Here is a 225826-nt window from a genome sequence, read left to right on the forward strand (position 1 = left end):
AGGGGAGGATGCCGCCGTGGCGGTAGTACTCCACCTCGATGGGCGTGTCGATGCGCAGGATCAGCGCCCGCTCGAAGCGGCTGCCGTCGGCGCGGGCGACCACCAGGGTGGCTTCGCGCTGGGGCTTGAGCTCGCCCTCGAGGCGGATGTCGATCAGCTCGTCGCCCTTCAGACCCAGGCTCTCCCAGCTGTCACCGGCCTTGAATTGCAGGGGCAGCACGCCCATGCCCACCAGATTGGAGCGGTGGATGCGCTCGAAGCTCTTGGCCACCACGGCCTTGATGCCCAGCAGCTGGGTGCCCTTGGCGGCCCAGTCGCGGCTGGAGCCGGTGCCGTATTCCTCGCCGCCGAAGATCACGGTGGGCACGCCCGCGGCGATGTAGTCCATGGCCGCGTCGTAGATGTAGCGCTTCTCGCCCGAGGGTTGATACAGCGTCCAGCCGCCTTCCTCGCGGCTGCCGTCGGCCTTGGGCGGGATCATCAGATTCTTGATGCGCACATTGGCAAAAGTGCCGCGCATCATCACCTCATGGTTGCCGCGGCGTGAGCCGTAACTGTTGAAGTCGGGCTTGCTCACGCCTTGGGCCAGCAGGTACTGGCCGGCGGGCGAGCTGTCCTTGATGGAACCGGCCGGCGAGATGTGGTCGGTGGTGATGGAGTCGCCAAACAGGGCCATGATGCGGGCGCCCTGCACGCCGGCAGCCGTGAACACTGGCTCCTGCGTGAAGCCCTGGAAGAAGGGCGGCTGCGCGATGTACGTGCTCTGGGGCCAGTTGTAGACCTGGCCCTCCACGCCCTTGATGGCCTGCCAGAGCTTGCCCGGCTTCTTGTCCACCTGCTCGTAGTTTTGCTTGAAGGCCTTGGGGTTCATCGCGTACTTCATCAGCGCGTAGACCTCCTCGCTGGTGGGCCAGATATCGCCCAGGTAGATGGGCCGGTCCTTCTTGCCCAGGCCCACCGGCTGCGTCATCAGGTCCACCGTCACATTGCCGGCGATGGCATAGGCCACCACCAGGGGCGGCGAGGCCAGGAAGTTGGCCTTCAGATTCGGGTGGATGCGGGCCTCGAAGTTGCGGTTGCCCGAGAGCACGGCGGCGCAGACCAGGTCGTTGGACGTGATCACCTCGTTGAGCTCGGGGGCCAGATCGCCGGCATTGCCGATGCAGGTGGTGCAGCCGTAGGCGGCGAGGTTGAAGCCCAGCTTCTCCAGATAGGGCAGCAGGCCGGCTTTCTCCAGGTACTCGGTCACGATGCGCGAGCCCGGGGCCAGCGAGGTCTTGATATGGGGCTGCACCTTGAGCCCGGCCTCCACCGCCTTCTTGGCCAGCAGGCCCGCGGCCAGCAGCACGCCGGGGTTGGAGGTGTTGGTGCAGGAGGTGATGGCGGCGATCAGCACATCGCCGTTGCGGATGTCCAGGCCGCCCGTGGTCTTGAAGACCTGGCCCAGCTTCTGGACGGGCTGGTTGAAGCCGTTCTCCGCCACCGGCTTGCTGAAGAGCTCGCTGAACTTGGTCGATAGATGGCCGATCTCGATGCGGTCCTGCGGGCGCTTGGGGCCGGCCAGGGAGGGCGCCACCGTGCCCAGGTCCAGCTTGATCACGGCGCTGTAGTCGATCTCGCCGGCCTTGGGAACGCCGAAGAGCTGCTGGGCCTTGAAGTAGGCCTCGAAGGCCTCGATCTCCTTGCCCGTGCGGCCGGTGCCGCGGAAGTAGTCCAGGGTCTTGTCGTCCACCGGGAAGAAGCCCATGGTGGCGCCGTACTCGGGGGCCATGTTCGCGATGGTGGCGCGGTCGGGCACCGAGAGGCTGGCCGTGCCCTCGCCGAAGAACTCCACGAACTTGCCCACCACCTTGGCCTGGCGCAGGATCTCGGTGACGGTGAGCACCAGGTCGGTGGCGGTGACGCCCTCGCGCAGGCGGCCGCTGAGTTCGAAGCCCACCACATCGGGCGTCAGGAAGTAGACCGGCTGGCCCAGCATGCCGGCCTCGGCCTCGATGCCGCCCACGCCCCAGCCCACCACGCCGATGCCGTTGATCATGGTGGTGTGGCTGTCCGTGCCCACCAGGCTGTCGGGGTAGTAGACCTGGCCGGCCTTCTTGCCCGTTTTGTGCACGCCGCGGGCCAGATACTCCAGATTTACCTGGTGCACGATGCCAAAGCCCGGGGGCACGACGGCGAAGGTGTCAAAGGCCTGCATGCCCCACTTCATGAACTCGTAGCGCTCACGGTTGCGCTCGAACTCCAGCTTCATGTTCAGGTCCAGGGCCTTCTTGCTCCCGTAGTGGTCGATCATGACCGAGTGGTCCACCACCAGGTCCACGGGCACCAGGGGTTCGATGGCCTTGGGGTTCTTGCCTTGGGCGGCCGCCACATTGCGCATGGCCGCCAGATCGGCCAAGAGGGGTACGCCGGTGAAGTCCTGCAGCACCACGCGGGCCACGACAAAGGGGATCTCCTCGTTGCGCGCCGCCTTGGGCGCCCAGTTGGCCAGCTGGGCCACATGCTCGGGCGCGACCTTCTGGCCGTCGCAGTTGCGCAGCACCGACTCCAGCACGATGCGCAGCGAGACGGGCAGGCGCGCGATGCCCGGGTAGCGCCGGCTCAAGAGGGGCAGGGAGTAGTAGTGCCCCGTTCTGCCCGAGGCCGTGTGGAACTCGGCGACGGTGTCCTGAAAGGGGTGCGGCTTGGCAAGATCCATGGCGTCCTCCTGTGCAAGGGAGTCTGCATTGTGCGGACCCTGCAGGCGCTTGGGAACCCAGGGGCCTTTCAAGCCGCCTGCGCAGCGCAGGCGGACGGCCTCGGCCCGGCGCGGCTCAGACCCTACCCGCCCGCTCCAGCATGGCATGCAGCAGCACATTGCAGCCGGCCGTGATGTGCTCGGGCTGGGCGTCTTCGATCTCGTTGTGGCTGATGCCGTCCTTGCAGGGGATGAAGATCATGCCAGCCGGTGCCAGGCGCGCCATATAGACCGCGTCATGCCCGGCGCCCGAGACCACGGGCATGCTGTCGTAGCCCAGGGCCTCGGCCGCCTTGGCCACGGCAGCCACGCAATCGGGGTGGAAGGGCTGGGCCGGGTAGGCGCTCACCGGCTGGATCGTGATGGCCAGGCCCGTCTCCACCGCCAGGCGGCTGGCCACGGCGCGGATATCGGCATCCATGGCCTCGCAGAGCGCATCGCTGGCATTGCGCAGATCGATGCTGAACTTGACCCGGCCCGGGATCACATTGCGGCTGTTGGGGTGGACCTGCACCATGCCCACGGTGCCGCGCCCATGGGGCGGGTGCCGGTGGGCGCAGGCCACTACCTCCTGCATCAGCCGCGAGGCGACCTGCAGTGCATCGCGGCGCAAGGCCATGGGCGTGGGGCCGGCATGGGCCTCCATGCCGGTGACGGTGCAGTCGTACCAGCGTATGCCCAGCACCCCGGTCACCACGCCTATGGTCTTGCCATGGTCCTCCAGCACCGGGCCCTGCTCGATATGGGTCTCGAAATAGCTGCCTATGGGGTGCTCTCCCGGCTCCTCCTCGCCGATATAGCCGATGCGCTCCAGTTCCTGCTGCACCGACTTGCCCTCCGTGTCGGTGGCGGCATAGGCATGCTCCAGCGTGAAGGCCTTGGCGAAAACGCCCGAGCCCATCATCACCGGCACGAAGCGCGAGCCCTCCTCATTGGTCCAGAAGGCCACCTCGATGGGCGCCTCGGTCTCTATGCCCTGATCGTTGAGCGTGCGCACCACCTCCAGGCCGGCAAGCACGCCGTAGTTGCCGTCGAACTTGCCGCCGGTGGGCTGGGTGTCGATATGGCTACCGGTCATCACCGGGGGCAGGGCGCTGTTGCGGCCCGCGCGGCGCATGAAGACATTGCCGATCTTGTCCACCGTAACCGTCATGCCGGCCTCGCGCGCCCAGCGGGTGACGAGGTCGCGGCCCTGCTGATCCAGGCTGGTGAGGGCCAGGCGGCAGACGCCGCCCTTGTCGGTGGCGCCGATGCGGGCCAGCTCCATCAGCGAGTCCCAGAGGCGCTGGCCATTGACGCGAAGTTCGGGGCGTGGGGTGTTCATGTCTGGGGCTCCTTAGCGGGCCACGGCCGTCGGGGCCAGGTCTTGAGCGCGGGCCTGGGCGGCCGCGAAATTGGGGCCGAAGGCCGGACGTTTGAGGTAGCGGCCCCGGCCGGGTTCGGCGCGCAGATCGCCCTGCACATAGACCAGGCGGCCCTGGCTCAGGGTGTGGCTGGGAATGCCGCGCACGGTGCGGCCCTCGAAGATATTGAAGTCACCCTTGCTGTGCTGGGTCTTGGCCGAGAGGGTCTTGCTGCCCTGCGGATCCCAGAGCACCAGGTCGGCATCCGAGCCCTCGGCGATCAGGCCCTTGCGCGGGTAGAGGTTAAAGAGCTTGGCCGCATTGGTCGAGGTGATGGCCACGAATTCGCTGGGCGTGAGCCGGCCGCTGTTGACGCCGGCGTCCCAGATCACGGCCATGCGCTCCTCGATGCCGCCGCAGCCGTTGGGGATCTTGGCGAAGCTCTCCAGGCCCGCGGCCTTCTGCTGGGCGCAGAAGGTGCAGTGGTCGGTGGCGGTGGTGTGCAGCTGGCCGCTTTGCAGGCCGCGCCACAGAAAGTCCTGGTGAATCTTGGGGCGGAAGGGCGGGCTCATCACATGGGCGGCGGCGGTGGCGAAATCGGGGTGGCGGTAGACGCTGTCGTCGATCAAGAGGTGCCCGGCCAGCACCTCGCCATAGACGCGCTGGCCGCGCGCGCGGGCGCGGGCAATGGCCTCGGCCGCCTCGATGCAGCTCACATGGACGATGTAGATGGGCACGCCCAGCACCTCGGCAATGGCGATGGCGCGGTTGGCCGCTTCGCCCTCCACCATGGGCGGGCGGGAGAGCGGATGCCCCTCGGGCCCGGTGATGCCCATCTTGGCCACCTCCTGCTGCAGCAGATAGACCAGCTCGCCGTTCTCGGCATGGACGGTGGGCATGGCGCCCAGATCCAGCGCGCGCTTGAAGCTGTTCACCAGGGTCTCGTCATCGCACATGATGGCGTTCTTGTAGGCCATGAAGTGCTTGAAGCTGTTGATGCCTTCCTCCTGCACCAAGCGGCCCATATCGGCATGAACCGACTCGCTCCACCAGGTCACAGCCACATGAAAGCCGTAGTCGGCCGCCGACTTCTCGGCCCAGCCGCGCCAGGTCTGGTAGGCCTCCATCAGCGGCTGCTGGGGGTTGGGGATGACGAAGTCGATGATGGAGGTCGTCCCCCCGGCCAGGCCCGCGGCCGTGCCGGTGAAGAAGTCGTCCATGGTCACCGTGCCCATGAAGGGCAGCTGCATATGGGTGTGCGGGTCGATGCCGCCGGGCAGCAGGTACTGGCCCGAGGCATCGAGGGTCTGGCAGCCCGCCGGCGCCTCGGCGGCCGCGCGCGCGCCGACGGCGGCGATCTTGCCGTCCAGGCACAGCACATCGGCGGCGAACTCGCGGTCGGCATTGACCACGGTGCCACCGCGGATCAGGAGGGCGGGGGAGCTGCTCATGGTGGGGGGTCTCCTATTGCTTCTTGGGGGCGGTCAGGTAGTAGTAGAGGCCGGCCACGGCCAGGCTGAAGAACCAGCCGAAGTCGTAGAGGCCCAGCAGCAGGGGCGGCACGGCGCTCTTGGCGATCAGGCCCGAGACGGCCAGATAGCCCGGCAGGCAGGGCAGCACGCCCAGCACGAAGGCGATCACGGCCTGCGGGTTCCAGCCGCCGCGGTACTCGTACTCGCCGCCGCGCCGGTAGAGGTCGTCCAGCTTGAGCTCGGTCTTGCGCACCAGGTAGTAGTCCACCAGCAGAATGCCGGCGATGGCGCCCAGAAGGGTGCCGTAGCCGCCCAGCCAGGTGAAGAGGTAGCCGCCCGAGGTGGCCAGCAGCTTCCAGGGCATGAAGACCAAGCCGATCAGCGCGGCGATCAGGCCGCCCATGCGGAAGCTGATCTTGCTGGGCGCGCACTGGCTGAAGTCGTAGGAGGGCGAGACCAGATTGGCCGCCACATTGGTGGTGAGGTTGGCCAGCAGGATCACCAGCAGGCCCAGGCCCGCGGCCACCGGGCCCATCTGGTTCAGCAGGCCGTCGGGGAAGAGCTGGGCCTTGCCGTAGAGGATGGCGGAGGCCGAGAAGCCGATGATGCCCACCATGGAGAACAGCGCCATGGGAATGGGTAGGCCCACGGCCTGGCCCAGCACCTGGTCCTTCTGGCTCTTGGCGAAGCGGGTGAAGTCCGGGATGTTCAGGGCCAGCGTGGCCCAGAAGCCCACCAGGCCGGTGAGCGCGGCCCAGGTCTTGGGTCCACCCTCCACCACCTTGGCCGGCAGATTGAAGAGCTGGCCCGCGGGCACCTGCATCACCAGCACCACCACCAGCAGCAGCGAGGCCGCGATCATCAGCGGCGCGGCAATCACCTCCAGCAAGCGGATCGATTCCAGGCCGCGCCAGATGAAGACGATGTGCAGGGCCCAGAAAGCCAGGAAGCAGAGGAACTGCGAGTTGCTGATGGTCTCGCCTTCGGCCGGACCGGCCAAGCCTAAGCCCAGCACATTCAGAAAGCCATGCAGGGCCAGGGCGCCGAAATAGCAGTTGATGGAGAACCAGCCGCAGGCCACCAGACCGCGCAGCACGGCCGGCAGATTCGCGCCCTTGACGCCGAAGGAGGCGCGGGCCAGCACCGGGAAGGGGATGCCGTGCTTGGGGCCCACCTTGCCGATCAGCAGCATGGGCACCAGCACGATCACATTGGCCAGAAAGACCAGCCAGACGGCCATCTGCCAGCTGAAGCCCTGGTCCAGCATGGAGCTGGCCATGGTGTAGGTCGGCACGCACACCACCATGCCCACCCAGAGGGCGGCATAGTCCTTCCAGCCCCAGTGGCGCTGCGCGGCCGTGGTGGGCAGCAGATCTTCATTGGCCAGCGGATTGCTGGCTGTGTGCTCGGGCTGCGCCTCGGTCTGGGCGCTCGCGCTGATGCTCATGTGCTTTCTCCTTGTTTGAAGGTGGGGATCACGTCAACAACAACAGCAGGCGAGCAAGCTTTGTGCCGGGTGGTCGCGCTCGCCACGCGGCCGCCTTGGGGGACTCAGGCCGTAACGGTCCGCATCGGGTTGTTGGGATGCGTGGTCCAGTTGGCGTACTCGGCGCTGACGGGCTGGCCGGTGCGCGCATCGATCTCGCCGGGCATCACGCGCCGCATGGTGATGGTGTCGGGCACGGGGCAGATGGAGACGCAGAGATTGCAGCCCACGCATTCGGCCTCATTGACCTCGAAGTGGCGCTTGCCGTTCTTGCTGGCGAAGATGGCCTGGTGCGAGGTGTCCTCGCAGACGATGTGGCAGCGCCCGCACTGGATGCAGGAGTCCTGATGGATGACCGCCTTCTCCACATAGTTCAGGTTCAGCTGGTTCCAGTTCTTGACGGTGGGCACGGCCAGGCCGCGCATGGCGTCGAGATTGGCGTAGCCCTTCTCGTCCATGTAGTTGGACAGGCCGTTGCACAGGTCCTGCACGATCTTGAAGCCATAGACCATGGCCGCGGTGCAGACCTGCACCGTGCCGCAGCCCAGGGCGATGTACTCGGCCGCATCGCGCCAGGTCGTGACCCCGCCTATGCCCGAGATGGGCAGGCCGGCCGTCTGCGGGTCGCGGGCGATCTCGGCCACCATGTTCTGTGCAATGGGCTTGACCGCCGGGCCGCAGTAGCCGCCGTGCGAGCCCCAACCATCGGTGCTGGGGTGCATGACCATGCGGTCCAGGTCCACGCCCATGATGGAGTTGATGGTGTTGATCAGGCTCACCGCATCGGCCCCGCCGGCCTTGGCCGCGCGCGCCGGCTGGCGCACATCGGTGATATTGGGCGTGAGCTTCACGATCACCGGCAGGCGGCTGTACTGCTTGCACCAGGCCGTGACCATCTGGATGTACTCGGGCACCTGGCCCACGGCCGAGCCCATGCCGCGCTCGCTCATGCCATGCGGACAGCCGAAGTTCAGCTCGATGCCGTCGGCCCCCGTGTCCTCGACCATGGGCAGGATGGCCTTCCAGCTCTGCTCGGTGCAGGGCACCATCAGCGAGACGATCATGGCCCGGTCCGGCCAGGCGCGTTTGACGCGGCGGATCTCCTCCAGATTGGTGCGCAGCGGCCGGTCGGTGATGAGCTCGATATTGTTCAGGCCGATCACGCGCCGGTCCTGGCTCATCAGGGTGCTGTAGCGCGGGCCGCTGACGTTCACCACCGGCGGGTCCTCGCCCAGGGTCTTCCAGACCACGCCGCCCCAGCCCGCCTCGAAGGCGCGCACCACATTCACTTCCTTGTCGGTAGGCGGCGCCGAGGCCAGCCAGAAGGGATTTGGACTCTTGATGCCCAGGAAATTGCTGCTGATATCGGCCATGGTGTGTCTCAGCCCTTGGTCAGGAATGCATCGATGGAGAGCGCGGCCTGCTTGCCATGCTCGACCGCCTCGACCGTGAGGTCGCGTCCGCCGAAGCGGCAGTCCCCGCCGGCCCAGACCTTGGGGTGGCTGCTGCGCCCGGCGGCATCGGTGGCAATGCGCCCTTGCTTGAGCTCGATCTCGGGCACGGGCGCGGCGACAAAGCTCTGGCCAATGGCCTTGAGCACCAGATCGGCCTCGATCACGAAGCGCTCGCCGGTCTCCACCAACTGCCCGCCCTGCTCGCGGGTCACGGCGAACTCCACGCCCGTGACCCGGCCGCCCTCGGCCAGGATCTGCTTGGGCGCGGCCCAGGTGCGCAGGCTCACCCCGTTCCTCTGCGCCCAGTCCTGCTCATAGGGCGAGGCACTCATGGCCTCCAGACCGCGGCGGTAGACCATGGTGACCTCGCGCGCGCCCAGCTTCTTGCTCTGCACCGCGGCGTCCACCGCGGTCATGCCGCCGCCGATGACCAGCACGCGGCGGCCCACCGGCACGGCGGCCGGGGAGGGGGCCTGGCGCAGCTCGGCGATGAAGTCCACCGCGGCGCGAAGCCCCTCGCACTGCGGCTCGGCAAATCCCAGGGCATTCACGCCTGTCAGGCCCAGACCCAGAAAGACCGCGTCGTACTCGGCGGTGAGCTGATTCAGCGTGACATCGCGGCCCAGCTGCATGCCTGTCTTGGCCCTGATGCCGCCGATGGACAGCAGCCACTGCACCTCGCGCTGTGCGAAGCCGTCGGTGGTCTTGTAGCTGGCCAGACCGTACTCGTTGAGGCCGCCCAGCTTGGGCCGTGCCTCGAAGAGCAGGACCTCATGCCCGTGCCGCGCCAGGCCATGGGCCGCCGCCAGACCGGCCGGGCCCGCGCCCACCACGGCCACCTTCTTGCCGGTGGCCGGGGCGCGCGTGAACAGCGGCTGGGCGTCCGGCTTGGCGAAGAAGGCATCGGTCGCGTAGCGCTGCAGCAGGCCGATCTCCACCGGCTTGCTCTCGTTGGTGTTCCTGACGCAGCCCTGCTCGCACAGCATCTCGGTGGGGCAGACCCGCGCGCACATGCCACCCAGGGGATTGGCTTCCAGAATGGTCTGGGCCGCACCGCGCGTGTTGTCCTGCGCGATGCGCTGGATGAAGGTGGGGATGTCGATGCCTGTGGGGCAGGCCGTGGTGCAGGGCGCGTCGAAGCAGTAGTAGCAGCGCTCGGCCTCGATCAGGGCCTGGGCGCGGTTCAGCGGCGGATGCGCGTCGCTGAAGTTCTGCGCGTAGTCGGCGGCCGCAAGTCGGCCGGCCGCGATGCCTGGCGTGTGGATGTCCATCAAAGGGGCTCCGGTTCGCTGGGTAGCTGGTGTGCGGATAATTCACGTGTTGGTAAAAATTAACCAGCTGGTAAATTCCCGGGGCTGGTCAACCCGAGGCCGCCGGCATGGGCGGGATCGCGATAATTTCCCCATGTCCCCGACGAGCCAGAATCGAGGCGCACGCACCAGGGCGGCGCCTGTCAAGACCGCGGCGGTGCAGCCCGCACCGCCTGTGCCCGCCATGCCCCAGCCGCGTGCGGCCCGTTTGCGCAAGGAGGCCGCCATCTGTGCCGAAGCGGAACGCCAGTTCGCGCAGTACGGCTTTGAGGGCGCGTCGCTGGAAAACATCGCCGCGGCCTTGGGCCTCAGTCGCCACAACCTGCTGTACTACTACCCCAGCAAGGAGCTGCTGTACCGCACCGTGCTGGACGGGGTGCTGGCCGAATGGCTGGCGCGCATGGCGGGCATCGTCTCCGGCGCCGACCCCGAGGCCGCCATGCGTGAGTACATCGCTGCCAAGCTGCGCTTCTCGCGCGAGCGGCCGGCGGGCTCCCAGGTGTTTGCGCGCGAGGTCATGGCCGGTGCGCCGCGCTTTCGCGATGCCATCGAGGCCCAGGTCCTGCCGGCCCTGAATGCCGATGTGAAGACCTTCGAGCGCTGGGCGCGCGAGAAGCGCATTGCCCGCCTGGACTACCGCCACCTGATGTTCACCATCTGGGCCAGCACCCAGGCCTATGCCGACCTGGCGCCGCAGTTCGCTCTGCTGCTGGGCAAGCCGGCGCTGGAGGAGGGCGACTACGCGGCCGCCGAAGGTCTGATCTGCCAGCTGGTGCTGGGCGGTCTGCTCGCGGGCACGAAGGCCTGAGTCCGCAGGCCTGTGCCGGGCTGCGAGACAATCGCGCCATGCTAATTCCTGAAGAATCCAAGCACGTGGCGGAAGGCCCGGAGGCTCGCCCGCCGGGGTTTCAGCGCGTCAGCGCTGCCCTGCGGGCCCGCAAGCACCCCCATGAACCCGTCTGGCTGGAGGTGGCGGCGCGCACCTCGCAGGAGGCAGCCGATGCCTTGGGTGTCCGCTTGGGCCAGATCGCCAAGTCGGTGGTGTTCAAGCGCAAGGCCGACGAGCGCGCGGTGCTTGTGATCGCCTCCGGCGATCGGCGCATCGACGAAAAGCTGCTCAAGTTTCACACCGGCCCGCTGGGACGCGCTGACGCGGACTATGTCAAAGCGTGTACCGGTTTTTCCATCGGCGGTGTCTCGCCGCTGGGCTTTGCGCCCACCCAGGGTTTGGAGGATCCCTTGCTGTTTATCGATCGTGAGCTGTTTCGTTTTGAGCTGATTTGGGCCGCAGCCGGTCATCCCAACGGCGTGTTCCAGATGAGCCCGTCCGAGTTGGAGGCGCTGACCGGCGCGCTAGTGATCGATGTGGTGCAGGCCCAGTCTGCGGAGTTGTCGTCATGAGCGTGACCTGCCCCCCGCCGGCCCCCAGCCAGGTCAAGTCGCCCTGTATCAATATCTGCCGCATGCATGCGCCCACCGGCCTGTGCGAGGGCTGTGCCCGCACCATTGCCGAGATCACCGTCTGGTCCAAGGCCGATGATGCCACCCGGCTGGAGATCCTCGCTCGCCTGCCCGAGCGCCGTGCCTCGCTGGTGGAGCAGGGCGTGTTCACTGCCGCCGAACCTAGCTCGATCTGAGCTGCCCCCATCCTGAGCGAGTCGCCATGAAAACCCTGAGCTTCTACTTCGACCCCATCTCGCCCTACGCGGCCCTGGCCTTCGAGCGCCTGCCCGAAGCCCTGGCCGGCTGCAGCTACGAGGTGGAGTACCGCCCGGTGCTCTTTGCCGCCATCCTGCACGCCCTTGGCCAGAAGGGGCCGGCCGAGATCGAGAGCAAGCGCCACTGGACCTACCGCCAGGTGGCTTGGCTGGCGCACCAGCAGGGCCAGGTCCTGGATCTGCCGGCCCAGCACCCCTTCAATCCGCTGCCTCTGCTGCGCACGGCCTGGGCCTGCGCTTCGGGGCCTTCGGGCACGCCCAATCGTCTGGTGGTGGAGAAGATCTTTCACCATGTCTGGCGCGCTGCCGGTGCCGACGCCAACGACGCAGCCCGCCTGGAGGCCCTGAGGCAAGACCTGGCCCCAGCGCAGGCCCCCGAGAGCGAGCCGGTCAAGCAGCGCCTGCGAGATGCGACCGAGCAGGCCATACAGCGTGGCGTGTTCGGTGTGCCCACCTTCGAGGTGGATGGCCGCCTGTTCTGGGGGCAGGACGCCCTGCCCATGCTGGCGGCCTACCTGAAGGGGGACCCCTGGTTCGCAAGCGGGGCCTGGGAGGCTGCCGCGGGTGCGCGGCCCGGCGTGGCGCGCCGCCACTGAGCTTGCGTCGGCCCCTGGGGCTTTCCCGCAAGCCTCTCGCCATCTCACATCGAGGAATGTAGGCCTAGGGTTGCTACCGGTTTTGTCAGCCAGCGTTCAGTCTCGCGTCAGAGAGCGGTCAGAGCCGGCGCCCATAGTCTGTTGCAAGGATCACCGGGCGGTGTTCCCCTCACACAAGCAACGGAGACAACACCATGGCGACAGCTACCGCGGTGTCCACCAACACGCCGATGACGGCCGAGGAGAAGAAGGTCATCTTCGCCTCCTCGCTCGGCACCGTGTTCGAGTGGTACGACTTTTATCTCTACGGTTCCTTGGCGGCCATCATCGCCAAGCAGTTCTTCTCGGGACTGGATCCGCAGGCCGCCTTCATCTTTGCGCTGCTGGCCTTTGCCGCGGGCTTCATCGTGCGCCCCTTCGGCGCGCTGGTGTTCGGCCGCCTGGGCGACATGATCGGCCGCAAGTACACCTTCCTGGTCACCATCTTGCTGATGGGCCTGTCGACCTTCATCGTCGGCATCCTGCCCACCTATGCCTCCATCGGCGTGGCCGCTCCGGTCATCCTGATCGTGCTGCGCATGCTGCAGGGCCTGGCCCTGGGCGGTGAGTACGGCGGTGCTGCCACCTATGTGGCCGAGCATGCGCCGCATGGCCGCCGCGGGGCCTACACGGCCTGGATCCAGACCACCGCGACCCTGGGCCTGTTCCTGTCGCTGATGGTCATTCTGGGCACCCGCACCGCCATCGGCGAAGAAGCCTTTGCCGACTGGGGCTGGCGCGTTCCCTTCATCGTCTCCATCCTGCTGCTGGGCATCAGCGTCTGGATCCGCCTGTCGATGAACGAGTCGCCCGCCTTCAAGAAGATGAAGGCCGAGGGCAAGACCTCCAAGGCACCGCTGTCCGAGTCCTTCGGTCAGTGGAAGAACCTGAAGATCGTGATCCTGGCCCTGTTCGGTCTGGTGGCCGGTCAGGCCGTGGTCTGGTACTCGGGCCAGTTCTACGCGCTGTTCTTCCTGTCGAACGTGCTCAAGGTTGACGGGCCGACCGCCAACATCCTGGTGGCCGTGTCTCTGATCATTGGCACGCCCTTCTTCGTGGTGTTCGGCACCCTGTCCGACAAGATCGGCCGCAAGCCCATCATCATGGCGGGCCTGCTGCTGGCCATCGTGACCTACTTCCCGCTGTTCAAGGCCCTGACCGAAGCTGCCAACCCCAAGCTGGCGGCAGCTCAGCTCAATGCCAAGATCACCGTGAGCGTGGACCCGGCCCAGTGCTCCTTCCAGGGCAGCCCCATCGCTCGCGATGTGGACTTCACCTCCAGCTGCGATATTGCCAAGCGCTCGCTCGCTCAGCAGTCCGCCAGCTACGAGACCGTGGCGGCACCCGGCACCAATGCCAAGGTGCAGATCGGCGAGAAGGTCATCGAGGCGCCCACCGGCGTGCTCACGGCCGGCGGCCACAAGTTCGACGAGGCTTCGGGCAAGGCCATCGCGGCCTTCAAGAAGGAAGTGTCGGAGGCCATGAAGGCCGCCGGCTATCCGCCCAAGGCTGACCCGATCAAGCCGCTGTCGGCCAGCTGGTGGAAGATTGTGGCCATCCTGTCCATCCTGGTCATCTACGTGACCATGGTCTACGGCCCGATCGCGGCCATGCTGGTGGAAATGTTCCCCACCCGCATCCGCTACACCTCCATGAGCCTGCCCTACCACATCGGCAACGGCTGGTTCGGTGGCCTGATGCCCACCATCGCCTTCGCCATGGTGGCCCAGAACGGCAATATCTACTACGGTCTGTGGTACCCGATCATCATCGCCTCCATCACCTTCGTGATCGGCATGCTCTTCGTGCGTGACACCAAGGACGTGGACATCTACGCCAAGGACTGATCCTCGCATCCTGGCGAACGCTGGCCGCGAGAGCGCGGCAGCAAAGCAGGGCGGCCCTCGGGCCGCCCTTTTTCATAGGTCCGGATCGAGGCGTGGTGACAGTTCGCTTGCGCGAATCGGCGCGTGCTTGTGCGTGCTTGTGCGGGTGCTGAGGGTGTGACTGAACACTCTGCTTGCTAGCGTGCCAGCCAGCCTGCCGTCAGCTAGGCGCGCAAGAATTGCGACCATCAACAAGCAAAGGAGACCCCTGGTATGTGGAAAATTCTGGTTGGCTTCGCCGTCTTTGCAGCCCTGGCCCTGTATGTGCTGAGCATGGGCGGAGACATCGATATGGGCGGTGAGAAGCATGGCATCGACCATCCGCCGGAAGCCGCATCCGCCGCTGCTTCCGCGCCCCAGGCGGCCAGCGCCGTGGCCGCTGCCGCCAGCGCCCTGGCACCGGCCTCCGCAGCTTCCAACTGAGCCCCAAATGAACAAGGCCGGTGGTTTGATCCACCGGCCTTGTTGCGCTTGGGGACCTCCGGTTCAGAGCATGGACTCGCCGGCTGCGCGCTGCGGGGCGATGCGGGGCATGCGTATCAGGGTGCGGGTGCCCGCGCCGGGGCTGGAAAAGACCTCGATCTGACCGCCCAGCACATTGGTCACAATGTTGTGCACGATGTGCATGCCCAGACCGGAGCCGCCGGTACCCAGCTTGGTCGTGAAGAAGGGATCGAAGATGCGGCGTCGCACCGACTCGTCCATGCCGCGCCCATCGTCCTGCACTTCCAGCTCCACCATTTCGACGTCATCGGCCACGGGCGCGCAGCGCACGCTGACCTGGCCGCTGTCACGCTTCTCGAAGCCATGCACCAGCGCGTTCATCAGCAGATTGGTGAGCACCTGGCCGAGGGCGCCGGGGTAGGAATTCATGGCCACGCCGGCCGCCAGCTCGGTCCTGATCTTGAAGGGCGTGTGCTTGAAGCTGGGCTCCACCATGACCAGCACATCCTCAATGACCTGGGCTAGCTCAAAGCCGCGCCGCGAGTCCGTGGTCTGGTCAATGGCCACCTGCTTGAAATCCCGCACCAGATCCGCCGCCTTCTGCACATTGCGGTGCAGGATGTCCTGCCCGCGGCGGGTGTCTCTGGCCAGCTCCTCCAGCAGGCTTCGGCGCATGGGCGTCTGGCCGCTGAGCATGGTTTCCAGTTCGCGCCAGCGGTCTTCCAGGGCCGAAACCACGGTCAGCGCATTGCCCAGCGGGGTGTTCAGCTCATGCGCGACACCCGCCACCAGGCGGCCCAGCGAGGCCAGCTTCTCCGATTCCACCAGCTCCCGCTGCGCCGTCTTCAGCGTGGCCAGGGCCTCGGTCAGCTCCGAATTCGTGGTGGTCAGCGCGGCCGTGCGTTCCGCGACCTGGGACTCCAGGGTGTTGGCATGCTGACGCAACTCATCAAAGGCCGCCAGCAGGGCCTGGCGCATGCGCTCCATGGCCTGGCCGACGCGGGCAATCTCATCATCGCCCTCCAGATCCAGGGTCTTGTCCAGGGACTGGTCCAGTCGACCCGCCGCCAGATTTGCGGCCGCATGGCTGAGGCGGTCCATGGGCTGCAGCACCCGGCGCTGCATCACCAGCAGGATCAGGCCCAGGGACAGGGTCAGGGTCAGGGCGCTGCGCCACAGGGTGCGCAGCATGTCGGCATTTCGGCGCTCCAGCAGGGGGGCGGCGCTCATGGTGACCGTGATCTGGGCAATCTCGCGCCCATCGCGCATCACGCCGCGGGTCTGGCTCAGTGTCAGCTCCGGCGAGCTGCTGCTGCGCTGGAACTCCAGGAAGGGACGGGGCGAGGAGGGCTCCATCACCAGCACGGAGACAAAGCGCGGATCATCGACCTGGGCCTTGATCATGGGCTCGGCCAGATCGGGCGAGACCTGCCAGATGGGCTCCGAGAGAGACAGGGCCAGGATTTCCACCACCCGGGCCAGGTCGCGGCGCAAGTCGTCCATGGCTTCGCGGCGCTGCGTCTGGAGGTCATACATCAGCACCGCGCCCGTGGGCACCAGCAAACCCACGACCAGGGCCAGCACAACCGCGTTGCGCAGTGAAGATCCGGCCAGACGTTTCATGGCAGCAAAGGCCCGTGGCCAGCGCGGCGCTTACAGGTGGGCAGCAGCATGGCGCTGATTATGAACACAGCACCGCGCCCCACGCCAGTTCTTTGGGTGCCAGGTCTTGAGGAAGCGCGGGCCTGGGAACGGAAAACCACAGCCGCCTTGTGGTGGCTGAGGGCTGGCTGGGGGTTTTCACCAGTCTTGCGCTTGCCGCTCAGTGTGACATCAGGACAGGCACGGTCATGGCATCCAGCATGCCACGGGTGGCGCCGCCCAGGATGCGCTCGGTCCAGCGGGCACGCCCGTAGGCACCCATCACGATCAGGTCGGCGTCCAGATCGGCGGCGCGCGAGAGCAGCAGCTCACCGACCGCCTGTGTGCCGCCGGTTTGCTCTTGGACCTCGGCCGTGACGCCCTGCCACATCAGCCACTGCTGCAAGGCGGACAGCCTCGGCGCCAGCGGTTCGTCCAGCCGGCTCTCGCGCCAGCTCAACACCTGCACCTGCTCGGCTCGGCGCAGCAGGGGCAGGGCGTCAGCGAGCGCGCGCGCGGCTTCGCGGCTGTCATCCCAGGCGACCAGGGCGCGTCGCCCCAGGGGGCCGTCCGCCCAGGCATAGGGCAGGATCAGGCCCGGGCGCGCGCTGTGCATCAGCACCTGCTCGCTGGCACTGCGACGCTGAGCATGGCCTGGACGCTCCGGATCTGACTGCCCCAGGATCACCAGATCGGAGCAATGGGCGTGACGCACCAGGGACTCGGCCACATCGGCCGTGTCCACCACCGCCTCGCAGGACTTGAGCCCCGCTTCCGCACAAGCCTGACGGAAGGCCTGCGCTGTGCCCTGCGCCTGCTCGAGCAGCAGATCCCAGGCCATGGTGTTGAATGACTCCAAGGCGGCCGCGGCCTCAAGGGCCAGGGGCATGCGCAGCAGGCCGGTGGGGGCCAGTCCCACCAGACGGGCTTGCATCAGCTTGGCCAGGGCTATGGCCTGCTGCACACGCGCGGCACAGGTGGGGGCATCATCCAGGTGGACAAGCAGGCTGCGATAGCTCATGAGGACTCTCCCTGTGGCTGTATTCGGGCATCTTGCTGGTCATCGTGCCCCGGGTGCTTGATGCAACGCAAGCGCCAGCGCCCCCTCACGGACGGGCTTGCTGTACGGCGATGGTGCGGCTGCTCGTGGCCTCACGCTTGGGAAGGACCAGGTTCAGCACGCCGTTGTCGTAGCGGGCCTGCACCCGGCCCGCGTCGATGTCATGCGCCAGGGAGAAGCCGCGCGTGACCGGACCCTCGCGGCCCTCGCGCAGCAGCACGCGCGCGGCCCCGCTTCCGGTCGGAAAGTCCTCGTCATAGGCAGGGATGTCGGCGGCGATATTGACGAAGTTGCGATCAACGGTGACGCGCACACTGTCCTTGTGCGCGCCCGGCAGTTCGGCGCGCACCCGGTAGTCCTGGGCGGTCTCGCAGATGTCTAGGCGTATGCCATCGCCCAGGGCGTCGGTGTCCATGGCCGCGCGCAGGGCCGGCATCAACTGCTGCAGCAGGCCGGGGATGGTCGCTTCCTGAGAGCTGCGGGGCGGATAGGCGCTCATCGTCGGTTCCTCGCTGGCGGCTGCGGGCGTCACGTCCAGTTGTGGCGCCCTGTGTCCGAAGTCTATGCACGCCGGCCGCGGCGAGCTTGTCAAGGATCAATCACCGCGGCCATCCCGCAGCGGGCCGGGTGCCTCAAGCCTCGACGTCCATGGCGCTGTTCATGCAGCGTCGCCGCGGCGCTTAAGGCCTTGTTAATCGTCCGGGCCGAGCATTCGCTGCATGGGAGGCCTGTCGGCGCTCCCCAAGGAGTTGTCTTGTTGCTGAATGCCCAGATGCCGGAGCCTCGCCACAAGGGGTTGGACTTGGCGGCCCAGCTGAAGGTCTGCGGACCTGCAGATCCCGGCCGCGCCGAGCTTGAGACCTTCATCCAGCGGGTGTTTTCCCAGCGCTATGGCGCGGTGGTGGATGAGTTCGCCCCCGTCCTGGTCGGTCTGTACGACCCGCTTGAGGGCCTGGTTGCCGCCGCCGGCTATCGCGGCGCTGCAGGCGGGCCCTTGTTTCTGGAGCGCTATCTCGCGGCGCCCGTCGAAGCGCAGCTGGCGGCGTCCGCAGCCTCACCCCTGGGGCGCGAGGCGATCGTGGAAGTGGCGCATCTGGCTGCCAGTCGCGCGGGCGAGGGGCGTCGATTGATTGCGCTGCTGGGTCAGCACCTGGTCTTGCAGGGCTTTGAGTGGGTGGTCAGCACCTTGACGGCCGAGCTCCGGCACCTGTTCGTGCGCCTGGGCGTCACGCCGCTGGCCCTGGGCGCGGCCGACCCGCAGCGTCTGGGCGAGCAGGCCGCGCGCTGGGGCAGCTATTACGAGCACCAGCCCGTGGTGCTGGCCGGCCATCTGTCGCAGGCCCTGAGCCAGCTGGCCCGCAGGCTGGCGCGGGAGCGTTCATGAGCCCCTTGCAGATACCGCAGGACTGGGCCTGGATGGGCCCCCAGGCCGAGCTGGGGGATGGCGAGCGCCTCTTCACGCACGAGCAGCTGATGACCGAGGTGCGCGCACTGGCACACCAGCTGCGCGGCGCCGGCACCCGGGTTCTGGCCAGCTTGCTGGACAACGGGCCGGCCTGGGTCATTGCCGACCTGGCCGCCCAGGACCTGGTGCATGTGCCCCTGCCGCTCTTCTTCAGCCCGGCTCAGCGGCAGCATGCGCTGCAACACTGCGGCGCTGACACCTTGATCCTGCCCGCGAGTCTGGTCGATGCCATGGGCGGCCTGCCAGGTGAGCCCCTGGTGCTGGCCGGGCAGGCCCTGTGCCTGCTGCGGCTGCCCGGGCGTGCCCCCCTGATGCCGGAGGGCACGGCCAAGATCACCTTCACCTCCGGCACCACCGGCGCGCCCAAGGGTGTCTGCCTGACGAATGCGGCGATGCATGGCGTCGCCGCCTCGCTGGTGCAGGCGCTGGAGCCCCTGGATCTGCGGCGGCATCTCTGCGCCCTGCCGCTGGCCGTGCTGCTGGAGAACATTGCCGGCGTGCTGGCGCCCCTGCGCCGTGGCGCCACGGTGCTGCTGCCACCCTTGTCGCAGCTGGGCCTGAGCGGATCCTCGGGCTTCGACGTGCAGCGCTTCGACCAGTGCGTGCGTCAGTTCGAGCCGCACAGCCTGATCCTGTTGCCGCAGATGTTGCGTGCCTGGGTGGCCTGGCTGGCGCGCAGCGGCCTGCAGGCGCCGCCTGGCCTGAGGCTGGTGGCCGTGGGCGGCGCCGCGGTGGGTCAAGCGCTGCTGTCCCGGGCGCGAGCCCTGAACATACCGGCCTACGAAGGCTATGGCCTGTCCGAGGGCAGCTCCGTGCAGACCTTGAATCTGCCCTGGGCCGATTGCCCCGGCAGCGCGGGGCGCGCGCTGCCCCATGCCCAGATCCGCCTTGCCGACGATGGCGAGATCGAGTTGCGCGGCAGCCTGTTCAGCGGCTATGTGGGCGAGAGCACGGCCGTGCCCACATGGTGGCCCAGCGGGGATCTGGGGGAACTGGATGCCCAGGGCTTCTTGCACATCCGCGGCCGCAAGAAGCATGTGCTGATCACGAGCTTCGGGCGCAATGTGTCGCCGGAGTGGGTCGAGACCGCGCTTCGCAGCCAGGACGCGATTGGCCAGGCCGTGGTCTTCGGCGAGGCCATGCCCGCGCTGTGCGCCGTGCTCTGGCCAAGCCATGGTGCTGTGGATGCCGCGGCGCTGCAGGCGGCCGTGGCCGCCGCCAACGCCACATTGCCCGATTACGCCCGCATCGGATGCTGGTGCATGGCCCAGGGCGTCTTCGGTCCCGAGTCCGGACTGGCCACGGCCAATGGCCGGCCGATCCGGGCGCAGATCTGGCACGCACACCGCGAGTTGCTGGGCGATCTGTCCGACGCCCTCTCTTCCTGACCCCGACCTACGGAGCACGTTTCCATGAGTTTCCATGCCCGTCTGCTTGCCGAGACCGCGACCGAGCGCACGTTCATGCAATCCGTCCCCATCATCCAGGGCTGCCTGCGCGGCGAGGTATCGCTCGCCAGCTATGTCGCCTTCCTGCGCGAGGCCTTCCATCATGTGCGGCACACCGTGCCCCTGCTGCAGGCCTGCAAGGCAGCCCTGCCGACACGCCACGACTGGCTCAGGGAGGCGCTGGACGAGTACATCGAGGAAGAGGCCGGTCATGAGGAGTGGATCCTGGCGGACATCGCCGCCTGCGGCCAGGACGCGCAGGCCGCGCGCGCCTCGCGCCCGGGCGTGGCGACCGAGCTGATGGTGGCTTATGCCTATGACGGCATCGCGCGCGGCAACCCGCTGAGCTTCTTCGGCATGGTGCTGGTGCTGGAGGGCAGCAGCGTCGCGCTGGCGCTGCTGGCGGCCGAGGCCATCCAGAAGCCGCTGGGCCTGCCCGACGCGGCCTTCACCTATCTCCGCTCCCACGGCACCCTGGATCTTGAACACACGGCCCACTTCCAGCAGCTCATGGACCTGATCGAGGATGAGCGCGACCAGGCCGATATCATCCACGCCGCCAAGGTCTTCTACCGCCTGTATGGCGATGTCTTCATAAGCCTGCCCCTGCCACGCGAGACCCAAGTGGCCGAGGTGATGGCATGAAGGCCGAGCAAGCCCGGGTGCTGCTGACGGGCGCCGCTGGCGGCATCGGTCGGGCGTCGGTGGATGTGCTGCTCGCGGCCGGTGCCTCGGTGCTGCTGGTCGGACGCGACCCCCACAAGCTGCAGCAGCTGATGGCGCAGGCCGCCCAGCGTCATGAGGGCGCCGCGGCGCGGCTGGCCTGGCAGTGCGCTGATCTCCAGTCGGATCAGGAGATTGCGGCCCTGGCCCGTGTGGGCATGGACTGGGGCTGCAATGTGCTCGTGCATGGCGCGGGTGTCCCGGCCTTCGGCCCGCTGACGTCCCTGGACGCTGCGACCCTGCGCGGCGTCATGCAGACCAATCTGCTGGCCCCCATGCTGCTCACGCAGTCGCTGCTGACGCATCTGATGCGCCAGCCCCGGGCACAGATCATCTGCGTGGGCTCGGCCCTGGGCCGCATTGGGCTGCCCGGCTTCAGCGCCTACTGTGCCAGCAAGTTCGGACTGCGGGGCTTTGCGGAGGCCCTCAGGCGCGAGGTGGCCGATAGCGGCGTGCTGGTTCAGTACCTGGGGCCGCGCAGCACGCGCACCGAGTTCAATGACGCGGCGGTCCAGGCCTACAACCAGGCCACCAAGACGGCCATGGATGCACCCGAGCGGGTGGCCCGCGAGCTGCTGAGCTTGCTGGTGAACGAGGCGCCGGAGCGCTTCATCGGCTTCCCGGAAGTGCTGGCGGTTCGACTCAACGGCCTGCTCGGCGCTTCCATGGACGGGGCGTTCGTCAAGCATGGCCGCAGCCTGGGGCGGCCGGCCGTGCCGCAGCAGCCCTTCACCCATTCCTGACTCGTTTTCACCCGGAGACACCTTATGAACAAGTTCAAGGCCGCCTTGCTGAGCACGGCCCTGCTGGGCGCATGGCTCGGCCCTCTTCAAACCGCGCTGGCCGGCGCGCTGGAGGACGGCATCATCGAGATCCAGCAGGACTGGGCGGTGATCCGCTACCAGACGCCCGCGGCCGAACGTGAGCGGCGCTTCGAGGCCCTGGCGGCCAAGGCGCACAAGCTCAGCGAGACGCATCCCGGTCGCAGCGAACCCCTGGTCTGGGAGGGCATCGTCGTGAGCTCCTGGGCCGGCGAGAAGGGTGGCCTGGGCGCCCTGGGCCTGGTCAAGCAGGCCAAGACCCTGTACGAGCATGCGATCAAGATCGATGGGCAGGCGCTGGATGGCTCGGCCTACAACAGCCTGGGGGTGCTCTACTACAAGGTCCCCGGCTGGCCGCTTGGCTTTGGCGACAAGGACAAGGCGCGCGAACTCCTGCAGCGTGCCTTGCAGATCAACCCCAAGGGCATTGACGCCAATTACTTCTACGGCGAGTTCTTGCTTGAGAACAAGCAGACGGCCGAGGCCGTGAGCTATCTGGAGCGCGCGATGGCGGCACCGGCCCGCCCGGGCCGTCAGGTCGCGGATACCGGTCGCCGCGAAGAGGCCCGGGCCCTGCTGGAGAAAGCCCGGCATTGAGCGGCGCGGTGGCGGGCCAGGCCGCCGCAGGGCCTCAGGCGTGGCTGTCGCCGGGCTGGCGCGGCGGCGCGAGATGCAGGCTGACGCACACACCCTGGCCATCGGCGCAAGGGCCGAAGTGCAGCGTCAGCCCATGCAGTTCCGCAATGCGCCGCACGATGGACACGCCCAGTCCGCTGCCGCCTTCGGCCTGCCCGCTGGGCCGGTAGAAGCGCTCCCCCATGCGCAGCAACTGCTCCGCGGGCAGCGCCGGGCCCTGGTTTTCCACCCGCAGCCCGTCGCTCTCAAACGCGAGGCGGACCACGGAGCCCTGCGGGCCGTAGCGCAGGGCGTTGTCCAGCAGATTGCGCAGCATCACCACCAGCAGATCGGCGTCACCTTGAAGGGGCAGGGCGCTCGCGCCCTCGGCGGGCCAGTCGCACTCCAGCTCGATATGGCGCCGCTCGGCCAGGGGGAGCAGGTCGACCAGGGCCTGCTCCGCCACATGTCGCCAGTCCACCGCGGCACGGCGCAGGGGCTCGGCGCCGGACTCCAGTCGGGACAGCGCCAGCATCTGGTTGACCAGCCGGTCCATGCGTTCCAGACCGCCACCCAGGCGGGCCTGTGCCTCCAGGCGCTCTTCGTCCGTGCGCGAGCGGCTCAGCACATCCCACTGCGCGCGCAGAACGGCCAAGGGCGTGCGCAGCTCATGCGCGGCGTCGGCGGTGAAACGGCGCTCGCGCTGAAGCTGGGTGTCTACCCGTTGGAACAAACCGTTCATCGCGTCCAGCAGGGGCCGCAATTCCTGCGGGGCTCGGCCGGCATCCAGGGGCTGCAACTCGTCCGGGCTGCGCCGGCGCAGCTCCGCACTGAGCGTCTGCAAGGGCTGCAGCGCCCGCTTCACGCCCCAGGCGCTTGCCAGCAGAAGCAGGGGCAGCACCATGAGCCAGGGGGCCAGTTGGCTGCTGGTCAGGTTGAACACCATTTCCTGGCGCTCGTAGACGCGCTGCCCCGCGGCCACCAGCCAGGCGCCATCGAAGGACTGCAGGTAGTAGACCCGCCAGGGCTCGTGTTCCAGCTCGATATCGGCAAAACCGGCGGACTGGCTCTGACGCGGCAGCAGCACACCCTCCCGGTCGCTCATCAGCAGCTGCCCCTGTGCATCCCACACGGCAATGGCGAGATCGCGCACATCGGCCTCGCCCATATCTGTTCCCGGCCCGAGAGCATCGCCCGACACCTCGGGGCCGCGTAATGTGGCCTGCACCTGGCGCGCGAGGCGGATCATCTCCGAGTCGTAGAGCTCGTTGACCTCGTGCCGCGCTCGATCCACCGAGATCCACAGCGCCAGCGCCCAGACGAGCGGGGCGCTGAGCAGCAGGTAGAGGAGCAGGCGGCGGCGCAGGCTCATCGGGCGGCTTCCGCGCCGGCGTCCGGAAGGCATGTGCCCAGGGCGTAGCCCAGACCGCGGACGGTGCGCACCACGCTGGGCCCCAGCTTGCGGCGCAGATGATGGATATGCACCTCCAGGGCATTGCCCTCCGGAGCCTCGTGGCCCCAGTCATAGAGCTTGTCCTTCAAGGCCTCCTTGCTCAGCACGCGCTCGGGGTGGCTCATCAAGACCTCGAGCAAGGAAAGCTCGCGGCCGGTGAGCTCCACCGACTGGCCATCCCAGCGCACCAGCTTGGCGGCGATGTCGTACTCCAGCAGGCCGTGCTGCCACAGGGTCTGGGCGCGCCCGCTGGCCCGGCGCAGCAGGGCACGCAGCCGGGCTGCCAGCTCGTCGATGGTGATGGGCTTGATCAGGTAATCGTCCGCGCCGGCATCCAGGCCGGCAATCCGCTGCTCGATGCCATCTCGTGCGGTGAGCACCAAGACCGGCAGGGTCCGGCCGCGCTGGCGCCAGCGCTGGAGCCAGACAATGCCGTCGCCACCGGGCAGACCCAGGTCGAGAACCAGGGCGTCGTAGGCGGTGCTGGCCATGGCGGTGTCGGCACTGGCGCCATCGCGAAACCAGTCCACGGCGTGCCCCAGCTGGCGCAGTCCCAGGCTCAGGGCCTCACCCAGCTGGGCGTCGTCTTCGGTCACTAGGAGGCGCATGGTCGCTGGGTCTTTGTCCTTGCGGCCATCATAGACGGGCGGGTGCGTCGAGGTCCCTCGCCAGGGCCCCGCACCAAGGCCTTGCTCGAGGGCCTTGCGGATCAGGCCGCGCGCGCTGCCAGTACCGTGACGCAGTTGCGGCCGCTGCGCTTGGAGGCGTAGAGCGCCCGGTCGGCACGTTCGAAGAAGTCATTGGCGCTTTCGCCGGGGGCCAGCTGTGTGACCCCCAGGGACAGGGTCACGCGTTCTGCCGCCTTCTCTCCATTGGCCCGGCGTATGCTGCTGCTGGCAATGGCGGTACGCAGCTGTTCGGCCAGCTGGCGGGCCTGCAGCAGCGGCGTATCGGGCAGCAGCAGGGCGAACTCTTCGCCGCCCACGCGGGCCGCCAGTCCGGGCTCGCTGATCATGCGCTGCATGCTCTGGGCGACGGCGCGCAGCACCTGGTCGCCGAAAGAGTGGCCGTAGCTGTCATTGACGCGCTTGAAGAAATCGATATCGCCCAGGACCAGGCACAGCGAGGGCTCCTGGGGGCTTGCCGGGGCTTCATCGGCCCGCAGGCAGCTCGCGAGCCGGCGCTCGAAGGCGCGGCGGTTGGCCAGGCCGGTGAGCGCATCCACCAGCGCCTCGCTGCGGGCCAGGCTGACCTCCTCGCGCAGCGCGGCGATCTCGCCGTGGCTGGCGTCCAGGCGCTGCTGCAGGGTGCTCATGGCCTGGCGCATCTGGCGCGTCTCTTCCATCAGGGACTGCAGCTGCTCGCGGGCCCGGGCATTGAGCGTGCTTTCGTCCAGCAGCTGACGACTCCACTCCAACAGGGACTGGTCGAAGCGCGCGGTGCGGTCCCCCGCCTCGGCGGCGGTGCTGGCCATATTGTCCAGAACGCGGCTCAGGCCTTCGCTGACCCGCCGCGCATCCTCGGGGTCCAGCAAGGGCTCGGCCAGGTGCTCGCGGTACAGGGCCGCCGTGTCGTCTTCCTCCAGGACGCTGCCGTCGCGGGTGCGCTCGCGCACGGCCTGCATCAGGCCCGGGTTGCGGCCGCTCACGAACTCGTACCACACCGCATAGCTGATGGGGTGCAGGGCCGTGCGTTGACGCGTCATCAGGGGCAGGGCCAGCCGCAGGTATTCCGCGCTGCGCGCCATGCTGTCCGGGTATCGCATTGAATCCCTCCTGTGCATAGAGGCCAAGCCCGGCGGGCGCGACCCCCGGGGGTGCGCCACATGGCTCGCCTTGTTCTTGCACCGCTGTTTCGGCGCCGCGGCGGCGGGCTTGATGGTCCGGAGGGCACGGCACTACACGGATCTGCCTCAAGCGTGATATCCGTCAACGTTTCGGGGGTCGGCGCGCCTTAGGGTTCGCCATCCTTGCTGAAGCCGCGAGTGCTGCCCATGTCCCAGAACGCCCAGAACGCCCGGATCGACCCTCAGATGAATGACTGGCTGGACCGTTCCGGCCTGAGCCCTCTGCGCTTGCGCGGGGGGCGCAGCCTGCTGCCCATCGTGCAGGGTGGCATGGGCGTGGGCGTCAGCGCCCAGAGCCTGGCGGGCGCTGTCGCGGCCTCCGGGGCCATGGGCACCCTGAGCTCGGTGGACCTGAGGCGCCTGCATCCCGATCTGATGGCCCGCTGCGAGGGGCTGCATGCGGGTGAGGCCGCCAAGCGCGTGATCGAGGCCGCCAACCAGCAAGCCCTGGCACGCGAGATCGCCGGTGCGCGCGAGCGCAGCAAGGGGCGCGGCGTGCTGGCCCTGAATGTGATGCGCGCGCTCAGCGACTATGCGGCCTCGGTGAAGACCGCCCTGCGTGAGGGGATCGATGCCTTGGTCGTGGGCGCAGGTCTGCCCCTGGATCTGCCCGATCTGGCTCAGGATCACCCCGACACCCTCTTGATTCCCATACTCAGCGATGCACGCGGCGTGCAGCTCATCGTCAGGAAGTGGGAGCGCAAGCAGCGCCTGCCCGACGCCATCGTGATCGAGCATCCGCGCCTGGCCGGCGGGCATCTGGGGGCGGCCAAGGTGGCCGATCTGGGTGACGGACGCTTTGACTTCGAGCGCGTGATCCCCGAATGCCTGGAGTTCTTCGAGAAGGCCGGCATTGCGGGGCTCATCCCCCTGATTGCCGCCGGGGGCGTACGCAGCCATGCCCAGATCCGCCATCTGCAGGGCCTGGGGGCCGCCGCGGTGCAGCTGGGCACGCCCTTTGCCGTGACTCAGGAGGGCGATGCCCATCCCGAGTTCAAGCGCGTGCTGGCCGAGGCCCAGGACAGCCAGCTCGTCGAGTTCACCAGCGTGGCCGGCCTGCCGGCGCGCGCCCTGGCCACGCCTTGGTTGCGCAACTATCTCAAGGCCGAGCCCCGGCTGCAGGCCGTGGCCCAGGTCAAGGCGCGCTGCACCAAGGCCTTCGACTGCCTGGCTCAGTGCGGCTTGCGCGACGGGCTCAAGGGCTGGGGGCAGTTCTGTATCGACAACCAGCTGGGCGCGGCCCTGCGCGGTGATCTCAGCAAGGGACTGTTCTTCCGCGGCGTGGGCGCCTTGCCCTTCGGCCCCGAGATCCGCACGGTGCGGGAGCTGTTGCAGCGACTGCTGGAGGCCGAGCCTGCACTCGCCGCAGCCTAGCGGCAATACCTGACCCTGGGGCATTTGCCAGCAGCTCAGTTTTGATTACAATGAGAATTATTCGCAAATAGCGGAGTGGGCTGCGTCAAAGCAGTCCTCTGCCAGCTCCTGGGCCCCCGGACCCTTCGCCAGCATCCAAGCCCCGGCCGCCATGGTCGGGTCGATGGCGGCGGTCAGCGTTCGCCATCCTCTCAAACCTCGTTAGGATTGCATGCCATGCTGAAGAACAAGCTGCTGCTTTTGCCCGTGCTGCTGTGGATGGCCACACAGGCCGAGGCCCATCAGATCTGGATTGAACAGGATCTCCAAGGTGCGCGCCTGTACCTGGGTGAGTTCGGCGAAAACCTGCGCGAAACCTCGCCGGGCATGCTGGACAAGTTCGTGCAGCCTTCGGCCACCCTGCTCACGGCCAAGGGGGACATCCCCGCGGCGCTGAGCAAGCGTGGCAATGCCTTTGGCATTGACGGTCGGGCCATCAGCGGCGAGTCCCTCATCGCCCAGGAAAACGCCTATCCCGGTTGGGAGCGCAAGCAGGGCGACAAGGTGGAACGCCACGTCTGGATTCCGGCCGCGCGCTGGATCAGCGACTTCGTCGCCCGTCCGGCCCGCCTGACCCTGGACCTGGTGCCCACCGGCAAGCCCGGCCAGTTCCAGGCCTTCTACAAGCAGCAAGCCCTGCCCGAGGCCAAGGTGCAGGTGCTCACGGCTTCTGGCTGGGGCCGCGAGTTCGTGGCCGACAAGAGCGGTCTGCTCCAACTCAGCCTGCCCTGGAAGGGCAGCTATGTGCTGGAACTCAAGCACACCGACAAGCAGGGCGGCGAGCGCAATGGCCAAGCCTGGGACGTGGGGCAGTTCGTCACCACCCTGGCCTTCAGCCTGAACCAGGGCCTGGAAGCCCTGCCGGCACCGCCGCCGGCCAAGCCCAGCCCCTGAGGCGACTCGCGCCCAGCACTCCGCAGGGCGCTCTTCCCCTGATACCGAACCACTCCCTGGCCTGATCCGCGCGTGAAGGCCTGAGTGCGAGCCGCGGCATGCCTGCGCGGCGCGCCTTCGGTGTCGGCTTCTGTCCGTCTCGTCTCCGGCGCCTTGCGGCTGCCGGTGGGGCTTGGTCATGTCCAAAACATCTGCAGGCGCTCAAGCGGCCTGCGGCCGATCAGCGGCCGCCTGGCGCTATCGCGGCGCCGTCTTCTCGCGCGCCCTGGCGGCCCTGCTGGGCGGCTACCTGCTGGCCGCTGCGGTGGCGGCCGCCTGCGCTGTCCATTTTCCCGGCCTGCTGGGCGCCGCGCGCAGCGAGGCCACCGTGGGCGGCGCCATGCTGGCGTATCTGATCTACGCCCTTGCCTTCATGACCGCCTTTGCCTGCCGCAGTGCCTGGCGTGCCTGGGCTTGGATGCTGGGGCCGGCCCTGCTGCTGGGGGCCAGCGTGCTGCTGCCGCTCTGGTTCTGAGCCTCGTTTTCTTCCTTCCACCCTTCCTTCCACCCATCTCCTGCTGTTCCTCACGATGAAAACTCTGCACCCCCTGAGCCTGAGTCTCCTGGCCCTGCTGATCGGCCAGGCCTGGGCCGACGAGGCCCCACGCGCTGCCGACGCTGCCGATGCCGCCAACACCTTGCCGCTGGTCCGTGTGCAGGGCAGTAAGGAGAGCGCCACCGGGCCGGTGCCCGGCTTTGTGGCGCGCCGGGCCGGCAGCGGGCTCAAGAGCGACATCCCGCTGATCGAAACGCCCCAGTCCATCGCCGTGGTCACGGCCGACCAGATCGAGGCCCAGGGCGCCACCACGCTGCGCCAGACCGTGGGCTACTCGGCCGGTGTGGTCTCGGCCTATTTCGACAGCCGGGTGGACAGCATCAGCGCCCGTGGCGGCAATGTGGCCCAGTACCAGGACGGCCTGCTGCGCAGCTACGGCACCTACAACACCGCAAGACCCGACCCCTTCACGCTGGAGCGCGTGGAGCTGGTGCGCGGCCCGGCCTCGGTGCTCTACGGCCAGGGCAGTCTCAATGGCGTGCTGAACCTGGTCTCCAAGCGTCCACAGTTTGAAAGCCGGCGCGAGCTGCAGCTGCAGCTGGGCAGCCATGAGCGCAAGCAGCTGGCTCTGGATCTCACGGGCCCGCTCAGCGAGCAATGGGCCTACCGCCTGGTCGCCATCAAGCGCGACAGCGGCACCCAGGTCGACCATGTGAAGGACGACCGCCTGCTGCTCGCGCCCTCGCTCACCTGGCAGCCCAGCGCAGCCACCTCGCTCACCCTGCAGGCGCTCTACCAGCGCGACAAGAGCGGTTCCCTGATCGGCTTCTTCCCCTGGCAGGGCACGCGCCTGCCCAACGGCAGCCAGGGCCAGATCCCCACCTCCGCCTTCATCAGCGAGCCCGGCTGGGACGCTTATGACAGCGACCAGGATTCGGTGGGCTATCTCGTCAACCACCGCCTGAACGCCGACTGGACCCTGCGTCAGAACCTGCGTCACACCAAGAGCGCGGTGGACTACCGCACCATCTACACCAGCTTCAGCACCACGGCGCGCCGCCCGCTCTTCAATGCCGACGGCCGCCGCGTGGAGCGCGATCTGGTCTGGCAGCTCAATGGCGGCAGCATGTCCCTGCTGGACACCCAGCTCGAAGGCCATTTGCGCATGGGCGCCTGGAAGCACCAGCTGCTGCTGGGCCTGGACGCGCAGAAGAACGACAGCACCCAGCGCAGCTTCCGCGGCCGTGCGCCGGCCATCGATGTCTATGCACCGGTCTACGGCAACTTCACGCCGCCGGCCGCCAGCGCCCTTGCGGCCCAGCCCACGGTGGACCAGCGCCAGCTGGGCCTGTATCTGCAGGACCACATCAAGTTCGACGAGCGCTGGGTCGCCGTGCTGGGCCTGCGCCATGACCGGGCCAAGACCGAGACCCAGGGCCGCCCCGAGGCCAAGGTCGACGACAAGGCCACCAGCAAGCGCGCCGGTCTGCTCTATCTGGCCGATGGCGGTTTCTCGCCCTATCTGGCCTACACCGAGTCCTTCCTGCCCCTGGGCGGTGTGGACTTCTACGGCAAGCCCTACAAGCCCCAGGTGGGCGAGCAGTGGGAGGCGGGTCTGAAGTGGCAGCCGGCCGACAAGCGGGTGTCCGCCACCGTGGCGCTCTACGATCTGCGCGACACCAACCGCAAGACCACCGACCCCAGCCAGCCGCTCAACAGCCTGCAGATCGGCGAGGTGCGCGTGCGCGGTCTGGAGCTGGAGAGCGCCGGCAGCCTGGACAGCCGCCGCTGGGGCCGCTGGGACTGGACCCTGGGCTATGCCTACACCGATGCCAAGATCAGCCGCAGCAATGCCGGCGATCAGGGCCAGGCCGTGGCCGGCGTGGCCCGCCACAACGGCTCGGCCTGGCTCACGCATCACTTCAGCCTGGGCGGGCGAAGCGGCTTCAGCGCGGGCGCGGGCCTGCGCTATCTGGGCGCTTCCTGGTCCGGCACGCCCCTGATCAGCACGCCGGCCGCCACCCTGGTGGACGCCATGCTGGCCTATGAGCAGGACGACTGGCGCCTGGCGCTGAATGCGGTGAATCTGGCCGACAAGGTGCAGATCACCCAGTGCCTGGCGCGCGGTGACTGCTTCTACGGCCAGCGCCGCACGCTCAACGCCACCCTCAGCTACCGCTTCTGAGCATGAGAGCCGACGGCGCGCGCGAGGGCTTGCGCCAGGCCATGGCCTGGCTGCACACCTGGGTGGGCCTGCTGCTGGGCTGGTTGCTGTTTGCGATCTTCCTGACCGGCAGCCTGGCCTTCTTCAAGCATGAGCTCAACCACTGGAGCCGGCCCGAGCTGCTGGGCCATGGGCCGGCCGCGCCTCTGGATGCGGCCCAGCTGGCCCAGGCCGAGGCGCGGCTGCACGAGGCCGCGCCGGGCGCGCAGAGCTGGCGCCTTACCGCCGCGGACGAGCGCCGGCCCCTGGTCCAGCTGGGCTGGCGCGAGGCCGCGGCTGCGGGCCAGCGCGCGCGCTTAGAGCAGCGCTGGCTGGACCCGGCCAGCGGCCAGCTGCTCAAGCCACGCGAGAGCTTCGGCATCGGCGAGTTCTTCTACCGCTTCCACTTCGAGTTGCGCTCGGCCCAGCAAAGCCGCTGGATCACCGAGGGGCGTTGGCTGGTGGGCCTGGCCACACTTTTCATGTTCGTGGCCCTGATCAGCGGCGTGATCACGCACCGGCGCATCTTCAAGGACTTCTTCACCTTCAGGCCTCGAGCCAAGGCTGCGCAGCGCGCCTGGCTGGATGCCCACAATGTGAGCGGCGTGCTGGTGCTGCCCTTCTACTTCTTGATCACTTTCAGCGGGCTGATGATCATGCACACGCTCTACATGCCGGCCGGTATCGCCGCCGTCTACGGCCTCAAGGGCGGCAGCTACTTCAACGAACTTGCCGGCGACCCGCTGCCGCGCGGGCGCGGCTTCAATGCGGCGGCGGGGGAGGGCCAGGCCTTGCCCCGGCTGGGCCAGGCGCGCTGGGAGGCTCTGCTAGCCGAGGTGCGGCGCGAATGGCCCGCCGGGCCGCGCAGCCGCATCGAGGGCGTGGCCCTGCTGCGCGAGGGTGGCCAGACCCTGGTGGAGTTCAGCCGCCACGAGGGCGACCGCCTGCAGTACCGCAGCCCGCGCCTGATCTTCGAGGCCGAGAGCGGCCGCCGCCTGCATCTGGCCGATACCGCCGCGCCCGCCGCCCGGACCTATGGCGTGCTCTACGGTCTGCACATGGCGCGCTTCGCCGATTGGCCGCTGCGCTGGCTGCTATTCGGTCTGGGCCTGCTGGGCTGCGCCATGATCGCCACCGGCCTGCTGCTGTGGAGCGTCAAGCGTGCGGCCGAGGATGATCGCCGCGGTCTGGCCCGACCCCTGGGGCGCCGTTTGGTGGACACGCTCAATCTGGCCGCTATCGCCGGCCTGCCCCTGGCCATGGCCGCGCTCTTCTATGCCAACCGCCTGCTGCCCCTGGATCTGGCGCAGCGACCCGATGCGGAACTCCAGGTCTTTTATGCGGCCTGGGGCCTGAGCCTGCTGCTGGCAGCCGCCTGGCCAGGCCGGCGCGGCTGGCGCGCGCTCTTCGGCCTGGCGGGTCTGGGCTTTGCCGGTCTGGCCCTGCTGCTTGCCGGACCCTGGCCCATGCAACTGGCTCTGGGCGTGGCGGCGCTGGTGCTGCTGGGCCTGGCCTGGCGCTGCGGGCCGCGGCGTGGGGCCGTGAGCAGCCCGGCGCCGACCGCAAGCGCATCCCTGGTCACTGCCGGGCAGGGGGACTGAGCCATGGCGTTTGCGCATCAAGTGCTGTGCAGCCTGCTGGGCTTTGCCTTGCTGTGCCTGGCCATGGATAGGCATCATGAGGACGCATTTGGCCGGGCGCCCAGCCGGCGGCGCCAGCAGGGCCTGCGCGCCCTGGCGGTGCTGGCCGGGCTGGCATCCACCTGGACCCTCTGGGGGCGGGCGGACTGGGGCCTGGCCTGGGCCGGTTGGAGCGCCCAGCTGTCCCTGGGCGCCTTGCCCGTGGTGGCCGTGGCCACCTGGCGCGCCCGCTGGCTGCCCGCTGCCAGCCTGTGCGCGGCGGCGACGGCCTTCTTGCTGAGCCTGGGGCGCTGGGGCTAAGCTCGGAGCACCACACCCGCGGCGTTGCTCGGCCGCCACGGCTGGGCGGCCCGGGGCGCCGTGCCAGCCCGGGACCTGGGCCGGCACCGGGCATTTGCTCACACCCGGGCATGGGCGTACAGCGCCCGCGGGCCAGGCTTTGCCACAATCCGCGGTCAGGACAGACCTTTCATGAGCCCAATCCCCATGCCCTCTTTGCCCCTCAAGCTGCTGGGCGCCGTGCTGGCGCTGAGCGCCTGGACCCTGCCGGCCCTGGCCCAGATCAAGATCGGCCAGACGGCCGGCTTCAGCGGCCCGGTGGCTGCCGGGGTCAAGGAGACCAGCGAGGGCGCGCGCCTCTACCTGGACGCCGTCAATGCCCAGGGCGGCGTGGGCGGGCAGAAGATCGAGCTGATCACTCTAGACGACAAGTTCGATCCCGAGCTCAGCGCGGCCAACGCCAAACAGCTGATCGAGCAACGCGGTGTGCTGGCGCTTTTTCTGAGCCGCGGCACGCCCCAGACCGAGGCCTTGTTCCCCTTGCTGGCCCAGCACAAGCTGGCCCTTGTTGCGCCGTCCAGCGGCGCCATGCTGCTGCACAAGCCGGTGAACCCCTATGTGTTCAATGTGCGCGCGACCTACCAGCGTGAAGCCGAGCAGGCCGTGCAGCATCTGGTCAGCCGGGGCGTTCAGCGCCTGGCCCTGGTGCAGGTGGATGACAGCTTTGGCGACGATGGCGCGGCCGGCGTGCTGCACGGCCTGCAGGTCGCCAAGCTCAAGCCCAGCGTGCACCTGAAGTACCCCCGCACCCAGCCCCAGCTGGCCCCGCTGATGAAGCAGGTGGCCCAGGCCGATGCCCAGGCCCTGATCTTCATCGGTGCGGCCGAGCAGGTGGCCGAAGGCACCCAGGCCCTGCGCGCCGCGGGCTCAACGGCCCAACTGCTGACCCTGTCCAACAATGCCACGGCCGGCTTCATCCGCCTGATGGGCGCCCAGGCCCGCGGCGTGATCGTGAGTCAGGCCTTCCCGGCCGAGCGCTCCATCAGTCTGGCCCTGGTGCGCGAGGCCCAGGCCCTGGCCAAGGCCCGCAAGCAGGAGCTCTCGCCCGGCATGCTCGAAGGCTTTACCGCCGCCAAGGTGCTGGTGGAGGGGCTGAGAAAGGCGGCCAAGGACAAGGCCCTGGACCGCGCCGGCCTTGTTCGTGCGCTGGACAGTCTGGGCAAGCTGGACCTGGGCGGGCTGGAGCTGGGCTACAGCCCGGCCGACCACACGGGCCTGGACTACGCCGACATGGCCATCATCGGACCCGACGGCAAGTTCTGGCGCTGAGCCCCGGTGCCCGAGCCGGGCGCGGGGCGCAGGGCGGACAATTGCTCACAACTTGCCGGTCTGCGTCAAGGCTGCCATGCTGGCGCGCGGCCACAATCCGCGCCGGAGGTGACACCACGATGCAAACCATCATCAAGCAGACCCTGCTGGCGGCCGCGCTGGCTCTGAGCCTACCCGTCTGTGCCCAGATCAAGATCGGCCAGACGGCCGGCTTCACCGGCCCGGTGGCCGCCGGGGTCAAGGAAATTACCGAGGGCGCGCGCCTGTACCTGGATGCGGTCAACGCCCAGGGCGGCGTGGCTGGCCAGAAGATCGAGCTGGTCTCGCTGGACGACAAGTTCGACCCCAAGCTCAGCGCGCCCAATGCCAAGCAGCTGATCGACCAGGGCGTGCTCGCCCTGTTCCTGACCCGCGGCACACCGCAGAGCCAGGCCATCCTGCCCCTGCTGGCCGAGCACAAGCTGGCCCTGGTGGCGCCCTCGACCGGCGCCATGCTGCTGCACAAGCCCGTGAACCCCTATGTGTTCAATGTGCGCGCCACCTACCAGCGTGAGGCCGAGCGTGCCGTGCTGCACCTGGCCGGCATGGGTGTGAAGCGCATCGGCCTGGTCCAGGTGGACGACAGCTTTGGCGAGGACGGTGCGGCCGGCGCCCTGCGCGGCCTGGAGGCCTCCAAGCTCAAGCCCGTGGCGCATCTCAAATACCCGCGCGCCAACCCCGGCCTGGCCCCGCTGATGAAGCAGATGGCCCAGGCCGATGCGCAGGCCCTGATCTTCATCGGCGCGGCCGAGGCGGTGGCCGAGGGCGTGGAGGCCCTGCGCGCCGCTGGCTCCAATGCCCAGCTGGTGACCCTGTCCAACAATGCCTCGGCCGGCTTCATCAAGCTGCTCAAGGGCCAGGCCCGCGGCGTGGTGGTGAGCCAGGTCTTCCCCTCGGAGCGCTCGCTGAACCTGCCCCTGGTGCGTGAGGCCCAGGCCCTGGCCAAGGCCCGTCAGATGGAGCTGACGCCGGCGGGCCTTGAGGGCTTTACCGCCGCCAAGGTGCTGGTGGAAGGGCTCAAGCGCGCCGCCAAGGACAAGGATCTCAGCCGAGCCGGCCTGCTGCGGGCCCTGGACAGCATGAGCAAGTTCGATCTCGGCGGCCTGGAGCTGAACTTCAGCCCCAGTGACCACACGGGCATGGACTATGCCGATGTGTCCATCATCGGGCCGGACGGCAAGTTCTGGCGCTGATTCAGTCAGGCCCACACCAAAACGCCGCAGCCTGGGTCGCGGCGTTTTCCTTTAGCGGTAGCGCGCCCAGAGCAGGCGGCTGCTGGCGGGGGCACCACCTCCGCTGGGGTTCTCACCCGGCTTGAAGCTGCCAGGCAGATTGCGCAGGTCGATGGTGGTGCTGGCGCCGAAGCTGCTGCCGCCGGACTGGGTGCCCAGTCGGGCCGCCACCACATGGCCATGCACCACGGTGCTGCCGCCCGTGATCAGCACATCGCCGGCCAGCACATCACCGTAGACATGGTTGGCTGCGCTCAGGTCGATGCGCCCGCCGCTGTAGACGCCGCCCACACTGCCACCCGCGGCAAAGGCGATATTGCCCGCAGGCTGGGGCTTGATCTCGGCCGAGCCCGCCGGGCAGTAGGCCAGGGGCCGCAGGCCCGGGAACTGGCTGTTGCTGCAGACCTTGGCAAAGCCCGCATAGTTCAGCGCCTCGGTCACGTTGTTGCCCGCGGTGATGATGTTGCCCGTGGCAATGAAGCTGTTGGCATAGCTGCCCTGACCGGCGCTGAGATTGCCCTTGAACCAGGCGACGCCGGGCGCCATGCTCAGGCCCGCCAGCACCCAGGTCTGGGTGGCGGGCTGATAGCTCAGGCAGCTGTTGTACTCGGAAAAGCCGGCGCAGATCTTGGCCAGGCAGCTGGCGGCGCTGTAGCTGCTGCTGGTGCACAGCCAGTCCTGCTTGTCGCCCTGGCCGGTGAGGAAGTAGCGCCCGTCGGGCAGGCCCTGGACCTGGCTGACCTCGACCACGGTGCGGTTCTGGGCATCGCGCTCGAAGCGGTAGTTGGCGGCGCTGCGGTACTCGTAGGCATCGATGCGGGGCTGGCTGATGGTCTGTGGTGTGAGCGGCTTGATGTCCACCACCAGACCGGCCTGACGCTGCATCTTCACCTGTGTGTTCCAGCCCGGCACGCTGAGGGTCTGGCCGTAGAAACCGCTGGCCACCGCCCCGTTGCTGCCCTCGCTATAGCTGCGCTCGACCAGGGCCTGGCCGCTGATCTGGGCATTGCTGGCCGTGGCACTGCCACGGGTTTTGAGCTGGCCCAGCTTGGCCGAGCCCAGCTGCGCATCCCCGATGGCGGCCACCGACACCAGCTCATTGCTCTCCAGCTTGACCCGCCCGTTGGCCGTGAGGCTGCCGGCCTTGACGCCGCCGCTGAGCGTGATGTCCTGCATGGCATTGAGCACGCTGTAGCTGCCACTCCCGCTGAGTGCGATGCTGCCCTCGGAGAACACCGTGTTGATGCTGGTGGATCCGCCCAGGGTGATGTTGCCGCTGGCGTAGAGCTCATGGATGCCGGCCAGACTGCCGGCGCCGCTGACCCGTCCATCCACTACCATGCGCGCCTTCTCATCGCCCAGCAGCTTGAGATCGCCGGAGAGATCGAGATTGCCCTTGATATTGATGGGCAGCTTGCCCCCCGAGCCACCGCCGCCGGCTTGGCCGTTGGCGCAGTACACCAGGCCTAGCAGGGCTTGCGCACCACCGCTGGAGCCGGCGATCTCGCTGGCGATGCGGGTGCCGCCCTCGCAGTCGGCATGACTCGGGTCGACGCGGCTGATGCGGGCGCCGACACCGTCCAAGCCCTGGAAGTTCACGGCGCCGAGCTCCAGCTTGGCGGCCTCGCTGGCCCCCAGGGGATAGAGGTACTGGCGCAAGGCCTCGGCCCCGCTCCAGGCCTTGAGCTGGGCTTGGGTCTGGGCATGGACGGTGCGTGACTGCGACTGGGAGGCCCGCAGATGGGCGGCGGCGGCCAGCACCAGGGCGCTCAGTCCCAGGCCCAGCAGCATCATGAAAACCACCGAGGACACGCCGCGCTGAGGGCGGGAGGGCGCGGTGGGGCGAGGTGTCGGGGCCATGATCATTCGCTCAGGTTGGACAGGCAGGAGGTGTAGCGGTTGCGGCTGCCCGCCACGCTGCCGACATAGGCCAGCCCGACTTCCACCGCCGCGCTCGGCGCCGGGCGTCCCGTCATGGCCTGGGGCAGGGCGCCATAGGGCCAGCAGCCGGCATTGCGGCGCACATCCAGGGCGACCGGGTCGGCCAGCAGCTCGGCGGCCACCAGGCTGCGCCGCTGCCATTCCAGCTGCTGCCAGCGCGTGGCCAGCGGCTGACAGTTGCCCTGTACCCGCAGCAGCACCAGGGCCCGGCTGACGGGATCGGCGTACAGACCCTGGCAGACCTGGCGGGCCGGATCGGCCGAGAGCTCGGGATTGCTGGCCCAGAGCAGGGCATTGCCCGGGCTGGCGGCATTGCCCAGCACCACGGGGCGGCCTTCCAGGCGGGCGCCGTCCAGACGCGCATCGCGCAGCAGCAGCAGATGCTCTGTGGCATTGGGCTTGCTCAGGCCGAAGCCGGCCTCCTGCAGCAGCATCTGCGCACTCAGCAGGCCGGAGGCCAGCTGACCGTCGATGCGGCTGGCCGCCACCATGCCTTGCGGGCCGCTGGTCTGTTGCACCGCGGTCTTGTAGAGCGCCAGGCCGCTGATGGAGGCGATCAGGGCGATCACCATGCCCACCATCAGGGCCACCAGGCTGGCACCGCCTTGACGACGGCTTGTGGAGTGATGGCGCATCAGTTCTCCAGCGTCAGGGTGCCGGGGCCCAGCAAGGTGTCGGCACTGAGCTCGTAGCGCATGTGTACCAGGGTGGTGCTGGCGCTCGGACCATTGGGAGCCTGCACGGTAACGGCACTGACCCGGCAATGTTTGTCCACCTGGCTGATGCTGATGTCGCTGCCCAGGCTCAGCGTGGCGCTGCGGCTGGCGCTGCCGCTGCTGGGGCAGCCCAGGGCCATGCCATCACGCTGCAGTTCCGCCCGCAAGCCTTGCACGGCCAGGCTTTGCGCCTTGTGGTACTTGGCGGCGACCAGGGTGCGGCCCAGGGCATGGGCCATGCCCAGGCCGACCACGCCCAGCAGCACCATGGCGACCAGGGCCTCCGTCAGGGACAGGCCGCGCTGCTGGCGGCGCCCGCGCTTGTCAGTCCAGGCTGCCATCCAGGCTCTCCTTGTTGCGCTGTACGCGATAGCTGAGCTCGTTGCCACAGGCGGTGTTGCCGATCTGGGTGTCGATAAGGCGGCCACTGCTGTCCATGGCCAGGCAGGCTCGATCGGCGCCGGCCAGCCGCACCGTGGCGCTGGGCTGCGCCTGAAGCCTGGCGTTCTCGCAGCTGGCCTGGGCCGGCTGGCCGCTGAGCACGCACAGCTGGCCGGGCTGGTTGAGCAGCACGGCCGCGGCCTCGCCCATGGGGCGCCCCTCGGCATTGCGCAGTGCCAGGGCCTTGAGCTCGGCCACCGCCTGGCGCAGCTGGGCCTCGGACTGGCGTACCGCCGCCTGGTCCACCCAGGCGCCCGTCAAGGCCGTGCCGACGGCGGCCATGAGCAGGCCGATGGCCAGCACCATCATCAGCTCCACCAGGCTCAGACCGCTCTGGTGGCGGCGTGCGTACGGGCTCTGCATCACCAGCTGCTGAAGCCGCAGGCGGCGCTGACACTGCGCCGGTTGTCATGGCTGAGGCTCAGATTGCAGCCAGACAGGCGGCCCTGTCCCTTGGCATAGAGGGTGTAGCTGCTGGCCGTGCTGACCAGGCTGTAGCTGAAATGGCTGGCCTGGGTGGGTGACCAGGCGCTGAACATGGCCGTGGTGGCAGCGGTTTCGCTGGCATTGACGGGGTAGCTCAGCTGCAGCTGGTAGCGATTTTCCAGATTCAGTGCCAGGGCCGAGAGATCGGCCGCGGCGTCCTTGGCCCGGCTGCGGTCGATCAGGCGGGCGTAGGAGGGAATGGCGATGGCCGCGAGGATGCCCGCCACGACAAGGGCGATCATCAGCTCGACCAGGGTGAAGCCTGTTTGGGCTGCAGGACCGGTAGCTTGGACTCTGTGCATGGGTTCCCCAGGGATGAAAAATACCAAAAACGAGAAGTGGTATCTCAACACCAGTAAATTTGATACCAATTGTAGAATTGGTGCTAAGGGTTTACCCTTTGTGCGAATGGCGCTGTCGTGGATTTGTGCGCGCTTGCGGCTGCTGCGGCGGGGGAGGGCGGCTTATGCCCTTGCGAAGGCCGCTGCCGACCGGGCTTTCTACAATCCGGCCAATGTCCTCAGACAGCAAGACGCCCTGGCCCGGTCTGGCCCTGGCCTCCCTGGGCGCCGTGGCGTTCTCGGGCAAGGCCATCATCGTGAAACTGGCCTACCGCCATGGGGTGGATGCCGTCACCCTGATCATGCTGCGCATGCTGTTTGCGCTGCCGCTCTTCCTGCTGCTGGCCTGGTGGGCGGGGCGGGGCAAGCCGGCCCTGAGCCGGCGCGACTGGATCGCGGTGCTGGGCCTGGGCTTTTCGGGCTACTACCTGGCCAGCTTTCTGGACTTTGCGGGCCTGGCCTATATCTCGGCCAGCTTCGAGCGCCTGATCCTCTATCTCAACCCCACCCTGGTGCTCTTCCTGGGCTGGATCCTCTTCAAGCGCCGGGTCACGGGCCGGCAGCTGCTGGCGCTCTCGGTGAGCTATGCGGGCGTGCTCCTGGTCTTCGGGCAGGAGCTGCATCTGCAGGGCAGCGATGTGGTGCTGGGCGCGGCCCTGGTCTTTGGCAGCGCGGTGAGCTATGCGCTCTATCTGGTCTACAGCGGCGAGGAGGTCAAGCGCCTGGGCGCCATGCGCCTGACCGGCCTGGCCACCACGGTGGCCTGCCTGCTGTGCATCGCGCAGTTCCTGCTACTGCGGCCGGTGGCGGGCCTGGCCGAGCTGGCACCCCAGGTCTGGTGGCTGTCCCTGCTGAACGCCACGGCCTGCACCTTCTTGCCGGTGCTGGCCGTGATGATGGCGATCGAGCGCATTGGCGCCACGCTGGCGGCCCAGACGGGCATGATCGGCCCCATGTCCACCATCCTGATGGGCGTGTGGATCCTGGGCGAGCCCTTCACGCCTCTGGTGGCCGTCGGGACGGTTTTGGTGATGGGCGGCGTGTGGCTGCTCACGAGATGGAGATGAAACGATGGACTTGGGACTGAAGGGCCGCTGGGCCTTGGTGTGTGGGGCCAGCAAGGGCCTGGGGCGCGGCTGCGCCGAGGCGCTGGCGGCCGAGGGCGTGAATGTGGTGATCACGGCGCGTGGCGCCGAGGCCCTGGAGGCCACGGCCGCCGCCATTCGTGCAGCCCATCCGGGCGTGGAAGTGCGCACCGTGGCCGGCGATATCGCCACGGCCGAGGGCCGGGCCGCGGCCCTGTCCGCCTGCCCGCAGGTGGACATCCTGGTGAACAATGCCGGCGGCCCGCCGCCCGGTGACTTCCGCGACTGGGGCCGCGAGCAGTGGCTGGCGGCGCTGGAGGCGAACATGCTCACGCCCATCGAGCTGATCAAGGCCACGGTGGACGGCATGGCCGAACGCGGCTTCGGCCGGGTGGTGAACATCACCTCGGGCGCGGTCAAGGCGCCCATCGATGTCCTGGGCCTCTCCAACGGCGCCCGCTCGGGCCTGACCGGCTTTGTGGCCGGGCTCGCGCGCCAGGCCCGTCTGGCGGGCCGCAATGTGACGATCAACAATCTGCTGCCCGGCGCCTTCGACACGGAGCGCCTGCAAAAGACCCTGGCGGCCGGTGCGGCCAAGAGCGGGCAGGCGGCCGATGAGGTGGCGGCCAAGCGCCGCGCCGGCATCCCGGCCCAGCGCTTTGGCACGGCGGCCGAGTTCGGCGCCGTCTGCGCCATGCTTTGCAGCCAGCAGATGGGCTATCTCACCGGCCAGAACATCCTGCTGGACGGCGGCGCCTACCCGGGTACCTTCTGAGCCCGCATAGACAAAGCCCGGCCGGCCGCCGGCGGCCGTACCGGGCTTATGTTCAGCCGAGGCTGGGGCTTGTTACTGCTTGCGCAGCAGCACCTTCTTGACCCAGCCTTCGCCCTTGGGCGACTGCACCTTCAGGAAGCCGTCCTTCTCCTCGCCCAGGTAGAGCACCTCGTCGCTGCGGGCCAGGGTTTGCAGCTCGGGCGCCCCGTCACGCGGCAGGCGCAGCACCTTGGCGCCACCGATCTTGGGCACCATCACATCACCTTCTGCCGCGGCATTGGCCTGCACGCTCTTGGCCGCATTGGCCTGGGCCGCCGCACCCGCCTTGGGTTGGATGATGGAAGGATTGTTCTTGATGGCGCGAACGATGTTGTTCCAGTTGTCCACGAAGGAGGCGGTGATCACCTTGCCCTCATTGGTGTTGGAGTAGCCGCCGGCGCCCACGCCCACGCCGCCGCCGAAGAGGGCGCCGCCCAGGGAGAAGTCGGCCTTCTCGGCGCTGCCCTCGGCCGCAGCCACCTGGATGCCCGAGCGTGCATCCACCAGCAGCATGCTGGTCTGGGCCTGCTTGAACTTCAGGCCGCCAGCGATGGCGCCCAGGGCCCGGCCGGCACCACCGAACAGGCCGAGCACGCCCGCGCCCACGCCGCCGGCATTGTTCTCGGAGAACACCACATTGGGCGTGACCAGGAAGTCGGCCGTGACCATCTGACCCTGGCCCATGTTCGAGCCCTGCTGCAGCATGCCGGACTGGGCCAGCTGGCGTTCTTGCATCATGTTCTGCATGGCCACGCCGCGCTCGATGACCTGGAAGCAGTTGGACTGCTGGATGATCATCCGGATCAGGCCGTTGGGCGAGGCCAGGCCGTAGCCGCGCAGGCGCACCAGCAGATCGTCCTGCGGCTCATGCACGGCAATCGTGCCCTTGGGGGCGTCGCAGCGCTCCAGCTGGCTGTTGGCGTTCTGGGCGCCGTCCGGGCCGGCGCTGCCGGTGGCCACCGAGCCGCCCTTGCCCAGCTCCTGGGCCGCGGCGACGAGGGGGATCAGGGCCAGCAGGCCGCAGACAGCAGGGGTGCGCCAGGCGCGGGCTTTGGATGCCATGTGTGAACTCCCGTTTCTTGGATGACAAGCGAAAACGCGGATTCTGGCAGTCACCCTCGGCTGCTCACACCCCATGAATCAACTTCATGCGGACTCGCTCACGAAGTGCCGCGAGGGCGTCGCGCCGAGACCACGATGCCACTCACGATCAGGGCGAAGGCCGCCCCGTGGTACCAGGCCGGCCACTCTCCCAGCAGTGCGGCCGACATCAGGGCGGCAAACACCGGGGTCAGGTTCACGAAGAAGGCGGCCAGGGCCGGACCGGCCTCGGCCACGCCCTGGCCCCAGCAGCGGTAGGCGATCAGCGAGGGGCCGATGGCCACATAGACCAGGGCCAGCACCAGGGCCGGGCCCCAGTGGATGGGCTGCTCGGTCCAGAGCTGCTCGGCGCCGGCACAGCCGGTCGCGAAGATCAGGCCGAAGACCAGCTGGCTCATCATGGTCTCGGCCCAGTTCCAGGCCGGCTTGTCCTCGCCCCGCATATGGGCCGGCGGACGCGCCAGCAACCAGCTGTAGAGCGCCCAGGAGAAGATGGCCAGCAGCATCAGCAGGTCGCCGGGCAGGAACTGCAGCTCGGCCAAGCGGCCCAGCTCGCCATGCGTGATCACGAAGGCCACGCCGACCAGGGAGAGCATGGCGCCCAGCAGTTGGGGCCGCGTGGGCTTCACGCCATAGACCAGGGCCCCGATGGCCATCATCCACACCGGCATGCTGGCGGTGATCAGGGTCACGTTCAGCGCGGTGGAACTGCGCAGGGCCTGGTATTGCAGGGCGTTGTAGCAGCCCATGCCCAGCACGCCAACGAGCGCCAGATACGGCCAGCGTCGCAGCAGCGGGCCGGGCTGGCGCAGCAGCCGCCAGGCCAGGGGCAGCAGCAGCAGGAAGACGATGCTCCAACGCATGGCGTTCAGCAGCAGCGGCGGCACGCTGTTGGCCACCAGTCGCCCGACTACGGCATTGCCAGCCCAGAGCAGAGGTGGCAGGGTCAGCAGGATGGCGAGGCGGGGCGTCAGCATCGGGGCGGGCACGTTGCGGCAAAGGCTGGCACGATAGCGGAACTTCCATAGCCGATGAGGAGCAAGTCGATGAGCCGAGGCGAGCAAGCCGTCCTGATCCAAGCCCCCGGTGGGCCCGAGGTGCTGCAGTGGACCCCTGTGGAGGTGGGCGAGCCCGGCCCGGGCGAGCTGCGGCTGCGCCACCATGCCATCGGCCTGAACTACATCGACATCTACCACCGCAGTGGCGCCTACCCACTGCCGCTGCCGGCCCGCCTGGGCATGGAGGCGGCCGGCGTGGTGGAGGCGGTGGGCGAGGGCGTGACGCATCTGGCCGTGGGCGACCGCGTGGCCTATGCCAGCCAGCCACCCGGAGCCTATGCCACGGCCCGTCTGATGCCGGCGCGCTGCGTGGTGCGATTGCCGGAGGGCATCGCTTTTGAGGCCGGCGCGGCCATGATGCTCAAGGGCCTGACCGCCCAGTACCTGCTGCGCAAGACCCTGCCCCAGGGGGGGCTGGCGGCGGGCGACTTCGTGCTCTTCCATGCCGCGGCCGGTGGCGTGGGCCTGATCGCCTGCCAGTGGGCGCGCGCTCTGGGCCGCGCCTGATCGCCACCGCCGGCTCGGACCAGAAATGCGCGCTGGCCCTGGAGGCCGGGGCGGCGCATGCCATCAACTATCGCCGCGAGGACTTTGCCGCTCGCGTGCGCGAGATCACCGGCGGCCAGGGCGTGAAGGTGGTGTACGACTCCGTGGGCCTGGACACCTTCGAGGGCTCGCTCAACAGCCTGGCACCCTTTGGCCTGCTGGTGAGCTTTGGCAATGCCTCGGGCTTTGCGCCCCCGGTGCCGTTGGGCCATTTGGCGGCCAAGGGCTCGCTTTATGTGACCCGGCCCACGCTCTTCACCCATCTGGCCACGCGCGAAGCCACCCAGGCCATGGCCGACGATCTGTTTGCGCGGGTGCTGGCCGGCGACATCAAGATCCGCGCGGAGCAGCGCTACGCGCTGAACCAGATCCAGCAGGCCCATCGCGATCTGGAAGCCCGCAGCACTGTGGGCTCAGGCGTGCTGCTGGTCTGAGGCGCTGGCGCGCTCCGGGCTGTTGGCCGATGCGGCAGCAGCGCTGCAGCCCGGTGCAGCAGGCTCGGCGGGGTCGGCTTTATCGCTCGGTCGCGCCACCGCCGGCGCGCGTTGCAGCAACAGCTCAAAGCTGAAGCAGGAGCCGGTGCCAGGCTGGCTTTCCACCATGACCTGGCCGCCCATCAGGCCCACCAGGCGCTGCACGATGGTCAGGCCCAGGCCGGTGCCGCCGTAGCGGCGTGTGATGCTGCCGTCGGCCTGGGTGAAGGGGTCGAAGATCTGCGCGATCTGCTCGCGCGTCATGCCGATGCCGGTGTCCTGCACCGAGAAGCGCAGGCGGGCCGGGCCCTCGCTGGCGCCCTCGTCCAGGCGCAGCACCTCCAGGCGAACCTCGCCCTTCTCGGTGAACTTGAGCGCATTGCCTACCAGGTTCACCAACACCTGGCGCAGGCGCAGGGCATCGCCCTGCACATGCAGGGGCACGCCGGGCTGCACGCGGGCATGCAGGGCAATGCCCTTGTCGTGGGCATGCAGCAGCAGGGGCTGCAGGGCTTCGCGCAGGCAGTCGTGCAGGGAGAAGGGTTGCTGCTCGATCTGCACCCGGCCGGCCTCGATCTTGGCCACGTCCAGCAGGTCATTGATGATGACCATCAGGCCCTTGGCCGAGTTGTGGGCCAGCTCGATGAACTTGCGCTGGCGCTCGCTGAGTTCGGTCTGCAGCACCAGCTCGGTCAGGCCCAGCACGCCGTTCATGGGTGTGCGGATCTCATGACTCATATTGGCCAGGAAGCTGCTCTTGGCCTGGCTGGCGGCCTCGGCGGCGACCCGAGCGGCCTCCAGCGCGGCCTGGCTGGCCTTGAGGTCAGCAATATCGCGGGCATTGAACTGCATCACCAACTCGCCGGTGACCGGATCGCGCATGGGGCGCGCGTCCACGCCGTGCCAGCGCCGGCCGGCCGTGGTGACCAGTTCCAGATCGGCCGCAAAGCTCTGGCCGCGCTGCACCTGACCGAAGACGCGGCGGGCCAGATCGGGATCGGGGAACATGGCCAGAAAGGCCTTGTTGCCGCGCGTCTCGGCCAGACCGAAGGCGGTGGCGGCCGCGGGGTTGCGCATCAGCACCGAACCATCACGCAGGCTGAACATGGCGATGCGCACCGAGGTGTGCTGCAGGGCCTCCACGCCGCGCAGCATGCTTTTGTCAACGCCGGCGGGCAGGGCGTCGGCGGCAAACAGCATGACCTGGCGGCGGTCCGGCGTGCGGATGCCGCGCGAGACCAGCAGCACCGTGGTGGCCTGGCCTCGCGGGTAGAGCGTCCACTGCTCGCGCACGATCTTGCCCTGGGCGTGGTCGGCGGCGGTGACGGCCAGGCGCTCCTTGACCATGGGCGTGGTGTCGGAGAAATCGCGCGAGAGGAACTCCTCGGCGCTCTCGGCGCGCCAGAAGGAGAGGGCGGCCGCATTGGCCCAGAGATTGCGCTGGCGCTCCTGGTCGAAGACCCACATGGGCACATCGAGCCAGTCGTAATGCGTCAAGCTGGAGAAGTCGAGCATGGGCGGCGGCGTTGTCAACGCCCTGGATTGTCGCTGGGGCGGCGTGCCCGTCGCTGAGGATTTTTACCGGGCGAGATTACGCCTTGACGGCACTGCGGTAGGCATGCCAACTCGCATGCCCCAGCCAGGGGCCCACCACCAGCAGGCCGGCAAAGCCCGGCAGCATGGCCGCCACGACCAGTACCGTGATCAAGGCACCCCAGAAGAGCATGACCCCGGTTTGCGTCAGCACTAGGCGCAGACTGGTCAGGCCCGCGGTCACCGCATCGGTGGGGCGGTCCAGCAGCATGGGGATGGCGATCACGCTGATGGCGTAGATCAGACCGGCAAACACGGCGCCGACACCCAGATAGGCGACGATGAAGCCCAGGTTCTCAGGGTCCAGCAGCTTCCAGATCGATCCTGCGAAATCGGGCATGCCGTCGAAGCTCACCGCGAAGACCACCAGGGCGGCCCGCCCCCAGATCATTTCCAGCACCAGCAGCACCGCGCCAAACAGGGCCAGCTGGCCCAGACGGGCCTCGAAGGCCAGCAGGGAGTCGCCCAGATCGGGCTGCTCGCCGCGCTCCAGACGCTGGCTGACCTGGTATAGGCCCAGGCAGAGAAAAGGCCCCATCAGCAGGAAGCCCGCCGAGAGCGCCAGCGTGTAGGCCGGGGCATGGCGGAAGACCACCAGCAGGGCCCAGCCCATGGCCACGAAGCACAGGCCGTAGAACAGCGCGATGCCCGGGGCGCGGCGCAGATCGCGCCAGCCGGCCGCCAGCCAGCGCAGCGGATCGCGCCAGCTCAGGGTATTGAGCTCGATGTCGAAGGCCGAGGTGCCGGGTTCGGCCGCTTTGTCGTCGATGGGGTCGGTCGGGGCCATGCCCCAGCGTAAGCGGCCCGGCCAGCTCCGTACCAGCGGGTTAGCCCGGGACTACGGGATGCCTCGGGGGGATCAGCCGCCGCGCCGCACGCGCCGGATCTCGTCCCAGATCAGCAGGACCGCGCCCACGGTGATGGCGCTGTCGGCCACATTGAAGGAGGGGTAGTACCAGCCGGCCCAGTGCAGCTGGATGAAGTCCACCACATAGCCGTGCAGTAGCCGGTCCACCACATTGCCGATGGCACCGCCCATGATCAGGGTGAGTGCGGTGGCAAACAGGGTCTGCTGACCATGCCGGCGCAACATCCAGATGATGAAGATGGTGGCGACCGTACCCAGACCCACGAAGAACCAGCGCTGCCAGCCCGAGGCCCCGGCCAGGAAGCTGAAGGCGGCGCCCGTGTTGTGGACCCGCACGACATTGAAGAAGCTGGTCACATAGCGGCTGTCACCCAGCTGGAAGTGCCCCAGGATCAGGGTCTTGGTGAACTGGTCCAGCAGGATGATGAGCAGGGCAATGCCTAGCCACAGGGGCAGGCGCGGAGAGTTCTTTGCGGAGGAGGATCGCATGTGCAGCTTGCCTCAGGCCACGCAGCGGGTTTCCCCGTCGCCATGCAGATTGCTGTCGCAGCGGCCGCACAGCGCGGGATGCTCGGGATTGATGCCCACATCCTCGCGGTAGTGCCAGCAGCGCTCGCACTTCTGATGGCTGCTCGGTGTGACCTTGATGCTCAGCTCGGCCGCCGCCTCGACGCGCGCCGCCGAGGTGATCAGCACGAACTTCAGGTCATCGCCCAAGCTTTGCAGCAGGGCTAGATCTTGCTCGGGCGCGCCGATCAGCAGCTCGGCCTGCAGGGAGGCTCCGACCTGGCCCTGGCTGCGCAGGTCTTCAATCGCCTTGTTGGCCAGCTCACGGATCTCGCGAACACGCCCCCACTTTGCCAGCAGCGCCGCGTCGGCAGTCGGGAACTGCCAGAAGGTCTCGGTGAAGATGGTCTCACCCCCGTTGAACACCTTCCAGGCTTCCTCGGCCGTGAAGCTCAGGAAGGGGGCCATCCAGCGCAGCATGCCGTTCGTGATGTGCCACAGCGCGGTCTGGGCCGAGCGACGGGCGACGCTCTTGGGGGCCGTGGTGTAGAGGCGGTCCTTGAGCACATCCAGGTAGAAGCCACCCAGGTCCTCGGAGCAGTAGACCTGCAGCTTGGCCACCACCGGGTGGAACTCGTAGCGCTCGAAGTGCGCCAGCACCTCGGCCTGGAACTCGGCGGCGCGGGCCAGGGCGTAGCGGTCGACCTCCAGCAGCTGGTCCAGCGGCAGGGCCTCGGTCGCGGCGTCGAAGTCCGAGACATTGGCCAGCAGGAAGCGCAGGGTGTTGCGGATGCGGCGGTAGCTGTCCACCACGCGGGCCAGGATCTTCTCGTCCAGACCCAGGTCACCCGAGTAGTCGGTGGCTGCCGTCCACAAACGCAGGATCTCGGCGCCCATCTTGTCGGACACGGCCTGCGGTGCAACCACATTGCCCACCGACTTGCTCATCTTGCGGCCCTGGCCGTCCACCACGAAGCCGTGGGTCAGCAGGCCCTTGTAGGGCGCGCGGCCGTACAGCGCGGAGGCGATCAGCAGCGAGCTGTGGAACCAGCCGCGGTGCTGGTCATGGCCTTCCAGGTAGAGGTCGGCCTCGGGGCCTTCGGCATGGGCCGCGCCCGCATGGCTGCCCTTGAGCACATGCTGGAAGGTGGAGCCGGAGTCGAACCACACGTCCAGGATGTCCTGACCCTTGCTATAGGCTTCAGCCTCGGCACCCAGCCACTCGGCCGGGTCCAGCTTGGCCCAGGCCTCGATGCCACCCTGCTCGACCAGCTGTGCGGCGCGCTCGATGAACTCCAGGGTCCGTGGGTGGGCCTCGCCGCTGTCCTTGTGCAGGAAGATGGGCAGGGGCACGCCCCAGCTGCGCTGGCGGGAGATGCACCAGTCGGGCCGGTTGGCGATCATGTCGCGCAGGCGGGCGCGGCCGTTTTCCGGGTAGAAGCTGGTGGCGTCGATCGCAGCCAGTGCGGTCTGGCGCAGGGTCTGGGCCGGGGCCTCGGTGGCGAAGAGGCCGCTGCCCTCGTCCATGCGCACAAACCACTGAGCGGCCGCGCGGTAGATCACCGGCGTCTTGTGGCGCCAGCAATGTGGGTAGCTGTGGGTGATCTTGCTGTGGGCCATCAGGCGGCCGGCGTTCTGCAGGGCCTCGGTGATGACCGGGTTGGCCTTCCAGATGTGCAGGCCGCCGAACAGGGGCAGGCTGGCCTCGTAAGTGCCATTGCCCTGCACCGGGTTCAGGATGTCCTTGAAGGCCAGGCCGTGGGAGATGCAGCTCTGGAAGTCGTCCAGACCGTAGGCGGGTGCGGAGTGGACCACACCGGTGCCGTCGTCGGCCGTGGCGTAGTCGGCGAGATAGACCGGGCTTTCGCGGTCATAGCCCGCATCCACATGAGCCAGCGGATGCTTGAACTTCAGCAGCTCCAGCTTGCGGCCCTGGGTGACGGCGACCTGCTCGCCCTCCAGCTGCCAGCGCGCCAGGCACTTCTCGACCAGGGCCTCGGCCACGACGAAGTAGCCACGCGCGGTCTTGACCAGGGCGTAGGGCAACTCGGGGTTGAGGTTGAGCGCCTGGTTGGCCGGTATGGTCCAGGGCGTGGTGGTCCAGATCACCGTGAAGGCCTCGGCATCCAGCGCGGCCAGGCCGAAAGCTGCGGCCAGCTTGGCCGGCTCGGCGCAGAGGAAGGCCACATCCACGGCCGGGCTCTGCTTGTCGGCGTACTCGATCTCGAACTCGGCCAGCGAGGAGCCGCAGTCAAAGCACCAGTAGACGGGCTTGAGGCCGCGATAGACGAAACCGCGCTCGAACAGGCGCTTGAGCACCCGGATCTCGCCGGCCTCGTTGGCGTAGTCCATGGTGCGGTAGGGCTTGTCCCACTCGCCGAGGATGCCCAGGCGCTTGAAGTCGGCACGCTGACCGTCGATCTGCTCGCCGGCATAGGCGCGGCTCTTGGCCTGCACCTCGTCACGCGGCAGGCCGCGGCCGTGGGTCTTCTCGATCTGGTTCTCGATGGGCAGGCCGTGGCAGTCCCAACCCGGGATGTAGGCCGCATCAAAGCCGGCCAGCTGGCGGGCCTTGACGATCATGTCCTTGAGGATCTTGTTGGCAGCGTGGCCGATATGGATCTGGCCGTTGGCATAGGGCGGGCCGTCGTGCAGCACGAACTTGGGCTGGCCACAGCGTGCGTCACGCAGCTTCTTGTAGATGCCTTGCTCTTCCCAGGCCTTGACCCAGGCGGGCTCACGCTTGGGCAGGTCGCCCCGCATGGGGAAGGGGGTGTCGGGCAGGTTCAGGGTGGAGCGGTAGTCTTTGGCGGCGTCGGTCATGGCGGCAGCAGTGAAGGGCAGAGCCGGAGCGTCTGCGTTGAAGCGTGGGGCGGGGGAGGAGGCGCGCGCAGCGCTTCAAATTCGGTCGCGCGTGGTCTGGCGGCTGACCTTCACATACGAGGCACTGTGCGCGGCCAGGTAGGCACGCGCCTGATCCACGTCGCGGGCAATGGCCGCGCTCAGGGCTGGCAGCCCGTCGTAACGGGCCTCGTCTCGCAGTTTGTGCAGGAGTTCCACGCGCACGATTTTACCGTAGGCCCCATCCCGGCCCAGCGCGGCCGGCCAGTCCAGGCAATGCACCTCCAGCAGGATGCGTCCGGCCTCTTCCACCGTGGGCCGCACGCCCAGGGAGGCCACGCCGCCCAGGGGCTCGTGGCTCAGGCCATGCACGCGCACCGCGTAGATGCCATGGGCGGCCGACTTGCGGTGCGGAAAGCGCAGGTTCAGGGTGCGAAAGCCGTCGCCCGCGCCCGCGCTGGATTCATTGAGCTGGCGGCCCAGCTTCTGGCCATGCACCACATGGCCCGAGATCGAGTAGGGCCGGCCCAGCAGACGTGCGGCGGCTTCCATATCGCCTGCGCCCAGGGCCTCGCGCACCGCCGAGCTGGAGACGCGCAGGCCATGCACCTCGTAGCTCATCATGCGAGCCACATCGAAGCCCTCGCGGGCACCGGCCGCGTCCAGGGTGGCGTAGTCGCCCTGGCGCTTGGCGCCGAAGCGGAAATCGTCGCCCACCAGCACATAGCGCGCGCCCAGGCCCTCCACCAGCACCTGGCGGATGAAGTCTTGTGCGCTAAGCGCAGCCAGGGTCTCGTCAAAGCGCAGCACCACCACCTGGTCGATGCCACAGCGTTGCAGCTCGCTGAGCTTGTCGCGCAGCGGTGCGATGCGGGCGGGGGCCAGCTCGGGCTTGCCCAGGCGCTGGGCGAAGAAGTCACGCGGGTGGGGCTCGAAGCTCAGCAGGCAGCTGGGCAGGCCGCGGTGCTGGGCCTCGGAGCGCAAGAGCGCCAGCATGGCCTGATGCCCGCGGTGCACGCCGTCGAAATTGCCGATGGTCAGCGCGCACGCGGGCGCAATGCCGGGATGGTGGAAACCGCGGAAAACCTGCATGGGCGCCGATTATCTACGGCTGCGGCAGCTCAGGCCGCTTGGGGCTGGCGCAGATGACGCTGCACCACGTTCAAGAGGTCCTGCATCTCGAAAGGTTTGACCAGGTAGTCGTCCATGCCCACCTGCAGGCAGCGCTCTCGGTCGCTGTTCACCGCACTGGCGGTCAGGGCCACGATGGGCAGGGGGCTGAGTCCCTGGCTGCGTTCGTGGGCACGCCAGCTTTGCGTGGTTTCAAAGCCATCCAGCTCCGGCATCTGGCAGTCCATGAGCACCAGTTCATAGGCTTGCCGTTTCATGCACTCCAGGGCCTGCAACCCATCTTCCGCCTGGTCCACGCTCAGGCCGAAGCTCTCCAGCATGGCCCCCGCAACCAGCAGATTCACGGGGCTGTCATCCACCAGCAGCACGCGCCCCGTCAGTCGTGGGAGTTCCCGAACGGCCCTGTCTTCCGGGCCGGGCAGAGACGCCGGCTCACAGGCCTGCATGGGCAGGGTGAACTCGAAGACCGAGCCCTCGCCCGGCTGGGAAGAGCAGCGCAAATCACCGCCCATGGCGCGGGCCAGCTCGCGTGAGATGGTCAGGCCCAGGCCCGTGCCTTCCGGGCGGGGAGATTCAAGCCGGTAGCTGCGCTCGGCCTGCTCGAAGGGCGCGAAGATGCGCTCCATCTGGTCCGCCGGAATGCCCTCGCCGGTATCGCGAACCGCAAATCGCAGCAGGGTGCCGGCGCGCATGTCCAGAACGGCAGCCACCTCGACGCTGACGCTGCCGCGGCTGGTGAACTTGATGGCATTGCCCACTAGGTTGTGCAGCACCTGCTTGATGCGGGCGGCGTCTCCCACCACGCTGTGCGGCAGGGCCGCGCTGTAGTGCAGTTCGAAATTCAGGCCCTTGTCCATGGCGCCGGTGGCCAGCAGCTGGCAGACATCGTCCACGGCCTCACGCAGCGGCAGGGGCTGCGGGACAATGACCAGCTTGCCGGACTCGATGCGTGCCAGGTCTAGGATGTCATTGATCAGGGTGAGCAGATGCCGGCCCGAGCGGCGCAAGATCTGGACTTGTTCGCGCTGCCGTGTTGGCAGCTCGCTGCGCTCCAGCAGCTGGGTGATGCCCAGAATGCCGTTGAGTGGTGTGCGGATCTCGTGACTCATCATGGCCACGAAGCGGCTCTTGCTGTGGCTGTTGCGTTCGGCAGACTGCAGGGCCTGCTCGCGCTGCTCGGCAATCCAGGCGTTCTCGAAGCGCAGGCGCAGCAGCTCCATATGCCGGGCCTGCATGCGACGCGCCTCGAAGACCGACACCCCGAGAAAGAGCCCCAAGCCTGAGGCCACCATCAAGCCCATGCTGCCCTTGGTCAGCAGCTCCAGCAGCATGAGCGGCAGGAAGACCAGGGTCGAGAACAGCAGGTGCGCGGGCCACAAGCAGCTCAGGGAGAAGAGGCTGATGGCACCCAGGCCGATGACCGAGGCCAGCAAAATGCCGTCCAGCCCAGGGATCGTCGGATTGCAGAACAGCCAGCCCATGGCGCCCCAACTCAGCGCATCCAGCGTCAGCAGCAGCAGATATCGCTGCAGCCAGGGTTTGCCGTCAAGTGGGCCGGGTCGTGCACGTTTGAAACGCAGCACATCCGCACAGCGCAGCGCGCAGATCAGCGCGCGAACCCCCAACCAGCTCAGCAGCAAGGCTGCAGAGAAGTGGGGCCACAACCACCACAGCAGGGGGCCGCAGAAAAGCAGCCCCACGATCGTGGGGACCAGGGTCTGGTCGTAAAGGACGGCCAAGCGCTCTGCTCGCACCATGTGTGCGATGCGATCCGCGTGCGCCGTAACTCCTCCATCCTCAATGGATTCGGCGCTCATTAATGTCATCCAGCCAACGACGGAGCCTTCTGTCTCGAAGGCTTCTGCAAGGCAGAGTTTCTACCGCTTCAAGATGACAAGCCGCCTAGGGTGCAACCCTGGTCCGTGGTAAGACCACCTCAGCATGGCCTGGGACATACCCGAATTCTTTGCGCTGGCTCAAGGCCAGATGAGCGCCGGGCTGCTCACCCAGGTCCAGCCCCCCGGTGGCAGATCCTCGGGCAGGCTCAGGGCGCCGAAGCGGGGGCGGTGCAGAGCCTCGACCCGGTTGCCCACGGCAGCCACCATGCGCTTGACCTGGTGGTATTTGCCCTCGGTGAGCGTCAGGCGCAGGCCGTGGCTGTCGTAGGCCTCGGCCGCCTCGGCGCGGGTGAATTCAGGCGGCGGTGCGGGGCGGGCCGGACGGCCGGGGCGCGCCACCGGCTCGGGCTCGCGCAGCTCCACGCCGGCCAGCAGCTGGGCCACCTGCTCGGCGCTCAGGGGGTGCTTGCAGCGGGCCTCGTAGACCTTTGGCACATGGTGCTTGGGGCTGGTGAGCTTGTGGATCAGGGCGCCATCGTCGGTGAGCAGCAGCAGGCCCGTGGTGTCCTCGTCCAGGCGGCCCACCGGCTGCACGCCGCGCTCGCGCAGGGGCGCGGGCAGCAGGCTCATCACGCTGGGGTGGTGCTTGGGCTTTTGCGAGCACTCATAGCCCGCGGGCTTGTTCAGCAGGATCAGAGCCTTCTCGTAATAGGGCCAGGTCTTGCCGCTGACCTCGAACTGCAGGCCCTCGGGCTCGTACTCGGCCTCGGGGTCGTCAACGAGCTCGCCATTGACGCGCACCTCGCCGTGCTGGATCAGGCCGGCGCACAGGCGACGGGTGCCGAAGCCTTGGGAAAACAGGATCTGGGACAAACGCATGGCGCGATTATCCCGCCACGGCCCGTCCCGGCTACGTCAGCTCGCTCACAGCCGGTAGGCCGGGCAGGCCACGGGCGGCGCTCACCCCGCGCAGCACGGCCAGGGCCGTGACTTCGGCCGCCAGCAGGCCCAGCAGGCGCGCATCGGCCTGGACCGCCGTGCCCCCCTGGCGGGCGGTGGAGAGCGCGAAGATCGTGTCCCCATCGCTCACGCTGTGCACCGGGTTGATGCTGCGAGCAAAGCCGTCATGGGCGATCTGAGCCAGCTTGGTGGCGCCGGCCTTGCTCAGGGGGGCGTTGGTGGCGACGATGCCCAAGGTGGTGGCGCTGCCGGAGAGCGGGCCGCCGGGCAGGGGGCGGCCTTGCAGCAGGGCTTGCACCACCCCAAGGGGATGGCCGTCGTCACCGCGGGCCCCGGCGATCAGGCGCCCGTCGGCCGGGTCGTGGATATCGCCCATGGCATTCACCACCACCAGGGCGCCCACCACCAGATCGCCCACACGCAGCGAGGCGCTGCCGACGCCGCCCTTCATGGCGCGCTCGAAACCCAGCAGCTTGCCCACCGTGGCTCCCGCGCCGGCGCCCACGCTGCCTTCGGCTGGCGCGCCGCGGCTGGCGGCCTCGCAGGCGGCGTAGCCGGCGGCGGCATCGGGGGTGATGCGCGGGTTCTCGCCCACCCAGAGGTCAAAGATCACGGCCGCGGGCACGATGGGCACCCGGGCGGGCCCGACGGCCAAGCCATGGTCGCGTTCCAGCAGCCAGCGCATCACGCCGCTGGCGGCGTCCAGACCGAAGGCACTGCCGCCCGAGAGCAGCAGGGCGTGGATGCGCTCCACCGTGTTCTCGGGAGCCAGCAGATCGGTCTCGCGCGTGCCGGGTGCAGCGCCGCGCACATCGACCCCGGCCACCGCACCCTGCTCGCACAAGAGCACGGTGCAGCCGGTGGGGCGCAGCGGGCTGCTCCAGTGTCCAACCCGCAGGCCGGGCACATCGCAGATGCTGCCGCCGCCCGCGGCTTCAGGCAAAGACACCGGCCTGCTCCTGCATGCGGGCGCTGACCTCGGCCAGATGGTGCAGGCTGTCGCCGAACTGCATCTCCATCACCGTGAGGCGCTTGAAGTAATGGCTGCCCACATACTCGTCCGTCACGCCGATGCCGCCATGCAGCTGTGTGCATTGCTGGCCCACAAAGCGCATGGACTGGCCCAGCTGCAGCTTGGCTTGGGAGAGGGCGCGGCGGCGCACCTCGGGCGGCTCGCCCAGCTTGAGCGTGGCGTAGTAGCTCATCGAGCGCGCCAGCTCCAGCAGCATCTTCACATCGGCCATGCGGTGGCGCAGGGCCTGGAAGCTGGCGATGGCCACGCCGAACTGCTTGCGGGTGTTGAGGTAGTCGGCGGTCAGGGCCACGAACTTGTCCATGGCACCCACCGCCTCGGCGCACAGGGCCGCAATGCCCACATCCACGGCCAGCTCCAGCACGGCCTGAGCTTGCTCCGGGCCGACCAGCAGGGTGGCGGGGCTTTGCGCCAGCTGCAGCTCGGCGGCACGCGAGCCGTCCTGCAGGCTGTAGCCGCGGCTGCTCAGGCCTGCGGCCCCGCGCTCCACCAGATAGAGCGCCAGGCCCTGGGGTGTTTGCGCCGGCACGATGAAGGCCTCGGCCACATCGCCGGCCGGCACCAGGCTCTTGCTGCCGCTGAGGCGCCCCTGGGCGTCGACCTGGGTGCGCACCCGGTCGAGCCGGTAGCGCGCGCCGCGCTCCTGATGCGCCAGCACGACGATGGCCTCGCCGCCGGCGATGCGCGGCAGCCAGCGAGCCTGGACCTCGGCCGGCGCCTGGGCCAGCACGGTGGGAGCAATGAGGGCGGTCTGCGCATAGGGCTCGAGCACGATGCCGCGCCCCAGTTCCTCCATCACCACCATGGCGTCCACGGGGCCCTGGCCCAGGCCGCCCTGGTCCTCGGGCACCAGCAGGGCGCTCAGGCCCAGGCCGGCCAGACCTTCCCAGGCGCTGCGGTCAAAGCCGCCGGCCCGCACGATGGCGCGGCGGCGCTCGAAGTCATAGTCCTTGTCCACCCAGCGGCGCACGGCGTCGCGCAGGGAGTCCTGGTCTTCGCTGAAGTCGAAATCCATGGTCTGTATCCCCCGGTTCAGCCGAGCACGGTCTGCGCCACGATATTGCGCTGGACCTCGTTGGAGCCACCGTAGATGGTGGTCTTGCGGTAGTTGAAATAGGTGCCGGCCAGGGGCGCACAGTGCGCGGCCCCGCCCGGCCAGAGCCCGCCCAGGGCTTGATCGCCCTGCCAGCCGGCCTCCATGGCCTCGTGGATATAGGGGGTGGAGAAGGAGCCGCCCGCCAGCATCATCAGCTCGGTGTAGCGCTGCTGGATCTCGCTGCCGCGGATCTTGAGCAGGCCCGCCACGTCCAGCGACTGCTTGCCGCTCTTCTCGGCCGAGAGCACGCGCAGCACCATCATCTCCAGGGCCACGATGTCCACCTCCAGCAGGGCAATCTGGTCGCGGAAGCGGCTGTCCTCATAGACGCCTTCGACCTTGGCAATGCGCTTGAGCCGCTCCAGCTCGCGCTTGGCACGGTTCACATCGGCGATATTGGTGCGCTCATGGGCCAGCAGGTACTTGGCATAGGTCCAGCCCTTGTTTTCCTCGCCCACCAGGTTCTCGACCGGCACCTCGACATTGTCGAAGAAGACCTCGTTCACCTCGTGCTCGCCGTCCAGCATGATGATGGGGCGCACCGTGACGCCGGGTGACTTCATGTCGATCAGCAGAAAGCTGATGCCGGCCTGGGGCTTGACCGTGGGGTCGGTGCGCACCAGGCAGAAGATCCAGTCGCCGTACTGGCCCAGGGTGGTCCAGGTCTTCTGGCCGTTGACGATGTATCTGTCGCCCCGGCGCTCCGCGCGGGTCTTGACCGAGGCCAGATCCGAGCCCGAGCCCGGCTCGCTATAACCCTGGCTCCACCACACTTCGCCGCTCATGATGCCGGGCAGGTGGCGCTGCTGCTGCTCGGGCGTGCCAAAAGCCATGATCACCGGCGCTACCATCACTGGTCCGAAGGGCACGACCCGCGGTGCACCGGCCAGGGCGCATTCTTCCTCGAAGAGATGGCGCTGCACCGCGTTCCAGCCCGGGCCGCCAAACTGCTCGGGCCAGGCCCAGCCATGCCACCCCTGTCTGCCCAGGATCTTGGCCCAACGTTGCAGATCGTTCTTGCTCAGGCGCAGGGCCTTGTGCACCTTGTCACTGATGTCTTGCGGCAGGTTTTCCGCCACCCACTGACGCACCTCAGCCCGAAAGGCCAGCTCCTGCGGTGTGAACTTGAGGTCCATGCGCTCTCCTTGTTGCTGCGCCTTTTGTAGCACGGTCGTGCTATTTGCGCCTGTCCTCTCGGCGACGCGGCAAGCCAGGCGCTTCAGTGGGTGGAACTGCTCGACACTCTTTCAGGATCTGGGCATGAAAAAAGCGACCCGTGGGTCGCTTCTTTTGAACCAGGCACCACCTCGTGAGGCTTGGCCGGCTTTACATGCGCAATATCAGGCCGCCGACTTGCTCTTGCGACGGCGTCCGGCGATCACACCCAGGGCAGCGATGCCCACCAGAGCCAAAGAGGCGGGCTCGGACACCTTGCCGCCCGTGGCTTTGGAGACGGCCAGGAAGGTTTGCGAGCCGCCCAGGGGGCTGGATGCGAAGACCTGGTAGGTGTAGTTGGTTCTGGCGCTGAGATCCACGTTGTTCACGTTACCCCAAGCGTTGTTGGCCGCGCTCGTGACTGCGCTCAAGTAGGCTGCTGCCTGCGTCCGGAATCCGCTGTCGCTGTCCGTGTCACGCAGACCGCCTACATCGATACCGTAGTTGGATTCGGATTCACCCAGAATTGACCAGATGGCGTACTGGAAGGCCGCCGACTTCTGCGCGGTCTTCAGCGAATCTTCGTAAGCATGCGAGTACAGCTCGACCAGATTATTGAGAACCGTGGTCTTGTTGGCTTGCAGGCCGTATTGGGTGCTGGACGAGCCTGTGTTGTAGGAGGAACTCGTATAGGGCGTGGCCGAGAACAAGGCCGTGTAGGTCGGTGTGCCCGAGCCGGTGATGAAGTTGCTGAGCGAGGTCGTGGTGTAGGCGCTGGGCAGATTGGCGCCATTCAGGGGGTCCAGGCAATAAACCCAGAAGGAATTGGCCTTGGTCGAGCTGGTGGACACGCTCATAGCACCCAAGGACACATCGCGGCTCGTCGTGGTGCCGAACTTCAGCCGCTCCGATTCCGTCTTACCGCTACCCGTGCCCCAGTACAGGCTCTGAGCAGCCGCAGGCAGCGCGACACAAGCCGCTGCCGTGAGCAGCAGGGGAGCAAAGAATCGCTGGAACGCAGTGGTCGCGTGAGTCATTTTCGATATCCCTGTGTGGCTTGGTACCGGGCTTTTACGCAGTGTGGCCGCATGGTAGCAGTGCAAGCAGGGTTTTGAACTGGGGCCGTACCCCCCGTTTGAAGGGGCGTGATAAGTGTCCCCAAAGCGGGTTTGATGACGGGTGCCCTCAGTTCCGGAATCCCAGAGCTGCGCCCCGGTCAGACAACGATCGAGCGCGGCTTCGGGAGACCTCACAAGCCAATCGATTTGCGCAAGGCTTGCACATCCGGGCGATTTGAAAGCCCGGGGGCGAGATTGAGGGCGGCCTTCAGTTCCTCTCGGGCTTCTGCTTTGCGGTCCAGGCGACTCAAGCCAGCGGCCAGACTCAGCCGCAGTTCCGGGGAGGACGGTGCGCGCAGCCTGGCCTCGCGCAGCCGATGCACGCCAGACTCCACCTCACCCTGCTGCACCATGATGGTGCCAAGCAGGGCCAGCGCTTCGGCATTGCCAGGTGCCAGTTGCACGGCTTTCTCGGCGGCGGACTTGGCCGCCGGGTCGCGGGCCTTCATGAGGCTGCCGGCGTACTTGAGCCACAGGACGGGGTTACCGCCATCGGCCTGAAGCAGACGCGAATAGCTCTGCTTGCTGTCCGACGCCAAGCCGGCCTGTGACTGAACCTCCGCCAGGGCAAACAGCGCGTTCCGGTCCTGAGGCTGCTTCTTGTGCCAATCGCTGAGCAGGCTGACGGCAGCCTGTGCCTGGCCGGAAGCGAGCAGGGCATTGGCCAGCAGAATGGCATTGGGCGTGCCGGGCGAGCGATTGAAGGCGTTGCGGTAGCTTTCTGCCGCCGCGGCAAACTGGCCCCGACCCATGGCCGCATGGCCGTTGACGGTGTGCGTCAAGGTTTCATTGGGGTGTTTGGCATTGAGTGCCTTCAGTGCGGCATCGGCCTTGGCCCGGTCGCCGCGCTTGAACTCGATTTCCACCTGAAGGCTCATGGCGCCCAGATCGTTGGGGCGAGCCTGCAGGGCTTTCTGTACGTTGTAGATCGCGTCGTCCACGCCATCCGCGGCCAGCAGCATGCGGCCCAGCATGACCAGCCGCTCCGCATCCTGGTCCACCAGACGCGAGGCATCGCGGAGGGTGCCGCGCGCGCGCTGCAGATCACCGGCGCTCAGGTGGGCCTGGCCCAGGGCAATCAGCACCGGTACATCGCTGGGGTTCTTGGCGGCCAGGGTCTTGGCCACGCTCAGAGCGCGTGTGTTGTCGCCCTGCTTGCTCAGCGCATCGATCATGGCCATGCCGGCCCGGGTGTCGTTGGGCTGAAGGCTCATGGCCTGCTCCCACAGGGGCAGGGCCTCGTTCAGACGACCGGCGCGGAATTCCAGCACGCCGAGCTGGAACATGAGCCCGGCGTCACGGTTGTTCTCCTTGAGCAACTGGGTGAGCCTCTGGCGAGCCGGCTCGAAGCGGCGCTCCTCGATATCCAGCCAGCTCAGATTGACGGCGGCCGGGAGGAATTTGGGGTCCAGCTTGAGCACGCCCTCGAAGGCGTCGCGGGCCCCTTTCTTGTCTCCCGTACGGCCGCGGATATTGCCCAGGAAGCTGTGCATGGTGAAGTTGCCTGGGTCGACCTGGACGGCGGCCTCGGCCGTCTTGCGTGCCTTGTCGGCCAGCCCTTGCTGGGCATAGAGCATGGACAGGCGCGTCAGCACATCCACGTCCTTGGGGTTCTGCGCCAGTGCGGCTTCAAGCAGTTCGATACCCCGCTTGTCATTGCCCAGGCCCAGCTGAGTGATGCCCAGGTCCCGCATGACCATGGGGCTGGGTGCCTTGCTCATGGCCTGTTCGAAATACTCGCTGGCTTGCCGATAGTGCTTGCGTCCGAGATGCAGTCGCCCCAGGGCGTTCAGGATGGCGGGCTCGTTGGGCGACTCGCGCAGCAGGCCTTCCAGGATGGGCTGAGCCTGGCTGTACTCACGCGCATCGATCAGCAGCGAAGACAGCAGCAGCTGACCGGCAAAGTGCTTGGGCGCGAGTATCAGCAGGTTCTTGAGCCTCTCGCGGGCTTTCTCGGTATTGCCGAGCGCCTGATGGGACAGGGCGGCGGCCATCAGGATCGCCTCGTCCCCGTTGACCACACCGGGGGGCAGGATGTCGGTCTGTTCTACCACTTCCGTGAAGAACTTCTGGGCGCTCTTGCTGTCACCGCTGCGGGTGGCAAGTGCTGCGCGCAGATAGCTGGCTCTAGGGTCGACGATGGCCCCCTGCTTCAGGATGTCCAGGGTCTTGCTGGCGTCGGCGTTGCGGCCCAGCAGGGCCTGCAGACCGGCCTTGGCCACTACGGCGTCCACCTGGCCTTTCTCCAGGGCCAGTGCGCGGTCCAGGGCGGCGAGCGCTGGTGTGCTCTCGCCAGTGCTCTGCAGCACGGCTGCCAGGGCGGTCCAGGCGCTGGCCGATTTGGGCTCCAGCTCGGTGGCGCGGGTGGCGCTGGCCTTGGCGCCCGCCACATCACCGCTGCGCAGCTTGAGCTTGGCCTCGCCGATCAGCGGGGCCGCCATGTCCGGCGCGGCGCGGCGCGCCTGCTCGAAGCTTTGCGCCGCTAGCGTCCGGTTGCCTTGCATGGCATAGGCGCTGCCACGCAGCACCAGGACCTCGGCCAGGGTGCTGCCGCTCAAACCATCGGTATTCAGGCTCTCGATGATCTTGCGGTTCTCGCCCAGGATCAGGTAGACCTGACCCAGGGGGAGTACCACCTCGCTGCGCGCCACACCCAGGGCCTGGGCCTGCTCTAGCGCCGCTTCCGCGGCCTTGATGTCGCCGGTGCGCAGCAGGGCCTTGCCCAGCAGCAGGTGCGCGGCCAGCATCTTCGGGTCGGCCTGGATGGCGTTCTTGAGCTGGACGATGGCGCCGCTCAGGTCTTCCTTGGCGTAGCGGGTCAGGGCATCGTCATAGTGACGGCTGCCCGTGTTGGCCCAGGCGAGGGTCGATGCCAGTGCCAAGGGTGCCAGGGCGAGCTGAATACGGGTTTTCTGCTTGGAAATTCGTGTCATGGCTTTTGCGCGCCAGGGGTGGAGCGCCTGTTGGCTGGCCCGGCATCGGGGCCCAGGAGGGGGTCAGTAGCGCAGCTGCAGGGTCAGCGTGTCGTTCTCGCGGCGCATCTGGAAGCGGTTGAGGAAGCTGTTGCCCAGCAGCACATGGCTCATCTGACCGGGCACGACGATGGCATCCACATTGTGGATCTCCACATCGCCCACGCGCACGCTGGCCAGCTGCAAGACATGGGCGGGCACCACGCCATTGGCGGTTTGTGTCATGACGCGCCGCCCCTCGCTGAACTTCAGGCCCAGGCGCTCGGCTTCGGCCTGGGCCAGGGAGACCGTGGTGGCGCCGGTATCGACCAAGAACTGTGTGGCCCGGTTGTTGATGGTGCCTTGGGTGATGAAGTGCCCGCCCGGGCCCGAGCTCAGCACAATGGATCGTGCCTGGGGCGTGCTCTGCGCCGCAGCGCCGACCCGGGTGGGTGTGCTGCCCAGGGTCAGGCTCTGGCGACGACCGCCCTCAAGTTCAACCACGATCTGCTCACCCTCGAGGCTCAGCAGCGTGACGCCCCGAACCCGCTGGCCGACGTTGACGGTCGTCGGCTGCCCGTCAATCACCAGCAGGGCGGCCTTCTGACCCAGGCTGCCATTGAAGCTGACGTTTTGGGCCCCCGATGCGCCGGCCATTGCCAGACCGGAGAGCAGCAAGGCGGGGGCACGCATCATGTGGCTTACTTTCGGTAGTTGTCGAAGCTTAGCGGCAGGTCCGCCAGCTCCTTGCGCAGCACGCCCTGGGCGGCTTGCAGATCGTCCAGGCTTTTGCCGGTGATGCGCACGATATCGCCCTCGATGGCGGCCTGCACCTTGAGCTTGCTGTTCTTGATGGCGGCCACGACCTTTTTGGCTTCCGCGGCCTCCAGGCCGGACTTGATCTTGTAGACCTGCTTGACGCGGTCACCGCCGAGCTTCTCGATCTTCTCCTGCTTGTCCACAAAGCCCAGCACCACGCCCTGCTTTGTGAGCTTGGCATAGAGCACACCCTCGATCTGTTCGAGCTGGAACTCGGCATCGCCGGTGGCGTGGATCTCTTTTTCCTTGTCCTTGAACTCGATGCTGGCGCTGGTGCCCTTGAAGTCGAAGCGGGTGGAAATTTCCTTGGCGCTGGCGTCCACGCTATTGCGGACCTTGACCATATCGGGCTCGAGAACGGTATCAAAACTAGGCATATCGGTTTTCTGTGCGGGCGGACTGCCCTTGATCGGCGAAAATTCTGCCATGCCCGACCACGCTGTAAATCCCCCGAACTCGCCGGCCCTGCTGCTGGAGAGGGATGTCAACCTCAAGTCCTACAACAGTTTCGGCCTTCCTGCCCTGGCCGAGCGCCTGGTGCGCATCCGCGAGGAGGCCGATGTACGCCGTGTGGTGGATCACCCCGAGCTGGGCCGCGCGCCCAAGTTCGTGCTGGGCGGCGGCAGCAATATCGTGCTCACCCGCGATGTGCAGGCCGTGGTGCTGAAGATGGAGATTCCCGGCGTCCGCCTGCTGGAAACCCGCGAGGACGCCTGGATCGTGGAGGCCGGCGCGGGTGTGCGCTGGCACGATCTGGTGAGCTGGACCATCGAGCAGGGTTATCCCGGGCTGGAGAATCTGGCCCTGATCCCCGGCACCGTGGGCGCGGCGCCGGTGCAGAACATCGGCGCCTATGGCATCGAGCTCAAGGACCGGTTCGAGAGTCTGGATGCGGTGGATCTGGTCACCGGCCGCACGGCCCTGCTGCCGGCGGCCGTCTGCCGTTTCGGCTATCGCGACAGCGTGTTCAAGCAGGACGGCGAGGCCGTCTTCGGTGGCTTGGCGGGCAAGAGCGTGATCACCCGCGTGCGCTTTCGCCTGCCCCGACCCTGGCAGCCCCAGCTCGACTATCTGGACCTGCAGCGCAAGATGGCCGAGACCGGCATCACGGCGCCGGATGCCCGCCAGATCTTTGACTGGGTCTGCGAGATCCGCCGCGCCAAGCTGCCCGACCCGGCCCGGATCGGCAATGCCGGCAGCTTTTTCAAGAACCCGGTGGTGAGCGAGGAGCAGTGCCGCGACATCATCGGCCGCGACCCCGGCATCGTGCACTACCCCATGCCGGACGGCACGGTGAAGCTGGCCGCGGGTTGGCTGATCGATGCCTGCGGCTGGAAGGGCAAGACCGTGGGGGGCGCGGCGGTCTACGAGCGCCAGGCCCTGGTCCTGGTCAACCGGGGCGAGGCGCGCGGCGCCGAGGTCGTGACCCTGGCACGCGCCATCCAGGAAAGCGTCTATGGCCGCTTCGGCATCCGCCTGGAGCCCGAGCCGGTGCTGCTGTAAGCGCCACGCCTTGCGAGCCCGCCTGAGCTGAGGCTGCTCACAGCAGCCCGCGCTCGGCGCACAGGCTTGTGCTGCGCTCCATGGCCTCTCTGAGGCGCTGCGTGGTCTGCAGCAGGACCGGGGCATCGGCCCCTTCATGCACGGCCCGCTCCAACTCCCGTGCCGCACGGCAGACCCCCTTGAGGCCCAGATTGGCGCTGGCGCCCTTGAGTGCGTGGGCGGTGGCGCGAAGGGTTTCGGTATCGGGCTCCAGCAGGGCGACCTCGAGGCGCTCCAGGCTCTCGGGCAGCTCGCGCACAAAGCACTGATATAGCCCGGGCACCTTCTTGGGGGGCAGATGGCGCACCAGATTCCGCAGGACGCCCTCGTCGAACTCCGCTGCCTGGGCCCCTGCGGGCACGCTTTCACTTGAAGAAGGGGGCTTGCCGGCCTGTGGCGCTGCAGCCGGGGTCGAGGTCTCCTGTCGCGAGAGCCGCTCGAGCAAGGCCGACAGGGCCTGCAGATCCAGGGGCTTGGCCAGGAATTCGCTCATGCCCGCCTGAAGGGCCCGGCGCCGCGAATCCGCAAATGCATCGGCCGACAGCGCCACGATGGGCGTCTGCCCCTTGCGTCCGGGCAGGGCGCGCATGGCGGCGCTCGCGGCGTAGCCATCCATGACCGGCATGTGCAGATCCATCAGCACCAAGTCGAAGTCCTGCCGCGAGAACTGCTGCAAGGCCTCGAAGCCGTGGCTGCAGAAACAGGCCTTGTGGCCGAGTTGCTCCAGCACCGCCTCCAGATAGAGGCGGTTGGTGGCATGGTCTTCGGCGACCAGGATGCGCAGGGGGCGTTCAGTCGCCGTCGTCGCCCTGGCGGGGGCGTCCAGCTCCGGCACCGGCGCCTCACAAGCATGCAAGGGCAGATCCAGCAGAAAGCAGGACCCCTGTCCGGCCTGGCTGCTGACCCGTATGTCGCCGCCCATGGCGCGGGCCAGATTGCGGGAGATTTCCAGGCCCAGACCCGTGCCGCCGTGGCGGCGCGAACTGCTGTCGTCACCCTGGCTGAAGCGCTGGAACAGCCGGCCGAGCAGGGCCTCGTCCATGCCGATGCCGCTGTCCCGCACCTGAGCATGCAGCCTGGGCTGTCCTTGGGCGTCCGTGCCCAGGTCCAGGCGCAGCGTGACCTGCCCCTGATCGGTGAACTTGATGGCATTGCTCAGCAGATTGAGCAGGATCTGCCGCAGTCTTGTGGCGTCGGCCAGGATCCAGGGCGGCAGGCGGGCATCCAGCTCGAAGCTCAATCCCAGCTGCTTGGCGCGTGCCAGGGCATGGCAGGCCTCGTCCAGCTCGCGCAGCAGCCGCGCGGGCTGCAAGGGGCCGTTCTGGATGCTGAGTGCACCGGCCTCCATCTTGGAGAGATCCAGGATGTCATTGAGTATGGTCAGCAGATGCCGGGCCGAGTCCTGTGCGGCCCGCAGACGCAGGCGCTGCACATCATCTAGTCGCGACTCCCTGAGCAATTCCAGCATGCCCAGCAGCCCATGCAGCGGGGTGCGCAGCTCATGGCTCATATTGGCCAGGAATGTGCTCTTGGCGCGGCTGCCAGCCTCTGCCGCCCGGCGCGCCTTGCGCAGCCGCCGGCTCAGGGCACGTTGCCGGCGCCCATGGCGCGCAAGGCTGCGCAGCTGGAGCATGACCACCACCGCCAGGCCCAGGGCCAGGGCGCATTGCAGCAGGGTCAGACCCAGGCTCAGGCTGCTCTGCTTGCGAACCAGATCGGTGCGGGCATTGACCTGCTCCGCCACATGATGGGACGCCGTCACCGAGAGCTCGGCGATCAGCGGGGCCAGCCGGGCTAGCTTTTGCTGCATGGCTCGCACCAGCTCGGGCTGCTCTTGGATCAGCCTGGCGTCCAGCGGCAGGGCATCGGCCCAGCTCACCAGGGTGCGGCTGTCGCTGATCATCTGCCTGTAGCCTGCGTGGGCTCCCAGCACCTTGGCGGTGTGCTCGCCCTCGATCAGCCCCAGTCGGCTCACAAAGATTTCGAAGCGCTCTGCGGCGGCCTGGGCGGAAGGCGCGTCCCCCCGCTGCAGGCTCTCGGCCAGCAGGCTGCGCAGTTTCAGATACTCGACCTCGTACTGGAACACGCTCCAGACGAGGTAGTCGTCCTGGTACTGGCGGCTGGCGTTCAGCAGCTCCAGCTGACGAGACTGCAGCAGGCCCGAACTCGCAAAGACCAGCAGCAGCAGCAAGCCCAGACCCGCCACGAGCTGGCGCAGGCGGCGCGGTGAGAGCGAGTGGGTGATGTTCACCGGACGTCCAGGCTCTTGAGCTGCCAGATGCAGCGGCTGTAGTACAGCGTGTTGCGCAGCCGGGGATGGCTTTCGAAGGGGTAGATCACGAACAGCGGGCCCTTGTCGCGCAGCAGCATGGGCTGATCGTCGAGCAGTCGGGCCAGGATCACCGGCAAGCTCTGCACATCCTCCATGGGAATGCTGACCTTGTAGTCATTGATGGCCACGGCGTCGATCCGCTGGCCCTGGGCCTGGGCTGCCGCCAGCACGTCCCTCAACAAGGGGCCGGTGAACTTGCGCGGACCGCTGTACCAGGGCGTCTTCTGCACCAGGCTGTGCTGGGGCAGGGCCGCCAGCATGGCCATGTCGAACAGGGCGCGGCCCTCGCTATTGCTGCGTCCCAGCCGCCCGCTGAGTGTCAGCACCACGCCGTCGCTGGGGCTTGGCATGGCCCAGGCCAGGCCGGGACACAGGCCCAGCAGGCTGTTCAACAGAGACCGGCGGGACAAGAGGCCCTGCGTGGGGTGTGGTGGCATGAGCGCGAGCAAGCTTGTATCGCTTCAGAGCTGAAGCGGCTGCGGATTCTAGGCAGGCTGCCTTGCCACGCCCATGAGAGGATTCCTGGCACCTATATCGGGGGACGGGGGCCGCGGCGAGGCGCAGGCGCTTGTGCTTGAGGCAACCCGAGACCGCGCCTCTAAAAGCCTGAGCCGGGCTGCGCCAGATAGACCAGCTCGGCCTCGGTGCTGGCGCGGCCCAGGGCCACGTTGCGATGCGGAAAGCGGCCGAACTGGGCAATGACCGCGTGATGGCGCCGGGCGTAGTCCAGGGCCCCGTCCAGGCGGGCGTCCTCGGCGGCCAGGGCCTCGAAGAGGCGCACACAGCGCTGCTGCAGGGCGAGGTCCTCGGCATGCTCCAGCGGCAGGTAGACAAAGAAGCGCTGCAGCGGCGCGAGCTGGCGGTCCAAGCCGCTGTCCACCAGGCTCAGGGCTTGCGCCAGGGCCTGGGGGTCGCCGGCGAAGGCGCGGGCCGTGCCGCGGTAGCTGTTGCGGGTGAACTGGTCCAGCAGCAGGATGCGCGCCAGCGCGCCTTCGGGCCCGGCCGCGCTCCAGTCCGCCAGACCGCCGGCCAGGGCTGCTTCCAGCAGGGGCGCGAAGCGGCCCAGGATCTGGGCGTCGAAGGCGGCATCCTTGATGAACCAGGCCTTGCGGTACTGCCCGGCCTCGGCGCTGCCGGGCGCGCCGAACCAGAAATCCAGCATGGCGCGGGCGCCATCCGGCAGGGCGGTCTGTGAGGCGGTGAGTTTCATGCCTGCTCCCCGCCCAGCTGCTGCCAGAGGTAGCTGTACTCCAGGGCCTGCAAGGTGGCGCGCTGCTCGTTGTCGGCCGCGCCGCCGTGGCCGCCCTCGATGTTCTCGTAGTAGAGGATCTCGTGGCCCTGCTCCAGCATGCGCGCGGCCATCTTGCGCGCATGGCCGGGGTGGACGCGGTCGTCGCGCGTGGAGGTGGTGAAGAGGATGCGCGGGTACTGCCGCTCCGCCCGCACATTCTGGTAGGGGCTGTAGCGCGAGATCACGGCCCAGTCCGCGGGCTCGTCGGGATTGCCGTACTCGGCCGTCCAGGAGGCGCCGGCCAGCAGCTGGTGGTAGCGGCGCATGTCCAGCAGGGGCACCTGGCAGACCACGGCATTGAAGAGCTCGGGGCGCTGCATGCTGACCGCGCCCACCAGCAGACCGCCGTTGCTGCCGCCCATGATGCCCAGCTGGGCCGGGCGGCTGATGCCGCGGGCGATCAGGTCCTCGGCCACGGCGATGAAGTCCTCGTAGCTCTTCTGCTTGTGCTCGAGGATGGCCGCCTGATGCCAGGCGGGGCCGAACTCGCCGCCGCCGCGGATATTGGCCAGCACCAGCACCCCGCCGCGCTGGTACCAAGCACGGCCGAAACCGCCCGAGTACCAGGGCTGCAGGCTGACCTCGAAACCGCCATAGCCATAGAGCAGGGTGGGGTTGCGGCCGTCGGCTGTCGCACCGGCCGGCCAGATCACGAAATAGGGCACGGCCGTGCCGTCGGCGCTGCGGGCGAAGAACTGCTCGGCACGCATGCCCGCGGCCTCGAACTGGGGCTGTCGCGCCTTGAGCGGTTCGCGGGCGTCATCCCCGGCGCGGGCCAGGGCCAGGGTGTCGGGGGTGAGGAAGTCGGTGTAGCTCAGCAGATAGTGGTCGGCCAGCGGGTCCTCGGCCAGCTCGTCGTCGTGCAGGGCGGCCAGGCCCAGGGTGCCGGGGAAGGGCGCGGGCACGGGGCGGTGGCGCGGTGGCGTGCTGCGGAAGTCCCATTCCTCCAGGCGGCTGGCCACGTTCTCCGACACATTGAGCAGCAGATGCTCGCGGGTGAGGGTGTAGTCCGCCAGGGAGCGGGTGGGGCTGGGCGTGAACAGGGCCTGGAAGCGGCGCTCGCCGGCCAGATAGGCGGCGGCATCGGCCAGCAGCAGGCTGCCGCTGGCATGGGTCTGGCCGTCCAGCACCCAGTCGCTGCGCAGGGAGATCAGCAGGCGCGGGCCCCAGAAATGCGGCTGGGCATCGTCCGGCAGGTCCAGCCGGGCCAGCGAGCCATCGGCCTGCAGCAAAAAGCTGGCCTGGCGGTAGAAGTCCAGGGCGCGCACGAAGAGCGTGCGCTCATAGCCTGGGCGGCGGTCCACCTGCACCGAGACCACCACATCCTGGGCCTCGCCCTCGAACACGGTCTGGGCCTGCGCCAGCGGGGTGCCGCGGCGCCAGCGCTTGAGCACGCGCACATAGCCCGAGTCGGTGAGCGAGTCGGGACCGAAATCCGTGCCCACATAGACGGTGTCGGCGTCTATCCACTCGACCTGGCTCTTGGCCTCGGGCAGCTCGAAGCCGCCTTCCGAGGCCGCAATGAAGCGCTTGTCCACCAGATCGAACTCGCGCACCACATGGGCATCGGCCCCACCGCGCGAGAGCGAGACCAGGCAGCGTCGGTAGTCGGGCCCCAGGGCATCGGCCCCGGCAAAGACCCAGCTCTCGCCCTCGGCCGCGCCCAGGGCGTCCAGGTCCAGCACGGTCTCCCAGGCGGGCACGGGGCGGCGGTACTCGTCCAGCGTGCAGCGCCGCCACAGGCCGCGCTTGTGCTGCTCGTCCTGCCAGAGGTTGTAGAAGAAGGCGCCGCGGCGGGTGATCTGCGGGATGCGGTCACGCGCGTTCAGCACCTCCAGCAACTCGCGGCGCAGGGCCGGGTAGCGCTGGCCGTCCTGCAGCCGCGCCAGGCTCTGGGCATTGCGCTCGCGCACCCAGCTCAGGGCGCGCTCGCTGTCCACCTCTTCCAGCCAGAGATAGGGGTCGTCATGGACGGTCTTCCCGGCGTGGGAGTCAGCGTCGACGGTCTTGGGGGGCAGGTCTTGCGGCATCGGGGCTCCGGTTCAGCGTGGCCGGAGGGCGCCACCCGCCCGCCGGTCTTCAGTCAGCCCGCAGCTTAAGCGCTTGCGGCGTGATCTCCACCGAGGCATTAGGGGTGGACATCTGGATGATGCCGTCCTGCACCATCACCTGCAGCTGCATGCTGCGCTCGGCCATGGCGATCAGGGCCTGGGACTGTTCGGCCGGAATCTGCCAGACCGCCAGCTTGGGCGCGCGGGTGAGCTTGCTCTCGATCTGGCTCCACCACACCGGGGTGCTGCTGGCATAGCTGATCACGGTGACCTGCTCGGCGCGGCCATGGGCCTTCATGATGCGGCGCTCGTCGGGCTGACCCAGATCGATCCAGTGCACCACCTCGCCCGTGAGGTCCAGCTGCCAGAGATCGGGGTCGTCCACCTCGGACAGGCCCTTGGTGAACTCCAGGCGGCCGCGCAGCTCGTCGGCCGGGATGTGCAGGGCGTAGGCCAGGATGCGCACCATCATGCGCTCGTCGGTCTCCGAGGGGTGGCGGGCGATGGTGAGGTTGTGCTCGCCGTAGACATGGCGGTCCATGTCGGCGATCTGCAGCTGGGCTTTGTGGATGGTGGCTTTGAGCGCCATGGCGGTCGGTCTGCTTGCGGGGCGAAACCGCGCATTATCGGGCTCATGGCATGATGCCGGCCTGTTTGCGCGACCGGCGACAGGCCGGACGCCCCGAATTTCCGCGAGACCTGCCCATGAAACGCATCCTGCTCTGCACCCTGATCGTCGCTGCCCTGCCGGCCCTGGCCCAAGTCAGCGCCAACCCCAATGCCAAGGTTGACCCCAAGAACAACAAGGTCAGCCGCCCGGTCGTTGAGAAGCCCAAGCAGAAGCTGATGACGCGCGATGAGCTGCGTGCCTGCCTGGTGCGTTTCGACAAGAACGAAACCGACGCCCGCGAGATCAAGGCCGCCCAGGCCGCGGATGCCGAGGAGCGCGCCGCCGTGCTCAAGCTCAAGGACGAGCTGACCCAGGCCGGCCAGGGCCTGAGCAGCAATGCCAGCGAGATCAAGGCCGAGCGCGAAACCCTGCTCAAGGACCAGGAAGGCCTCAAGGCGCAGATCGCCAAGATGGAGCGAGCCGAGGCCGAGAAGGTGCTCAATGACTACAAGGCCCGCGCCGCCGCGCACGACGCCCGCATCGAGGCCTTCAACAAGAGCAAGAACAAGTACGACGCCGATGCCAAGGGTTTTGAGACCCGCATCGAGGCCTACAACGCCTCCAGCAAGGCGCTGCAGGCCCGCACCGAAGCCCATCTGGACGAGGTGGATGACTGGAAGGCCGAGTGCAGCAACAAGCCCTATGACGAGGCCGACGAGATCGCGGTGCGCAAGGAGCTGGGTCTGAACAAGAAGTAAGCCCAAGGCAGGGGCCGGCCTGCAGCGGCGGCCCGCCTCATGCAAAATGCGGGCTGCACACGGCGCCTCTCCCGACCCGGAGCGGCGCCGTTTTCCTAAACAGGCCGTCCCACGAGGGCGGGCATCACCCGAGACAAGCATGAGCCAAGCCGCCTCCAATCCCCTGCTGCAAGACTGGAACGATCAGCCCTACGGCCTGCCGCCTTTTGCCCGCATCGAGGCCGCGCATTTCGCCCCGGCCTTCGAGGCTGCCCTGGCCGAGCATCGCGCCGAGCTGGACCGCATCGCGGCCCAGGCCGAGCCGCCCAGCTTCGAGAACACCATCGCGGCCTTTGACCGCAGCGGCCGCCTGCTGGCGCGCCTGGAGCATCTCTTCTACACCCTGGGCGCCTCCGCCACCTCGCCCGAGTTGCAGGCCGCCCAGCGCGCCCTGGCTGCGCCGCTGGCCGCCCATGGCAATGCCGTCTACATGCATGCCGCGCTGTTCAAGCGCGTGGACGCGCTGTACGCCGAGCGCCAGGCCCTGCGCCTGAGCCCCGAGCAGCTGCGTCTGCTGGAACGCATCCATCTGGACTTCGTGCGCGCCGGCGCCAAGCTGCAGGGCGAGGCCCAGTCCCGCTATGCCCAGGTGGTGGAGCGTCTGGCCGAGCTGCACACCCTGTTCGGCCAGAACGTGCTGGCCGATGAGAGCAGCTACCAGCTGCTGCTGCGCAGCGAGGACGAGCTGGCCGGCCTGCCCGACTTCGTGCGCGCCGCGGCCCGCCAGGCCGCCGTGGACCGCGGCCTGGGCGAGGATGCCAGCGCCCATGTGATCACGCTCTCGCGCTCCCTGATCGTGCCCTTCCTGAGCTTCAGCGAGCGTCGCGATCTGCGCGAGCAGGCCTGGCGCGCCTGGATCGGCCGGGGCGAGAAGGACGGCGCCACCGACAACCGCGCCGTGGCCCAGGAGATCCTCACCCTGCGCAAGGAGCAGGCCCGCCTGCATGGTCATGCCTGCTATGCCGACTACGCCCTGGCCGACACCATGGCCGGCTCGCGCGAGGCGGTGCTGGGCCTGCTCAACCAGGTCTGGGAGCCGGCCAAGCAGGCCGCTGCCGCCGAGCGCGAGCAGCTCGAGGGCATGATGACCTCGCTGGATCACCGCTTCCCGCTGGAGGCCTGGGACTGGCGCTTCTATGCCGAGAAGGTGCGCAAGGCCCGCTACGAGCTGGACGATGCCGAGGTCAAGCCCTACTTCTCGCTGGACGCCATGGTGCAGGCCCTGTTCGACTGCGCTGGCCGCCTCTTCGGCCTGAAGTTCCTGGCCCGGCCCCAGGTGGCGGGCTACCACCCCGACGTCAAGGTCTACGAGGTGCAGGGCGCGGATGGCGCCTTGCGCGGCGTCTTTGTGCAGGACAACTTTGCCCGCCCCACCAAGCGCAGCGGCGCCTGGATGAATGCGCTGCGCTGGCAGGCCCGCAACGGCATCGATGCCCTGCCCATCATCCTGAACAACAACAACTTCGCCAAGGGCGCGGCGGGTGAGCCCACCCTGCTGTCCTTCGACGACGCGCGCACCCTGTTCCACGAATTTGGCCACGGCCTGCACGGCCTGCTTTCGGACGTGGAGTACGAGCGCCTCTCGGGCACCCAGGTGCTGCGCGACTTCGTGGAACTGCCCTCGCAGATCTTCGAGCACTGGATCAATGAGCCCGAGGTGCTCAAGCAGCACGCCCGCCACTACAAGACCGGCGAGCCCATCCCCGATGTCCTGCTGGCCAAGATCAAGGCCGCCGAGCTCTTCAACCAGGGCTACGAGACCGTGCGCTACACCGCCAGCGCCCTGGTGGATCTGGCCGTGCACTCGCGCACCGAGGCCCAGGGGCCGGACATCACCGCTTTCGAGGCCCAGACCATGGCCGATTACGGCCTGCCCGCGGCCATCGGTATGAATCACCGCCTGGCGCACTTCCAGCATCTCTTCAGCGGCAGCGGCTATGCCGCCGGCTACTACGTCTATATGTGGGCCGAGGTGCTGGATGCGGACGGCTACGAGGCCTTCAAGGAGGCTGGCAACCCCTTCGACGCCCAGGTGGCCCAGCGTCTGCTGACGCATATCTATGCCGCGGGCAATAGCTGCGAGCCGCGAGCCACCTACCGCGCCTTCCGCGGGCGCGATGCCCAGGTGCAGCCCATGCTGCGCGGGCGCGGCCTGCTGGTCTGAGCGTTTGGTTTATCGCGCCATGAAGGCCGGCGCCTCAGGCGTCGGCCGGAAAGCGCTCGTCCAGGCCGGCCAGAAAGGCCTTGAAGTCAATGGGCTTGGTCCAGTAGGCGGCAAAGCCCGCGGCCAGGGCCCGGCGTATGTCCTCGGGCATGGCATTGGCCGAGAGCGCGATGCAAGGAATGCCGGCCGTCAGGGCATCGGCTTGCAGCAGACGCATCACCTCGTAACCGTCCATATCGGGCAGCTGCATGTCCAGCAGGATGAGCTGCGGGTGCTGCCGCCGCGCTGCCTCCAGGCCGCTGGCACCGTCGGGTGAGCAGCTGAGCTGCAGATGGGGGCGCTGGGCCACCAGTTCCTCCACGACCAGCTGATTGACCGGGTTGTCTTCGATATAGAGGATCTGGGGCGGGGCACTGCGCATGGCCTCGACTGTAGCTCGGCTTGAGCCCGCCTCCATCCCGTGGCAGCATGCCGGGCCTTGCGATTGACAAAGTCTGGGAGTGGCGCACATGCATATCGGAGTCTTGACCGGCGGCGGGGACTGTTCGGGCCTCAATGCCTTGCTGCGCGGCCTGGTCCTGAACCTGGTCGAACGCCACGGTCTGCGGGTCAGCGGCGTGCGCCAGGGTTTTCTGGGCCTGCTGGAAGACCGGGTCGAGCCGCTGAGCCCCGAGCGCGTGCGCGGCCAGCTCCTGGAAGGCGGCAGCCTGCTGGGCTGTCACAACAAGGCCAATCCCTTTGCCTATTTCGGAGCGGGCGGAGCGGACTGTTCCGAGCGCGTGCTGGCCTGCGCCCAGCGCCACGGCCTGGACGCCCTGGTGGTGGTGGGCGGCGACGGCACCATGAGCATTGCCGAGCGCATTCACCGCCTGGGCGTGCCGGTGCTGGGCCTGCCCAAGACCATCGACAACGACCTGATGCACAACGAGCGCAGCCTGGGCTTTGACAGCGCCGTCGAGGTGGTGTCCCAGGCCCTGCGCCGGCTCAAGACCACGGCCGCCAGCCATGGCCGGGTGCTGCTGCTGGAAGCCATGGGCCGCACCGCCGGCTGGCTGGCCCTGGAGGGCGGCCTGGCCGGTGGGGCCGATCTGATCGTCTTGCCCGAGCTGGGCTTTGAGGAGGCCGAGCTGCTGCAGCGCTGCCAGGCCCTGCTGGCCCGCCAGGGCCATGCGGTGGTCTGCGTGGCCGAGGGTGCGGCCTCGGTGGAAGCCCTGCGCCCGCGCCTGCAGGCCGGTCTGGGCGAGGGTGTGGAGCTGCGCAGCCTGGTGCTCGGGCATCTGCAGCGCGGCGGCGAGCCCACGCCGTTTGACCGGGTGCTGGGCAGCCGCCTGGGCGTGATGGGGGCGGAGGCCGTGGTGGCGCGGCGCTTTGGCCAGCTGCTGAGCTGGCAGGGCCAGGGCTGTGAGTTCCGGCCCCTGGCCGATGTGGTGGGCCAGCCCCGCCTGGTGCCGCCCGGCCATGAGCTGGTGCGCACCGCCCAGGGCCTGGGGGCGGTCCTCGCTCGGGGTTAACCCGCGCATTCGTCGCCGCGGGCGACGTTTCATCGGGCGGGCCTGCACTTCGTCGCAGGCCTGTTGAGGCGGGGCAGGGGGCTCGCGACACTGCGTCCATCGCAGGCCGCCAAGACGCGGCAGCCACCCTCAAGGAGCCCGCCATGAACCGCAAGAATTCGCTGATCACCACCCCCTCCAGCGCCGCGCGCGCCCTGGCCGGCTACGACCGCCGCGCCGGCCTGCGTGGCCTGGCCTCCCTGGGTCTGGCGGCCGTGGTGGTGGCCAGCCTGGGCGCTGCCCTGCAGGCCTCGGCCCAGCCCCGCCCTCAGCCCCAGGGCCTGCAGCAGCTGCCCGCGGTGCTCATCGTCGGCAAGAGCCAGGCCGCCGTGGTGCACCAGCTGCCGCGCGTGCTGATCGAGGGCCACCGCCAGGCCACCGCCCCGCTCGCCGAGTGAGTTGGTGCATGATGCGGGCTCCGGCGCTCCCGTGGTGCCGCTGAACCCCTCTCATTGCCCCAGCACACCATGAGCGCTGCCGCCCCGAGTTCCCCCGCTGTTTCCTCGCCTCGCTACGCCCTGGTCACCGGTGCCGGCAGCGGCATTGGCCGGGCCTGCGCCCAGGCCTTGATGCACGCGGGCTGGACCGTGGCCCTGGTGGGTCGGCGCGAGGCGGCGCTGACCGAGACCGCTGCGGCAGCGCCCGAGCGCGCCCTGGTGCTGGCCGGCGATGTGAGCCGGCCCGAGGCGGTGCGCGAAATCTTCGCGGCCGTGGAGCAGCGCTTCGGCCGCCTGGATCTGCTCTTCAACAATGCCGGGCTCTCGGCCCCGGCCGTGCCGGTGGACGAGCTGAGCTTCGAGCAGTGGCAGGCGGTGGTGGATGTGAACCTCAGCGGCAGCTTTCTCTGTGCCCAGGCCGCCTTTGCCCTGATGAAGCGCCAGAACCCGCGTGGCGGCCGCATCATCAACAACGGTTCGATCTCGGCCTACGCGCCGCGCCCCAACTCCGCGCCCTACACGGCCACCAAGCACGCCATCAGCGGCCTGAGCAAGGCCCTGGCCCTGGACGGCCGGGCCTTCGACATCGCCGTGGGCCAGCTCGACATCGGCAATGCCCTGACGGAGATGGCCCGCCCCATGACCCAGGGCGTTCGCCAGGCCAATGGCCAGATCGCGGTGGAGCCCACCATGGATGTCCAGCATGTGGCCGAGGCCCTGCTGCATATGGCGTCCCTGCCGCTCTCGGCCAATGTCTTGAATATGACGGTGATGGCCACATCTATGCCTTTTGTCGGTCGCGGCTGAGCGGCCAAGGAAGAAACCACTGATGCTCTCTGCCCTCGCTTCGTTTGCCCTGCGCCTGCTGCTGGCGGTCGCCACCGTGGTGCTGGTGCTCGCGCTGATGGGCGTGGCCCTGCTGACCCTGCTGGGCCTCACGATCTGGAGCCTGATCCGCGGCCGCAAGCCGGTGCTGGACCTCTCGGGCTTTGCCCGGGCGCGTCAGTTCCGGGCCGGCGCTGGCGTGGGCGGTGGCGGTGCCTTCGGTCGCCGCGCGCCCGCGGGCGAAGTCGTGGATGTGGAAGTGCGCGAGGTCAAGCCCGAGCAGGCGCGGCTGGAGCCCTGAACCCGGGCCAGGACCGAGCCGGGCCTTACCAGCGCTGGCGGCTCAGCTCTTCCAGGATCTCACCGTAGATGCGGTAGCGCGAGGCGCTGATCTGCCCCGCCTGCAGCGCGGCGATCACGCCGCAGCCCGGCTCGTGCTGGTGCGTGCAGTTGTAGAAGCGGCAGTCGCCCGCATGGGCGCGCAGATCCGGCATCAGCAGGGGCAGCTGGGCCGGCTCGATCTGCTTGAGGCCGAACTCCTGGAAACCCGGTGAATCGATCAGGGCGGTGCGCGGCTGGGCCTCGTCCATCCAGTACCACTGCGTGGTGGTGGTGGTGTGGCGGCCCGAGTTCAGGGCCTGGGAGATATCGCCCACCTGGGCCTGGGCATCAGGCACCAGCAGATTGATCAGGGTGCTCTTGCCCGTGCCGCTGGGGCCCAGCACAAAGGTCCGCTTGCCCTGCAGCCAGGGCGTGAGCAGGGCGCGCGAGCCCGCAGGGTCGGCCTTGAGCGCCACCTCCATCACCTCCATGCCCATATCGCGGTAGGGCTGCAGGCGCTCGCGCGCCGCGGCCGCGCCGGGCAGGTCGGTCTTGTTCAGGGCGATGCGGGCGCTGATGCCGGCGCTCTCCGCGGCGATCAGGGCGCGGGCCAGCTGGCTTTCGCTGAACACCGGCTCCACCGCCACCAGCACCAGCAGCTGGTCCAGATTGGCGGCAAAGCTCTTGGTCTTCCACTCGTCCTGGCGGAACAGCAGATTGCGGCGCGGCTCCACGGCCTCGATCACGCCCTCATCGCCGCTGGGCGCCCAGCGCACCTGGTCGCCCACCACGCAGTCACTCTTCTTGCCGCGCGGGTGGCAGACATGGCGCTGCCCCTGCGCGTCTTCCACGATGTAGTGCCGGCCGTGGCCGCGCACCACCAGGCCCAGATCCAGATGGGCGTGCTTGCTGCTCATTGAGCGGCTTCGGCTTCCGGCAGGGCCGAGACCTGGGCCGCGCAGATGAAGTCATTGCTGGTCAGCCCCTTGGCGCTGTGGGTGCTGAAGCTCACGGTGCAGGCGCCATAGCTCACCATCAGATCGGGATGGTGGTCCTGGGCATGGGCCAGCTCGGCCACGGCATTCACAAAGGCCATGGTCTGGTAGAAGTTCTCGAAGCGGAAGGCACGGGCGATCAGCTTGTTCTCGGCATCCGGCTGCCAGCCGGGCACCTGACCCAGCCAGGTGGGCAGCTGTTCGGCGGGAATGGGTTCACGCTGGGGCGTGCATTGGGCAAGCAGAAGATTCATGGCGGGGCTCGTTCGGCGTGTTCAGTGGGCGGCAATGGCGGCCAGGCGTTCGCTGGCCGGCGGATGCGAGTAGTAGAAGCGCGCATACACCGGGTCCGGCGTCAGGGTGCCGGCATTGTCCTCGTGCAGCTTGAGCAGGGCCGAGGCCAGGTCGGCGCCGCTGGCCTGGGCGCAGGCATAGGCATCGGCCTGGAACTCGTCGCGGCGCGAGAGCAGGCTGCCCAGGGGCGTGAAGAAGAAGCCGAACACCGGCAGCACCAGCAGGAAGAGCAGCAGGGCCAGGGCGTCGTTGGGCAGTCGGCCGTCCAGATTGGGCTGCACGCCAAAAGCCAGGTAGAAGCCCGGCTGGCCCGAGAGCCAGCCCAGCAGGGCGAAGGCCGCCAGGCTCAGGGCGAACATGGTGAGCATGCGCTTGAGCACATGCTTGTGCTTGAAGTGGCCCAGCTCATGGGCCAGCACCGCCTCCACCTCGGCGCCGTTCAGGCGCGCCAGCAAGGTGTCGAAGAAGACCACGCGCTTGGCCGCGCCGATGCCGGTGAAGTAGGCATTGCCATGGGCCGAGCGGCGGCTGCCGTCCATCACGAACAGGCCCTTGGCCGCAAAGCCGCAGCGCGCCATCAGGCCTTGCACCCGCTGCCGCAGGCTCTCGTCGGCCAGGGGCTCGAACTTGTTGAACAGGGGCGCGATCACCGTGGGGTAGAGCACCAGGATCAGCAGATTGAAGCCCATCCAGGCGCCCCAGGCCCAGGCCCACCAGTAGGGGCCGGCCGCGCCCATCAGCCACAGGATCAGGGCGGCGATGGGCAGGCCGATCAGGGCGCCCACGGCCAGGCCCTTGAGGCTGTCGGCCAGGTAGAGCTTCCACGTCATGCGGTTGAAGCCGAAGCGCTGCTCGATGCGGAAGGTGCTGTAGAGCTCGAAGGGCAGGTCCAGCAGGCCGCCGATCAGGGCAAAGGCCGCCAGCAGGCTCAGCTGATAGGCCATGGGCGACCAGCCCAGGCCGTGCAGGGCGCTGTTGAGCAGATCCAGGCCGCCCAGCAGGGTCCAGCCCAGCAGCACGGCGGCATTGAAGGCCAGGCTCAGCAGGCCGAAGCGGGCGCGGGCCACGGTGTAGTCGGCCGCCTTCTGGTGGGCCGCCAGCGGCACGGTGGCGGCGAAGGCGGCGGGCACGGCGTCACGGTGGCGCATCACATGGCGCACCTGGCGGCCGTTGAGCCAGAACTTGATCAAAAGGCTCAGCAGCAGGGCCGCGGCGAAGACATAGCTCAGGACGGTGGGATTCAGCACAAGAAAATTCGCGGACGGCATGGACGGGAGTGTAGGGCTGCGACAATGCGCCGTCTGAAGACAAGGATTCAAAAGAGAGTCAAGCCATGAGCGAGAACCCCCTGCTGGCCAGCAGCGACCAGAACCTGATCTGGATCGACCTGGAGATGACCGGCCTGTTCCCCGACCGCGACCGCATCATCGAGGTGGCCGTGGTGGTGACCGATCCGCATCTGACCGTGCGCGTCGAGGGCCCGGTGTTCGCCATCCACCAGAGCGACGCCACGCTGGACGCCATGGACAACTGGAACAAGGGCACGCACGGCAAGAGCGGCCTGATCGACCGCGTCAAGGCCTCCACCATCACGGAGGAGCAGGCCAGCGCCCAGGTCATCGAGTTCCTCAAGGCCTATGTGCCCAAGGGCAAGTCGCCCATGTGCGGCAACAGCATCTGCCAGGACCGCCGCTTCCTGGCCAACTACATGCCCCAGCTGGAAGACTTCTTCCACTACCGCAACCTCGACGTCTCCACGCTCAAGGAGCTGGCACGGCGCTGGAAGCCCGGCATCATCGACGGCTTCAAGAAGGCCCAGAAGCACACCGCCCTGGCCGATATCCACGAGTCCATCGATGAGCTCGCCTACTACCGCGAGCACTTTTTGAGCCTCTGATCCTCCACGGCCCGCTGTCCTGGCGATGAGCAGTACCCGCCGCCCCGCAGCGCTCTGGGCGGCTTTCGACTTTCCCCGGCACCCGCTGTCCCGCGAGGACGGCGAGCGCCTGCGCGGCGCTTTCTACGAGCCCCCCGCGCAGCGCCTGCTGGCGCACACCGCGGCCGAGCTGCCGGCGGTGATCGCGGCCGCCCATGCGGCCGCGCGGGCCGGCGCCTGGGTGCTGGGCGGCCTGCGCTACGAGGCCGCCGCGGCCCTGGACCCGAGTCTGGAGACCGAGGCGCCTGAAGGCCCGCTGGCCGAGTTCCAGATCTGGCAGACCGAGCCCGAGGCCTGGCCCGAGGCCGAGCCGGTGGTTCAGCCCCTCTCGGACTGGCGCGATCGGGGCGAGCCCAGCGCCCAGACGGCCGCCATCGAGCGGGTGCGCGAGTGGATACGCGCGGGCGACTGCTACCAGGTCAACCTCACCACCCGACTGCAGGCCGAGGCTGGGCCCGGCTTCGCGCTGGCCGCCTACTTCCTGGCCCTGCACGAGGCCCAGCCCGGCGGCTTTGCGCTCTTCATGCGCGGCGAGGGCGGGCAGGGCGGCGTGGCCAGCGTCTCGCCCGAGCTTTTCTTCGACTGGCGTCCGCTGCCGCAGAACGAGCACACCGGCCGCGGCGAGCCCGGCACCTGGCTGCTGGCCGCCCAGCCCATGAAGGGCACGGCCCCGCGCGGCGCCGACCGTGCGGGCGACGAGGCCGCCCAGGCCCATCTGCGCACCAGCGAGAAGGAGCGCGCCGAGAACCTGATGATCGTGGACCTGCTGCGCAACGACCTCTCGCGCGTGGCCCTGACCGGGTCGGTGCGGGTGCCGCGGCTCTTCGAGCTGCATGCCCTGTCCACCGTCTGGCAGATGACCTCCACCGTCACCGCCGTGAGCCGGCCCGGGCTCAGCCTGGCCCAGCTTTTTGCGGCGCTCTTTCCCTGCGGCTCGGTCACCGGCGCGCCCAAGCGCCGTGCTATGCAGATCATCCGTGAGCTGGAAGCCCCCGCGCCGCGCGGCTGGTACTGCGGCGCCCTGGGGCTGCTGCAGCCCGGCGGCACGGCCACCTTCAATGTGCCCATACGCACCGTGGAGCAGGGGCCGGATGGCGGGCTGCGCTGCGGCATCGGCTCCGGCATTACGCTGGATGCCGAGCCGGCGCCCGAGCTGGCCGAGTGGCAGGCCAAGCGCCGCTTCCTGAGCCGCGCCGCGGCCCCGGTGGCGGCGCTGGAGACCCTGCGCCTGGAGCGGAGCGCCTATGCCCGCCTGGAGCTGCACCTGGCGCGCCTGCAGCGCTGCGCCCGCCACTTTGGCCTGCGCTGGTGTGGTGACTGCGTGCGGGCCTATCTGGACAAGCTGGCCCGCGAGCATGGCGAGGGGCTCTGGCGCGTGCGCCTGACCCTCTCGCGCGCCGGCAAGCTAGACAGCCTGGTCCTGCCCCTGGCCGCCACGCCCGAGCCGGTGCGCCTGGCCCTGGCGCCGCGTCCCATCGCCAGCCAGGGCGCGGCGGCCGAATTCATCCAGCACAAGACCACCCGGCGCGAGCTCTACGAGGCCCTGGCCGCGGACAAGCCCACGCAGGCCTTTGACCTCATCCTCTGGAATGAGGCCGGCGAGCTGACCGAGGGCAGCTTCGGCAATATCGCCCTGGAGATCGACGGACAGTGGCTCACGCCGCGCGCCCAGGCCGGCCTGCTGCCCGGCGTGATGCGCGAGCAGCTGCTGGCCGAGGGCCGCATCCGCGAAGCCCGTTTGAGCCGCGAGGACCTGGCCCGCGCCAGCCGGCTCGCCTTCTTCAACAGTCTGCGCGGCTGGCTGGACGCCGAACTCCTGCCCCGCTGAAGCCGCGCACAAGACACCCCCATTCATGCGGCGCCGGCCCCGGCCGACGCCGCTCACCCCGATACATCATGAGCACCACCAGCAAGAAGACTGCCCCCAAGACGCCGGCCAAGAAAGCGTCTGCCGAGAAACCGCCCGCCAAGAAGGCGGCGCCCAAGAGCCCGGCCGGCAAGACGGCCGCCACCAAGCGCAGCCGCAAGCCGGCCGAGCCCGTCGTCGAGATCGTGGCGGAGGTCCAGATCGAGACCCCGGTTCAGCCCGTGACCGAGCCTGCCGCGAAGCCGGCCGCCGAAAGCAAGAAGAAGGCCCCGGCGCGCAAGCGTGCCAGCAAGCCGGCCGAGCCGGTGGCCGAGACCGTGATCGAGCCCGCACCGGAAGTCGCGCCCGAACCCGCGCCCGCGCCCGCCAAGCGTGCCGGCAGCGCCCGCCGCAAGAAGGCGGCCGAGCCGGTCGCCGAGGCGCCGGCCGTCGAGCAAGCCGAAGCGCTCGCTGATACCCCTGTTGAAACTCCTGCTGAGACCCCTGTCGAGGCACCTAAGAAGCCCGCCCGCAAGAAGCCCGGCAAGCCCAAGGCCGCCGAGGTCCAGCCCGAGGTGCCGGCCGAGCCGCCGCGCTACAGCCTGGCCCCGCGCGAGGACGACAGCAGCGTGTTCGGCGACTACGAGCTGCTGGACCGCGAGACCGGCGCCATGATGCGCCTGAGCCTGATGGGGCCGCTGGCCTGGCGCTGCGACTGCGCCGCCCACCGCCTGCAGGCCGACTGCGAGCATGGCGAGGCCTTGCTGAGCCTGCTGCCGCTGGAGCGCGTGGCCCAGCTGGACGCCGGCTGGCCGGCCCGCGAGGCCGAGGTCTGGCTGGTGGAGCAGGACGGCCAGCGCTGGCTGCAATGGGTGGCCGGCCAGGGCGTGCCCGCGGCCGTGAGCGAGCTGGCCCGCCAGGGCCTCAACGAGCTGCTGCGCCTGCCCGCCGAGCGCGCGCATGCCTGGCTGCAGGCGGTGCTGGACGCCGCGCGGGCCCAGGGCCTGCCGCTGCGGGTGGAGCCGGCGGTCTGGCCCCAGCTGGCCTGGGCGCGCGACGCCCAGGGCCGCGTGGCCCGCCTGGAGCCCCTGCTGGCCGAGCCCACGGGCCTGAGCGGCCTGCTCAAGGAAGCGATTCCCGCCTACCAGTGGGAGGCGGCGCTGTTCGCCGTCTGCGCCGGCCGTGCCATGCTGGCCGATGACCTGGGCCTGGGCCAGCGTGAGGCCGCGCTGGCAGCCCTGCGCCTGTGGCAGCGGCGCTTCGGCCTGGAGCGCGCCCTGCTGATCGCCCCGGCCGCCAGCCACGCGGCCTGGCGCCGCGATCTGGAGCGCCTGCTGGGCGAGGCCCCGGCCGGCCTGGTGCTGGCCGAGAACGTGCCGGCCCAGGCCCTGAACGGCCGCCAGCGCCCCGAGCTGCTGATCGTGGATGGCGTGGACCAGCTGGACGCCGATCAGCTGGCCGCGCTGCGCGCGCTGAGCCTGCCCCATCTGCTGCTGATTGCGGCGCGCGAGCCCCTGGGCGACGAGCGCCTGACGGCCTGGGTGGACTGGCTGGACGAGGCCCGTCGCGGCCCGCTGGCGGCCCTGCGTGCCCTGGCGCCCGAGGCCGGCAAGCGCGCCCAGCGCGAGGCCCTGGAGAGCGTGCTGCTCTCGCGCCGCAAGCGCGAGCTGCAGGCGCACCAGCTGCCGGCCGCCCTGGTGCAGCAGCGCTGGCTGCAGCCCGGTGGCGCGCCGCAAGCGGGCGGCCCGCTGCCCCAGCTGCGCGCCCTGGTGGGGCGCTGGCAGCAGCTGAACTATCTGGGCGCTGAGGAGCAGCGCCAGCTGCTGCAGGCCCTGAGCCTGCTGCCGGCCGGCTCGCGCCATGTGCTCAGCGCCAAGGTCGAGGCCCTGCTGGCCCTCAAGCAGGAATGGCTGGAAGGGCAGGGCGCTGCGGCCGCCCGCCTGCTGGTCTGTGCCCAGTCCGAGACCCTGCTGGACAGCCTGGTCCAGGCCCTGAAGCTGCGCAAGCTGCTGGTGCAGCGTCTGCGCCAGGGCCAGAGCCCTGAAGAGCAGGCCGCCAGCCTGCAGGCCTGGCGCGCCGAGCCGGCCGCCGTGCTGCTGGCCAGCGATGCGGCCCTGGCCGCCCTGGCCTCGAGCGACGGGCTGGGTGAGGCCCGTCTGGGTCTGGTCCATGCCGACCTGCCCTGGGGGACGGGCCTGCTGCAGCAGCGCCTGGCCCTGGCCTGCGGCCCCGAGCCGCGCGGCGTGCCGGTGGCCCAGCTGCTGGTGGAAGGTCCGGTGGACCGCGCCCTGCTGGCCCAGCAGCGCAGCGGCACGGCCTTCCCGGACTGGCTGGATCAGCAGATGCCGACCTGGCTGGACGAGCCGCAGCTGGCGGCCCTGATGCCGCCGCTGCAGGCCCTGCTGAGCGCGCTCTGAGCCTCCCCGGCGCGCTGACCCCGCCCGAGGCTTCGCGCCCCGGGTGGGCTCTCGGCGACCCAAGAATGTTCGCGAGGGGGCTTGCTGGTGAAAACCCTAGCGTGCTACACTGCGCGGCTTGCTTCGACAGAGATCGGAGCAATTCGTACGTCTCCTCTGACCACTTTCAGGCCGACGCACCCGCAACGCAAGCGGGCCGCAGCGCTCAGCACTGAAGACCCCCGGGTACGGTCGGCGGCGATGCCGTCGCTATGACTGTTCCCCGGCGCCGCACCAAGCGCACTCACGCAGCTGAGATCTGGTGTGCGACGCGAGCTTTCTCCCAGCGACTTGACCCTACTGGTCGGCCTTTGATTTGTGGCCTGACCAGCGCCCTCCTATGTCCGGCTGTGTCCGGCGGGGCAGGGCTTTGTTGACGAAAGAAGTGATATGAGTTTCGAGAATCTGGGCCTGCACGAATCCCTGCTGCGCGCCGTCAAGGACTCCGGCTATGAGAACGCCACGGAAGTCCAGGCCGAGGCCATTCCGCGCGCCCTGGCGGGCAAGGACCTGATGGTCAGCTCGCGCACCGGCTCGGGCAAGACCGCCTCCTTCATCCTGCCCGCCCTGCAAAAGGTGCTGGAAGCCCGCGGCAACAACGGCCAGGGTTTCCCCAAGCGCGAGAAGGGCAAGATCTACGGCCCGCGCGTCCTGGTGCTGGCGCCCACCCGCGAACTGGCCATGCAGGTCTCCAAGGCCGCACAGACCTACGGCCGCCACATCCAGGGCCTGAAGGTCGCCACCGTGCTGGGCGGCATGCCCTATGCCCTGCAGATCCGTCAGCTGACCGGTCCGCTGGACATCCTGATCGCCACCCCCGGCCGCCTGCTGGACCATCTGTCCTCGGGCAAGTGCGTGCTGGAGAACGTCGAGATGCTGGTGCTGGACGAGGCCGACCGCATGCTGGACATGGGCTTCATCGACGACATCAAGCTGGTGGCCGAGGCCACGCCGGCCACGCGCCAGACCGTGATGTTCAGCGCCACCTTCGCCGGTCATGTGGGCCGTCTTGCCCATGATCTGCTCAACGAGCCCGAGCGTGTGGACGTGGCCTCGCACACCGAGACCCACGAGAACATCGAGCAGCGCCTGCACTGGGCCGACAACAACAACCACCGCGACCAGCTGCTGGAACACATCCTGGCCGAGCGCGATCTGGACCAGGCTGTGGTCTTCACCTCCACCCAGCGCGATGCCGACTGGCTGGCCGAGCGCCTCTCGGAGATCGGCCATGCCGTGGCCCCGCTGCACGGTGGCATGCCCCAAGGCCGCCGCAACCGCACCCTGATGGCCCTGCGCCGCCGCGAGCTGCGCGTGCTGGTGGCCACCGATGTGGCGGCCCGCGGCATCGACGTGCCCACCATCAGCCATGTGATCAACTACGGTCTGCCCATGAAGGCCGAGGACTATGTGCACCGCATCGGCCGTACCGGCCGTGCCGGTCGCTCCGGCCTGGCCGTGACCATCGCCGTGCGCGACGATGTGTCCATGATCCGTCGCATCCAGCAGTTCACCACCCAGCAGATTCCGGTCTCGCGCATCGAGGGCCTGGAGCCCAAGACGCAAGAGCCGCGCATCTTCCCGCCCCGTCCCGAGGGCGAGCGCGGTGGCCGTTTCGGCGACCGTTTTGGTGATCGCCAGCCGGGCTTTGCCTTCAAGGGCGACAAGCGCTTCGGCAGCAAGCCCTTCCAGCGTGAAGGTGGCGGCAAGCCCTTCCACGGTGGTGGCAAGCCCTTTGGCCGCCCCGCCGGTGAGGGCGCCCCGCGTGACTTCGCCCCGCGTGGCGAGGGCCGTGGTTTCGAGCCGCGCCAGCAAGGCTTCAACGACCGCAAGCCCTTCGACCGCAGCGCCGGTGCTGAGCGCGGTTTTGAGAACCGCGGCTTCGAGAATCGCGGCTTTGCTCCCCGCGGTGATCGCCCCGGTTTCGGCGAAGGCAAGCCCAGCTTTGGCGGCAAGCCCTCCTTCGGTGGCAAGCCGTCCTTCCACGGCAACCGTGAAGGCGGCAATTTCGGCGGCGGTGAAGCTCGCGGCTTCGGCGGTGGCGAGCGCCGCGGCCCCGGTGGCCCGGGTGCCAAGCGCAATGGCCCGCCGGCCGGCGGCCCGCGCCGCGGTGGTTTCGGCCGCTGATCGCGCCTGACAGCCGCTGAACCCGTTTGCGGGTCATGATCGAGAAAGGCCCGCGCAAGCGGGCCTTTTCACTTTCCTGTGGCACAGTGCGGCCCGCGATGACAACGCGACAGCAAGGTACTCTGATCCAGTGGGACGCCGCCAAGGGCTATGGCTTTATTGCGCCCGAAGGGGGCGGCCCCAAGCTTTTCGTGCATGCCAAGGCCTTCGGCCTGCGGCCGCGCCGCCCCTTTGTGGGCGAGCGCCTGAGCTATGAAGCGGGGCAGGACGCCCAGGGCAAGCCGCGCGCCCAGGCGGTGCGCAGCCTGGAGCCGCGTTCCCCGGCCGAGCCGCCGCCCGCGGTGCAGCGCCAGGCCCGGCGCCAGGAGGCACTGCGCGGCAGCAGCCTTTGGCTGATCCCGGGCTTTGCCCTGCTGGTGCTGGTGGTGCATCTGGGCTTTGGCCTGCCGCATTGGCTGTGGGGCGGCTATCTGGCCATGAGCCTGGCCACCTTCATCGTCTATGCCGGCGACAAGCGGGCCGCGCGCCTGCAGCAGTGGCGGGTGTCCGAGGCCACCTTGCACGCCCTGGCCCTGGCCTGTGGCTGGCCCGGCGCCCTGCTGGCCCAGCAGCTGCTGCGCCACAAGAGCGCCAAGGCCTCGTTTCGCCGCCTGTTCTGGCTCAGCGTGATGCTCAATGTGCTGGGCTTCGTGCTGATCTTCACCCCCTTGGGCAGCAAGCTGCTGCATGCCTATGTGCTCTGAGATGAATGACCCGGAGCTGCGGCTCCTGAGCGCTGCCGATGTGCCCGCCGTGCTGGCCCTGCAGGCCCAGTGCTATGGCCCCGAGTTCCTGGAGAGCGCCCAGGCCTTTCGTGCCAAGCTGGAGGCCTCGGCCCCGCACCGCTGCAGCTGGATGGCCTGGCGCGGCAGCGAGCCCCTGGCCTATCTGGTGAGCCTGCCGGTGTGTGAGCAGAGCCTGCCGGCCCTGGATGCGCCCAGCGTGAGCCTGCCGGCTGTGCCGCGCCTGCTTTATCTGCATGATCTGGCGGTGGCCCCGGCCGGGCGTTCGCTGGGCCTGGGGCGGCGCCTGGTGGCCCAGGTGCTGGAGCGTGCGCAGGCCCTGGGGCTCACACGTCTGGGGCTGGTGGCGGTGCAGGGCTCGGTGCCTTATTGGCAGGCGCAAGGCTTTGCCGAGCCGGTGGCGCTGGCCGAGGGCCTGGCGCAGAAGCTGGCCAGCTTCGGGGCCGATGCGCGCTGGATGGAGCGCACGGTGCAGGGCGCCGCGCGCCCTATTTGACCCGCTGCTTCTCCAGCTTGCGCGCCAGGGTGCGGCGGTGCATGCCCAGGCGGCGCGCGGCCTCGGAGATATTGAAGTCCACGGCGGCCAGGGTCTCGTGGATGTGTTCCCACTCCAGGGTCTTGATCGAGGTGGTGGCGCGCCCCGTGACCTCGACCTCGGCGTCGCCCTGACCGCGGGCGAAGGCGGCCTCGATATCGTCGGTGTTGGCGGGTTTGGCCAGGTAGTGGCGGGCGCCCAGCTTGATGGCCTCCACCGCGGTGGCGATGCTGGCATAGCCGGTCAGCACCACGATCTGCATCTCGTCGTCGAAGGTGTGCAGGGCCTGCACGCAGCTCAGGCCCGAGGCGCCGCCGGCCAGCTTGAGGTCCACCACGGCATGGCTGGGGCTGTGCGTTTCCAGCAGCAGCTGCACCTCGGACAGCTGGCTGGCGCGCAGCACCTGGTAGCCGCGGCGCTCGAAGGAGCGGGTGAGGGTGCGGGCGAAGGCCTCGTCGTCCTCCACGACCAGCAGCACTCGCTCGGCGTCAGGGTCAATCTCCATCTTGTACTTCCAAATCGCTGGCGGGGCTCAGGGCGGCCAGGGGCAGCTGCATCAGCACCTCGGCCCCGCCCTCGGGGCGGTTGCGGGGCAGTATGCGTCCGCCCAGGGTGCGGGCCACATTAACCGAGAGAAACAATCCGAGGCCGCCGCCGGGCTTGCTCTTGCTCGACTGGTAGGGCTTGCCAAAGCGTTCCAGCATGTCCTCGCTGAAGCCCGGGCCCTCGTCGCGCACCGAGATTTCCAGCAGGCCACGCGCCTCGTCGCAGCTGGCAATCAGGGTCAGCGGGGCGCCCGGCGCGGCCTCCAGGGCATTGTCCAGCACGTTGTCGATCATCTGCTTGAGCGCGGTGTCCGAGAAGATGGTGCGGTCGGCCAGGCTCTTGCGCTCGTAGTGGAAGTCCCCCACCGGCCGGGTGCGGCGCCAGTTGGCCACCAGCCCGTCCAGGAAGGCGTGCAGCCCTGTGAGCTCGGGGGCCTCGGCGCGGGTCTCCCCGGCCGACATCAGGATGCCGCTGACGATGTTCTTGCAGCGGCGCAGCTGCAGCTGCATCTCCTCGATCTCCTCGCGCAGCTCGGGGTCGCCGGCAAAGGGGGCCATATGCGCCCAGTCGCCCAGGATGACCGAAAGCGTGGCCAGGGGCGTGCCCAGCTCATGCGCCGCACCCGAGGCCAGCAGACCCATGCGCACGATGTGCTCTTCCTCGGCCGCACGCTGGCGCAGACTGGCCAGGCGGGCATCCCGCTGGCGCAGATTGAGCACGATGCGCTGGATGAAGAAGACCAGCAGCGCGGCATTGAGCACAAAGCAGATCAGCAGGCCGCCGATGTAGTGGCTGGAGAGCTCGGTGCTGATGCTGTCCGGAAAGCGCAGGGGGCGGTGCCACTGGGTCAGGGCGATGAAGGCCGAGGTGGTTGCCGCCACCATGGCCCAGATATAGCGCGGCGCCAGCAGCACGGCGCCCACGGCCACCTGCAGCAGGAACAGGAAGATGAAGGGGTTGGTGATGCCGCCCGCATAGTAGAGCTGGCCGGCGAGCAGGCCCACATCCACCAGCAAGCCGGCAAAGAGCTCGGCCTGGCTGACCAGCTCGCCCCGCAGATTGCGGCTGCGCAGCCAGCACATGAGGTTGTAGAGCACCAGGGCCGCCAGCAGGCCCAGCATCTCGCGCAGCGGCAGCTGGATGTCCAGCACCCAGTGCACCGTGGCGATGGTGGCGAGCTGACCGGCCGCAGCCAGCCAGCGCAGCTGCACCAGCTGCTGCAGATTGCTGCGCCCGGCCTGCCGGTCCGGCGTTTGGACCTGGTCGGCACTGCGGGGCATGGCGGCGGGGGCGAGGCTCATTCGGGATGGCGGGGCTGTCGGCTCTGGCGCAGCAGGAAGAGGGCTGCGCCCACGGACATGGCCGCCAGCGCAAACCATGTCAGGGCGTAGCTGCGGTGATTGTTGCTGAAGCGCAGCACCGTGAGGCCGGGGTGCGGCCAGACCGAGGGCGGCCGCAGCACGGCGTCGCCCGAGCCTGCCAGCTGGGCGTAGGCCGAGCCCGGCGGCTCCGGCCAGACATCAATGAAGTGGGCGGCCACGGAGCCTGCCTGCAGCCCGGCCGCCTGCGACAGGGCCTGCACATCGCGCGAGTACCAGCGGCCGGACTGTGCCTCGTTGCGCTGCAGCAGCCTGCCCCCGGCTTCGCTAAGCCGCAGCAGGCCCTCGATGCGTTGCGTCCCCGCAGGGCGTTGGCGTTCGGTATCGCGGCGCGGCACGAAGCCGCGATTGACCCATGTCCAGTCACCGCCGGCACCGCGCAGGGGCGTCATCAGCCAGTAGCCGCTGCCCAGCACCGTGCTGGCGCCCACCAGCGTCTCGCGGGCGTGGTCGAACTCGCCCTCCAGCCAGACGCGCTGGTACTCCTGCGCAGCGCTGTTGTGCGGCTCAAGCGGCACCGGGGCCTGGGCCAGGCCTTGCTGCACGCGGGCGATCAGGGCCTGCTTCCACTCCAGGCGCTGCAGCTGCCACAGACCCAGGGCCGTGAAGCCCAGGGCCGCCACAAGCAAAAGGGCCGCGCCCAGCAGCCCCACCCAGCGGGCGGGACCGCGAGAACGCGGCCCATCAGGGGTTTGATCCTGCTTCACGACACCATATTGCTCATATCGTGCATCGGCATCATGTTGGTGTTCATGTGATACATGACCCACACCGTACCGGCCAGGATGATGCCCACGAAGACCACGGTGAAGATGAGGGACAGCATGGACCAGCCGCTCTCCACCTTGGCGTTCATGTGCAGGAAGTAGACCATGTGGACCACGATCTGCACCGCGGCGAAGGCCAGGATGATCAGCTTGGTCATGTCAGCCGGCAGGACCTTGGCCATCACCAGCCAGAAGGGGATGACGGTCAGGATGACGGACAGCAGGAAGCCGATGAAGTAGCCCTTGTACGAGACGTGGTACTCGGCCAGCGGGTCCTCGTGGTGGCCATGATCGTCGTGGCCGTGGTGATCGTGCTTGTCGTGGTGTTGAGCGCCCATCACAGCACCCCCATCAGGTAAACAAAGGTGAACACGCCGATCCAGACCAGGTCCAGGAAGTGCCAGAACATGGACAGGCACATCAGGCGGCGCTTGTTGGCCACGGTCAGGCCCAGCTTGTTGACCTGCACCATCAGCACCACCAGCCAGATGATGCCGAAGGTCACGTGAAGACCGTGGGTGGAGACCAGGGCAAAGAAGGACGAGAGGAAGGCGCTGCGCTGCCAGTCCGCGCCCTGATGGATCAGGTGCGAGAACTCATAGAGCTCGACGCCCACGAAGGCCGCGCCCAGAACACCGGTGACGGCCAACCAGCCCAGCACCAGCTTCTTGCTGCCCTGCTGCGCCCCGATCAGGGCGAAGCCGTAGGTGATCGACGAGAACAGCAGCAGCGCGGTGTTGATCGCGATCAGCTTCAGGTCGAACAGGTCGGCGCCCGAGGGGCCGGCCGCATAGCTCTTGCCCAGCACCGCGAAGGTGGCGAACAGGGCCGCGAAGATGAGCAAGTCGCTCATCAGGTAGATCCAGAAACCCAGCAGGGTGCCCTGCTGAGGGTGGTGGCTACCGTCGTCGTAGAAGCGGACCGTGCCGTCCGCGTTCAGGGTTTGCGTTGCTTGCATGGTTTGCTCGCCTCCTCAGGCCTGGCTCGGCAGGGCCGCCAGTTGCCGGGTGCGCTCGTCTTCGGTGCGCGTCACTTCATCGGCCTTGATGTAGTAGTCGCGGTTGTAGTTGAAGGTGTGGACGATGGAAGCCACCACCAGCACCAGGAAGGTGATGCCACCCACCAGCCACATATGCCAGATCATCGCGAAGCCGAAGAGCGTGGCCAGGGCGGACAGCACGATGCCGGCTGCGGTGTTCTTGGGCATGTGGATGTCCACGAAGCCGCGGGTCGGACGCACCGCGCCACGCTTCTTCATATCGGTCCAGGCGTCCAGGTCATGCACCACGGGGGTGAAGGCGAAGTTGTAGGCCGGCGGGGGCGAGGAGGTGGACCATTCCAGGGTACGGCCATCCCAGGGGTCGCCGCTCACGTCGCGCAGCTGCTCGCGACGCATGAAGCTGACGACGAACTGGATCAGCATGGCCGCCACACCCACCGCGATCAGCACGGCGCCGAAGGCAGCAACCTGGAACCAGATCTGCAGCGAGGGGTCTTCGAAGTGGCTCATGCGACGGGTCACGCCCATCAGGCCCAGCACATACAGGGGCATGAAGGCGAAGTAGAAGCCGATCACCCAGAACCAGAAGGAGACCTTGCCCCAGAAGGGGTCGAGGCGGAAGCCGAAGGCCTTGGGGAACCAGAAGTAGATGCCGGCGAACAGACCGAACAGCACGCCGCCGATGATCACGTTGTGGAAGTGTGCGATCAGGAACAGCGAGTTGTGCAGCACGAAGTCTGCCGGGGGCACGGCCAGCAGCACGCCGGTCATGCCGCCGATCACGAAGGTGACCATGAAGGCAATGGTCCACATCATGGGCAGTTCGAACTGGATGCGGCCACGGTACATGGTGAACAGCCAGTTGAAGATCTTCGCCCCCGTGGGGATGGAGATGATCATGGTCGTGATGCCGAAGAAGGCATTCACGCTGGCCCCTGAACCCATGGTGAAGAAGTGGTGCAGCCAGACGATGTAGGACAGGATGGTGATCACCACCGTCGCGTACACCATCGAGGCATAGCCGAACAGGCGCTTGCGGCAGAAGGTGGCGACCACCTCGGAGAAGATGCCGAAGGCGGGCAGGATCAGGATGTAGACCTCAGGGTGGCCCCAGATCCAGATCAGGTTCACGTAGAGCATGGCGTTGCCGCCCAGGTCTGCCGTGAAGAAGTTGGTGCCCAGATAGCGGTCCAGGGACAGCAGCACCAGGGTGGCGGTCAGCACGGGGAAGCTCACCACGATCAGGATGTTGGTGCACAGCGAGGTCCAGGTGAAGACGGGCATCTTCATCAGGGTCATGCCGGGCGCGCGCATCTTGATGATGGTGACGATCAGGTTGATGCCCGATAGCGTCGTGCCTACACCGGCCACCTGCAGCGCCCAGATGTAGTAGTCCACCCCCACCCCCGGACTCGCCAGGATGCCGGACAGCGGCGGGAAGGCCAGCCAGCCGGTGCGAGCGAATTCGCCCACGAACAGCGAGGCCATGATCAGCACCGCGCCGCCGGCCGTCATCCAGAAGCTGAAGTTGTTCAGGAAGGGGAAGGCCACGTCGCGCGCGCCGATCTGCAGCGGCACCACGTAGTTCATGAAGCCGGTCACCAGGGGCATGGCCACGAAGAAGATCATGATCACGCCGTGGGCGGTGAAGATCTGGTCGTAGTGGTGGGGCGGCAGGAAGCCGGCCTGGTCGCCGAAGGCGATGGCCTGCTGGGCACGCATCATGATGGCGTCGGCGAAGCCGCGCAGCAGCATCACCAGGCCCAGCACGATGTACATGATGCCGATCTTCTTGTGGTCGATGCTGGTCAGCCAGTCACGCCACAGCGGGCCCCACACCTTGTACTTGGTCATCAGGGCCAGCAGCACGGTGCCGCCCAGCACCACCATGGCGAAGGTGGCCCAGATGATGGGGTCATGAGGAATCGCGTTCCAGCCTAGGCGGCCGAGCACGAGATGGTTTTGTTCTTGCATGGCAATTACTCGAAATCTCGGAGGGGCCGTGTCAACGCAGCTTCAGCTGCGACTGAGCCGCGGCACGCGGCGCGTAGTCGCCGGCGTTTTCGGGGGTGCACAGGGCGGACACATAGGTACGCTCCAGATCGTCATTGCCCCAGGGCTTGCTGGCCAGGCCCGCGATGGAGCCCTTGCCGCCGCCGCCGGAGGCGTCAATGGCCATCATCATCGCCATGCACATCTTGCTGCCGTCCACGCAGCGGTTGACGATGGCGTCGTACAGGCCATTGCTCACGCTGGCATAGCGACGAATCGGTTCCTTGGCGCTGGGCTTTTCCAGTTCCAGATAGCCTTCGCGGGTCAGCTCGCTGCCCTCGGCCTTGTTGCGGGCCACCCAAGCCTCGAAGTCGGCGTTGGACAGGCCGTGGAACTTGAAGCGCATGTGCGAGAAGCCGTCGCCGCTGAAGTTCGAGGAGAAGCCGTCATAGACGCCGGCCTTGTTGATCACCGCGTGCAGCTTGGTTTCCATGCCGGGCATCGCGTAGATCATGCCGGCCAGGGCGGGCACGTAGAAGGCGTTCATCACCGTGGAGGAGGTGAGCTTGAACTGGATCGGGCGGTCCACCGGGGCGGCCAGCTCGTTGACGGTGGCAATGCCTTGCTCGGGGTAGAGGAACAGCCATTTCCAGTCCAGGGCCACGACTTCGACCACCAGCGGTGCCACGTCCTGAGGCACGGGGCGGTTTTCGTCGATGCGGTCCAGCGGACGGTAGGGGTCCAGCTTGTGGGTGCTGATCCAGGTGATGGCGCCCAGGGCGATGATGATCAGCAGCGGTGCGCCCCAGATCACCAGCTCCAGCCGGGTGGAGTGATCCCAGTCCGGCTCATAAGTGGCAGACTTGTTCGAGGCACGATAGCGCCATGCGAACAGCAGGGTCAGGAAGATCACCGGTACGATGATCAGCAACATCAGCACCGTGGAGGTGACGATGAGATCGGCTTGCTGGGAGGCGATGTCGCCGGAGGGCTTCATCACCACCAGATCGCAGGCCGCCAGAGGCAGCGCTGCCAGCAGCAGGCCAAGGCGGGTCAGAAGGCGCTTGAGTAGAGGATTGGACGTCATCGGGTTAACCAGACCGGCGGGAAAACGCTAGTTGCGTGTCGTGCGCGAATGTATCCTGATTGACACAGGTCAACGATTGGACATTTTGTCCCAGGTAGGAGCCATGAACAGCACCACCACCCTCAATGCCCCCCAGTCGCCCCAGGGTCGTTCGGCGCAGCCGGACGCGTTGGCCCCCGGGGACATCGCGGTGGGCGTGATCATCGGTCGCGCCTCCGATTACTTCGATTTCTTCGTCTACGGCATCGCCTCGGTGCTGGTCTTCCCGGCGGTGTTCTTCCCGCATATGCCGCGGCTGGAGGGCATGCTGCATGCCTTTGCCCTGCTGGCCCTGGCCTTCATCGTCCGCCCCTTGGGAACCCTGGTGGGCATGGAGATCCAGCGCCGCTACGGGCGCAGCTTCAAGATGACGGCAGCGCTCTTCCTGCTCGGCACCTCCACCGCCGGCATGGCCCTGCTGCCCAGCTACCAGACGGCCGGTGCCATGGCCATCTTGCTGCTGGCCCTGTGCCGGGTCGGCCAGGGGCTGGCCCAGGGCGGTTCCTGGGACGGCCTGCCCTCCTTGCTGGCGCTGAATGCACCGGCCCGGCGGCGCGGCTGGTACGCCATGCTGGGTCAGCTCGGCGCTCCCCTGGGCTTTCTGGTGGCTGCCGGTCTGTTTGCCTATCTCTGGACCCACCTCTCGTCGAATGACTTCCTGGAGTGGGGCTGGCGCTACCCCTTCTTTGCGGCCTTTGCCATCAATGTGGTGGCCCTGTTTGCCCGGCTGCGTCTGGTGGTCACGCATGAATACGAGCGTGAGCTGGGCGAACGCGAGCTGGAACCCTGCGACCTGGAGGACCTGATCCGTGAGAAAGGCAGCACGGTGGTGATCGGTGCCTTTGCGGCCCTGGCCAGCTATGCGCTGTTCCATATCGTCACGGTCTTCCCCCTGTCCTGGGTCACGCTGATGGGCAGCCAGGAGGTAGGCGCCTTCCTGGGCATGCAGATCCTGGGGGCCTGCCTCGCGGCTGCCGCCATGCCCCTGTCCGGCCTGCTGGCGGACCGCATCGGACGCCGCAACACCCTGGGCAGCCTGGCCGTGGCCATCGGCCTGTTCAGCCTGGCCACACCCTGGCTGCTGGATGGCGGAACGCGCGGCCAGGACCTCTTCATCCTCTTCGGCTTCGTGCTGCTGGGCCTGTCCTACGGCCAGGCGGCCGGGGCGGTGACCTCCAACTTCCCGCCCCGCCTGCGCTACACCGGTGCCGCGCTCACCGCCGATCTGGCCTGGCTGGTGGGAGCCGCCTTCGCACCCCTGGTGGCCCTGGGTCTGTCGGCCCGCTATGGCCTGGTGGCGGTGACGCTCTATCTGCTCTCGGGTGCGGCCTGCACCCTGCTGGCCCTGCGCGTCAACAAGGCCCTCGCCCAGCGCGACTGAGCGGGCCTATCGCCTCCCAGAGCGGCCCTGCGGGGCCGTTTTTCATTCCGCTTCGCAGGTCCTTGGGTATGCGCATCAGCGGCCGGGCAGGGCGCCGAAGCGAAAGCTGGACACGGTGACTCCACCCATGAAGTCCGGCTCGTGGTAGATCAGCGAGCCGGCCTCCTGTTCGGCGGCGCCCACGGCCACCATCAGGGGCAGCAGATGATCCTCCCGGGGGTGGGCCAGACGGGCCGCCGGGGCGTCGCTCCAGTGCAACAAGGCCTGGCGACGCCCCTCGGGAGTTTCCCGCAGCAGGGCGTGCTGCAGCCAGGCGTCGAACTGTCCCGAGGCGGTGCGGGCGGCCGGTCCGAAGGCGCGCAGATTGTGGTAGCTGAGGCCGCTGCCGATGATCAGCACGCCTTCGTGGCGCAAGGGCGCAAGCGCGCGCCCCAGGGCCAGGTGTTGCGCCGGCTCGTAGTCCTGCTGCAGCGAAAGCTGCACCAGGGGCACATCCGCCTCGGGGTACATGGGGAACATGGTGGTGAAGGCGCCGTGATCGAAGCCCCGCTCGCTGTTCAGGGCCACGGGCAGACCGGCCGCCTGAAGCCGCTGCGCCACCGCGCGGGCCAGGGTCGGCTCACCCGGCGCCGGGTAGCGGATCTGGTAGGTGTGGGCCGGAAAGCCGCCGTAGTCGTAGACCATGCCGGGGTTCTCGGCCGCCATCAGTTCGAAGCGCGCCGCCTCCCAATGGCCCGAGATCATCAGCACGGCGCGGGGGGCTTGCCCCAGCTCCAGCGGGATCTGGCGCAGGGAGGCCTCCAGCTGCCCGAAATGCTGGCGAAACGGGCCGTCCATATAGGGCCAGGGGCCCCCGCCATGGGAGAGAAAGTAGGTGGGCAAAGGCTGGGTGCGGCTCATGGCGGCTCCTGGGGAGGCTGTGCTGCCCAGTCTGCCTGCCCCGGGCAGCGGGGGGCGTGATGCCTGTTGAGCGCAGCATTCAAAAAACCTGAGCGCCGCAGGGTTTGGCCCCGCTCGCCGTTGCGCGCAGGCCTCAGGGCGCCCTGTATGGCGCGAAAAAGATCACGGCGCCCGGCATTCGATGGCGGCATGCCGGCTTTGTGACGAGCTGTCACAAGGGCGTGATCTGCGCTTCATAGCATGGGCGCCTCTGGTCTTTCTGGGCCCTCCATGCCTGAGCTTGCTGCCCCTGCCACCTACCTGAGCGACTGCCGCCCCAGCTTCCACCCGCCCTGCGCGGGGGATCTGTGCCAGGCCGTGCCGGCCGTCAACACCGAGCACAGCAACGAGCAGGTCATGGAGCTCTTTGGCCGGCATCGCGATCTGATCAGCCTGCCCGTGGTCGAGAACGGGCAGCCCATCGGCCTGATCAACCGCAACATCTTCCTCTCTCAGATGAGCCGGCCCTTCCACCGGGAGATCTACGACCGCAAGAGCTGCATCGCCTTCATGGACAAGGAGCCGCTGGTGGTGGAGGCCGATCTGCCGATCGAGCCCCTGACCCAGCGCGCCGTCAGCCACGGCGAGAAGGCCCTGAGCGACGGCTTCATCATCACCCGCGAGGGACAGTTCCTGGGGGTCGGCCATGGCCTGCCCCTGATGCGCGTGGTGGCGCAGATGCAGGAGTCGCGGCATCGCCAGATCATGCACAGCATCGAGTACGCCAGCGTCATCCAGCGCTCCATGCTGCGCACCTCGCGCGAAGCCCTGGCCCGCACCGGGCTGGATGCCGATCTGGTGTGGGAGCCCCGCGATGTGGTGGGCGGCGACTTCTACCAGTTCAGCGACACCGCCGAGGGCTGGCTGGCCACGGTGGCCGACTGCACCGGCCATGGCGTGCCCGGCGCCTTCATGACCCTGATCGCCTCCATCAGCCTGAGCCAAGCCATCGAGCAGCATGGGCCGCGCGATCCGGCCCATCTGCTGGGCGGCCTGAATCGCAGCATCAAGCAGATGCTGGGTCAGCTGGATGGCCAGGACCAGACCGCGGCCTCGGATGACGGGCTGGACGCGGCCTGCTTCTGGTACGAGCGCTCGCGCCGCAGCCTGCGCTTTGCCGGCGCCAAGACCTCGCTCTTCGTGCTGCATCCCGGCCAGGCCGGTGTGGAGATGGTGGACGGCGAGCGCCAGGGCGTGGGCTATGTGAGCACGCCCATCGACCATGTCTGGCACAACCGCGAGGTGCCCCTGCAGGCGGGCAGCCTGGTCTTTGTGGCCACGGACGGCCTGATCGACCAGATCGGCGGCCCCAAGGCCATTGCCTTTGGCAAGCGTCGCGTGCGCGAGCTGCTGCTGGCCCAGCGCGAGCGCAGCGCCGCCGAGATCAACCGCGCCATGCAGGCCGCACTGCAGGAGTGGCAGGGCAGCCAGCACCACCGCCGCGACGACCTCACCTTTTTCTGTTTCCGAGTTCAGGAGTCTGTCTGACCATGTCCGCCGCCAGCGCCGCAGCCCCCATCGTGCAAGAGTATGGAAGCTTCTTCGAGATGGCCCGCAAGCACCGCGTGATCTTCTACTACGTGGGCTATTTTTCGCAGAACATCATTGCCGCCATGGCCGAGGCGGTGCGTCTGCAGCTGGAGGTCAGCGGTGTGGACGCACCGACGCGGCGCAAGCTCTTCTCGTCCTTTGTCGAGATGTCGCAGAACATCGTGCACTACTCGGCCGATGCGCTGACACCCGGTGATCAGATGGAGCGCGAGCTGCGCCACGGCTCGGTCTGCATCACCGAGCATGAGGGCCGCTACCTGCTGCTGTGCGCCAACCCGGTGGAGTCCGGCGTGGCCGAGGGCCTGCGCGACAAGCTGCAGCGCCTGTGCAGCATGACCCTGGAGGAAATCAAGAAGGCCTACCGCGAGAGCCTGCGCGCCGAGACGCCCGAAGGCAGCAAGGGGGCCGGCATGGGCCTGCTGACCATGGCACGCGACGCCAGCGAGCCCCTGGAGTTTTCGCTGCAGCCCCTGCAGGACCAGCCCGGCACGGCCGTCTTCCAGCTCAAGGCCACGGTCTGAGCGGCGCCCCCACAACCGTATCCAGAGAGATTCCAGGCATGGAGAACCGTCTTTACATCGCCGCCAGCCCCAGCACCCCCGAGGTGGACTTCCGCTTCGACGAGGGGCTGCTGAGCCTGCGCGGTGAGTCCTATCCAGAAAACGCCGCCGCCTTCTACGGCGACATCCTGCGGCAGCTGCGCGCCTATCTGGCCGGCGAGAGCGCCAGTACCCTGCAGGTGCATATCGCCCTGGCCTATTTCAACAGCTCCAGCACCAAGATGCTGTTCAACCTCATCGAGGCCCTGGCCGAGGCGGTGGAGCAGGGCGGACGCCGCGTGGTGCTGCACTGGCTGTACGAGGAGGACGATGACACCATCCTCGAATTCGGCCGCGAGCTGGCCGATGACTTCCCGGCCATAGAGTTCGTGCTGCAGCCGGTGGGGGTGGTGTGAACGAGAGTCCCGCCCTCGCGCGCGGCGGCGTCGCGGGCATCGTCGTGCCGCCCGCCCCCGGCCACGATCTGTTCGAGTACGAGGCCCTGGCGGTGAGTGCCGCGCGCGCGGCCTATGCGGACGCCAATGCCTGGCATCACCAGGCCCTGGGCGAGCTGATCCTGGCCTACGAGCGCCTGCTGCGCGAGACCCGGCGTCTGGTGCGGCGCAGCGACCGCGAAGAGCTGGAGATGAACCGTCTCAACCAGCGCCTGCACGAGCTGGCCCAGGAGCTGCAATACCGCGCCACCCATGATGCCCTGACCGGCGTGCTCAACCGCGCGGCCGTGATCGAGCGCGCCCGGCACCATCTGGAGCGCGAGGGTCTGGCCCTGATCGTGCTCGACATCGACCATTTCAAGCGCGTGAACGACAGCTTCGGCCATCCCGTGGGCGATGAGGTGATCCGCGCCGTGGCCGACTGCCTGCGCAGCGAGGTGCCTGCGGGCACCGAGGTCGGGCGGGTCGGGGGCGAGGAGTTCACCGTGCTGCTGCCGGGGCGCGATCTGGCCGCGGCCGCCGCGCTGGCCGAATGCCTGCGCCAGCGCGTGACCGGGCACGACTTTGCCCTGCCTGACGGGCAGCCCGTCACCGCCAGCTTTGGCGTCAGCAGCCTGGCCCAGGGCCATGGTTTCGATCAGGCCTACGGGCTGGCCGACGCGGCGCTCTACGAGGCCAAGCGCGCCGGCCGCAACCGCGTGGCCTGCGCCCCAGGCTGAGCCCTGCCGAAGCGCTCAGCGGCCGGCCAGCTGGCTGAAGTCCGCGGCCCAGCTGCCCAGCGTGCGCTGGGCCTGCTCGCGCTGGGCCACCGTGGTGGCCCGGTGCAGGCGCGCAAAGCTGGCGCAGCCCTCGCGCTGCACGGCCTGCAGATAGCGCTGCTGGGCCGCATCCGACGGCGCTCCGCGCAGCGCCTGTTCCAGAAACTGCTGCATGGCCCGCGCGGCCTGTTCGGGCGGCAGGGGCTGCAGCCGCTGGCGGCGCAGCAGCTGCAGCAAGTCCTGCTGACGCTGCCGCCGCGCCTGGTAGCTGCGCTGGGCGTCAAAGCTGAGCGCCTGATCCAGCCCCTCGCGCAGGGCCCGGCGCTGCGGCTCGTCCAGGCGCCCGTAAAGCATCTCGGCGCGCTCCACGGCCTTTCGCCAGCGCTGCTCGCGGCGGCGCTCCGGCGCGCCGTCCAGCCACTCGGCCTTCCACTTCTCGTCGGCCACACGCTGCTTGCGTTCCAGGTGCAAGAGCTGCTCCTCATCGAGTTCGCTGGCCAGCCAGAGCAGGGCCCAGTTGCCGGGGTCCAGCAGGGGCGGCTCCACCACGGCCCGCAGCTGCTCCAGCTCACGGCAGAGCAGGTCGGCGGGAATGTCGGGCTGGGCCAGCAGGGGCTGCAGGCGGCGCAGCTCCTGGGCGTAGCGCGGAAGCTGGGTGCGGCGGTGCCAGTCCATGAAACGCGCCAGACTTTCCCGCACCCGCGGCGCCTGCTCGCTGCTGAAGTCCAGATAGCTGTCCAGCCGCCAATACAGCAGGGTATCCGCCTGCCCGTAGGCCAGGCGCAAGGTGCTGGTCGAGCAGCCCCCCAGCCACAGCAGCAGGGCGGCCAGCAGCGCGAGCGGACCCAGGCGTGTGAGGCGGGCTGGAGCTGGCGTTTTCATGGCAGGTGGCAGGGGCGATCGCACCGAAGTTCTGGCCGCAACCCTAGCAGAAGCGCGTCCGGCCTGCAGGCCCGGCCCCGGCCGCTTACTGGGCCACGCGGTTGCGGCCCTGCTGCTTGGCCCGGTAGAGGGCGGCATCGGCCCGGGCCAGCAGCCGCTGCGCATCCTCTTCGGCGCTGGGCACACAGCTGGCCAGGCCCAGGCTCAGGGTCACGACATTGCCCACCGGGCTGTCGGGGTGGGGCAGGGCCAGGGCCTCGCAGCAGCTGCGGATATGTTCCGCCACGGCCTGGGCCGCGCTGGCGTCGGTGCCCGGCAGCAGCACCACGAACTCCTCGCCGCCGTAGCGTGCGGCCAGATCGCCGGCCCGACCTGCCGCACTGGCAATCACGCTTGCCACCCGGCTCAGGCAGAGATCACCGGCCTGATGGCCCAGCAGATCGTTGTAGCGCTTGAAGCCGTCCACATCGGCCAGCAGCAGGGACAGGGCCTGGCCGCTGCGTCGGGCGCGGCGCCATTCTTCCTCAAAGGCCTCGTCGAAGCGCCGCCGGTTGGCCAGGCCGGTCAATGAGTCGGCAAAGGAGAGCCGGGACAGATGTTCATTGGCCTGGCGCAGCTCCTCGGTGCGTTGCGCCACCAGGCGCTCCATCTCCGCCTGGCGCGCCTGCAGGCTGCGGGTTCTCAGCCTCACCAGGGCCGCCATGCCGCCCAGGGTCGCCAGCAGGACCAGGGCCAGGAACCAGGGCGTCTGCCAGACATGGGGATGCACCTTGATCGGCAGCGGGGGATCCAGCTCACGCCAGTGCAGACCACCGTCCCCGCTGAGCGCCAGCTCCAGCCGGTAGTCGCCGTGGGGCAGGGTGGCAAAGCTCAGCTCGCGCACATTGCCCAGGTCCACCCACTCGCCGCGGCCCAGGCCCTGCATGCGGTAGCGCAGACGCAAGCGCTCGGCATAGAGCAGGGTATCGGCCGAGAAGCTCAGCCGCAGCGGCACCGGGCCCGGTGGCAGTTCCAGGGTGAGCCCCGGGCTCAGCGCCTGCCACTGCGACTGCAGCCAGGCACCGGTGAGGCGCAGCTGCGGCGCACCGGCCCCGCCGGGCAGACGCGCCGGATCCACGATGAGCAGGCCGCTGGCCGAGGGCAGCCAGAGCCGTCCCTGGGCATCGCGCGCGCCCGCGCCTTGCAGGCCGCCGGCAAAGGTGGTGCTGCGCAGCGCATCGCCGGGGCCAAAGCCCAGGGACTGCACGCGCTTGATGCGACCCTCCGCCAGCGCATCCAGCTCGGCCCGGGCCACGCGGAAGAAGCCGCGATTGCAAGTCATCCAGAACTGGCCCTGCGCGTCTTGCAGAATCACCTGGATCAGCCCGTCCCAGAGCCCGTCGCGGCTGCGTATGCTGGCCAGCCTGCCCTCGGGGCTGAGGCGGTTCAGCCCCTCGCCATTGGTGCCTATCCAGAGCGTGCCCCGCTCGTCCTCGTGCAGGGCCATGATCCAGTCGGACAGCAGGCCCTCGGCCTGGCTCAGACGGCTGAATCGGCCGTCGCGGTCCAGGCGCAGCAGACCTTGGCCCGTGGTGCCGAACCAGAGCCGCCCCTGCCGGTCCTCCAGCATGGCGGTGATGCCCTCTTGCGGCAGATGGGCGTCCTGCACCGGCTGGGGGAGTTTGGCCTCGGGATCCAGGCGGGACAGGCCGCCGCGCGTGCCGATCCAGAGCCGGCCGGCACGATCCTGGAGCAGGGAGCGGATCTCATGGTTGGGCAGGCCTTCTCCCGTGCTGTAGCTGGCCAGCAGGCGCTGGCCATCGGCACTCAGATGCATCAAGCCGTGGGTGTAGCTGCCCACCCAGAGCGTGCCGTCGCGCTCGTCCTCCAGCAGGGTGGAGATCTCGTCGCTGAGCAGGGGGCCGCCGCGTTCCTGGCGCAGCAGGGTGTGGATCTGGGCCTGGCGATGGTCCAACAGGCTCAGGCCGCCGCCGGCCGTGGCCACCCAGGTCCGGTGGCCATCGCGGCTGTGCAGCACGGCGCGCGTGTTGTCATAGGCCAGGCCCTCGGGCGCGCCGAAGACCGTGAAGGCGCGGTTGCGCAGGCGGTTGAGCCCGCCGACCCAGGTGCCCACCCAGACGCTGCCCTCGCGGTCCGTCTGCAGGCTCCAGATCTGGCTGCCCGCCAGGCCCTGGGCGCTGCTCAGCGCGGGGCTGAAACGTGGCGCCGCAGCGCCGGGTTCGGGCAGCGCCTCCAGCCGGCTCAGGCCCGCGCCCCAGCTGCCTATCCACAGCCGCCCCTGGGCGTCCAGGGCCAGGGCCGTCAGATGGTCGGAGGGCAGGCCATCGGCCGTGGTGTAGGTCTGAATGCTGAACCGCGGCGCGTCGCCGGCGCCCGGGTCCATCTGGCGCTGCACATGAACCAGGCCGGCCCCCGCCGTGGCGGCCCAGACGCCACGACCGCGCGGGTCCGCAATCACATGGCGCACCTGCAGATGGGGGAAGCCGCCCTGGCCGGGCTTGAGGGTGTGGAAGCGACCGGAGGCCGGCTCGCGCACGATCAGGCCGCCGCCGGAGCTGCCTATCCACAACCAGCCCTGGGCATCCAGCGCCAGGCTGCGCAGGCGCTTGGTGGGCAGGCCCTCGGCTTCTTGGTAGCGGGTCCAGCCCGCCTGACCCTGCGCACCGGCTTCGCGCTTGAGCAGGCCGTTTTCGCTGGCGGCCCAGATCGTGCCGTCCGGCGCCTCGGCAAAGGCCCAGACGCGGCGGTTGCCGCTCTGCGCCACCGTGATCGCGGTCTCGAAGCGGCCGTCGCGGTACAGGGAGGCCCCTCGGGTGTGGCCGATCCACAGGCCGCCCTGGCGGTCCTGCATGAAGCCGAAGACCGGTTCGGACGACAGGGCCGGTGCCTGTTCCTCGTCAAAGGTGTGGAAGCGCAGGCCGTCAAAGCGAGCCAGGCCACCGGCCGTGCCCACCCAGAGCTGGCCGTCGCGCGTCTGCAGCAAGGCCTGCACGGTATTCAGGGGCAGGCCTTGCTCGGTCTGCCAGAGGTCCAGCTTGTACTGGCTCAGGGCCGCAGTGGGCGAGGCCAGGGCGGCATAGCCGGCGGGCGTGGGCGCGGCGGCTTCGGTGCCTGCGGCGGGGCTCGCGGAGGCCGCCGGGCGCTGCAGCTGGGCCGGCGCCAGCGGCTTGGCATGGGCCTGCGACTGGGCCTGCGGCTGAGCTTGTGGCTGGGCCTGCCCCTGAGCCTGAACCCGGCCGCCCAGGCTGAGCAGCAGCAGCGGCAGCAGCATCAGCAACAGGCACGGCCAGGGGCCCAGGCCTCGGGCGGGCCAAGGGATGGGCGAGGGGATGGGGGCGCGAGAGGCGGTACTGCGGCTAAACACCCGGCAAGCGTACACGAGCTATTACGGGGTGCAGGCGCGGGCGCGAGGCTGTGCGTGGACTGGGTCACGCCTCCGGCAGGCCTAGCGCGGCGCCGGGGGCAGGGCGAAGCAGTAGAACAGCCCGCCGCTGCCCAGTTCGGCCAGCCGGGCCGGGCTGCAGCCTCGGCTGCGGTGGGCCGAATTCCAGGAGCTGGCCCAGGGCTCGGCGATGGCGCTGACCCGGTCGTGGTGACCCACCAGGGCGCCGTGGCTGGACCCGTCCTCGGCCATGTCCGCGCTGCTGCGCCAGCCGCGGCAGCTCATGTCCGCATCCAGCGGGGAGGGCGCCGTGCCGTCTGGCCGGCTGCCGGTGAGGATGTCGTGCAGCCGGCCGGGGATGGGCTGGCCGCGCTCGCTCAGCGCGATCTGGCGGTTGATGCCGGCAAAGCCCGGCGCATGCAGCTCGTCCACCGTGCGGGCGATCAGCTGGCCCTGGGCGTTGTGCCAGGGCCCGGGGCCGATGCGTTCCCGCGCATGCACGGCCGGCTCGCCCTGCAGATTCTTCAGATTGGAGGCCTGGCTCAGATAGGCGCGCCAGCGCAGCGCGCCGGCACCTGCGGCCGTGGCCAGGGCCTGGCAATGCGCGTCCGCACCCTCCAGCCCGCCCAGGTCGCCGCCGCGGCCGGGGCTGGCGCTGGTGACGAAGAAGCTCATCGGGGGCGGGGGCGGGGGTGGGGGTGGGGGCGGGGAGGCACAGCCCGACAAGATGCTGCATGCCAAGATCAGCAGTGCTGCGGCCAGAAGTGACCGGGTGGTCATGGCCGAAGCGGGTGGCGCCGGCCAAGCGTCTGGGCACTTGAGTCTTTGGGCCTGAGCTGGCTGGAGGCTGCAGGCTGCCGCTTTCACCCCTGGTAGGCGGCGTTTCATTTGAGGGCCGGCTCCATGCCGTACTTCTGATAAATCCTGCGCAACAGGCCCTTGCTCTGTTGCTGTGCAAGTTCAGCATCGAAGGCGTCCCGCAGCGCTTCGGCCTGGGGCCAATTCTTCGAGAAAGCCATGTGGAAGGTGCGCACCGGCCCGATGCTCTGGGGGGCGAAATCGATCTGGTCGAAGGCCGGTGCATGCAGCTTGATGAGATCGCTGCAGACACTGATTTCGCAAATGAAGACGTCCGTCACGCCCGAAGCCAGGCGACGCAGGCCACGAAGCTGAGGGTCGTCGTCATAGATTTCGTGGACTTCGGCAAAGCGCTTCTCGGCCAGGGCCTGGCGAAACTCGGGTGCATAGCCGTAGGTGGCGGCGCTGCTGACACGCAGGGTGCGTAGATCGTCCAAGGTCTTCCAGTCCAGGGCCATGCTCTTGCGTTTGAAGAAGACGTCCTTGACGGTGTTGATCGGGGCCGTGAAGTAGTAGAGCTGCTCGCGTTCCGGCGTCTTGGTCAGGCTGAAGAGGCCGGCAAAAGCCCCGCGTGCGGCCTCCCGCTGAACCCGCGGCCAGGGCTGCATCATGAATTGAGGCTGGTAACCCAGGCGCATCAGGACCTGCTCAACGATCTCCGTATCCGCACCAACGACGCGGCCAGAGGGCGCGGTGTACTCGAAAGGCCTGAATTCCGACACGCCGATGGGCAGCGACTTGAGCGGCGCCCCGTCGCTCGCCAGCGCAAAACCACCGCCGCTCAGACCGAGCGCCAGCAATGAGATGCGAGCCAGCAAAGCAAGGCTCAGGCCGTGTAGGTTCATCGTTCACCACCGTGTGACTGGGGCAGAAGTGCTGGGCGGGTTCAACAAGCTTGGGGATGCTAGCTCAGCAGTCCGATATTGGCGTGACCGAATGGTGTGCCCGCCCCGGCCGCTGCCGCGGCCGGGGCTCACGCTGGTGGCGAGGGCGTGGTGGCGCAGGCGGCGAGCACGAGGGTGGACAGCAGGGCGAGATGGCGGATGTGGGCTTGCATGGCCTGCGCGTGTGGGCCGTCCGAGCGGTCTTGGCTGCTCGGTTTTGCGCGGGGACGCCCAGGGTGCGTGGGCCGCAGTTCGCGGCCCCTCTTTAGGGTGTGGCGCGTTTGCCTATCTGTGTTTGCCAGCGCTGTACGGCGTGGGCATCATGCCGCCGGAGAAACGTGTAAGGCCTGTCCTGTTTTGGCCCGGTTTTATGGCCTGAGAATGAACAAGTTGCCGGGAAAATTCAGGTGAATCAACAGCTTGTTTCGCGCCGGCCGGATGGGCAAATCCGACGGTTGGCGTGTTATCCGGCAGATGCTGTTCGCATATAACCAAGTTAGAAAACAATGACAGACACAGTGTTTATTCTCGGTGCGGGCTACTCGTATGCAGCAGGAATTCCGCTGCTCAGCGGCTTTGTAGAGCGTATGTGGCAGTTTGCAATTCGTCGATCAAACGGCGACAAGCCATTAACGCAGGAAGATATTGAAATATTCAATGCAGCGATAAAGATCCGAGACGAGCTCGACAGCTATCACGGAAGGGCCATGTTCGACGACAGAAATATCGAAGACATACTTTCAATTCTTTCGTTCAACATGCTCGGAGGCGCAAGGCGCGATAAGGAAAAAATCGCAGCGATGAACCGCGCCATTGCCAGAACAATTGATCTCTGTTGCACTGTTGAACACCCAGGAGTGAACAAAGAAGGGCGTAACTCGCTAAACGAGTCTGGCCCGCAGCTATACAGAGACTTCTGGAGCTGCATATTTTCCGCCGCGGCAAGGGGCAAAAAAATACCTACCATCATCACCTTCAACTACGACTTGGTGCTTGAGCGGTCGCTGCATCAGCACCTCATTGGAGCCAATTACAACAACTTCGATAAGAGATTCCCGGCCACTCGCATTGCGCTGAACTACAACTATGATCATGCACCCCGATCGGAGTTCGAGATCGTTTACACCAGATATAACTCGCACTCCGCAAGGGGAATGAGCGAGATAGATGGAACCATACTTAAAAGCGTAGAGCCCAATGAACGAGCTCACACACTTGAGGTTGACATACTAAAGCTTCATGGCTCCCTGAATTTCGCGCGACGAAAAGAGAATGAAGCTTCCTCATTCCCTCATGCGATAACAAAGTCGATTGCCGAACCCTTCATCTTGCCGCCTATCTTCAATAAGATGACAAACGGAGCACCAACGGCAATGTGGCAGTCGGGCCTGGAAAAGTTGCGTGAAGCAAAAAACATTGTCATCGTTGGCTATAGCCTTCCGCAAACCGACATATACATGCAGTATTTTCTAAAGGCGGCGCTAGGCCCAAATTTAAATCTGAACAAAATTTTCGTTTTCGACCCCGTCTTGTTTTGCGAAAATGAGCATGGAGAAGCAATGAGGCGTCGTTACGAATCATGTTTTGCCCCGCAACTGCGGCCGAGAATAGAATTTAGGCCAGATTGCACGAACATCTCAAACAACGTGAAACATGGAACTGCAGACCACTTCGTGCAACTGCTGCACAAAAATCGAGGCGAATTAATATTCTAATGCTTTGCGACCAATTGTTTTCTAACTGTCGATTCAACGCGGACGCCAACACTGGCCATGGCTTCGCCATTTTCATGGCCAGTGTTGGTGCCCTACGCGCTTCGCGCTCCGGCGCCGGTTAACCTGGGCGTTGAAGCTGTAAAAAAACCTACGTTATGCCTTTCGACAACTATTGCGTGAAAGATCAACGCATCAGAATGGCGTATACGCTTCGATCGCAGGTTAAGGAGGGGTTTGAGCACCCCCTGAAACGCACTGCTGGGGCACACGCAATAGTTTTTTTTACAACCTCGTTAGGCATTATGGATATCCGTGCGTATTTAAATCTAGCCAAGTGGAACCTAAGCCGACGATTCGGATTTTTGTGGGCAAAGCCATCTCAAAGCGAAGCAGATATCCTCAAAATTGAAAACGAGGTCTTGAAATCGCGACTTGAATTTGCACAACGTGAAATTGAAGATGTGGTTGCAGCCTCGATGCAGGAGGTTTGTGGGGAAGAATTGCTTCAAGAACTAATGCGTCTTGATAGCAGTAATGGTTGGGGCGTCGACTACAAACCAGGGGTCTTTGTGCGTTTCGTCGAGGTCAAAAAGGGGATCAAGGCTCTTTTCGCCGAATACAAGAGCTTTCCCGTGGGTAGTATGCCTGAGGGAAATTTCACCTACTGCCTTACGGTCGGCGAAGGCGGCGAACCAGTGCTATTTGAACAACACGAGGTAAGCATGCTCAACTACAAAATATTCCGCCATGAGAACAAACCACTCGACGAACTAATTGATCTTTGTGCGAACGCAATGTTTCGTGTCCATATCAACAAGATTCGGGTTCTACACAATGCCTAACATTTCGGTCAAGGCGCGCCCTTCGGCCGCTGGGACGTCCCGCAAGCGAGCCGCCCCTTACCTCAGACGTTGAAGCTGTAAAAAAACCTACGTTATGCGTTTCGACAACTATCGCGTGAAAGCTCAACGCATCAGAATGTCGTATATGCCTCGATCGCAGGTTGAGGAGGGGTTTGAGCACCCCCTGAAACGCACTACTGGGGCACACGCAATAGTTTTTTTACAACCTCGTTAGAACTTATCATCTTGTATGCCGAAGACAACAGCAGAAGTCGCAAAAGAACTAGCGCGCCTAAGCTCTGATTGCTCATTTCTTCTGACGCACTTGATACGGCAGAACGATGAGAAGAGCGACGCGGATGCGAAAAACATTCTTTCTCTAATTCTTGATCTCTCAGGCGCACCATCTCATCCATTACTAAAGGCATCCAGTTCTGGATGGTATGGCACAGCGTCACCAAATATCTTCAATCCAGCTACCCGCGACTTTGACGGCCTAATTAATAACAAAGCCGTTTGCTTCACAGAAAGTACGCTCGCTGGACTCAAGGCGCACAGGGATGTTTTCAATGCCAAGTATGGCGTCGCATTCGATAGAGATTTTCTCTTCACAAGAGGCGCCAATCCTTGTCTCAATGTGCGCGAGTCGTTGCTGAAGGCATCATTCACCTGCAATGGAGAAATTTATCCACGCTCGGTATTCAACTTCATTCCTCACCAGTTACATCCCTTCGTGAATATCATCCACGAAAGCTTCGACGCAACACACGAACGCGAATGGCGAGTGCCCGGCGATCTAGCGTTCACTCCGAATGAATTGCTCTTTGTGTTTTGCCCGGCTGACGATTTTGCCCACTTCGCGTCAATTCAGTCTGTTGCCAAGCCCGTTCTCTTCGACTTGGCCTGGCTTGATCGCGTATGAGTTCTCTCAAGAAACACCCTGAAGGAAGCGGACTTTCATGACTCCGCGTTATGAAGGCTGGTCGTTTCTTCGGAACGATTTGCGGCGCAGATGGGCCGATTACTTCGCTAACCGGTCATTCCAGCGGCCGCCTTACGGCGCCGCTGAATTTCAACGTTGGGCCTCATAGCCGATGCCGTACGCGGCTCCCGCGGCCCGTACTGCAGGCCACCCATGCGGACCACCAGTTAGGCGGAGACTCAGAATCGACTCGAATCCACACATCGCCCGCCTACGGAAGCACTCGGAGGTGAGTTCCTATTTGGCAGGCCTTGACGACGAAACCCTCGCAGGCCTACTTCAGAGATCAAGCGCTGGAAAGGATGGCTTCGGAGGTCGTACAACTCAACTTGCGTTCGGCAAACTGAGGATCTTCTGTAAGTTGATCCCGCTAACCATCCTCGAAGCTCAGCCCGAGAACTACAAGTCGACCGCAAACCTTTTTCGACTGCCGTCTTACTATCAATACGGAATCGGCTCAGTTGGATTTGGCGCATGGCGCGAGCTTGCCGCGCACGCGTTGGCTTCAGACTGGGTGGCCAGCGGCAAGCAAGAACAGTTTCCGTTACTGCATCACTGGCGAATCGTCAAGTTGCCCGGGGTTGCGTCGGTCGAATCCGAGGCGGATGACTACCTTACTCATGCCGCAGCACATGGCAATGACGAATCTGCTATACGAGAACGCCTGGTCTCGCTTCGGGCTTCAGCAAGTCACATAGCCATCTTCTCAGAGTACTTCCCAAAGACTTTGTCTGATTGGTTAGTTGAGGAACTTCAAAAAGATACACAATCTGCAAGCACTGCAATCTGGTTCACGGAAGAAAGGGCGCGTGCAGTCCTTGACTTCATGCGAAGAGCTAACTTCGTGCACTTTGATGCCCATCTAAGCAACATTTTGACCGATGGAAATCGTCTTTACTTTGCGGACTTTGGACTGGCGCTGCACGATTCCTTCGAGCTCACACACGATGAGCGAAGCTTCCTTTCTAACCATAGCGAGTATGACAAGGTACGCTTTGCTGCCTCCATGGTGCATACCATCTGCCGCGCGATGCCTGGCGAAGAAGGGTGGAGCCAGAAGCTCTCAAATGCAGACCTGCAAGCCAAATCACTTCCGTTGGCCGCGACCGCCGCTCTTCAGAGATATGCGGTTGCCGCGAAGTACATGGGGCAGTTCGCACAGGCTCTGATAAACACCAACAGACACGCAGCGTTTGCGCCACCCCCAGAGGCATTGCGCTGAACGATGAGAAGCAGCTTTGCAAGCAGTAGCCCGATGAGGCCTCTCAAGAAACACCCTGAAGGAAGCGGACTTTCATGACTCCGCGTTATGAAGGCCGGTCGTTTCTTCGGAACGATTTGCGGCGCAGATGGGCCGATTACTTCGCTAACCCCGCGCTGAACCGGACCCGCTACGGCAAGCGCCGTAAGCCCAGGCTGAGGCACATGGTGCATCATCTCAGCCTGGGCTTACGGCGCTCGCCTCCGCAGGCCGGTTAGCTCGAACGGTAGGCCGCTATGAAATCATCGCTCGTACTTGCCCTGCTTCTCAGTTCCTCCGCCGCATCGGCTCAGGGAGTTGTGGCGCTGCCATGCGTTAATTCTGAGAATACGGTTGAACGTAATCATTGCTTTGCTGCTGAGGTTGAGTCCCTCGAGAAGCTGCTGCGAGCCGAATTAAAGCGTGTTGAGGGCGTACTGCGGCAGCGGGACGAAGAAGATCCAATGTTTCAACTTGCCAAGGCCTTCATGGCATCGCAGGTGAAGTGGCGAGAATTCCGGGAGGCGGAATGCACATTTCGGAGCCTGACTTATGGCCGAGGCACCGGGGCACCTGCCGAGGGCATGTGGTGCGAAATCGAGCATGGGCGTATTCGTCTGGAATACATGAAGGGCATCCGGTGAGCGCTCACGGGCGACCGTAGTTGGCGCCACAATCATCCGCAATAAAAACCCTGCTGCACCAGCGCCTGTTCCGCCCGCTAACGTCCGTGACGCGTCGGCAATGGGTTATTGGACAGCCTCGTTAGGCGACATCAAATGTGGAAAGTAGTTGGGGACAGCATTCTTGCCAAGCATTTCGAATTTGAGAACATTTGGCAAAAAGAGTGGATATCGACCGAGCAAGTAGGAATTATCAGAAATTACTGGCACGATGGCGCTGATTGCGACCTTGTCCTTCGGATATGGGAAGCCTATATCCACGGAAGAAAAAAGTCATTTGCTGCAAGTGAGGCAGGCGGCATGGGGCGTTGGGTCTTCGCACTTCCTGCAAACGAGGTTGAATTCTTGGTTGATTCAAAAAATACAACTTAGAAATCGCAAATCTCCACTGCCTAACGTCCCAGTCCAACCAAGCCTTGCAGGCGCTTCGACATGCCGCAAGCGGTGCGGCATTTACTTTGCACGTCAGCGCTCATGAAAAAATCGCGTCTCCTAGCTCTCTTACTGGCACTCTGGATGAGTGCGCTATGCGCAGCGCCGCTGTCCTCCGCCAATCCGCCCAATGAACTTCGAGGGACTTGGCTTATTGCGCCGAAGCCCCATGACTTTCTCATTGAAACGGGTGTTGTTTCTGCGGAGTATCCGATTCTCGCGATAGACGAAGACGACACCTTTCGCGCCTACCGATTTGGAATTGCGTGTGCGTCGGAGTTGACGAGTGTAGTTTCAGAGGTCAACAGAATCGAGCCTTGTATGAGGAATCTCGGTATATCCAATGTTGATCGGCTAACCGGGCTTGCAATCCCCATTGCAGAGGGGCGCGTAGTCCGCTCCGAAGTTGGATGGCTGCTTAAGCCCAACGATTCCAAGTCCTTGGCGGAAGCAATTGGAAATGCCACTCCCTCGAATCAGAAGGTGGACGGCATTCCCTACCAATTTGCGATATTTGTTAATCTGTTTGGGGAGCCACTTTCTGCTTCCATAAACAACAACGAGCTTGTCCTCGGCTCGGTAAATAAATCCTTTACCTATTCGTTTGTTCGTGTCGACGTCCGGCAACTCGTTGGAGTTGGTAGCTTGCTTAACGTGATTGGTCTTCCTTATGGTCAGTACTTCCGCTGCGCCATGAAAAACATCCATGATGCGGTTCTTCTCCGCGACGCAGAACGTGTCCAAGAGGCCTACAACCTAAGCGATCAGCAATTCTATGAACAACTCCGTCGCAACTCGCAGGAAGATGTTCTGCGTGGGCAGGCGCTGCGACAAGAAGCTTCAGATCTCACTGTCGCGTTGTTTAATCGCTATGGTCGTGAAATCGACTTGCAACAGAGGTTCGGTGCATTTGCTGGGTGCCCTGATCGCGATCGTCGCTAACTTCCTAGTCAAACCGCGCCCTTTTGGCGCTTGGACGTGCCGCAAGCGGCACGCCATTAACTTTGAACGTTGAAGCTGTTAAAAAACCTACGTTATGCGTTTCGACAACTATCGCGTGAAAGATCAACGCACCAGAATGTCGTATACGCTTCGATCGCAGGTTAAGGAGGGGTTTGAGTACCCCCTGAAACGCACTACTGGGGCACACGCAATAGTTTTTTATAACCTCGTTAGGCATCACTAGAAGGAGCGTCCACTCATGCGAAAGAAGACCTCAATCGTATCGATCTTATCTCTGCTACTTATTTCTGGCTGCGCGTTCACCCCCAGTTCCCCAGAAGGAATGCGGAATAACGGAACATTTGTCAAGACGTTCTGTTCACAGGCCGCTGCGGACGAAACGGCTAAACGCATCGCGGATGGCTGGAAACGTTGCTATTTCATAGGGCCAACTGCATCCGGTCAGCAAGCGGTTGTTGTTGGCGGAGTACCAATGCTGGTCCCAACTCGGGCAGGGTCAGGCGATTACCTAGATGTGACCACCTCAGGACACAGGATCACGGTTGCAAAGGGCAACATTGGGGCCGGTAATGTGCAAATGATGGCCGATATTGAACCAACAGCATCCTGCCCCGCCCAAGTTACCATCCGTGGCGGCAACTTCGCATGGTCAGGAAAGGCCGCAACCGCCGAAGTATTCAGTGCGAAGCCTGATACTTCATGCAAGGAACTCTAATTGCCGGGTGATCCCTAGCTTGGCTACATGGCCTTCCTGGTAGATAAGCTAGCCCCGCATTGACTGTTTTCGATACGAGCCTTGGCTGGTTTCCCATCAAGACCTGAGTTTGGGTTCGATGCAGCGCCAAAGAGAACAGACTGCACATCTAAAGGCGGCTGGCACCCTCACTCCTCGGGACTGCGCGCGCGCGGGCTCAGCATCGTTGCACTCGGGTTGCGGTGCGGGCCCAGATACCAACCGCTCAGCCCATCAGCTCATCGTCGCAGCCGCCCAGCGCCCCGCCTCCCCTGACCGTCTCCCACCCCGCCAAGCCACCCCTCCCGCCCTGGGATAATCGCCGGCTATGACCGATCACGCCGCAAGCGCGGCCCGGGGCGCTCGCACGGTTCCCGTCATCCCTGTCGATGACGCCGCCGACACCGCCACCGAGGCCCTGCGCTTCGAAGACTATTTCCGCGAGGGTGCCGCGCCGACCGAGGCCTTGCTGTGGTGGCAGCTGGAACGCAACGAGGCCTTGCTGGCCGCGCTGCGGGCCCTGTGCCATGGGCCGGCCGCGCTGGTGCGCCTGCGCACCTGGGTGTTCATGGAGCTGATGGCGCTGCCGGAGTCGCGCGTGGCGCGCGACACCCTGAACCGCCATTTCCATAGCCTGCGCGAGGAGGCCCTGGAGCTGGTGCTCAAGCGCCTGCGCGAGGCGGAACTGCTGGCCTGGGACGGCTCCAACCAGGTCTACAGCGTCACGCCCCTGGCCCAGCGCCTGATGGGCGTGCTCTCGCCCCTGACCCAGGGCAACTCCGAGCACGATGCCGACCTGGCCGCCATGCTGGCCAATGTGGCCGGCGCCCACACCCTGGGCACCCTGGACCCGGCCCAGCTGCACCATCTGCAGGCCCAGCTGGCGCGGCTCTACGACGAGTTTGCCGACGCCATTGCCTCCGGCTCGGAGTTCCATCTGCGCCGGGCGCGCCAGCGTTTCGAGCGTGCGCTCAAGCTGGTGGAGAAGGCCAGCGATGCGCTCAAGGCCATCATCGAGCAGGCCGAGGCCGAGGGCAATGCGCGCCTGGAGCGCCTGGCGCGCGAGCTGGGCCTGGCCCAGGCGCGCCTGCTGGCCATGGCCAGCCAGTTCAACCGCGCCCTGCAGCAGGTGGACCGCCAGCGCGTGACCCTGGGCTCCACCGGCATCACCACCACCGATGTGCGGCTCTGGCTGCAGAACGTGCCCTTCCTGGAGAACCTGGCCCTGGGCGCGCTCTCGCGTCCGGTGCACCCGGTGCTGGTGGCCCAGCACGAGCTGCTGGACACGACCGAGGCCGAGTTCGAGCGCGACCGCCCCAAGCCGCCGGAAGTGATGGCCCTGCCGCCGGGCCAGGCCGCGCCGCCGGGCCAGCTGGCCGTGCTGAGCCTGCCGCCCGATATGGACGAGCTGCAGGCCCTGCTGGGCCGCTGGCACGAGGCCGGCCATGCCGAGCAAAACCTGGCCCCCGCGGTGCTGGGCGGCAGCTATGCGCGCGCGGCCTACCGCGCCCAGCTCCTGCCCCTCTTGGGCGACGCCCAGGCCCAGCATCTGAGCGGCGCCACCGGCGATATGGCGCGCCAGCCCTGGCGGGTGCGCTGGTCGGCCGAGCAGGCGCCGGTGGACGATGAGTATGTGCAGTGGATGAGCCACGGCGTGCTCTACAGCACCGAACGCCAGGCCGCGCCCACCCCCCCCGAGACGCCATCCCCGGCCGCCCCCGAGGCTGCTGCCGCCTCCGCCGCTGCCCCTTCTTCCGAGACCCCATGAGCCAACACGCTTTCGACGAGGCCGCCCAGCTGGCGGCCCAACTGCTGGCCCGCCGCTGGCTGCCGCGCAACCATGCCCTGGTGCGCCGCGCCCTGATCGACACCGAGCTCTGGGCCGCGCTGAACCAGCGCCTGGCCGCCGTGGGCATGCGCGTGATCGACAACCTCTATGCCGACCACATCTGCCTGGCCATGCTGCGCCCGGCCGAGGTCTCGGTCTTTGGCGAGACGGGCCTGGCCGCCAACAACAATCTGGACCTGCCGCGCGACGGCGTGGCCTTGCTGGTGGTGCTGTGGTCCCTGATCGTGCTGCCCAAGCGCCAGCGCCAGATCGCCCGCGCCGATGCGCAGGACGGGGAAGCAGGGCAGGGCGAGATGTTTGCCACCGACAAGCCCCTGCCCCTGGCCGCCAGCGTCTCGCCCACGGTGAGCTACCGCAGTCTGCTGGCCGACTTCGGCAACCAGCTGGGCAAGAAGATGCGGCTGGACGCCAACCTCAAGCTGCTGGAGCGCAACGGCTTCATCATCCGCCGCGGCGAAGACATCGCCGAGGGGCCGCTGCTGGACCTGCTGCTGGACTACGAGACCCTGGCCCCGCGCATCCTGGACGGCGCCCTGGCCGATGTGCTGGCGCGCAGCACCGACCCCACGGTGGCGCCCCTGCTGGCCAAGCTGCGCCAGGCCGAGCAGGAGGAGCTGCCCGATGCGCTGGACGATGAGCCGGCGCCGCAAGCCGCTGTCGCGCCCCAGCACAACCAGAACAACGAAAACAACAGCGAGTCCTGATCCACCATGTTTCATCTGCAATCGCTGGAGCTGCTGCACTGGGACTACTGCCGCCGCGTTTCCATGCCGCTGGACGGTTCCATCATCACCATCGCCGGCCCCAATGGCTCGGGCAAGACCACCTTGCTGGATGCCATGCGCACCCTGCTGGGCCTGGAGTGCTCGGGCGGCCGCACCTACAAGACCTATGCCCGCCACGCCAATGCCGAGACGGCCTGGCTGCGCGCCCTGGTGGACAACCGCCCGCGCGGGCGCCAGAACAGCTCGCGGCCCTTTGCCAGCTCCCTGCTCTATGCCGACCAGGTGACCCTGGCCTGCCGCATCGAGCGCCAGGGCGGCGACTGGGTGCGCCGCTACATCATGGTGGACGGGGTGCATGAGATCGAGGCCCTGACCGACAAGGCCGAGAAGGACTGGCTGGGCATCGAGGCCTGGAAGCGCCGCCTGGAGGCCGCGGGCCTGACCCGCGCCATCGGCCGCGTGCTGGCCCTGGAGCAGGGCCAGACCGACCGCCTGTGCGAGCTCAGCCCCAAGGAGTTGCTGCGTCTGGTGTTCGAGGTCTTTGGCGACCAGGAGGTGCTGGACCGCTACGACCAGGCCCGCAGCCACCAGCAGCAGCTGATGAAGGAGGTGGAGCAGGCCACCCATGAGCTCTCGCACGCCCAGGCCCAGCTCTCCGACCTGGCCAACCGCGTGAACAGCTATCAGCAGTACCAGCTGCGCCTGAAGGAGCGCGAGCGCCTGGCCACCGAGGTGGTGCCGGTGCTGCAATGGTCCGAGGGCCGCCAGCGCCTGGCCCAGCAGCTGCGCGAGCTGCACCGCCAGCGCCTCTTCGCCTCGGGTGACCGGCGCCAGATGTCGGCCAAGCGGGCCGAGCTGCATGCCTTGTTTGAAAAGGTGGAGGCCGCCAAGCGCCGCCTGCAGGAGCTGGAAAGCGAGCGCAAGCAGGCGCGCGCGGCTTTTGACGCCGCCCGCGAGGCCGAGCGCCCCATGGAGCTGCTGGCCAAGCGCGAGGAAGAGCTCAAGACCCTGGCCGCGGTGGAGACCGATGGCGCGGAGCTGAGCCAGCGCCTGGAACACCTGAGCAGCCAGCAGCATGCGCTGCGTGAGGCCTTCACGCGCCAGAACGACCAGTCGCGCAAGGCCCAGGCCGCCATGGACGCGCTCAGCGGCCAGCGCCTGCCGCCGCCGCCGCCCGAGGTCTCGCGCTTTCGCAAGGCGCTGGACGAGGCGGGCATTGCCCACCATGTGCTGGCCGATTGCATCGACATCGCCGACGAGACCTGGCGCGCCGCGGCCGAGGGCTTTCTGCGCCCCTCGCGCTGGGTGGTGGTGCTGGAGCGCTCGTCGGACGAGGGCCGTGCCTTCGGCCTGGCCGCCAAGGAGCGCTACCGCCACTATGTGGTGGGCGATGCCGAAAGCGCCCCGGCCCTGCCGCCCAAGGACTCCCTGCTGGCGGCGCTGAACATCAATGCCAAGCTGCCGGGCTGGCTGCTGCGCCAACTGGCCAGCATCCGCTGCGTCAAGGACACCGAGGCCGGCGCCCAGTATTCCAAGTCGTCCGGCGGTGAGTGGATCACCCAGGACGCCTACTACCGCGACGGCCGCGGCGGCCGCAGCCTCTGGGTGGAGGCGCGCGACTACCAGTTCGGCGCCTCGGCCCTGGACTCGCGCCGCGCCTCGCTGGAGCGCGAGCTCAGCCGCTACGACGTGGAGCTCACCCGCATCGCCAAGGAACAGGCCGAGGTGGAGCGCCAGCTCAAAGATGCGCAAAAAGCCGCCCAGGGCCACAAGGCCGCACAGGAGCTGGCCGAGCGCGCCGCCGAGTTTGCCGAAGGCCGCGCCCGTCTGGCCGGCCTGCGCCAGGCGCGGGTGGAGGCCGCCGGCCGCATGGCGGCCCTGGACGGCGAGCATGACCGCGCCCTGACCCAGGCCACGCGCAGCGAACGCGATTACGAGGCCGCCCAGGGCGGGCTCAAGGCCAGCGAGGACAATGTGCTGCGCGGCCAGCGCGAGCAGGAGCAGCGCCTGCAGGAGCTGCGCGCCAGCGCCCGTGCCTCGCGCGAGGCCGGGGCCAAGTTCCCGGTCAGCTGGATCCAGCCGGCGCGCATTGCCCAGCTGCGCGACGAGTTCGAGAACGCCAAGCAGGCCGAGATCGCGATGCGCCATGTGCAGCAGGAGCTGGACACGGGCCTCAACAACGGCACCTGGGAAACCGATGTGGCGGTGCAGGAGCGCCATGCGCGCATGAGCGTCTCGGTGCTGGAGCAGAGCACCCAGCTGGACGACCGCCGCGCCAGCAATGAGATGGCGCGCATCGCCGCCTTCAATGCCCGCGAACGCTATATCGATGTGCTGCGCGCCACGGTGCGCCGCTACAAGAAGAACGTGCAGGAGCTGGGCGAGCTGGCGGGCGTGATCGCCCAGGCCGAGCTGCCGCATCTGGACAACGACGATATGGTGCTGGCCCAGGCCGGCCTGCATGTGCGCTTCAACTTCGACGGCAAGGGCGAGGTGGGCCTGAACGACGGCGAGGCCTCGGGCGGCCAGCAGGTGCTCAAGAGCCTGATCCTGCTGGTGGCCCTGATGAAGGACGACGAGACGCCCGGCGGCTTTGTCTTCATCGACGAGCCCTTCGCCCACCTGGACGTGCGCAATATCCAGCTGGTCGGCCACTTCCTGCGCAGCACCCGCGCCCAGTACCTGCTGACCACGCCCATCACGCACAACGTGGAGGTCTTCGAGCCCAGCGAGATCACCCTGGTCACCAGCAAGAAGCCGCGCGGCGAACGCTGGGCCCCGCCCATCGCGGTGATCCAGCGCCGGCCCGAGAAATCGATCTACGACTGAGGCCCCGGGCGGGCCTCACTCCAGCGAGGTCGGTGTGGGCTGCCAGACGCCCGCGCTGACATGCTCGTAGAGCACGCAGCGCACCCAGCGCGGCTGACCGCGCGTGAGCGGCAGGCTCAGGTGATGCCGCAGAAACTGCTCGGCCTCGCTGTCGGCGTCCTGGAACTCGAAGCCGCTGCACAGGCCCAGGGCGCTCAGAGGCTGGCTCCAGACGCGGCGCACCCGGGCGCCGAACTGAGGCACACGCTCGTCCTCGCCCAGCAGCAGGCGCATTTCATAGCAGCTGCCCTCCAGGGGCTGCTCGCTGCGAGTGAGCACCCGGATGCCGCGCTCGCTCAGGTCCAGCACCACGCCACCGGCGGCCTCGGCATGACGGGCCGGCTTGAAGACCCAGACCGGGATCTGCTCCCGCTGCACCGGCACCAGAAAGAACTCCACTCGATCGTGGCGTCGGCGCTGGGCCTCGGGGACTTGGCCTTGTGGCGTCGGGCTGCGCTCAGGTTGCATCACCGTCATGGTTCTGTCGTCCTTCTTCCTTTGACAGCCTGCCCAGCAGGCCTGGTGGCCGGATTGGCTGCATTGCAGCAGGCGCAGATCACAGGGTCATGAAGGCTGTACGGGGCGCTTTGCAGCCGGACTGTGAGCCATGCTACGCCCTCTGCCATCGCTCCGCTACGGTCCCTGGCGGGCGCATTCCGGCACGCAGGGGGAAATGAAAAGACCCCGCCGGCCCGAGCCGCGGGGTCTTGCAGGTGGGCGCTGTGGCCCAGCAGCCGGGCGGGCCCGTTGGTACGGGCGTCCGCCGGGCGGCTCGATCAGGAGCCGGGCGTGTGGCTGTCGATCTTGGGAGCGGTGCGCACGCTCAGGATCATGGTCAGAGCCAGCACGACCACCACCACACCCAGGGACACCATCACCGGGATCTTGTAGATGTCGATCAGCATCATCTTCACGCCGATGAAGGACAGCACGATCGCCAGGCCATAGCTGAGCAGATGGAACTTGGCGGCCATCGCTGCCAGCAGGAAGTACATCGCCCGCAGACCCAGGATCGCGAAGATATTGGAGGTCAGCACGATGAAGGGATCGTTGGTGATGGCGAAGATCGCAGGGATCGAGTCCACGGCGAAGATCACGTCGGTGATGCCCACCAGGGCGATGACCAGCAGCAGGGGCGTGGCCAGGCGCTTGCCGCGCTGGACCGTGAAGAAACGCTCGCCGTCGAACTTGTCGCTGACCGGCATGATCTTGCGCAGCAGCTTGAGCGCCGGATTGCTCTCCAGATCGGGCTCCTGGCCGGCTGCCCACCACATCTTGATACCCGTGATCAGCAGGAAGGCGCCGAACACATAGAGGATCCAGTGGAACTGCGCGATCAGCCAACTGCCCACCAGAATCATCACGGTGCGCAGCACGATGGCGCCGATGATGCCGTACATCAGCACCCGCTTCTGGTACGCCGCCGGCACCGAGAAGTAGGTGAAGATCATCAGGAAGACGAAGATATTGTCGACGGCCAGCGATTTCTCGATCAGATAGCCGGTCAGAAACTCCAGCGATTTGGTGGTCGCCAGTTCGGAGCTTCCGGTGCTGTCCTTCACGGCCCACCAGAACAGCGCGTTGAAGGCCAGGCTCAGGCCGACCCAGACCAAGGACCAGTTGATGGCTTCCTTGACGCTGACTTCATGGGCGCCCTGCTTGCGCAGTACGACAAAGTCCACAAACAAGGCCACCAGCACGCTGACGACAAAAAAGATCCACAGCCACAGTGGCGCAATCGTGGTCATTGATTACCTCTGGAACAAGACAGACAGGGTGATTGACATGGCGGGCGCCATGCGATCCGTAAGGTCTTGCGGGGCATAGCCGGCGAGATGCCGGCAGCTGCGGGGCCCGGGTGCATGCCTGGGAGGCACGCTCCGTATTGACGGGCCAACGCCACGGCCTTGCGCCATGTAGCTACTCCCCTTGCGGAAGCGCGGATTCTGCCTGATCGGAAAAGGGCGTCAAGAGCTTGGGGGTTTTCAGGGGCGGACGCGCCGCCGCGGCTTGGCGCGGCAGCCGTCGCGGTGCGATCAGACCGCCAGCAGCTCCACCTCGAACATCAGGGTGGCATGGGGCGGGATCACGCCGCCGGCGCCATGGGCCCCGTAGCCGAGCTCCGAGGGAATGATGAGCACGCGGGTGCCGCCGACCTTCATGCCCTGCACGCCCTCGTCCCAGCCGCGGATCACCATGCCGGCGTCGAGCTGGAAGCGGAAAGGCTGGCCGCGGTCCTTGCTGGAATCGAACTTCTTGCCGCGCATGCTGCCCTCGGCCTTGTAGAGCCAGCCGGTGTAGTGCACGGCCACACGGGCGCCGCTCTTGGCCTCGGCGCCTTCGCCGACGATCTTGTCTTCGTACTGCAGGCCGCTGGCCGTGCTGCTCAGGTTCAGGCTCACGGCCTCATCGCCACCCGACACGCCCAGCAGCTCCACCTCGAACATCAGGGTGGCGTTGGGCGGGATCACGCCGCCGGCGCCGCGGGCGCCATAGCCCAGCTCGGGCGGGATCACCAGCACGCGGGTGCCGCCGACCTTCATGCCCTGCACGCCCTCATCCCAGCCGCGGATCACCATGCCGCCGTCCAGTTCGAACTCGAAGGGCTCGCCGCGGTCCTTGCTGGAGTCGAACTTCTGGCCCTTGACGCCATCCTTGTAGAGCCAGCCGGTGTAGTGGACGGCAACGTCCTGGCCCGACTTGGCCTCGGGGCCGGTGCCCGGCGTGGTGTCTTCGTACTGGAGGCCGCTGGCGGTGGTTTGCATGATGGTGTCGCTGTCCTGCTAGGAGGAGGGAAAAACGAATGTGGCCGGCATCATAAGGCCGCGCCAGGCGGCCACGGCCTCAGCCAGGGTCTCGGCCAAGGGCTTGGCAGGCGCCAGGGGGGGCAGACCCAGGGCGCTGGCCGCGCGGCGCAAGGCGGCTGCCGGATCGCTGAGGTCCAGCGGACGGGCGCCGTTTTGCTTGGAGAGTTTCTGGCCGTCCTCGGCCAGGACCAGGGGCGTGTGCAGATAGCGCGGCGCCGGCAGGCCCAGGCAGCGCTGCAGGAAGAGCTGACGCGGCGTGTTGTCGGCCAGGTCTTCGCCGCGCACCACATCGCTGATGCCCTGCTCGGCATCGTCCACCACCACGGCGAGCTGGTAGGCCCAGAGCCCATCGGCGCGCTTGAGCACGAAGTCGCCCACCTCGGCCTCCAGGGCCTGCTGCTGTGCGCCCAGGCGGCGGTCCTGCCAGCTGATGCGGCCCGCAGCCTGGGTGAGCAGGCGCCAGGCGCGCGGCGCGCGCTCGCCCAGACCACCCCGTCCCGGACGGCAGGTGCCGGGGTAGACCAGCTCGCCATGGCGCTCAGAGCCCTGGCCGGCCGCGGCCAGGGCCTGGGCGATGTCCTTGCGCGAGCAGGCGCAGCCATAGGCCAGGCCGGCGGCTTGCAGACGCGCCAGGGCCTGGGCATAGCGTTCGCCGCGCTGGGACTGCCACTGCGGCGGCTCATCGGGCCGCAGGCCCAGGCGCTCCAGCTGGGCCAGGATCTCAAGGTCGGCGCCGGGCACGCAGCGCGGCGTGTCCACATCCTCGATACGCACCAGCCATGTGCCACCGTGGGCCCGGGCATCCAGCCAGCTGGCCAGGGCCGCCACGGCGGAGCCTTCGTGCAGCAGGCCGGTCGGGGAGGGGGCGAAGCGGCCGCGGTAGCGGGCCATGCTCACAGCAGCAGACCCTCGTGCTGATGGACCAGGGCCTCGCGGGTCTTGGCCGACTGCAGCTGTTCCAGCCACCAGGCCAGGGCCTTGCCCGGAGGCTGGCCGGTGTTGCGCCAGGCGTAGTGCAGGGGCACGATGCGCTTGTCCCGGTAGGTGGGCGGGGCCACCAGGCGGCCGGCCTCGAGATGGCGGCGCACCATGGACGCGGGCAGGGAGCCGCAGCCCAGCCCCCGCAGCAGGCCCTCCAGCTTGCTGGACATGGAGGGCACGGTCAGCACTTCCTGGCCGGGCAGCACGCCCACGGTCATGGGCGCCAGGCTGCGGGCACTGTCGGCCACGGCAATGATGCGGTGCTGGGCGATGTCGGCGGCGGAGAGCACGCCCTCGTGACGTGCCAGGGCATGGTGGGGAGCCACGCAGAACACCATCTCCATATCGCCCAGCAACTCACAGAAGACCGAGTTGCCGGGAGGCTGGGCACTGGTGCCCACGGCCAGATCGGCCTGGCCGCTGAGCAGGGCCTCCCAGGTGCCCGAGAGCACCTCCACCCGCAGCTTGAGTCGGGTGGGCGGACCGGCGGGGGCGCCGTCGCCGGGGTCGAGCTGGTAGAAGCGCTCCATCAGGTCGAAGAGGGCGCGCCGGGCCACGGCATCGTCGATGGCGATGGTCAGCTCGCTCTCCCAGCCGGTGGCCACGCGGCGCACCCGGTTGGTCACGGCATCCATCTCCTGCAGCAGGCGCCGGCCCTCGATCAGCAGTTCGCGCCCCGCGGCGGTGAGTTCGGCCTGGCGCGAGCGGCGGTCGAAGAGCAGCACATCCAGCGCCTCTTCCAGCTGGCGCACGCTGTAGGTCAGGGCCGAGGGCACCTTGCCCATCTCGCGCGCCGCGGCGGCGAAGCTGCCGGTGCGCGCGATGCTGTCCATCATGGCCAGGGCTTCGGGGGTGAGGACGCGGCGCTTGTCGGTTTGGGACATCGTGAGGGGCGGGAGCGGGGTCAGGACTTCATCTTATTTGAATGATGGCTTCATCGCGCCAGCGCCTGAGGCGGGCGATGGCCCCCTACAGTGCAGAGCACGGGGCCACGAGAGGCACCTTTCAGCCATGGAGATGAGCATGACGATTGAACTGATCAAGTCCGCCGAACGGGGCTATGCCAACCATGGCTGGCTCAAGTCCTTCCACAGCTTTTCCTTTGCCAGCTATCACAACCCCCGGCGCATGGGCTTCGGGCCGCTGCGGGTGATCAACGAGGACCGCATCGCCCCGGGCACGGGCTTCGGCACCCACGGCCATCGCGATATGGAAATCATCAGCTATGTGCTGGAGGGCGAGCTGGCCCACAAGGACAGCATGGGCAATGGCCAGGCCGGTGGTGCGCATGCGGGCGTGATCCGCCCGGGTGATGTGCAGCGCATGAGCGCCGGCACGGGCGTGATGCACAGCGAGTTCAACAATCTGCCCCAGGGCGAGACCCACTTTCTGCAGATCTGGATCATGCCGGACCGCAGCGGCGTGGCGCCGGGCTATGAGCAGCAGCACTTCTCCAGCGCGGACAAGCGCGGCCGCCTGCGCCTGCTGGCCTCGCCCGACGGGGCCGAGGGCTCGGTGAGCATCCATTCCGGCAGCCGGCTCTACGCGGGTCTCTTCGAGGGAGCGGAAAGCGCCGAGCTGGAACTGGCGCCGGCTCGCCTGGCCTATGTGCATCTGGCCCGCGGGCGCTTGCGCGTGAACGGGCAGATTCTGCAGGCCGGCGACGCGCTCCAGGCCTCGGGGCTGGAGCGCCTGAGCCTGGACCAGGGTGAGCAGGCCGAGGTGCTGGTCTTCGATCTGCCGCAATAAGCCTGCGGCAGCGCGGCGCGGTCTGGATAGACTGCGGGCCATGGAAAAACTGCTGATCCTGCCGCGCCTGCTGCCCCTGATCGACTGGCTGGCCCTGCTGCTGTTCTTTGCCGGCTGGGTGGGCTATGCGCGATTCGCCAAGCGACGCTCGCAGAGCCAGGCCTCGGTCCTGGGGGCGACCAATCGCGAGCGCTATCGCTGGATGCTGCAGACGACCTACCGCGAGGTGCGGGTGATCGACGGCGTGGTGGTGCAGAGCCTGTCCACCAGCCCGTCCTTCTTCGCGTCCACCACCATCCTGATCATTGGTGGCTTGCTGGCGGTGCTGGGGGCCAGCGACAAGGCCAGCGAGCTGGTGCGCGAACTGCCTTTTACGGCTCGCACCAGCACCCTGGTCTTTGATCTCAAGCTGGTGCTGCTGGCCGGCATCTTCATCTACGCCTTCTTCCGCTTCACCTGGAGCATGCGGCAGTACACCTTTGGTGCCCTGCTGGTGGCGGCGGCGCCGGAGTCCTGGCAGTTCGAGCAGGACAGCAGCCTGTCACGCGAGGCCTTTGCCCAGCGGGCGGGCAAGGTGGTGGCGCTGGCGGCCGAGAGCTTCAACGACGGACTGCGCGCCTACTACCTGGCCTTTGCCGCCGTGGCCTGGTTCTTCTCGCCCTGGGCCTTCATGGCGGGGACCCTGGGCGTGATCTTCATTCTGTACCGGCGCGAGTTTCGCTCCGAGGTGCTGAAGGCCTTGCAGGGCGAGTGGCGCTAGCGAGGGCGGCCTCGCACGGCACTCAGAACTGCAAAAAGCTCAGGCCCAGCCCCAGACTGGTCTGGCGGAAGTTGTAGTCGCTGAGGGTCTCGCCGTAGCCGTGGAAAGCCTGCACATACCAGCGCATGCCGTTGGGCTGGTCGGCAAAGACCGGGTAGGTCCACTCCATCTGGAAGGCGCCGTACTGGCCCACATGGCGCAGATTGCTGCGCAAGAGCATTTGCAGGGTGTGTCGGCCACCGGCCCAGCTGAGCTGCAACTCCGCGCGACCGCGATAGAGGGTCAGATCGGGGTTGTTGTCCTCGCTATAGGGCTCGGTGATGCGCTGACTCACCCGCGCGACCAGGGCCCAGTTGCCGCGGTCTATGCCCGCTGCCAGGTTCACGCGGTTCCAGCTGCGCGAGAGCGGGTCAGACTGACCATTGGACTGGTGGGCCACGCTGAGCAGGGCATAGCGCCACTGCCAGTCAAAGGGCAGGCGGCGCAGCCCCTTGGGGGTGGGCAGCACATAGATCAGCTCCGGCTCGTAATCGGTGTTGCGAAAGGGGCGGGAGTTCCTGCCGTCATAGATCTGCCACATGGCCTGCTGGGTGTAGGCCGCCCACAGGTCGCCGCCGGGCAGCAGAAAGTCCTGGGCCAGCTTGGTGCGCAGCGAGATCTGGAATTTGGCCTCTTCACGCCGGTAGCTGGGCTGGGGCACGGCGGCCTGGGTGGGCGAGCTGGGCGCGCGGTTGATGCGGCTGGTGATGTGCAGCGGCATGGCGTAGCTCGGCCGGTAGCCGACCAGATTGAAGCGGCCACGCTTGCTGCCCGCGTCCAGCTCCCAGTAGCGGGTGAGCAGGCTGGGCGGTGGGGACGCGGCGTCTTCACGCAGCAGCTCGCCCTTGGGGGCGATCAGCGAGTCGCTGGTGTCCGGCGCTGGCGTTGCGGCCGCAGCGGCGGGGGAGGCCTCAACAGCCCGGCCCAGGGCGCGGTCGTAGCAGTCCAGACGGTCGGCCGGCGCGCCAATGGCGGCACAGGCTTGCAGCGCCGCCGCGTCCGGAGCGGCGCCGGGAGCGCTCCCCCCTTGAGCCTGAATCGCAGGACTGGCCAGCAAGGCCAGTGACAGCAGGACGGGGCGCTTGGGCATGGGTTCAGCTTCCTACTTGAGCCCGCCGCTGAGGAACTGCTGCAGGCGCTGGCTCTGCGGGCGCAGCAGCACCTCGCGTGGGTTGCCTTCCTCCTCCACCTTGCCCTGGTGCAGGAACATGGTGTGGGTGGAGACCTCGCGGGCGAAGCCCATCTCGTGGGTGACGACGATCATGGTGCGGCCCTCGGCGGCCAGATCGCGCATGACCTTGAGCACCTCGCCCACCAGCTCGGGGTCCAGGGCCGAGGTGGGCTCGTCAAACAGCATGACCTCGGGCTCCACGGCCAGGGCCCGGGCGATGGCCACGCGCTGCTGTTCACCGCCGCTGAGCTGGGCGGGATAGACGTTTTTGCGGTGCGCCACGCCCACGCGGGCCAGCAGGGCCTCGGCCTTTTCCAGGGCCTGGGCCTTGGGCACGCCCAGCACATGGACCGGGGCCTCGATCACGTTCTCGATCACGGTGCGGTGACCCCAGAGGTTGAAGTTCTGGAACACCATGGCCAGGCGCGCGCGCCAGCGCTGCAGCTGCTTGGCATCGGCCGCGCGCAGGCTGCCGTCGCGGTCGGGCACCAGGGTCAGGGTCTCGCCGTCCAGAGAGAGCGTGCCCTGGTGGGGCTGCTCCAGCAGGTTCAGGCAGCGCAAAAAGGTGCTCTTGCCGGAGCCGCTGGAGCCGATGAGGGTGATCACATCGCCCTTCTTGGCCGACAGGGAGACGCCCTTGAGCACCTCGCGCTCACCATAGCGCTTGTGCAGGTCTTTGACGATCAGGCTGCTGCTCATGAGTTTCAGTCTCCCAGCAGCTTGCCGCTGCGGCGGGCTTCCAGGCCCGCAACCTTGGCCACTTTCTGGCCGGCGCGCACCAGGCGCACGGAATCCCGAGCGAACAGCAGTCCGTCCACGGGGCTTGTCAGATCGGTCACCGCATTGCTGATCGGGTCGATCACCTGGGCCAGGACCTCGCCCGACTTCAGGGCCTCGCCGGGCTGGCGCAAAAAGGTGAGCACGCCGCCGACCGGGCTGGCAACCGGCATGCTGCCGGCCAGGGGGCGCGCGTCGCCCAGGGGCTCGGGCAGGGCCGGCGTGGGCATGTCGATCAGGCCGCGCCAGGTCAGGAAGTCGAGCAGGTTCTGGGCGTCGCGCTCGGCCAGGGCATGCTCCACATCGACCTGCCCGCGCAGCTCCACGGTGACCGAGAGGCAGGCCTGGGGGAGGGGCGTGCCGCGACCCTCGAAGCGCTGTGCCCAGCGCCACCAGGGCTGGGAGCAGGCTTCGTCAAAGGGCCGGTCGCCCGAGTCCAGGGCCAGCAGGGTCAGGCGTGAACCGAGGAAGCGGGCCAGGGGCTCGCAGTCCGCGGCGCAGGGGGTCTCGGTGTAGAGATGCAGCACGGCCTCGTTGTCGCAGTGCAGGTCCAGCACGATGTCGGCGTCACAGGCCAGCAGCATCAGCTGGCGCCGCAGGGACTGCAGCTCGGTCTCCACCTTCTGGGCGGCGATGGCCTCGCGCAAATGCCGGCGCAACAGGGCCACATTGGCGCTGGCGTCCGCGCCAAGTTCCGGGGCGGCGCGCTCGGCCACGGCCTCGATCAGGTCGGGGTAGTAGCGGTTGAAGTTCTCACCCGAAGTGGCCTCGAAGCGGCCCAGATGGCCGTGCAGCAGATGCTGGGACAGGCCGATCGGGTTGGCCATGGGGACCAGCACGATCTCGCCCTTGATGCGGCCCTGGGCCTCCAGGGCATCGAGCTTGAGGCGCAGATGGTGGGCCACCAGCATGCCGGGCAGTTCATCGGCGTGCAGCGAGGCCTGCAGATAGGCCTTGCCGACGGACGAGCCGGCCTGGCCGTAGTGCAGGGAAATCAGCTCTCTTTGCGTGCCCGGTGTGGGCGAGAGCAGGGCGTGTCTTTGCGTATGCATGGGAAGGCAGGGTCTGGCGCGCGCTCAGCGCGCCATCAGCGGTCGCAGCCAGCGGCGCTCGGCCATGTGGAACAGGCCCACCAGGGCCAGGGTCAGCAGTAGGTAGAAGACGGCCGCGGTGATGAAGGCTTCGAAGGGGATGTAGTAGGTGGAGTTGACCTGCCGGGCCGCGCCGGTGAGATCCATGATGGTGACGATGCTGGCAAGGGCCGTGCCGTGCAGCATGAAGATGGCCTCGTTGCTGTAGGCCGGCAGGGCGCGGCGCAGGGCCGAGGGCAGCACGATGCGGCGCAGCATCACCCAGCGGCTCATGCCCAGGGCCTTGGCGGCCTCGATCTCGCCGGCCGGAAGCGCGCGGATGGAGCCCGCGATGATCTCCACCGTGTAGGCGCAGGTGTTGAGCGCGAAGGTCAGGCAGGCGCAGAACCAGGCCGAGCTGAAGTAGGGCCACAGGGCACTCTTCTGCATCCACTCGAACTGGGCCAGGCCGTAGTAGATGAGAAAGAGCTGGACCAGCATGGGCGTGCCGCGGAACACATAGGTGTAGAGCCAGATCGGCCGCGAGATCCAGGCCTGGGGCAGGGTGCGCAGCACGGCCAGCGGAATGGCAAAGGCCAGGCCCAGGCCCAGGGAGATGATCAGCAGCTCGAAGGTGGTCCAGGCGCCGCTGAGATACAGCGGCAGATTGTCGGTGATGGCTTCCAGATTCATGGCCGGCCTCAGAGCTTGCCTTGGCGCTGGCCGACGGACAGGCGCTTTTGCAGGCGGTCGAATACCAGTTCCGAGACCGTGGTGAAGGCCAGATAGATCAGGGCCACGGCGCTGTAGAACACAAAGGGCTCCCGGGTGCTGCCGGCGGCCTGCGAGCCGCGCGTCATCAGATCATGCAGACCGATCACCGAGACGATGGCGGTGCTCTTGATCAGCACCAGCCAGTTGTTGGACAGACCCGGCAGGGCGTGGCGGAACATCTGCGGGAAGCTGATGCGCACAAGGACCTGCCAGGGGCTCATGCCATAAGCCAGGCCGGCTTCGCGCTGACCCGGCGGCACGGCCAGGAAGGCGCCCCGGAAGGCCTCGGTGAGGTAGGCCCCGAAGATGAAGCCGATGGTGATGACGCCGGCCACATACGGGTCGATGTCGATGTAGTCCTCATGCCCCAGGCTCAGGGCGATATGGTTCACCGCCACCTGGCCGCCGAAGAAGATCAGCAGCATCAGCACCAGATCGGGCACGCCGCGGATCACGGTGGTGTAGACATAGGCTAGGCCCTGCGCCCAGCGCCAGCGCGAGAGCTTGGCCATGGCGCCTGCCAGGCCCAGCACCATGGCCAGGGCCAGCGAGGCCAGGGCCACGCTCAGTGTGATGGCCGCACCTTCAAGCAGGCTGGGCAGAAATCCGTGTAGAAACATGAGTGCTCAATCAGCGGCGCCGCGCTTGATGGAGCGCTGGGCCTGGCCCGCGCGCATCATCCGGCAACCGCCTGAGAGGGGCTGTGCCGGACACAAACAGCCCTGAGGGCTGTTTGTGCCTGCACGGCGCCGGAGCCTCTGGCTCCGGCCGGCAAAGCCGGTAGGAGGGGATTACTTAGGCGAAATGTCGTACTCGAAGTACTTGTCGTTGAGCTTCTTGAACGTGCCATTGGCCCTGAGGGCCGCGATGGCGTCGTTGAACTTCTTGCCCAAGACCTTCTCGTCGGCCTTGCGCATGCCCACGCCGGAACCCACGCCAAAGTACTTGACGTCGGTGAAGGTGGGGCCGGCGAAGGCGAAGCCCTTGCCGGCGGGCGTCTTCAGGAAGCCCATATCGATGGCCACCATATCGGCCACGGTGGCGTCGATGCGGCCGGACTTGAGGTCCAGAAAGGCCTGGTCCTGGGTGGCGTAGCGCACGATCTCGCTCTGCTTGAAGACCTCGGCGGCGAACTTCTCGTGGATGGTGGCGCGCTGCACACCGATCTTCTTGCCCTTCATGCCCGCGGGGGACACATCCAGCTTGGCATCGACCTTGGCGGCGAAGCGGGCGGGGGTGTTGTAGTAGGGGTTGGAAAAGGCGATGGCCTTCTTGCGCTCGTCGGTGATGGACACCGAGGCGATGATGGCGTCGACCTTGCGCGCCTGCAGGGCGGGGATCAGGCCGTCAAAGTCCTGCTGCACCAGGGTGCACTCGGCCTTCATTTCGGCGCACAGGGCGTTGGCGTAGTCGATCTCGAAGCCCTTGAGCTTGCCGTCCGGCCCCACTTCGGAGAAGGGGGGGTAGGCGCCTTCCACGCCGATGCGAATCTTCTTCCAGTCCGGGGCCTGAGCCTGGGCCGCGGAAATGGCGCCCAAGGCCAGGGCGGCCAGGGCAATCAGGGAACGTCGTTGCATGGGAAGCATCTCCTGAGGGTTGGGTGCAAATGGCAGTGTTGCATGCGCCGGGGCGAGCCGGGCATCAGGGTTTGAGCGTATGCAAGAAGTCGGCCACCGCCGCCAGGCTGGCCGGGCCGTCTTCTTCCTGGGGCAGATGTCCCAGTTGGTTCAAGGGTATCAGGCGGCTGCCCGGTATGGCCTGGGCCAGGGTCTGGCCGTCCTCGATGGGCAGCAGGCGATCGCGGGCACCCCAGAGAATCAGGGTGGGGACACGCAGGGCGCTCAGCGGCGCCAAATCCAGGGGGCTACGGCGCTGATCCAGAAAGTCCACCAGGGCGCTGCGATTGCCTTCGCGCAGGCTGAGCTCGAAATAGCGCTCCACCGTGGCCGGGTGCAGACGTGCCGGCTGTCCATAGACCTCGCGCAGCGCCTGCTCGATCAACCGGCGCGGCAGCAGCCCCTCGGCCAGCCAGCCCGCGCCCGGCAATCGGGCCAGGGTAAAGACCAGGGGAGCGGCTTCGGGGCGGAACTCCCGCGCACCGGCGTTGAGCAGCACCAGGCCGGCCACACGCTCGGGTTGCTGCAAGCCGAGCTGCCAGGCCAGCTGAGCGCCCAGGCCCTGGCCGACCAGGATGACCCGGCCCAGGTCCAGGCGCTGCAGCAGCTGCGTCAGCAGCTCGAGATAGGCTGCATCGCCGTAGTTGCCGCTGGCGGCGGGACCGCTCAGTCCGAAGCCGGGCAGATCCAGGCGAACGACGCGTCGGCCCTGTGCGCTCAGGGCCGTGGCCCAGGCGTCCCAGCTGTGCAGACTGGAGGCGCTGCCGTGCAGCATCAGCAGGGGCAGGGGATCGCTGCGCGGGCCCTCGTCGCGGTAGTGCAGCAGCTGGGGGCCGAGCTCCATGAAGTCGGAGGGCGGCGGCGCCCAGCGTTCCACCAGGCTCTCCAGGCTGCGCTGCGGTGCACGAAAGGCCGCACTGAGCAGGGCCAAGCCCAGCAACAGCACGCCGGCCAGGCGCAGCAGCCAGGCGGCAGGGCTCAGGGATTCGGAGGCCATGATGGGTGGGGAACGGCGTGCCGTCGGATTCAGCGCGCCCGGTGGGCCTCGCTGGCCGGGCGCTGCACATCGGTGGACGGGCTCAGGCCCGCGTCCAGGGCCTCACGCTGGTCAAAGACGAAGCAGCTGCCCTGGTAGTGCTTGCCGCCCACCTCCTCGAAGTATTTGAGGATGCCGCCTTCGAGCTGGTAGATGGGCGTGTCGCTCAGGCCTTGCTCCTGCAGAAAGAGCGCGGCCTTCTCGCAGCGTATGCCGCCGGTGCAGAAGCTCACCACGGTCTTGCCCTGCAGGGCCTCCCGGTGGCGCTGAACGGCCTCGGGGAACTCGCTGAACTTGCTGATGCGCCAGTCCAGGGCCTGCTCGAAGCTGCCGTAGTCCACCTCGAAGGCGTTGCGGGTGTCCAGGGTCACGACCGGGCGACCTTCATCGTCATGGCCCTGATCCAGCCAGCGCGCCAGGGTGGCCGCGGGCAGGGCGGGCGCGCGCTCGGCGCGGTCCGGCCTGATGGTCGGGTGGTTCATGCGGATGATCTCGGGCTTGACCTTGACCAGCAGCTTGCGAAAGGGCACGGTCTCGGACCAGCTCTCCTTGGGCGCCAGATCGGCAAAGCGCTCGTCATGGCGCAGCGCCTCCACCCAGCCACGTACCGCCTCGGGGGCGCCCGCCAGGAAGAGATTGATGCCTTCCTCGGCCAGCAGCACCGTGCCACGCAGCGCCAGCTGGCTGGCGCGCTCGTGCAGGGTGTCGCGCAGCGCGGCGCAGTCGGGCAGCCCTACGAACTTGTAGGCCGAGATATTGAGAACGGGGGCGGGATACAGCATGGCGAGGGCCTGGATTGTAGGCACAGTGCGTCAGCCGCCCCGGTCGAGCGCCCATCGCCCCCTGGCGAGGGCGGGTTCAGGGGGCCGGACGGCTGGGCACACCGGCGCTGCAGACCTCGATATGAGCCGGGCTGTGCACAAACCAGCCGCTGCGGTGACGGCGCGCGTCCAGCAGCTCGAGCCAAGTCTTGCTGTCGGTGCGAAGCAGCTGCAGGCGAGGGCGCTCGGCATCGGGCATGTCCGCCAGCAGGCGCACGCGCTGGATGGGGCTGCGCTGCTCGGCCTGCACGTAGAAGCCCATGGCCCCGCCGCCGCGCGGCAGGCTGGCCAGCAGTTCCATGCCCTTGATCACGCGCCCCACCAGGGTGATATTGAGATCCAGACCCCGCGGGGCATGACCGATCACGGTGTACAGCGAGCTGCCGGTGCTGGAGTCGGGCGCATTGCCGCGGCCCGCACCCACCATGCCGTAGCAATGCGTCAGCCAGGCCTTGTCGGCCTCGGGCTGGGCGGCCACGGGGAAACCATCCACAAAGCCGCTCACCGGCGCCCAGCCATCCACATCGGGCAGGCGGCTGATGGGCAGATCCTTGTAGGCGATGGAGAACTCGGCCGGCAGCCTAGCCTGTGCCTCACCCAGGGGCCGGGCCTTGTCCGGCTTGTCGGCATCGGGATCGCCCCACTGGGTGACGAAGTTGTCCTGGACCCGGACGACGGCCAGGCCGTCGTAGTAGCCGGCGCGTGCCAGGCTGCGGATATTGGCCACATGGCGGGGCGCGAAGCGCGGCGCCAGCTCGATCAGCACCTGGCCGGGGCCGCGCGCGGTCTGCAACTCCATCAGCAAGGTGTCACGGGGATCCGGGCTGCGCCAGTCGCTGGCGGGCGACTGGGCCAGGATGTCGGCAGCGCTGCGGGCGGGCTTGGCGGCCGGCGCCTGAGCTTGCACGGTGGCGCCCAGGCTCAGCAGGGCGGCGCCCAGCAGCTTGATAACCATGGCGGGGAGCGGGGGGCAGGTCTTGCTCATGGGGGCGGAGCATAGCCGTCGGCCCCCCTCCTTACAATCGATAGATGGCATTTGTTCACCTGCGTACCCATACCGAGTTTTCCGTCGTTGACGGCACCCTGCGCGTCGACGATGCGGCCAAGGCGGCCGCCAAGGACGGGCAGGTGGCCCTGGGGCTGGCCGATCTGGCCAATCTGTTCGGGGGCGTCAAGTTCTACAACGCCTGCCGCAAGAACGGCGTGAAGCCGGTGCTGGGCGCGGACTGCTGGATCGAGCCCGAGGCCTCGGACCGGCCGGCCACCCGGGTGCTGCTGCTGGTGCAGGACAGCCAGGGCTATCTGAACCTGAGCGAGTTGCTCTCGCGGGCCTGGATCCAGAATGTGCAGCGCAACCAGGCTTGCCTCAAATGGGAGTGGATGCAAGAGCTGCACGAGGGCCTGATCTGCCTCTCGGGCGCGCAGTTCGGTGGTCTGGGGCAGGCCCTGCTGGCCGGTGACAAGGCCCGCGCTATGGACTGGGCACGCCGCCTGGCGGCGCTGTATCCGGGGCGCTTCTACATCGAGCTGCAGCGCGCCGGCCTGCCCGGCCAGGAGGCTCTGGTGCGGGCCAGCGTGCCCCTGGCGGCCGAGCTGCAGCTGCCAGTGGTGGCCACCCACCCCATCCAGTTCCTCGCCGAGGAAGACTATGACGCCCATGAGGCGCGGGTCTGCATTGCCGATGGCGAGACCCTGGCCAATCCCAAGCGCATCAAGCGCTTCCTGCCGGGCCAGTATTTCAAGACGCAGGCCGAGATGGAGGTGCTGTTCGCCGACATCCCGAGTGCGATTGCCAACACGGTGGAGATCGCACGGCGCTGCAGCCTGAGCCTGGTGCTGGGCAAGCCCCAGCTGCCCAACTTCCCCACGCCGCTGCTGGAAGATGGCACGCCCATGCCCATGGCGCAGTACTTCCGCCAGCTCTCCTTCGAGGGGCTGGAGGAGCGCCTGCAACTGCTCTTCCCCGATCCCGCCAAGCGCGAGGCCGAGCGGCCGCGCTATGTGGAGCGCCTGGAATTCGAGCTGGACACCATCATCAAGATGGGCTTTCCGGGCTACTTCCTGATCGTGGGTGACTTCATCCGTTGGGCCAAGATGAACGGCTGCCCCGTGGGGCCGGGCCGGGGCTCGGGTGCCGGTTCGCTCGTGGCCTATGTGCTCCTGATCACGGACCTGGACCCGCTGCAGTACAACCTGCTGTTCGAGCGCTTCCTGAACCCGGAGCGGGTGTCCATGCCTGACTTCGACATCGACTTCTGCCAGGGCAACCGCGACCGCGTCATCGACTACGTCAAGGACAAGTACGGCCGCCCCGCGGTGAGCCAGATCGCCACCTTTGGCACCATGGCGGCCAAGGGCGCGCTGCGCGATATCGGCCGGGTGCTGGGCATGGGCTTTGGCCATGTGGACTCGATTGCCAAGCTGGTGCCGGCGCCCCCGGGCAAGACCGTGACCCTGGCCAAGCTGCCGCCGGACTTCGATCCGGAGAAGGCCAAGATGGTCTATGCGCGCCATGAGTCGCCCGAGATCGAGGAGCGCGAGCGCGAGGACGAGGAAGTGGCCGGCCTGCTGGAGCTGGCCGCGCGCGTGGAGGGCACGGTGCGCTCCATCGGCATGCATGCCGGTGGCGTGCTGATCGCGCCGGGCAAGATCACCGACTTCTGCCCCCAGTACCAGCAGCCGGGCTCCACCAGCGCGGTGAGCCAGTACGACAAGGACGACGTCGAGGCCATCGGCCTGGTGAAGTTCGACTTCCTGGGCCTGGCCACCCTGACCATCCTGGAGCTGGCCAAGGACTTCATCGTCGCGCGCTATCCGGAGCACAAGGACTTCGCCTTCGAGAAGATCCCGCTGGACGACAAGAAGACCTACAAGCTCTTCTCGGACGGCCTGACCGAGTCGGTGTTCCAGTTCGAATCCAGCGGCATGCAGAAGATGCTCAAGGACGCGAAGCCCTCGCGCCTGGAGGACCTGATTGCCCTGAACGCGCTGTACCGCCCGGGCCCCATGGACCTGATTCCCACCTTCGTGGCGCGCAAGCACGGCAAGGAGGTGGTGGAGTATCCGCATCCGCTGACCGAGCCGGTGCTGGCCGAGACCTACGGCATCATGGTCTACCAGGAGCAGGTGATGCAGACGGCCCAGGTGCTGGGCGGCTACAGCCTCGGCGGCGCCGACATGCTGCGCCGGGCCATGGGCAAGAAGAAGGCCGAAGAGATGGCCATGCACCGCGAGATGTTCCGCAAGGGCGCCGCGGAGAAGGGCATCGACCAGAACAAGGCCGACGAGGTCTTCGACCTGATGGAGAAGTTCGCGGGCTACGGCTTCAACAAGTCGCACGCCGCCGCCTACTCCCTGCTGGCCTATCACACGGCCTGGCTCAAGGTGCATTTCACGGCGGAGTTCTTCGCCGCGAACATGACCATCGAGTCGGACGACACCGACAAGCTCAAGGTCCTGCTCAACGATGCCAAGCTCTTCGGCATCGAGTTCGAGCCGCCCAATATCAATCTGGGCGTGCACCGCTTCGAGCCCCTGGGGCCCAAGAAGGTCAACTACAGCCTGGGCGCCGTCAAGGGCACGGGCGTGGGTGCCATCCAGGCCATCGTGGCGGCGCGCAAGGAGGGCGGGCCCTTCAAGAGCTTCTTCGACTTCTGCGTGAGGGTGGACCGCAAGCAGGTGAACAAGCGCGTAGTGGAGGCCCTGATCAAGGCCGGGGCCTTCGATGTGCTGGAGCCCGACCGCGCCCGCCTGCTGGCCAGCGTGGGCCTGGGCTACACCTATGCCGAAAACCTGCAGGCCAATGCCAACCAGGGCGGCCTGTTCGACTTCGACGACAGCACCCACGGCTCCTCCACCGCCGAGCCGCCCTTGGTGGAGGTGGAGCCCTGGAGCATCAAGGAAAAGCTCAGCCACGAGAAGACCGCCATCGGCTACTACCTCAGCGGCCATCTCTTCGACCAGAACGGCGAGGAGGTGCGGCGTGTGGTCAAGCGCCGTATCGCCGAGCTGCAGGACAGCCGCGATCCGGTGATGGTGGCCGGCATTGTCAGCGATATGCGAGTGATCAACGGCAACCGCGGCAGGGTGGCCATCTTCAAGCTGGACGACAAGAGCGATGCCATCGAGGCCGTGGTCAACGAGGAATTGCTCAATGCCAACAAGGAACTGCTGGCCGAAGACGAGCTGATCATCGCCTCGGGCAAGGTGCAGAATGACCGCTTCTCGGGCGGCCTGCGCATGAATATCCAGCAGGTCTGGAGCCTGGCGGCGGCGCGGGCGCGCTTTGGCCGCTATGTCTATGTGCCGGTGCGGCGGGAGCTGCCGCCCCTGGCCGAGCTGCTGCGCCAATGGCCCGCTAAGCGGGTTGAGGGCGAACAGGGCAGCCTGGTCCAGGGCCTGAAGGTGCGCACCCATCACTTCCTGGCTCAGGGCCAGGTCCAGCTGGATCTGGGCGAGGACAGTCGCTTCTGGCCCTGCGAGGAGGCCCTGCAGCTGCTGCAGCGCTTCGCGCCACCGCCGGCGGCGCCCGCCGGCACTGCGGGCGCACCGGCCCAGCCGGCGGCTACCCTGCCCGGCGCCCAGATCATTTACGACTGAAGCCGGGCCCGCGGGAGTGCGCTGGCCTGTCGCGCGGCCGCGACTGGCCAGTGCATGCACCCCTGTTCATGGCTTGCAGCCGGGGCAGTGGACGTAAGCTGCGGGTGTGCAGCTTGTTCCGCCTTCCAACAATGCCACGCCACCGGCCACCGGTCTGATCCTGACCGGTGGTGGCGCACGCGCGGCCTACCAGGTGGGCGTGCTGGCGGCCCTGGCCCAGCTGCGCCGCGATGCCGGCATGGGGGGCAGCGGGGCGCCCAATCCCTTTCCCATCATTGCCGGCACCTCGGCCGGTGCCATCAATGCGGCCACCCTGGCGAGCTATGCCGACGACTTCGATGCGGCGGTCGATGGCCTCATGCACATCTGGCAGAACATCCATGTGGATCAGGTGTATGCGGCGGACTCCCTGGGCGTGATCCGTACAGGCGCGCGCTGGATGACCATGATGAGCCTGGGCTGGGCCTTGGCGCGCTGGCGCCGCAGCCGCCCGCGCAGCCTGTTGGACAACGCGCCCCTGCGCGAGTTGCTGGCGCGCTGGACCCGGCTGGAGCGGCTGGACGAAATGCTGGCGCGCGGCCATCTGCGAGCCCTGGCCATCAGCGGCTCCAGCTACACCAGTGGGCAGCACGTCACCTTCTACCAGACGCGTGAACCCATCGAGCCCTGGCTGCGCTCACAGCGGCTGGCGGTGCGGACCGAACTCACCCTGTCCCATCTGATGGCCTCCTCGGCCATTCCCTTCATCTTTCCGGCCGAGGAAATCGAGCTGGGCGGACAGAAGGAGTGGTTTGGGGATGGCTCCATGCGGCAGAGCGCCCCGATCTCGCCCGCGGTGCATCTGGGTGCGCAGCGTGTGCTGGTCATCGGTGCGGGCCGCATGCACGAGCCGACGGGCTCGCGACCGGTGGTGAATACCGGGCATCCCAGCATGGCGCAGATCGCAGGTCATGCGCTGTCCAATATCTTCCTGGATGCGCTGGCGGTGGATGTGGAGCGCATGCAGCGCATCAACCACACCCTGTCCCTGCTCTCACCCGAGGCGCGGCGCAACACGAGCCTGCGTCCGGTGGACGTGCTGGTGATCGCGCCCAGCCGACGCCTGGACGATATGGCCGCCGAGCACCAGGGCAGCCTGCCGCCACCCATACGGGCCATGCTGCGCGGCGTGGGCGTGAATGGTGAGGGCAGGCAGGCCAGCGGCTCGGCCCTCACCAGCTATCTGCTCTTCGAGCCGTCCTACACCGGCGAGCTGATCATGCTGGGCATGACCGACACGCTCGCACGCCGCGCCGAGGTGCAGCAGTTCTTTGGCTGGCCCACCCGGGCGCCCAGCGTGGACCCGGCCATGATGCGCAAGCGTCGCGCCGGTTTTGCCCAGGCCGCGAAGGCCTGAGGCGAGCCGCCGACGGGGCTCAGCGTTCCTGGGGCGCTGGCGCCTCGTAGGCCTGGCCATTGATCCGCAGCCCGGCGCCGGAGAGCCGGCGGGACAGGCTCGGGCCCAGGCCGCGCACGCGGCGCAGCAGGTCCGGCCAGTCATTGAAGGGCGCGCGGGCGCGCTCGGCGAGCAGGCGCTCGGCCAGTTGCGGGCCGATGCCGGGCAGGGATTCGAGTTCGGCCCGGTCGGCCTGGTTGAGTTCCAGCAGCGGGCTTTGGGCCTGGGCGCCCAGGGGCAGGAGCAGCAGGCCCAGGGGCAGCAGGGCCAGGGGTAGTCGAGCCAAGTACAGGCAACGGCGGCGCGTCTGCGAAGCCGCGCGCGCCGTCATGCTTCAGTCCCCCACCTGGGCCTGGACCATGGTGGCGTAGGCGCCGCCGCGTGCCAGCAGCTCGGCATGGCTGCCGGACTCCAATACCCGGCCCTGGGCCAGCACATGGATGGCATCGGCCGCACGCACGGTGGAGAGTCGGTGGGCAATCAGGATCAGGGTCTTCTTGCCTTGCCATTGCTCCAGCGCTTGCTGAACCGCGCGCTCGCTCTCGGTATCCAGGGCCGAGGTGGCCTCGTCAAAGACCCAGATGGGGGCTTCCTTGTAGAGGGCCCGGGCGATGGCCAGGCGCTGGCGCTGGCCGCCGCTGAGCTTGCTGCCATTGGCGCCGACGATGGTGTCCAGACCTTGGGGCAGGCTTTGCACGAAGTCCCAGAGATGGGCGGCGCGCAGCACCTGTTCCAGGCGTGCCGGGTCCTTGTCCTGCGCATAGGCGACGTTGTCGGCGATCGAGCTGTCGAATAGCACGATGTCCTGCGACACGACCGCGAACTGACGGCGCAGATCGGCCTTGCGGACACCGGCCACGTCCTGACCGTCAAGCAGGATGTGGCCGGCATCGGGTGGGGCAAAGCCCAGCAAGAGATGGATGACCGAGCTCTTGCCGGCACCCGAGGCGCCGATCAGGGCGGTGGTCTTGCCGGCCGGAATATGCAGACTCAGGCCGTCCAGGGCGGGCTTGTCGGCCCCGGGGTATTGCAGGCGAATGTCCTTCAATGCCAGTTCGCCCTTGACGGGCGTCTTCAGACCGCTTTGTCCGGTGTCCGGCTCGGCAGGCAGCTGGAAGAGGCTGAAGCAGGCACGTGCGATCACCAGGCCGTTGACGATGGGTTGCGAGAGCTCGGAGAGGTGACGCAGGCGCGAGCTGAGTAGCAGCAGGCCCGTGATGAAGGCCGCAAACTCACCCACGCCGGTGTTGTGCTGGCGAGCTTGGTAGAGGGCGATGGTGATGATCAGGGACAGACCGATGGCCGCCACCAGCTGCGACAAGGGCTGGATGGTCGCATTGGTCGCGGAGTTCTTGAGGGCTTGCTGCTGGGCATCCTTGCTCAGGCGCGCGAACTGCTCCTGTTCGTGGGGGGCTGCGTCGAAGCTGCGCACCACGCGCCAGGCGCGCACCAGATCGTCAACCTTTGCGGCCAGGCGCATCTGTGCGTCATAACTCAGCGCGCCGATGCGCTGCACTCGCTGGTTGATGCGCTTCATCACGAAGGCCATCAGGGGCAGGGTAACGAGGGACAGCAGGGTCAGCTGCCAATTCAGATACAGCAGATAGCCCAGGGTCGCGATGGTGGGTAGACCATCCCTTAGAACCGTGATGGACGCGCTCGCGAGCAAGGTCATGAACTGATGGGGATCGTTCACGATCTTGCTGACGGCGTTACCTGCCGGCAGGCTGGTGTAGACCGAGGCATCGGCCTTGAGCAGGGCCGCTGCCAGGGCCCGGCGCAAATCCATCACCGTGTGCCAGGTGGTCCAGCTCAGCAGGTATGAGCCCAGAAAGCCGAATATGCCCCGCACGATGTAGAGACCGATCAGCACCACAGGCACCCACCAGATGGCGAAGGCATCGGGCTGGAAGCCCTCACCAAACACCGTCTTGATCAGATGCGGGATCAGCGGCTCGGTGATGGCGGCACCCAGGTAGGCCAGAAAGGTGAATACCGCCCCCCAGCGATAGGGGCGGACATAGCGCAGCACTTGGCGCGCGGTGGTTTTCAGATCCGGCTGGGGCTCGCTCACGGTCGGGGCTCGGTACAGGGCTGCTAGGCCCGAGATTGTCGCCGCGTTTGGGCGGCTGGCCCTGGGTGCCCAGCCGATACACTTTCGCATGTCCAAAACTAGCAGGGCGCCGGGAGGCGCAGATCCGCGGCCTGATGGCGCCGTGGTCCCGACTCGACGTGTGCTGCACTTCGTCACCGGTGGTTTTTCGGGAGCCACCCAGGTCGCGGTCGATCTGTGTCGTGCCGCCCAGGCCCAGGGGCGCACGGAGGTCACGCTGGCCTTGCGCCGCAAGTCGAACACCGATGCCGCGCGGGTAGAGGCCATCCGTGCCCAGGGGATTGCGGTGGAGGTGTTGCCGGGCTGGGCGCATCTGGCCACCATCTTCGCGCTGTGGCGGCTGTGCCGTCGCTGGAAGCCGCAGGCGCTGGTGGCACATGGCTTTCCCGAGCACCTGCTGGGGCGCTGGGCAGGACTGTGGGCGGGCGTGCCGCGCCTGCTGCAGGTTGAGCACAACACCCGCGAACGCTATACGCCGTGGCGGCGCTGGCAGGCGCGTCGCCTGGCGGCGCATACCGAGTGCATGATCGGCGTTTCCGAGGGCGTCCGGCGCAGCTTGTTGCAGCTGGGCATGCCAGCGGAGCGCACCCTGGCCATCCCGAATGGCATCCAGCTGGAACGTTTCTCGCCCAAGGCCTTGTTGCCCATGGCCGAGCGCATACCGCAAATCGTCATGGTGGCGCGCTTTGCCCGTCAGAAGGACCCACAGACTTTGCTACAGGCCCTGGCTCTGCTGCGCGATCGTGGCTTGAGCCCTTCGCTCAAGTTCGCGGGCAGTGGCAGCCGCTCCCATCTGCAAGCGGCCCAGCGTGCCGTGCGGGCGCTGGGTCTGGATCAACAGGTCGAATTCCTGGGGCAGTATCCCGAGGTGCCTGCGCTGCTGATGCGCAGCCGCGTGTTTGTGCTGTCCACGCGCTGGGAGGGCATGCCGCTGGCATTGGTCGAGGCCATGGCGGCGGGTTGCGCCTGTGTGGCCACGGCGGCGCCCGGTGTGGAAGGGGTGCTGGAGGATGAACGTACGGGGCTGCTGGTGCCCCCGGGCGATGCCCAAGCCCTGGCCCAGGCATTGTGGAGGCTGTTCACGGACACGGCTCTGGCCGAGCGCCTGGGCCATGCCGCCCGGCAGCAGGCCGAGCAGGAGCATGGGGTCGCCCTCATGCTCGAGCGCTACGAGGCCGTGGTTCAGCGGGGGCTTGCCGAGCGGCCCTGAGCGTCGCCGCGTCTCAGGTGCTTTGCTCCAGCCAGCGCCGCAGGGGCCGGCCCAGTCCATAAGCCAGCTGCTGCCAGCGTGTGCGCGCATGTCTTTGGACAAAGATGCGCTGGTACCAAGCACTGTCCAGCAGTTCAGGTTTGTGCCGGGCAATCAGATCGAGGCACAAGGCCTTCATGGCCGCGCTTTCCTCGCCGGCCGTACGGCCGTTGCGGTAGGTCTTCTGTCCGCTGGTGACCGGGCGTCGGTGGCTGGCCATCACGGCGTCGAGCAGGGCCGTGCGTGACCAGCCGCCAATCTGCTGCAGGGTGGGCATCAGATACTTGTCGATGCCCCAGGAGGAGATGTTGCCGGCGTAATGCGCGCGACCGGCCAGGAAGAGCTCCCCGCGGTAGAAGGGCATCATGACCTCGATCCAGTCCACCGGGCGGTAGAAGCGACCCGGCTGGCGCAGGGTCCAGCGATGGGTGTAGACGCTGTCGTGGCTGAGCACGGGCGAGAAGCTGTCCAGGCCTTCGCAACGCCCCAGGTGCAAGGCGCGGTTGATGTCACTCACGCTCAGCAGCACATCGTCATCGATCAGGCTCACGTACTCGGGGCAGCGACCCTGTGCGGCCAGGTAGTCCGCCAGTGCCTGGTAGATCTCCCCCTTGCACTCGGTCCGGGCCGACAGCACGGTGCAGGCCTGATCACGCAGCAGAGACTCGCCCGCAGGCTGGCGGCCCGTGTAGTCGAACAGCAGCCAGTCGAACTCTGCGGCGGCGTCCAGATGGATCATGGCCAGGGGCGTTGACGTGCCGTCCCAGGACACAAGCACTAAAGGCTTCTTGCTCATCGACGATGCCAGTAGTTCAAAAGGGTGTAGCTGGCCTTGCGGCGGAACTTGCGCCAGCTCATGGCCAGCGTGTCCGGCGCCTTGGCTCCGATGGAGCTTTGCTCGCTGGTTTCGTCCAGTGCAATTGCGGCAGGGCTGACGCCTCGAATACAGAGACCGGTTTCCCACCAGTAGCGCAAGTCAACGTCGATGGGACGGCCAAAGGGGATGCGGCCCTGCAACAGCTTGGCAGCACCGCTGCGGCTGATCACGTAGCCGGCTGTGAGACTGGGTACCCGCTTGTAGGACACCAGCTGAAACTCCGGGCACAGGGGCTGTGCGCTGGCTTGATTGCCCGACGCGCGCTTGGCGTCAAGATTCCCGATCAGCTTGATCATGTCCCAGTTGCGCGGCAGCGATCCGATGGCGGTGATCACCGCGGCGAACTGCGGCTCAAGTCGGACATCGTCCTCAAGCACAACGAGCGCTTCGTGCGGAGAATCGAGCAGGCCCTGCCAAGCCTGCAGATGGCTGGCATAGCAGCCTTTCTCACCATTGCTCAGCGTCTTGTGGAACTGTTGTTGGTTGAGCTCTTCGCTATACAGCCGTGTTTGCTCGCCGTGCCTCAGGGCGGTCCAAAGCACGGCCTCAAGCCTATCGGCGTGTATCCCCAGCCGGGAGAACTCCGACTGCATCCGCCGATGTCGTTCGGTGTCCCTTTGCAAGTTGATGTAGACCAGGGGCAACATGGAGCGCGTGGTATGGATTCGGTCAGCGACCTGGTTTCAGAAGGAGCGCCCGCGTGCGCAGTCGCATTTGCAGCAGCAGGTGACGTGCCTTGCGTAGTTTGCGCAGCTTCAGGAAGGGCAGGCGCTTGCGCATCAGGAGATAGGGGTGCTTGAGCGCCGGGTTGAGACTGTCATGTGCGGTGTGGAAGGCAGCAAGACTGAAGCCGCATGTCTGTAGGTAGTCGCTGAAGCCGAGTTCGTGATGGTCAATCGTTGACTGCCGGTCTGCGTAGGGCTTGAGCGTTTCCCAGAAATGCAGAAATGCCTCGGAGCGGAATACACGCGGCTTGAAATGAAAGAAGTAGCTTTGGAGATGAGGCTTGGGCTCGCGACTGAGCGTAGCCCCTACGACGTCGGCACCGTGCGACATGCAGCCGTCCAGAAACTCGCTCAGACTGAAGAATGGCCCGTGCACGCTGCTGTTGAGCAACACCAAGCTCTGGAGTTTATTCAGGGCCGCCCGCCTATCCAGCAAAGCACTTCGCCACGCATAGAAGTCGTAGCCGATATTGGGAACCAGCTGTAGCTCACAACCGAGCTGGGCGAGTCGAGCAAGCGCGGCCTGGTCGCGCACCTCGGAGGTGCTGGCCACAACGACTTCATAACCCAGCGCCCTGAAGTGCTTCAGGGTGTGGAAGACATAGCCGTCGATCGAGGCCCTGGCGCTGTAGTGCGCGTAAAGAAGTAGCTTGTCCATGCTTCACACATGCACCGTGTGCTCACTCGCGCCAGTGCTCGGCAATCCAGGGCGCCGGCAGCGGGCGGCGCCAGTTGCCGTTGTGGCGGCCGGCCAGAGCGTCGGGCGGGTTCACCACGCCGTGAAAGATCAGGATGCGCGCGCCCGCCGGGATGCGCGGAGCCTGCCAGTAGTTGCGCGGCCAGCCGGGAATGCAGTGGTACTTGTAGCTGGCGCACCAGGCGGCGTCCCAGTACTTGAGCAGGCCCTTTTGCTGCATCTCGTCGGAGAGGTAGGCCTGCTCGTTGCGGAAACGCTTGCGAATGGCGTCGAACTCGCGGCGGAACTTGGCCAGGATGTCGGGATGGCGTCCCAGCTCGAAGCGGTAGACCGAGGAATTGCCGGTGATGCGCCAGGGGCGCTTCCAGTCGTGAATGATGAGGAACTCGCCGGGCACTTCGAAGAAGGGCGTGATGTCGTCCACGATCACCACGTCCAGGTCCAGGAAGAGGGCGGTGCCGCTCAGGCCGTATTTCTCAACCAGGTCATCGCTGAAGGTGGTCAGCTTGGTCCAGCCGCGCTCCGGGCTGCCGGGTGGCAGGTCCAGCGGGGGGATGGGCCGGCACTCGACTTCGGCGCGTATGCCCTCATGGCGGTCCGTCAGGCAGACGAAGCGGAACTCGCCGCGCAGATGGCGGCGCACCATGGCGTAGAGGCGGTTGACGTATTCGGGGCCGTACTTCGTGCCCCACTTCATGCAGATGATGATTCTCATTGGAGCGACTTGGCAACGCTTCTGTATTCCCGCGCGGCACCCACGGAACCGGCTCGGCCGGGCCGTCGGGTGCGCCCCCTTGAGGGGGCCGGCGAAGCCGGTAGGGGGTAGGTCATAACTCTTCGACGTGGCGCGGGGGGTAGCTGTCCCAGCTGAGACAGCCCGGGCATTGCCAGAAATAGTGCTGGGCCTCGAAGCCGCAGGCGGCGCAGCGGTAGCGCTGCAGCGGACGCACGGCCTTGTCCAGGGCGGCCGCGAGCAGGGGGGCTTCCTCTTCGTTCAGGCGAGCCCCGCTTTGCTGCACCAGCGCACGCGCGGCCGACAGGCTCGGTTCGGCCCGCAGGTGCTCGACCAAGCGCTGGCGCTGGGCCGTTGTGTCCGGGTCCAGGCGGGCGATGGCAGCCAGCAGCTGCATGCCGGGGCTGCGCTGGTACTGAGCCTGCAGGGTGGCCAGGGCCTGCGGCGCCAGACCGGCGGCCAGGGCCGCGTCCGCATAGTCGCGCGCGACCAGGTGGAAGGCCTCGGGGCTGGCGCTGAGCAGGCCGGCATAGGCCGCCATGGCCTGCTCGGGCTGCTGTTGCCGGGCCAGCATCTGGCCGGCCAGCACATGGGCTCGGGCCGCTCTCGGCGCCACCTTGCGCGCCTCGGCCAGCAGTTTCTGTGCCTCGGCGCCATTGCCTTGGGCCTGGGCCTCCTGGGCGAGCTCGCACAGGTAGTTGGCAATGCGGCCGGCAAAGCTGCCGCTGCCGCCCTGCTCCAGATGGCGGGCCACCTCGGCGGCCTTGCGCCACTCGCGCGAACGCTCATAGAGCGAGAGCAGGGCGAGCTCGGCCTCGGTCTCGAAGGCGGTGCCACGCAGGGCGGCATAGGCTTCCTCGGCGCGGTCGAAGAGTCCGGCCTTGAAGAAGTCCTGAGCCAGGGCGTGTTGGGCGCGCTCGCGCTCGGCCAGAGGCAAGTCACCGCGCTGCAGCAGGTGCTGGTGCACCCGCACCGCACGCTCATATTCGCCGCGGCGGCGGAAGAGATTGCCCAGGGCGAAATGCAGCTCCGAGGTGTCGGGGTCGTTCTGCACCGCCTCGATGAAGGCGTCGATGGCCTTGTCCTGCTGCTCGTTGAGCAGCAGATTCAGGCCCTTGAAGAAGGTCTTGGGGGCATCGCGCTGCTCGCGCTTCCACTGCCGGGTGTCCAGCTTGGAGGCCAGCCAGCCCAGGGCGAAGGCAACGGGCAGGGCGATCAGCAGCCAGCGCAGGTCAAAGTCCATCGCGCACCACGCTGGCGTTGGGGGCCGTGGCCTCGGGGGTGGGGGCGTTGCCGGGTTCGCCCGTCATCTGCTGCTGGCGCTGGGCCACGCGGCGGTGCTTCCACCAAGCCGGCACCATGGCCAGCACGCCCAAGGCCGCGCCGCAGCCAAAGGCCACCAGCACGATGATGACCATGGGCGCGCGCCATTCATGGCCAAAGAACCAATGCACTTCGGCCTCCTGGCTGTTGTTCAGCGCGAAGGCGAAGAGGGCGAAGAAGATGAAGGCTCGCAGGAGCCAGACGAACACACGCATTGCGGGATTCTAGGCGCCGGCTCGGGCGCACCGCGAGGCTCAGGCCTCGGCCTTGTCGTCCACGGGCAACTGGGCGTCCACGGCCTCGCGCAGGGCCTTGCCGGGCTTGAAGTGGGGTACCAGCTTCTCGGGGATCAGCACCTGGGCGCCGCTGCGCGGATTGCGGCCCATGCGGGGCGGGCGGCGGTTGATGGAGAAGCTGCCAAAGCCGCGGATCTCGATGCGGTGGCCCTTGGACAGGGCGTCGGACATGGCGTCCAGGATGGTCTTGACCGCGAACTCGGTGTCGCGCTGGTTCAGCTGGCTGAAACGTTCGGCCAGGTGGGCAACTAGATCGGAGCGGGTCATGACGGGAATGCTTGGCGGGGGAAGAAAGAAGGCTCGCCCTCGGTGAGAGTGGCGAGCCTTGAGCGTCACCAGGGCAGCAAGGCTAGCAGAGCCTTGCTGCCCTCAGAACAGGGTTATCAGCCGTTGTTCTGGTTGTCCAGCTTGGCACGCAGCAGGGCGCCCAGGCTGGTGGTACCGGCGTTCTCGCGCTCGTTGGTCGCGGACAGGCGCTGCATGGCTTCTTGCTGGTCAGCGCTGTCCTTGGCCTTGATCGACAGCTGGATGTTGCGGGTCTTGCGGTCGATGTTGACGATGATGGCCGTCACTTCGTCGCCTTCCTTCAGCACATTGCGGGCGTCTTCGACGCGGTCGCGGCTGATTTCGGAAGCGCGCAGATAGCCCAGCACGTCGTCGGCCAGCTCGATCTCGGCGCCACGGGCGTCAACGGTCTTGACCTTGCCGGTCACCGACATGCCACGGTCGTTGACCGAGGTGTAGCTGGTGAAGGGGTCGGCGTCCAGTTGCTTGATGCCCAGGGAGATGCGCTCGCGCTCGACGTCCACGGCCAGCACGATGGCTTCGACTTCCTGGCCCTTCTTGAAGTTGCGCACAGCAGCTTCGCCGGTTTCTTGCCAGGACAGGTCGGACAGGTGCACCAGACCGTCGATGCCCTGGGCCAGGCCCACGAACACGCCGAAGTCGGTGATGGACTTGACCGGACCCTTGACCTTGTCGCCGCGCTTGACGTTCTCGGCGAACTCTTCCCAGGGGTTGGCCTTGCACTGCTTCATGCCCAGCGAGATGCGACGCTTGTCTTCGTCGATCTCCAGAACCATGACTTCCACTTCGTCGCCCAGGGAGACGACCTTGGAGGGAGCCACGTTCTTGTTGGTCCAGTCCATTTCGGAGACGTGCACCAGGCCTTCGATGCCCGGCTCGATCTCGACGAAGGCGCCGTAGTCAGCGATGTTGGTGACCTTGCCGAACAGACGGGTACCGGTCGGGTAGCGACGGGCCACGCCGAACCAGGGGTCGTCGCCCAGCTGCTTCAGACCCAGCGAGACGCGGTTCTTCTCGGCGTCGAACTTCAGGACCTTGGCGGTCAGTTCCTGGCCCACGGTCACCACTTCGCTCGGGTGACGGACACGGCGCCATGCCATGTCGGTGATGTGCAGCAGGCCGTCGATGCCGCCCAGATCCACGAAGGCACCGTACTCGGTGATGTTCTTGACCACGCCGTTGACGATGGCGCCTTCGGACAGGGTCTCCAGCAGCTTGGCGCGCTCTTCACCCATGGAGGCTTCCACCACGGCACGACGCGACAGCACAACGTTGTTGCGCTTGCGGTCGAGCTTGATGACCTTGAATTCCATGGTCTTGCCCTCGAACGGGCTCATGTCCTTCACCGGGCGGGTGTCCAGCAGCGAGCCGGGCAGGAAGGCGCGGATGCCGTTGACCAGAACGGTCAGGCCGCCCTTGACCTTGCCAGAAACGGTGCCGGTCACGAAGTCGCCGGACTCCAGCGCGGTTTCCAGGCTCAGCCAGGAAGCCAGGCGCTTGGCCTTGTCGCGCGACAGGATGGTGTCGCCGTAGCCGTTTTCGATGGCGTCGATGGCCACCGAGACGAAATCGCCGACCTGGACTTCCACTTCGCCCTGGTCGTTCTTGAACTCGTCGATGGGCACATAGGCTTCGGACTTCAGGCCGGCATTCACCACCACGAAGTTGTAGTCGATGCGCACGACTTCGGCCGAGATCACCTCGCCCGAGCGCATGTCGGCTTTTTGCAGCGACTCTTCGAACAGAGCGGCGAAGGACTCACCACCGGTGGCGTTTTGGATTTGGGACATGATTGCTGCGGGAAAACCCCGCGGGTTAGGTTGTTGAGTTCGCCGCCCTCGATGAACTGACGTTCGGAGGGAAGGGCGGCGGGCCCTGTGACGTGGTGTCACTGCGACCGGCAAGCCAGGGGCTCACCGGCCGTTCGCCCCCTCAGCCTTGCGGGCCGAAAGGACCACGCTCCTGCCACCAAGCCAGCACCAGATCCCTTGATTCCTCAATGGTCTGGGCCGAGTTGTCCAGCGTGAACGCGTCGGGTGCGGCTTGCAGCGGCGACGCGCTGCGACCCTTGTCGCGCGCGTCGCGTGCCTCAAGATCTGCACGCAAGTCTTCGATATTAGCCGGAATTCCCTTGGAAATCAATTGCTTATAGCGGCGCTCGGCGCGCGTGGCGGCGCTGGCGCTCAGGAAAACCTTGAGCGGGGCGGCCGGGAAGATGGCTGTGCCCATATCGCGGCCGTCCGCCACCAGACCCGGCAGGCGGCGGAAGTCCAGCTGCAACTGGTGCAGGGCGGCGCGCACCGGAAGGTGCACGGCCACGCGCGAGGCCATCAGGCCGGTGGCCTCCTGGCGCAGGGCGTCGCTGATGTCTTCCTCGTCCAGGAAGGCGCGACCGTCCTCGAAATGCAGGTCCAGGCCGGCGGCCACCGCGGCGACCGCGGCGCCGTCATCCAGGTCCACGCCGGCGCGGCTGGCGGCCAGACCGGTGGCGCGGTAGAGCGCGCCCGAGTCCAGCACCCAGTAGCCCAGGGCGCGGGCCACCTCATCGGCCAGGGTGCCCTTGCCGGAGGCGGTGGGGCCGTCGATGGTGATGACGGGAATGTCCTCGGGGCGCGCCTGAACCACGTCGAACAGGGTCTCGAAGTAGTCCGGGAAGGTCTTGGCCACGCAATGCGGCTCCAGGATGCGCACCGGCACGGGCCGCTCGCTCACCAGGGCATTGAAGGCCACCAGGGAGAAGCACATGGCGACGCGGTGGTCGTCATACGTGCGGATGGCGGCCGGCTTCCAGGCGCCGGCGCCCAAGGGGTGGACCCGGATCCAGTCCGGCCCTTCCTCGACCCGGGCGCCGAGCTTTTGCAGCTCGGCCGCCATGGCGGCGATGCGGTCGGTTTCCTTGACCCGCCAGCTGGCGATATTGCGCAGGGTGCTGGGGCCGTCGGCATAGAGCGCCATCACGGCCAGGGTCATGGCGGCGTCGGGGATGTGGTTGCAGTCCAGGTCCAGGGCCTTGAGCGGCCAGGCGCCGCGCCGCACTTCCAGGGCATTGGCCTCGGCGCGCACCTCGGCGCCCATGGCCTGGGCGGCCTCGATGAAGCGCACATCGCCCTGCAGGGAACTGCTGCCCACGCCCTCGATGCGGATGGGGTGCTCGGCTGCTGCGATGGCACCCAGGGCCACAAAGTAGGAGGCCGAGGAGGCATCGCCCTCCACATGCACCGCGCCGGGCGAGCGGTAGCGGCTGCCGGCGGGAATGGTGAAGCGCTGCCAGTCGGCATCGCGTCGCACCTCGATGCCGAAGCGCTTGAGCAGCTCCAGCGTGATGTGGATATAGGGCTTGGAGATCAGCTCGCCGATCACCTCGATCTCGATGTCCCGCTCGGCGACGAGCGGCAGAGCGAGCAGCAGGGCTGTCAGGAACTGACTCGAAACATCGCCGCGCACCTTGACTGGTGTGTCCAGGCTCAGCGCGGCCGGGCCCCTCAGGCGCAGCGGCGGATAGCCCTCATGGGCCAGGCAGTCGATGGGGCAGCCCAGGGCGCGCAGCGCGTCCACCAGATCGCCGATGGGGCGCTCGTGCATGCGCGGCACACCCGAGAGCTCGAACTCACCGCCCTGAGTGGCGGCCAGCAGGGCCAGGGCCGCGGTGAGCGGTCGCATGGCGGTGCCGGCATTGCCCAGGAAGAGCTTGGCCTGCTGCACGCCCAGGCGGCCGCCGATGCCGGTGACCTTGAGCGGGCCCAGGGGTTCCTGTTCCAGCTGGCAGCCCAGCTGGCGCAGCGCGGCCAGCATCACGCGGGTGTCGTCGGAGTCCAGCAGATCGTGCACCAGGGTCTGGCCTTCGGAGAGGCCGGCCAGCAGCAGCACGCGGTTGGAGATGCTCTTGGAGCCCGGCAGGCGCACGGTGCCCGCCGCCGAGCGCAGGGGCGGCAGGTCCAGAAAGGGGGTCTTGAACATGGGGGAGGGGGTTCAGGAGTCTTTGCGGGAGCCGCCGCGCGGCACATTCATATGCCAGTTGCTGCGGGCCTCGGAGATCAGGCGGATGCGCGCCTCGAGCGCGGCGGCGTCGCCGCCCTGCATCATGGCTTCCAGCGCATCCAGGGCCTGGCGGAACAGGCGCGACTGCAGCAGCACCTCGGTCTTGTTGGCCGTCAGGATGTCTCGCCAGACCGCCGGATCGCTGGCGGCGATGCGGGTGAAGTCGCGGAAGCCCGGCCCGGCCAGGGACAGGAAGTCGCGCCCCGCGGGCTGGCTGGCCACGGCCTGGAAATAGGCAAAGGCCAGCAGATGCGGCAGATGACTGACGGCGGCAAAGGCCTGGTCGTGGTTCTCCGGCGTCATCTTCAGCACCTGGGCGCCCAGGGCCGACCAGACATCGGTGGCCTTCTGCACCAGGGGCGCGTGGGTCTCGGCCAGGGGCGTGAGGATGACCTGGCGGCCTTGGTAGAGCGCCGCGTCGGCATGCTGCACGCCGGCCGACTCCTTGCCGGCAATCGGGTGTGCCGGCACGAAGGCGGGCAGATGCTGCTTGCCCAGGGCGCGGCGCGCGGCCTCCACCACATCGCATTTGGTGGAGCCTACGTCCATGAACAGCACCTTGGGATCGACCAGATGCCGCACGGCGCGCAGCGTGGATTCGGTGGCCGCCACCGGCACCGCCAGCAGCACGATGTCGGAGCCCGAGACGGCCAGCAGGGCCGACTCGGCCGCCACATCGATCACGCCCAGGCGGCGCGCGGTCTCGGTGGTGGAGGGTGACTTGCTGTAGCCCACCACCCGCTTGACCAGGCCGGCCTTCTTCAGGGCCAGCGCAAAAGAGCCGCCCATCAAGCCACAACCGATCACGCCGAGTTGATTGAACATGGTCTGTGCTGGGTCAGGTCTTGATCGGGTAGGCGCCAATCATCTTGAAGAAGGCGCAGATCTGGCGCAATTCGGCCAGGGCCGCCGCCACATGGGGCTGGCTGGGATGCCCATCCAGGTCGATGTAGAAGTAGTACTCCCACTGGCCAGTGCGCGCCGGGCGCGACTCCAGCCGCGTCATGGAGACACCATGGGTCTTCAGTGGCACCAGCAGATCGTGCATGGCGCCCGGCTTGTTGGGCACGGAGACGATGAGGCTGGTGCAGTCGCGTCCCGTGACCGGCGGCATGGCCATGGTCTGGGGCAGACAGATCACGGCAAAGCGGGTGCGGTTGTAGGCCTCGTCCTGCACCGCATGCGCCACGATGTGATGGCCAAAAAGCCCCGCGGCACGCTCGCTGCAGATGGCGGCCCAGGCCGGATTCTCCGCGGCCAGGCGGGCGCCCTCGGCATTGCTGGAGACCGCGCGGCGCTCGGCTTGGGGCAGGTGCTTGTTGAGCCAGTTCTGGCACTGGGCCAGGGCCTGGGGATGGGCCAGCACCGCCTCGATGCCTTCCAGCGAGTTCTGCTTGCGCACCAGGTTGTGGCGGATCAGCAGGCTGACCTCGCCGACCACATGGGCGGGCGTGTGCAGGAAGAGATCGAGCGAGCGGGTGACCACGCCCTCGGTCATGTTCTCCACGCCGACCACGCCGTACTGGGCACCACCGCTGGCGGTGGCGTGGAAGACCTCGTCGAAGCTGCTGCAGTAAATCAGGTCGGCGGCGCCACCGAAGTACTCGATGGCAGCCTGCTCGCAGAAAGTGCCTTCGGGGCCCAGCACGGCCACGCGCTGCGGCGACTCCAGCGCCAGGCAGGCCGACATGATCTCGCGCCAGATGGCGGCCACATGCTCGCCCTTGAGCGGGCCCTGGTTGGCGCCGCGAATCTTGGCGATGACCTGGGCCACCCGGTCGGGGCGGAAGAAGGGTGTGCCCTCGCGGCGCTTGAGTTCGCCCACCTGCTCCGCCACACGAGCGCGCTGGTTGAGCAGGGTCAGCAGCTGTTGATCCAGGCTGTCGATCTGGTTGCGCAGATCCAGCAGGGCGGGATTGGCCGCCGGCTCGGGCGGCATGGGGGGGGTGTTGGAATCGGCTGCTTCAGCCATGGCGCTTCTCAAAGTCCTTCAGATACGTGACCAGCGCCTGCACGCCTTCCAGCGGCATGGCGTTGTAGATCGATGCACGCATGCCGCCCACCGACTTGTGGCCTTTGAGTTGCAGCAGTCCGCGCTCCCTGGCGCCAGCCAGGAAGGCCTCGTTCAGGCTTTCGTCGCGGAGATAGAAAGGGATGTTCATGCGTGAGCGGCAGTGGGCCGCCACGCGGTTTTCGTAAAAGTCGGTGCCGTCCAAGGCAGCGTAGAGCAGGGCGGCCTTGTCGATATTGCGCTGTTCGATGGCGGCCAGGCCTTGCTTGCCGGCGTACTCGAACTTCTTCAGCCACTTGAACACCAGACCTGCGACATAGATGCCGAAGGTGGGGGGGGTGTTGAACATGGACTGGGCCTCGGCCACCGTCTGGTAATTGAAGGCCGACGGGCAAATGGGCAGGGCCTGGCCCAGCAGGTCTTCGCGCACGAAAACCAGGGTGAGGCCCGAAGGCCCGACGTTCTTCTGGGCGCCGCCAAAAGCCAGGCCGACCCGGGACCAGTCGATCGGGCGCGACAGCTGGTGCGAAGAGCAGTCGATCACCAGCGGCGCTTCGCTGCCGAGCGACTTCAGGTCCGGCAGCTCGTGGAACTCGGTGCCATCGATGGTCTCGTTGCTGCAGACATGCACATAGGCCGCATCAGGCCGCAGCTGCCAGCTGCCCGGCGCGGGAATGTCGCAGTAGCGGCTGGATGCGCCATCGGCGGCAATCGCCACGTCGGCATAGCGGCGCGCCTCGGCGGCACTCTTCTTGGACCAGGAACCGGTGACCACCACATCGACCTTGCCGCCCCGCGAGAGATTCAGCGGCACGATCGCGTTCTCGGCCAGGCCGCCGCCTTGCATGAACAGGATGCGGAAATTGCTCGGCACCTGCAGCAGCTCACGCAGATCGGCTTCGGCCGCCTCGTAGATGGAGATGAACTCGCGGCCGCGGTGGCTCATCTCCATCACGCTCATGCCCGAGCCTTGCCAGTCCAGCATCTCCGCCGCCACCTGATGTAGCACTTCTTCGGGCAGGGCGGCGGGGCCGGCGGAGAAATTGAAGGGGCGCTGGGTCATGAGGCAGGCAGGTCGAGCGAGAGCGTACTTGGGCTTACTTCTTTGCAGGTGCGGGCGCGGGCGCCGAGGTGGCCGGCTTGGGCGCAATGCCCAGTTGCTTCATGACCGATTGCTCTAGCGTTTTCAGGCGGGCCTCGACGGTACCGCGTGTGTCCGCCACCAGCTTCTCGGCCAGGGCGCGCTGCATGTCCTGGCCCAGCTGACCGTACTTCTTGTTGACCGGCGACTCCAGCCAGGCGGCAAGCTGACGCAGCTCGTCCTCGCTGAAGCGCTCTTCCAGGATGGCGCCGATGGTGCTCGGGGCCAGCTTGATGGCGCGGTCGCGCATCAGCGGCGTGGTCTCGTCCACGAACTTCTTGATCTCGCCCTCGATGGCCTTGGCGGTGGCTTCACGCTTCTCGGCGGGCAGCTGCTGCAGGGCCTGACCGGCGCCCTGCATCAGCTGGCCCAGGGGCTGCTGCAGCATGGCGCGCGACATGGCTTCCAGGCCCGGCTGCTGCAGCTGCAGCACGCGGGCCACCAGCTCCTTCTTGGCGGGGCTGCTGCCTGCCGCGGGGGCGCTGGCGGCAGTGGCCTGGGCTTGCGCCAGCGAGGCAGCGCAGCCCATCAGGGCAGCCAGGATCAGGGGGCGAAGGGCGTTGCTCATCAGGGGGCTCATTCCTTGCTGTCGGTGCCGGCCTCGCTGGCGCCGGACTCGGGGTTGCTGTCGGCGCCGTCATTGGCGTCGTTCTCGACGATACGCTGCAGGCCCGAGAGCTTAGCGCCGTCATCCAGGGCGATCAGGGTCACGCCTTGCGTGGCGCGGCCCAGCTCGCGGATTTCGCTGACCCGGGTGCGCACCAGCACGCCCTTGTCGGTGATCAGCATGATCTCGTCCTCGGCGCGCACCAGGGTGGCAGCCACCACGCGGCCATTGCGCTCGCTTTGCTGGATGGCGATCATGCCCTTGGTGCCACGGCCATGGCGGGTGTACTCGGTGATGGCGGTGCGCTTGCCGTAGCCGTTCTCGGTGGCGGTGAGCACGCTCTGGTTCTCGTCCTCGGCCACCAGCATGGCGATCAGGCGCTGATCGGGCTCCAGCATCATGCCGCGCACGCCGCGGGCCTGGCGGCCCATAGGCCGCACATCGTCTTCGTCGAAGCGCACGGCCTTGCCGCCATCGCTGAAGAGCATCACATCGTGCTTGCCATCGGTGAGTGCTGCGCCGATCAGGTGGTCGCCCTCGTCCAGGTCCACGGCAATGATGCCGGCCTTGCGCGGGTTGCTGAAGTCCTTCAGCGAGGTCTTCTTCACCGTGCCCATGGCGGTGGCCATGAAGATGAAATGGTCCTCGGGGAAGGCGCGGAACTCGCCGGTGAGCGGCAGCACCACGGTGATCTTCTCGTCCTGCTGCAGCGGGAACATATTGACGATGGGCTTGCCGCGCGAGTTGCGCGAGCCCTGCGGCACCTCCCAGACCTTGAGCCAGTAGACACGGCCGCGGTTGGAGAAGCACAGGATCCAGTCGTGGGTGTTGGCGATGAAGAGCTGGTCGACCCAGTCGTCATCCTTGGTCTGGGTGGCCTGCTTGCCGCGGCCACCGCGCTTCTGGGCCCGGTACTCGCCCAATGCCTGGCTCTTGATATAGCCGGTGTGCGAGAGCGTCACGACCATATCGGTGGGCGTGATCAGGTCCTCGGTACCCAGCTCCTGGGCGTTGTGCTCGATCAGGCTGCGGCGCGCGCCGATCTTGGTCTGGCCAAACTCCTGGCGGACCTGGATCAACTCTTCGCCAATGATCACGGTGACACGCTCGGGCTTGGCCAGGATGTCCAGCAGATCGGCGATGACGGCCATCACATCCTTGTACTCGCCGACGATCTTGTCCTGCTCCAGGCCCGTCAGGCGTTGCAGGCGCATCTGCAGGATTTCGCCGGCCTGATCCTCGGAGAGGCGGTACAGACCATCGGGCTGCATGCCGTAGTGGGCCGGCAGGCCCTCGGGGCGGTAGGCCTGGCTGCCCCCCTCGGCGCGGCTGAGCATCTCGCGCACCAGAGAGCTGTCCCAGCTCTTGCTCATCAGTGCTGCCTTGGCCACCGGTGGGGTGGGCGAGGTCTTGATGGTCTCGATGAACTCGTCGATATTGGCCAGGGCGACGGCCAGGCCTTCCAGCACATGACCGCGCTCGCGCGCCTTGCGCAACTCGAAAATGGTGCGGCGGGTGACCACCTCGCGGCGGTGCTCCAGGAAGACCGTGATCAGGTCCTTCAGATTGCACAGCTTGGGCTGACCGTCGATCAGCGCCACCATATTCATGCCGAAGCTGTCCTGCAGCTGGGTCTGCTTGTAGAGGTTGTTCAGCACAACCTCGGGCACCTCGCCGCGCTTGAGTTCGATCACCACGCGCATGCCGGACTTGTCGGACTCGTCCTGGATGTGGCTGATGCCCTCGATCTTCTTCTCGTGAACCAGCTCGGCGATGCGCTCCAGCAGCGTCTTCTTGTTCACCTGGTAGGGAATCTCGTCGACGATGATGGCCTGGCGGTTGCCCTTGTCGATGTCCTCGAAATGCACCTTGGCGCGCATCACCACCTTGCCACGGCCGGTGCGATAGCCATCGCGCACGCCGGACATGCCATAGATGATGCCGGCGGTGGGAAAGTCGGGCGCCGGGATGATCTCCATCAGCTCGTCAATCGAGCAGTCGGGGTTCTTCAGCGCGTGCAGGCAGGCGTCCACCACCTCGTTGAGGTTGTGCGGCGGGATGTTGGTGGCCATGCCCACGGCAATGCCGGTGGCGCCATTGACCAGCAGATTGGGCAGCCGGGTAGGCAGCACCAGGGGCTCCTTCTCGGAGCCGTCGTAGTTGGGGCCGAAATCGACGGTTTCCTTGTCGATGTCCGCCAGCATTTCATGGGCGATTTTGTCCAGGCGGATTTCGGTGTATCGCATGGCGGCAGCGTTATCACCGTCCACCGAGCCGAAGTTACCCTGGCCATCCACCAGCATATGGCGCAGCGAGAAATCCTGAGCCATGCGCACAATGGTGTCGTAAACAGCGGTATCGCCGTGCGGGTGATATTTACCGATCACATCGCCAACGATACGGGCCGATTTCTTGTAGGGCCTGTTCCAGTCATTGTTCAGCTCGTGCATCGCGAAGAGCACGCGTCGGTGCACCGGCTTGAGGCCGTCGCGCGCGTCGGGCAGAGCCCGGCCGACGATCACGCTCATCGCGTAATCGAGGTAGGAGCGCCGCATCTCCTCTTCGAGGCTGATGGGCAGGGTTTCCTTGGCGAATTGGGTCATGCGATGAAGGGCTGGTGGCGGCTGGCGCCCCGGCCTGGCTCGTTGGAGACTGAAAGACAGAATTCTAATTGCCCGTAGTTGTAGTACCTGCGCAACATTGGCGCTTTGGTCTGCAGCTTGGGCCGCCACAATGCGGTGGTCTCAGTGCCCTATGGCACAATCATTGAGTCCCTAGGAGAAACCCGTAGCAGGGCTTCTTCAAAGGTTTTGTTCCAGCTTCGGACAATTTCGCAGGGCAACTGCGGCCTTCCTTGAGAGGAGAATCATGAAGAAACTGAACCGTGTGGCGTCGCTCTTCGCTGTCGCTGCTGTTGCCACGTCTGGCGCTTTCGCTCAGACCGTGGATAACTGGCGTGCAACGGACGGTACCGTCTGGAAGAACGGCACCAACGAACTGTGCTGGCGCGACAGCAACTGGACCCCGGCAACCGCCGCCAAGGACTGCGACGGTGCGCTCAAGCCCGCTCCGAAGGTCGAGGCTCCGAAGCCCGCTCCGGCTCCGGCTCCGGCTCCTGCCCCGAAGCCGGCTCCCGTGCCGCCCGCTCCGGTGAGCGAGAAGGTGACCTTCGCCGCTGATGCATTCTTTGACTTCGACAAGTCGGTGCTGAAGGCTGAAGCCAAGGCCAAGCTGGATGACCTGGTCTCCAAGACCAGCGGCATCAACCTCGAAGTGATCATCGCCGTCGGTCATACCGACAGCGTGGGCAGCGACGAGTACAACCAGAAGCTGTCGGTGCGTCGCTCCGAAGCCGTGAAGGCCTATCTGGTCTCCAAGGGCGTCGAGAAGAACCGCGTGTACACCGAAGGCAAGGGCGAGAAGCAGCCCGTCGCCGACAACAAGACCGCCGAAGGCCGCGCCAAGAATCGCCGCGTGGAAATCGAAGTGGTCGGTACCCGCAACAAGTAATGAGTCTGGCGGCCTTGGGCCGCCTGTCATTGCCAACCCCGCCTCGGCGGGGTTTTCTTTTTGTGGCGGGCCATCCGCTACCATCTCGCCCATCATGATCAATGCCGACCCTCAAGAGCTGGCCAAGTTTGGTGAGCTCGCCCATCGCTGGTGGGATGCAGACAGCGAGTTCAAGCCTCTGCACCAGATCAATCCGCTGCGCCTGAACTGGATCGACGGCCTCTCGCCCCTGGCGGGGCAGACCGTGTTGGACGTGGGCTGCGGTGGTGGCATCCTGGCCGACTCCATGGCGCGCAAAGGTGCCCATGTGCTGGGCATCGATCTCTCGACCAAGCCGCTGCGAGTGGCTCAGCTGCATGCCATGGAGGCGGGCACCGAGAACATCGAGTACCGCGAAGTCGCCGTTGAGGCGCTGGCTGAGGAGCGGCCGGCATCCTTTGATACCGTGACCTGCATGGAGATGTTGGAGCACGTGCCCGACCCTGCCTCGGTGGTGCGTGCCTGTGCGGTGCTGGCCAAGCCGGGTGCTTGGGTGTTTTTCTCGACCCTCAACCGCAATGCCAAGGCCTTTGCCCTGGCCATCGTGGGGGCGGAGTATCTGCTCAAGATGCTGCCGGCGGGCACGCATGAGTACGCGCGCTTTCTCAAGCCTGCCGAGCTGAGCCAGTTTGCGCGCGATGCCGGTCTTGAAGTTCATCAGCTGCGCGGCTTGCACTACAACCCCCTGACCCAGCGCTACAGTCTGGGTGGCAACACGGACGTCAACTATCTGATGGCCTGCCGCAAGCCCTTGCTCGCATGAGCCTCGCCGTGCTTCAGGCCCGAGAGCAGGGCTGGTTGGGTCGGCCCATTCGCGCCGTGCTCTTCGATCTGGACGGTACGCTGGTGGACAGCGCGCCCGATCTCGCCGGTGCGACCAACGAGATGCTGCTGGCGCGTCAGCTGCCGGCCCTGCCGCTGGACACACTGCGTCCCATGGCAGGCGCCGGTGCTCGCGGCATGATGGGTTTGGCCTTCCAGGTCGCGCCGCCGGATCAGCGTTTCGACGCGTTGAAGAGTGAGTTCTTTGATCGCTATGAGGCGCGCCTGCTGCATGAAACCCGGGCCTTTGATGGGGTGGAGGCCTTGCTTGCGGGCCTGGAGTCCCTGGGGCTGGCTTGGGGTATCGTGACCAACAAGTCCGAGCGTTTTGCCCTGCCGCTGACCGCCGGACTGGGCCTGGCTCAGCGGGCGGCGGCCGTGATTGGCGGCGACACCACGGCGCATGCCAAGCCGCATCCCGAGCCGCTCTTGGAGGCGGCGCGTCGTGCGGGTGTGGCGCCCGAGCACTGCATCTATGTGGGGGATGACCATCGCGACATCGTGGCTGGTCGGGCCGCGGGCATGCAGACCGTGGCCGTGTCCTGGGGCTATCTGGGGCGCGGCGAGCCCATCGAGGCCTGGGGTGCCGATGCGATTGCCACCCGGCCCGAGGACTTGCTCGCCATGGTCCGGACTGTTTTGCAGACGCAAACGGGCTCTTGAAGTTCCGGACCCTGGCATAATGTAGGTGTTCTATGGGGCCGACCTGGTTTCGACGTGGGTGCGGATCCGAAGTAGGGCATGCCGAGCACCAGTTCGCTCGTTAATCCACTGGAAAAAAGTAACTGCAAACGACGAAAAGTTTGCCCTCGCTGCTTAATTAGCACGAGGCTCCGCAACAGCAGGCCTATGGGCTGGGGTGGCAACACCTGCGGAGTCATTCACATAGGCTGGTTGTTCGGTGGGCCGCACACCGGGTGACGAGATCTAGCGGCTGGTTGGGTTGGCAGCGTGCTCCTGCGCGGTCGCTCGGCGAGAACTAAGTTCAGAGGGCTAAGCATGTAGAACTGCCCGGTGATGGCTTGCGGACGCGGGTTCAATTCCCGCCGGCTCCACCATCTCAAGCAAAAGGGCCCGAGTCTGTGACTCGGGCCCTTTTCGTTTGGCTGCCCTGGCTCAGCGGTGCTTGTACTGCTTGGCCCCGAACAGTACCTCGCGGGCTTGTTCGCTGACCAGGGGCTTGCGCTGTTCGGCCAGTACGGCGAGCCCTCTTTGCACGGCGGGGCGCGCAGCGATCTCGTCGAACCAGCCCTTGAGGTGTGGGTAATCGGCTAACTCGATGCCTTGGTTCTTCCAGGAGCGCAGCCATGGGAATGTGGCGATATCGGCAATGGAGTGGTCGTGCCCGCCGAGATAGCGGCTGGATGCAAGGCGCTTGTTGATCACGCCGTACAGCCGCTTGGCTTCATTGGTGTAGCGCTCGATGGCATAGGGAATCTTCTCGGGCGCATAGATGCGGAAATGATGTGCTTGGCCCAGCATGGGACCCACGCCACCCATCTGGAACATCAGCCATTGCAGCACTTCGTACTTGTCGCGTGTGCTTTCGGGCAGCAGCTTGCCCGCCTTGGACGCGAGGTAGAGCAGGATGGCGCCCGATTCGAACAGGGCGATCGGGCGGCCATCGGGGCCCTCAGGATCGACAATGGCGGGGATCTTGTTGTTCGGGCTGATCGAGAGAAACTCGGCGTCGAATTGCGCGCCCGAGCCAATGTCCACGGGGATCACCTTATACGGGAGGTCACATTCTTCCAACATGATGTGGACCTTGTGGCCGTTGGGTGTGGGCCATGAATAAACTTCGATCATTGTTTTGTCTCCTGGCTGCGCCGTCCCATTGTCCTAGCTCATGTTAATTAAGCAAGTTAAACGCTGGTGGGTGACTCGTGCCAACGCAGCGCGTTGGAAGGCCGTCGCTGACTGGGCGGAGCAGCGTGGTGGCGTCTTTCGCCAGACCCGTGATGCGCGTGGTTTTCAGATCGAGCAGTCGCGTGGCGCCGCAGGTGTCCTGCGTATCGAGTGGGCGCCCTCACAGCGCAGCTATATCGAGGGCCATGAACTGCGCATGCGCTGCGAGCTGGGCTTGCACCCGGATCTGCAGATGATGGTGTTGGCGCGAACGCTGATGGAGCGCCTGGAGCGCGCCGTGTTCGAGGCCTATACCGACACGCTCAAGACCCGTGTGGATGCGGATACGCCGGAGGAGATGCGCTGGTTGGTGATGTTTGCCAAGCTCAAGCACTTCCCGAACAAGTTGCTCAAGGAGCGCTGGGGGGGACTGGGTGTCAATCAGGAGGTCGTCTCGGCCTGGCTGGAGGGCGGACTCAGCGATGCCCTGCTTCAGGCCGGCGAGTCCTTGCTGCCGGCGGAGCGTCCTTTTGTGCTGATGGTCTTGCGGGGCAATGTCTATTTGCGCGTGGCCATGGCCGAGCCGACCCTGAGCGAAATCCAGTCACTGGTCCGTTTGCTGGAGACGGCTTGTCGCGATGCGCAGCGCGTCAATACGCGCTTGGCCGACGGTGGCCCGTGGCCCACCACAACCTCGGTGGCCTGGCAGAGCCAGCCCAGTGAGCTGAACTGAGGCTCGGGGGCGTACCGACTCCCTAGGCTTGCTGTGCGCGCTGCGCGAAGGTCCAGGCCAGCTCGGCCATGGGGCGGGCTCCGGCGCCGGCCTCGCGGGCACGTTCGCTGGATGCCGTCCCCGCCTCGACCCGCTTGGCAATGCCTTGCAGAATGGCGGCGATTCGGAAGAGGTTGTAAGCCAGATAGAAGTTCCAGTCGCGCATGACCGCGTTGATGTCGCTGCGGCCGGTTCGCTCGCAATAGCGCCGCACATAAGCCTCCTCGTCGGGAATGCCCAGTGCTGCCAGGTCATGTCCGCCCAGGCCGCGAGCGGCGCCCGAGGTGTGGATGTGCCAGGACATGCAGTGGTAGCTGAAGTCCGCGAGCGGATGGCCCAGGGTCGAGAGTTCCCAGTCCAGCACGGCCAGCACGCGCGGCTCGTTGGGGTGAAACATCAGGTTGTCCAGGCGGAAGTCGCCATGGACGATGGCCACTTCGGATTCGTCGCGTGCAGAGGCCGGGATGTTGAGGGGTAGCCATTCGATGAGCTGGTCCATGGCCGCGATGGCATGGGTCGCGGAGGCCTGGTACTGCTTGCTCCAGCGCGCGATCTGGCGCTCGAAGTAGTTGCCGGGCTTGCCATAGTCGCTCAGCCCCAGGGCCTTGTAGTCCGCCCTGTGCAGGGCGGCGATCACGCGGTTCATTTCATCGTAGAGTGCCGCGCGTTCGCTCGGGCTCATGCCCGGCAGGCTCTGATCCCAGAGTACGCGGCCTTCCACGCACTCCATGACATAGAAGGCGCGGCCGATCACGCTTTCGTCTTCGCACAATGCCAGCATGCGCGGTACGGGTACGGCGCTGGCGGACAAGGCCTGCATGACGCGGAACTCTCGCTCGATGGCGTGGGCCGAGGGCAGCAGCTTGGCCTGCGGCCCGGGCTTGCTGCGCATCACATAGCGGGCCTGAGGGGTGCTCAGCCGGTAGGTGGGATTGGACTGACCGCCCTTGAACTGCTCGATGCTCAGGGGGCCGGAGAATCCCGACACGTGTTCACCGAGCCAGTGGCTCAGCGCCTGCAGATTCAGGTCCTGGCTGGGGGGGCGGGTGCCGTTGAAGTCTTCCATGGGTCTCCTTGTTGTCCTTGTGCCGGATGACCCTGGGTGGCAAGCGGCTTCAGCGTTGGGCAATGGCCAGCAGCTTGTCCTTGCTCAGGATCACGAGTCTTGTGGGTTCCACGCGCAAGGCGCCATCGCGCTCGAAGCTCTTGAGCTCCTGATTCACACGTTGGCGCGAGGCGCCCAACAGCTGCGCCAGGTCTTCCTGCGCCAGTTGCAGGCCGATGCGGATTTCCTCGCCTTGGGTCACGCCGTAGGAACGGGCCAGCAGCAGCAGTTGCTTGGCCAGGCGCGCGGCCAGCGGTCGCGTGTTCAAGTCCTCCACGGCGTCGAACATCAGACGCAGCCGTCTGCAGTTCAGACGCAGCAGGGCTTCGTAGAGCTCGGTGTGGCGCGACAGCAGCTCTTTGAAGTCGGGCTTGCGCACCACCAGCAGCGTGGTATCGCCATGGGCCGTGGCGTCGTGGGTGCGCGGCAGCCCGTCGAAGAGCGAGATATCGCCGAACCAGGTGCCGGGCTCCACATAGGTCAGCGTGACCTGCTTGCCGGACAGAGAGACGGAGCTGACGCGCACGGCGCCCTTGGCCACGCCCACCCATTCTTCCGCCGGCTCGCCGCGGCAGGACAGCATGGCGCCATCGCTCAGTCGCCGCAGCAGGGCGCGAGAGAGGATGTCGCTGCGCAGCGCTGCGGACAGTCTGGAGAACCACGAACCCGATTCGATGTTGTTGCGTTCTGAAAGTGTAAGAACCGTGCTGTTCATGCTGCGTCGCTGAGGTGACAGCCCGCAGGCTTGCGGGCGCGCCGATTGTCCATGAGAGCCAGTCGGCCCCGCAGTGTGTATGAACTAGGAAACACCCCGAGTCGCCCGGGCGCCAGGGAAGGGCGTTCTGCCTTGGGTGCGTGCTAGAGTGGCCCGCAAACAATCCGACACAAAACGGCGCTGGCCGATGCACCGCACGCCCCGACTCCACTCAGTTCTTCTCCTTGCCATGGCTTCCGCAGGCCTGGGTAGCGCCCAGGCCATGGGTGTGGGGCGTCCGCAGACGCTCTCGGCGCTCGGCCAGCCGCTGAGCTTGCTGTTCCCGGTTCAGCTGGCCGCGGGCGAGAGCTTGTCGCCAGACTGTGTGCGTGCCGAGGTTGTGGCTGGCGAGTCGCGCCTGCCGCCCAATCTGCTGCAGGTCCAGCTCGAGGGTGAAAGCGAAAGCGCGGTCCGGGCGGTCCGGTTGCGTAGCACGATCCAAGTGGACGAGCCCTTGGTCAATGTGCAGCTGAGTCTGGGCTGTCCGGTCCGTCTGACCCGGCAGTACACGGCCTTTATCGATCCTCCCGGCGCGGCTCAGGCGGTGCCCCAGACGGCCCCCGTGGGTGAGGCTGCTGTGGTGCAAAGCTATTCGGCGGCCCTTCGTGCGGCACTGGGTACCGCGGAGGCTAAGCCAGCCGAGCTGCTGGGCACGCGTTCGGTGCCCGAGAAGAGTTCGCAGACCTTGACTGAGCCGGCCGAGACCTCGGCGCGTGCCGCGACGGCGGCCGTCGCACCGTCGCCCGCTGCCAGTCGCCCGACCGTCGGCAAGCCCAGGCCTGTCGAGGGCGGTCTCAAGTCGGCTGCTGCCAAGCCCCCAAGCAAGGCGACGCCGTCTCCCAGCGCCGGGCCCAAGCTGCAATTGGAGCCCGCCGAGCTGCTGAGCGCCCTGGCCGCATCCACCCCAGCGCCGCATGACGAGGAGGCCCGTCAGCGATTGGCCAAGCTGGAGCAAAGCCTGGAGAAGATGCAGTCCCAGCAGCGCGAGAGCGAGGCCCGCATTGCGGCACTGCAGGCCCAGCTGGCTCAGGCCCAGTCTTCCTCCCCGGATCGTCCCCTGGTCCTGGGGCTGGGCCTCTTGAGCCTGGCGCTGATGGGCTTTGCCGCTTGGCTTTGGCGTGGCCGCGCGCGCAGCGCCCAGGCAGACGTGCCGACCTGGTGGGAAGAGGCGCGTGCGCCCTACGAGGTTTCGCCCGCGCATATCGCGTCGGCGTCCGACCTGGCGCCAGCCGCCGTTCCGGACGCCGGCCGCCCCGGCGCGGGCCACCCCTCGGCGCCGAAGTCGGTGCCGCCCGACGCGTGGCCGGCGGAAGTGAGCGCGGCGACGGGCTTCTCTCCAGTACCCGCTCCCTTGCCCGCCTCAGCGCCGGCACCGCTGGAGCTGTCCAGTGGCTTGGCGCCTGCAGCGGCGACTGCGGCGCTCATGCCGCCCCCCGAGGCGGGGGCGGTGAATGAGCCGGTGAGCTTCGAGCTGGTGGAGCCGGATGCCCAGGGTGCGCTGCATTCGGCCTTGCCGCCCCTGGCCGTCGAGGGTCTGATTGACCTGGACCAGCAGGTGGACTTCTTCCAGGTACTGGGCCAGGACGAGGCCGCCATCGATCTGCTTCGCTCGCGTCTGGATGCTGCGACGCCCCTGCCTCACCTCTTACTGCTCTCCCTTTATCGTCGGCGCGGCGATCTGGATCTTCTGGCGGTGCTGGAGGCCGACTATGCCCAGCGCTTCGGCGCCGCGGCGCCTCAGCAACTGGGCAGCGCAGGCGCTGGCCTGGAGGCCCATCCGGCCCTGTTGGCGCGTCTGCAGGCATGCTGGAGCGACCATGGGGCCTGCATGGCCCTGCTGCAATCGCTGCTGGGCGCAGCGGGGGGGCAGCAGGGCTTGGACCTTGCAAGCTGCCGCGAACTCCTGCTCTTGTACGGGGTGGCTCGCGACCTGTCGGAACATGAGGTGCGCAGCACCGATATCGATCTTTTCCTGCCGCTGGACAACCCGGCCTCGGACATGATGGCCACCATGGTCTGGCAGACCGGCAGCGCAGCATCGAATTCGGTGAGGGGGGGCTTGGAGGTCGACATCCCGCTGGGCGACGATGAAGCCCCCACCGTCCGCCCGGGCTTGCCGGGCTGAGTCCGGCGGGTGGGCGGGTTCAGAGACTCTGCAGCTTGTCCAGGGCCTGTTTGAGGGTCTCGTCGCGCTTGGCAAAGCAGAAGCGGATCACCGGCGCCTCGCAGCCCTGCGCATAGAAGGCGGATAGAGGAATGGCGGCCACGCCGACCTCGCGCGTCAGCCACTCGCAAAAAGCTGCATCGCTCCGCTGGCCGCTGCGCTCGCGATAGGCGCTGAAGTCCACGCACTGGAAATAGCTGCCCTCGCTGGGCAGCAGCCTGAAGGCGGTGCCTTCCAGGCCGGCGCGGAACAGATCTCGCTTGCGCTGGTAGAAGTCGCCCAGGCCCAGATAGGGGGCCGGGTTCGCCATATAGGCTGCCAGCCCGTGCTGGGCCGGTGTGTTGACCGTGAACACATTGAATTGGTGCACCTTGCGGAACTCGACGCTCAGCGCCGCGGGAGCCGCCACATAGCCGACCTTCCAGCCGGTGACATGGTAGGTCTTGCCGAAGCTGGAGACGATGAAGCTGCGCTCGGCCAAGCCGGGGAAGCGGGCCACGCTCTGGTGGGCCGCACCATCGAAGACCATGTGCTCATAGACCTCGTCGCTGATCAGCAGCACATCGGTCGGCGCCAGCAAATCCGCCAGCGTCTGCATCTCGGCGGCGCTCCAGACGGTGGCGCTGGGATTGTGCGGTGTGTTGATGATCAGGGCGCGGGTGCGGGGGGTGATGGCCGCCGCAATGCGCTCGAAGTCGGGGCGGTAGCTTTCGGCCTTCAGCGGCACGCGCACGACCCGGCCGCCTGCCAGCTCGATATTGGGGCCATAGCTGTCGTAGCAGGGCTCCAGCACGATGACGTCATCGCCCGGATGCACGATGGCCAGCAGGGCGGTGAAGATCGCCTGCGTGGCTCCGGCGGTGATGGTGATCTCGCGATCGGCATCGTAGCTGCGCCCGTGCATCGCCTGCAGCTTGGCCGCCACCGCTTGGCGCAGGGCGGGCACCCCCGGCATGGGCGGGTATTGGTTGTGCCCCCGGCGCATGGCCTCGTGGACCGCGTCCACCAGCTGCGGGTCGCAGTCGAAGTCGGGGAAGCCCTGTCCCAGGTTCACGGCGCCATGCGCCTGTGCGAGGGCCGACATGGTGCTGAAGATGGTGGTGCCCACATGGGGCAGACGGCTGTGCAGTTGCATCTTGTGCAGCAAGGGAATTCTCAGAGTTTGTAGTCGCTGGCCTCGCCGTTCATGGCGCGCTCCAGCAAGGCCTTGTCCAGCCGATCGGACAGCAGGCTCACGAAGGCATGAACATAGTTGCGCAGATAGGCACCCCGCTTGAAGGCGATTCGGGCCACGTTCTGGCCGAAGAGATGGCCCAGGGGACGAGAGACCAGCTCACCGCCCGGCGGGTCTTCGCGCACGGCCATCTCGGCCACGATGCCCACGCCCATGCCCAGCTTCACGTAGGTCTTGATGACGTCGGAGTCGATGGCCTCCAGCACGATGTCCGGCTTGAGCTGCCGGGCGGCAAAAGCGCGGTCAATGCGTGTGCGCCCGGTGAAGCTGGGGTGGTAGGACACCAGAGGGTACTGAGCCAGTTGCTCCAGCGAGATCCGTTCGGTCTGGGCCAGGGGATGGTCGGCCGGGGCAACCAGCACATGCTGCCATTCGTAGCAGGGCAGGGTGACCAGATCCTCATGCTCGGACAGTGACTCGGTGGCCAGGCCCACATCCGCGCTTTCATCCAGCAGCATGCGCGCCACCTGCTCCGGATTGCCCTGATGCAGGCTCACCTGCACCTGGGGGAAGCGCTTGCGCAGCTGGGCCACGGGGCCGGGCAGCACATAGCGGGCCTGTGTGTGGGTGGTCGCAATGGACAGGGTCCCGGCGTCTTGCTTCGAGTATTCCTCGCCGATGCGCTTGAGATTGCCCACCTCGCGCATGATGATCTCGATGGACTTGAGCACCTGCTGGCCCGGCTCGGTGATGCGGCGCAGACGCTTGCCGTGACGCGAGAAGATGTCCACGCCCAGCTCTTCTTCCAGCTCGAGAATGGCCTTGGAGACCCCGGGCTGTGACGTGAAGAGCGCCTTGGCAGTTTCGGTGAGGTTGAGGTTGCGGCGCGCCGCCTCCTGGACGAAACGGAATTGGTGCAGATTCATGGGGTGCTCGGGGTGATCAGGGCCAGGCTGGCGGCGGCCATGGCGGCGCTCACCGCCTCCTGCTCGCCGATGGCGGGGTGCAGCAGCCACTCACCGCCATGCTTTTCGCGCAGCGCGTCCACCAGGGGCGGCACATCGCGCCGCATATGACCGGAGGCTCCCAGAAACATGGGCACGATGTGGATGCGCCGGCAACCGCGCGCCAGCAGGCTGTCGGCAGCGCTGCTGATATCGGGTTGCATCAGTTCCAGATAGGCCAGGGCCAGCGGCAGGTCTGGGCGGGCCGCAGCAATGCGGGCCGCAATGGCTTCGAAGGGGCGGGCCCAGGCGGGATCGCGGGCTCCGTGGGCAAACAACAGCAATCCGTCCATCAGGGGTGCGCCTCGGTATAGCGGTTGTTGGGCAATCTGGTGTGCGTGCGCAGCGCTGCTGGCGCGCTCATCGGTAGCGCACGAGCCAGCCAAAGGCCGCCAGGGATATGCCCATATAGATCAGGCTGGGTGTGGCGGCCACGGCCCAGGGCGTCCAGCCCCTGAGCATGCCCAGATGTCCGGCAAGATTGTTCAGCAGCACGAAGCTGATCCCCAGCATGATGCCGCCAAAGACCTTGAGGCTGATGCCGCCGGCACGTCCGTGCAGATAGGCAAAGGGCAGGGCCAGAGCCACCATCACCAGGCAGGCAAAGGGGTAGAACGCCTTGCGCCAGAACTGGATGTTGTGCTGCTGGGCCGACTGTTCCTGTGCCGAAAGATGCCGCGTGTAGCGGTAGAGGTCCAGGGTAGACATGGTCTTGGCGGGCAGCAGCGCCGCGCCAATCACGGCGATGTCGAGGCCGCTGGCCCAGTCCAAGGTGGGGAGCTTGTCGTCCTGGATCCTGGGTACCGGCGCTTGTGTGTTCCATTGCGTGCGCACAACCTCGCGCAGCTTCCACAGACCGTCGGCCTGCACCTCGGCGCCAGCCGCCTCCAGGCGGCTGAGCAGGGCGCCCTGGGCGTCAAACTCGAAGATGCGGACCTGCTCAAGTCGCCCGGGGGCCAGGGCGCGGCCCACATGAACGGAGAAGCTGCGCTCCTGCCCCTGGATTGTTTGCTTGTCTTTGAGCCAGGCGCCCGAGGCGCCCCGCGAGAGGCTTCCGGTGAGCCGCGCATGCTCCTGCTCGCCATAGCGTTCGAAACCCGGCGCGATGTAGTCGCCCACGATGAAGGTCAGGGCCGCAAAGCCCAGGGCCAGTGCGGTGAGCAGGCTGAGTGCACGCTGGGGGCCCAGACCGCCGGTGCGCAAGATGGTGAACTCGCTGGACTGGGCCAGCCTTGCCAGGGAATAGATGCTGCCAATCAGCACGGCAATGGGAAAGAGCTCGTAGAAGTGGCCCGGTTGTTCCAGCAGGGCCAGCCAGGCGGCCTTGCCGGCGCCCAGGCCCTTGCGTCCCAGATCATCAAGATGGTCAACAAAGTCGATGAAGTAGAACAGGGAGAGAAAGGCGAGCGCCACGAAGAACACGGCACTCAGCAACTCGCGATAGAGCAGGCGTCGCACGGTCTTCATGCGGGCCTCCTGCGCAGGCGCAGCACCATGCGATTGCCCTGATCACGCAGCAGCAGCAGACCCAGTCCCATCAGCAGGGCGCTGCCATGCACCGCAAGCAAAGCGGTCCCCATGCTCATGCGGGATCCGGCGACCCAGGATTGCGAGAGCGTGATCAGGTTGTAGTAGACGACGAAGCCGAGCAGGGCCACGAGAAGATTCCAGTTGTTGGGCCGGCGAGGATTGGACGCGGACATGCCTATACCCAGCAGCACCAGATTGAGGGTGCCCAGCGCCAGGCCCAGCCGCCAGGTGAGCTCGCCCAGATGGCGCGGTGTCGGATTGCGCAGCAGGTCCAGGCTGTTCATGGCCTTGGGCGGCAGTGCATCCACGGCTCGCATGACCTGGGCGTCGGTCAGCAGCCGGTAGCGCTCGAAGCGTGCCAGCGTCCGCGCGCCACCCTCGGTGGCCATCTCATTGCGCTGCCCCTGCTCCAGAACCAGGTAGCGGTCCTCGTCCTCAATCTCCAGATGTCCCTTGTGGGCCGTTGTCACGGACTCGGAGCGCTCGGACCGCGTCAGGATGAAGACATTGCGCCCACTGCTGCGCTCATCGGGGCCGGCCTCGCTGCTGCGTTCGATGAAGAACACTTTGCTGCCATCCCGCGAGCTCTGAAACTGCCCGGGTGCCACGCGCGAGAGGTCCGAGCGGCGCTCATAGCGTTCCTTGAGCTGTGCGCTATTGCGGTTGCCCCAGGGCCAGACCACCAAGGCCAGGGCCATCACCAGCAGCAGCACCGGCCAGGCCGTGCGCAGGACCGGACGCACAAAACGCGACAAGCCGATGCCGCTGGCAAACCAGATCGTCATCTCCGATTCGCGGTACATGCGGCCCAGGGTGCTGACCACGGCCACAAAGAGCGAAAGGCTGAGCATGGTGGGCAGATGGCCCAGGGCCGCATAGCCCATCAGCAGCAACACATCCTGGGGAGCGACCCGGCCGCCGGCCGCCTGGCCCAGGGTGCGGATCAGCATCATGGTCAGCACGATGGTCAGTATGACCACCAGGGTCACGCCGAAGCTGCGCGCCAACTCTCTGCGTACGGTGGAATCGAATAACATCCTGGCACTTTAATGATTCCGCGACATTATGGACTTCCGTACTCAGACTTCGTCCCTGGATGCCCTGTCGGGCGTGAACGCTGACGCCCTGGTGTTGGTGCTGGCCGGTGACACCTTGCCCGTGGGGCTGGATGCGTCCGTGGCCGCCGCAGCCAAGGACGCCATCAAGCTGGGCGATTTCGAGCTCAAGGCCGGCAAGACCCTGGTGCTGCCCCGCGTGGCGGGTCTCAAGGCGCCCCGCCTGGTGCTGGCCTGTGCTGGCAAGGCCTCGCTGAAGTCGGCTCGCTCAGCGGTTCAGTCGGCCCTGAGCGCGCTCAAGAGTGGCGGCACCGTCCACGCTGCATTGGCCTTTGCCGGCTTTGACAGTCTGAGCGAAGCGCTGGTCGAGCAAACCGTGCTGGCAGCACTGGAGGTCAGCTATGTGTATCGCCACACCAAGCCAAGCGCCCCGGCTGCGCCGAAGCTGGCCAAGCTGAGCCTGCTGCTGGGCAAGGACGATGCCAAGGCCGCCAAGGCCGGCCTGGCGCGCGGTCAGGCCATCGGTGCCGGTATCGAGCTGGCCCGGGAGGCGGCGAACCGTCCGCCCAACTACGCCACCCCCACCTTCCTGGCCGAGCAGGTCAAGGCCCTGGGCAAGAGCCATGGCCTGAAGGTCGAGGTGCTGGACCAGAAGGCGGTGGAGAAGCTGGGCATGGGCAGCTTCCTGGCCGTGGCCAAGGGCTCGACCGAGCCGCTGCGCTTCATCGTGGCACGCTATGAAGGTGCTGCCAAGACGGTGGCGCCGGTGGTGCTGGTGGGCAAGGGCATTACCTTTGACTCGGGCGGCATCTCCCTGAAGCCGGGCGCCGGCATGGACGAGATGAAGTTCGACATGGGGGGGGCTGCCAGCGTGCTGGGCACCCTGCGTGCGGTGGCCGAGCTCAAGCCCAAGCTGAACCTGGTGGCCATCATCGCCGCCTGCGAGAACATGCCGGCCGGCAACGCGGTCAAGCCGGGCGATGTGGTGACTTCCATGTCGGGGCAGACCATCGAGATTCTGAATACCGATGCCGAAGGCCGTCTGATCCTCTGCGATGCCCTGAGCTATGCCGAGCGCTTCAAGCCCGCGGTGGTGGTGGACGTGGCCACCCTGACCGGTGCTTGCGTGATCGCCCTGGGTGGTGTGCGCAGCGGCATGTACGCCAGTGATGACGAGCTGGCCGGTGCCCTGCTGGCAGCGGGCGATGCAGCCCTGGATCCCTGCTGGCGCATGCCCCTGGACGATGAGTACGAGGAAGGCCTGAAGAGCAACTTTGCCGACGTGGCCAATGTGGCGGGTCGCGAGGGCGGCTCCATCACCGCGGCCAAGTTCCTGCAACGCTTTGCCAGCAAGTACCGTTGGGCACATCTGGACATCGCGGGCACGGCCTGGAAGAGCGGTGGCGCCAAGGGAGGGACGGGGCGCCCCGTGGGTCTGCTGACGCACTTCCTGCTGTCGCAGGTGCGTTGAGCGCCGTTCGGGCGCCCCTGCGTGCATGAGTGAGATCAGCTTCTACACGGGTGTGGCCGAGCGCCTGCCCTATGTATGCCGCCTGCTGCGCAAGGCGCAGCTGAGCGGCGCCCGACTCACGGTGCTGGCGCCCAGCGGCTTGCTGGATCGTCTTGATCGCGTGCTGTGGGAGTTCGAGCCCACCGAGTTCGTGCCGCATGCGCGTCTGCGTGCCGGATCGCCTTGGCCCTGGGCATCGCGTACCCCGATCTGGTTGGTGGATCGCCTCCAGGAGCATCCGCGCCGGGATGTGCTGCTGAATCTGGGCATGGAGATGCCCGAGGGCTTTGACGCCTTTGCACGGGTGCTGGAGGTCGTGGCGACCGAGCCTGAGCAGGTGGAGGCGGGTCGACAGCGCTTCAGGCAGTACAAGCAGCTGGGGCACGTCGTCCAACACCATGTGGTGAACGCATGAGCACGCCACCCCGCGTCGTACCGACGCTGACCGAGGTTCTGGACGAAAGCCGTTTTCGGCCCGCGCCAAGCGTGTCGGCGGTGGTGCCACGGGGCGTGGCGGACTTGCCCGCCGCGGTGGAGCAGCCTGAGTCTGGCGCCAACACCCTGCAAGGGGCTGGGGCGCAGGCCCTTCATGTGCCGGAGCCCGTCTCCCGCCACCGGCCAGAAGACTTGGCCGCTGTTCCGGAGCCCGCGGCGGGCCCGCAACCCTTGCTTCATGGCATGCGGAGCGAGGCTGCCATGGCGCCAAGCGCGGTGCAGGTGGCGGATTTCCAGCCCTTTCCCGAGCCCGAATCCGCGTCCCCGGCGGCGAGCTTGGCTGACTTCGATCTGGATCTGAGTCTGGACTTCCGGCCGGATGAGGGGCCCGCCGATCGGGCGCAGGCATCAGCCGCTGCGCTGCTGCCTGTGCAGCCCGAGCCGGCCGAGATGGCTGAGATGGCCGAAACCCGGTCAATGGCTGCACCCTTGCCGATGCCCCCGGATCCGGCCGTGCTGGACGCGCTCGAGGACCGGCTCAGGCAAGGCCTGGGGCAGGAGCTCCGGCAAGCCCTTGACGATCTCTTGCAGCGTCAGCTGCAAGCCCGGCTCGAGCAGTCGGTGCAGCGTCTGGCTTGGCAACTTCAGCAGGAACTGCACGAGGTTCTGGTGCCGCAGCTGGAGGGGCTGGTCGATCAGGCCCTGTCGGAAGCTTTGCGCCGCGAACGTGAGCGCCGCTTGGGCTGAGACGGGCTCCGCGCCCTCGGCGCAGCCCTTGCTGTCAACCCGGTACATCCCAGCCCGTTGAATGGCTGCCGCTTCTGTCCGTCGGAGTGGCCGGCGCCCATGCTTTCCCTTAAGGAGTCGCCGTTGGTTTTGGGGTATGTTCATGGAGTTGATATCTCAACAGCGATAGCTCTCCTTCTTCCAACTCGGAGGTTTACTAAATGCAAGTCAAGTTGAACGTGATCGTGGGCGCGGTCGCCGTGGTGCTGAGCGGTACCGCGATGGCTCAGGAGCTGGTGGTGAAGATTGGCCACGTGGGTCCCACCAGTGGCGCCATCGCTCACCTGGGCAAGGACAATGAGTTGGGTGCCCGCATGGCCATCGAGGAGCTGAACGCCAAGGGCGTCACCATCGGCGGCAAGAAGGCCAAGTTCGAACTGCTGGCCGAAGACGACGCTGGCGATCCCAAGCAGGGCACGGCCGCGGCTCAGAAGCTGGTGGACTCCAAGGTCAATGGCGTGGTAGGTCACCTGAACTCCGGCACCTCCATCCCGGCCTCCAAGGTCTACAGCGACGCCGGCATTCCGCAGATCAGCCCCTCGGCCACCAACCCCAAGTTCACCCGCAACGGCTACAAGACCACCTTCCGCGTGGTGGCCGATGACGTGCATCTGGGTGGCACCCTGGGCAAGTACGCCGTCAAGGACCTGAAGGGTCAGAACATCGCCGTGATCGACGACCGCACCGCCTACGGTCAGGGCGTGGCCGACGAGTTCGAGAAGGGTGTCAAGGGCGCTGGCGGCAAGATCGTGGGCCGCGAGTTCACCAATGACAAGGCCACGGACTTCACCGCCATCCTGACCTCGCTCAAGGCCAAGAAGCCCGATGTGGTCTTCTTCGGCGGCATGGATGCGGTGGCCGGCCCGATGCTGCGCCAGATGAAGCAACTGGGCATCGATGCCAAGTTCATGGGTGGCGACGGCATCTGCTCGGGTGAGCTGCCCAAGCTGTCGGCCGGCACCATGGCCGATGGCCAGGTGGTCTGCGCCGAGGCCGGTGGTGTTGAGGGCGAGTCCAAGAAGTCCATGGATGACTTCAAGGCCAAGTTCAAGGCCAAGTACAAGGTGGACGTGCAGATCTACGCCCCCTATGTGTACGACGCCGTGAACGTGATGGTGGCTGCCATGGTCAAGGCTGGTTCCGCTGAGCCGGCCAAGTACCTGCCGGTGCTGGCCAAGACCGAGGGCTACAAGGGTGTGACGGGCACCATCGCCTTCGACAACAAGGGCGACATCAAGAACGGCGCCCTGACCCTTTTCACCTACAAGGGTGGTGCGCGTCAGCAGATTGCTGTCGTCCGCTAACGGTTCGCGCTGAACCTTGCCCGACCGCTGGTCGGGCAGTGCTTGCCCAACGCCCACTTCGGTGGGCGTTTTTCATGGGCGTCGTTTTCTGCGGTGTCCCAGAGCAGAGGGAGTGCCGGCCCCCCGCGTCTCACCGGCACCACAGGGCCGGCTGCAGCGCTTTTGCTCGCGTGCGCGCAAATCGCAGTCCGCTGTGCAAAACGCACGAGCGTTGGCTCATCCTTGTCTTCCAGTGCCCGCCATTTCAGCTCTACTGCAAGGCTTGAGCCCCTTCCACAAGCGATGGTGAACGCGGCTGATTTGTCCGGCATGCCCTTTGAATTAGGGGGGCGGACAAGGGTGTGCAGGGCGTCACGGACTGCTGCTCACGGAGGTATTTGCACCCTTTAAACGGGGGGCTTTCAAGACCATGGCACGAGGGCATGATGCAGCCGCACAGCGGGTTTCCATCACTGCGTCGCCTTCAGCGGGTCTGCCGATGTGGGGACGATTCCATACGTCAGCGTGAGAGAAGCTGCCAGGCTGGAACAGGTCATCGATCGGTGTGGGGCGGAGGGGAATCCTGCCCGGCTGCGGAAACGCAACGGGTAATGCGACTGGGGAAGAGCATGGTTCGGATATTCAATCACTATTTGCACAGGCGCACACTGCAGCAGATCTTCTTCGACGTCGGTCTGATCATCCTGGCCTTGTTGGGCGTCGTGATCAGTCAGGGCGAACAGGCGGGGCAGATCATTCCCTTTGCGGCGTCGCACGGTTTGTCGCTGGCTGGTTGCATGTTTGTGATCAATTCGGCCACGGGTTTTTATCAGCATGTGCACAACCGTTCTCTGACCGAGTCCTGCGCACGGGGACTCTTGGCCTTGCTGATTGCCTTGCCGCTGGCCTATGGCATCTTCAGTCTCTTGCCGGCCGATAGCGGCTATCGTGAGTTGCTGACCTTCGCAGCCATGGGTGCTGTGGCTGCCGTGCTGGCGCATCGCGTCTATGCGGCACATTCCAGCATCCAGTCCCAGGCCAAGACCAAGGTGCTGATCTTCGGCTCCGGCGAGGCCGCGAAAACCGTTGGCTCGACCCTGAAGGCGGCCGATCCGCACGTGCACATCCTGGGCTACTTTGCCGGACCCAATGAAACGCAGCCAGAGGTTGCCCGTACGGAGTTGATTGAGCCCCAGGGCAGCCTGACCGAAACTGCGCTCAAGCTGGGTGTGGACGAGATCGTCGTGGCGCTGTCGGAGCGTCGTGGCGGCAGCATGCCCTTGCGCCAGCTCCTGGACTGCAAGCTCTACGGCATCAAGGTCGTGGATATTGCCACCCACTTCGAGAAGACATTGGCCCAGATCAAGATCAGCCACGTCAATGCGGGTTGGCTGGTCTTTGGCGATGGTTTCAACCAGGGTGTGGTCCGCACCGCGGTCAAGCGTATCTCGGATGTTCTGTTCTCGTCGCTGATCCTGTTGCTCACCTTGCCGATCATGCTGCTGACTGCGGTGGCGGTGAAGCTGGAGTCGCGGGGACCTGTGTTCTATCGCCAGGAGCGCGTTGGATTGAATGGCCGCCAATTCAAGGTCATCAAGTTCCGCAGCATGCGCACCGACGCCGAGAAGGATGGCAAGCCGCGTTGGGCCAGCAAGAATGATGACCGCGTGACCCGCGTGGGGCGTTTCATCCGCCGTGTTCGCATCGACGAGCTGCCGCAACTCTTCAATGTGCTCAAGGGCGAGATGAGTCTGGTTGGCCCGCGTCCGGAGCGACAGTTCTTTGTTGATGAGCTGGTCACCAAGATTCCCTATTACGCTGTGCGCCACAGTGTGAAGCCGGGCGTGACCGGCTGGGCCCAGGTGCGCTACGAGTACGGCTCGACGGTCGAGGATTCGATCGAGAAGCTTCAGTACGACCTCTACTACGTCAAGAACCACACGCTGTTCCTGGATCTCTTGATCCTGCTTGAGACCGTGGCAGTGGTGCTGACCGGTAAGGGTGCACGCTGAGCCGGAGCACTTGTCAGCCGGGCCCTTCCATGGCCTGTATGGGCCTGCTTTCCGGGCGTTTTGGGGAGCGCAGGCCTGAACGTCTCATGGAGCATCGGCTCTGATGGAGGGCGCGCTGGATCTCTCTGCATTGTTCTTCGGCCTTGCGGGTCTGGCTTATGGCGCGGCGCTGCTGTTTCATCTGATCCGATTGCCCAAGCGGCGCCAGGCTGCGACTGGGCTTGACTGGATTTTTGGGCTGGCCCTGGGGTTCAGCGCCGCTTGGGCGGTGCTGGGAGCCTGGGTTGCGCGCAATGGCGCGGAATTGGCTCCCGCGTTTCTGCCGGCCTTGCTGGACGGCTTGCGTTATGGCTTCTGGTTCGTCTTTCTGATCTCGCTGATGCGAGCGTCGGGCGGGGCGGCTTGGTCGCAGGCCTTGCGCTGCTTGTCGGGCAGTGCGGCCTTGCTGTGTGCGGCGACCCTGATCTCGGTCTGGCTGCGTGAGTATGGTGCCGAGCCTTATTCCAGCTGGGATCGTCCCCTTGCCTATCTGGGGCTGGGTCAGGCACTGATGGGCCTCGTCCTGCTGGAGCAGTTGCTGCGGAGCAGTCAGGGAGATTCCCGCTGGGGCGTCAAGCCGGTGGGTTTGGCCCTGGGTGCCGTCTTCGTTTTCGATCTGTATGCCTATTCGCAGGCAGCCTTGTTCCAGCAGATCGATGGGGATGTCTTCAAGGTTCGACCCTTGGTGCACACCCTGGCCGTGCCTCTTTTGTTCATGGCGATGCTCAGGCATGGGGACTGGCTGTCCAAGCTGCATGTATCGCGTGTGGCGGCCTTCCATTCCGCGACTTTGCTCATCGCGGGCGCCTATTTGATGCTGATCTCGGCGGTGGGCTACTACGTCCGGTACACCGGCGGTGGCTGGGGCCGGGCCATGCAGATTGCCGTGATCTTCGTCGCACTGGTGGGCTTTGCCACCGTAGCCATGTCGGGCGCCATGCGGGCCAAGCTGCGCGTCTACATCAACAAGCACTTCTTCAGCTACCGCTATGACTACCGCGAGGAGTGGCTGCGTTTCACGGCCATGCTCTCGTCGCAGAGCTCACCCCAGGCGCTTGGGGTGTCGGTCATCCGTGGTATCGCCAACCTGGTCGAGAGTCCCAGCGGGGGGCTGTGGCTGCGTCAGGCCGGCGATGGCGAATACCGGCAGGTGGCCGTCTGGAATCGGCCTGTTCAGACCGAGGTCGAGACCGCTGACTCCTCGCTGCTGCGGTTTCTTCGCGAGCGGGCCTGGATTGTTGATCTGGACGAGTACCGCCAAGCGCCCCAGCGCTACGAGGGCCTGAGCTTGCCGAACTGGGCATTGGCCGACAGCGCATGCTGGCTGTTGGTGCCCCTGGTGGTGGGGACTGAGCTCACGGGCTTTGTGCAGCTGGGGCATCCGCGCACGCGCATGGATCTGGACTGGGAGGTGCGGGACTTGCTCCGCACCGCCAGCAGCCAAGCCTCCAGCTATCTGGCCCAGATGCAGGCCACCGAGGCCTTGCTGGATGCACGCAAATTCGAGGCCTTCAATCGCATGTCGGCCTTTGTGGTTCACGACCTCAAGAACATCGTGACCCAGCTCTCGCTGATGATGAAGAACGCGAAGCGTCTGCGCGACAACCCCGAATTCCAGGAGGACATGCTGGCCACCGTGGAGAACTCGCTGGAGAAAATGCGTCAGCTGATGCTGCAGCTGCGCGAGGGAGAGGCGCCGCATGGGGGCGGCTCGGGCGTTGAGCTCCAGCCCATTGTCGAGCGCTTGGCGGCTGCCGCCCTCCGCAAGGGACGTGAGTTGCACCTGGAAGTGCGCGCCGGTGCCAGCACCCGCGGACATGAGCAGCGGGTGGAGCGGGTGATCGGCCACGTCGTGCAGAACGCTTTTGACGCAACGCCGGAGGATGGTGAGGTGCGGCTGGTCCTGGACGTTGAGGGCAGCAATGCGCGCATCGAGGTGAGCGACACGGGCTGCGGCATGTCCGAGGACTTCATAAGGACTCGCCTGTTCCGTCCCTTCCAAACGACCAAGACCAGTGGCATGGGGATTGGCGCGTACGAGAGCTTCCAGTACCTCCAGGAACTGGGCGGCAAGATCACCGTGGACAGCCAAGTCGGGCATGGCACACGCATCACGATATCTCTGCCGCTTTTGCGCGCGTCAAAGCAGTCGGATCTGGGTATGCTCAGCGCCAAATGACAACACCGCGAACCCAACCTTTGTTGATCGTCGAGGACGATCTCGCGCTGCAAAAGCAGATCAAGTGGTCGCTGGACGGCTTTGAGTCCGTGCTGGCCGACGATGCCACCTCGGCCGTGTTGCAGTTCCGCAGGCATGCACCGGCGGTCGTCACCATGGACCTGGGTCTGCCGCCCGACCAGGACTCCGTGACCGAGGGCTTCAAGCTGCTGGAAAAGCTGCTCGAACTGGACCCCGGCGTGAAGGTCATCGTGCTGACGGGCCAGAACGATCAGTCCAATGCCCTGCGGGCGATACGCATGGGCGCCTACGACTTCCTGGCCAAGCCGGTGGATCCGGATGTACTCGCCTTAACGGTCGAACGCGCCTTCAGGCTCTATGAGTTGCAGCAGGAGAATCGACGCCTGCAGGCCATGAGCCACCCGGATGTGCTGGGTGGGCTGGTGACGCGGGATGAGCGCATGCTCAAGATCTGCCGCACGATCGAGAAAGTGGCGCCGAGCAATGCGACGGTGCTGCTGCTGGGCGAGAGTGGTACCGGCAAGGAGGTGCTGGCTCAGGGGCTGCATGACGCTTCCCGGCGCAAGGGCCGCTTCGTGGCCATCAACTGCGCGGCGATTCCTGAGAGCCTCTTGGAGAGCGAGCTCTTTGGCTACGAGAAGGGCGCTTTCACCGGGGCCAGCAAGACCACCGTCGGCAAGATCGAGACGGCCCATGGTGGCACCTTGATGCTGGATGAGATCGGTGATCTGCCTCAACCCCTGCAGGCCAAGCTGCTGCGCTTTCTGCAGGAGCGCACCATAGAGCGTGTGGGGGGGCGGCAGGAAATACCCATCGATGTGCGTGTGGTCGGTGCCACGCACCAGGACCTCAAGCAGCTGATCGCGCAAGGTCGTTTCCGTGAGGATCTCTATTACCGCTTGGCGGAGATCGTGGTGGAGATTCCGCCGCTGCGCGAGCGTCAGGGTGACCCGGTGCTGCTGGCGCACGCCTTTCTCAAACGCTATGCCACCGAGCAGCGCCGCCCGCAGCTCAGCCTGAGTGAAGAGGCCATACGACTGATCGAAGCTCATGCCTGGCCCGGCAATGTGCGTGAGCTGCAGAACCTGATCAAGCGCGCGGCCATCATGGCCGATGGCGATCGCCTGGCCGCCGAGGACTTGGGGCTGCATGCGGCGGCTGCAGCACAGGAGGGCGATGAGGCCATCCTGGACCTGCGTACGGTGCGTGAGCGTGCCGAGCGGCAAGCCGTGCTGCTGGCCCTGGCGCGTGCGGATGGCAATATCGTCAGAGCTGCCGAGATGCTGGGCGTGAGCCGTCCCACCCTTTATGACCTGATCAACCGACTGCAGATCAAGACCAGCAGTCAGGGAGCACATTGAACGTGAACCGCAAAAAGCTATGGCGCCAGCCGCTGGCCTGGGGGCTGGGTGCAGCCGTTTTGCTGGCAGGCTGCGGCGGCAAGTCTGCTGACGAGATGCTGGCTGACGCCAAGTCGCATATCGAGAAGCAGGACAGCAAATCGGCAGTGATCGAGCTCAAGAATGCCCTGCAGAAGCAGCCCTCGCTGGCCGAGGCGCGCCTGCTGCTGGGCAAGCTCATGGTCCAGTCCGGCGAACATGTGGCGGGTGCGCTGGAGCTGGAGAAGGCCAAGGAGCTGGGTGCCAAGGATGAGCAGGTGCTGCCGCTGCTGGCCGAGGCACTGCTCGGGCAGCGTGAGTATGAAAAGCTGATTGCCCGCCTGGCCAGCACGCGCCTGAGCGATCCCTCGGCCCAGGCATCCTTGCAGGTCAGCTTGGGCACGGCCTATGCCGCCACAGGCAAGCCAGAGCCGGCAGCCTCCGCGGCCAAGACGGCGTTGGAGCTGCGCCCCGGCATGGCCGAGGCCCTGCTCCTGCAGGCGCGCCTTGCGGTGCAGGCTCGCGATCCGGCCGCCGCCTTGAAGCTGGTTGAGCAGGCCGTTCTTGCCTCGCCCAAGCTCGCCGATGCCTGGCGGCTCAAGGCCGATCTGCTGATGCTGGATCCGCAGACTCGCGATGCCGCTTGGGCCGCCTATCAGCAGGCCCTGAAGCTCAAGCCCAGCGATCTGGGTGTGCGCGGCATCCTGATTACGACCCTGGTGGAGCGCAAGGATCTGCCGGCGGCAAAGGCCGAGTTGGAGCGCCTGCGGGAAGCGGCACCACGCCACCCGCTGACGGCCTTCTATACCGGCTTGCTGGCCTTGGAGCAGGGCGAGCTTGAACGAGCCCACGAGCATGCGGAGCAAGCCTTGCGTGCCATGCCCGAGGACGCGCGCGCCCTGTATCTCGCGGGGGCTGTGGAGTTCAGGCGCGGTCGGCTGGAACTGGCCGCCACGCATCTGCAGCAGTCGCTCAAGCATGCGCCTGGCCAGCGTGGACCTCGGCTGATGCTGGCCCAGGTCCATCTTCGCAGCGGTGAATTCAGCAAGGTCCAGGCCGTGCTTCAGCCGCTGCTGGATGCCGAGGAAACGCCGGCTCAGGCCTATGCCTTGATGGCGGAGTCCCTGCTTCATCTGGGCGAACTCTCCAAGGCGGAGTCCTTCTTTGCACAGGCGGCCAAGCGCGACCCGCTCGATGGTCGAAGCCGCACCGCCTTGGCCCTGACCCAGATGGCTCGCGGCTCGGGCGAGCAGGGGCTGGAGGACTTGCGGGCTATTTCGGCCAGCGATACGGGGGTCAGCGCGGATCTGGCCCTGATCAGCAACTACCTCAAGGTCAAGGATTACGCCTCTGCGCTGAAGGTCGTCGACACCGTGGAGCGCAAGCAGCCCGGCAAGGCGGCGACACCGAATCTGCGCGCCCGCATTGAGCTGATGCGTGGCGACCGCGAAGCCGCCCGGCGCAACTTTGTGGCTGCTCAAGCCATAGATGCCCAGTTCTATCCGGCCGTGGCAGGACTGGCCGCCATGGACTTGCAGGACAACAAGCCGCAGGAGGCCGAAGCCCGATTTGCCAAGCTGCTGGAAAAGGATCCCAAGAACCTCCAGGCTCGGCTGGGTCTCGTGGCCCTGAAGTCCAGCACGGGCGCGAGCAAGGATGAGCTGGTGGAGCAGCTCAAGCGCGGCATCAAGGATCATCCGACGGAGCCATCTCTTCGTCTGGCTCTGATACGCCTTGAGATGCAGCGTGGTGACCCCAAGGTGGCACAGAACTATGCCCGTGAGGCCAGCATTGCCCTGCCCACGAGCACCGAGGTGCTTGATGCGCTGGGTCAGGTGCTCCTGGGTAGCGGTGACTTGAACCAGGCCATGAGCACCTACAAGCGCCTGGTGGCCCTGCAGTCCGATTCGCCCGTGCCCTATCTGCGCCTGGCCGAGGTCCAGATGCGCAGCGACGACAAGGCCGGTGCCGCACAGAGTGTCAAGAAGGCGCTGGCGATCCGCCCCGACTACATGCCCGCACTGCGTGCCCAGTTCGGGCTTGAACTAATGTCAGGCCGGTTTGCGGAGGCTCGCCAGATCGCCAAGAGCCTGCAAAAGAGCAAGCCCGCGGACCCCACGGCCTATGTCATGGAAGGGGACCTGGAGCAGGCGCAGAAGAATGTGCCGGTCTCAGCCACGGCTTACCGGGCCGCACTCGCCAAGGGGGCGGGGACCGAGGTGGCCGTCAAGCTCCATGCCTTGCTGGCCGGTGCCGGACGTGCAGCTGAGGCGGAGCAGTTCGCGGCGCAATGGAAGTCCCAGCAGCCCAAGGACGCCAGCTTCCTGCTGTATCTGGCCGACCGTGCCCTTTCTGTCCAGAACTATGCTGCCGCTGAGACCGCCTACCAGGAGGTGGCGCGCCTGCAGCCGGACAGCGCACTGGCGCTGAACAATCTGGCCTGGCTGCGCAACCGGGCGGGTCAGCGCGATGCCCTGGAACTGGCCGAGAAGGCCAACAAGCTCGCGCCTGGACGCCCGGCGTTCATGGACACCTTGGCCGAGGTCCTGGTCACCCAGGGACAGTTGGCCAAGGCCATCGATATCCAGAAGTCGGCCGTTGCGCTGGCCCCCGACATGCATCAGCACCGCCTGCATCTGGCCAAGTACTATGTGGCAGCGGGGCGCAAGGATGAGGCGCGTGCGGAGTTGAATCGTCTGGCGGGGCTGGGGCTGAAGTTCCCCAACCACGCGGAGGTCAGCAAGCTGCGTGCCTCGCTCTGAGGGATTGAGTGAGGGCTTGAAGCGCCCGGGCGTGCAGCGCCGCTGCGGGTCTGAGGCAGGCGAGAGCGGGCTGTGACAATACCGGAGGCAGGCTCATGAGCTTGAGTGCCAAGAAGATCCTCTTCGTCGCCGAGGCCGTGTCCCTGGCCCATGTGGCACGACCGGCCTTGCTTGCCGGCAGCCTGCTGGGTGACTGCGAGCCGGTCTTCGCCAGCAATGGTCAGTACGCCATCGCCACGCAAGGTCTGTCCCTCAAACCCTACGCCTTGCAAAGCCTGTCGCCAGAGACCTTTATGCAGAGGCTGGCCGTCGGGCGGCCGGTTTATACCCTCGACGAGCTCCGTGCTTATGTCGAGGCCGACGAGCGCATGCTGCGGGAGCTTCGCCCCGATGTCGTGGTCTCGGACTTCCGGCTCACCTTGCCCATCGCGGCGGCTCGCCAGGGCGTACCGCTCATGAGCCTGAGCAATGCCTATTGGAGCCCGTACGCGCGCCGGGCCCCCGATCTGGCCCCGGATCTGCAGCCCGCGCGCCTGTTGGGGCACAAGCTCTTCGACCCACTCTTCAGGCTCAGTTGGCCGCTAGCAAGTCGCCATCACCTCAGCGTGCCCAATCGCCTGCGTGTGCAGCTTGGTCTGCAGCCGCTGGGCTCCTTGGGCGACTATTACTGCGGCGGCGATGTGGTGATGTATGCCGACACCCCGAGTCTGGTCCCTTGTCATCCTCTGCCGCCCTCTCATCACTTCCTCGGGCCACTGACCTGGTCACCCAGCCTGCCTCTGCCGCCATGGTGGGACAAGGTGGCGGCGCAACAGCAGCGGACTCGGGTTTATATCAATCTGGGCTCCACGGGCAGCACGATGCTTTTGCCCGCTTTGGTGGCAGCCTGCCGCGCACAGGGCTGGGTCTGCATCGTGGCGACGGCTGGGCGTATGGACCTTCCCGCGGCCGAACCCGATGTGTTTGTGAGCAGCTATCTGCCGGGCAGTGCGGCGGCGGCGGCGGCGGATGTGGTGATCTGCAATGGCGGCAGCCCGAGCAGCTATCAGGCCTTGGAGCAGGGCCGGCCCGTGTTGGGGATCTGCAGCAATCTGGACCAGGTGCTGGCCATGCGTGGCGTGCGTGATCAGGGCGCCGGTGTGCTGCTGCGGGCGGGGGAGTGCAGCCCGGGGCGTCTGGCCCAGGCCTTGGAACAAGTGTCTGCCGAAGCCTGTCGCCTGAAAGCAGCTCGGCTGCAGCAGGAGTTCCGGGCCTATCCCGCCACGCAGCGCTTTCGCGAGCTGTTGCTTTCGACCCTGGCGGTCGGCCATTCGTCCCGCGAGCGCTGAGGCTAGGGCAGGGCGCGTTACGCGCGCAAGCGCCGTGTCGGGGCTCAACGGCGTAGCGGCAGCTGGCTCTGCTTGAGCTGGCGCAGCACAAAGCTGCTCTTGCTGTGCCGGATGCCGGGAATCTTGTAGAGCCGCTCACGCAGCAGGCGCTCGTAGTCGCGCGTGTCGGCCACGGCGATGCGCACGTAGTAGTCGTAGTCGCCCGAGACCAGAAAGGCCTCCAGCACCTCGGGGATCTGCTCCAGGGCCTGGCCGAATTCGAACAGGGCCGCGTCCGAATGGTCGTTCAGAGTTACCTGCACGATCACCGTGTCTGCCAGGCCGATCTGCGCGGCATTCACCCGCACCGAATAGCCTTCGATCACCCCCGCCTCCTCCATGCGCTTGATGCGCGTCCAGCAGGGCGAGCTGGTCAGGCCCACGCGTTCGCTCAGGGCCTGCAGGCTGATGCGCGCGTCCTGCTGCAGGGCCTCCAGGATGGCGATATCGAATTTGTCCAGTTTCATGCTGCTGATTTTATTTTCGTCAGAAGATTTTGCTGATTCTCCGTCATGGGTCGGAAATTTCGGCAGCCTTTGCTGCGCCATCCAGTGCACAGTGAGGGCATGAATGCCTCCGTCGAAGCCCTCCAGCGCCCCGCGGCCGCCGCCGCCCTGATGCAAGTCGAGCCGGCCCCTGCGCCGCGCAACGGGGCCGAGGCCCTGATTGCCGGCCTGCTGGCCCTGGGCGTGGATACCGTCTTCGGCTACCCCGGCGGTGCGGTGCTGCCGCTCTACGACGCCCTGCACGGCGAGCCGCGCCTGCGCCATGTGCTGGTGCGCCACGAGCAGGCCGCGGTGCACGCCGCCCAGGGCTATGCGCGCACTACGGGCCGCGTGGGCGTGGTCTTTGTGACCTCCGGGCCGGGCATGAGCAACACCACCACGGGCCTGCTGGACGCCTTGTGCGACTCCATCCCCGTGCTGTGCATCAGCGGCCAGGTGGCGACCACGGCGATCGGCACCGATGCCTTTCAGGAGTGCGATGCCCTGGGTATCTCCCGACCGGTCACCAAATGGAATGCGCAGGTGCGCCACAGCGCCGAACTGCTGCCGCTGTTGGTCGAGGCCCTGCGGCGCTGCCGCGAGGGGCGACCGGGGCCGGTGCTGCTGGACTTTCCCAAGGATCTGCAGCTGGCGCCTCTGGCCGAGCCCTGGCAGGCGCCGTGCCCGGCGCCCGTGGTGCCGGCTGAGCCGCCGGCCGAGCGGGTGGCGGCTGCCCTGACCCTGCTGGCCCAGGCGCGCCGTCCGGTGTTCTATGGCGGCGGCGGTTTGATCAACGCCGGCCCCGCCGCCTGTGCCGAGTTCACGGCCCTGGTGCGGGCCTGTCGTGCGCCCTGCACGCTCACGCTGCTGGGCCTGGGCGCCTATCCGGCCGAGGACGAGCAGTTCCTGGGCATGCTGGGCATGCACGGCACGCTGGAAGCCAATCTGGCCATGCACGAGGCCGATCTGGTGGTCTGCGTGGGGGCGCGCTTCGATGATCGGGTCACGGGGCGGCTGGACGGCTTCTGCCCCGGTGCCAAAGTCATCCATATGGACATCGATCCGCGCTCCATCGGCAAGGTGCGCCGGGCCGAGGTGGCCTTGCTGGGCGACTGCGGCGCCAGCCTGCGGGCACTGCGTCGCGGTCTGGGTGCGGTGCCCGATCTTTCGCCCTGGTGGGCGCGTATTGCCGACTGGCGGGCACAGCGCTGCCTGGACTTCGAGGACCGTGCCGACCTCATCCTGCCTCAGGCCCTGATGCGCAGGCTCGATGCGCGCCTGGCCGGCCGCGATGCCGTCGTGGCCACCGACGTGGGCCAGCACCAGATGTGGGCGGCCCAGCATCTGCGCCAGCGCCGGCCCGGCCGCTGGCTGAGCTCGGGCGGGGCGGGCACCATGGGCTATGGCCTGCCGGCCGCCATCGGGGCCCAAATCGCGCATCCGCAGGACCTGGTGGTGTGTGTGAGCGGCGATGCCTCGGTGCTGATGAATATCCAGGAGCTGTCCACCGCCGTGCAGCACCGCTGCCCGGTCAAGCTGGTGCTGTGCAACAACGGGCGCATGGGCATGGTGCGCCAGTGGCAGCAGCTGATCCATGGCAACCGCCTGAGTCACAGCTACACCGAGGCCCTGCCGGACTTCGTGGCCCTGGCGCGGGCCTTTGGCTGGTCGGCGCGGCGCGTGGAGCGGCGCGAGGAGCTGGATGCAGCCCTGGCCGAATGCCTGGACAGCGCCGGCCCCTTCTTCCTGGACGTGGTGGTGCAGGCCGAGGAAAACTGCTTCCCCATGATGCCTGCGGGCGCGGCCCAGCACGAGATCTGGCTGGGCGAGGGGCAGCCCTACGACTACCAGCCCGCCTGAGGCCTTGGGGCCGGGCAAGCCGCAAAAACAAAAGGCGCCCGAGGGCGCCTTTGTGCTTGCAGCGGGCCTGGTTTAGACGCGCTTGCGGTACTCGTGGGTGCGGGTGTCGATTTCGATCTTGTCGCCGTTTTCCACGAACAGGGGCACGGCGATCTCGAAGCCGGTGCCGACGATGCGGGCGGGCTTCATGACCTTGCCCGAGGTGTCGCCCTTGACGGCCGGCTCGGTCTCGATCTCGCGCACCACGCTGGTGGGCATTTCCACGGAGATGGCCTTGCCGTCGTAGAAGGTCACTTCCACGGTCATGCCGTCTTCCAGGTAGGACAGGGCGTCGCCCATGTTCTCGGACTCGACTTCGTACTGGTTGTACTCGGTGTCCATGAACACATACATCGGGTCGGCGAAGTAGGAGTAGGTGCACTCCTTCTTGTCGAGGATGATCTGGTCCATCTTGTCATCGGCCTTGAAGACGACTTCGGAACCGGCGCCGTTCAGCAGGTTCTTCATCTTCATGCGCACGGTGGCCGCGCCGCGGCCGCCACGGCTGTATTCGGTCTTCAGCACAACCATGGGGTCCTTGCCCTGCATGATCACGTTGCCGGCGCGGATTTCTTGAGCGATCTTCATAGAGGTTCCGAGTCTGGTGGGATTGAGTGATGAGGGGGCCTCTGCTGGGTTCCGCAGGCCCGGTTGGGCTGGGCCCGACCTGGTTCTGCAGGCCCGAGGCCCGGCGCACGCCCTGTCCCTGATCTTCAATCACTCGGGCGGCAAAGCCCTTGATTCTAGCCGCTTTCTAGGCGTTTCCCTGGACAAAGCGACGCAGCTGCGTGAGCAGATCGGCTTGGGCTGCCAAATGCGCACGCCAGGCCCGGGCATGAGGCTGGGCGTCCGCCAGCGGCGGCAGACGGGCTGGCGCCCAGTCGGCCAGACCGTTCCAGGCGCGCCACAGAGCACGCCACTGCGCGGCCAGGGCCGGTTCTGCGCCCGCCAGCCAGCGGTCCATGAAGGCCTCCAGCTTTGGCCCATGCGCGCCGTCGTCCTGCGGGTAGATATGCCAGATAAAGGGCTTGCCGGCCCATTGGGCGCGCACAAAGGAATCCTCGCCGCGCACGCAGTTGAGATCGCAGGCCCAGAGCAGGCGGTCATAGTCGTCCTGGCTCAGATAGGGCAGGGCCTGCCAGCGCAGACCTGGGGGCAGGGCGGGCGCGTCCGGTGCGGCCAGCGCCGCCTGGGCCGCGCCGGGGCAGGCCAGGAGCAGGGTGGGCGCCTCGCCCAAGCGGGCCAGCAGCTCGCCCAGGCCCGCATTGGGGTAGGCAAAGAGGCTTACCAGGCGCTCGCCCGGCCGCGGGGCAACACCCTGCCGCGCCAGCCAGGCCGGGGCGTCGAAGGCCTGCTGCGCCGCCATCAGGCCGGGCTCGCGCAGCAGACCGCCGGTGCGCGCGCTGAAGCCGGGGTAGAAGAAATGCTTGGACAGGCCCTGGCCCGGGCCGCTGAACTGGGGCGAGGCCAGGCCGTGGCTGCGCTCCACATAGTCTTCGGCGCTGAGGTATTCGAGATTGATCCAGGCCGGTGCGGCTTGCTGGCGGGCCATCAGGGCCACGAAGGCCTCGGGCAGCTCGCAGCCAAAGGCCTCGACCACCACCGCGCCGCAGTCGCTCGCCTGCGCGGCTTCGGCCCAGGGATGCACGCTCAGCCCCGGCGGCGGGCCCTCAGGCGCCATCCAGCTCAGGGCGCTGGCGTCGTCGATCCAGAGCCGCACCGGCGTGCCGCTGGCGGCCAGCTGGCGCGCCAGGCGCCAGCACACGCCGATATCGCCGTAGTTGTCGATCACCCGGCAGAACAGATCCCATCTCGCTTGCGTCATCGCCCGCATTATCGAAGCCGTGCTGAAGTGCGGCCCCAAGTGGTTGCACAATCGCGGCCCATGCAAGAGAGTCCTGCCGCGCCCGAGTCCGCCGAACCGCTGGAGACGCCTGCCGCAGCGGCGCCCCAGGCTCGCGAGCGCCTGCTGGCCGAGGTGGCGGTTCTGCCCAGCCTGCCCGGCGTCTACCGCTATTTCGATGCCCAGGATCAGGTGCTCTATGTGGGCAAGGCCAAGAACCTCAAGCGCCGCGTCTCCAGCTATTTCCAGAAGGACCATGGCGGCAGCCGCATCGGCCTGATGGTGGCGCGTATCGCGCGCATGGAAACCACGGTGGTGCGCACCGAGGCCGAGGCCCTGCTGCTCGAAAACAATCTGATCAAGGCGCTGAACCCCAAGTTCAACATCCTGTTCAGGGACGACAAGAGCTACCCCTATCTGCGCCTCTCGGGCCACGCCTGGCCGCGCGTGAGCTACTACCGCGGCGCGGTGGACAAGCGCCATCGCTACTTCGGGCCCTTCCCCAGCGCCTGGGCGGTGAAGGAGTCCATCCAGCTGATCCAGAAGGTCTTTCGCCTGCGCACCTGCGAGGACACGGTCTTCAACAACCGCAGCCGGCCCTGCCTGCTCTACCAGATCCGCCGCTGCTCGGGGCCCTGCGTGCCCGAGGGCCAGACCGAGGACTATGCGCGCGATGTGCGCCATGCCGAGCGCTTTCTGCTGGGCGAGACCCAGGAGGTGCTGGATGGCTTGCAGGCCCAGATGATGGCCCATGCCGAGCGCTTCGAGTACGAGCTGGCGGCCGAGCTGCGCAACCAGATCCAGGCCTTGTCCAAGGTGCTGCAGCAGCAGGCGGTGGACGAGAACAGCGCCACCGGCCGCGACCGCGATGTGGACATCCTGGCCGTCAAGGTGCAGGGCGGGCGTGCCTGCGTGAACCTGGCCATGGTGCGCGGCGGCCGCCATCTGGGCGACCGCGCCTACTTCCCCAAGCATGTGGAGGACGCCACGGCCCTGCAGCTGGCTGCCCTGGAGGCCGAGGCCGCGGAGCAGGAGGGCGGCGAGGCTGCCCCGGCTGCCGAGCGCCCCAGCCCCGAGCGCCAGGTGCTGGAGGCCTTCATGGCCCAGCACTATCTGGACGCCCAGGTGCCCTCGCTCATCGTGCTCAGCGAGGCGGTGGACGAGGCCCTGGCCGCTGCGCTCACGGCCCAGGCCGGCTACAAGGTCACGACCCAGGCCCAGCCGCGCGGCCAGCGCCGCGTCTGGCAGGAGATGTGCGTCAAGGGCGCCGAGCTGGCCCTGGCCCGCCTGCTCTCGGAAGAGGGCTCGCAGCAGGCCCGCACTCGCGCCCTGATCGAGGCCTTGGATCTGAGCGTGGCCGAGCCCGAGCAGTTCCGCATCGAGTGCTTCGACATCAGCCACACGGCGGGCGAGGCCACCATGGCCTCCTGCGTGGTCTTCGAGGGCCACCAGATGCAGAGCAGCCAGTACCGCCGCTACAACATCGAGGGCATCACCGGCGGCGACGACTACGCCGCCATGCGCCAGGTGCTGACCCGGCGTTACAGCAAGCTGGCCGAGGCGGCTCAGCTAGGCACGGGCCGCCTGCCCGATCTGGTGCTGGTGGATGGCGGCCGCGGTCAGGTGGCCATGGCGCGCGAGGTTTTCGAGGAGCTGGGCCTGGACCTGTCCCTGATCGTGGGCGTGGAGAAGGGTGAGGGCCGCAAGGTGGGTCTGGAGGAGCTGGTGTTTGCCGATGGGCGCGAGAAGGTCTATCTGGGCCGCGATTCGGCTGCCCTGATGCTGGTGGCCCAGATTCGCGACGAGGCGCACCGCTTCGCGATCACCGGCATGCGCGCCAAGCGCGCGGCCGCGCGCACCGGGGGCTCGCGCCTGGAAGATGTGCCGGGCGTGGGCCCGCGCAAGCGTGCGCTGTTGCTGCAGCGCTTTGGCGGGGTGCGCGGCGTGGCCGCGGCCAGCGTCGATGATTTGGCCAGCGTCAAGGGCATCTCCCGCGAGCTGGCCGAGGAGATCTACCGTGTCCTTCACTGAACTGATGCGCCGCCTCGGCGCCTGGGCCGGCCTGGGCCTGCTGCTGGGCTGGCTGGCCGGCTGCAGCGGGCCGCGCCTGCCTCCTGGCCCGCCGGCCGGGGCCCAAGGCAGCAGCGCGCCTGCGCCCAAGCCTGGTGCAGCCGAGGGCCCGCGTGCGGCCGCACCCGCCCCGGCTCCGGCACAGCCCAAGCTCGGCCCCCCGCGTCCGGTGCGCAATGCCATCGAGCTGCGCCAGCAAGCCGCCGAGCGTCTGGTGGCGGCCAATCCCGAGCGCAGCTATCTGGGCCCGGTGCCCGAGCCCCTGTTGGCGATCCCGGTGCTGGAGGTGGAGTTGCATGGCGACGGCCGCGTGAAGCACATCGCCGTGCTGCGGCGGCCCGGTCAGGCCCAGGACACGGTGCAACTCGCCATCGACGCCGTGCACCGCGCCGCGCCGTTTGGTGATGTCTCGCGCATGCCGCGGCCCTGGAAATTCAGCGAAACCTTTCTTTTCAACGACCAGCGCCGCTTCAAGCCCCGCACCCTGGATCAGTGAGGGAGCGTTGAAGCCTTGCCAAGAGGCTTTCGCATGAAAGAGACAGCCCGTGGCAGGCCGCCTGCCTCGGGCACAATGCCCGCATGTTTTTCACCCTGCCAACCCTGCTCACCTGGGCCCGCATCGTCGCGATACCGCTGATCGTGGGGGTGTTCTATCTGGAGGAGTTTTCGCCGGCTCATCGCAATCTGTTCGCCACCGTGCTGTTTGTGCTGGTGGCCCTGACGGATTGGCTCGATGGCTATCTGGCGCGCAAGCTCAACCAGACCTCGTCCTTCGGTGCCTTTCTCGATCCGGTGGCGGACAAGTTCCTGGTCTGTGCAGCCCTCTTGGTCTTGCTGGAGCTGGGGCGGGTGAATGCCCTGGTGGCCCTGGTGATCGTGGGCCGCGAGATCGCGATTTCGGCACTGCGGGAGTGGATGGCCCAGATCGGCGCCTCGCGCTCGGTGGCCGTGCACATGGTGGGCAAGCTCAAGACCACGGCCCAGATGGTGGCCATTCCCTTCCTGCTCTTTGACGGCCCGCTCTTGGGCCTGATCGACACCCGGCTCTGGGGGACCTGGCTGCTCTACATCGCCGTGGTGCTGACCATCTGGTCCATGGTGTACTACCTGCAAAAGGCCTTGCCGGAGATTCGCGCCAAGGTTCGTTGAGGTCGGCGCACGGACCGCGAGCCGGCGGGTGTCTGGCAGGTGGTGACACCCGTTGTCACAAGTCACTTTGTATCGGGACTTGCCCCTGCTCAGAGACCCCGCGGATTGCGTCTAGAATCCGCTTCCCCGAGCTTCAGCTAGGCGCGGCCTGGGTGGCCATCTTCAAGATTCTTTGAGGGGTTTTTTGTGAACAAGTCCGAACTGATCGAGCACATTGCCAAGCAGGCCGACATTTCCAAGGCGGCGGCCGGCCGCGCGCTGGAGGCCCTGATCGGCGGTGTCAAGACCACCCTGAAGAAGAATGGCAGCGTTTCACTGGTTGGCTTCGGTACCTTCAGCGTGGCCAAGCGGGCGGCGCGCAGCGGACGCAATCCGCGCACCGGCGATACGATCAAGATCAAGGCCGCCAAGGTGCCGAAATTTCGCCCTGGCAAGGGCCTGAAGGACGCGATCAACTAAGATCGCCGCTTCACCGGTTTCGACCGGGTGCTTAGCTCAGTTGGTAGAGCGCTTCCCTTACACGGAAGATGTCAGCGGTTCGAGCCCGTTAGCACCCACCATCTGCATGGCTAGAATGCCTGCGCGCAAAGGCGAACCGTGGTTCGCCTTTGTCGTGTTTGAGCGCGGCACCCCAATCAAGACCGCGCCGCCCTTCGAGGATCCCGATGTTTGATTTCGTTCGCAAGCACAACCGCCTGTTTCAGCTGATGCTGCTGATCCTGATCCTGCCGGCCTTTGTGCTGGTCGGTGTCGAGGGCTACTCCCGTTTCATGGACGGCAGCAATGCCGGTGTTGCCACGGTGGACGATCGCAAGATCACTCAGGCCGAATGGGATGCAGCTCACCGCAATCAGGTGGAGCGTCTGCGCTCGCAGATGCCCAATCTGGACATGAAGCTGGTGGACTCGCCGGAGGTTCGGCGTGAGTCCCTGGATGAGTTGGTGCGCGAGCGCGTGCTGCTGGCAGCGGCCAAGGGCCAACACCTGACCATCAGCGATGAGCGGCTGCAGCAGCTGTTCCGCAGCGACCCGCAGTTCGCCTTTCTGCGCAACCCCGACGGCACGGTCAACAAGAACCTGCTGCTGGCTCAGGGCATGAGTTCTGAAATGTTTGCCCAGCGCCTCCGCCAGGATCTGACGCTGAGGCAGGTCATGTTGGGCGTGGCGGGGACGGGTGTGGCCTCCAAGGCCAATTCGGCCCTGGCATTTGATGCCTTGCTGCAGCAGCGAGAGGTCCAGCTGCAGCGCTTCTCCGCCCAGGATTTCCTCGCGCAGATGAACCCGAGCGACGCTGAAGTCGAGGCTTTCTACAAGGAGCCGGCCAATAGCGCGCGCTTCCAGCTGCCCGAGATGGCCCAGATCGAATATCTGGTGCTGGATCTGGAGGCACTCAAGAGCGGCGTGACGGTGAGCGATGAGGATCTCAAGAAGTACTATGAGGAGAACCAGTCCCGCTACACCGTGGCCGAGGAGCGCCGCGCCAGCCATATCTTGATCAAGGCCGACAAGGACACGCCGGCCGCAGACCGCGCCAAGGCCAAGGCTCGCGCCGAGGAGTTGCTGACCCAGGCCCGCAAGAACCCCGCTGGTTTTGCCGAGCTGGCCCGCAAGAACTCTCAGGATGAGGGTTCGGCGGAACGTGGCGGTGATCTGGACTTCTTCCCGCGCGGTGCCATGGTCAAGCCCTTTGAAGATGCGGCGTATGCGCTGAAGCAGGGCGAGATCAGCAATGTGGTGGAGACCGACTTCGGCTACCACCTGATCCAGCTCACGGGTGTGCGCGGTGGCGACAAGAAGAGCTTTGAGTCGGTACGGGCCGATCTGGAGCAGGAGGTTCGCCGCCAGCTGGCCCAGAAGCGCTATGCCGAGCTGGCCGAGCAGTTCAGCAATGCGGTTTACGAGCAGTCCGACAGTCTCAAACCCGCGGCTGACAAGTTCAAGCTGAACCTCCAGACCGCCATGGTGCAACGCAAGCCCGCGCCGGGTGCGAGCGGCGTGTTGGCTTCCGCCAAATTGCTGGAGGCCGTGTTTGGCAATGACGCCTTGCGCAACAAGCGCAACACGGAAGCCGTGGAAGTCGGGCCCAGCCAGCTGGCCGCAGCTCGTGTGCTGGACTACAAGCCGGCACGCTTGCCGGAATTGGCGGATGTGAAGGCTCAGGTGCGCGCCCAGCTGATGCAAAAGCTCGCCGGCGAGGCTGCTGCCAAGCGCGGCAAGGAGCGGCTGGAGGCCTTGCAAAAGGGCGCCGATGCCACCGGCCTGGAGCCGGCTCAGCTGATCTCGCGCGCCAAGCCTGCGAATCTGCCTCCCAAGGTGCTCAATGAGTTGCTGCGCGCCGACGCCAGCACGCTGCCGACCTATGTGGGCGTGGACAGCGGCGAGGGCGTTTATGTCCTGGCGCGCATCAACAAGCTGCTGCCACGCGATCCGGCACTGATCGATGAGCAGCGTGCCAGCCAACAGTACGCGCAGGCCTGGACTGCCGCGGAGTCGCAGGCCTACTACAACGCGCTCAAGACCCACTACAAGGTCAAGCTCAGCGTGCCTGCCGCTGCCGCTTCGTCGGCCGCCCCCTGACCCTGTCGCTAGGGCTTGGCGAAGTGCGCTCTAAGTTTTTTTAAGTCAGTCTTGCGAAAAACACTTCCCAGCGTTTAATTTCTGTCTATAATCTATGTCTCTGCGGTGGCTATAGCTCAGTTGGTAGAGTCCCAGATTGTGATTCTGGTTGTCGTGGGTTCGAGTCCCATTAGCCACCCCAAGTAAATCGAAGGGCTAGCGTTGAAAAGCGCTGGCCCTTTTCTATTTGGCGCGCCGCATTCCTTCCGCTGCAAAAGGTGTTCGAAAAAAACCCGCCGTGATGGCGGGCATTTTTGATGGGCGATACGGGGTGTCAGGCCTTGCCCGCCAGCGTGCTCAGACCAGTCCTTGCTTGCTGGCCAGTACGGCGGCCTCGGCGCGGCTGGACACATTGAGCTTCTTGTAGATGCTCTTGATGTGGTCGTTCACCGTGAACCACTTGATGCCCATCAGGTTGGCAATTTCCTTGATGGTGAAGCCCTTGCTCAGGTAGGTCAGAACCTCGTTCTCGCGCGGGGTCAGGCGTTCCCATTCGGGCGGGGGATCAAGCGCCACGCTGCGGCTGTTGGGGCCGCTGCTGGACGACAGCGGGCTGAAGCCCGAGTTCAGGCCGCCCGACAGACTCATCGGGCCGGTATCTCCGGTGGTGCCGGGACGGAAGTGCGAGAGCAGGCGGCGTGCAATGGCGGGAGACAGCGGCGGCTGGCCCCGGACGATTCGCTGCAACTCCTCCACCAGAACTTCAAAGCGGTCTTCCTTGAGCAAATAGCCGTCGGCGCCGCATTGCAGGGCGGGGAAGAGATGGTCGTCATCGGAGTAGAGCGTGGTCACCACCTTGACCGCTGGCGATCCCGCCAATTCGGCCAGCAATTCCATGCCGTTGCCGTCCGGGAGTTCCAGGTCCAGCAGGATCAGCTTGTAGCTTTGCTCGGGGTTCTCCGACTTGAGGCGAGCCACATGGCGGCGCGCGCCTTCGAGATCTCCGGCTTCGGTGATCTCCATGGCGTCGCTGAAACTCTCACGCACGACACGGCAGAGAAAGCTACGCGCAACTGGGTTGTCTTCGATGATCAGTACTTTGACGGCCATGGTGTGAGGAGGCTCCACTCAGCGCGCCATCCTAGCGTACATCCCTGGCAAAACATGCCCCGCGAAACAATGGCATGCGTTGCGAGTTGTTGCCTTGATGCCCGCTTGTGTCGCCGTTCATGCGGGCATGCGCAGTACCAGCTTGCCCACCACCTGCCGGCTGCTCATGCGGGCAAATGCCGCGGGCAGCTCCTGCATGGGCAGCACCGCATCGAGCACGGGCTTGACCTTGCCCTGGGCATACCAGGCGGCCAGCTCGCCCAGCATCTGGGCATTGCGGGCCGGTTCGCGACGCGCAAACTCCCCCCAGAACACGCCCACCAGGGAGGCACCCTTGAGCAGGGCCAGATTCAGGGGCAGGGCGGGGATCTGCCCTTGTGCAAAGCCCACCACCAGGTAGCGGCCGCGCCAGGCGATGCCGCGAAAGGCCGTCTCGGCTAGGTCGCCGCCCACGGGGTCGTAGATCACGTCCGGGCCACGCCCCTCGGTCAGGGTCTTGAGCTCCTCGCGCAGCTGGCCACGGCTGTAGTTGATGACGGCGTCGGCGCCCAGGGCCAGGCAGCGCGCGTTCTTCTCGTCGGAGGAGGTGGCCGCAATCACGCGCGCGCCCGCGGCCTTGGCGATCTGGATGGCGGCCGTGCCCACGCCGCCGGCCGCGCCCAGTACCAGCACGGTCTCGCCGGGCTGCAGGGCGGCGCGGTCCAGCAGGGCGTGGTGGCTGGTGGCATAGGTGCAGAGAAAGGCGGCCGCATCCTCGAAGGGGAAGCCCGGCGGCAGGGGCAGGGCCTGGGCCGCGGGCAGGCAGGCATGGCTGCCGAAGCCGCCTGTGCCGGCAAAGGCAGCCACCGCATCACCGGGCTTGAGATGGCGCACGCCCGCACCCACGGCCTCCACCACGCCGGAGAACTCGGCGCCCGGCACAAAGGGTGTGGGCGGCTTGACCTGGTACTTGCCCTGCACGATCAGCAGGTCGGGAAAGTTGAGGCTGGCCGCGCGTATGGCCACGCGGATCTGGCCCGGGCCCGGCTCCGGCGTGGGCAGTTCCTTCCAGCTCAGGGCCTCCACGCCCACAGGGTTCTCGCACAGCCAGGCTTGCATGGTGTTCGTTCCTCGTCAGTTCCGGCGGGGGATGATAGGCAGGGGCGGGTTGCCAAGGGGTCGCGCAGGTGACGCGCTGCCTACAATGGTCGCATCATGCGTATCCTCATTGCGAACGACGACGGTTATCTGGCACCTGGCCTTGCGGTCCTGGTGAAGGCTTGTGAAGGGCTGGGGCAGATCGATGTGATCGCGCCCGAGCAGAACGCCAGCGGCACCTCCAATGCCCTGACCCTGGGTCGGCCCTTGTCGGTCTACACGGCGGTCAATGGCTTTCGCTATGTCAACGGCACGCCCTCGGACTGCGTGCACGTGGCCCTGACCGGTCTGCTGGACTACCGCCCCGATCTGGTGCTCTCCGGCATCAACAACGGCGCCAATATGGGCGACGACACGCTCTACTCCGGCACCGTGGCGGCGGCCACCGAGGGCTTTCTGTTCGGTATCCCGTCCATCGCCTTCTCCCAGGCCGACAAGGGCTGGGGTGAGCTGGAGGCTGCGGCCCAGACCGCGCGCGCCATCGTCAAGCAGGTGATTGCGGGCGGTCTGGCTCAGCCCTTCCTGCTCAATGTGAACATCCCCAACCGCGCTGATGCCGCCAGCCTGCCGCGCCGCATCACCCGCCTGGGGCGCCGCCATGCCAGCGAGGCGGTGATCCGCCAGACCAATCCGCGTGGCGAGCCCATCTACTGGATCGGGCCGGCCGGCGACGCGCGCGAGGCCGGCGAGGGCACGGACTTCCACGCCACGGCCAATGGCCAGGTTTCGATCACGCCGCTGCAGGTGGACCTGACCGATCACGCCGGCCTGCCGGGCTGGCGCCAGCGCCTGGGGCTGCAACCGTGATGCCTGACATCACCCTGATCCAGGGTTCTAGGGCCGCGTCATGAGCGAGCTACCCAAGCGCCGCTTTCCGCTGCCGCTGGACAAGCTGGGCTCGCAGCCGGCACGGCCCGCGCGCGAGCTGCTGCGCCCACAGCGCCCGCTGCATCAGGCAGCCCAGGATGCGGCTCGCCTGAGCGCGCCCAGCGGCCTGGGCCTGGATTCGGCCGGCGTGCGCCTGCGCATGGTGCAGCGCCTGCAGCGCGAGGGGCTCAAGGACGAGCGTGTGCTGCAGGCCCTGGCCAGTGTGCCGCGTCACGAGTTCGTGGACAGCGCGCTGGCCATCCAGGCCTATGAGGACACCAGCCTGCCCATCGGCCATGGCCAGACCATCTCCAAGCCCTCGGTGGTGGGCCGCATGATCGAGCTGCTGATGGCCGGTGCCACCGCCCGCAGCGCGGGCCAGCTGGGCCGGGTGCTGGAGATCGGCACCGGCTGCGGTTATCAGGCCGCGGTGCTGGCCGCGCTGTCGCGTCAGGTGGTGAGCATCGAGCGCCTGCGTCCCCTGCACGACAAGGCCCAGGGCCATCTGCAGGGTCTGGGTCTGCTGCGCCAGATCCGCTTGATCTATGGTGATGGACGCCTGGGCCATGCCGGCGCCGGCCCTTATGACGCCATCATCGCTGCCGCCGGTGGCGAAGACCTGCCCGAGCCCTGGCTGGCCCAGCTGGCCCCGGGCGGGCGCTTGGTGGCGCCCATGCAGGCGCCGGGCGGCCGCGGCCAAGTGCTGGTGGTGGTGGACCATGTGGTCGAGGCTGGTGCCTCGCGCCTTGTTCGCACGGTTCATGAACCGGTGCTGTTCGTGCCCCTAAAATCGGGCGTCATGTGAATTCCGCGCCTTCGCCGGCGCCTGGAAACGCTTTAAGCATGCAATACAACACGATCCGGATTCCGGCGGCGCTGTCCGCTCTCGCACTTGTGTCCATCCTGGCGGGTTGTGCCTCGCCCAAGCACAAGGCCCCCGTGGAGGACCGACCCATCAGCGGCGGCGCACGCAGCAGCGCGCCGGCCCCCGCGCCGACCCCGGCGCCCGCGCCCGATACCAAGCCTGTGCCGGGCGCCGAGAACGCCGGCAAGCCAGGCTACTACACGGTCAAGCAGGGCGACACCCTGATCCGCATCGCGCTGGAAAATGGCCAGAACTGGCGCGATCTGGTCAAGTGGAACGAGCTGGAGAACGCCAACCGCATCGAGGTGGGTCAGGTCTTGCGCGTGGTGCCGCCCGGCATTGATGCTGGCGCGGTGAGTGCGCGTCCCGTGGCGTCGGCCAAGGTGGAGAGTCGCCCGCTGGACAGCAAGCCGGCCGCCGCGCCGGCCTCGGCAGCCCAGTCTCCTGCTGCTTCGGCGCCGAGCACGCCTGCGGCAACCAGCGGCGATGACGATCCATCCTGGGGCTGGCCGGTGAATGGCCCGGTGATGGCTGGTTTCGATGATGCGCGCAACAAGGGGCTGGCCTTTGGTGGCAAGGCCGGCGACCCGGTGCTGGCGGCAGCGGATGGCCGTGTGGTTTACGCGGGTTCTGGCTTGCGCGGCTACGGCAATCTCGTCATCATCAAGCACAACGCGACTTACCTGACGGCCTACGCGCACAACCAGACCTTGCTGGTCAAGGAGGATCAGGCAGTGCGCAAGGGGCAGAAGATTGCCGAGATGGGGTCCAGCGACGCCGAGCAAGTGAAACTTCACTTCGAGGTGCGCAAGCAGGGCAAGCCCGTCGATCCGGCCAAGCTGCTGCCAGCCCGTTAGGACACAGCATGGGGGCGATGAGCAAGGATCATGAAGCAGACTTCTTTGCACATAAGCCCCGCGGCACGGCCCGCTGGATTTGTTCCTCCCGGGCCGCTGCGCTTGCAGGATCTCGACGTCCTGCCGGCCGTCCCGCTCGACGATGATGACGGCGCCGCTGCGGCGCCAGTCCCTGTCCCCAGCGAAGAAGATGACGAGGCGGAGGTGCTGCGTGCCAACGGCAGCGGTCGCTCCGCCAGTGCGCCAGGTGCCGAGCTGGAACTGGGCAATGCGCTGCAGGCCTATCTGCGCGACATCCGCCGCACTCCGCTGCTGACCCCCCAGCAAGAGTACGACACGGCGGTGCGCGCCCGCGCTGGTGAATTCGCCGCGCGCCAGTCCATGATCGAGCACAACCTGCGGCTCGTGGTCAGCATCGCCAAGAACTACCTGGGCCGCGGCCTGCCCATGAGCGATCTGATCGAGGAAGGCAATCTTGGTCTGATGCACGCCATCGGCAAGTTCGAGCCGGAGCGCGGTTTCCGCTTCTCCACCTATGCCAGCTGGTGGATACGCCAGAGCATTGAGCGCGCCCTGATGCATCAGGCTCGCCTGGTGCGCCTGCCCGTGCACATCGTGCGCGAGCTCAACCAGGTGCTGAAGGCGCGGCGCGCTCTGGAGGCTCTGCGCAGCCAAGATGGCCAGGAGGCCGTGGTGCGGGCCGAGGAGATCGCCGCGCGTCTGAATCTGCCCCTGTCCCATGTCTCCGATCTGCTGGCCTATGCCGAGTTGCCCAGTTCCCTGGACTCGCCGGTGGATCGCAATGGCGAAGGCGGCGAGTCCATGATGGACTTGGTGGCCGACGAACAGGCCGTGGACCCGCTGGGCCAGCGTCTGAGCCATGAGCTTGAGGAACTGCTGGCCCATGGCTTGGCCTCGCTCAATGAGCGCGAGCGCGAGGTGCTGGCTGGCCGTTACGGCTTGGCCGACCGCGAGCCCGAGACCCTGGATGTGCTGGCCATACGCCTGGGGCTGACGCGCGAGCGCATCCGCCAGATCCAGATCGAGGCGCTGAACAAGCTCAAGCGCAATATGCAGCGCCACGGCATCAATCGCGACGCCATCTTCTGACGCGCGCGCCGAATCCCGCGCGGCCGATCCCGGCGAGCCTGGGATAATCGCGCGCCATGACGCAAGAGAACGAATGGCTGAAGGTCGAGGCCCTGGACCTCGAGGCGCAGGGCGTGGCCCGCAATACCGAGGGCAAGGTGGTCTTCATCGATGGCGCCCTGCCCGGCGAAGAGGTGCAGGTCAGCGTCGGCCGCAAGAAAAACAACTGGGAGCAGGGCACGCTGATGGCTCTGCGGCACGAGAGCTCGCAACGCGTGACGCCGGGCTGCCCGCATTTCGGCTTGCATGCCGGCGCCTGTGGTGGCTGCAAGATGCAGCATCTGCATGCGGGCGCCCAGGTGGCTGTGAAGCAGCGCGTGGTGGAGGACAACCTCTGGCACCTGGGCAAGGTCAAGCCCGAGACCCTGCTGCGCCCCATTGAGGGCCCGACCTGGGGCTACCGTTACCGCGCGCGCTTCTCGGTGCGCTACGTGGCCAAAAAGGGTGTGGTGCTGATCGGCTTCCATGAGCGCAAGAGCCGCTATGTGGCCGATATGCAGGTCTGCAAGGTGGTGCCCGCCAGCGTCAGCGATCTGCTGATGCCGCTGCGCGAACTGATTGCCAGCATGGAGGAGCGCGACCGCCTGCCGCAGATCGAGCTGGCCATGGGCGACAACGGCGAGGCCACCGTGATGGCCCTGGTGCTGCGCCATCTGAATCCGCTGCCCGAGGGTGACAAGGCCAAGCTGCGTGCCTTTGCCGCCGCGCACCCGATGGTGCAATGGTGGCTGCAGCCCAAGGGGCCGGACACCGTGCACCTGCTGGACGAGGGCGGGCCGGAGCTGGCCTACACCCTGCCCGAGTTCGGCGTGCGCATGCCCTTCAAGCCCACCGACTTCACCCAGGTGAATCCGCACATCAACAGCGTGCTGGTGGGGCGAGCCCTGCGCCTGCTGCGGGTGGAGAAGGACGAGCGGGTGATCGACTGGTTCTGTGGCCTGGGCAACTTTACCCTGCCTCTGGCCACCCAGGCGCGCGAGGTGTTGGGCATCGAGGGCAGCGAGGCCCTGGTGCAGCGCTCGCGCGAGAACGCTCGTCGCAATGGTCTGGAGGCCAATACAAGCTTCGTGGCGCGCAATCTCTTCGAGATGACGCCCGAGTTGCTGGCCGCGGATGGCGTGGCCGACAAGTGGCTGGTGGACCCGCCGCGCGAGGGCGCCTTTGCCCTGGCCAAGGCCGTGGCCGACATCGCCGAGAACCCGGCCCTGGCCCCGGGCTGGACGCCGCCCAAGCGCATCGTCTATGTGTCCTGCAACCCGGCCACCCTGGCGCGTGACGCGGGCCTGCTGGTGAATGTGGCCGGCTACCGCTGCACGGCGGCCAGTGCGGTGAATATGTTCCCGCACACGGCGCATGTGGAGAGCATCGCGGTCTTCGAGCGCTGAAACAGAAAAAGGGCCGTGAGGCCCTTTTTTCTTTGCGCCACGCGGTGGGCGCTTCATCCAGAGGCTGCCGCTGATCTGGCTCTGCCAGTCAGCCGGACTCGCCCCCTTGAGGGGGACGGCGCAGCCGGTCGGGGGGGGGGGGGGAGAGATCAGTCCCTTTCCCCCCAAAAAAAACCCACAGGGGAAGGAGGGCCTGGGAAACGGTTGTAAAGTCCCAGAAAAAGGGCCGGGGGGGGGCGGAGGAGGTTGGTCTCGCCGCCGTCCAGAACGCGCTTGATGTCGTAGAGCATGAAGGCTGAGAAGACAGCCATGCTCAGCACCAGCAGGGTCAGCATCAGGGCCGAGGACTGCAGGAAGATGTTCACAAGGCCGGCCACCAGCATGATGATGGCGCCGACAAACAGGAACTTGCCCAGGCCGGAGAGGTCGCGCTTGATCACCGTGGCCAGGCTGGCCATGGCGAAGAAGATGGCGGCGGTGCCGCCGAAGGCGGTCATGATCAGGCTGGCGCCATTCTTGAAGCCCAGGATCTGGGCCAGCAGGCGCGAGAGCATCAGGCCCATGAAGAAGGTGAAGCCCAGCAGGGCCACCACGCTGGTGCTGCTGTTCTTGGTCTTCTCGACCACGAACATCAGGCCGAAGGCGCCGACGAAGAAGATCAGGGTGGAGAGGCCGAAGCCCAGCTTGGCCATGATGCCGGTGGACACACCGATCCAGGCGCCCAGCACGGTGGGCACCATTGACAGGGCCAGCAGCCAGTAGGTGTTGCGCAGCACGCGCTGGCGGTCGCTGGCCAGTGCGGAGCCGTAGGCGGCGCCGTATTGGTTTTGCAGGCTTTCGTTCATAAGTCCTCCGAAGATGTCATCGTTGGCGCCCTGGCAGGCCGGGCTCATGGCGCGATTCTAGTCACAGCCTCGTGTCGGGTAAGGTGCCCTGCGCCCGGAATGTCCCGGGGGCGCAGGTGGCGGTCGTTTCAGCTTTGCGCCTAGAGTGTGAATGCCCTGGCTCATGGGCGCTACAGTGGGCGCCCCACCCTTGGATTTCAAGAGCAAGACCATGAATCAAAAGCCCTATCTGACCCTGGACGACGTCAAGCGCATTGCCGCCGCGGCCGAGACCGAGGCCCGCAACAACGGCTGGGCCGTGAGCATCGCCATCGTGGACGACGGCGGCCACCTGCTGTGGCTGCAGCGCCTGGACGGCGCGGCGCCCGTGTCGGCCCAGATCGCGCCGGCCAAGGCCCACACGGCCGCCCTGGGACGCCGCGAGTCCAAGATCTATGAAGACATGATCAATCAAGGCCGCGTGTCCTTCCTGAGCGCGCCCGGCCTGCAAGGCCTGCTCGAAGGCGGCGTGCCCATCCTGGTGGATGGTGTTTGCGTGGGGGCGGTGGGTGTGAGCGGCGTGAAGTCCAGCGAGGATGCCCAGATCGCCCGCGCCGGCATCGCGGCGCTGGCCTGATTTTTCGTGTCGGGGCTGCGGGGGCGGGCCCTGAGGCTGCTCGTGTCGCGGCCCCTGCTGATCGATACGGGTGCTAGGGCAGGGCCGATCCTCCTGCCGATGGCGTCTTGTGCGATCTGCGTTCGCCCCATGGGCCGGATGCTGCGCGCTGACACCCGCGCGTCATGCAAATATTTGCGCAAACTGACTCGGTACTAACCCCTGGTGGGTTATACTTTTCAGGTTTACCCGCAACCACCGCTACCCCAGCGAAACATCCCCCGTTTCCCCCACCGGACTCAGGCTTTCGGCGACCCCTTGGCGGGTAGCGATATGGAGCAGAGCTGGGCGCGCGCACAATAAACGGAGTTTCCCGTGCTGCCCGATCTGCTTTCCTCCCCCCCAGCGATCCTCGCCCTGGCAGACGGCACGGTCTTCAAAGGCAACGCCCTCGGCGCTGCCGGCCACACGGTCGGCGAAGTGGTGTTCAACACCGCGCTGACCGGCTATCAAGAAATCCTCACCGACCCCAGCTACTGCCGGCAGATCGTCACGCTGACGTATCCGCACATCGGCAACTACGGCGTCAACGAGGAGGACGTCGAGGCCTCGAAGATCTTTGCCGCAGGTCTGATCATCAAGGAGCCCCCGATCCTTGATTCCAACTTCCGCAAGACCCGCAGCCTGGTGCAGTACCTGCGCGACGAGGGCACGGTGGCCATCTCCGGCATCGATACCCGCCGCCTGACCCGCGTGCTGCGCCGCACTGGCGCGCAAAACGGCTGCATCCTGGCCCTGGCCGCCGGCGAGCAGATCACCGACGCGCACATTGCCGAGGCGATCGCCAAGGCCCAGGCCGCGCCCAGCATGGCCGGCCAGGATCTCGCCAAGGTGGTGAGCCGCACCGAGCGCGAAACCTGGACCCAGACCGAGTGGGTGCTGGGTCAGGGCTATGGCGGGCAGACCGCGCCCAAGTTCCACGTCGTGGCCTACGACTTCGGCGTCAAGAGCAATATCCTGCGCATGCTGGCCTCGCGCGGCTGCAAGATCACCGTGGTGCCGGCACAGACCCCCGCCTCGGAGGTCTTCGGCCTGGAGCCGGATGGCGTCTTCCTGTCCAACGGCCCCGGCGATCCGCAGCCCTGCGACTACGCCATCAAGGCCGCCGCCCAACTGATCGAGGCGGGCATTCCCACCTTTGGCATCTGCCTGGGTCACCAGATCATGGCCCTGGCCTCGGGCGCCAAGACTTTCAAGATGAAGTTTGGCCACCACGGTGCCAACCATCCGGTCAAGGATCTGGACAACGGCCGCGTCAGCATCACCAGCCAGAACCACGGCTTTGCGGTGGATGCCGACACGCTGCCGGCCAATCTGCGCCCCACCCACATCAGCCTGTTCGACGGCACGCTGCAAGGCCTGGCCCGCACCGACAAGCCGGCCTTCTGCTTCCAGGGCCACCCGGAAGCCGGCCCCGGCCCGCACGATATTTCCTATCTGTTCGACCGCTTCATCGGTCTGATGGCCAAGGCCTGATGGAGTAAGACAATGGCAAAACGTACCGACATCAAGAGCATCCTCATCATCGGCGCCGGCCCGATCATCATCGGCCAGGCCTGTGAGTTCGACTATTCCGGCGCCCAGGCCTGCAAGGCTCTGCGCGAAGAGGGCTACAAGGTCATCCTGGTCAACAGCAACCCGGCGACCATCATGACGGACCCGGATACCGCGGACGTCACCTACATCGAGCCCATCACCTGGCAGGTGGTCGAGAAGATCATTGCCAAGGAGCGCCCCGACGCCGTGCTGCCCACCATGGGTGGCCAGACCGCGCTGAACTGCGCCCTGGACCTGCATCGCCATGGCGTGCTGGAGAAGTACAAGGTCGAGATGATCGGTGCCAACGAGCATGCGATCGAGAAGGCCGAGGACCGCCTGAAGTTCAAGGACGCGATGACCAAGATCGGCCTGGACTCGGCCAAGTCCGGCATCGCGCATTCGCTGGAAGAAGCCTGGGCGGTGCAAAAGCGCATCCAGGCCGAGATCGGCGGCAGCGGCTTCCCCATGGTGATCCGTCCCAGCTTCACGCTGGGTGGCACCGGTGGTGGCATTGCCTACAACCCGCAAGAGTTCGAAGAGATCTGCAAGCGCGGTCTGGACCTCTCGCCGACCAATGAGTTGCTGATCGAGGAGTCCCTGATCGGCTGGAAGGAATACGAGATGGAAGTGGTCCGCGACAAGGCGGACAACTGCATCATCGTCTGCTCCATCGAGAACCTGGATCCCATGGGCATCCACACCGGTGACTCCATCACCGTGGCCCCGGCCCAGACCCTGACGGACAAGGAATACCAGCTGCTGCGCAACGCCTCCATCGCCATCCTGCGCGAGATCGGCGTGGACACCGGCGGCTCGAACGTGCAGTTCTCGATCAATCCCAAGAACGGTCGCATGATCGTGATCGAGATGAATCCGCGCGTGTCGCGTTCCTCGGCCCTGGCCTCCAAGGCCACCGGCTTCCCCATCGCCAAGATCGCGGCCAAGCTGGCCGTGGGCTACACGCTGGACGAGCTGAAGAATGACATCACCGGCGGCGTGACCCCGGCGTCCTTCGAGCCTTCCATTGACTATGTGGTCACCAAGATCCCGCGCTTCGCCTTCGAGAAGTTCCCGATGGCCGACTCGCGCCTGACCACGCAGATGAAGTCGGTGGGCGAGGTGATGGCCATGGGCCGCACCTTCCAGGAATCCTTCCAGAAGGCCCTGCGTGGCCTGGAGACCGGCATCGACGGCCTGAGCGAGCGCTCGACCGACCGCGAGGAGATCGTGCAGGAGATCGGCGAGCCCGGTCCCGAGCGCATCCTCTTCCTGGCCGACGCCTTCCGCGTGGGCATGAGCTTGCAGGAAGTGTTTGACGAGACGGCGGTGGACCCCTGGTTCCTGGCCCAGATCGAGCAGATCGTGCAGATCGAGGCCTCGATCAAGGGCCGCACGCTGGAATCTCTGTCCACGGCTGAGCTGCGCCTGCTGAAGCAAAAGGGCTTCTCGGACAAGCGCCTGGCCAAGCTGCTGGGCACCAACCAGCACGAGGTGCGCAAGGCCCGTCACGCCCAGGGCGTGCGCCCGGTCTACAAGCGCGTGGACACCTGCGCGGCCGAGTTCGCGACCGAGACGGCGTACATGTACTCCACCTATGACGAGGAGTGCGAGGCCGAGCCCACCGACAAGAAGAAGATCATGGTGCTGGGCGGCGGTCCGAACCGCATCGGCCAGGGCATCGAGTTTGACTACTGCTGCGTCCATGCCGCCCTCGCCATGCGCGAAGACGGCTACGAGACCATCATGGTCAACTGCAACCCCGAAACCGTGTCTACCGACTACGACACCTCGGACCGCCTCTACTTCGAGCCGGTGACGCTGGAAGACGTGCTGGAGATCGTGGCACTGGAAAAGCCGGTCGGCGTGATCGTGCAGTACGGCGGCCAGACCCCGCTGAAGCTGGCACTGGACCTGGAAGCCAATGGCGTGCCCATCATCGGCACCAGCCCGGACTCCATCGACGTGGCCGAGGACCGCGAGCGCTTCCAGAAGCTGCTGCACGAGCTGGGCCTCAAGCAGCCGCCCAACCGCACCGCCCGTACCGAAGAGCAGGCGGTGACGCTGGCCAATGAGATCGGCTACCCCCTGGTGGTGCGCCCCAGCTATGTGCTGGGCGGCCGCGCCATGGAAATCGTGCACGGCGACAAGGATCTGGAGCGCTATATGCGCGAGGCCGTGCGCGTGAGCGAGAAGTCGCCCGTGTTGCTGGACCGCTTCCTGGAGGATGCGGTCGAGGTGGACGTGGACTGCATCTCCGACGGCAGCGATGTGATGATCGGCGGCATCATGGAGCACATCGAGGCGGCCGGCATCCACTCCGGCGACTCGGCCTGCTCCCTGCCGCCCTACACCCTGGCCGCCGACATCCAGGACGAGCTGCGCCGCCAGACCGCTGCCATGGCCAAGGCCCTGAAGGTGGTGGGCCTGATGAATGTGCAGTTCGCCATCCAGGGCGATGTGACCAAGGGCCTCGCGGCCTGCACCGTCTATGTGCTGGAAGTGAACCCGCGTGCCTCGCGCACCGTGCCCTATGTGAGCAAGGCCACCGGCCAGCAACTGGCCAAGATCGCCGCGCGCTGCATGGCGGGCGTCAAGCTCAAGGACCAGAAGGATCGCAAGGGCCGCGCGCCGGCCGAGGTGGTGCCGCCTTACTACAGCGTCAAGGAAGCCGTCTTCCCCTTCAACAAGTTCCCGGGCGTGGACCCCATCCTCAGCCCCGAGATGCGCTCCACCGGCGAGGTGATGGGGGCGGCCAAGACCTTTGGCGAAGCCATGCTGAAGAGCCAGCTGGGGGCTGGCAGCCGCCTGCCGCGCCAGGGCAATGTGCTGATCACGGTCAAGAACGCCGACAAGCCCCGCGCCATCGCGGTGGCCAAGGATCTGCACGCCCTGGGCTTTGGCGTGGTGGCCACCAAGGGCACGGCTGCGGCGATTGCCGAGGCCGGCGTGCCGGTGACCGTGGTCAACAAGGTCAAGGACGGCCGTCCGCACATCGTGGACATGATCAAGGGCGGCGAGATTCAGCTGGTGTTCACCACCGTGGATGAGACCCGCACCGCCATTGCCGACAGCCGCCACATCCGCCAGGCGGCCCTGGCCAATCGCGTGACCTACTACACCACCATGGCCGGCTGCGAAGCTGCCGTGGAGGGCATGAAGCACCAGGACGGCCTGCTGGTGCAATCCCTGCAGGAACTGCACGCCGAACTGGTCTAAACTCCGTTCCCAGAAGATCCGCCGCCGCGCCTCAGGGGCTCCTGAGCGGCGGCGGATTCATTTTGTCTTCTCTCTAGTTTTTTTGATAAAGATGGCCACGATCCCTCTGACCAAGCGCGGCGCCGAGAAGCTTAAGGAAGAACTGCATCGACTCAAGACGGTCGAGCGTCATGCCGTGATCAACGCCATTGCCGAAGCGCGTGCCCAGGGCGACCTGTCCGAGAACGCCGAGTATGACGCGGCCAAGGACAAGCAGGGCTTCATCGAGGGGCGCATCCTCGAGATCGAGGGCAAGCTCTCGACCGCCCAGATCATCGACCCCTCGGAGCTGGATGCCGGCGGTAAGGTGGTGTTCGGCACCACGGTGGATTTGGAAGAAGAGGAAAGCGGCGCGGCCGTGACCTACCAGATCGTGGGTGACGACGAGGCCGACCTGAAGCAGGGTCTGATCTCCATCTCCTCGCCCATCGCGCGCGCGCTGATCGGCAAGGAAGCCGGTGATGTGGCCGAGGTGCAAGCCCCCGGTGGCATCAAGCGCTATGAGATCGTCGAGGTCCGCTACCAGTGAGCCTGGTCTGATGCTGCAGCGCGCCCAAGCCCTGCTGGCCGCCCTCTGGGGCGGCCTTCTGCTATGCGTCGCCGGTTTGGCCGCCCCCAATGCCTTTGCGGTGCTGGAGCGCGCGCAGGCCGGCGCCTATGTGGGGCGCCTGTTCTCGCTGGAGGCCCATACAAGCCTGGCGCTGGGCCTGCTGCTGATGATGATGGCGCGGCGCCTGGCACGCGATGGCCAAGTGCGAACACTCTCGCCGGATCTGCTGCTGCCGGCCGGCGCGCTGTTCTGTACCGTGGCGGGCTACTTTGCGCTGCAGCCCATGATGGCGGCGGCGCGAGCGGGGCAGGGGGCTTTGTCCTTCGCGACTCTGCACGGCATCTCGCTGGCCCTGTTCGGGCTCAAGATTGTGCTGGTGCTGGCTTTGGCCTGGCGCGCCAGCTCACGGCGCTGAGCGGGCAGACAAGGCCCAGGGCAGGGCGCCCCGGGCTTGAGGGCGCTCAGTCCCGGGTGCTCTTCTTGACGCTGGTCTGGCGTTTCTTGGCGCGCTTGAGCTCGCCGCCCTGGGCGACGCGCTGGTTGCCCAGCACATTGAGCTTCTTGATCTGCGGGCGGCCATTGCCGTTCTTGGAGAACTTCACGATCTTGACCACGCGCGGGGCCGGCATGGCGTCTTCGCGCTGAGTCTTCTCCTTCTCCGGCATGGGGCGCCACAGCACCAGCAGCTTGCCGATGTGCTGAATCGGGGCGGCGTCGAGCTGGTCGGCCAGGATCTGCAGCATGCCTTCACGGGCGGCGCGATCGTCGGAGAACACGCGGACCTTGATCAGGCCGTGGGCCTTGAGGGCGGCGTCGATTTCCTTGCTCACAGCAGGGGTGAGGCCATCGGCACCGATCATCACCACCGGATTCAGGTGATGGGCATCGGCGCGCTTGTCCTTGCGCTGGGCAGGGGTCAGTTGAATTGCAGGCATACCCGTATTATCCGTCCAAGATGAAAATTCAAACCAAGAGCAAGAAAGTCAACAAGGCGTGGCTGAACGACCATGTCAGCGACCCCTATGTGAAGCAGGCCCAGAAAGAGGGCTATCGTTCCCGTGCCGCCTACAAGCTCAAGGAAATTGACGAGGAACTGCGCCTGGTCAGGCCGGGCCAGGTGGTGGTGGATCTGGGGGCGGCTCCCGGCGCCTGGAGCCAGTATCTGCGCCGGCGCTTTGCGCCCAAGGCCGCCGGCGTCGGTGGCGCGGCCGTGGGTGAGCTCAATGGCACCATCATCGCGCTGGATCTGCTGGACTTCGAACCCATCGAGGGCGTGCACTTCATTCAAGGTGACTTCGAAGACGAGGCCGTGTTGCGACAGCTGGAAGCCGCCGTGGGCGACCGGCCCGTGGACTTGGTGGTCTCGGACATGGCGCCCAATCTGTCCGGGGTGGAGATCACCGATGCGGCTCGCATCGAGGCCCTGGTGGAACTGGCCATCGATTTTTCGCGCCAGCATCTCAAGCCGGAGGGCGTCTTGGTGGCCAAGGTGTTTCACGGCAGCGGCTACACCCAGCTGGTGGAGGCTTTCAAGAAGGCCTTCAAGAAGGTCAAGCCCATCAAGCCCAAGGCCTCGCGAGATCGCTCTGCCGAGACCTTTCTGGTGGGTATCGGCCTGAAGTAGGGGCTCTAGAGCGGTCCGGGCGTGAAGCCTTGGCAATCTCTATGAGCCTGTGTGGAAAAGTCAATCGGGCCCAGGGGCTTGACTGCAATAGAATCAACCCCATATGCCGTGCAAGTGCCGCCGATGGTGTGGCATAGCTGAATGAATCAAAGGAGTCGCGGTGAACAATCAGTGGTTCTCGAAGGTAGCTGTTTGGATGGTGATAGCCCTGGTGCTCTTCACCGTTTTCAAGCAGTTTGATCGGGGCGCGACTCAGGGTAACCAGCTGGCTTACTCGGACTTCCTGGAAGAAGTGCGCTCCAAGCGCATCAAGCAGGTCACTCTGCAGGAGGGTGCTGGCGGCACCGAGATCGTGGCCATCCGCAACGACGACACGAAGGTGCGCTCCACCGCCACCTATCTGGATCGCGGTCTGGTCGGTGATCTGATCAACAACGGCATCAAGTTCGACGTCAAGCAGCGCGAGGAGCCCTCTCTGCTGATGAGCCTCTTGGTCAGCTGGGGCCCGATGCTGCTGCTGATCGGCGTCTGGGTGTACTTCATGCGCCAGATGCAGGGCGGCGGCAAGGGCGGTGCCTTCAGCTTTGGCAAGTCCAAGGCACGCATGCTGGACGAGGCCAACAACTCCACGACCTTTGCCGACGTGGCCGGTTGTGATGAGGCCAAGGAAGAGGTCAAGGAACTGGTGGACTTTCTCAAGGACCCCCAGAAGTTCCAGAAGCTTGGCGGCCGCATTCCGCGCGGTGTCCTGCTGGTCGGCCCTCCGGGCACCGGCAAGACCTTGCTGGCCAAGGCCATCGCTGGCGAGGCCAAGGTGCCTTTCTTCTCGATCTCGGGTTCGGACTTTGTCGAGATGTTCGTGGGTGTGGGCGCAGCCCGTGTCCGCGATATGTTCGAGCAGGCCAAGAAGAGTGCGCCTTGCATCATCTTCGTGGATGAAATCGATGCGGTGGGTCGTCATCGCGGCGCCGGCCTCGGTGGTGGCAACGACGAACGGGAACAGACGCTCAACCAGATGCTGGTGGAGATGGATGGTTTCGAGACCAATCTGGGCGTGATCGTGATGGCGGCGACCAACCGCCCCGACATCCTGGACCCCGCATTGCTGCGTCCCGGCCGCTTTGACCGTCAGGTTTACGTGACCCTGCCCGATGTGCGTGGCCGCGAGCAGATCCTGAATGTGCATATGCGCAAGGTGCCCGTGGGCCAGGACATCAAGGCTGACATCCTGGCACGCGGCACGCCCGGCTTCTCTGGTGCCGATCTGGCCAATCTTGTCAACGAGGCTGCACTGTTCGCTGCACGCCGCAACGGTCGCGTGGTCGAGATGGTCGACTTCGAGAAGGCCAAGGACAAGATCATGATGGGCCCCGAGCGCAAGTCCATGGTCATGCCCGAGGAAGAGCGTCGCAACACGGCCTACCATGAGGCAGGTCATGCGCTGGTGGCTCGTCTCATGCCCAAGACTGATCCGGTGCACAAGGTGACGGTCATTCCGCGTGGCCGCGCTCTGGGGGTCACGATGCAGCTGCCCGAAGGCGATCGCTACAGCATGGACAAGGAGCGCATGCTCTCGACCATTTCCGTGCTCTTCGGTGGACGCATCGCTGAAGAAGTGTTCATGAACCAAATGACCACCGGTGCCAGCAATGATTTCGAGCGCGCCACCCAGATAGCTCGCGACATGGTCACCCGCTACGGCATGACCGATGAACTGGGCCCCATGGTCTACGCGGAGAACGAGGGCGAGGTGTTCCTGGGACGCTCGGTGACCAAGACCACGAGCATGTCCGAGGAAACCATGCGCAAGGTGGATTCGGTCATCCGGCGCATCATTGACGACCAGTATGCGGTGGCTCGCAAGCTCATCGAGGACAACCAGGACAAGATGCACGCCATGGCCAAGGCGCTGCTGGAATGGGAGACCATCGATACCGAGCAGATCGATGACATCATGGATGGCCGCCCACCGCGTCCTCCCAAGGATTGGACGCCTCCGTCCGGTGGCAACAAGGCTGATGGCTCGCTGCCCCCGGTCAGCACCGGAGGCGCTCCGGCCGCAGCCTGATCCGGGTTTTTTGTTCACAGGGGTCGCACCGCAAGGGCGACCCCTTTGTTTTGCCGCGGGCGCAGCATGTTGCCCGGCAAGAGAGTCTCACGGCATGCTTTGGCAAACTACACGCTTTGTATTGGATCTGCGGCGTCCCCGGGTCATGGGGATCGTCAATGTGACGCCGGACTCCTTTTCCGACGGCGGGGCACACGAAGGGGTGGCGGCGGCGATTGCACATTGCGAACGCCTCTTGCTGGAAGGGGCTGATGTGCTTGATGTCGGCGGTGAGTCCACCCGCCCGGGAGCGGCCGCCATCGATGTGCAGACGGAGTGGCGACGCATTGAGCCAGTGCTGCGCGTGGCGCTGACGCTGGGGGTCCCCGTGTCAGTGGATACGAGGCGCGTCGAGGTCATGCGGCGCGCCCTGGATCTCGGTGTGGACATCATCAACGATGTGCAGGCGCTCACGGCGCCGGGGGCGCTGGAGCTGCTTGCAGGCCATCCGTCGGCGGGCGTCTGTCTCATGCATATGCGTGGCGAGCCACAAACCATGGCCACGCTATGTGACTATCAAGACCTGTGCGCCGAGGTGCGCGCGTACCTGTCCCAGCGCGCGGCGGCGGCCCGGGCGGCCGGCATCGAGGCGGCTCGCATCGTGCTGGATCCGGGCTATGGCTTTGCGAAGACGCCCGAGCAAAACTGGGAATTGCTGCGTGGGCAGCGCGGCTTGCTGGCCCTGGGCTACCCCCTGCTGGTCGGTTGGTCGCGCAAGCGGGCGCTGGGTGAGTTGACGGGCCGCGCTGTCGGCGAACGACTGCCGGGCAGCTTGGCAGCCGCCTTGGCGGCCGTGAGCCATGGCGCGCGCGTCTTGCGTGTGCATGATGTCGCGGCAACCGTGGACGCGCTCAAGGTCTGGGCTGCGGCTGGTGGGCCCGGGCTGGGCGAGAATACGCATCTATCAGGGAATACTGGAGCTTGCTCGCAATGAGCCGTAACTACTTTGGGACCGATGGCATTCGTGGGACCGTCGGCCAGGCGCCGATCACGCCGGATTTCATGCTGCGTCTGGGACATGCCGTCGGACGCGTTCTGCGCCGCGATTCTGGGGCGGCTCGCCCCAGCGTGTTGATTGGCAAGGACACCCGGATTTCCGGCTATATGCTGGAGTCTTCTCTGGAGGCAGGTTTTGCTTCCGCTGGTGTCAATGTTTTGCTGACGGGGCCGCTTCCGACGCCCGGCGTGGCCTATCTGACCCGTGCCCTGAGGCAGCAGTTGGGCGTGGTGATCAGCGCCTCGCACAACCCCTTTGCCGACAACGGCATCAAGTTCTTCTCGGCCTCGGGCGAGAAACTGCCCGACGCCTGGGAGCAGGCTGTTGAGCGGGCCTTGGAAGATGCGCCTTCTTGGGTTGACTCGGCCAGCTTGGGGCGCGCAAGGCGCCTTGAGGACGCGCGAGGCCGCTACATCGAGTTCTGCAAGAACTGTTTCGGCTCTGACCTGAGCCTGCGTGGGCTGAAGATCGTGGTGGATGCCGCGCATGGCGCCGCCTATCACGTGGCGCCGGATGTATTCCACGAGCTGGGTGCCGAGGTCATCGCGATTGGCTGCAAGCCCGATGGTTTCAATATCAATGCGGGGTTCGGCGCCACGGCGCCCTCGGCCTTGGTTGCCGCGGTCAAGGAGCACGGCGCCGACTACGGCGTGGCGCTTGACGGCGATGCCGACCGGCTGCTCTTGGTGGATGCGCAGGGGCGCTTGTACAACGGTGACGAGTTGCTCTACGTGATGGTGGCGGATCGGCTCGCCCAAGGTCTGCGTGTGCCTGGCGCTGTGGGCACCTTGATGACCAATATGGCCGTGGAGTTGGCTCTCAAGTCTCGCGATGTCGAGTTTGTGCGTGCCAAGGTCGGTGATCGCTACGTGCTGGAAGAACTCGCGGCACGAGGCTGGCAGCTGGGTGGGGAGGGGTCGGGCCATCTGCTGGCGCTGGACAAGCACACCACGGGTGATGGCATCGTGAGCGCTCTGCTGGTCTTGCAGTCCATCTGCCGCACCGGCAAGAGCTTGTCCGAACAACTCGCTGGGGTGGAGCTGTTTCCGCAAACCCTGATCAATGTTCGCTTGCAGCCCGGCCAGGACTGGAAGAGCAATGCACGCTTGGCGCGAGAGCAGGCCGAGGTCACCGCCGATCTGGGTTCGCGTGGCCGGGTGCTGATTCGGGCCTCGGGTACGGAGCCGCTCTTGCGCGTCATGGTGGAGGCCAGCGAGGCGAGCCTTGCTCAGCAATGTGCCGAGCGCTTGGTGGACGCCGTGCGCGCCTGAGCTCAATCAGGCAGGCCGCAGGCTGCAGGCGGTGCGCTGCAGAACTGACGCAAATGCGAAAGCCCGCCGTTTGGCGGGCTTTTTTGCATTGATTGCGCCGAGAGCTGGTTTACTTCTTGGGCGGCACCAGGACGCGATCGATGATGTGGGCCACGCCATTGGTGGCTGCCACATCGGCGCGCTGCACCATGGCATCTTCGACGGTCACGTAGCTGCCTGCCTTGGAGATGGCGACATTGGCGCCCTGCAGGGTCTTGACATTGCCGTTCTTCACCTCGGCTGTGGGCAGCTTGCCGGCCACGATGTGGTAGCTCAGCACGGCCTTGAGTTGGGCGCTGTCCTGGCTCAAGGCCTCCAGGGTCTTGGCCGGAAGTGCCGTGAAAGCCTCATCGCTGGGGGCGAAAACGGTCAGCGGGCCGGCGCCGCGCAGGCTGTCCCGCAGCCCGGCCTGGTCCACCAGGCGGTTGAAGGTGCTGAGTTGCGCGTCACGACCCAGGGTGTCGGCCAAGGGCGCCGGGGCGGGTGTATTGGCACAGCCCAGCAGTGTCAGGCTGATGGCGCCGAGTGTGAGCAGTTGGGCGGTCTTGTTCATCATGGCTTGAGATCTCCGATCTAGGGCTTGTGCCCATGCCGCCGCACTCTAGGCTTGCTATGTGACGGCTGGGTGAACTAAAAATGACAGGCTTGCGACCCCGGGTCCCAGGCGTCATGGCGGTCACGTCCTTGTCATATTTGGTTCATAGGATGGCGGGCATCGTCAACCAAGCACTTCAATAGGGCTGCTATGAATATCGTGCGATTGAGCAAGGGTCTTGTTTTCGCGGCAGGTGTGGCTGCTGCCCCTCTGGCGCTGGCTCAGGATGTGACGGGTGCAGGTGCTTCCTTCCCGGCTCCGGTCTACGCCAAGTGGGCCGATGCCTACAACAAGGCCAGCGGCGCCCGCATCAACTACCAGTCCGTCGGTTCGGGTGCTGGCATCCGCCAGATCAAGGCCAAGACGGTTGATTTTGGTGCCACCGATGCGCCGCTGAAGGACGATGAGCTGGCCAAGGATGGCCTGATCCAGTTTCCGACCGTGATCGGCGGTGTGGTGCCGGTGGTGAACATCAAGGGCATCACCCCGGGTCAGATCAAGATGACCGGCCAGGTGCTGGGCGACATCTACCTGGGCAAGATCACCAAGTGGAATGATGCAGCCATCACCAGTCTGAATCCTGGCGTTGCGCTGCCGGATGCCGCCATCGCCGTCGTGCGTCGCGCCGACGGTTCGGGCACCAGCTTCCTGTTCACCAACTACCTCTCCAAGGTCAATGCGGAGTGGAAGGCCAAGGTGGGCGAGGGCACGGCCGTGAACTGGCCGACCGGTGCGGGTGGCAAGGGCAATGAGGGCGTGTCGGCCTTTGTCGGTCGCCTCCCCAACTCCATTGGCTATGTCGAATATGCGTACGCCAAGCAGAACAAGATGTCCCATGTGCAGATGCGCAACAAGGACGGCGTCTACGTGAACCCCGACGACAGCAGCTTCAAGGCTGCGGCCGCTGGCGCTGACTGGGCCAAGAGCTTCTTCCAGGTTCTGACCGAGCAGCCCGGCAAGGACAGCTGGCCCATCACCGGCGCCACCTTCATCCTGATGCACAAGACCCAGGACAAGCCGGCCTCTGCCGCTGCTTCCCTGAAGTTCTTCGACTGGGCCTACGCCAATGGTGACAAGATGGCCGACGATCTGGACTATGTGCCGCTGCCCGCCAGCGTCAAGGATCTGGTTCGCAAGCAGTGGGCGGACAATCTGAAGGACGCCTCCGGCAAGGCCATCACCTACAAGTGATGTCTCAGGCCTGAGCCGCAAGTCGCAGCCCGGCAGCTCTCCAGCTAGCCGGGCTGTGTCGCAAGGGGCGCTGGCCGATTCTCGTTCTCTCTCAAACCCTCAGCGGAGGCCCCGTGGCCGCAATACTCCCCGCCAATAACTACGATGCCGCAGGCCAGTCCGAGCGCGTGCAGCCCCAGGGTAGTCCGCCCTCGCGCCGTCGCGTTGCTCCCTGGGCCGATGCGCTGTTCTCCTTCCTCGCTCACAGTGCGGCGTGGCTCACGCTGGCCTTGCTGGTGGGCATCATCATCTCCCTGTTGATTGGCGCGGCCCCGGCCATCAAGGAGTTTGGGCTCGCCTTCCTCTGGACCAGCGAATGGGACCCGGTGCAGGAGAAGTTTGGCGGTCTGGTGATGATCTACGGCACGCTGATGACGTCCTTCATCGCGCTGCTGATCGCGGTTCCGGTGAGCTTCGGCATTGCGCTGTTCCTGACCGAGCTGTCGCCAGGCTGGCTGCGTCGGCCCCTGGGTACGGCCATCGAACTGCTTGCCGCCGTGCCTTCCATCGTTTACGGCATGTGGGGCCTGCTGGTGTTTGGCCCCATCCTGGCCACCTATGTGCAGCAGCCGCTGCAGAGCATGTTTACGGGTGTGCCCTTTCTCGGCGCCCTGGTTTCGGGGCCGCCGGTGGGTATCGGCATCCTGTCCGCCGGCATCATCCTGGCCATCATGATCATTCCGTTCATCGCCTCGGTGATGCGCGACGTCTTCGAGGTCACGCCGCCGCTGCTGAAGGAGTCGGCCTATGGTCTGGGCTCTACCACCTGGGAGGTGGTCTGGAAGGTGGTGCTGCCTTACACCAAGACCGGTGTGGTCGGCGGCATCATGCTGGGCCTGGGGCGTGCGCTGGGTGAGACCATGGCCGTGACCTTCGTGATCGGCAATATGAATCAGCTGGACTCCCTGTCGGTCTTCGAGGCTGCCAATAGCATCACCTCGGCGCTGGCCAACGAGTTCGCTGAAGCCAGTGAGGGCCTGCACCAGGCCTCGCTGATCTATCTAGGCCTGGTGCTGTTCTTCATCACGTTCGTGGTGCTGGCCTGCTCCAAGGTGCTGTTGTCCCAATTGAAGAAGAACGAGGGAGCGCGGTCATGAGCGTCACCACCCTGGATGCCAAGCGCCTGGCCATGCATGCCAAGCGCAAGCGTCTGAACACCTTGGCCCTGACCCTCTCCCTGTTGGCCATGGCGTTCGGTGTGTTCTGGCTGATCTGGATCCTGTTCGAGACAGTTCGCCTCGGCTTGGGTGGCCTGTCGATGGCCGCCTTCACCGAGATGACGCCGCCGCCCTTGGCGGAAACCGGCGGTCTGGCCAATGCGATCGCCGGATCCGCCTTGATGGTGGGCTTGGCAACGCTGTTGGGCACGCCGATCGGCATCCTGGCCGGTGTCTACCTGGCCGAGTATGGCCAGAAGACCTGGCTGGGCAGCGCGGTTCGCTTCATCAATGACATCCTGTTGTCGGCGCCTTCCATCGTCGTCGGCCTCTTCATCTATGCGGTGGTGGTCACCAAGATGAAGAGCTTCTCGGGCTTTGCCGGTGTTCTGGCGCTGGCGCTGATCGTGATTCCGGTGGTGATCCGCACCACAGAGAACATGCTGGCCCTGATTCCCAATGCGCTGCGCGAGGCTGCCTACGCCTTGGGCACGCCGAAGTGGAAGGTGATCCTGTCGGTGACCCTGAAGTCCGCGCGAGCTGGCGTGATCACCGGCATCCTGCTGGCCCTGGCGCGCATCGCCGGTGAGACCGCGCCGCTGCTGTTCACCGCGCTGTCCAACCAGTTCTGGACCTCGAACTTGGGTGAGCCCATGGCCAGCCTGCCGGTGACCATCTTCAAATTTGCAATGAGCCCCTACGAGAACTGGCAGAAGCTGGCCTGGGCGGGCGTTTTCATCATCACCATCGGCGTGCTGCTGCTGAACATCCTGGCGCGCGTGCTGTTCAAGAACAAGCATTAAAGAAAAGAGAGCCATGACCATGGACGCGAAAGTTGACATGCCGGTGACCGAGAAGGCCAAGCTCTCGGTGCGCAACCTGAACTTCTACTACGGCAATTTCCATGCGCTGAAGAACATCAATCTGGAGATTCCCGAGAAGAAGGTCACCGCCTTCATCGGCCCCTCGGGATGCGGCAAATCCACCTTGTTGCGCACGCTCAACCGCATGTTCGAGCTCTATCCCGAACAGCGTGCGGAGGGCCAGATCTTGCTGGACGGTAGCGACATCCTGACCAGCAAGGAAGACGTGTCCCTGATCCGCGCCAAGATTGGCATGGTGTTCCAGAAGCCCACGCCTTTCCCGATGTCCATCTACGACAACATCGCGTTCGGCGTGCGCCTGTTCGAGACCCTGCCGCGCGTCGAAATGGACGAACGGGTGGAATGGGCCCTCAAGAAGGCCGCGCTGTGGAACGAGGTCAAGGACAAGCTCAACCAGAGCGGCTCCGGCCTTTCTGGTGGTCAGCAGCAGCGTCTGTGCATCGCGCGCGGCATTGCCATCAAGCCCGAGGTGTTGCTGCTTGACGAGCCCTGCTCGGCCCTGGATCCGATCTCTACCGGCAAGATCGAGGAACTGATTCACGAGCTCAAGACGGACTACACCGTCGCCATCGTGACCCACAACATGCAGCAGGCTGCACGTTGCTCGGACTACACGGCCTATATGTACCTGGGTGACCTGATCGAATTCGGCCCGACGGCCGAGCTGTTCATGAAGCCCAAGCGCAAGGACACGGAGGACTACATCACGGGTCGTTTCGGCTGAGCCCGAAACAAGGCTGTGATGTAGCGACGAGGCGGGCTTCGCGTCAGCGAAGTCAAGCGAATCGGGCCGGTGCTGTTTAGGGCCCGGTCCTACAAGGAGCAAAGAATGAGCGACAAGCATCTCTCCACCCAGTTCGATGCCGAACTCAGCGGCATATCCACCCGTGTGCTCGAAATGGGCGGCCTGGTAGAAGCCCAGGTGGCCCAGGCCGTGGAAGCCCTGGTGCAGTTCAGCAGCGAACAGGCCCAGACCGTGCTGCGCACCGAGGAGCAAGTCAATGCCATGGAGGTCGAGATCGACCATGCGCTGCACAGCATCATCGCCAGGCGCCAGCCCACGGCCCGTGATCTGCGTCTGCTGATTGCCATCTCCAAGACCATCGCCAATCTGGAGCGCGTGGGCGATGAGGCATCACGTGTGGCGCGCACGGTCCAGCGCCTGGTTAATGCCGGCGTGTCCAGCCGCCTGCGCCTGCCCATGTCCGATCTCAGCTTCGAGGCTGAGCTGGCCGTAGCCCAGCTGCGCAAGGCGCTTGACGCCTTTGCGCGTCTGGACGTCGAGAAGGCCTTGGAAGTGCTCAAGCAGGATGATGCGATCGACAAGGAGTTTGACGGCCTGCTGCGCAAGCTGATCACCTACATGATGGAAGACCCACGCACCATCTCCTCGTCCATCGATCTGGTGTTTGTGGCCAAGGCCATCGAGCGCGTCGGCGACCACGCCAAGAACTTGGCTGAGGCCATCATCTACGTGGTGAAGGGCACGGACGTGCGGCACAACACGCCCGAGGCTGCAGCCAATATGTTGCGCTGAGCCTGCGCTCCGAAAGGACTAAAAAATGAGTCGTATCCTCGTCGTGGAAGATGAATCGGCGATTGCCGAACTCATCTCCATCAATCTGCGCCACGCTGGATTTGAGGTCACCCTGGCCGGCAGTGCGGACCAGGCTCAGCTGGAAGTGGATCGTGTGTTGCCCGATCTGGTGGTGCTGGACTGGATGTTGCCGGGCCAGTCCGGCTTGGCGCTGGCGCGCCAGTGGCGCGGCGCAGCCCGGACCAAGGAACTGCCCGTCATCATGCTGACCGCGCGCGCGGACGAGACCGACAAGGTCTCGGGCCTGGACGCCGGTGCCGATGACTACCTCACCAAACCCTTCTCCACCAACGAACTGCTGGCTCGCATCCGGGCCGTGCTGCGCCGCAAGGCGCCTGAGGCTCTGGATTCGGTGGTGGAGGTCTCGGGACTCAGCCTGGATCCTGGCACGCGTCGCGTCAGCCGAGCTGGCGTGGAGGTCAAGCTGGGGCCCACCGAATTCCGTCTGCTGCATTTCTTCATGACGCATCCCGAGCGCGTGCACAGCCGCTCGCAACTGCTGGACAGGGTCTGGGGTGACCATGTGTTCATCGAGGAGCGTACGGTGGACGTGCACGTGAAGCGCTTGCGCGAGGCCCTGGAGCGTGTCCAATGCGCGCGCATGATCGAGACTGTGCGCGGCGCCGGCTACCGGCTGACCCAGCAGATCAGTGCTGTTTCGGCCTGACGGACGCTTTGCCGTGGCCGAGTCGATGGGCTGGTTGATTCCCCGGCTGTTGATCGCGGCCATCGCGGTTGCGCTGGGGACCTTTGTTGGCAATGTGGCTGGCTCATGGTCCAGGCTGCCGCTTCTCGGTGAATTGCTGGGGGCTGCCAGTGGGGTTGGGGCCCTGGTCTTGCTCGATGCGCTGCGTGGGCATCGCCTGATCCAGTGGCTGCGCGGCAGCCAGCAGGAGCAGGCTCCGCGGGATGCGGGTCTGTGGGGCGAACTGGGCTATCGCGTCGAGCGCGCCATACGGGACCGTGACAAGGCGCTGCAGCGCGAACAGCAGCAGCTGCAGCAGTTCCTCTCGGCCATTGAGGCCTCGCCCAATGGCGTCTTGATGCTGGATGCCCAGGATCAGATCGTCTGGTGCAACCGGGTGGCCGGTGATCACTTCTCGTTGGATCCTTTGCGGGACCTGCGTCAGCGCATCACCAATCTGGTCCGCTATCCCGCCTTTGTGAGCTATCTGCAGGCCGGGCACTATGAGCAGCCACTGATGCTCAGCAATACCCGTGGGCGGGCCATGCTCTCGGTGATTGTCAGGGCCTATGGGGAGGGCATGCGCCTGGTGCTGAGCCTCGATGTCACCGAGCGTGAGCGGGCCGAGGCGATGCGACGCGACTTTGTGGCCAATGTCTCGCATGAAATTCGCACGCCGCTGACGGTGCTGACGGGTTTTATCGAGACGATGGCCAGCCTGCCCTTGACTGAGGCCGAGCGCAAGCGAGTTCTCAGTCTCATGGATCAGCAGACACAACGCATGCTCAGCCTCGTCAGCGATCTGCTGACCCTGGCCACGCTGGAGGGCAGTCCGCGCCCGGCCCCGGATCGTTGGGTGGTTCTTGATGCGCTGCTGCAGCGCGTTGTGACGGATGCGCGGGCCCTGTCTGGCGGGCGCCATCAGATTACGACCGCAGCGGCGACACAGGTCGAGCTCGCGGGGGTAGAGGCCGAGTTGCTCAGCGCGGTGGCGAATCTCGCCACCAATGCGGTGCGCTACACCCCGGAAGGTGGGCAGATCGCGATTGGCTGGCGTCCATTGGCCGACGGTGGGGGTGAAATCAGCGTCAGCGACAGTGGCCCGGGCATTGCTGCCGAGCACATTCCTCGCCTGACCGAGCGTTTTTATCGCGTGGACGGTAGCCGCTCACGCGAGACCGGCGGCACGGGCCTGGGGCTGTCCATCGTCAAGCATGTGGTCCAGCGCCATGGTGGTGAGTTGCTGATCGAGAGCGAGATCGGCAAGGGCTCGGTGTTCCGCCTTCATCTGCCTGCGGTGCGTGTGCGGCAGCAAAACGGTGAGGCCGAGCTCGGTCTGGAGTCGGCCCTGCCGCTGGCTGAGCAGAGCGGGCGCTAAACCCGCCCGCGCCAAGGGCTCAGTCTCGGCGCTGCCGTAGCACCAGATAGTGCTGCGTGCGGTCGGTCGGCCGCGACACAAATCCGTGCAAGGACCAGCCCTCGGGAATGGCGGGGAGTTGCTGCTTGTCCGCCAGCAGCAATGCGTGGCTGCAAGGGCTCTTGTCGAGCGTGCTGCGGGCATCGACCTGCCACCCGCCCTGGAATTCCAGGGCGGCCAGCAGGGACGGGGTCTGGCCCGGTGCCGCAATGCAACTCGTGGACTCCGTCGCCAGCAGCTTGTGCAGCCGCTCCACCAGGGGCCTGTTGCTGCGCGCATAGTCCAGCACCGGAAGCCACAGACTCAGGCCCAGCAGCCAGACCAGGGCAACCCCCCCGGCGGGCAGCACCAGACTCTTCCACAGCGCATGCTGGTGGCGTGCAGTGCGCCAACGGACCAGTCCCAGCCATGCGATCGTGCCCAGCAGACCCACCAGCAGGGCCAGAGGGTGGAAGCTGGGCTCAAAGCCCTGCGCCAGCTTGCGCACATTGGCCAGGGCCTTGGGGGGCCAGCCGAGCTGCATGGATGCGTAGTAGACCCAGATGAAAAGCGCCAGCGCGCTGAAGAAGAAGACGGCGAACCAGTCCATGGCCGCTGCCACCCCGCGCTGCAGGGTCGGCAGGGCAAAGCTGGCCAGTACGGCCAAGGCCGGGAGCCCTAGCATCAGGGCCCGATCCGAAGCGTTCATCAGCAGGCTGGCGACCAAGGGGACGGCAAAGCCCAGCAGCGGGACGCTCACATGGCGATGGCTCCAGTAACGCCGCCAGCGCCACAGCGTCCACAGACCCAGGGGCCAGGCTGGCCAACAGAACCAGGCCAGAAGACTGGGCCAGCGCAGCGGCTCCTCCAGATAGGCATCCATGCCGACCCGCCACGCCCAGCTGTCCAGCAGCCAGGCGCACAGCAGGCTGAGCAAGGTCGATCCCAGCAGCCAAGGCAAAAGCCGCCGAGCCTCCTCGAATCGCGACATGCGGCTGATCGTGGCGCCGCCCAGGCCCAGGGCCAGGGCCACGGCAGGCGCGCCGCTGGCTGCCAGCATGGGCAGGGCCAGCAACACCGCCAGGCGCGCCTTGTTGCGACGATAGGGCGCCGCAGCCAAGCCATAGAGAAAGAGGGTGCTCGCCAGCAACTGCATCAGCTCGGGCGTGGTCTCATGTCCAAGCTGCAAGAGACCGAGGCTGGCCACCAGGGCCAGCAGCGCGCCGTCGGCCAGTGAGCGGGCATAGTCCACCGCATGGGCCTCACCACCGAAGGCAAAGGCGACGGGCTGGGCAGCGTCGGTGCGCGCCAGATGGAAGCAGCTGTACCAGACCAGGCACAGCACGCCGACCAGGGCCAGTCCAAAGGGAAGCCGGGCAGCCAGTGCCGGCTCCAGAAAGGGCAGGGCCTTGATGGCCAGGGCGCCGACCCAGTAGGGCAGCAGGCCACCCTCGGCCGGTATGCCCGCAATGGCGGGCTGCCACCATGGGGCATGGCCTTGCGCAATGCTGGCCATATAGCCGAAGGCCGTGAGATCGGCGTGACGCCAGGGGTCCCGGCCGAAGAGGCCCGGAATCACATAGGCGGCACAGAACAGCAGCAAAGCCAAGCGGGGCAGGCGCTGGGCGCCGCGCTCGGGCACGATGGCGGGGGTAGGCAGGTTCACGCGGATCTTGTCCTTGTGTTCTGGAGCCAGATAATGCCGCAAGACGGGCAAAACAAAAGGCAGCCTGGGGGCTGCCTTCGTGAAGACCTCGGCAATGCAAGATTGTGGGTCTTGGGGAGCGCCGGCTTGGCGGCAACTCGTGCAAGCGGCGCTGAGGCCGCCATTCGCTTACTTCTTGAGGTGAGCGAACTTGTTGCGGAACTTCTCGACGCGGCCGCCCAGGTTGTCGACGCTCTTCTGGGTACCGGTGTAGAAGGGGTGTGACTCGCTGGTGGTTTCCAGCTTCACCAGCGGCATGGTCTTGCCGTCGATTTCAATGCTTTCCTTGGTCTGGACGGTCGAGCGCGTCACAAACTGGAAGCCGTTGGACTGGTCCACGAAAACGACTTCGCGGTAGTTGGGGTGAATGCCTTCTTTCATGGAAACCTCTCGCCTGTGGGGTTCAATGCCGGGAGCCACGCACACACCATGCGCGCGCACTTTCTGGCGGCGGAAAAACGCGGATTGTAGCCTAAAACGACAACGCCGCCCAGAGGGCGGCGTTTGGAAGGCTGGCTTGAATGATCCGGCCGGTTCGCGCAGGACGCGCGCCGGCGTTCTCACTCACCCACCTCGACGCATCATGTCGAAGAAGTCGAGGTTGTTCTTGCTGGCCTTCATCTTGTCGAGGATGAACTCCATCGCCTCGATCTCGTCCATGTTGTAGAGCAGCTTGCGCAGGATCCAGCTCTTTTGCAGGATCTCGGGCTTGAGCAGCAGCTCTTCGCGGCGGGTGCCTGACTTGTTGATCTGGATCGAGGGGTAGACGCGCTTCTCGGCCATGCGACGGTCCAGATGGATTTCGCAGTTGCCGGTGCCCTTGAACTCCTCGTAGATCACCTCGTCCATCTTGGAGCCGGTGTCGATCAGGGCGGTGCCGATGATGGTCAGCGAGCCGCCTTCCTCGACATTGCGCGCCGCGCCGAAGAAGCGCTTGGGGCGCTGCAGGGCGTTGGCGTCCACGCCGCCGGTCAGCACCTTGCCGGAGCTGGGCAGCACATTGTTGTAGGCACGGGCCAGACGGGTGATGGAGTCCAGCAGGATCACCACGTCCTTCTTGAGCTCGACCAGGCGCTTGGCGCGCTCGATCACCATCTCGGCCACCTGCACATGGCGGGCTGCCGGCTCGTCGAAGGTGGAAGAGATGACCTCGCCGCGCACGGTGCGCAGCATCTCGGTCACTTCTTCCGGGCGCTCGTCCACCAGCAGCACGATCAGATGGCAGTCGGGATGATTGGCCACCAGCGCGTGCGCGATGCTCTTCATCATCTCGGTCTTGCCGGTCTTGGGCTGCGCGACGATCAGGGCGCGCTGGCCTTTGCCGATGGGCGCGATCAGGTCGATGATGCGGCCGGTGATGTTCTCGTCGCCCTTGATCTCGCGCTCAAGCTTGAACTGCTCCTTGGGGAACAAGGGCGTCAAGTTCTCGAACATGATCTTGTGCTTGGACTCCTCCGGCGTCAGGCCGTTGACGCGGTCCACCTTGACCAGGGCAAAGTAGCGCTCGCCGTCCTTGGGCACGCGCACCTCACCCTCGATCATGTCGCCGGTGTGGAGGTTGAAGCGTCGGATCTGGCTGGGCGACAGGTAGATGTCGTCCGTCGAGGCCATATAGCTGGTCTCGGGCGAGCGCAGAAAGCCGAAGCCGTCTGGCAGCACTTCGAGCACGCCGTCGCCAAAGACCTGTTCACCGGCCTTGGCGCGCTTTTTCATGATCGCGAACATCAGCTCCTGCTTGCGCATGCGAGCGACGTTGTCGATCTCCAGTTCCTCGCCCATCTTGATCAGGGCCGAGACGTGAAGCGCTTTCAGTTCTGAAAGATGCATGGGTTGGAAACCCTCGGGGATAGCGTCCAAGACCCTGCCAAGGGTCGGGAACCGTGACTCCGATACCAAAGCCGCCTGCAACTGCCTCCAGCGCGGCACCGATCAATCAGATCAGCGGCTCGGCTGGCGAAAAACTCGGGAAAGAGGCGGGGGGCTTGGGTGCCGGGTCCATGCGCCGAACAAAAACCCTGTACGGGTCGGGCATGGTGGCAATCTGCTGCTTGCGGTCCCGGGCGGGAACCCAGGAGCCGCGAGCAGGTGAGGAAGATTATAGGTTAGCGTCCAGGAAGGCCGTCAACTGGGCCTTGGACAGAGCGCCCACCTTGGTGGCGGCCAGCTGGCCACCCTTGAACAGCATCAGGGTGGGGATGCCGCGGATGCCGAACTTGGCCGGCACTTCGCGGTTCTCGTCCACATTCATCTTGGCGATCTGCAGCTTGTCCTGATAAGTGGCCGAAACCTCGTCCAGGATGGGGGCGATCATCTTGCAGGGACCGCACCACTCGGCCCAGTAGTCAACCAGCACCGGCTTGTCGGCCTGGATCACGTCGGCTTCGAAAGACGCGTCGGAAATATGTTTGATCAGTTCGCTGCTCATGGCTTGTCCTTGGGCTGGCCGGCTGACTCAGCCGGCAACAGGGCACAATCATTCTGACATAAAGCCCCGTCGCCCGAGGGAGCCGGGGGCAAGGTCCAGATCGGGCCCGACAAGAACAAGACAAGACGCGCTTCCATGGAGCACAGCATTCACCATTTCCCGCTTGACGCGGCCCACGGCAGCGCCCAGTTCTGGTCGCAGCT

At 66.6% G+C, this 225826-nt stretch carries 201 protein-coding genes, 2 tRNA genes, 1 other RNA gene and 2 pseudogenes (1 of these 206 running past the window's edge); 101 read left to right on the forward strand and 105 right to left on the reverse strand.

What is annotated here, in order from left to right; all coding sequences use genetic code 11:
* The 6 genes from acnA to DFR39_RS06500 form a co-directional block, all read right to left on the reverse strand.
* Window positions 1-2698, reverse strand: a 2698-nt coding sequence (gene acnA / locus DFR39_RS06475) for an aconitate hydratase AcnA (protein ID WP_133602983.1), incomplete at its 3' end; no start/stop codon positions are given.
* Between the two features lie 115 nt (window positions 2699-2813).
* Window positions 2814-4061, reverse strand: a complete 1248-nt coding sequence (locus tag DFR39_RS06480) for a Zn-dependent hydrolase (RefSeq protein WP_133602723.1) — start codon at window positions 4059-4061, stop codon at window positions 2814-2816.
* Between the two features lie 12 nt (window positions 4062-4073).
* Complete coding sequence (gene hydA, locus DFR39_RS06485; RefSeq protein WP_133602724.1) at window positions 4074-5531, reverse strand: dihydropyrimidinase; 1458 nt, start codon at window positions 5529-5531, stop codon at window positions 4074-4076.
* Between the two features lie 13 nt (window positions 5532-5544).
* Window positions 5545-6999, reverse strand: coding sequence for an NCS1 family nucleobase:cation symporter-1 (locus DFR39_RS06490; RefSeq protein WP_133602725.1), 1455 nt, complete (start codon window positions 6997-6999; stop codon window positions 5545-5547).
* 104 nt (window positions 7000-7103) lie between these two features.
* Window positions 7104-8411: an NAD-dependent dihydropyrimidine dehydrogenase subunit PreA gene (gene preA, locus DFR39_RS06495; RefSeq protein ID WP_133602726.1), complete on the reverse strand. Its 1308-nt coding sequence runs from the start codon at window positions 8409-8411 to the stop codon at window positions 7104-7106.
* Window positions 8412-8419: 8 nt separating this feature from the next.
* Window positions 8420-9763 carry an NAD(P)-dependent oxidoreductase gene (locus tag DFR39_RS06500; RefSeq protein WP_133602727.1) on the reverse strand — a complete coding sequence of 448 codons (1344 nt, stop codon included), beginning with the start codon at window positions 9761-9763 and terminating at the stop codon, window positions 8420-8422.
* A gap of 223 nt (window positions 9764-9986) precedes the next feature.
* Between DFR39_RS06500 and DFR39_RS06505 the strand changes: the two genes are divergently transcribed.
* The 6 genes from DFR39_RS06505 to DFR39_RS06530 all read left to right on the forward strand — a co-directional run bounded on the left by DFR39_RS06505 (window position 9987) and on the right by DFR39_RS06530 (window position 14464).
* A complete protein-coding gene (locus tag DFR39_RS06505) occupies window positions 9987-10610 on the forward strand; it encodes a TetR/AcrR family transcriptional regulator (protein ID WP_133602728.1) in 624 nt (207 codons plus the stop codon).
* Between the two features lie 38 nt (window positions 10611-10648).
* Entirely contained in the window at window positions 10649-11203 is a 555-nt protein-coding gene (locus DFR39_RS06510; RefSeq protein ID WP_133602729.1) for a YbaK/EbsC family protein, read from the forward strand.
* A complete protein-coding gene (locus tag DFR39_RS06515) occupies window positions 11200-11439 on the forward strand; it encodes a DUF1289 domain-containing protein (RefSeq protein ID WP_133602730.1) in 240 nt (79 codons plus the stop codon). Before DFR39_RS06510 ends, DFR39_RS06515 begins: the two co-directional genes overlap by 4 nt.
* Window positions 11440-11465: 26 nt before the next feature.
* Window positions 11466-12116 carry a 2-hydroxychromene-2-carboxylate isomerase gene (locus tag DFR39_RS06520; RefSeq protein ID WP_133602731.1) on the forward strand — a complete coding sequence of 217 codons (651 nt, stop codon included), beginning with the start codon at window positions 11466-11468 and terminating at the stop codon, window positions 12114-12116.
* A 194-nt stretch (window positions 12117-12310) separates the two neighbouring features.
* Complete coding sequence (locus DFR39_RS06525; RefSeq protein WP_133602732.1) at window positions 12311-14002, forward strand: MFS transporter; 1692 nt, start codon at window positions 12311-12313, stop codon at window positions 14000-14002.
* A gap of 252 nt (window positions 14003-14254) precedes the next feature.
* Complete coding sequence (locus tag DFR39_RS06530; RefSeq protein ID WP_133602733.1) at window positions 14255-14464, forward strand: hypothetical protein; 210 nt, start codon at window positions 14255-14257, stop codon at window positions 14462-14464.
* Between the two features lie 63 nt (window positions 14465-14527).
* Here the strand turns inward: DFR39_RS06530 and DFR39_RS06535 are convergent, their stop codons facing one another.
* The 3 genes from DFR39_RS06535 to DFR39_RS06545 all read right to left on the reverse strand — a co-directional run bounded on the left by DFR39_RS06535 (window position 14528) and on the right by DFR39_RS06545 (window position 17685).
* The gene (locus tag DFR39_RS06535) at window positions 14528-16108 is read right to left on the reverse strand and encodes a sensor histidine kinase (RefSeq protein ID WP_133602734.1); all 1581 of its coding nucleotides are present in this window, start codon (window positions 16106-16108) and stop codon (window positions 14528-14530) included.
* A gap of 199 nt (window positions 16109-16307) precedes the next feature.
* The gene (locus tag DFR39_RS06540) at window positions 16308-17147 is read right to left on the reverse strand and encodes a universal stress protein (RefSeq protein ID WP_133602735.1); all 840 of its coding nucleotides are present in this window, start codon (window positions 17145-17147) and stop codon (window positions 16308-16310) included.
* An 85-nt stretch (window positions 17148-17232) separates the two neighbouring features.
* On the reverse strand, window positions 17233-17685 hold the full coding sequence (locus DFR39_RS06545; RefSeq protein ID WP_133602736.1) for an Hsp20/alpha crystallin family protein: 453 nt from the start codon (window positions 17683-17685) through the stop codon (window positions 17233-17235).
* 255 nt (window positions 17686-17940) lie between these two features.
* On the opposite strand from DFR39_RS06545, the gene DFR39_RS06550 reads away from it, so the two are divergent.
* Genes DFR39_RS06550 through DFR39_RS06570 form a run of 5 tightly spaced genes read left to right on the forward strand, consistent with a single transcriptional unit; the run spans window position 17941 to window position 22240 of the window.
* On the forward strand, window positions 17941-18570 hold the full coding sequence (locus DFR39_RS06550; RefSeq protein WP_246030720.1) for a thermostable hemolysin: 630 nt from the start codon (window positions 17941-17943) through the stop codon (window positions 18568-18570).
* Window positions 18567-20039, forward strand: a complete 1473-nt coding sequence (locus DFR39_RS06555) for an AMP-binding protein (RefSeq protein ID WP_133602737.1) — start codon at window positions 18567-18569, stop codon at window positions 20037-20039. The genes DFR39_RS06550 and DFR39_RS06555 overlap by 4 nt, the downstream gene beginning before the upstream one ends.
* A 24-nt stretch (window positions 20040-20063) precedes the next feature.
* Window positions 20064-20744 (forward strand): iron-containing redox enzyme family protein, encoded by a 681-nt coding sequence (locus DFR39_RS06560; RefSeq protein WP_133602738.1) that lies wholly within the window; start codon window positions 20064-20066, stop codon window positions 20742-20744.
* Window positions 20741-21565, forward strand: coding sequence for an SDR family oxidoreductase (locus DFR39_RS06565; protein WP_133602739.1), 825 nt, complete (start codon window positions 20741-20743; stop codon window positions 21563-21565). The genes DFR39_RS06560 and DFR39_RS06565 overlap by 4 nt, the downstream gene beginning before the upstream one ends.
* 24 nt (window positions 21566-21589) lie before the next feature.
* Entirely contained in the window at window positions 21590-22240 is a 651-nt protein-coding gene (locus DFR39_RS06570) for a tetratricopeptide repeat protein (protein ID WP_133602740.1), read from the forward strand.
* 34 nt (window positions 22241-22274) lie between these two features.
* Here the strand turns inward: DFR39_RS06570 and DFR39_RS06575 are convergent, their stop codons facing one another.
* The 3 genes from DFR39_RS06575 to DFR39_RS06585 all read right to left on the reverse strand — a co-directional run bounded on the left by DFR39_RS06575 (window position 22275) and on the right by DFR39_RS06585 (window position 25476).
* Window positions 22275-23630 carry an ATP-binding protein gene (locus tag DFR39_RS06575; protein ID WP_133602741.1) on the reverse strand — a complete coding sequence of 452 codons (1356 nt, stop codon included), beginning with the start codon at window positions 23628-23630 and terminating at the stop codon, window positions 22275-22277.
* Entirely contained in the window at window positions 23627-24319 is a 693-nt protein-coding gene (locus tag DFR39_RS06580) for a winged helix-turn-helix domain-containing protein (protein ID WP_133602742.1), read from the reverse strand. The genes DFR39_RS06575 and DFR39_RS06580 overlap by 4 nt, the downstream gene beginning before the upstream one ends.
* 101 nt (window positions 24320-24420) lie before the next feature.
* Window positions 24421-25476 carry a GGDEF domain-containing protein gene (locus tag DFR39_RS06585; RefSeq protein ID WP_162849441.1) on the reverse strand — a complete coding sequence of 352 codons (1056 nt, stop codon included), beginning with the start codon at window positions 25474-25476 and terminating at the stop codon, window positions 24421-24423.
* A 228-nt stretch (window positions 25477-25704) separates the two neighbouring features.
* Here DFR39_RS06585 and DFR39_RS06590 point away from each other — a divergent pair, with 228 nt between their 5' ends.
* From DFR39_RS06590 to DFR39_RS06625, 8 genes are all read left to right on the forward strand, one after another.
* The gene (locus DFR39_RS06590) at window positions 25705-26931 is read left to right on the forward strand and encodes an NAD(P)H-dependent flavin oxidoreductase (RefSeq protein WP_419789836.1); all 1227 of its coding nucleotides are present in this window, start codon (window positions 25705-25707) and stop codon (window positions 26929-26931) included.
* Window positions 26932-27147: 216 nt separating this feature from the next.
* Window positions 27148-27864: a cobalt ABC transporter substrate-binding protein gene (locus DFR39_RS06595; protein ID WP_133602744.1), complete on the forward strand. Its 717-nt coding sequence runs from the start codon at window positions 27148-27150 to the stop codon at window positions 27862-27864.
* Between the two features lie 178 nt (window positions 27865-28042).
* Complete coding sequence (locus DFR39_RS06600) at window positions 28043-28378, forward strand: DUF3649 domain-containing protein (RefSeq protein ID WP_133602745.1); 336 nt, start codon at window positions 28043-28045, stop codon at window positions 28376-28378.
* Between the two features lie 55 nt (window positions 28379-28433).
* Entirely contained in the window at window positions 28434-30584 is a 2151-nt protein-coding gene (locus DFR39_RS06605; protein ID WP_133602746.1) for a TonB-dependent siderophore receptor, read from the forward strand.
* Between the two features lie 2 nt (window positions 30585-30586).
* A complete protein-coding gene (locus tag DFR39_RS06610; protein ID WP_211343816.1) occupies window positions 30587-32203 on the forward strand; it encodes a PepSY-associated TM helix domain-containing protein in 1617 nt (538 codons plus the stop codon).
* A 3-nt stretch (window positions 32204-32206) separates the two neighbouring features.
* A complete protein-coding gene (locus DFR39_RS06615) occupies window positions 32207-32542 on the forward strand; it encodes a DUF3325 domain-containing protein (protein WP_133602747.1) in 336 nt (111 codons plus the stop codon).
* Between the two features lie 186 nt (window positions 32543-32728).
* The gene (locus DFR39_RS06620) at window positions 32729-33850 is read left to right on the forward strand and encodes an ABC transporter substrate-binding protein (protein WP_133602748.1); all 1122 of its coding nucleotides are present in this window, start codon (window positions 32729-32731) and stop codon (window positions 33848-33850) included.
* Between the two features lie 119 nt (window positions 33851-33969).
* Complete coding sequence (locus DFR39_RS06625; protein ID WP_133602749.1) at window positions 33970-35082, forward strand: ABC transporter substrate-binding protein; 1113 nt, start codon at window positions 33970-33972, stop codon at window positions 35080-35082.
* A gap of 51 nt (window positions 35083-35133) precedes the next feature.
* Here DFR39_RS06625 and DFR39_RS06630 read toward each other — a convergent pair whose 3' ends face one another.
* From DFR39_RS06630 to DFR39_RS06650, 5 genes are read right to left on the reverse strand one after another with little or no spacing between them, the layout of a single operon-like run.
* Complete coding sequence (locus DFR39_RS06630; protein ID WP_133602750.1) at window positions 35134-36981, reverse strand: hypothetical protein; 1848 nt, start codon at window positions 36979-36981, stop codon at window positions 35134-35136.
* Window positions 36982-36983: 2 nt separating this feature from the next.
* On the reverse strand, window positions 36984-37697 hold the full coding sequence (locus DFR39_RS06635; protein ID WP_133602751.1) for a PilW family protein: 714 nt from the start codon (window positions 37695-37697) through the stop codon (window positions 36984-36986).
* Window positions 37697-38119, reverse strand: a complete 423-nt coding sequence (locus tag DFR39_RS19805) for a type IV pilus modification PilV family protein (RefSeq protein WP_162849442.1) — start codon at window positions 38117-38119, stop codon at window positions 37697-37699. The genes DFR39_RS06635 and DFR39_RS19805 overlap by 1 nt, the downstream gene beginning before the upstream one ends.
* Window positions 38103-38582: a type II secretion system protein gene (locus DFR39_RS06645; protein ID WP_133602752.1), complete on the reverse strand. Its 480-nt coding sequence runs from the start codon at window positions 38580-38582 to the stop codon at window positions 38103-38105. Before DFR39_RS06645 ends, DFR39_RS19805 begins: the two co-directional genes overlap by 17 nt.
* Window positions 38582-39007, reverse strand: a complete 426-nt coding sequence (locus DFR39_RS06650) for a type IV pilin protein (protein ID WP_133602753.1) — start codon at window positions 39005-39007, stop codon at window positions 38582-38584. The genes DFR39_RS06645 and DFR39_RS06650 overlap by 1 nt, the downstream gene beginning before the upstream one ends.
* 212 nt (window positions 39008-39219) lie before the next feature.
* Between DFR39_RS06650 and DFR39_RS06655 the strand changes: the two genes are divergently transcribed.
* Both DFR39_RS06655 and DFR39_RS06660 read left to right on the forward strand, forming a co-directional pair.
* Entirely contained in the window at window positions 39220-40113 is an 894-nt protein-coding gene (locus DFR39_RS06655; protein ID WP_133602754.1) for a DMT family transporter, read from the forward strand.
* A gap of 4 nt (window positions 40114-40117) precedes the next feature.
* Entirely contained in the window at window positions 40118-40906 is a 789-nt protein-coding gene (locus tag DFR39_RS06660) for an SDR family oxidoreductase (protein ID WP_133602755.1), read from the forward strand.
* 72 nt (window positions 40907-40978) lie between these two features.
* On the opposite strand, the gene DFR39_RS06665 is transcribed toward DFR39_RS06660, so the two are convergent.
* Entirely contained in the window at window positions 40979-42007 is a 1029-nt protein-coding gene (locus DFR39_RS06665; protein ID WP_162849444.1) for a CsgG/HfaB family protein, read from the reverse strand.
* 98 nt (window positions 42008-42105) lie between these two features.
* The gene (locus tag DFR39_RS06670) at window positions 42106-43023 is read right to left on the reverse strand and encodes a DMT family transporter (protein ID WP_133602757.1); all 918 of its coding nucleotides are present in this window, start codon (window positions 43021-43023) and stop codon (window positions 42106-42108) included.
* A 69-nt stretch (window positions 43024-43092) separates the two neighbouring features.
* Here DFR39_RS06670 and DFR39_RS06675 point away from each other — a divergent pair.
* A pseudogene (locus DFR39_RS06675) lies at window positions 43093-44084 on the forward strand (quinone oxidoreductase family protein).
* On the opposite strand, the gene DFR39_RS06680 reads toward DFR39_RS06675, so the two are convergent.
* The 14 genes from DFR39_RS06680 to DFR39_RS06745 form a co-directional block, all read right to left on the reverse strand.
* Window positions 44064-45638, reverse strand: a complete 1575-nt coding sequence (locus DFR39_RS06680; protein ID WP_162849445.1) for a hybrid sensor histidine kinase/response regulator — start codon at window positions 45636-45638, stop codon at window positions 44064-44066. The pseudogene DFR39_RS06675 and the gene DFR39_RS06680 overlap by 21 nt on opposite strands.
* 76 nt (window positions 45639-45714) lie before the next feature.
* A complete protein-coding gene (locus DFR39_RS06685) occupies window positions 45715-46503 on the reverse strand; it encodes a DUF2189 domain-containing protein (protein ID WP_133602758.1) in 789 nt (262 codons plus the stop codon).
* A 72-nt stretch (window positions 46504-46575) separates the two neighbouring features.
* Window positions 46576-47073, reverse strand: a complete 498-nt coding sequence (gene lspA / locus DFR39_RS06690; RefSeq protein ID WP_133602759.1) for a signal peptidase II — start codon at window positions 47071-47073, stop codon at window positions 46576-46578.
* A 12-nt stretch (window positions 47074-47085) separates the two neighbouring features.
* Window positions 47086-49914: an isoleucine--tRNA ligase gene (gene ileS, locus DFR39_RS06695; RefSeq protein ID WP_133602760.1), complete on the reverse strand. Its 2829-nt coding sequence runs from the start codon at window positions 49912-49914 to the stop codon at window positions 47086-47088.
* A 75-nt stretch (window positions 49915-49989) separates the two neighbouring features.
* Window positions 49990-51024: a bifunctional riboflavin kinase/FAD synthetase gene (locus tag DFR39_RS06700; protein ID WP_133602761.1), complete on the reverse strand. Its 1035-nt coding sequence runs from the start codon at window positions 51022-51024 to the stop codon at window positions 49990-49992.
* Window positions 51025-51053: 29 nt separating this feature from the next.
* The gene (locus DFR39_RS06705; RefSeq protein ID WP_162849446.1) at window positions 51054-52802 is read right to left on the reverse strand and encodes an ATP-binding protein; all 1749 of its coding nucleotides are present in this window, start codon (window positions 52800-52802) and stop codon (window positions 51054-51056) included.
* A gap of 237 nt (window positions 52803-53039) precedes the next feature.
* Window positions 53040-53780, reverse strand: coding sequence for a pseudouridine synthase (locus DFR39_RS06710; protein WP_133602763.1), 741 nt, complete (start codon window positions 53778-53780; stop codon window positions 53040-53042).
* 31 nt (window positions 53781-53811) lie between these two features.
* Entirely contained in the window at window positions 53812-54810 is a 999-nt protein-coding gene (locus DFR39_RS06715) for a P1 family peptidase (protein ID WP_162849447.1), read from the reverse strand.
* Window positions 54797-55909: an acyl-CoA dehydrogenase family protein gene (locus tag DFR39_RS06720; protein WP_133602765.1), complete on the reverse strand. Its 1113-nt coding sequence runs from the start codon at window positions 55907-55909 to the stop codon at window positions 54797-54799. The genes DFR39_RS06715 and DFR39_RS06720 overlap by 14 nt, the downstream gene beginning before the upstream one ends.
* A 17-nt stretch (window positions 55910-55926) precedes the next feature.
* Entirely contained in the window at window positions 55927-57126 is a 1200-nt protein-coding gene (locus DFR39_RS06725) for an acyl-CoA dehydrogenase family protein (protein WP_133602766.1), read from the reverse strand.
* A gap of 204 nt (window positions 57127-57330) precedes the next feature.
* Complete coding sequence (locus DFR39_RS06730) at window positions 57331-58182, reverse strand: PEP-CTERM sorting domain-containing protein (protein ID WP_133602767.1); 852 nt, start codon at window positions 58180-58182, stop codon at window positions 57331-57333.
* A gap of 212 nt (window positions 58183-58394) precedes the next feature.
* Window positions 58395-61196 carry an XrtA/PEP-CTERM system TPR-repeat protein PrsT gene (gene prsT / locus DFR39_RS06735; protein WP_133602768.1) on the reverse strand — a complete coding sequence of 934 codons (2802 nt, stop codon included), beginning with the start codon at window positions 61194-61196 and terminating at the stop codon, window positions 58395-58397.
* 63 nt (window positions 61197-61259) lie between these two features.
* Window positions 61260-61910, reverse strand: coding sequence for a retropepsin-like aspartic protease family protein (locus DFR39_RS06740; RefSeq protein WP_246030721.1), 651 nt, complete (start codon window positions 61908-61910; stop codon window positions 61260-61262).
* A 5-nt stretch (window positions 61911-61915) separates the two neighbouring features.
* Window positions 61916-62410 (reverse strand): YajQ family cyclic di-GMP-binding protein, encoded by a 495-nt coding sequence (locus DFR39_RS06745; protein WP_133602769.1) that lies wholly within the window; start codon window positions 62408-62410, stop codon window positions 61916-61918.
* Between the two features lie 88 nt (window positions 62411-62498).
* Here DFR39_RS06745 and murB point away from each other — a divergent pair, with 88 nt between their 5' ends.
* A complete protein-coding gene (murB, locus tag DFR39_RS06750) occupies window positions 62499-63536 on the forward strand; it encodes a UDP-N-acetylmuramate dehydrogenase (RefSeq protein ID WP_133602989.1) in 1038 nt (345 codons plus the stop codon).
* Between the two features lie 37 nt (window positions 63537-63573).
* Here the strand turns inward: murB and DFR39_RS06755 are convergent, their stop codons facing one another.
* The 5 genes from DFR39_RS06755 to DFR39_RS06775 all read right to left on the reverse strand — a co-directional run bounded on the left by DFR39_RS06755 (window position 63574) and on the right by DFR39_RS06775 (window position 69838).
* Window positions 63574-65826 carry an ATP-binding protein gene (locus DFR39_RS06755; protein ID WP_133602770.1) on the reverse strand — a complete coding sequence of 751 codons (2253 nt, stop codon included), beginning with the start codon at window positions 65824-65826 and terminating at the stop codon, window positions 63574-63576.
* Entirely contained in the window at window positions 65823-66299 is a 477-nt protein-coding gene (locus tag DFR39_RS06760) for a putative pterin-binding protein (protein WP_246030722.1), read from the reverse strand. The genes DFR39_RS06755 and DFR39_RS06760 overlap by 4 nt, the downstream gene beginning before the upstream one ends.
* Before the next feature lie 206 nt (window positions 66300-66505).
* Window positions 66506-67117, reverse strand: coding sequence for a DUF924 family protein (locus DFR39_RS06765; RefSeq protein WP_133602771.1), 612 nt, complete (start codon window positions 67115-67117; stop codon window positions 66506-66508).
* On the reverse strand, window positions 67114-69228 hold the full coding sequence (locus DFR39_RS06770) for a prolyl oligopeptidase family serine peptidase (RefSeq protein ID WP_133602772.1): 2115 nt from the start codon (window positions 69226-69228) through the stop codon (window positions 67114-67116). Before DFR39_RS06770 ends, DFR39_RS06765 begins: the two co-directional genes overlap by 4 nt.
* Before the next feature lie 49 nt (window positions 69229-69277).
* Window positions 69278-69838, reverse strand: a complete 561-nt coding sequence (locus DFR39_RS06775; protein WP_133602773.1) for a YaeQ family protein — start codon at window positions 69836-69838, stop codon at window positions 69278-69280.
* A 116-nt stretch (window positions 69839-69954) separates the two neighbouring features.
* Between DFR39_RS06775 and DFR39_RS06780 the strand changes: the two genes are divergently transcribed.
* Window positions 69955-70617 carry a hypothetical protein gene (locus DFR39_RS06780; protein WP_133602774.1) on the forward strand — a complete coding sequence of 221 codons (663 nt, stop codon included), beginning with the start codon at window positions 69955-69957 and terminating at the stop codon, window positions 70615-70617.
* Between the two features lie 139 nt (window positions 70618-70756).
* The gene (locus DFR39_RS06785; RefSeq protein ID WP_133602775.1) at window positions 70757-72820 is read left to right on the forward strand and encodes a M3 family metallopeptidase; all 2064 of its coding nucleotides are present in this window, start codon (window positions 70757-70759) and stop codon (window positions 72818-72820) included.
* Between the two features lie 34 nt (window positions 72821-72854).
* On the opposite strand, the gene DFR39_RS06790 is transcribed toward DFR39_RS06785, so the two are convergent.
* Entirely contained in the window at window positions 72855-73241 is a 387-nt protein-coding gene (locus DFR39_RS06790) for a response regulator (RefSeq protein WP_246030723.1), read from the reverse strand.
* Between the two features lie 88 nt (window positions 73242-73329).
* Here DFR39_RS06790 and DFR39_RS06795 point away from each other — a divergent pair, with 88 nt between their 5' ends.
* From DFR39_RS06795 to DFR39_RS06810, 4 genes are all read left to right on the forward strand, one after another.
* Window positions 73330-74331 carry a 6-phosphofructokinase gene (locus DFR39_RS06795; RefSeq protein WP_133602777.1) on the forward strand — a complete coding sequence of 334 codons (1002 nt, stop codon included), beginning with the start codon at window positions 73330-73332 and terminating at the stop codon, window positions 74329-74331.
* A 143-nt stretch (window positions 74332-74474) separates the two neighbouring features.
* Window positions 74475-74768, forward strand: coding sequence for a hypothetical protein (locus DFR39_RS06800; RefSeq protein ID WP_133602778.1), 294 nt, complete (start codon window positions 74475-74477; stop codon window positions 74766-74768).
* A gap of 69 nt (window positions 74769-74837) precedes the next feature.
* Entirely contained in the window at window positions 74838-75614 is a 777-nt protein-coding gene (locus DFR39_RS06805; RefSeq protein ID WP_133602779.1) for an SDR family oxidoreductase, read from the forward strand.
* Window positions 75615-75636: 22 nt separating this feature from the next.
* Window positions 75637-75933: a hypothetical protein gene (locus DFR39_RS06810; protein WP_133602780.1), complete on the forward strand. Its 297-nt coding sequence runs from the start codon at window positions 75637-75639 to the stop codon at window positions 75931-75933.
* Window positions 75934-75958: 25 nt separating this feature from the next.
* On the opposite strand, the gene rsgA is transcribed toward DFR39_RS06810, so the two are convergent.
* The 3 genes from rsgA to DFR39_RS06825 are packed head-to-tail and all read right to left on the reverse strand — an operon-like array spanning window position 75959 to window position 78510.
* The gene (rsgA, locus tag DFR39_RS06815; RefSeq protein WP_409846155.1) at window positions 75959-76915 is read right to left on the reverse strand and encodes a ribosome small subunit-dependent GTPase A; all 957 of its coding nucleotides are present in this window, start codon (window positions 76913-76915) and stop codon (window positions 75959-75961) included.
* A complete protein-coding gene (locus tag DFR39_RS06820) occupies window positions 76867-77202 on the reverse strand; it encodes a 4a-hydroxytetrahydrobiopterin dehydratase (protein ID WP_133602782.1) in 336 nt (111 codons plus the stop codon). The genes rsgA and DFR39_RS06820 overlap by 49 nt, the downstream gene beginning before the upstream one ends.
* Window positions 77203-77223: 21 nt before the next feature.
* Entirely contained in the window at window positions 77224-78510 is a 1287-nt protein-coding gene (locus tag DFR39_RS06825) for a M48 family metallopeptidase (protein WP_133602783.1), read from the reverse strand.
* Window positions 78511-78575: 65 nt separating this feature from the next.
* On the opposite strand from DFR39_RS06825, the gene orn reads away from it, so the two are divergent.
* From orn to DFR39_RS06855, 6 genes are all read left to right on the forward strand, one after another.
* On the forward strand, window positions 78576-79139 hold the full coding sequence (gene orn, locus DFR39_RS06830; RefSeq protein ID WP_133602784.1) for an oligoribonuclease: 564 nt from the start codon (window positions 78576-78578) through the stop codon (window positions 79137-79139).
* Window positions 79140-79164: 25 nt separating this feature from the next.
* Window positions 79165-81006: a chorismate-binding protein gene (locus DFR39_RS06835; protein ID WP_133602785.1), complete on the forward strand. Its 1842-nt coding sequence runs from the start codon at window positions 79165-79167 to the stop codon at window positions 81004-81006.
* Between the two features lie 68 nt (window positions 81007-81074).
* The gene (locus tag DFR39_RS06840) at window positions 81075-83441 is read left to right on the forward strand and encodes a hypothetical protein (protein WP_133602786.1); all 2367 of its coding nucleotides are present in this window, start codon (window positions 81075-81077) and stop codon (window positions 83439-83441) included.
* A 429-nt stretch (window positions 83442-83870) separates the two neighbouring features.
* On the forward strand, window positions 83871-85607 hold the full coding sequence (locus DFR39_RS06845) for a DEAD/DEAH box helicase (protein WP_133602787.1): 1737 nt from the start codon (window positions 83871-83873) through the stop codon (window positions 85605-85607).
* Window positions 85608-85705: 98 nt separating this feature from the next.
* Window positions 85706-86350: a cold shock and DUF1294 domain-containing protein gene (locus DFR39_RS06850; protein WP_162849448.1), complete on the forward strand. Its 645-nt coding sequence runs from the start codon at window positions 85706-85708 to the stop codon at window positions 86348-86350.
* Window position 86351: 1 nt separating this feature from the next.
* Window positions 86352-86885: a GNAT family N-acetyltransferase gene (locus DFR39_RS06855; protein ID WP_162849449.1), complete on the forward strand. Its 534-nt coding sequence runs from the start codon at window positions 86352-86354 to the stop codon at window positions 86883-86885.
* On the opposite strand, the gene DFR39_RS06860 is transcribed toward DFR39_RS06855, so the two are convergent.
* The 7 genes from DFR39_RS06860 to cyoA are packed head-to-tail and all read right to left on the reverse strand — an operon-like array spanning window position 86878 to window position 93695.
* A complete protein-coding gene (locus tag DFR39_RS06860) occupies window positions 86878-87429 on the reverse strand; it encodes a response regulator transcription factor (RefSeq protein WP_133602790.1) in 552 nt (183 codons plus the stop codon). The two genes, DFR39_RS06855 and DFR39_RS06860, sit on opposite strands and share 8 nt — an antisense overlap.
* Entirely contained in the window at window positions 87419-88771 is a 1353-nt protein-coding gene (locus tag DFR39_RS06865; RefSeq protein WP_133602791.1) for an ATP-binding protein, read from the reverse strand. The genes DFR39_RS06860 and DFR39_RS06865 overlap by 11 nt, the downstream gene beginning before the upstream one ends.
* Complete coding sequence (locus tag DFR39_RS06870) at window positions 88768-89556, reverse strand: SURF1 family protein (protein ID WP_211343817.1); 789 nt, start codon at window positions 89554-89556, stop codon at window positions 88768-88770. The genes DFR39_RS06865 and DFR39_RS06870 overlap by 4 nt, the downstream gene beginning before the upstream one ends.
* Window positions 89553-89954: a cytochrome o ubiquinol oxidase subunit IV gene (cyoD, locus tag DFR39_RS06875; RefSeq protein WP_133602792.1), complete on the reverse strand. Its 402-nt coding sequence runs from the start codon at window positions 89952-89954 to the stop codon at window positions 89553-89555. The genes DFR39_RS06870 and cyoD overlap by 4 nt, the downstream gene beginning before the upstream one ends.
* Window positions 89954-90574, reverse strand: coding sequence for a cytochrome o ubiquinol oxidase subunit III (gene cyoC, locus DFR39_RS06880; RefSeq protein ID WP_133602793.1), 621 nt, complete (start codon window positions 90572-90574; stop codon window positions 89954-89956). Before cyoC ends, cyoD begins: the two co-directional genes overlap by 1 nt.
* A 15-nt stretch (window positions 90575-90589) precedes the next feature.
* Window positions 90590-92590, reverse strand: a complete 2001-nt coding sequence (gene cyoB / locus DFR39_RS06885; RefSeq protein ID WP_133602794.1) for a cytochrome o ubiquinol oxidase subunit I — start codon at window positions 92588-92590, stop codon at window positions 90590-90592.
* Window positions 92591-92621: 31 nt separating this feature from the next.
* Window positions 92622-93695 (reverse strand): ubiquinol oxidase subunit II, encoded by a 1074-nt coding sequence (gene cyoA / locus DFR39_RS06890; protein WP_133602795.1) that lies wholly within the window; start codon window positions 93693-93695, stop codon window positions 92622-92624.
* Window positions 93696-93798: 103 nt separating this feature from the next.
* Between cyoA and DFR39_RS06895 the strand changes: the two genes are divergently transcribed.
* The gene (locus DFR39_RS06895; protein WP_133602796.1) at window positions 93799-95115 is read left to right on the forward strand and encodes an MFS transporter; all 1317 of its coding nucleotides are present in this window, start codon (window positions 93799-93801) and stop codon (window positions 95113-95115) included.
* A 75-nt stretch (window positions 95116-95190) separates the two neighbouring features.
* On the opposite strand, the gene DFR39_RS06900 is transcribed toward DFR39_RS06895, so the two are convergent.
* Entirely contained in the window at window positions 95191-96015 is an 825-nt protein-coding gene (locus tag DFR39_RS06900) for a DODA-type extradiol aromatic ring-opening family dioxygenase (RefSeq protein ID WP_133602797.1), read from the reverse strand.
* A 270-nt stretch (window positions 96016-96285) separates the two neighbouring features.
* On the opposite strand from DFR39_RS06900, the gene DFR39_RS06905 reads away from it, so the two are divergent.
* Genes DFR39_RS06905 through DFR39_RS06920 form a run of 4 tightly spaced genes read left to right on the forward strand, consistent with a single transcriptional unit; the run spans window position 96286 to window position 99318 of the window.
* The gene (locus tag DFR39_RS06905) at window positions 96286-97542 is read left to right on the forward strand and encodes a SpoIIE family protein phosphatase (protein ID WP_133602798.1); all 1257 of its coding nucleotides are present in this window, start codon (window positions 96286-96288) and stop codon (window positions 97540-97542) included.
* Window positions 97543-97544: 2 nt separating this feature from the next.
* Window positions 97545-98126, forward strand: a complete 582-nt coding sequence (locus DFR39_RS06910) for a SiaB family protein kinase (protein WP_133602799.1) — start codon at window positions 97545-97547, stop codon at window positions 98124-98126.
* A gap of 38 nt (window positions 98127-98164) precedes the next feature.
* Window positions 98165-98560: a DUF1987 domain-containing protein gene (locus DFR39_RS06915; RefSeq protein WP_133602800.1), complete on the forward strand. Its 396-nt coding sequence runs from the start codon at window positions 98165-98167 to the stop codon at window positions 98558-98560.
* 44 nt (window positions 98561-98604) lie between these two features.
* Window positions 98605-99318: a GGDEF domain-containing protein gene (locus DFR39_RS06920; RefSeq protein WP_133602992.1), complete on the forward strand. Its 714-nt coding sequence runs from the start codon at window positions 98605-98607 to the stop codon at window positions 99316-99318.
* A gap of 15 nt (window positions 99319-99333) precedes the next feature.
* Here the strand turns inward: DFR39_RS06920 and DFR39_RS06925 are convergent, their stop codons facing one another.
* From DFR39_RS06925 to DFR39_RS06940, 4 genes are all read right to left on the reverse strand, one after another.
* A complete protein-coding gene (locus DFR39_RS06925; protein WP_133602801.1) occupies window positions 99334-100239 on the reverse strand; it encodes a DUF6279 family lipoprotein in 906 nt (301 codons plus the stop codon).
* Window positions 100240-100324: 85 nt separating this feature from the next.
* Window positions 100325-103510: a ligand-binding sensor domain-containing diguanylate cyclase gene (locus tag DFR39_RS06930; protein ID WP_133602802.1), complete on the reverse strand. Its 3186-nt coding sequence runs from the start codon at window positions 103508-103510 to the stop codon at window positions 100325-100327.
* A 174-nt stretch (window positions 103511-103684) separates the two neighbouring features.
* Window positions 103685-104296: a hypothetical protein gene (locus DFR39_RS06935; protein WP_246030724.1), complete on the reverse strand. Its 612-nt coding sequence runs from the start codon at window positions 104294-104296 to the stop codon at window positions 103685-103687.
* A gap of 209 nt (window positions 104297-104505) precedes the next feature.
* Entirely contained in the window at window positions 104506-105324 is an 819-nt protein-coding gene (locus tag DFR39_RS06940) for a substrate-binding periplasmic protein (RefSeq protein ID WP_133602804.1), read from the reverse strand.
* 545 nt (window positions 105325-105869) lie between these two features.
* On the opposite strand from DFR39_RS06940, the gene DFR39_RS06945 reads away from it, so the two are divergent.
* From DFR39_RS06945 to DFR39_RS06995, 11 genes are all read left to right on the forward strand, one after another.
* Entirely contained in the window at window positions 105870-107078 is a 1209-nt protein-coding gene (locus tag DFR39_RS06945) for a hypothetical protein (RefSeq protein ID WP_133602805.1), read from the forward strand.
* A 176-nt stretch (window positions 107079-107254) separates the two neighbouring features.
* The gene (locus DFR39_RS06950; protein ID WP_211343818.1) at window positions 107255-107920 is read left to right on the forward strand and encodes a hypothetical protein; all 666 of its coding nucleotides are present in this window, start codon (window positions 107255-107257) and stop codon (window positions 107918-107920) included.
* 250 nt (window positions 107921-108170) lie between these two features.
* The gene (locus DFR39_RS06955) at window positions 108171-108842 is read left to right on the forward strand and encodes a hypothetical protein (RefSeq protein ID WP_133602807.1); all 672 of its coding nucleotides are present in this window, start codon (window positions 108171-108173) and stop codon (window positions 108840-108842) included.
* A 289-nt stretch (window positions 108843-109131) separates the two neighbouring features.
* A complete protein-coding gene (locus DFR39_RS06960) occupies window positions 109132-110124 on the forward strand; it encodes a protein kinase family protein (protein ID WP_133602808.1) in 993 nt (330 codons plus the stop codon).
* 275 nt (window positions 110125-110399) lie between these two features.
* Entirely contained in the window at window positions 110400-110786 is a 387-nt protein-coding gene (locus tag DFR39_RS06965; RefSeq protein WP_133602809.1) for a lysozyme inhibitor LprI family protein, read from the forward strand.
* A 135-nt stretch (window positions 110787-110921) separates the two neighbouring features.
* Complete coding sequence (locus DFR39_RS06970; protein ID WP_133602810.1) at window positions 110922-111197, forward strand: hypothetical protein; 276 nt, start codon at window positions 110922-110924, stop codon at window positions 111195-111197.
* Window positions 111198-111257: 60 nt separating this feature from the next.
* Window positions 111258-112199, forward strand: a complete 942-nt coding sequence (locus DFR39_RS06975; protein ID WP_162849450.1) for a hypothetical protein — start codon at window positions 111258-111260, stop codon at window positions 112197-112199.
* A 259-nt stretch (window positions 112200-112458) separates the two neighbouring features.
* Window positions 112459-112935, forward strand: coding sequence for a hypothetical protein (locus tag DFR39_RS06980; RefSeq protein ID WP_133602812.1), 477 nt, complete (start codon window positions 112459-112461; stop codon window positions 112933-112935).
* A 346-nt stretch (window positions 112936-113281) separates the two neighbouring features.
* Window positions 113282-114721 (forward strand): hypothetical protein, encoded by a 1440-nt coding sequence (locus tag DFR39_RS06985; RefSeq protein ID WP_211343819.1) that lies wholly within the window; start codon window positions 113282-113284, stop codon window positions 114719-114721.
* On the forward strand, window positions 114718-115506 hold the full coding sequence (locus DFR39_RS06990) for a hypothetical protein (RefSeq protein WP_246030725.1): 789 nt from the start codon (window positions 114718-114720) through the stop codon (window positions 115504-115506). Before DFR39_RS06985 ends, DFR39_RS06990 begins: the two co-directional genes overlap by 4 nt.
* Before the next feature lie 6 nt (window positions 115507-115512).
* On the forward strand, window positions 115513-118356 hold the full coding sequence (locus DFR39_RS06995; RefSeq protein ID WP_133602813.1) for an ATP-binding protein: 2844 nt from the start codon (window positions 115513-115515) through the stop codon (window positions 118354-118356).
* 15 nt (window positions 118357-118371) lie between these two features.
* Here DFR39_RS06995 and DFR39_RS07000 read toward each other — a convergent pair whose 3' ends face one another.
* From DFR39_RS07000 to DFR39_RS07020, 6 genes and pseudogenes are all read right to left on the reverse strand, one after another.
* Entirely contained in the window at window positions 118372-118872 is a 501-nt protein-coding gene (locus tag DFR39_RS07000) for a PilZ domain-containing protein (protein ID WP_133602814.1), read from the reverse strand.
* Window positions 118873-119171: 299 nt separating this feature from the next.
* Window positions 119172-120143: a TerC family protein gene (locus tag DFR39_RS07005; protein ID WP_133602815.1), complete on the reverse strand. Its 972-nt coding sequence runs from the start codon at window positions 120141-120143 to the stop codon at window positions 119172-119174.
* Between the two features lie 288 nt (window positions 120144-120431).
* Window positions 120432-120842 (reverse strand): FKBP-type peptidyl-prolyl cis-trans isomerase, encoded by a 411-nt coding sequence (locus DFR39_RS20115; RefSeq protein ID WP_409846157.1) that lies wholly within the window; start codon window positions 120840-120842, stop codon window positions 120432-120434.
* A pseudogene (locus DFR39_RS20120) lies at window positions 120816-121160 on the reverse strand (FKBP-type peptidyl-prolyl cis-trans isomerase); the annotation flags it as partial. The pseudogene DFR39_RS20120 and the gene DFR39_RS20115, both read right to left, overlap by 27 nt.
* An 18-nt stretch (window positions 121161-121178) precedes the next feature.
* Entirely contained in the window at window positions 121179-122093 is a 915-nt protein-coding gene (gene gluQRS, locus DFR39_RS07015) for a tRNA glutamyl-Q(34) synthetase GluQRS (protein WP_133602993.1), read from the reverse strand.
* A gap of 2 nt (window positions 122094-122095) precedes the next feature.
* Complete coding sequence (locus DFR39_RS07020; protein ID WP_133602817.1) at window positions 122096-123067, reverse strand: LysR family transcriptional regulator; 972 nt, start codon at window positions 123065-123067, stop codon at window positions 122096-122098.
* A 139-nt stretch (window positions 123068-123206) separates the two neighbouring features.
* Here DFR39_RS07020 and DFR39_RS07025 point away from each other — a divergent pair, with 139 nt between their 5' ends.
* Window positions 123207-123932, forward strand: coding sequence for a pirin family protein (locus DFR39_RS07025; RefSeq protein ID WP_133602818.1), 726 nt, complete (start codon window positions 123207-123209; stop codon window positions 123930-123932).
* A 40-nt stretch (window positions 123933-123972) separates the two neighbouring features.
* The gene (locus tag DFR39_RS07030) at window positions 123973-124692 is read left to right on the forward strand and encodes a DUF599 domain-containing protein (protein WP_133602819.1); all 720 of its coding nucleotides are present in this window, start codon (window positions 123973-123975) and stop codon (window positions 124690-124692) included.
* A gap of 22 nt (window positions 124693-124714) precedes the next feature.
* On the opposite strand, the gene DFR39_RS07035 is transcribed toward DFR39_RS07030, so the two are convergent.
* From DFR39_RS07035 to DFR39_RS07075, 9 genes are all read right to left on the reverse strand, one after another.
* Window positions 124715-125821, reverse strand: coding sequence for a phospholipase A (locus DFR39_RS07035; RefSeq protein ID WP_133602820.1), 1107 nt, complete (start codon window positions 125819-125821; stop codon window positions 124715-124717).
* Between the two features lie 12 nt (window positions 125822-125833).
* Entirely contained in the window at window positions 125834-126601 is a 768-nt protein-coding gene (locus DFR39_RS07040; protein WP_133602821.1) for an ABC transporter ATP-binding protein, read from the reverse strand.
* A 5-nt stretch (window positions 126602-126606) separates the two neighbouring features.
* Window positions 126607-127731, reverse strand: coding sequence for a succinylglutamate desuccinylase/aspartoacylase family protein (locus DFR39_RS07045; RefSeq protein ID WP_133602822.1), 1125 nt, complete (start codon window positions 127729-127731; stop codon window positions 126607-126609).
* Between the two features lie 24 nt (window positions 127732-127755).
* Complete coding sequence (locus DFR39_RS07050; protein WP_133602823.1) at window positions 127756-128442, reverse strand: ABC transporter permease; 687 nt, start codon at window positions 128440-128442, stop codon at window positions 127756-127758.
* An 8-nt stretch (window positions 128443-128450) separates the two neighbouring features.
* Window positions 128451-129143: an ABC transporter permease gene (locus DFR39_RS07055; RefSeq protein WP_133602824.1), complete on the reverse strand. Its 693-nt coding sequence runs from the start codon at window positions 129141-129143 to the stop codon at window positions 128451-128453.
* A 171-nt stretch (window positions 129144-129314) separates the two neighbouring features.
* The gene (locus DFR39_RS07060; protein ID WP_133602825.1) at window positions 129315-130100 is read right to left on the reverse strand and encodes an ABC transporter substrate-binding protein; all 786 of its coding nucleotides are present in this window, start codon (window positions 130098-130100) and stop codon (window positions 129315-129317) included.
* Window positions 130101-130164: 64 nt separating this feature from the next.
* Window positions 130165-131136, reverse strand: coding sequence for an alpha/beta fold hydrolase (locus DFR39_RS07065; protein WP_133602826.1), 972 nt, complete (start codon window positions 131134-131136; stop codon window positions 130165-130167).
* 29 nt (window positions 131137-131165) lie between these two features.
* A complete protein-coding gene (locus tag DFR39_RS07070) occupies window positions 131166-131957 on the reverse strand; it encodes a sulfurtransferase (RefSeq protein WP_133602827.1) in 792 nt (263 codons plus the stop codon).
* A 76-nt stretch (window positions 131958-132033) separates the two neighbouring features.
* Window positions 132034-132951, reverse strand: a complete 918-nt coding sequence (locus DFR39_RS07075) for a peptidylprolyl isomerase (protein WP_133602828.1) — start codon at window positions 132949-132951, stop codon at window positions 132034-132036.
* A gap of 74 nt (window positions 132952-133025) precedes the next feature.
* Between DFR39_RS07075 and dnaE the strand changes: the two genes are divergently transcribed.
* Together dnaE and DFR39_RS07085 are read left to right on the forward strand one after the other, a co-directional pair.
* Complete coding sequence (gene dnaE, locus DFR39_RS07080; protein WP_133602829.1) at window positions 133026-136595, forward strand: DNA polymerase III subunit alpha; 3570 nt, start codon at window positions 133026-133028, stop codon at window positions 136593-136595.
* Between the two features lie 106 nt (window positions 136596-136701).
* On the forward strand, window positions 136702-137991 hold the full coding sequence (locus DFR39_RS07085; RefSeq protein WP_133602830.1) for a patatin-like phospholipase family protein: 1290 nt from the start codon (window positions 136702-136704) through the stop codon (window positions 137989-137991).
* Between the two features lie 19 nt (window positions 137992-138010).
* Here the strand turns inward: DFR39_RS07085 and DFR39_RS07090 are convergent, their stop codons facing one another.
* Window positions 138011-138316: a ComEA family DNA-binding protein gene (locus DFR39_RS07090; protein ID WP_162849451.1), complete on the reverse strand. Its 306-nt coding sequence runs from the start codon at window positions 138314-138316 to the stop codon at window positions 138011-138013.
* Between the two features lie 48 nt (window positions 138317-138364).
* Entirely contained in the window at window positions 138365-140104 is a 1740-nt protein-coding gene (locus DFR39_RS07095; protein ID WP_246030726.1) for an ABC transporter ATP-binding protein, read from the reverse strand.
* A 142-nt stretch (window positions 140105-140246) separates the two neighbouring features.
* On the opposite strand from DFR39_RS07095, the gene DFR39_RS07100 reads away from it, so the two are divergent.
* Window positions 140247-141353: a glycosyltransferase gene (locus DFR39_RS07100; RefSeq protein ID WP_246030727.1), complete on the forward strand. Its 1107-nt coding sequence runs from the start codon at window positions 140247-140249 to the stop codon at window positions 141351-141353.
* Between the two features lie 13 nt (window positions 141354-141366).
* On the opposite strand, the gene DFR39_RS07105 is transcribed toward DFR39_RS07100, so the two are convergent.
* The 14 genes from DFR39_RS07105 to gyrA all read right to left on the reverse strand — a co-directional run bounded on the left by DFR39_RS07105 (window position 141367) and on the right by gyrA (window position 156749).
* Window positions 141367-142188, reverse strand: a complete 822-nt coding sequence (locus DFR39_RS07105) for a hypothetical protein (RefSeq protein ID WP_133602834.1) — start codon at window positions 142186-142188, stop codon at window positions 141367-141369.
* The gene (locus tag DFR39_RS07110) at window positions 142185-142916 is read right to left on the reverse strand and encodes a glycosyltransferase family 25 protein (RefSeq protein WP_133602835.1); all 732 of its coding nucleotides are present in this window, start codon (window positions 142914-142916) and stop codon (window positions 142185-142187) included. The genes DFR39_RS07105 and DFR39_RS07110 overlap by 4 nt, the downstream gene beginning before the upstream one ends.
* Window positions 142917-142938: 22 nt before the next feature.
* Window positions 142939-143652, reverse strand: coding sequence for a rhamnan synthesis F family protein (locus DFR39_RS07115; RefSeq protein ID WP_133602836.1), 714 nt, complete (start codon window positions 143650-143652; stop codon window positions 142939-142941).
* Between the two features lie 22 nt (window positions 143653-143674).
* The gene (locus DFR39_RS07120) at window positions 143675-144406 is read right to left on the reverse strand and encodes a glycosyltransferase (protein ID WP_133602837.1); all 732 of its coding nucleotides are present in this window, start codon (window positions 144404-144406) and stop codon (window positions 143675-143677) included.
* 112 nt (window positions 144407-144518) lie between these two features.
* Window positions 144519-145667: a lipopolysaccharide assembly protein LapB gene (lapB, locus tag DFR39_RS07125; protein ID WP_133602838.1), complete on the reverse strand. Its 1149-nt coding sequence runs from the start codon at window positions 145665-145667 to the stop codon at window positions 144519-144521.
* The gene (locus tag DFR39_RS07130; RefSeq protein WP_133602839.1) at window positions 145657-145962 is read right to left on the reverse strand and encodes a LapA family protein; all 306 of its coding nucleotides are present in this window, start codon (window positions 145960-145962) and stop codon (window positions 145657-145659) included. Before DFR39_RS07130 ends, lapB begins: the two co-directional genes overlap by 11 nt.
* Window positions 145963-146001: 39 nt before the next feature.
* On the reverse strand, window positions 146002-146310 hold the full coding sequence (locus DFR39_RS07135; protein WP_133602840.1) for an integration host factor subunit beta: 309 nt from the start codon (window positions 146308-146310) through the stop codon (window positions 146002-146004).
* Window positions 146311-146426: 116 nt separating this feature from the next.
* Complete coding sequence (gene rpsA, locus DFR39_RS07140; RefSeq protein WP_133602841.1) at window positions 146427-148139, reverse strand: 30S ribosomal protein S1; 1713 nt, start codon at window positions 148137-148139, stop codon at window positions 146427-146429.
* Between the two features lie 142 nt (window positions 148140-148281).
* On the reverse strand, window positions 148282-150306 hold the full coding sequence (locus tag DFR39_RS07145; RefSeq protein WP_133602842.1) for a bifunctional 3-phosphoshikimate 1-carboxyvinyltransferase/cytidylate kinase: 2025 nt from the start codon (window positions 150304-150306) through the stop codon (window positions 148282-148284).
* A gap of 12 nt (window positions 150307-150318) precedes the next feature.
* A complete protein-coding gene (locus tag DFR39_RS07150) occupies window positions 150319-151212 on the reverse strand; it encodes a prephenate dehydrogenase (RefSeq protein WP_133602843.1) in 894 nt (297 codons plus the stop codon).
* 13 nt (window positions 151213-151225) lie between these two features.
* A complete protein-coding gene (pheA, locus tag DFR39_RS07155) occupies window positions 151226-152326 on the reverse strand; it encodes a prephenate dehydratase (protein ID WP_133602994.1) in 1101 nt (366 codons plus the stop codon).
* A 25-nt stretch (window positions 152327-152351) separates the two neighbouring features.
* Entirely contained in the window at window positions 152352-153461 is a 1110-nt protein-coding gene (gene serC / locus DFR39_RS07160; protein WP_133602844.1) for a 3-phosphoserine/phosphohydroxythreonine transaminase, read from the reverse strand.
* Between the two features lie 34 nt (window positions 153462-153495).
* Window positions 153496-154107, reverse strand: a complete 612-nt coding sequence (locus DFR39_RS07165) for a DUF2059 domain-containing protein (RefSeq protein ID WP_246030730.1) — start codon at window positions 154105-154107, stop codon at window positions 153496-153498.
* A gap of 8 nt (window positions 154108-154115) precedes the next feature.
* Entirely contained in the window at window positions 154116-156749 is a 2634-nt protein-coding gene (gyrA, locus tag DFR39_RS07170; protein WP_133602845.1) for a DNA gyrase subunit A, read from the reverse strand.
* A gap of 265 nt (window positions 156750-157014) precedes the next feature.
* On the opposite strand from gyrA, the gene ompA reads away from it, so the two are divergent.
* The 4 genes from ompA to ssrA all read left to right on the forward strand — a co-directional run bounded on the left by ompA (window position 157015) and on the right by ssrA (window position 159575).
* Window positions 157015-157656, forward strand: a complete 642-nt coding sequence (gene ompA / locus DFR39_RS07175; protein ID WP_133602846.1) for an outer membrane protein OmpA — start codon at window positions 157015-157017, stop codon at window positions 157654-157656.
* 94 nt (window positions 157657-157750) lie between these two features.
* Entirely contained in the window at window positions 157751-158458 is a 708-nt protein-coding gene (gene ubiG, locus DFR39_RS07180; protein WP_133602847.1) for a bifunctional 2-polyprenyl-6-hydroxyphenol methylase/3-demethylubiquinol 3-O-methyltransferase UbiG, read from the forward strand.
* Entirely contained in the window at window positions 158455-159180 is a 726-nt protein-coding gene (gene gph / locus DFR39_RS07185) for a phosphoglycolate phosphatase (protein WP_133602848.1), read from the forward strand. Before ubiG ends, gph begins: the two co-directional genes overlap by 4 nt.
* Window positions 159181-159214: 34 nt before the next feature.
* Window positions 159215-159575: a transfer-messenger RNA gene (gene ssrA, locus DFR39_RS07190) on the forward strand.
* Between the two features lie 58 nt (window positions 159576-159633).
* Here ssrA and DFR39_RS07195 read toward each other — a convergent pair.
* Window positions 159634-160326 (reverse strand): glutathione S-transferase N-terminal domain-containing protein, encoded by a 693-nt coding sequence (locus DFR39_RS07195; protein ID WP_133602849.1) that lies wholly within the window; start codon window positions 160324-160326, stop codon window positions 159634-159636.
* Between the two features lie 70 nt (window positions 160327-160396).
* Between DFR39_RS07195 and DFR39_RS07200 the strand changes: the two genes are divergently transcribed.
* A complete protein-coding gene (locus tag DFR39_RS07200) occupies window positions 160397-161098 on the forward strand; it encodes a hypothetical protein (protein ID WP_133602850.1) in 702 nt (233 codons plus the stop codon).
* A 22-nt stretch (window positions 161099-161120) separates the two neighbouring features.
* On the opposite strand, the gene DFR39_RS07205 is transcribed toward DFR39_RS07200, so the two are convergent.
* Both DFR39_RS07205 and DFR39_RS07210 read right to left on the reverse strand, forming a co-directional pair.
* Entirely contained in the window at window positions 161121-162203 is a 1083-nt protein-coding gene (locus DFR39_RS07205) for a phosphotransferase family protein (RefSeq protein WP_133602851.1), read from the reverse strand.
* 49 nt (window positions 162204-162252) lie between these two features.
* Window positions 162253-162957: a Crp/Fnr family transcriptional regulator gene (locus tag DFR39_RS07210; protein ID WP_133602852.1), complete on the reverse strand. Its 705-nt coding sequence runs from the start codon at window positions 162955-162957 to the stop codon at window positions 162253-162255.
* A 229-nt stretch (window positions 162958-163186) separates the two neighbouring features.
* Here DFR39_RS07210 and DFR39_RS07215 point away from each other — a divergent pair, with 229 nt between their 5' ends.
* Window positions 163187-165121: a FimV/HubP-related protein gene (locus tag DFR39_RS07215; protein ID WP_133602853.1), complete on the forward strand. Its 1935-nt coding sequence runs from the start codon at window positions 163187-163189 to the stop codon at window positions 165119-165121.
* A 19-nt stretch (window positions 165122-165140) separates the two neighbouring features.
* Here the strand turns inward: DFR39_RS07215 and DFR39_RS07220 are convergent, their stop codons facing one another.
* The 5 genes from DFR39_RS07220 to lptF all read right to left on the reverse strand — a co-directional run bounded on the left by DFR39_RS07220 (window position 165141) and on the right by lptF (window position 169905).
* On the reverse strand, window positions 165141-166295 hold the full coding sequence (locus DFR39_RS07220; RefSeq protein ID WP_133602854.1) for a pyridoxal phosphate-dependent aminotransferase: 1155 nt from the start codon (window positions 166293-166295) through the stop codon (window positions 165141-165143).
* 20 nt (window positions 166296-166315) lie between these two features.
* Complete coding sequence (locus DFR39_RS07225) at window positions 166316-167260, reverse strand: CysB family HTH-type transcriptional regulator (protein ID WP_133602855.1); 945 nt, start codon at window positions 167258-167260, stop codon at window positions 166316-166318.
* Window positions 167257-167631, reverse strand: coding sequence for a sirohydrochlorin chelatase (locus DFR39_RS07230; protein ID WP_133602856.1), 375 nt, complete (start codon window positions 167629-167631; stop codon window positions 167257-167259). Before DFR39_RS07230 ends, DFR39_RS07225 begins: the two co-directional genes overlap by 4 nt.
* A 67-nt stretch (window positions 167632-167698) precedes the next feature.
* On the reverse strand, window positions 167699-168805 hold the full coding sequence (gene lptG, locus DFR39_RS07235; protein ID WP_133602857.1) for an LPS export ABC transporter permease LptG: 1107 nt from the start codon (window positions 168803-168805) through the stop codon (window positions 167699-167701).
* Window positions 168802-169905 (reverse strand): LPS export ABC transporter permease LptF, encoded by a 1104-nt coding sequence (gene lptF, locus DFR39_RS07240; protein ID WP_133602858.1) that lies wholly within the window; start codon window positions 169903-169905, stop codon window positions 168802-168804. The genes lptG and lptF overlap by 4 nt, the downstream gene beginning before the upstream one ends.
* Before the next feature lie 28 nt (window positions 169906-169933).
* On the opposite strand from lptF, the gene DFR39_RS07245 reads away from it, so the two are divergent.
* The 9 genes from DFR39_RS07245 to DFR39_RS07285 all read left to right on the forward strand — a co-directional run bounded on the left by DFR39_RS07245 (window position 169934) and on the right by DFR39_RS07285 (window position 183657).
* Window positions 169934-171394 carry a leucyl aminopeptidase gene (locus DFR39_RS07245; RefSeq protein WP_133602859.1) on the forward strand — a complete coding sequence of 487 codons (1461 nt, stop codon included), beginning with the start codon at window positions 169934-169936 and terminating at the stop codon, window positions 171392-171394.
* A 25-nt stretch (window positions 171395-171419) separates the two neighbouring features.
* A complete protein-coding gene (locus tag DFR39_RS07250) occupies window positions 171420-171848 on the forward strand; it encodes a DNA polymerase III subunit chi (protein ID WP_133602860.1) in 429 nt (142 codons plus the stop codon).
* The gene (locus tag DFR39_RS07255) at window positions 171845-172615 is read left to right on the forward strand and encodes a hypothetical protein (protein ID WP_133602861.1); all 771 of its coding nucleotides are present in this window, start codon (window positions 171845-171847) and stop codon (window positions 172613-172615) included. Before DFR39_RS07250 ends, DFR39_RS07255 begins: the two co-directional genes overlap by 4 nt.
* A 200-nt stretch (window positions 172616-172815) precedes the next feature.
* Window positions 172816-173958 (forward strand): branched-chain amino acid ABC transporter substrate-binding protein, encoded by a 1143-nt coding sequence (locus tag DFR39_RS07260; protein ID WP_133602862.1) that lies wholly within the window; start codon window positions 172816-172818, stop codon window positions 173956-173958.
* 608 nt (window positions 173959-174566) lie between these two features.
* Complete coding sequence (locus DFR39_RS07265) at window positions 174567-175949, forward strand: TIGR03013 family XrtA/PEP-CTERM system glycosyltransferase (RefSeq protein ID WP_133602863.1); 1383 nt, start codon at window positions 174567-174569, stop codon at window positions 175947-175949.
* Between the two features lie 103 nt (window positions 175950-176052).
* A complete protein-coding gene (gene prsK, locus DFR39_RS07270) occupies window positions 176053-178167 on the forward strand; it encodes an XrtA/PEP-CTERM system histidine kinase PrsK (protein WP_133602864.1) in 2115 nt (704 codons plus the stop codon).
* On the forward strand, window positions 178164-179549 hold the full coding sequence (gene prsR, locus DFR39_RS07275; protein WP_133602865.1) for a PEP-CTERM-box response regulator transcription factor: 1386 nt from the start codon (window positions 178164-178166) through the stop codon (window positions 179547-179549). The genes prsK and prsR overlap by 4 nt, the downstream gene beginning before the upstream one ends.
* Window positions 179550-179551: 2 nt before the next feature.
* Window positions 179552-182329 carry an XrtA/PEP-CTERM system TPR-repeat protein PrsT gene (prsT, locus tag DFR39_RS07280; RefSeq protein ID WP_133602866.1) on the forward strand — a complete coding sequence of 926 codons (2778 nt, stop codon included), beginning with the start codon at window positions 179552-179554 and terminating at the stop codon, window positions 182327-182329.
* Window positions 182330-182424: 95 nt separating this feature from the next.
* Window positions 182425-183657 carry a glycosyltransferase gene (locus DFR39_RS07285; protein ID WP_133602867.1) on the forward strand — a complete coding sequence of 411 codons (1233 nt, stop codon included), beginning with the start codon at window positions 182425-182427 and terminating at the stop codon, window positions 183655-183657.
* A 44-nt stretch (window positions 183658-183701) separates the two neighbouring features.
* Here DFR39_RS07285 and DFR39_RS07290 read toward each other — a convergent pair whose 3' ends face one another.
* Window positions 183702-184163, reverse strand: a complete 462-nt coding sequence (locus DFR39_RS07290; protein WP_133602868.1) for an Lrp/AsnC family transcriptional regulator — start codon at window positions 184161-184163, stop codon at window positions 183702-183704.
* Between the two features lie 99 nt (window positions 184164-184262).
* Here DFR39_RS07290 and ilvB point away from each other — a divergent pair, with 99 nt between their 5' ends.
* Entirely contained in the window at window positions 184263-186041 is a 1779-nt protein-coding gene (gene ilvB, locus DFR39_RS07295) for a biosynthetic-type acetolactate synthase large subunit (protein ID WP_133602869.1), read from the forward strand.
* Window positions 186042-186113: 72 nt separating this feature from the next.
* On the opposite strand, the gene efp is transcribed toward ilvB, so the two are convergent.
* The gene (efp, locus tag DFR39_RS07300) at window positions 186114-186668 is read right to left on the reverse strand and encodes an elongation factor P (protein ID WP_133602870.1); all 555 of its coding nucleotides are present in this window, start codon (window positions 186666-186668) and stop codon (window positions 186114-186116) included.
* A 166-nt stretch (window positions 186669-186834) separates the two neighbouring features.
* Entirely contained in the window at window positions 186835-187914 is a 1080-nt protein-coding gene (gene earP, locus DFR39_RS07305; protein WP_133602871.1) for an elongation factor P maturation arginine rhamnosyltransferase EarP, read from the reverse strand.
* A 51-nt stretch (window positions 187915-187965) separates the two neighbouring features.
* Here earP and uvrC point away from each other — a divergent pair, with 51 nt between their 5' ends.
* From uvrC to DFR39_RS07340, 7 genes are all read left to right on the forward strand, one after another.
* On the forward strand, window positions 187966-189954 hold the full coding sequence (gene uvrC, locus DFR39_RS07310; protein WP_133602872.1) for an excinuclease ABC subunit UvrC: 1989 nt from the start codon (window positions 187966-187968) through the stop codon (window positions 189952-189954).
* Complete coding sequence (locus tag DFR39_RS07315; protein WP_246030731.1) at window positions 189941-190489, forward strand: hypothetical protein; 549 nt, start codon at window positions 189941-189943, stop codon at window positions 190487-190489. The genes uvrC and DFR39_RS07315 overlap by 14 nt, the downstream gene beginning before the upstream one ends.
* Before the next feature lie 83 nt (window positions 190490-190572).
* Window positions 190573-191142 (forward strand): CDP-diacylglycerol--glycerol-3-phosphate 3-phosphatidyltransferase, encoded by a 570-nt coding sequence (pgsA, locus tag DFR39_RS07320; RefSeq protein ID WP_133602873.1) that lies wholly within the window; start codon window positions 190573-190575, stop codon window positions 191140-191142.
* A 186-nt stretch (window positions 191143-191328) separates the two neighbouring features.
* Entirely contained in the window at window positions 191329-191601 is a 273-nt protein-coding gene (locus DFR39_RS07325) for an HU family DNA-binding protein (protein WP_133602874.1), read from the forward strand.
* Between the two features lie 25 nt (window positions 191602-191626).
* Window positions 191627-191702, forward strand: a tRNA-Val gene (locus DFR39_RS07330).
* Window positions 191703-191807: 105 nt separating this feature from the next.
* Window positions 191808-193718: a SurA N-terminal domain-containing protein gene (locus DFR39_RS07335; RefSeq protein ID WP_133602875.1), complete on the forward strand. Its 1911-nt coding sequence runs from the start codon at window positions 191808-191810 to the stop codon at window positions 193716-193718.
* A 105-nt stretch (window positions 193719-193823) separates the two neighbouring features.
* Window positions 193824-193899, forward strand: a tRNA-His gene (locus tag DFR39_RS07340).
* A 155-nt stretch (window positions 193900-194054) separates the two neighbouring features.
* Here the strand turns inward: DFR39_RS07340 and DFR39_RS07345 are convergent.
* Both DFR39_RS07345 and DFR39_RS07350 read right to left on the reverse strand, forming a co-directional pair.
* The gene (locus DFR39_RS07345) at window positions 194055-194807 is read right to left on the reverse strand and encodes a LuxR C-terminal-related transcriptional regulator (protein WP_133602876.1); all 753 of its coding nucleotides are present in this window, start codon (window positions 194805-194807) and stop codon (window positions 194055-194057) included.
* A gap of 117 nt (window positions 194808-194924) precedes the next feature.
* Complete coding sequence (locus tag DFR39_RS07350) at window positions 194925-195905, reverse strand: NADPH:quinone oxidoreductase family protein (RefSeq protein WP_133602877.1); 981 nt, start codon at window positions 195903-195905, stop codon at window positions 194925-194927.
* A 96-nt stretch (window positions 195906-196001) separates the two neighbouring features.
* On the opposite strand from DFR39_RS07350, the gene surE reads away from it, so the two are divergent.
* From surE to rlmD, 5 genes are all read left to right on the forward strand, one after another.
* On the forward strand, window positions 196002-196751 hold the full coding sequence (surE, locus tag DFR39_RS07355) for a 5'/3'-nucleotidase SurE (protein WP_133602878.1): 750 nt from the start codon (window positions 196002-196004) through the stop codon (window positions 196749-196751).
* Window positions 196752-196791: 40 nt separating this feature from the next.
* Complete coding sequence (locus DFR39_RS07360) at window positions 196792-197616, forward strand: protein-L-isoaspartate(D-aspartate) O-methyltransferase (protein ID WP_133602879.1); 825 nt, start codon at window positions 196792-196794, stop codon at window positions 197614-197616.
* Between the two features lie 38 nt (window positions 197617-197654).
* Window positions 197655-198533 (forward strand): peptidoglycan DD-metalloendopeptidase family protein, encoded by an 879-nt coding sequence (locus DFR39_RS07365; RefSeq protein ID WP_133602880.1) that lies wholly within the window; start codon window positions 197655-197657, stop codon window positions 198531-198533.
* A 204-nt stretch (window positions 198534-198737) separates the two neighbouring features.
* On the forward strand, window positions 198738-199643 hold the full coding sequence (gene rpoS / locus DFR39_RS07370) for an RNA polymerase sigma factor RpoS (protein WP_409848052.1): 906 nt from the start codon (window positions 198738-198740) through the stop codon (window positions 199641-199643).
* A gap of 56 nt (window positions 199644-199699) precedes the next feature.
* Window positions 199700-201067, forward strand: a complete 1368-nt coding sequence (gene rlmD / locus DFR39_RS07375) for a 23S rRNA (uracil(1939)-C(5))-methyltransferase RlmD (RefSeq protein WP_133602882.1) — start codon at window positions 199700-199702, stop codon at window positions 201065-201067.
* A 149-nt stretch (window positions 201068-201216) separates the two neighbouring features.
* Here the strand turns inward: rlmD and DFR39_RS07380 are convergent, their stop codons facing one another.
* Complete coding sequence (locus DFR39_RS07380) at window positions 201217-201912, reverse strand: Bax inhibitor-1 family protein (RefSeq protein WP_133602997.1); 696 nt, start codon at window positions 201910-201912, stop codon at window positions 201217-201219.
* Between the two features lie 211 nt (window positions 201913-202123).
* Here DFR39_RS07380 and DFR39_RS07385 point away from each other — a divergent pair, with 211 nt between their 5' ends.
* The 5 genes from DFR39_RS07385 (at window position 202124) to DFR39_RS07405 (ending at window position 208326) form a co-directional block, all read left to right on the forward strand.
* Window positions 202124-202528 carry a GlcG/HbpS family heme-binding protein gene (locus DFR39_RS07385; RefSeq protein ID WP_133602883.1) on the forward strand — a complete coding sequence of 135 codons (405 nt, stop codon included), beginning with the start codon at window positions 202124-202126 and terminating at the stop codon, window positions 202526-202528.
* 354 nt (window positions 202529-202882) lie between these two features.
* A complete protein-coding gene (carA, locus tag DFR39_RS07390) occupies window positions 202883-204043 on the forward strand; it encodes a glutamine-hydrolyzing carbamoyl-phosphate synthase small subunit (protein ID WP_133602884.1) in 1161 nt (386 codons plus the stop codon).
* Between the two features lie 12 nt (window positions 204044-204055).
* The gene (gene carB / locus DFR39_RS07395; RefSeq protein WP_133602885.1) at window positions 204056-207322 is read left to right on the forward strand and encodes a carbamoyl-phosphate synthase large subunit; all 3267 of its coding nucleotides are present in this window, start codon (window positions 204056-204058) and stop codon (window positions 207320-207322) included.
* A gap of 91 nt (window positions 207323-207413) precedes the next feature.
* Entirely contained in the window at window positions 207414-207890 is a 477-nt protein-coding gene (greA, locus tag DFR39_RS07400; RefSeq protein WP_133602886.1) for a transcription elongation factor GreA, read from the forward strand.
* A 10-nt stretch (window positions 207891-207900) separates the two neighbouring features.
* Window positions 207901-208326, forward strand: a complete 426-nt coding sequence (locus tag DFR39_RS07405; protein WP_133602887.1) for a DUF4149 domain-containing protein — start codon at window positions 207901-207903, stop codon at window positions 208324-208326.
* A 46-nt stretch (window positions 208327-208372) separates the two neighbouring features.
* Here the strand turns inward: DFR39_RS07405 and DFR39_RS07410 are convergent, their stop codons facing one another.
* Window positions 208373-208846, reverse strand: coding sequence for a YhbY family RNA-binding protein (locus DFR39_RS07410; protein WP_133602888.1), 474 nt, complete (start codon window positions 208844-208846; stop codon window positions 208373-208375).
* Window positions 208847-208866: 20 nt separating this feature from the next.
* On the opposite strand from DFR39_RS07410, the gene DFR39_RS07415 reads away from it, so the two are divergent.
* The 4 genes from DFR39_RS07415 (at window position 208867) to glmM (ending at window position 213910) form a co-directional block, all read left to right on the forward strand.
* Window positions 208867-209535, forward strand: a complete 669-nt coding sequence (locus tag DFR39_RS07415) for an RlmE family RNA methyltransferase (protein ID WP_133602889.1) — start codon at window positions 208867-208869, stop codon at window positions 209533-209535.
* Window positions 209536-209695: 160 nt separating this feature from the next.
* Window positions 209696-211603 carry an ATP-dependent zinc metalloprotease FtsH gene (ftsH, locus tag DFR39_RS07420; RefSeq protein WP_133602890.1) on the forward strand — a complete coding sequence of 636 codons (1908 nt, stop codon included), beginning with the start codon at window positions 209696-209698 and terminating at the stop codon, window positions 211601-211603.
* 94 nt (window positions 211604-211697) lie between these two features.
* Complete coding sequence (gene folP, locus DFR39_RS07425) at window positions 211698-212576, forward strand: dihydropteroate synthase (RefSeq protein WP_133602891.1); 879 nt, start codon at window positions 211698-211700, stop codon at window positions 212574-212576.
* A complete protein-coding gene (gene glmM / locus DFR39_RS07430) occupies window positions 212573-213910 on the forward strand; it encodes a phosphoglucosamine mutase (protein WP_133602892.1) in 1338 nt (445 codons plus the stop codon). The genes folP and glmM overlap by 4 nt, the downstream gene beginning before the upstream one ends.
* 109 nt (window positions 213911-214019) lie before the next feature.
* Here glmM and DFR39_RS07435 read toward each other — a convergent pair whose 3' ends face one another.
* Window positions 214020-214505, reverse strand: a complete 486-nt coding sequence (locus tag DFR39_RS07435) for a fasciclin domain-containing protein (RefSeq protein ID WP_419789835.1) — start codon at window positions 214503-214505, stop codon at window positions 214020-214022.
* Window positions 214506-214694: 189 nt separating this feature from the next.
* Here DFR39_RS07435 and pstS point away from each other — a divergent pair, with 189 nt between their 5' ends.
* From pstS to phoR, 7 genes are all read left to right on the forward strand, one after another.
* Window positions 214695-215735 (forward strand): phosphate ABC transporter substrate-binding protein PstS, encoded by a 1041-nt coding sequence (pstS, locus tag DFR39_RS07440; RefSeq protein ID WP_133602893.1) that lies wholly within the window; start codon window positions 214695-214697, stop codon window positions 215733-215735.
* Window positions 215736-215902: 167 nt separating this feature from the next.
* The gene (pstC, locus tag DFR39_RS07445; RefSeq protein WP_246030744.1) at window positions 215903-216871 is read left to right on the forward strand and encodes a phosphate ABC transporter permease PstC; all 969 of its coding nucleotides are present in this window, start codon (window positions 215903-215905) and stop codon (window positions 216869-216871) included.
* Window positions 216868-217734, forward strand: a complete 867-nt coding sequence (pstA, locus tag DFR39_RS07450) for a phosphate ABC transporter permease PstA (RefSeq protein ID WP_133602895.1) — start codon at window positions 216868-216870, stop codon at window positions 217732-217734. The genes pstC and pstA overlap by 4 nt, the downstream gene beginning before the upstream one ends.
* A 19-nt stretch (window positions 217735-217753) precedes the next feature.
* Window positions 217754-218539, forward strand: coding sequence for a phosphate ABC transporter ATP-binding protein PstB (pstB, locus tag DFR39_RS07455; RefSeq protein ID WP_133602896.1), 786 nt, complete (start codon window positions 217754-217756; stop codon window positions 218537-218539).
* Between the two features lie 105 nt (window positions 218540-218644).
* Window positions 218645-219352, forward strand: coding sequence for a phosphate signaling complex protein PhoU (gene phoU, locus DFR39_RS07460; RefSeq protein WP_133602897.1), 708 nt, complete (start codon window positions 218645-218647; stop codon window positions 219350-219352).
* A 25-nt stretch (window positions 219353-219377) separates the two neighbouring features.
* On the forward strand, window positions 219378-220079 hold the full coding sequence (gene phoB / locus DFR39_RS07465) for a phosphate regulon transcriptional regulator PhoB (protein ID WP_133602898.1): 702 nt from the start codon (window positions 219378-219380) through the stop codon (window positions 220077-220079).
* 25 nt (window positions 220080-220104) lie between these two features.
* On the forward strand, window positions 220105-221475 hold the full coding sequence (gene phoR, locus DFR39_RS07470) for a phosphate regulon sensor histidine kinase PhoR (protein WP_133602999.1): 1371 nt from the start codon (window positions 220105-220107) through the stop codon (window positions 221473-221475).
* A gap of 19 nt (window positions 221476-221494) precedes the next feature.
* Here phoR and DFR39_RS07475 read toward each other — a convergent pair whose 3' ends face one another.
* The 4 genes from DFR39_RS07475 to trxA form a co-directional block, all read right to left on the reverse strand.
* Window positions 221495-223159 (reverse strand): hypothetical protein, encoded by a 1665-nt coding sequence (locus tag DFR39_RS07475; protein WP_133602899.1) that lies wholly within the window; start codon window positions 223157-223159, stop codon window positions 221495-221497.
* Between the two features lie 168 nt (window positions 223160-223327).
* Window positions 223328-223579, reverse strand: coding sequence for a type B 50S ribosomal protein L31 (locus tag DFR39_RS07480; RefSeq protein WP_133602900.1), 252 nt, complete (start codon window positions 223577-223579; stop codon window positions 223328-223330).
* A 183-nt stretch (window positions 223580-223762) separates the two neighbouring features.
* Complete coding sequence (gene rho / locus DFR39_RS07485; protein ID WP_133602901.1) at window positions 223763-225025, reverse strand: transcription termination factor Rho; 1263 nt, start codon at window positions 225023-225025, stop codon at window positions 223763-223765.
* Window positions 225026-225293: 268 nt separating this feature from the next.
* On the reverse strand, window positions 225294-225623 hold the full coding sequence (gene trxA / locus DFR39_RS07490) for a thioredoxin TrxA (RefSeq protein ID WP_133602902.1): 330 nt from the start codon (window positions 225621-225623) through the stop codon (window positions 225294-225296).
* Window positions 225624-225758: 135 nt separating this feature from the next.
* On the opposite strand from trxA, the gene DFR39_RS07495 reads away from it, so the two are divergent.
* Window positions 225759-225826: the 5' end (the start) of a PD-(D/E)XK nuclease family protein gene (locus tag DFR39_RS07495; protein WP_133602903.1), read on the forward strand. The gene runs 2617 nt beyond the window's last position; only the first 68 of its 2685 coding nucleotides appear in the window; its start codon is at window positions 225759-225761; the stop codon falls past the right edge of the window.

The sequence above is a fragment of the Roseateles asaccharophilus genome (genome assembly GCF_004362405.1).
GTDB classification, from domain to species: Bacteria; Pseudomonadota; Gammaproteobacteria; order Burkholderiales; family Burkholderiaceae_C; genus Kinneretia; species Kinneretia asaccharophila.

Bases quoted from the DNA above. Each gene is read 5' to 3' on its own strand.
- DFR39_RS06480 (WP_133602723.1), bottom strand. From the start codon at position 4,061: ATGAACACCCCACGCCCCGAACTTCGCGTCAATGGCCAGCGCCTCTGG.
- hydA (WP_133602724.1), bottom strand. From the start codon at position 5,531: ATGAGCAGCTCCCCCGCCCTCCTGATCCGCGGTGGCACCGTGGTCAAT.
- DFR39_RS06490 (WP_133602725.1), bottom strand. From the start codon at position 6,999: ATGAGCATCAGCGCGAGCGCCCAGACCGAGGCGCAGCCCGAGCACACA.
- preA (WP_133602726.1), bottom strand. From the start codon at position 8,411: ATGGCCGATATCAGCAGCAATTTCCTGGGCATCAAGAGTCCAAATCCC.
- DFR39_RS06500 (WP_133602727.1), bottom strand. From the start codon at position 9,763: ATGGACATCCACACGCCAGGCATCGCGGCCGGCCGACTTGCGGCCGCC.
- DFR39_RS06505 (WP_133602728.1), top strand. From the start codon at position 9,987: ATGCCCCAGCCGCGTGCGGCCCGTTTGCGCAAGGAGGCCGCCATCTGT.
- DFR39_RS06510 (WP_133602729.1), top strand. From the start codon at position 10,649: ATGCTAATTCCTGAAGAATCCAAGCACGTGGCGGAAGGCCCGGAGGCT.
- DFR39_RS06515 (WP_133602730.1), top strand. From the start codon at position 11,200: ATGAGCGTGACCTGCCCCCCGCCGGCCCCCAGCCAGGTCAAGTCGCCC.
- DFR39_RS06520 (WP_133602731.1), top strand. From the start codon at position 11,466: ATGAAAACCCTGAGCTTCTACTTCGACCCCATCTCGCCCTACGCGGCC.
- DFR39_RS06525 (WP_133602732.1), top strand. From the start codon at position 12,311: ATGGCGACAGCTACCGCGGTGTCCACCAACACGCCGATGACGGCCGAG.
- DFR39_RS06530 (WP_133602733.1), top strand. From the start codon at position 14,255: ATGTGGAAAATTCTGGTTGGCTTCGCCGTCTTTGCAGCCCTGGCCCTG.
- DFR39_RS06535 (WP_133602734.1), bottom strand. From the start codon at position 16,108: ATGAAACGTCTGGCCGGATCTTCACTGCGCAACGCGGTTGTGCTGGCC.
- DFR39_RS06540 (WP_133602735.1), bottom strand. From the start codon at position 17,147: ATGAGCTATCGCAGCCTGCTTGTCCACCTGGATGATGCCCCCACCTGT.
- DFR39_RS06545 (WP_133602736.1), bottom strand. From the start codon at position 17,685: ATGAGCGCCTATCCGCCCCGCAGCTCTCAGGAAGCGACCATCCCCGGC.
- DFR39_RS06555 (WP_133602737.1), top strand. From the start codon at position 18,567: ATGAGCCCCTTGCAGATACCGCAGGACTGGGCCTGGATGGGCCCCCAG.
- DFR39_RS06560 (WP_133602738.1), top strand. From the start codon at position 20,064: ATGAGTTTCCATGCCCGTCTGCTTGCCGAGACCGCGACCGAGCGCACG.
- DFR39_RS06565 (WP_133602739.1), top strand. From the start codon at position 20,741: ATGAAGGCCGAGCAAGCCCGGGTGCTGCTGACGGGCGCCGCTGGCGGC.
- DFR39_RS06570 (WP_133602740.1), top strand. From the start codon at position 21,590: ATGAACAAGTTCAAGGCCGCCTTGCTGAGCACGGCCCTGCTGGGCGCA.
- DFR39_RS06575 (WP_133602741.1), bottom strand. From the start codon at position 23,630: ATGAGCCTGCGCCGCCGCCTGCTCCTCTACCTGCTGCTCAGCGCCCCG.
- DFR39_RS06580 (WP_133602742.1), bottom strand. From the start codon at position 24,319: ATGCGCCTCCTAGTGACCGAAGACGACGCCCAGCTGGGTGAGGCCCTG.
- DFR39_RS06585 (WP_162849441.1), bottom strand. From the start codon at position 25,476: ATGCGATACCCGGACAGCATGGCGCGCAGCGCGGAATACCTGCGGCTG.
- DFR39_RS06590 (WP_419789836.1), top strand. From the start codon at position 25,705: ATGTCCCAGAACGCCCAGAACGCCCGGATCGACCCTCAGATGAATGAC.
- DFR39_RS06595 (WP_133602744.1), top strand. From the start codon at position 27,148: ATGCTGAAGAACAAGCTGCTGCTTTTGCCCGTGCTGCTGTGGATGGCC.
- DFR39_RS06600 (WP_133602745.1), top strand. From the start codon at position 28,043: ATGTCCAAAACATCTGCAGGCGCTCAAGCGGCCTGCGGCCGATCAGCG.
- DFR39_RS06605 (WP_133602746.1), top strand. From the start codon at position 28,434: ATGAAAACTCTGCACCCCCTGAGCCTGAGTCTCCTGGCCCTGCTGATC.
- DFR39_RS06610 (WP_211343816.1), top strand. From the start codon at position 30,587: ATGAGAGCCGACGGCGCGCGCGAGGGCTTGCGCCAGGCCATGGCCTGG.
- DFR39_RS06615 (WP_133602747.1), top strand. From the start codon at position 32,207: ATGGCGTTTGCGCATCAAGTGCTGTGCAGCCTGCTGGGCTTTGCCTTG.
- DFR39_RS06620 (WP_133602748.1), top strand. From the start codon at position 32,729: ATGCCCTCTTTGCCCCTCAAGCTGCTGGGCGCCGTGCTGGCGCTGAGC.
- DFR39_RS06625 (WP_133602749.1), top strand. From the start codon at position 33,970: ATGCAAACCATCATCAAGCAGACCCTGCTGGCGGCCGCGCTGGCTCTG.
- DFR39_RS06630 (WP_133602750.1), bottom strand. From the start codon at position 36,981: ATGGCCCCGACACCTCGCCCCACCGCGCCCTCCCGCCCTCAGCGCGGC.
- DFR39_RS06635 (WP_133602751.1), bottom strand. From the start codon at position 37,697: ATGCGCCATCACTCCACAAGCCGTCGTCAAGGCGGTGCCAGCCTGGTG.
- DFR39_RS19805 (WP_162849442.1), bottom strand. From the start codon at position 38,119: ATGGCAGCCTGGACTGACAAGCGCGGGCGCCGCCAGCAGCGCGGCCTG.
- DFR39_RS06645 (WP_133602752.1), bottom strand. From the start codon at position 38,582: ATGCAGAGCCCGTACGCACGCCGCCACCAGAGCGGTCTGAGCCTGGTG.
- DFR39_RS06650 (WP_133602753.1), bottom strand. From the start codon at position 39,007: ATGCACAGAGTCCAAGCTACCGGTCCTGCAGCCCAAACAGGCTTCACC.
- DFR39_RS06655 (WP_133602754.1), top strand. From the start codon at position 39,220: ATGTCCTCAGACAGCAAGACGCCCTGGCCCGGTCTGGCCCTGGCCTCC.
- DFR39_RS06660 (WP_133602755.1), top strand. From the start codon at position 40,118: ATGGACTTGGGACTGAAGGGCCGCTGGGCCTTGGTGTGTGGGGCCAGC.
- DFR39_RS06665 (WP_162849444.1), bottom strand. From the start codon at position 42,007: ATGGCATCCAAAGCCCGCGCCTGGCGCACCCCTGCTGTCTGCGGCCTG.
- DFR39_RS06670 (WP_133602757.1), bottom strand. From the start codon at position 43,023: ATGCTGACGCCCCGCCTCGCCATCCTGCTGACCCTGCCACCTCTGCTC.
- DFR39_RS06680 (WP_162849445.1), bottom strand. From the start codon at position 45,638: ATGCTCGACTTCTCCAGCTTGACGCATTACGACTGGCTCGATGTGCCC.
- DFR39_RS06685 (WP_133602758.1), bottom strand. From the start codon at position 46,503: ATGGCCCCGACCGACCCCATCGACGACAAAGCGGCCGAACCCGGCACC.
- lspA (WP_133602759.1), bottom strand. From the start codon at position 47,073: ATGCGATCCTCCTCCGCAAAGAACTCTCCGCGCCTGCCCCTGTGGCTA.
- ileS (WP_133602760.1), bottom strand. From the start codon at position 49,914: ATGACCGACGCCGCCAAAGACTACCGCTCCACCCTGAACCTGCCCGAC.
- DFR39_RS06700 (WP_133602761.1), bottom strand. From the start codon at position 51,024: ATGCAGGTTTTCCGCGGTTTCCACCATCCCGGCATTGCGCCCGCGTGC.
- DFR39_RS06710 (WP_133602763.1), bottom strand. From the start codon at position 53,780: ATGCGTTTGTCCCAGATCCTGTTTTCCCAAGGCTTCGGCACCCGTCGC.
- DFR39_RS06720 (WP_133602765.1), bottom strand. From the start codon at position 55,909: ATGGATTTCGACTTCAGCGAAGACCAGGACTCCCTGCGCGACGCCGTG.
- DFR39_RS06725 (WP_133602766.1), bottom strand. From the start codon at position 57,126: ATGGACCTCAAGTTCACACCGCAGGAGCTGGCCTTTCGGGCTGAGGTG.
- DFR39_RS06730 (WP_133602767.1), bottom strand. From the start codon at position 58,182: ATGACTCACGCGACCACTGCGTTCCAGCGATTCTTTGCTCCCCTGCTG.
- prsT (WP_133602768.1), bottom strand. From the start codon at position 61,196: ATGACACGAATTTCCAAGCAGAAAACCCGTATTCAGCTCGCCCTGGCA.
- DFR39_RS06740 (WP_246030721.1), bottom strand. From the start codon at position 61,910: ATGATGCGTGCCCCCGCCTTGCTGCTCTCCGGTCTGGCAATGGCCGGC.
- DFR39_RS06745 (WP_133602769.1), bottom strand. From the start codon at position 62,410: ATGCCTAGTTTTGATACCGTTCTCGAGCCCGATATGGTCAAGGTCCGC.
- DFR39_RS06765 (WP_133602771.1), bottom strand. From the start codon at position 67,117: ATGAAACTCACCGCCTCACAGACCGCCCTGCCGGATGGCGCCCGCGCC.
- DFR39_RS06770 (WP_133602772.1), bottom strand. From the start codon at position 69,228: ATGCCGCAAGACCTGCCCCCCAAGACCGTCGACGCTGACTCCCACGCC.
- DFR39_RS06775 (WP_133602773.1), bottom strand. From the start codon at position 69,838: ATGGCGCTCAAAGCCACCATCCACAAAGCCCAGCTGCAGATCGCCGAC.
- DFR39_RS06780 (WP_133602774.1), top strand. From the start codon at position 69,955: ATGAAACGCATCCTGCTCTGCACCCTGATCGTCGCTGCCCTGCCGGCC.
- DFR39_RS06785 (WP_133602775.1), top strand. From the start codon at position 70,757: ATGAGCCAAGCCGCCTCCAATCCCCTGCTGCAAGACTGGAACGATCAG.
- DFR39_RS06790 (WP_246030723.1), bottom strand. From the start codon at position 73,241: ATGCGCAGTGCCCCGCCCCAGATCCTCTATATCGAAGACAACCCGGTC.
- DFR39_RS06795 (WP_133602777.1), top strand. From the start codon at position 73,330: ATGCATATCGGAGTCTTGACCGGCGGCGGGGACTGTTCGGGCCTCAAT.
- DFR39_RS06800 (WP_133602778.1), top strand. From the start codon at position 74,475: ATGAACCGCAAGAATTCGCTGATCACCACCCCCTCCAGCGCCGCGCGC.
- DFR39_RS06805 (WP_133602779.1), top strand. From the start codon at position 74,838: ATGAGCGCTGCCGCCCCGAGTTCCCCCGCTGTTTCCTCGCCTCGCTAC.
- DFR39_RS06810 (WP_133602780.1), top strand. From the start codon at position 75,637: ATGCTCTCTGCCCTCGCTTCGTTTGCCCTGCGCCTGCTGCTGGCGGTC.
- DFR39_RS06820 (WP_133602782.1), bottom strand. From the start codon at position 77,202: ATGAATCTTCTGCTTGCCCAATGCACGCCCCAGCGTGAACCCATTCCC.
- DFR39_RS06825 (WP_133602783.1), bottom strand. From the start codon at position 78,510: ATGCCGTCCGCGAATTTTCTTGTGCTGAATCCCACCGTCCTGAGCTAT.
- orn (WP_133602784.1), top strand. From the start codon at position 78,576: ATGAGCGAGAACCCCCTGCTGGCCAGCAGCGACCAGAACCTGATCTGG.
- DFR39_RS06835 (WP_133602785.1), top strand. From the start codon at position 79,165: ATGAGCAGTACCCGCCGCCCCGCAGCGCTCTGGGCGGCTTTCGACTTT.
- DFR39_RS06840 (WP_133602786.1), top strand. From the start codon at position 81,075: ATGAGCACCACCAGCAAGAAGACTGCCCCCAAGACGCCGGCCAAGAAA.
- DFR39_RS06845 (WP_133602787.1), top strand. From the start codon at position 83,871: ATGAGTTTCGAGAATCTGGGCCTGCACGAATCCCTGCTGCGCGCCGTC.
- DFR39_RS06850 (WP_162849448.1), top strand. From the start codon at position 85,706: ATGACAACGCGACAGCAAGGTACTCTGATCCAGTGGGACGCCGCCAAG.
- DFR39_RS06855 (WP_162849449.1), top strand. From the start codon at position 86,352: ATGAATGACCCGGAGCTGCGGCTCCTGAGCGCTGCCGATGTGCCCGCC.
- DFR39_RS06860 (WP_133602790.1), bottom strand. From the start codon at position 87,429: ATGGAGATTGACCCTGACGCCGAGCGAGTGCTGCTGGTCGTGGAGGAC.
- DFR39_RS06865 (WP_133602791.1), bottom strand. From the start codon at position 88,771: ATGAGCCTCGCCCCCGCCGCCATGCCCCGCAGTGCCGACCAGGTCCAA.
- cyoD (WP_133602792.1), bottom strand. From the start codon at position 89,954: ATGGGCGCTCAACACCACGACAAGCACGATCACCACGGCCACGACGAT.
- cyoC (WP_133602793.1), bottom strand. From the start codon at position 90,574: ATGCAAGCAACGCAAACCCTGAACGCGGACGGCACGGTCCGCTTCTAC.
- cyoB (WP_133602794.1), bottom strand. From the start codon at position 92,590: ATGCAAGAACAAAACCATCTCGTGCTCGGCCGCCTAGGCTGGAACGCG.
- cyoA (WP_133602795.1), bottom strand. From the start codon at position 93,695: ATGACGTCCAATCCTCTACTCAAGCGCCTTCTGACCCGCCTTGGCCTG.
- DFR39_RS06895 (WP_133602796.1), top strand. From the start codon at position 93,799: ATGAACAGCACCACCACCCTCAATGCCCCCCAGTCGCCCCAGGGTCGT.
- DFR39_RS06900 (WP_133602797.1), bottom strand. From the start codon at position 96,015: ATGAGCCGCACCCAGCCTTTGCCCACCTACTTTCTCTCCCATGGCGGG.
- DFR39_RS06905 (WP_133602798.1), top strand. From the start codon at position 96,286: ATGCCTGAGCTTGCTGCCCCTGCCACCTACCTGAGCGACTGCCGCCCC.
- DFR39_RS06910 (WP_133602799.1), top strand. From the start codon at position 97,545: ATGTCCGCCGCCAGCGCCGCAGCCCCCATCGTGCAAGAGTATGGAAGC.
- DFR39_RS06915 (WP_133602800.1), top strand. From the start codon at position 98,165: ATGGAGAACCGTCTTTACATCGCCGCCAGCCCCAGCACCCCCGAGGTG.
- DFR39_RS06925 (WP_133602801.1), bottom strand. From the start codon at position 100,239: ATGAAAACGCCAGCTCCAGCCCGCCTCACACGCCTGGGTCCGCTCGCG.
- DFR39_RS06930 (WP_133602802.1), bottom strand. From the start codon at position 103,510: ATGCTGCTGCCGCTGCTGCTGCTCAGCCTGGGCGGCCGGGTTCAGGCT.
- DFR39_RS06935 (WP_246030724.1), bottom strand. From the start codon at position 104,296: ATGAGCTTCTTCGTCACCAGCGCCAGCCCCGGCCGCGGCGGCGACCTG.
- DFR39_RS06940 (WP_133602804.1), bottom strand. From the start codon at position 105,324: ATGAACCTACACGGCCTGAGCCTTGCTTTGCTGGCTCGCATCTCATTG.
- DFR39_RS06945 (WP_133602805.1), top strand. From the start codon at position 105,870: ATGACAGACACAGTGTTTATTCTCGGTGCGGGCTACTCGTATGCAGCA.
- DFR39_RS06955 (WP_133602807.1), top strand. From the start codon at position 108,171: ATGCCGAAGACAACAGCAGAAGTCGCAAAAGAACTAGCGCGCCTAAGC.
- DFR39_RS06965 (WP_133602809.1), top strand. From the start codon at position 110,400: ATGAAATCATCGCTCGTACTTGCCCTGCTTCTCAGTTCCTCCGCCGCA.
- DFR39_RS06970 (WP_133602810.1), top strand. From the start codon at position 110,922: ATGTGGAAAGTAGTTGGGGACAGCATTCTTGCCAAGCATTTCGAATTT.
- DFR39_RS06975 (WP_162849450.1), top strand. From the start codon at position 111,258: ATGCCGCAAGCGGTGCGGCATTTACTTTGCACGTCAGCGCTCATGAAA.
- DFR39_RS06980 (WP_133602812.1), top strand. From the start codon at position 112,459: ATGCGAAAGAAGACCTCAATCGTATCGATCTTATCTCTGCTACTTATT.
- DFR39_RS06985 (WP_211343819.1), top strand. From the start codon at position 113,282: ATGACCGATCACGCCGCAAGCGCGGCCCGGGGCGCTCGCACGGTTCCC.
- DFR39_RS06990 (WP_246030725.1), top strand. From the start codon at position 114,718: ATGAGCCAACACGCTTTCGACGAGGCCGCCCAGCTGGCGGCCCAACTG.
- DFR39_RS06995 (WP_133602813.1), top strand. From the start codon at position 115,513: ATGTTTCATCTGCAATCGCTGGAGCTGCTGCACTGGGACTACTGCCGC.
- DFR39_RS07000 (WP_133602814.1), bottom strand. From the start codon at position 118,872: ATGACGGTGATGCAACCTGAGCGCAGCCCGACGCCACAAGGCCAAGTC.
- DFR39_RS07005 (WP_133602815.1), bottom strand. From the start codon at position 120,143: ATGACCACGATTGCGCCACTGTGGCTGTGGATCTTTTTTGTCGTCAGC.
- DFR39_RS20115 (WP_409846157.1), bottom strand. From the start codon at position 120,842: ATGTTCGAGGTGGAGCTGCTGGGCGTGTCGGGTGGCGATGAGGCCGTG.
- gluQRS (WP_133602993.1), bottom strand. From the start codon at position 122,093: ATGGCCCGCTACCGCGGCCGCTTCGCCCCCTCCCCGACCGGCCTGCTG.
- DFR39_RS07020 (WP_133602817.1), bottom strand. From the start codon at position 123,067: ATGTCCCAAACCGACAAGCGCCGCGTCCTCACCCCCGAAGCCCTGGCC.
- DFR39_RS07025 (WP_133602818.1), top strand. From the start codon at position 123,207: ATGACGATTGAACTGATCAAGTCCGCCGAACGGGGCTATGCCAACCAT.
- DFR39_RS07030 (WP_133602819.1), top strand. From the start codon at position 123,973: ATGGAAAAACTGCTGATCCTGCCGCGCCTGCTGCCCCTGATCGACTGG.
- DFR39_RS07035 (WP_133602820.1), bottom strand. From the start codon at position 125,821: ATGCCCAAGCGCCCCGTCCTGCTGTCACTGGCCTTGCTGGCCAGTCCT.
- DFR39_RS07040 (WP_133602821.1), bottom strand. From the start codon at position 126,601: ATGAGCAGCAGCCTGATCGTCAAAGACCTGCACAAGCGCTATGGTGAG.
- DFR39_RS07045 (WP_133602822.1), bottom strand. From the start codon at position 127,731: ATGCATACGCAAAGACACGCCCTGCTCTCGCCCACACCGGGCACGCAA.
- DFR39_RS07050 (WP_133602823.1), bottom strand. From the start codon at position 128,442: ATGAATCTGGAAGCCATCACCGACAATCTGCCGCTGTATCTCAGCGGC.
- DFR39_RS07055 (WP_133602824.1), bottom strand. From the start codon at position 129,143: ATGTTTCTACACGGATTTCTGCCCAGCCTGCTTGAAGGTGCGGCCATC.
- DFR39_RS07060 (WP_133602825.1), bottom strand. From the start codon at position 130,100: ATGCAACGACGTTCCCTGATTGCCCTGGCCGCCCTGGCCTTGGGCGCC.
- DFR39_RS07065 (WP_133602826.1), bottom strand. From the start codon at position 131,136: ATGGCCTCCGAATCCCTGAGCCCTGCCGCCTGGCTGCTGCGCCTGGCC.
- DFR39_RS07070 (WP_133602827.1), bottom strand. From the start codon at position 131,957: ATGCTGTATCCCGCCCCCGTTCTCAATATCTCGGCCTACAAGTTCGTA.
- DFR39_RS07075 (WP_133602828.1), bottom strand. From the start codon at position 132,951: ATGGTTATCAAGCTGCTGGGCGCCGCCCTGCTGAGCCTGGGCGCCACC.
- dnaE (WP_133602829.1), top strand. From the start codon at position 133,026: ATGGCATTTGTTCACCTGCGTACCCATACCGAGTTTTCCGTCGTTGAC.
- DFR39_RS07105 (WP_133602834.1), bottom strand. From the start codon at position 142,188: ATGAGCAAGAAGCCTTTAGTGCTTGTGTCCTGGGACGGCACGTCAACG.
- DFR39_RS07110 (WP_133602835.1), bottom strand. From the start codon at position 142,916: ATGTTGCCCCTGGTCTACATCAACTTGCAAAGGGACACCGAACGACAT.
- DFR39_RS07115 (WP_133602836.1), bottom strand. From the start codon at position 143,652: ATGGACAAGCTACTTCTTTACGCGCACTACAGCGCCAGGGCCTCGATC.
- DFR39_RS07120 (WP_133602837.1), bottom strand. From the start codon at position 144,406: ATGAGAATCATCATCTGCATGAAGTGGGGCACGAAGTACGGCCCCGAA.
- lapB (WP_133602838.1), bottom strand. From the start codon at position 145,667: ATGGACTTTGACCTGCGCTGGCTGCTGATCGCCCTGCCCGTTGCCTTC.
- DFR39_RS07130 (WP_133602839.1), bottom strand. From the start codon at position 145,962: ATGCGTGTGTTCGTCTGGCTCCTGCGAGCCTTCATCTTCTTCGCCCTC.
- DFR39_RS07135 (WP_133602840.1), bottom strand. From the start codon at position 146,310: ATGACCCGCTCCGATCTAGTTGCCCACCTGGCCGAACGTTTCAGCCAG.
- rpsA (WP_133602841.1), bottom strand. From the start codon at position 148,139: ATGTCCCAAATCCAAAACGCCACCGGTGGTGAGTCCTTCGCCGCTCTG.
- DFR39_RS07145 (WP_133602842.1), bottom strand. From the start codon at position 150,306: ATGTTCAAGACCCCCTTTCTGGACCTGCCGCCCCTGCGCTCGGCGGCG.
- DFR39_RS07150 (WP_133602843.1), bottom strand. From the start codon at position 151,212: ATGTTCAATCAACTCGGCGTGATCGGTTGTGGCTTGATGGGCGGCTCT.
- pheA (WP_133602994.1), bottom strand. From the start codon at position 152,326: ATGCCGCCCGAGCCGGCGGCCAATCCCGCCCTGCTGGATCTGCGCAAC.
- serC (WP_133602844.1), bottom strand. From the start codon at position 153,461: ATGACCCAGCGCCCCTTCAATTTCTCCGCCGGCCCCGCCGCCCTGCCC.
- DFR39_RS07165 (WP_246030730.1), bottom strand. From the start codon at position 154,107: ATGAGCAACGCCCTTCGCCCCCTGATCCTGGCTGCCCTGATGGGCTGC.
- gyrA (WP_133602845.1), bottom strand. From the start codon at position 156,749: ATGACCCAATTCGCCAAGGAAACCCTGCCCATCAGCCTCGAAGAGGAG.
- ompA (WP_133602846.1), top strand. From the start codon at position 157,015: ATGAAGAAACTGAACCGTGTGGCGTCGCTCTTCGCTGTCGCTGCTGTT.
- ubiG (WP_133602847.1), top strand. From the start codon at position 157,751: ATGATCAATGCCGACCCTCAAGAGCTGGCCAAGTTTGGTGAGCTCGCC.
- gph (WP_133602848.1), top strand. From the start codon at position 158,455: ATGAGCCTCGCCGTGCTTCAGGCCCGAGAGCAGGGCTGGTTGGGTCGG.
- DFR39_RS07195 (WP_133602849.1), bottom strand. From the start codon at position 160,326: ATGATCGAAGTTTATTCATGGCCCACACCCAACGGCCACAAGGTCCAC.
- DFR39_RS07205 (WP_133602851.1), bottom strand. From the start codon at position 162,203: ATGGAAGACTTCAACGGCACCCGCCCCCCCAGCCAGGACCTGAATCTG.
- DFR39_RS07210 (WP_133602852.1), bottom strand. From the start codon at position 162,957: ATGAACAGCACGGTTCTTACACTTTCAGAACGCAACAACATCGAATCG.
- DFR39_RS07215 (WP_133602853.1), top strand. From the start codon at position 163,187: ATGGCTTCCGCAGGCCTGGGTAGCGCCCAGGCCATGGGTGTGGGGCGT.
- DFR39_RS07220 (WP_133602854.1), bottom strand. From the start codon at position 166,295: ATGCAACTGCACAGCCGTCTGCCCCATGTGGGCACCACCATCTTCAGC.
- DFR39_RS07225 (WP_133602855.1), bottom strand. From the start codon at position 167,260: ATGAATCTGCACCAATTCCGTTTCGTCCAGGAGGCGGCGCGCCGCAAC.
- DFR39_RS07230 (WP_133602856.1), bottom strand. From the start codon at position 167,631: ATGGACGGATTGCTGTTGTTTGCCCACGGAGCCCGCGATCCCGCCTGG.
- lptG (WP_133602857.1), bottom strand. From the start codon at position 168,805: ATGAAGACCGTGCGACGCCTGCTCTATCGCGAGTTGCTGAGTGCCGTG.
- lptF (WP_133602858.1), bottom strand. From the start codon at position 169,905: ATGTTATTCGATTCCACCGTACGCAGAGAGTTGGCGCGCAGCTTCGGC.
- DFR39_RS07245 (WP_133602859.1), top strand. From the start codon at position 169,934: ATGGACTTCCGTACTCAGACTTCGTCCCTGGATGCCCTGTCGGGCGTG.
- DFR39_RS07250 (WP_133602860.1), top strand. From the start codon at position 171,420: ATGAGTGAGATCAGCTTCTACACGGGTGTGGCCGAGCGCCTGCCCTAT.
- DFR39_RS07255 (WP_133602861.1), top strand. From the start codon at position 171,845: ATGAGCACGCCACCCCGCGTCGTACCGACGCTGACCGAGGTTCTGGAC.
- DFR39_RS07260 (WP_133602862.1), top strand. From the start codon at position 172,816: ATGCAAGTCAAGTTGAACGTGATCGTGGGCGCGGTCGCCGTGGTGCTG.
- DFR39_RS07265 (WP_133602863.1), top strand. From the start codon at position 174,567: ATGGTTCGGATATTCAATCACTATTTGCACAGGCGCACACTGCAGCAG.
- prsK (WP_133602864.1), top strand. From the start codon at position 176,053: ATGGAGGGCGCGCTGGATCTCTCTGCATTGTTCTTCGGCCTTGCGGGT.
- prsR (WP_133602865.1), top strand. From the start codon at position 178,164: ATGACAACACCGCGAACCCAACCTTTGTTGATCGTCGAGGACGATCTC.
- DFR39_RS07285 (WP_133602867.1), top strand. From the start codon at position 182,425: ATGAGCTTGAGTGCCAAGAAGATCCTCTTCGTCGCCGAGGCCGTGTCC.
- DFR39_RS07290 (WP_133602868.1), bottom strand. From the start codon at position 184,163: ATGAAACTGGACAAATTCGATATCGCCATCCTGGAGGCCCTGCAGCAG.
- ilvB (WP_133602869.1), top strand. From the start codon at position 184,263: ATGAATGCCTCCGTCGAAGCCCTCCAGCGCCCCGCGGCCGCCGCCGCC.
- efp (WP_133602870.1), bottom strand. From the start codon at position 186,668: ATGAAGATCGCTCAAGAAATCCGCGCCGGCAACGTGATCATGCAGGGC.
- earP (WP_133602871.1), bottom strand. From the start codon at position 187,914: ATGCGGGCGATGACGCAAGCGAGATGGGATCTGTTCTGCCGGGTGATC.
- uvrC (WP_133602872.1), top strand. From the start codon at position 187,966: ATGCAAGAGAGTCCTGCCGCGCCCGAGTCCGCCGAACCGCTGGAGACG.
- pgsA (WP_133602873.1), top strand. From the start codon at position 190,573: ATGTTTTTCACCCTGCCAACCCTGCTCACCTGGGCCCGCATCGTCGCG.
- DFR39_RS07335 (WP_133602875.1), top strand. From the start codon at position 191,808: ATGTTTGATTTCGTTCGCAAGCACAACCGCCTGTTTCAGCTGATGCTG.
- DFR39_RS07345 (WP_133602876.1), bottom strand. From the start codon at position 194,807: ATGGCCGTCAAAGTACTGATCATCGAAGACAACCCAGTTGCGCGTAGC.
- DFR39_RS07350 (WP_133602877.1), bottom strand. From the start codon at position 195,905: ATGCAAGCCTGGCTGTGCGAGAACCCTGTGGGCGTGGAGGCCCTGAGC.
- surE (WP_133602878.1), top strand. From the start codon at position 196,002: ATGCGTATCCTCATTGCGAACGACGACGGTTATCTGGCACCTGGCCTT.
- DFR39_RS07360 (WP_133602879.1), top strand. From the start codon at position 196,792: ATGAGCGAGCTACCCAAGCGCCGCTTTCCGCTGCCGCTGGACAAGCTG.
- DFR39_RS07365 (WP_133602880.1), top strand. From the start codon at position 197,655: ATGCAATACAACACGATCCGGATTCCGGCGGCGCTGTCCGCTCTCGCA.
- rlmD (WP_133602882.1), top strand. From the start codon at position 199,700: ATGACGCAAGAGAACGAATGGCTGAAGGTCGAGGCCCTGGACCTCGAG.
- DFR39_RS07380 (WP_133602997.1), bottom strand. From the start codon at position 201,912: ATGAACGAAAGCCTGCAAAACCAATACGGCGCCGCCTACGGCTCCGCA.
- DFR39_RS07385 (WP_133602883.1), top strand. From the start codon at position 202,124: ATGAATCAAAAGCCCTATCTGACCCTGGACGACGTCAAGCGCATTGCC.
- carB (WP_133602885.1), top strand. From the start codon at position 204,056: ATGGCAAAACGTACCGACATCAAGAGCATCCTCATCATCGGCGCCGGC.
- greA (WP_133602886.1), top strand. From the start codon at position 207,414: ATGGCCACGATCCCTCTGACCAAGCGCGGCGCCGAGAAGCTTAAGGAA.
- DFR39_RS07405 (WP_133602887.1), top strand. From the start codon at position 207,901: ATGCTGCAGCGCGCCCAAGCCCTGCTGGCCGCCCTCTGGGGCGGCCTT.
- DFR39_RS07410 (WP_133602888.1), bottom strand. From the start codon at position 208,846: ATGCCTGCAATTCAACTGACCCCTGCCCAGCGCAAGGACAAGCGCGCC.
- DFR39_RS07415 (WP_133602889.1), top strand. From the start codon at position 208,867: ATGAAAATTCAAACCAAGAGCAAGAAAGTCAACAAGGCGTGGCTGAAC.
- folP (WP_133602891.1), top strand. From the start codon at position 211,698: ATGCTTTGGCAAACTACACGCTTTGTATTGGATCTGCGGCGTCCCCGG.
- glmM (WP_133602892.1), top strand. From the start codon at position 212,573: ATGAGCCGTAACTACTTTGGGACCGATGGCATTCGTGGGACCGTCGGC.
- DFR39_RS07435 (WP_419789835.1), bottom strand. From the start codon at position 214,505: ATGATGAACAAGACCGCCCAACTGCTCACACTCGGCGCCATCAGCCTG.
- pstS (WP_133602893.1), top strand. From the start codon at position 214,695: ATGAATATCGTGCGATTGAGCAAGGGTCTTGTTTTCGCGGCAGGTGTG.
- pstA (WP_133602895.1), top strand. From the start codon at position 216,868: ATGAGCGTCACCACCCTGGATGCCAAGCGCCTGGCCATGCATGCCAAG.
- pstB (WP_133602896.1), top strand. From the start codon at position 217,754: ATGGACGCGAAAGTTGACATGCCGGTGACCGAGAAGGCCAAGCTCTCG.
- phoU (WP_133602897.1), top strand. From the start codon at position 218,645: ATGAGCGACAAGCATCTCTCCACCCAGTTCGATGCCGAACTCAGCGGC.
- phoB (WP_133602898.1), top strand. From the start codon at position 219,378: ATGAGTCGTATCCTCGTCGTGGAAGATGAATCGGCGATTGCCGAACTC.
- phoR (WP_133602999.1), top strand. From the start codon at position 220,105: ATGGGCTGGTTGATTCCCCGGCTGTTGATCGCGGCCATCGCGGTTGCG.
- DFR39_RS07480 (WP_133602900.1), bottom strand. From the start codon at position 223,579: ATGAAAGAAGGCATTCACCCCAACTACCGCGAAGTCGTTTTCGTGGAC.
- rho (WP_133602901.1), bottom strand. From the start codon at position 225,025: ATGCATCTTTCAGAACTGAAAGCGCTTCACGTCTCGGCCCTGATCAAG.
- trxA (WP_133602902.1), bottom strand. From the start codon at position 225,623: ATGAGCAGCGAACTGATCAAACATATTTCCGACGCGTCTTTCGAAGCC.